At 62.8% G+C, this 226,129-nt stretch carries 233 protein-coding genes, 1 tRNA gene and 1 pseudogene (2 of these 235 only partly in view); 115 read left to right on the forward strand and 120 right to left on the reverse strand.

Going from position 1 to position 226,129, the window contains the following annotated elements; genetic code table 11:
* On the reverse strand, positions 1-1,026 hold the 5' portion of the coding sequence (locus K9F62_02695) for a GGDEF domain-containing protein (protein UJX41627.1). 21 nt of this gene lie to the left of the window's left edge; 1,026 of the gene's 1,047 nt are visible here — the first part of the coding sequence; it begins with the start codon at positions 1,024-1,026; the stop codon falls past the left edge of the window.
* Positions 1,027-1,219: 193 nt separating this feature from the next.
* On the opposite strand from K9F62_02695, the gene K9F62_02700 reads away from it, so the two are divergent.
* Both K9F62_02700 and K9F62_02705 read left to right on the forward strand, forming a co-directional pair.
* Entirely contained in the window at positions 1,220-1,561 is a 342-nt protein-coding gene (locus tag K9F62_02700; GenBank protein UJX41628.1) for an STAS domain-containing protein, read from the forward strand.
* A 216-nt stretch (positions 1,562-1,777) separates the two neighbouring features.
* Positions 1,778-2,950 carry a GNAT family N-acetyltransferase gene (locus tag K9F62_02705; GenBank protein UJX41629.1) on the forward strand — a complete coding sequence of 391 codons (1,173 nt, stop codon included), beginning with the start codon at positions 1,778-1,780 and terminating at the stop codon, positions 2,948-2,950.
* Positions 2,951-3,191: 241 nt separating this feature from the next.
* Here K9F62_02705 and K9F62_02710 read toward each other — a convergent pair whose 3' ends face one another.
* The 8 genes from K9F62_02710 to aprB form a co-directional block, all read right to left on the reverse strand.
* Positions 3,192-3,761: a cyclic nucleotide-binding domain-containing protein gene (locus K9F62_02710; GenBank protein ID UJX43110.1), complete on the reverse strand. Its 570-nt coding sequence runs from the start codon at positions 3,759-3,761 to the stop codon at positions 3,192-3,194.
* A gap of 269 nt (positions 3,762-4,030) precedes the next feature.
* Entirely contained in the window at positions 4,031-5,728 is a 1,698-nt protein-coding gene (gene ggt / locus K9F62_02715; GenBank protein ID UJX41630.1) for a gamma-glutamyltransferase, read from the reverse strand.
* Positions 5,729-6,028: 300 nt separating this feature from the next.
* A complete protein-coding gene (locus K9F62_02720) occupies positions 6,029-6,715 on the reverse strand; it encodes a hypothetical protein (protein ID UJX41631.1) in 687 nt (228 codons plus the stop codon).
* A gap of 14 nt (positions 6,716-6,729) precedes the next feature.
* Positions 6,730-7,929 carry a quinone-interacting membrane-bound oxidoreductase complex subunit QmoC gene (gene qmoC, locus K9F62_02725; GenBank protein UJX41632.1) on the reverse strand — a complete coding sequence of 400 codons (1,200 nt, stop codon included), beginning with the start codon at positions 7,927-7,929 and terminating at the stop codon, positions 6,730-6,732.
* 12 nt (positions 7,930-7,941) lie between these two features.
* Entirely contained in the window at positions 7,942-10,245 is a 2,304-nt protein-coding gene (locus K9F62_02730) for a hydrogenase iron-sulfur subunit (protein UJX41633.1), read from the reverse strand.
* 5 nt (positions 10,246-10,250) lie between these two features.
* Positions 10,251-11,492 carry an FAD-dependent oxidoreductase gene (locus K9F62_02735; protein UJX41634.1) on the reverse strand — a complete coding sequence of 414 codons (1,242 nt, stop codon included), beginning with the start codon at positions 11,490-11,492 and terminating at the stop codon, positions 10,251-10,253.
* A 156-nt stretch (positions 11,493-11,648) separates the two neighbouring features.
* Entirely contained in the window at positions 11,649-13,640 is a 1,992-nt protein-coding gene (aprA, locus tag K9F62_02740; protein UJX41635.1) for an adenylyl-sulfate reductase subunit alpha, read from the reverse strand.
* Positions 13,641-13,691: 51 nt separating this feature from the next.
* Entirely contained in the window at positions 13,692-14,183 is a 492-nt protein-coding gene (gene aprB / locus K9F62_02745) for an adenylyl-sulfate reductase subunit beta (protein ID UJX41636.1), read from the reverse strand.
* A gap of 815 nt (positions 14,184-14,998) precedes the next feature.
* On the opposite strand from aprB, the gene K9F62_02750 reads away from it, so the two are divergent.
* The 15 genes from K9F62_02750 (at position 14,999) to K9F62_02820 (ending at position 29,346) form a co-directional block, all read left to right on the forward strand.
* A complete protein-coding gene (locus K9F62_02750) occupies positions 14,999-15,796 on the forward strand; it encodes a 2-amino-3,7-dideoxy-D-threo-hept-6-ulosonate synthase (GenBank protein ID UJX41637.1) in 798 nt (265 codons plus the stop codon).
* Between the two features lie 2 nt (positions 15,797-15,798).
* On the forward strand, positions 15,799-16,773 hold the full coding sequence (locus K9F62_02755; GenBank protein ID UJX41638.1) for a 3-dehydroquinate synthase II family protein: 975 nt from the start codon (positions 15,799-15,801) through the stop codon (positions 16,771-16,773).
* Between the two features lies 1 nt (position 16,774).
* The gene (gene pheA / locus K9F62_02760; GenBank protein ID UJX41639.1) at positions 16,775-17,935 is read left to right on the forward strand and encodes a prephenate dehydratase; all 1,161 of its coding nucleotides are present in this window, start codon (positions 16,775-16,777) and stop codon (positions 17,933-17,935) included.
* Between the two features lie 64 nt (positions 17,936-17,999).
* Complete coding sequence (gene aroA / locus K9F62_02765) at positions 18,000-19,319, forward strand: 3-phosphoshikimate 1-carboxyvinyltransferase (protein UJX41640.1); 1,320 nt, start codon at positions 18,000-18,002, stop codon at positions 19,317-19,319.
* A gap of 272 nt (positions 19,320-19,591) precedes the next feature.
* Positions 19,592-20,494: a prephenate dehydrogenase gene (locus K9F62_02770; protein UJX41641.1), complete on the forward strand. Its 903-nt coding sequence runs from the start codon at positions 19,592-19,594 to the stop codon at positions 20,492-20,494.
* On the forward strand, positions 20,491-21,909 hold the full coding sequence (locus tag K9F62_02775) for an anthranilate synthase component I family protein (GenBank protein UJX41642.1): 1,419 nt from the start codon (positions 20,491-20,493) through the stop codon (positions 21,907-21,909). The genes K9F62_02770 and K9F62_02775 overlap by 4 nt, the downstream gene beginning before the upstream one ends.
* Positions 21,893-22,465, forward strand: a complete 573-nt coding sequence (locus tag K9F62_02780; GenBank protein UJX41643.1) for an aminodeoxychorismate/anthranilate synthase component II — start codon at positions 21,893-21,895, stop codon at positions 22,463-22,465. The genes K9F62_02775 and K9F62_02780 overlap by 17 nt, the downstream gene beginning before the upstream one ends.
* A 12-nt stretch (positions 22,466-22,477) precedes the next feature.
* Positions 22,478-22,867: a HEPN domain-containing protein gene (locus tag K9F62_02785; GenBank protein UJX41644.1), complete on the forward strand. Its 390-nt coding sequence runs from the start codon at positions 22,478-22,480 to the stop codon at positions 22,865-22,867.
* Between the two features lie 27 nt (positions 22,868-22,894).
* Positions 22,895-23,905 carry an anthranilate phosphoribosyltransferase gene (gene trpD / locus K9F62_02790; GenBank protein UJX41645.1) on the forward strand — a complete coding sequence of 337 codons (1,011 nt, stop codon included), beginning with the start codon at positions 22,895-22,897 and terminating at the stop codon, positions 23,903-23,905.
* A complete protein-coding gene (locus tag K9F62_02795) occupies positions 23,898-24,668 on the forward strand; it encodes an indole-3-glycerol-phosphate synthase (protein UJX41646.1) in 771 nt (256 codons plus the stop codon). The genes trpD and K9F62_02795 overlap by 8 nt, the downstream gene beginning before the upstream one ends.
* A gap of 1 nt (position 24,669) precedes the next feature.
* Positions 24,670-25,296 (forward strand): phosphoribosylanthranilate isomerase, encoded by a 627-nt coding sequence (locus K9F62_02800; GenBank protein ID UJX41647.1) that lies wholly within the window; start codon positions 24,670-24,672, stop codon positions 25,294-25,296.
* A gap of 227 nt (positions 25,297-25,523) precedes the next feature.
* Positions 25,524-26,708 (forward strand): tryptophan synthase subunit beta, encoded by a 1,185-nt coding sequence (trpB, locus tag K9F62_02805; protein UJX41648.1) that lies wholly within the window; start codon positions 25,524-25,526, stop codon positions 26,706-26,708.
* Entirely contained in the window at positions 26,705-27,475 is a 771-nt protein-coding gene (trpA, locus tag K9F62_02810; GenBank protein ID UJX41649.1) for a tryptophan synthase subunit alpha, read from the forward strand. The genes trpB and trpA overlap by 4 nt, the downstream gene beginning before the upstream one ends.
* Before the next feature lie 103 nt (positions 27,476-27,578).
* Positions 27,579-28,190, forward strand: coding sequence for a LysE family translocator (locus K9F62_02815; protein ID UJX41650.1), 612 nt, complete (start codon positions 27,579-27,581; stop codon positions 28,188-28,190).
* A gap of 58 nt (positions 28,191-28,248) precedes the next feature.
* On the forward strand, positions 28,249-29,346 hold the full coding sequence (locus K9F62_02820; protein UJX41651.1) for a hybrid sensor histidine kinase/response regulator: 1,098 nt from the start codon (positions 28,249-28,251) through the stop codon (positions 29,344-29,346).
* Here K9F62_02820 and K9F62_02825 read toward each other — a convergent pair.
* Both K9F62_02825 and phoU read right to left on the reverse strand, forming a co-directional pair.
* Entirely contained in the window at positions 29,321-29,734 is a 414-nt protein-coding gene (locus tag K9F62_02825) for a response regulator (GenBank protein UJX41652.1), read from the reverse strand. The genes K9F62_02820 and K9F62_02825 overlap by 26 nt on opposite strands.
* An 81-nt stretch (positions 29,735-29,815) precedes the next feature.
* Positions 29,816-30,472 carry a phosphate signaling complex protein PhoU gene (gene phoU, locus K9F62_02830; protein ID UJX41653.1) on the reverse strand — a complete coding sequence of 219 codons (657 nt, stop codon included), beginning with the start codon at positions 30,470-30,472 and terminating at the stop codon, positions 29,816-29,818.
* Positions 30,473-30,721: 249 nt separating this feature from the next.
* On the opposite strand from phoU, the gene K9F62_02835 reads away from it, so the two are divergent.
* Entirely contained in the window at positions 30,722-32,110 is a 1,389-nt protein-coding gene (locus tag K9F62_02835) for an MFS transporter (protein UJX41654.1), read from the forward strand.
* Between the two features lie 236 nt (positions 32,111-32,346).
* The gene (locus K9F62_02840) at positions 32,347-34,863 is read left to right on the forward strand and encodes a response regulator (protein ID UJX41655.1); all 2,517 of its coding nucleotides are present in this window, start codon (positions 32,347-32,349) and stop codon (positions 34,861-34,863) included.
* 82 nt (positions 34,864-34,945) lie between these two features.
* Here K9F62_02840 and pyk read toward each other — a convergent pair whose 3' ends face one another.
* Positions 34,946-36,373 carry a pyruvate kinase gene (gene pyk, locus K9F62_02845; protein UJX41656.1) on the reverse strand — a complete coding sequence of 476 codons (1,428 nt, stop codon included), beginning with the start codon at positions 36,371-36,373 and terminating at the stop codon, positions 34,946-34,948.
* A gap of 181 nt (positions 36,374-36,554) precedes the next feature.
* Here pyk and K9F62_02850 point away from each other — a divergent pair, with 181 nt between their 5' ends.
* The 8 genes from K9F62_02850 (at position 36,555) to K9F62_02885 (ending at position 43,117) form a co-directional block, all read left to right on the forward strand.
* Complete coding sequence (locus tag K9F62_02850) at positions 36,555-36,869, forward strand: DUF1844 domain-containing protein (GenBank protein UJX41657.1); 315 nt, start codon at positions 36,555-36,557, stop codon at positions 36,867-36,869.
* A gap of 18 nt (positions 36,870-36,887) precedes the next feature.
* Positions 36,888-37,940, forward strand: coding sequence for an N-acetyl-gamma-glutamyl-phosphate reductase (gene argC, locus K9F62_02855; GenBank protein UJX41658.1), 1,053 nt, complete (start codon positions 36,888-36,890; stop codon positions 37,938-37,940).
* Between the two features lie 409 nt (positions 37,941-38,349).
* Positions 38,350-38,595 (forward strand): Nif11-like leader peptide family natural product precursor, encoded by a 246-nt coding sequence (locus tag K9F62_02860; protein UJX41659.1) that lies wholly within the window; start codon positions 38,350-38,352, stop codon positions 38,593-38,595.
* 20 nt (positions 38,596-38,615) lie between these two features.
* Positions 38,616-39,308 carry a DUF1847 domain-containing protein gene (locus K9F62_02865; GenBank protein UJX41660.1) on the forward strand — a complete coding sequence of 231 codons (693 nt, stop codon included), beginning with the start codon at positions 38,616-38,618 and terminating at the stop codon, positions 39,306-39,308.
* Positions 39,309-39,497: 189 nt separating this feature from the next.
* Complete coding sequence (locus tag K9F62_02870) at positions 39,498-40,604, forward strand: HlyD family secretion protein (protein UJX41661.1); 1,107 nt, start codon at positions 39,498-39,500, stop codon at positions 40,602-40,604.
* Between the two features lie 14 nt (positions 40,605-40,618).
* Positions 40,619-42,202, forward strand: a complete 1,584-nt coding sequence (locus K9F62_02875) for a DHA2 family efflux MFS transporter permease subunit (protein ID UJX41662.1) — start codon at positions 40,619-40,621, stop codon at positions 42,200-42,202.
* A gap of 227 nt (positions 42,203-42,429) precedes the next feature.
* Entirely contained in the window at positions 42,430-42,777 is a 348-nt protein-coding gene (locus tag K9F62_02880; GenBank protein ID UJX41663.1) for a type II toxin-antitoxin system RelE/ParE family toxin, read from the forward strand.
* A 13-nt stretch (positions 42,778-42,790) separates the two neighbouring features.
* Complete coding sequence (locus K9F62_02885) at positions 42,791-43,117, forward strand: helix-turn-helix domain-containing protein (GenBank protein UJX41664.1); 327 nt, start codon at positions 42,791-42,793, stop codon at positions 43,115-43,117.
* A 121-nt stretch (positions 43,118-43,238) separates the two neighbouring features.
* On the opposite strand, the gene K9F62_02890 is transcribed toward K9F62_02885, so the two are convergent.
* Positions 43,239-44,534 (reverse strand): phenylacetate--CoA ligase, encoded by a 1,296-nt coding sequence (locus K9F62_02890; GenBank protein UJX41665.1) that lies wholly within the window; start codon positions 44,532-44,534, stop codon positions 43,239-43,241.
* Positions 44,535-44,568: 34 nt separating this feature from the next.
* A complete protein-coding gene (locus tag K9F62_02895) occupies positions 44,569-45,435 on the reverse strand; it encodes a DMT family transporter (GenBank protein UJX41666.1) in 867 nt (288 codons plus the stop codon).
* Between the two features lie 171 nt (positions 45,436-45,606).
* Here K9F62_02895 and K9F62_02900 point away from each other — a divergent pair, with 171 nt between their 5' ends.
* On the forward strand, positions 45,607-46,092 hold the full coding sequence (locus K9F62_02900) for a PH domain-containing protein (GenBank protein UJX41667.1): 486 nt from the start codon (positions 45,607-45,609) through the stop codon (positions 46,090-46,092).
* A 347-nt stretch (positions 46,093-46,439) separates the two neighbouring features.
* Here the strand turns inward: K9F62_02900 and K9F62_02905 are convergent, their stop codons facing one another.
* Positions 46,440-46,937 carry a DUF4198 domain-containing protein gene (locus K9F62_02905; protein ID UJX41668.1) on the reverse strand — a complete coding sequence of 166 codons (498 nt, stop codon included), beginning with the start codon at positions 46,935-46,937 and terminating at the stop codon, positions 46,440-46,442.
* A gap of 2 nt (positions 46,938-46,939) precedes the next feature.
* Complete coding sequence (locus tag K9F62_02910) at positions 46,940-47,707, reverse strand: DUF4198 domain-containing protein (GenBank protein ID UJX41669.1); 768 nt, start codon at positions 47,705-47,707, stop codon at positions 46,940-46,942.
* A 149-nt stretch (positions 47,708-47,856) separates the two neighbouring features.
* Here K9F62_02910 and K9F62_02915 point away from each other — a divergent pair, with 149 nt between their 5' ends.
* Positions 47,857-48,516, forward strand: coding sequence for a precorrin-8X methylmutase (locus K9F62_02915; GenBank protein UJX41670.1), 660 nt, complete (start codon positions 47,857-47,859; stop codon positions 48,514-48,516).
* 453 nt (positions 48,517-48,969) lie between these two features.
* Here K9F62_02915 and K9F62_02920 read toward each other — a convergent pair whose 3' ends face one another.
* The gene (locus tag K9F62_02920) at positions 48,970-49,773 is read right to left on the reverse strand and encodes a MogA/MoaB family molybdenum cofactor biosynthesis protein (protein UJX41671.1); all 804 of its coding nucleotides are present in this window, start codon (positions 49,771-49,773) and stop codon (positions 48,970-48,972) included.
* A gap of 99 nt (positions 49,774-49,872) precedes the next feature.
* On the opposite strand from K9F62_02920, the gene rfbA reads away from it, so the two are divergent.
* Positions 49,873-50,742 carry a glucose-1-phosphate thymidylyltransferase RfbA gene (gene rfbA / locus K9F62_02925; GenBank protein ID UJX41672.1) on the forward strand — a complete coding sequence of 290 codons (870 nt, stop codon included), beginning with the start codon at positions 49,873-49,875 and terminating at the stop codon, positions 50,740-50,742.
* 151 nt (positions 50,743-50,893) lie between these two features.
* On the opposite strand, the gene K9F62_02930 is transcribed toward rfbA, so the two are convergent.
* Positions 50,894-51,043 (reverse strand): hypothetical protein, encoded by a 150-nt coding sequence (locus K9F62_02930; protein ID UJX41673.1) that lies wholly within the window; start codon positions 51,041-51,043, stop codon positions 50,894-50,896.
* Between the two features lie 244 nt (positions 51,044-51,287).
* On the opposite strand from K9F62_02930, the gene K9F62_02935 reads away from it, so the two are divergent.
* Together K9F62_02935 and K9F62_02940 are read left to right on the forward strand one after the other, a co-directional pair.
* Positions 51,288-53,795, forward strand: a complete 2,508-nt coding sequence (locus K9F62_02935) for a GAF domain-containing protein (protein UJX43111.1) — start codon at positions 51,288-51,290, stop codon at positions 53,793-53,795.
* 102 nt (positions 53,796-53,897) lie between these two features.
* Entirely contained in the window at positions 53,898-55,427 is a 1,530-nt protein-coding gene (locus K9F62_02940) for a glycosyltransferase family 39 protein (protein UJX41674.1), read from the forward strand.
* A gap of 121 nt (positions 55,428-55,548) precedes the next feature.
* On the opposite strand, the gene map is transcribed toward K9F62_02940, so the two are convergent.
* The 4 genes and pseudogenes from map to K9F62_02960 form a co-directional block, all read right to left on the reverse strand.
* A complete protein-coding gene (gene map, locus K9F62_02945; GenBank protein UJX41675.1) occupies positions 55,549-56,292 on the reverse strand; it encodes a type I methionyl aminopeptidase in 744 nt (247 codons plus the stop codon).
* Between the two features lie 60 nt (positions 56,293-56,352).
* Positions 56,353-56,838, reverse strand: a pseudogene (locus K9F62_02950) (ATP-binding protein).
* Between the two features lie 309 nt (positions 56,839-57,147).
* A complete protein-coding gene (locus K9F62_02955; protein ID UJX41676.1) occupies positions 57,148-58,617 on the reverse strand; it encodes a TIR domain-containing protein in 1,470 nt (489 codons plus the stop codon).
* Positions 58,618-58,973: 356 nt separating this feature from the next.
* Positions 58,974-59,246 (reverse strand): hypothetical protein, encoded by a 273-nt coding sequence (locus tag K9F62_02960; protein UJX41677.1) that lies wholly within the window; start codon positions 59,244-59,246, stop codon positions 58,974-58,976.
* Between the two features lie 22 nt (positions 59,247-59,268).
* Between K9F62_02960 and K9F62_02965 the strand changes: the two genes are divergently transcribed.
* From K9F62_02965 to K9F62_02980, 4 genes are all read left to right on the forward strand, one after another.
* Positions 59,269-60,828: a polymer-forming cytoskeletal protein gene (locus K9F62_02965; protein UJX41678.1), complete on the forward strand. Its 1,560-nt coding sequence runs from the start codon at positions 59,269-59,271 to the stop codon at positions 60,826-60,828.
* Between the two features lie 77 nt (positions 60,829-60,905).
* The gene (locus K9F62_02970; GenBank protein UJX43112.1) at positions 60,906-61,154 is read left to right on the forward strand and encodes a hypothetical protein; all 249 of its coding nucleotides are present in this window, start codon (positions 60,906-60,908) and stop codon (positions 61,152-61,154) included.
* Between the two features lie 108 nt (positions 61,155-61,262).
* Positions 61,263-61,409: a 3-hydroxyacyl-CoA dehydrogenase gene (locus K9F62_02975; protein ID UJX41679.1), complete on the forward strand. Its 147-nt coding sequence runs from the start codon at positions 61,263-61,265 to the stop codon at positions 61,407-61,409.
* A gap of 70 nt (positions 61,410-61,479) precedes the next feature.
* Positions 61,480-62,460 carry a hypothetical protein gene (locus tag K9F62_02980; GenBank protein ID UJX41680.1) on the forward strand — a complete coding sequence of 327 codons (981 nt, stop codon included), beginning with the start codon at positions 61,480-61,482 and terminating at the stop codon, positions 62,458-62,460.
* Positions 62,461-62,845: 385 nt separating this feature from the next.
* Here the strand turns inward: K9F62_02980 and K9F62_02985 are convergent, their stop codons facing one another.
* The 32 genes from K9F62_02985 to K9F62_03140 form a co-directional block, all read right to left on the reverse strand.
* Positions 62,846-63,976: a hypothetical protein gene (locus K9F62_02985; protein ID UJX41681.1), complete on the reverse strand. Its 1,131-nt coding sequence runs from the start codon at positions 63,974-63,976 to the stop codon at positions 62,846-62,848.
* A 16-nt stretch (positions 63,977-63,992) separates the two neighbouring features.
* Positions 63,993-64,451, reverse strand: coding sequence for a hypothetical protein (locus K9F62_02990; GenBank protein UJX41682.1), 459 nt, complete (start codon positions 64,449-64,451; stop codon positions 63,993-63,995).
* Between the two features lie 11 nt (positions 64,452-64,462).
* Positions 64,463-64,744: a hypothetical protein gene (locus tag K9F62_02995; protein ID UJX41683.1), complete on the reverse strand. Its 282-nt coding sequence runs from the start codon at positions 64,742-64,744 to the stop codon at positions 64,463-64,465.
* Positions 64,745-64,765: 21 nt separating this feature from the next.
* Positions 64,766-70,912 carry a hypothetical protein gene (locus K9F62_03000; protein UJX41684.1) on the reverse strand — a complete coding sequence of 2,049 codons (6,147 nt, stop codon included), beginning with the start codon at positions 70,910-70,912 and terminating at the stop codon, positions 64,766-64,768.
* 215 nt (positions 70,913-71,127) lie between these two features.
* Complete coding sequence (locus K9F62_03005) at positions 71,128-71,655, reverse strand: hypothetical protein (GenBank protein UJX41685.1); 528 nt, start codon at positions 71,653-71,655, stop codon at positions 71,128-71,130.
* Positions 71,656-71,666: 11 nt separating this feature from the next.
* A complete protein-coding gene (locus tag K9F62_03010) occupies positions 71,667-73,577 on the reverse strand; it encodes a hypothetical protein (GenBank protein UJX41686.1) in 1,911 nt (636 codons plus the stop codon).
* Complete coding sequence (locus K9F62_03015; GenBank protein UJX41687.1) at positions 73,577-74,029, reverse strand: hypothetical protein; 453 nt, start codon at positions 74,027-74,029, stop codon at positions 73,577-73,579. The genes K9F62_03010 and K9F62_03015 overlap by 1 nt, the downstream gene beginning before the upstream one ends.
* Complete coding sequence (locus tag K9F62_03020; GenBank protein UJX41688.1) at positions 74,026-75,711, reverse strand: transglutaminase-like domain-containing protein; 1,686 nt, start codon at positions 75,709-75,711, stop codon at positions 74,026-74,028. The genes K9F62_03015 and K9F62_03020 overlap by 4 nt, the downstream gene beginning before the upstream one ends.
* Positions 75,711-76,316, reverse strand: a complete 606-nt coding sequence (locus tag K9F62_03025) for a hypothetical protein (GenBank protein UJX41689.1) — start codon at positions 76,314-76,316, stop codon at positions 75,711-75,713. The genes K9F62_03020 and K9F62_03025 overlap by 1 nt, the downstream gene beginning before the upstream one ends.
* Positions 76,317-76,322: 6 nt before the next feature.
* The gene (locus K9F62_03030) at positions 76,323-77,189 is read right to left on the reverse strand and encodes a hypothetical protein (protein ID UJX41690.1); all 867 of its coding nucleotides are present in this window, start codon (positions 77,187-77,189) and stop codon (positions 76,323-76,325) included.
* Between the two features lie 2 nt (positions 77,190-77,191).
* A complete protein-coding gene (locus tag K9F62_03035) occupies positions 77,192-79,018 on the reverse strand; it encodes a hypothetical protein (GenBank protein ID UJX41691.1) in 1,827 nt (608 codons plus the stop codon).
* Positions 79,019-79,045: 27 nt separating this feature from the next.
* On the reverse strand, positions 79,046-79,504 hold the full coding sequence (locus K9F62_03040; protein UJX41692.1) for a hypothetical protein: 459 nt from the start codon (positions 79,502-79,504) through the stop codon (positions 79,046-79,048).
* A 9-nt stretch (positions 79,505-79,513) separates the two neighbouring features.
* Positions 79,514-80,422, reverse strand: a complete 909-nt coding sequence (locus tag K9F62_03045) for a hypothetical protein (GenBank protein ID UJX41693.1) — start codon at positions 80,420-80,422, stop codon at positions 79,514-79,516.
* Complete coding sequence (locus K9F62_03050) at positions 80,419-81,144, reverse strand: hypothetical protein (protein ID UJX41694.1); 726 nt, start codon at positions 81,142-81,144, stop codon at positions 80,419-80,421. Before K9F62_03050 ends, K9F62_03045 begins: the two co-directional genes overlap by 4 nt.
* Positions 81,145-81,147: 3 nt before the next feature.
* Positions 81,148-81,384, reverse strand: coding sequence for a hypothetical protein (locus tag K9F62_03055; protein ID UJX41695.1), 237 nt, complete (start codon positions 81,382-81,384; stop codon positions 81,148-81,150).
* A 9-nt stretch (positions 81,385-81,393) separates the two neighbouring features.
* On the reverse strand, positions 81,394-82,113 hold the full coding sequence (locus tag K9F62_03060) for a hypothetical protein (GenBank protein ID UJX41696.1): 720 nt from the start codon (positions 82,111-82,113) through the stop codon (positions 81,394-81,396).
* A gap of 25 nt (positions 82,114-82,138) precedes the next feature.
* Positions 82,139-83,110, reverse strand: a complete 972-nt coding sequence (locus tag K9F62_03065) for a phage major capsid protein (protein UJX41697.1) — start codon at positions 83,108-83,110, stop codon at positions 82,139-82,141.
* Between the two features lie 12 nt (positions 83,111-83,122).
* Positions 83,123-84,034, reverse strand: a complete 912-nt coding sequence (locus tag K9F62_03070) for a hypothetical protein (GenBank protein ID UJX41698.1) — start codon at positions 84,032-84,034, stop codon at positions 83,123-83,125.
* Between the two features lie 23 nt (positions 84,035-84,057).
* On the reverse strand, positions 84,058-84,444 hold the full coding sequence (locus K9F62_03075; protein UJX41699.1) for a zinc ribbon domain-containing protein: 387 nt from the start codon (positions 84,442-84,444) through the stop codon (positions 84,058-84,060).
* Positions 84,431-86,728: a hypothetical protein gene (locus K9F62_03080; protein UJX41700.1), complete on the reverse strand. Its 2,298-nt coding sequence runs from the start codon at positions 86,726-86,728 to the stop codon at positions 84,431-84,433. The genes K9F62_03075 and K9F62_03080 overlap by 14 nt, the downstream gene beginning before the upstream one ends.
* A 3-nt stretch (positions 86,729-86,731) precedes the next feature.
* Positions 86,732-87,169, reverse strand: coding sequence for a hypothetical protein (locus K9F62_03085; GenBank protein UJX41701.1), 438 nt, complete (start codon positions 87,167-87,169; stop codon positions 86,732-86,734).
* Positions 87,166-87,387, reverse strand: coding sequence for a hypothetical protein (locus tag K9F62_03090; GenBank protein UJX43285.1), 222 nt, complete (start codon positions 87,385-87,387; stop codon positions 87,166-87,168). Before K9F62_03090 ends, K9F62_03085 begins: the two co-directional genes overlap by 4 nt.
* Positions 87,384-87,968: a hypothetical protein gene (locus tag K9F62_03095; GenBank protein UJX41702.1), complete on the reverse strand. Its 585-nt coding sequence runs from the start codon at positions 87,966-87,968 to the stop codon at positions 87,384-87,386. Before K9F62_03095 ends, K9F62_03090 begins: the two co-directional genes overlap by 4 nt.
* A gap of 277 nt (positions 87,969-88,245) precedes the next feature.
* On the reverse strand, positions 88,246-88,443 hold the full coding sequence (locus K9F62_03100; GenBank protein ID UJX41703.1) for a hypothetical protein: 198 nt from the start codon (positions 88,441-88,443) through the stop codon (positions 88,246-88,248).
* Positions 88,437-88,904 carry a hypothetical protein gene (locus K9F62_03105; protein ID UJX41704.1) on the reverse strand — a complete coding sequence of 156 codons (468 nt, stop codon included), beginning with the start codon at positions 88,902-88,904 and terminating at the stop codon, positions 88,437-88,439. Before K9F62_03105 ends, K9F62_03100 begins: the two co-directional genes overlap by 7 nt.
* Positions 88,894-89,139: a hypothetical protein gene (locus tag K9F62_03110; protein UJX43286.1), complete on the reverse strand. Its 246-nt coding sequence runs from the start codon at positions 89,137-89,139 to the stop codon at positions 88,894-88,896. Before K9F62_03110 ends, K9F62_03105 begins: the two co-directional genes overlap by 11 nt.
* Entirely contained in the window at positions 89,136-90,509 is a 1,374-nt protein-coding gene (locus K9F62_03115; protein UJX41705.1) for a terminase family protein, read from the reverse strand. Before K9F62_03115 ends, K9F62_03110 begins: the two co-directional genes overlap by 4 nt.
* Positions 90,506-91,078, reverse strand: coding sequence for a terminase small subunit (locus K9F62_03120; protein UJX41706.1), 573 nt, complete (start codon positions 91,076-91,078; stop codon positions 90,506-90,508). Before K9F62_03120 ends, K9F62_03115 begins: the two co-directional genes overlap by 4 nt.
* Before the next feature lie 275 nt (positions 91,079-91,353).
* Positions 91,354-91,608 carry a hypothetical protein gene (locus K9F62_03125; protein ID UJX41707.1) on the reverse strand — a complete coding sequence of 85 codons (255 nt, stop codon included), beginning with the start codon at positions 91,606-91,608 and terminating at the stop codon, positions 91,354-91,356.
* On the reverse strand, positions 91,605-92,156 hold the full coding sequence (locus tag K9F62_03130) for a hypothetical protein (GenBank protein UJX41708.1): 552 nt from the start codon (positions 92,154-92,156) through the stop codon (positions 91,605-91,607). The genes K9F62_03125 and K9F62_03130 overlap by 4 nt, the downstream gene beginning before the upstream one ends.
* The gene (locus tag K9F62_03135; protein UJX41709.1) at positions 92,156-92,509 is read right to left on the reverse strand and encodes a hypothetical protein; all 354 of its coding nucleotides are present in this window, start codon (positions 92,507-92,509) and stop codon (positions 92,156-92,158) included. The genes K9F62_03130 and K9F62_03135 overlap by 1 nt, the downstream gene beginning before the upstream one ends.
* On the reverse strand, positions 92,502-93,377 hold the full coding sequence (locus tag K9F62_03140; protein UJX41710.1) for a glycoside hydrolase family protein: 876 nt from the start codon (positions 93,375-93,377) through the stop codon (positions 92,502-92,504). Before K9F62_03140 ends, K9F62_03135 begins: the two co-directional genes overlap by 8 nt.
* Before the next feature lie 171 nt (positions 93,378-93,548).
* On the opposite strand from K9F62_03140, the gene K9F62_03145 reads away from it, so the two are divergent.
* Complete coding sequence (locus tag K9F62_03145; GenBank protein ID UJX41711.1) at positions 93,549-93,731, forward strand: hypothetical protein; 183 nt, start codon at positions 93,549-93,551, stop codon at positions 93,729-93,731.
* Positions 93,732-94,044: 313 nt separating this feature from the next.
* On the opposite strand, the gene K9F62_03150 is transcribed toward K9F62_03145, so the two are convergent.
* The 8 genes from K9F62_03150 to K9F62_03185 form a co-directional block, all read right to left on the reverse strand.
* Complete coding sequence (locus tag K9F62_03150) at positions 94,045-94,383, reverse strand: hypothetical protein (GenBank protein ID UJX41712.1); 339 nt, start codon at positions 94,381-94,383, stop codon at positions 94,045-94,047.
* A 201-nt stretch (positions 94,384-94,584) separates the two neighbouring features.
* On the reverse strand, positions 94,585-96,225 hold the full coding sequence (locus K9F62_03155) for a hypothetical protein (GenBank protein UJX41713.1): 1,641 nt from the start codon (positions 96,223-96,225) through the stop codon (positions 94,585-94,587).
* A 182-nt stretch (positions 96,226-96,407) separates the two neighbouring features.
* Positions 96,408-97,358 (reverse strand): IS1595 family transposase, encoded by a 951-nt coding sequence (locus K9F62_03160; protein UJX41714.1) that lies wholly within the window; start codon positions 97,356-97,358, stop codon positions 96,408-96,410.
* Between the two features lie 271 nt (positions 97,359-97,629).
* Positions 97,630-98,136 (reverse strand): VRR-NUC domain-containing protein, encoded by a 507-nt coding sequence (locus K9F62_03165; GenBank protein ID UJX41715.1) that lies wholly within the window; start codon positions 98,134-98,136, stop codon positions 97,630-97,632.
* Positions 98,137-98,140: 4 nt separating this feature from the next.
* Positions 98,141-98,563 (reverse strand): MucR family transcriptional regulator, encoded by a 423-nt coding sequence (locus K9F62_03170; GenBank protein ID UJX41716.1) that lies wholly within the window; start codon positions 98,561-98,563, stop codon positions 98,141-98,143.
* A gap of 208 nt (positions 98,564-98,771) precedes the next feature.
* The gene (locus K9F62_03175) at positions 98,772-99,083 is read right to left on the reverse strand and encodes a hypothetical protein (protein ID UJX41717.1); all 312 of its coding nucleotides are present in this window, start codon (positions 99,081-99,083) and stop codon (positions 98,772-98,774) included.
* A complete protein-coding gene (locus tag K9F62_03180) occupies positions 99,040-100,041 on the reverse strand; it encodes a hypothetical protein (protein UJX41718.1) in 1,002 nt (333 codons plus the stop codon). Before K9F62_03180 ends, K9F62_03175 begins: the two co-directional genes overlap by 44 nt.
* A gap of 207 nt (positions 100,042-100,248) precedes the next feature.
* Positions 100,249-100,551 (reverse strand): hypothetical protein, encoded by a 303-nt coding sequence (locus K9F62_03185; GenBank protein ID UJX41719.1) that lies wholly within the window; start codon positions 100,549-100,551, stop codon positions 100,249-100,251.
* A 21-nt stretch (positions 100,552-100,572) separates the two neighbouring features.
* Here K9F62_03185 and K9F62_03190 point away from each other — a divergent pair, with 21 nt between their 5' ends.
* A complete protein-coding gene (locus K9F62_03190; protein UJX41720.1) occupies positions 100,573-100,944 on the forward strand; it encodes a hypothetical protein in 372 nt (123 codons plus the stop codon).
* Between the two features lies 1 nt (position 100,945).
* Complete coding sequence (locus K9F62_03195; protein UJX41721.1) at positions 100,946-101,218, forward strand: hypothetical protein; 273 nt, start codon at positions 100,946-100,948, stop codon at positions 101,216-101,218.
* Positions 101,219-101,512: 294 nt separating this feature from the next.
* Here K9F62_03195 and K9F62_03200 read toward each other — a convergent pair whose 3' ends face one another.
* Positions 101,513-101,710 (reverse strand): hypothetical protein, encoded by a 198-nt coding sequence (locus tag K9F62_03200; protein ID UJX41722.1) that lies wholly within the window; start codon positions 101,708-101,710, stop codon positions 101,513-101,515.
* Positions 101,711-101,727: 17 nt separating this feature from the next.
* A complete protein-coding gene (locus tag K9F62_03205) occupies positions 101,728-101,982 on the reverse strand; it encodes a hypothetical protein (protein UJX41723.1) in 255 nt (84 codons plus the stop codon).
* Between the two features lie 335 nt (positions 101,983-102,317).
* On the opposite strand from K9F62_03205, the gene K9F62_03210 reads away from it, so the two are divergent.
* The 3 genes from K9F62_03210 (at position 102,318) to K9F62_03220 (ending at position 104,381) form a co-directional block, all read left to right on the forward strand.
* A complete protein-coding gene (locus tag K9F62_03210; GenBank protein ID UJX41724.1) occupies positions 102,318-102,974 on the forward strand; it encodes a S24 family peptidase in 657 nt (218 codons plus the stop codon).
* Positions 102,975-103,011: 37 nt separating this feature from the next.
* Positions 103,012-103,533 carry a phospholipase D family protein gene (locus tag K9F62_03215; GenBank protein ID UJX41725.1) on the forward strand — a complete coding sequence of 174 codons (522 nt, stop codon included), beginning with the start codon at positions 103,012-103,014 and terminating at the stop codon, positions 103,531-103,533.
* 77 nt (positions 103,534-103,610) lie between these two features.
* Entirely contained in the window at positions 103,611-104,381 is a 771-nt protein-coding gene (locus tag K9F62_03220) for a LuxR family transcriptional regulator (GenBank protein UJX41726.1), read from the forward strand.
* Here the strand turns inward: K9F62_03220 and K9F62_03225 are convergent.
* On the reverse strand, positions 104,302-105,042 hold the full coding sequence (locus tag K9F62_03225; protein UJX41727.1) for a GNAT family N-acetyltransferase: 741 nt from the start codon (positions 105,040-105,042) through the stop codon (positions 104,302-104,304). The two genes, K9F62_03220 and K9F62_03225, sit on opposite strands and share 80 nt — an antisense overlap.
* 250 nt (positions 105,043-105,292) lie before the next feature.
* Between K9F62_03225 and K9F62_03230 the strand changes: the two genes are divergently transcribed.
* The 19 genes from K9F62_03230 to K9F62_03320 all read left to right on the forward strand — a co-directional run bounded on the left by K9F62_03230 (position 105,293) and on the right by K9F62_03320 (position 116,619).
* Entirely contained in the window at positions 105,293-105,559 is a 267-nt protein-coding gene (locus K9F62_03230; GenBank protein UJX41728.1) for a hypothetical protein, read from the forward strand.
* A gap of 631 nt (positions 105,560-106,190) precedes the next feature.
* Positions 106,191-106,616: a helix-turn-helix domain containing protein gene (locus K9F62_03235; protein UJX41729.1), complete on the forward strand. Its 426-nt coding sequence runs from the start codon at positions 106,191-106,193 to the stop codon at positions 106,614-106,616.
* A 106-nt stretch (positions 106,617-106,722) separates the two neighbouring features.
* Entirely contained in the window at positions 106,723-106,872 is a 150-nt protein-coding gene (locus K9F62_03240) for a hypothetical protein (protein ID UJX41730.1), read from the forward strand.
* A 3-nt stretch (positions 106,873-106,875) separates the two neighbouring features.
* On the forward strand, positions 106,876-107,364 hold the full coding sequence (locus K9F62_03245) for a hypothetical protein (protein ID UJX41731.1): 489 nt from the start codon (positions 106,876-106,878) through the stop codon (positions 107,362-107,364).
* The gene (locus K9F62_03250; protein ID UJX41732.1) at positions 107,361-107,552 is read left to right on the forward strand and encodes a hypothetical protein; all 192 of its coding nucleotides are present in this window, start codon (positions 107,361-107,363) and stop codon (positions 107,550-107,552) included. Before K9F62_03245 ends, K9F62_03250 begins: the two co-directional genes overlap by 4 nt.
* Positions 107,549-108,103, forward strand: a complete 555-nt coding sequence (locus K9F62_03255) for a PD-(D/E)XK nuclease family protein (GenBank protein ID UJX41733.1) — start codon at positions 107,549-107,551, stop codon at positions 108,101-108,103. The genes K9F62_03250 and K9F62_03255 overlap by 4 nt, the downstream gene beginning before the upstream one ends.
* Positions 108,104-108,105: 2 nt before the next feature.
* A complete protein-coding gene (locus K9F62_03260; protein ID UJX41734.1) occupies positions 108,106-108,843 on the forward strand; it encodes a hypothetical protein in 738 nt (245 codons plus the stop codon).
* Positions 108,844-108,846: 3 nt separating this feature from the next.
* Positions 108,847-110,280 (forward strand): recombinase RecT, encoded by a 1,434-nt coding sequence (locus K9F62_03265; protein UJX41735.1) that lies wholly within the window; start codon positions 108,847-108,849, stop codon positions 110,278-110,280.
* Between the two features lie 20 nt (positions 110,281-110,300).
* Complete coding sequence (locus K9F62_03270) at positions 110,301-110,447, forward strand: hypothetical protein (protein ID UJX41736.1); 147 nt, start codon at positions 110,301-110,303, stop codon at positions 110,445-110,447.
* 100 nt (positions 110,448-110,547) lie between these two features.
* Positions 110,548-111,414 carry a hypothetical protein gene (locus K9F62_03275; GenBank protein ID UJX41737.1) on the forward strand — a complete coding sequence of 289 codons (867 nt, stop codon included), beginning with the start codon at positions 110,548-110,550 and terminating at the stop codon, positions 111,412-111,414.
* Between the two features lie 2 nt (positions 111,415-111,416).
* Complete coding sequence (locus tag K9F62_03280) at positions 111,417-111,614, forward strand: hypothetical protein (protein UJX41738.1); 198 nt, start codon at positions 111,417-111,419, stop codon at positions 111,612-111,614.
* Entirely contained in the window at positions 111,614-111,838 is a 225-nt protein-coding gene (locus K9F62_03285; GenBank protein ID UJX41739.1) for a hypothetical protein, read from the forward strand. The genes K9F62_03280 and K9F62_03285 overlap by 1 nt, the downstream gene beginning before the upstream one ends.
* A 148-nt stretch (positions 111,839-111,986) precedes the next feature.
* Entirely contained in the window at positions 111,987-112,607 is a 621-nt protein-coding gene (locus K9F62_03290; protein ID UJX41740.1) for a hypothetical protein, read from the forward strand.
* Positions 112,608-112,610: 3 nt separating this feature from the next.
* Positions 112,611-113,099 carry a hypothetical protein gene (locus K9F62_03295; protein ID UJX41741.1) on the forward strand — a complete coding sequence of 163 codons (489 nt, stop codon included), beginning with the start codon at positions 112,611-112,613 and terminating at the stop codon, positions 113,097-113,099.
* A gap of 529 nt (positions 113,100-113,628) precedes the next feature.
* Complete coding sequence (locus tag K9F62_03300; GenBank protein UJX41742.1) at positions 113,629-113,856, forward strand: hypothetical protein; 228 nt, start codon at positions 113,629-113,631, stop codon at positions 113,854-113,856.
* Between the two features lie 162 nt (positions 113,857-114,018).
* Positions 114,019-114,252, forward strand: a complete 234-nt coding sequence (locus K9F62_03305) for a hypothetical protein (GenBank protein ID UJX41743.1) — start codon at positions 114,019-114,021, stop codon at positions 114,250-114,252.
* A gap of 175 nt (positions 114,253-114,427) precedes the next feature.
* Positions 114,428-114,847, forward strand: a complete 420-nt coding sequence (locus K9F62_03310; GenBank protein UJX41744.1) for an ASCH domain-containing protein — start codon at positions 114,428-114,430, stop codon at positions 114,845-114,847.
* Positions 114,848-114,860: 13 nt separating this feature from the next.
* Positions 114,861-115,031, forward strand: coding sequence for a hypothetical protein (locus tag K9F62_03315; protein ID UJX41745.1), 171 nt, complete (start codon positions 114,861-114,863; stop codon positions 115,029-115,031).
* Positions 114,991-116,619 carry a recombinase family protein gene (locus tag K9F62_03320; protein UJX41746.1) on the forward strand — a complete coding sequence of 543 codons (1,629 nt, stop codon included), beginning with the start codon at positions 114,991-114,993 and terminating at the stop codon, positions 116,617-116,619. Before K9F62_03315 ends, K9F62_03320 begins: the two co-directional genes overlap by 41 nt.
* On the opposite strand, the gene K9F62_03325 is transcribed toward K9F62_03320, so the two are convergent.
* Entirely contained in the window at positions 116,507-117,607 is a 1,101-nt protein-coding gene (locus tag K9F62_03325; protein ID UJX41747.1) for a YifB family Mg chelatase-like AAA ATPase, read from the reverse strand. The two genes, K9F62_03320 and K9F62_03325, sit on opposite strands and share 113 nt — an antisense overlap.
* A gap of 166 nt (positions 117,608-117,773) precedes the next feature.
* Here K9F62_03325 and K9F62_03330 point away from each other — a divergent pair, with 166 nt between their 5' ends.
* The gene (locus tag K9F62_03330) at positions 117,774-119,744 is read left to right on the forward strand and encodes a PAS domain S-box protein (protein ID UJX41748.1); all 1,971 of its coding nucleotides are present in this window, start codon (positions 117,774-117,776) and stop codon (positions 119,742-119,744) included.
* Entirely contained in the window at positions 119,741-120,892 is a 1,152-nt protein-coding gene (locus tag K9F62_03335) for an iron-containing alcohol dehydrogenase (GenBank protein UJX41749.1), read from the forward strand. Before K9F62_03330 ends, K9F62_03335 begins: the two co-directional genes overlap by 4 nt.
* Positions 120,893-121,054: 162 nt before the next feature.
* Here K9F62_03335 and K9F62_03340 read toward each other — a convergent pair whose 3' ends face one another.
* The 3 genes from K9F62_03340 to lepA form a co-directional block, all read right to left on the reverse strand.
* Positions 121,055-122,125: an AbrB family transcriptional regulator gene (locus K9F62_03340; protein UJX41750.1), complete on the reverse strand. Its 1,071-nt coding sequence runs from the start codon at positions 122,123-122,125 to the stop codon at positions 121,055-121,057.
* A 403-nt stretch (positions 122,126-122,528) separates the two neighbouring features.
* A complete protein-coding gene (gene lepB / locus K9F62_03345; protein ID UJX41751.1) occupies positions 122,529-123,128 on the reverse strand; it encodes a signal peptidase I in 600 nt (199 codons plus the stop codon).
* Positions 123,129-123,230: 102 nt separating this feature from the next.
* Positions 123,231-125,033 (reverse strand): translation elongation factor 4, encoded by a 1,803-nt coding sequence (gene lepA / locus K9F62_03350; protein ID UJX41752.1) that lies wholly within the window; start codon positions 125,031-125,033, stop codon positions 123,231-123,233.
* Between the two features lie 293 nt (positions 125,034-125,326).
* Here lepA and sat point away from each other — a divergent pair, with 293 nt between their 5' ends.
* From sat to K9F62_03365, 3 genes are all read left to right on the forward strand, one after another.
* The gene (sat, locus tag K9F62_03355) at positions 125,327-126,610 is read left to right on the forward strand and encodes a sulfate adenylyltransferase (protein ID UJX41753.1); all 1,284 of its coding nucleotides are present in this window, start codon (positions 125,327-125,329) and stop codon (positions 126,608-126,610) included.
* A gap of 472 nt (positions 126,611-127,082) precedes the next feature.
* On the forward strand, positions 127,083-127,901 hold the full coding sequence (locus tag K9F62_03360; GenBank protein ID UJX41754.1) for a DUF4405 domain-containing protein: 819 nt from the start codon (positions 127,083-127,085) through the stop codon (positions 127,899-127,901).
* Between the two features lie 199 nt (positions 127,902-128,100).
* Entirely contained in the window at positions 128,101-131,310 is a 3,210-nt protein-coding gene (locus tag K9F62_03365; GenBank protein ID UJX43113.1) for a UvrD-helicase domain-containing protein, read from the forward strand.
* Here the strand turns inward: K9F62_03365 and K9F62_03370 are convergent.
* On the reverse strand, positions 131,300-131,443 hold the full coding sequence (locus K9F62_03370) for a hypothetical protein (protein UJX41755.1): 144 nt from the start codon (positions 131,441-131,443) through the stop codon (positions 131,300-131,302). The two genes, K9F62_03365 and K9F62_03370, sit on opposite strands and share 11 nt — an antisense overlap.
* A gap of 155 nt (positions 131,444-131,598) precedes the next feature.
* On the opposite strand from K9F62_03370, the gene K9F62_03375 reads away from it, so the two are divergent.
* The 3 genes from K9F62_03375 to K9F62_03385 are packed head-to-tail and all read left to right on the forward strand — an operon-like array spanning position 131,599 to position 133,903.
* Positions 131,599-132,381, forward strand: coding sequence for a xylose isomerase (locus K9F62_03375; GenBank protein UJX41756.1), 783 nt, complete (start codon positions 131,599-131,601; stop codon positions 132,379-132,381).
* A complete protein-coding gene (locus K9F62_03380; GenBank protein ID UJX41757.1) occupies positions 132,378-132,902 on the forward strand; it encodes a bifunctional adenosylcobinamide kinase/adenosylcobinamide-phosphate guanylyltransferase in 525 nt (174 codons plus the stop codon). The genes K9F62_03375 and K9F62_03380 overlap by 4 nt, the downstream gene beginning before the upstream one ends.
* The gene (locus K9F62_03385) at positions 132,899-133,903 is read left to right on the forward strand and encodes a DHH family phosphoesterase (GenBank protein ID UJX41758.1); all 1,005 of its coding nucleotides are present in this window, start codon (positions 132,899-132,901) and stop codon (positions 133,901-133,903) included. Before K9F62_03380 ends, K9F62_03385 begins: the two co-directional genes overlap by 4 nt.
* 188 nt (positions 133,904-134,091) lie before the next feature.
* Here the strand turns inward: K9F62_03385 and K9F62_03390 are convergent, their stop codons facing one another.
* From K9F62_03390 to K9F62_03415, 6 genes are all read right to left on the reverse strand, one after another.
* On the reverse strand, positions 134,092-135,432 hold the full coding sequence (locus K9F62_03390; GenBank protein UJX41759.1) for a protein kinase: 1,341 nt from the start codon (positions 135,430-135,432) through the stop codon (positions 134,092-134,094).
* 75 nt (positions 135,433-135,507) lie between these two features.
* Complete coding sequence (locus tag K9F62_03395; GenBank protein ID UJX41760.1) at positions 135,508-135,813, reverse strand: type II toxin-antitoxin system RelE/ParE family toxin; 306 nt, start codon at positions 135,811-135,813, stop codon at positions 135,508-135,510.
* Positions 135,814-135,819: 6 nt separating this feature from the next.
* Positions 135,820-136,038 carry an addiction module protein gene (locus tag K9F62_03400; GenBank protein UJX41761.1) on the reverse strand — a complete coding sequence of 73 codons (219 nt, stop codon included), beginning with the start codon at positions 136,036-136,038 and terminating at the stop codon, positions 135,820-135,822.
* A 314-nt stretch (positions 136,039-136,352) separates the two neighbouring features.
* The gene (locus K9F62_03405) at positions 136,353-137,078 is read right to left on the reverse strand and encodes a metallophosphatase family protein (protein ID UJX43114.1); all 726 of its coding nucleotides are present in this window, start codon (positions 137,076-137,078) and stop codon (positions 136,353-136,355) included.
* A gap of 155 nt (positions 137,079-137,233) precedes the next feature.
* Positions 137,234-137,578, reverse strand: a complete 345-nt coding sequence (locus tag K9F62_03410) for a hypothetical protein (GenBank protein ID UJX41762.1) — start codon at positions 137,576-137,578, stop codon at positions 137,234-137,236.
* Positions 137,579-138,193: 615 nt separating this feature from the next.
* Positions 138,194-138,637, reverse strand: coding sequence for a hypothetical protein (locus tag K9F62_03415; protein ID UJX41763.1), 444 nt, complete (start codon positions 138,635-138,637; stop codon positions 138,194-138,196).
* Between the two features lie 229 nt (positions 138,638-138,866).
* Between K9F62_03415 and K9F62_03420 the strand changes: the two genes are divergently transcribed.
* Positions 138,867-140,030, forward strand: coding sequence for a sugar transporter (locus K9F62_03420; GenBank protein ID UJX41764.1), 1,164 nt, complete (start codon positions 138,867-138,869; stop codon positions 140,028-140,030).
* A 36-nt stretch (positions 140,031-140,066) separates the two neighbouring features.
* Here K9F62_03420 and K9F62_03425 read toward each other — a convergent pair whose 3' ends face one another.
* From K9F62_03425 to K9F62_03445, 5 genes are all read right to left on the reverse strand, one after another.
* Positions 140,067-140,768, reverse strand: a complete 702-nt coding sequence (locus K9F62_03425) for a hypothetical protein (GenBank protein ID UJX41765.1) — start codon at positions 140,766-140,768, stop codon at positions 140,067-140,069.
* Positions 140,769-141,045: 277 nt separating this feature from the next.
* Complete coding sequence (locus K9F62_03430) at positions 141,046-141,675, reverse strand: tetratricopeptide repeat protein (GenBank protein ID UJX41766.1); 630 nt, start codon at positions 141,673-141,675, stop codon at positions 141,046-141,048.
* Between the two features lie 20 nt (positions 141,676-141,695).
* Complete coding sequence (locus K9F62_03435) at positions 141,696-142,055, reverse strand: hypothetical protein (protein UJX41767.1); 360 nt, start codon at positions 142,053-142,055, stop codon at positions 141,696-141,698.
* Positions 142,056-142,904, reverse strand: coding sequence for a YkgJ family cysteine cluster protein (locus K9F62_03440; protein UJX41768.1), 849 nt, complete (start codon positions 142,902-142,904; stop codon positions 142,056-142,058).
* Between the two features lie 131 nt (positions 142,905-143,035).
* A complete protein-coding gene (locus K9F62_03445; protein ID UJX41769.1) occupies positions 143,036-143,224 on the reverse strand; it encodes a 4Fe-4S binding protein in 189 nt (62 codons plus the stop codon).
* 385 nt (positions 143,225-143,609) lie between these two features.
* Between K9F62_03445 and K9F62_03450 the strand changes: the two genes are divergently transcribed.
* Positions 143,610-144,554, forward strand: a complete 945-nt coding sequence (locus tag K9F62_03450) for a glycosyltransferase family 2 protein (GenBank protein ID UJX41770.1) — start codon at positions 143,610-143,612, stop codon at positions 144,552-144,554.
* Positions 144,555-144,702: 148 nt separating this feature from the next.
* Here K9F62_03450 and K9F62_03455 read toward each other — a convergent pair whose 3' ends face one another.
* The 4 genes from K9F62_03455 to K9F62_03470 form a co-directional block, all read right to left on the reverse strand.
* Positions 144,703-146,808 (reverse strand): acyltransferase, encoded by a 2,106-nt coding sequence (locus K9F62_03455; protein UJX41771.1) that lies wholly within the window; start codon positions 146,806-146,808, stop codon positions 144,703-144,705.
* Positions 146,809-146,882: 74 nt separating this feature from the next.
* Positions 146,883-148,223 (reverse strand): trypsin-like peptidase domain-containing protein, encoded by a 1,341-nt coding sequence (locus K9F62_03460; protein ID UJX41772.1) that lies wholly within the window; start codon positions 148,221-148,223, stop codon positions 146,883-146,885.
* A 51-nt stretch (positions 148,224-148,274) separates the two neighbouring features.
* A complete protein-coding gene (locus K9F62_03465; protein UJX41773.1) occupies positions 148,275-148,703 on the reverse strand; it encodes an Hsp20/alpha crystallin family protein in 429 nt (142 codons plus the stop codon).
* 44 nt (positions 148,704-148,747) lie between these two features.
* A complete protein-coding gene (locus K9F62_03470) occupies positions 148,748-148,951 on the reverse strand; it encodes a Trm112 family protein (GenBank protein UJX41774.1) in 204 nt (67 codons plus the stop codon).
* A 100-nt stretch (positions 148,952-149,051) separates the two neighbouring features.
* Between K9F62_03470 and K9F62_03475 the strand changes: the two genes are divergently transcribed.
* From K9F62_03475 to motA, 5 genes are all read left to right on the forward strand, one after another.
* Positions 149,052-149,954 carry a PHP domain-containing protein gene (locus K9F62_03475; protein UJX41775.1) on the forward strand — a complete coding sequence of 301 codons (903 nt, stop codon included), beginning with the start codon at positions 149,052-149,054 and terminating at the stop codon, positions 149,952-149,954.
* A 34-nt stretch (positions 149,955-149,988) separates the two neighbouring features.
* A complete protein-coding gene (rplU, locus tag K9F62_03480; protein UJX41776.1) occupies positions 149,989-150,297 on the forward strand; it encodes a 50S ribosomal protein L21 in 309 nt (102 codons plus the stop codon).
* 24 nt (positions 150,298-150,321) lie between these two features.
* A complete protein-coding gene (gene rpmA / locus K9F62_03485; GenBank protein UJX41777.1) occupies positions 150,322-150,600 on the forward strand; it encodes a 50S ribosomal protein L27 in 279 nt (92 codons plus the stop codon).
* Between the two features lie 184 nt (positions 150,601-150,784).
* Positions 150,785-151,813 carry an OmpA family protein gene (locus K9F62_03490; GenBank protein UJX41778.1) on the forward strand — a complete coding sequence of 343 codons (1,029 nt, stop codon included), beginning with the start codon at positions 150,785-150,787 and terminating at the stop codon, positions 151,811-151,813.
* A gap of 24 nt (positions 151,814-151,837) precedes the next feature.
* Positions 151,838-152,704 (forward strand): flagellar motor stator protein MotA, encoded by an 867-nt coding sequence (motA, locus tag K9F62_03495; GenBank protein ID UJX41779.1) that lies wholly within the window; start codon positions 151,838-151,840, stop codon positions 152,702-152,704.
* Positions 152,705-152,755: 51 nt separating this feature from the next.
* Here motA and K9F62_03500 read toward each other — a convergent pair whose 3' ends face one another.
* The 3 genes from K9F62_03500 to surE form a co-directional block, all read right to left on the reverse strand.
* Positions 152,756-153,238, reverse strand: a complete 483-nt coding sequence (locus K9F62_03500; protein UJX41780.1) for a hypothetical protein — start codon at positions 153,236-153,238, stop codon at positions 152,756-152,758.
* A 408-nt stretch (positions 153,239-153,646) separates the two neighbouring features.
* Complete coding sequence (locus K9F62_03505) at positions 153,647-154,612, reverse strand: diguanylate cyclase (protein UJX41781.1); 966 nt, start codon at positions 154,610-154,612, stop codon at positions 153,647-153,649.
* Positions 154,613-154,785: 173 nt separating this feature from the next.
* Positions 154,786-155,562, reverse strand: a complete 777-nt coding sequence (surE, locus tag K9F62_03510) for a 5'/3'-nucleotidase SurE (GenBank protein UJX41782.1) — start codon at positions 155,560-155,562, stop codon at positions 154,786-154,788.
* 37 nt (positions 155,563-155,599) lie between these two features.
* On the opposite strand from surE, the gene K9F62_03515 reads away from it, so the two are divergent.
* From K9F62_03515 to K9F62_03530, 4 genes are all read left to right on the forward strand, one after another.
* Positions 155,600-156,706: an HD domain-containing protein gene (locus K9F62_03515; GenBank protein ID UJX41783.1), complete on the forward strand. Its 1,107-nt coding sequence runs from the start codon at positions 155,600-155,602 to the stop codon at positions 156,704-156,706.
* The gene (tmk, locus tag K9F62_03520) at positions 156,682-157,317 is read left to right on the forward strand and encodes a dTMP kinase (protein ID UJX41784.1); all 636 of its coding nucleotides are present in this window, start codon (positions 156,682-156,684) and stop codon (positions 157,315-157,317) included. The genes K9F62_03515 and tmk overlap by 25 nt, the downstream gene beginning before the upstream one ends.
* A gap of 203 nt (positions 157,318-157,520) precedes the next feature.
* The gene (locus tag K9F62_03525; protein UJX41785.1) at positions 157,521-157,928 is read left to right on the forward strand and encodes a hypothetical protein; all 408 of its coding nucleotides are present in this window, start codon (positions 157,521-157,523) and stop codon (positions 157,926-157,928) included.
* A 343-nt stretch (positions 157,929-158,271) separates the two neighbouring features.
* Positions 158,272-158,925 carry a flavodoxin family protein gene (locus K9F62_03530; GenBank protein UJX41786.1) on the forward strand — a complete coding sequence of 218 codons (654 nt, stop codon included), beginning with the start codon at positions 158,272-158,274 and terminating at the stop codon, positions 158,923-158,925.
* A 230-nt stretch (positions 158,926-159,155) separates the two neighbouring features.
* Here the strand turns inward: K9F62_03530 and pspC are convergent, their stop codons facing one another.
* From pspC to K9F62_03555, 5 genes are all read right to left on the reverse strand, one after another.
* Complete coding sequence (gene pspC, locus K9F62_03535) at positions 159,156-159,542, reverse strand: envelope stress response membrane protein PspC (protein UJX41787.1); 387 nt, start codon at positions 159,540-159,542, stop codon at positions 159,156-159,158.
* Positions 159,539-159,787 carry a hypothetical protein gene (locus K9F62_03540; GenBank protein ID UJX41788.1) on the reverse strand — a complete coding sequence of 83 codons (249 nt, stop codon included), beginning with the start codon at positions 159,785-159,787 and terminating at the stop codon, positions 159,539-159,541. Before K9F62_03540 ends, pspC begins: the two co-directional genes overlap by 4 nt.
* Before the next feature lie 135 nt (positions 159,788-159,922).
* On the reverse strand, positions 159,923-160,354 hold the full coding sequence (locus K9F62_03545; GenBank protein ID UJX41789.1) for an envelope stress response membrane protein PspC: 432 nt from the start codon (positions 160,352-160,354) through the stop codon (positions 159,923-159,925).
* Positions 160,351-160,605 (reverse strand): hypothetical protein, encoded by a 255-nt coding sequence (locus K9F62_03550; protein ID UJX41790.1) that lies wholly within the window; start codon positions 160,603-160,605, stop codon positions 160,351-160,353. Before K9F62_03550 ends, K9F62_03545 begins: the two co-directional genes overlap by 4 nt.
* Before the next feature lie 496 nt (positions 160,606-161,101).
* Positions 161,102-161,782 (reverse strand): PspA/IM30 family protein, encoded by a 681-nt coding sequence (locus K9F62_03555; GenBank protein UJX41791.1) that lies wholly within the window; start codon positions 161,780-161,782, stop codon positions 161,102-161,104.
* Positions 161,783-161,949: 167 nt separating this feature from the next.
* On the opposite strand from K9F62_03555, the gene K9F62_03560 reads away from it, so the two are divergent.
* From K9F62_03560 to argB, 7 genes are all read left to right on the forward strand, one after another.
* Positions 161,950-163,047 (forward strand): sigma 54-interacting transcriptional regulator, encoded by a 1,098-nt coding sequence (locus K9F62_03560; GenBank protein ID UJX41792.1) that lies wholly within the window; start codon positions 161,950-161,952, stop codon positions 163,045-163,047.
* Positions 163,048-163,056: 9 nt separating this feature from the next.
* The gene (locus K9F62_03565) at positions 163,057-164,319 is read left to right on the forward strand and encodes an insulinase family protein (protein UJX41793.1); all 1,263 of its coding nucleotides are present in this window, start codon (positions 163,057-163,059) and stop codon (positions 164,317-164,319) included.
* Positions 164,320-164,353: 34 nt separating this feature from the next.
* Positions 164,354-164,920 carry an O-acetyl-ADP-ribose deacetylase gene (locus K9F62_03570; protein UJX41794.1) on the forward strand — a complete coding sequence of 189 codons (567 nt, stop codon included), beginning with the start codon at positions 164,354-164,356 and terminating at the stop codon, positions 164,918-164,920.
* A 305-nt stretch (positions 164,921-165,225) separates the two neighbouring features.
* Positions 165,226-165,993, forward strand: a complete 768-nt coding sequence (locus K9F62_03575; protein ID UJX41795.1) for a methyltransferase domain-containing protein — start codon at positions 165,226-165,228, stop codon at positions 165,991-165,993.
* Positions 165,994-166,142: 149 nt separating this feature from the next.
* A complete protein-coding gene (gene hslV, locus K9F62_03580) occupies positions 166,143-166,682 on the forward strand; it encodes an ATP-dependent protease subunit HslV (protein UJX41796.1) in 540 nt (179 codons plus the stop codon).
* 101 nt (positions 166,683-166,783) lie between these two features.
* Positions 166,784-168,169 carry an ATP-dependent protease ATPase subunit HslU gene (gene hslU, locus K9F62_03585; GenBank protein UJX41797.1) on the forward strand — a complete coding sequence of 462 codons (1,386 nt, stop codon included), beginning with the start codon at positions 166,784-166,786 and terminating at the stop codon, positions 168,167-168,169.
* Positions 168,170-168,398: 229 nt separating this feature from the next.
* Positions 168,399-169,292, forward strand: coding sequence for an acetylglutamate kinase (gene argB, locus K9F62_03590; GenBank protein UJX43115.1), 894 nt, complete (start codon positions 168,399-168,401; stop codon positions 169,290-169,292).
* A 197-nt stretch (positions 169,293-169,489) separates the two neighbouring features.
* Here argB and K9F62_03595 read toward each other — a convergent pair whose 3' ends face one another.
* Positions 169,490-170,464 carry a hypothetical protein gene (locus K9F62_03595; GenBank protein ID UJX41798.1) on the reverse strand — a complete coding sequence of 325 codons (975 nt, stop codon included), beginning with the start codon at positions 170,462-170,464 and terminating at the stop codon, positions 169,490-169,492.
* A 137-nt stretch (positions 170,465-170,601) separates the two neighbouring features.
* Between K9F62_03595 and K9F62_03600 the strand changes: the two genes are divergently transcribed.
* Positions 170,602-171,438, forward strand: coding sequence for a ribonuclease H-like domain-containing protein (locus K9F62_03600; protein ID UJX41799.1), 837 nt, complete (start codon positions 170,602-170,604; stop codon positions 171,436-171,438).
* Positions 171,439-171,511: 73 nt separating this feature from the next.
* On the opposite strand, the gene K9F62_03605 is transcribed toward K9F62_03600, so the two are convergent.
* A complete protein-coding gene (locus K9F62_03605; GenBank protein ID UJX41800.1) occupies positions 171,512-171,847 on the reverse strand; it encodes a type II toxin-antitoxin system PemK/MazF family toxin in 336 nt (111 codons plus the stop codon).
* The gene (locus K9F62_03610) at positions 171,844-172,089 is read right to left on the reverse strand and encodes an AbrB/MazE/SpoVT family DNA-binding domain-containing protein (GenBank protein ID UJX41801.1); all 246 of its coding nucleotides are present in this window, start codon (positions 172,087-172,089) and stop codon (positions 171,844-171,846) included. Before K9F62_03610 ends, K9F62_03605 begins: the two co-directional genes overlap by 4 nt.
* A 210-nt stretch (positions 172,090-172,299) precedes the next feature.
* On the opposite strand from K9F62_03610, the gene K9F62_03615 reads away from it, so the two are divergent.
* Positions 172,300-172,800 carry a CinA family protein gene (locus tag K9F62_03615; GenBank protein ID UJX41802.1) on the forward strand — a complete coding sequence of 167 codons (501 nt, stop codon included), beginning with the start codon at positions 172,300-172,302 and terminating at the stop codon, positions 172,798-172,800.
* A 97-nt stretch (positions 172,801-172,897) separates the two neighbouring features.
* Entirely contained in the window at positions 172,898-173,155 is a 258-nt protein-coding gene (locus K9F62_03620; protein ID UJX41803.1) for an amphi-Trp domain-containing protein, read from the forward strand.
* An 82-nt stretch (positions 173,156-173,237) separates the two neighbouring features.
* On the opposite strand, the gene K9F62_03625 is transcribed toward K9F62_03620, so the two are convergent.
* The gene (locus K9F62_03625) at positions 173,238-173,771 is read right to left on the reverse strand and encodes a hypothetical protein (protein UJX41804.1); all 534 of its coding nucleotides are present in this window, start codon (positions 173,769-173,771) and stop codon (positions 173,238-173,240) included.
* Between the two features lie 168 nt (positions 173,772-173,939).
* Here K9F62_03625 and K9F62_03630 point away from each other — a divergent pair, with 168 nt between their 5' ends.
* The 7 genes from K9F62_03630 to K9F62_03660 all read left to right on the forward strand — a co-directional run bounded on the left by K9F62_03630 (position 173,940) and on the right by K9F62_03660 (position 181,001).
* Positions 173,940-174,482, forward strand: coding sequence for an RsbRD N-terminal domain-containing protein (locus tag K9F62_03630; protein ID UJX41805.1), 543 nt, complete (start codon positions 173,940-173,942; stop codon positions 174,480-174,482).
* Positions 174,483-174,519: 37 nt separating this feature from the next.
* A complete protein-coding gene (gene dsrM, locus K9F62_03635; GenBank protein UJX41806.1) occupies positions 174,520-175,521 on the forward strand; it encodes a sulfate reduction electron transfer complex DsrMKJOP subunit DsrM in 1,002 nt (333 codons plus the stop codon).
* Between the two features lie 44 nt (positions 175,522-175,565).
* Positions 175,566-177,179 carry a 4Fe-4S dicluster domain-containing protein gene (locus K9F62_03640; protein UJX41807.1) on the forward strand — a complete coding sequence of 538 codons (1,614 nt, stop codon included), beginning with the start codon at positions 175,566-175,568 and terminating at the stop codon, positions 177,177-177,179.
* Positions 177,180-177,182: 3 nt separating this feature from the next.
* A complete protein-coding gene (gene dsrJ / locus K9F62_03645) occupies positions 177,183-177,599 on the forward strand; it encodes a sulfate reduction electron transfer complex DsrMKJOP subunit DsrJ (protein ID UJX41808.1) in 417 nt (138 codons plus the stop codon).
* A 42-nt stretch (positions 177,600-177,641) separates the two neighbouring features.
* Positions 177,642-178,418 carry a 4Fe-4S dicluster domain-containing protein gene (locus K9F62_03650; protein UJX41809.1) on the forward strand — a complete coding sequence of 259 codons (777 nt, stop codon included), beginning with the start codon at positions 177,642-177,644 and terminating at the stop codon, positions 178,416-178,418.
* An 8-nt stretch (positions 178,419-178,426) separates the two neighbouring features.
* A complete protein-coding gene (nrfD, locus tag K9F62_03655; GenBank protein UJX41810.1) occupies positions 178,427-179,623 on the forward strand; it encodes a polysulfide reductase NrfD in 1,197 nt (398 codons plus the stop codon).
* A gap of 139 nt (positions 179,624-179,762) precedes the next feature.
* Positions 179,763-181,001 (forward strand): LL-diaminopimelate aminotransferase, encoded by a 1,239-nt coding sequence (locus tag K9F62_03660; GenBank protein ID UJX41811.1) that lies wholly within the window; start codon positions 179,763-179,765, stop codon positions 180,999-181,001.
* Positions 181,002-181,186: 185 nt separating this feature from the next.
* Here K9F62_03660 and K9F62_03665 read toward each other — a convergent pair whose 3' ends face one another.
* From K9F62_03665 to K9F62_03680, 4 genes are read right to left on the reverse strand one after another with little or no spacing between them, the layout of a single operon-like run.
* The gene (locus K9F62_03665) at positions 181,187-181,765 is read right to left on the reverse strand and encodes a VOC family protein (protein ID UJX41812.1); all 579 of its coding nucleotides are present in this window, start codon (positions 181,763-181,765) and stop codon (positions 181,187-181,189) included.
* A 28-nt stretch (positions 181,766-181,793) separates the two neighbouring features.
* A complete protein-coding gene (dapF, locus tag K9F62_03670; GenBank protein ID UJX41813.1) occupies positions 181,794-182,660 on the reverse strand; it encodes a diaminopimelate epimerase in 867 nt (288 codons plus the stop codon).
* Positions 182,661-182,686: 26 nt separating this feature from the next.
* Positions 182,687-184,480 (reverse strand): aminodeoxychorismate synthase component I, encoded by a 1,794-nt coding sequence (pabB, locus tag K9F62_03675; GenBank protein UJX41814.1) that lies wholly within the window; start codon positions 184,478-184,480, stop codon positions 182,687-182,689.
* A 20-nt stretch (positions 184,481-184,500) separates the two neighbouring features.
* Positions 184,501-185,265, reverse strand: a complete 765-nt coding sequence (locus tag K9F62_03680; GenBank protein UJX41815.1) for a hypothetical protein — start codon at positions 185,263-185,265, stop codon at positions 184,501-184,503.
* Positions 185,266-185,391: 126 nt separating this feature from the next.
* Here K9F62_03680 and K9F62_03685 point away from each other — a divergent pair, with 126 nt between their 5' ends.
* Complete coding sequence (locus tag K9F62_03685; GenBank protein UJX41816.1) at positions 185,392-186,459, forward strand: OmpA family protein; 1,068 nt, start codon at positions 185,392-185,394, stop codon at positions 186,457-186,459.
* A 133-nt stretch (positions 186,460-186,592) separates the two neighbouring features.
* The gene (locus K9F62_03690; protein ID UJX41817.1) at positions 186,593-187,477 is read left to right on the forward strand and encodes an alpha/beta fold hydrolase; all 885 of its coding nucleotides are present in this window, start codon (positions 186,593-186,595) and stop codon (positions 187,475-187,477) included.
* 320 nt (positions 187,478-187,797) lie between these two features.
* On the opposite strand, the gene K9F62_03695 is transcribed toward K9F62_03690, so the two are convergent.
* Both K9F62_03695 and K9F62_03700 read right to left on the reverse strand, forming a co-directional pair.
* Positions 187,798-188,964: a DNA polymerase IV gene (locus K9F62_03695; GenBank protein ID UJX41818.1), complete on the reverse strand. Its 1,167-nt coding sequence runs from the start codon at positions 188,962-188,964 to the stop codon at positions 187,798-187,800.
* Between the two features lie 143 nt (positions 188,965-189,107).
* Positions 189,108-189,254, reverse strand: coding sequence for a hypothetical protein (locus K9F62_03700; protein ID UJX41819.1), 147 nt, complete (start codon positions 189,252-189,254; stop codon positions 189,108-189,110).
* Between the two features lie 147 nt (positions 189,255-189,401).
* On the opposite strand from K9F62_03700, the gene K9F62_03705 reads away from it, so the two are divergent.
* The 7 genes from K9F62_03705 to K9F62_03735 all read left to right on the forward strand — a co-directional run bounded on the left by K9F62_03705 (position 189,402) and on the right by K9F62_03735 (position 197,000).
* Positions 189,402-191,867 carry a glycogen/starch/alpha-glucan phosphorylase gene (locus tag K9F62_03705; protein ID UJX41820.1) on the forward strand — a complete coding sequence of 822 codons (2,466 nt, stop codon included), beginning with the start codon at positions 189,402-189,404 and terminating at the stop codon, positions 191,865-191,867.
* 223 nt (positions 191,868-192,090) lie between these two features.
* Positions 192,091-192,906 (forward strand): transporter substrate-binding domain-containing protein, encoded by an 816-nt coding sequence (locus K9F62_03710; protein ID UJX41821.1) that lies wholly within the window; start codon positions 192,091-192,093, stop codon positions 192,904-192,906.
* 137 nt (positions 192,907-193,043) lie between these two features.
* Positions 193,044-193,427 (forward strand): hypothetical protein, encoded by a 384-nt coding sequence (locus K9F62_03715; GenBank protein UJX41822.1) that lies wholly within the window; start codon positions 193,044-193,046, stop codon positions 193,425-193,427.
* The gene (locus K9F62_03720) at positions 193,424-194,185 is read left to right on the forward strand and encodes an amino acid ABC transporter permease (GenBank protein ID UJX41823.1); all 762 of its coding nucleotides are present in this window, start codon (positions 193,424-193,426) and stop codon (positions 194,183-194,185) included. Before K9F62_03715 ends, K9F62_03720 begins: the two co-directional genes overlap by 4 nt.
* A gap of 25 nt (positions 194,186-194,210) precedes the next feature.
* Complete coding sequence (locus K9F62_03725) at positions 194,211-194,474, forward strand: glutaredoxin family protein (GenBank protein UJX41824.1); 264 nt, start codon at positions 194,211-194,213, stop codon at positions 194,472-194,474.
* The gene (locus tag K9F62_03730) at positions 194,471-194,812 is read left to right on the forward strand and encodes a ferredoxin:thioredoxin reductase (GenBank protein UJX41825.1); all 342 of its coding nucleotides are present in this window, start codon (positions 194,471-194,473) and stop codon (positions 194,810-194,812) included. Before K9F62_03725 ends, K9F62_03730 begins: the two co-directional genes overlap by 4 nt.
* Positions 194,813-194,990: 178 nt before the next feature.
* Positions 194,991-197,000 (forward strand): PAS domain S-box protein, encoded by a 2,010-nt coding sequence (locus tag K9F62_03735; protein ID UJX43116.1) that lies wholly within the window; start codon positions 194,991-194,993, stop codon positions 196,998-197,000.
* 193 nt (positions 197,001-197,193) lie between these two features.
* On the opposite strand, the gene pyrR is transcribed toward K9F62_03735, so the two are convergent.
* Complete coding sequence (gene pyrR, locus K9F62_03740) at positions 197,194-197,709, reverse strand: bifunctional pyr operon transcriptional regulator/uracil phosphoribosyltransferase PyrR (protein UJX43117.1); 516 nt, start codon at positions 197,707-197,709, stop codon at positions 197,194-197,196.
* A gap of 735 nt (positions 197,710-198,444) precedes the next feature.
* On the opposite strand from pyrR, the gene K9F62_03745 reads away from it, so the two are divergent.
* The 4 genes from K9F62_03745 (at position 198,445) to K9F62_03760 (ending at position 201,674) form a co-directional block, all read left to right on the forward strand.
* Positions 198,445-198,789 carry an IscA/HesB family protein gene (locus K9F62_03745; protein UJX41826.1) on the forward strand — a complete coding sequence of 115 codons (345 nt, stop codon included), beginning with the start codon at positions 198,445-198,447 and terminating at the stop codon, positions 198,787-198,789.
* Between the two features lie 111 nt (positions 198,790-198,900).
* The gene (locus K9F62_03750; GenBank protein UJX41827.1) at positions 198,901-199,233 is read left to right on the forward strand and encodes a hypothetical protein; all 333 of its coding nucleotides are present in this window, start codon (positions 198,901-198,903) and stop codon (positions 199,231-199,233) included.
* Between the two features lie 290 nt (positions 199,234-199,523).
* On the forward strand, positions 199,524-199,913 hold the full coding sequence (locus K9F62_03755; GenBank protein ID UJX41828.1) for a response regulator: 390 nt from the start codon (positions 199,524-199,526) through the stop codon (positions 199,911-199,913).
* A gap of 12 nt (positions 199,914-199,925) precedes the next feature.
* Complete coding sequence (locus K9F62_03760) at positions 199,926-201,674, forward strand: HD domain-containing protein (GenBank protein UJX41829.1); 1,749 nt, start codon at positions 199,926-199,928, stop codon at positions 201,672-201,674.
* 8 nt (positions 201,675-201,682) lie between these two features.
* Here the strand turns inward: K9F62_03760 and fabZ are convergent, their stop codons facing one another.
* From fabZ to lysS, 6 genes are all read right to left on the reverse strand, one after another.
* Positions 201,683-202,147 carry a 3-hydroxyacyl-ACP dehydratase FabZ gene (gene fabZ / locus K9F62_03765; protein ID UJX41830.1) on the reverse strand — a complete coding sequence of 155 codons (465 nt, stop codon included), beginning with the start codon at positions 202,145-202,147 and terminating at the stop codon, positions 201,683-201,685.
* An 81-nt stretch (positions 202,148-202,228) separates the two neighbouring features.
* Complete coding sequence (locus K9F62_03770) at positions 202,229-202,735, reverse strand: OmpH family outer membrane protein (protein ID UJX41831.1); 507 nt, start codon at positions 202,733-202,735, stop codon at positions 202,229-202,231.
* A 140-nt stretch (positions 202,736-202,875) separates the two neighbouring features.
* Positions 202,876-205,527 (reverse strand): outer membrane protein assembly factor BamA, encoded by a 2,652-nt coding sequence (gene bamA, locus K9F62_03775; protein UJX41832.1) that lies wholly within the window; start codon positions 205,525-205,527, stop codon positions 202,876-202,878.
* Positions 205,499-206,203 carry an ABC transporter ATP-binding protein gene (locus K9F62_03780; GenBank protein ID UJX41833.1) on the reverse strand — a complete coding sequence of 235 codons (705 nt, stop codon included), beginning with the start codon at positions 206,201-206,203 and terminating at the stop codon, positions 205,499-205,501. The genes bamA and K9F62_03780 overlap by 29 nt, the downstream gene beginning before the upstream one ends.
* A complete protein-coding gene (locus tag K9F62_03785; protein ID UJX41834.1) occupies positions 206,196-207,425 on the reverse strand; it encodes a lipoprotein-releasing ABC transporter permease subunit in 1,230 nt (409 codons plus the stop codon). The genes K9F62_03780 and K9F62_03785 overlap by 8 nt, the downstream gene beginning before the upstream one ends.
* Positions 207,422-209,011, reverse strand: coding sequence for a lysine--tRNA ligase (gene lysS / locus K9F62_03790; GenBank protein UJX41835.1), 1,590 nt, complete (start codon positions 209,009-209,011; stop codon positions 207,422-207,424). Before lysS ends, K9F62_03785 begins: the two co-directional genes overlap by 4 nt.
* A gap of 175 nt (positions 209,012-209,186) precedes the next feature.
* Between lysS and K9F62_03795 the strand changes: the two genes are divergently transcribed.
* Positions 209,187-209,262 (forward strand) — tRNA-Asn (locus K9F62_03795).
* 105 nt (positions 209,263-209,367) lie between these two features.
* On the opposite strand, the gene K9F62_03800 is transcribed toward K9F62_03795, so the two are convergent.
* The 3 genes from K9F62_03800 to K9F62_03810 all read right to left on the reverse strand — a co-directional run bounded on the left by K9F62_03800 (position 209,368) and on the right by K9F62_03810 (position 211,116).
* On the reverse strand, positions 209,368-209,727 hold the full coding sequence (locus K9F62_03800) for a helix-turn-helix domain-containing protein (protein ID UJX41836.1): 360 nt from the start codon (positions 209,725-209,727) through the stop codon (positions 209,368-209,370).
* The gene (locus K9F62_03805) at positions 209,696-209,974 is read right to left on the reverse strand and encodes a cytotoxic translational repressor of toxin-antitoxin stability system (GenBank protein ID UJX41837.1); all 279 of its coding nucleotides are present in this window, start codon (positions 209,972-209,974) and stop codon (positions 209,696-209,698) included. The genes K9F62_03800 and K9F62_03805 overlap by 32 nt, the downstream gene beginning before the upstream one ends.
* A gap of 143 nt (positions 209,975-210,117) precedes the next feature.
* Complete coding sequence (locus K9F62_03810; GenBank protein UJX41838.1) at positions 210,118-211,116, reverse strand: SAM-dependent methyltransferase; 999 nt, start codon at positions 211,114-211,116, stop codon at positions 210,118-210,120.
* Between the two features lie 239 nt (positions 211,117-211,355).
* Here K9F62_03810 and K9F62_03815 point away from each other — a divergent pair, with 239 nt between their 5' ends.
* Together K9F62_03815 and K9F62_03820 are read left to right on the forward strand one after the other, a co-directional pair.
* The gene (locus tag K9F62_03815) at positions 211,356-212,759 is read left to right on the forward strand and encodes a glycosyltransferase family 2 protein (GenBank protein UJX41839.1); all 1,404 of its coding nucleotides are present in this window, start codon (positions 211,356-211,358) and stop codon (positions 212,757-212,759) included.
* A 716-nt stretch (positions 212,760-213,475) separates the two neighbouring features.
* Positions 213,476-213,568, forward strand: a complete 93-nt coding sequence (locus tag K9F62_03820; GenBank protein ID UJX41840.1) for an LPXTG cell wall anchor domain-containing protein — start codon at positions 213,476-213,478, stop codon at positions 213,566-213,568.
* Positions 213,569-213,667: 99 nt separating this feature from the next.
* Here the strand turns inward: K9F62_03820 and K9F62_03825 are convergent, their stop codons facing one another.
* From K9F62_03825 to K9F62_03835, 3 genes are all read right to left on the reverse strand, one after another.
* Complete coding sequence (locus K9F62_03825) at positions 213,668-214,315, reverse strand: hypothetical protein (GenBank protein ID UJX41841.1); 648 nt, start codon at positions 214,313-214,315, stop codon at positions 213,668-213,670.
* 222 nt (positions 214,316-214,537) lie between these two features.
* Positions 214,538-215,188, reverse strand: coding sequence for a Crp/Fnr family transcriptional regulator (locus tag K9F62_03830; protein UJX41842.1), 651 nt, complete (start codon positions 215,186-215,188; stop codon positions 214,538-214,540).
* A 133-nt stretch (positions 215,189-215,321) separates the two neighbouring features.
* Positions 215,322-216,095, reverse strand: coding sequence for a hypothetical protein (locus tag K9F62_03835; GenBank protein ID UJX41843.1), 774 nt, complete (start codon positions 216,093-216,095; stop codon positions 215,322-215,324).
* A 133-nt stretch (positions 216,096-216,228) separates the two neighbouring features.
* Here K9F62_03835 and K9F62_03840 point away from each other — a divergent pair, with 133 nt between their 5' ends.
* The gene (locus tag K9F62_03840; GenBank protein UJX41844.1) at positions 216,229-217,572 is read left to right on the forward strand and encodes a sigma 54-interacting transcriptional regulator; all 1,344 of its coding nucleotides are present in this window, start codon (positions 216,229-216,231) and stop codon (positions 217,570-217,572) included.
* A 404-nt stretch (positions 217,573-217,976) separates the two neighbouring features.
* On the opposite strand, the gene K9F62_03845 is transcribed toward K9F62_03840, so the two are convergent.
* On the reverse strand, positions 217,977-221,456 hold the full coding sequence (locus K9F62_03845; GenBank protein ID UJX41845.1) for a PAS domain S-box protein: 3,480 nt from the start codon (positions 221,454-221,456) through the stop codon (positions 217,977-217,979).
* Between the two features lie 222 nt (positions 221,457-221,678).
* Here K9F62_03845 and K9F62_03850 point away from each other — a divergent pair, with 222 nt between their 5' ends.
* Entirely contained in the window at positions 221,679-222,638 is a 960-nt protein-coding gene (locus tag K9F62_03850) for an MBL fold metallo-hydrolase (protein UJX41846.1), read from the forward strand.
* A 100-nt stretch (positions 222,639-222,738) separates the two neighbouring features.
* Here the strand turns inward: K9F62_03850 and K9F62_03855 are convergent, their stop codons facing one another.
* The 3 genes from K9F62_03855 to K9F62_03865 all read right to left on the reverse strand — a co-directional run.
* On the reverse strand, positions 222,739-223,746 hold the full coding sequence (locus K9F62_03855; GenBank protein UJX41847.1) for a zinc-binding alcohol dehydrogenase family protein: 1,008 nt from the start codon (positions 223,744-223,746) through the stop codon (positions 222,739-222,741).
* A gap of 245 nt (positions 223,747-223,991) precedes the next feature.
* On the reverse strand, positions 223,992-224,312 hold the full coding sequence (locus K9F62_03860; GenBank protein ID UJX41848.1) for a hypothetical protein: 321 nt from the start codon (positions 224,310-224,312) through the stop codon (positions 223,992-223,994).
* Between the two features lie 483 nt (positions 224,313-224,795).
* Positions 224,796-226,129, reverse strand: the 3' portion of a protein-coding gene (locus tag K9F62_03865) for a phosphotransferase (protein UJX41849.1). The gene runs 304 nt beyond the window's last position; the window shows 1,334 of its 1,638 coding nt (coding positions 305-1,638); its start codon lies off the right edge, out of view; the stop codon is at positions 224,796-224,798.

The following is a 226,129-nucleotide window of genomic DNA, read 5'->3' on the forward strand; positions in this document are numbered from 1 at the left end:
AACCTGGTTGCGGCCGGAGGATTTGGCCAGATAGAGGGCTTTGTCGGCTGCGTCGACAAGGTGGGCCACGCCGCATCCGGGGCAATCCACGAGCAGCTCGGCCACGCCGATACTGACGTTGATTTTGATGCCCGAGGCCAGGATCTGGCCGTCGGGGTCCCGGATGACGAAGTTGTAGCGTTCGATTTTGCGTCGGATGATTTCGGCCAGTTCCTCGGCTTCTTCCTTGCCGATATCGGAGAGGGCCACGGCGAATTCCTCGCCGCCGTAACGGGCGGGGAAAATATCGCGGTCCTCGAGCTGTTTCATTTCCTCGGCAAAGCCTTTGAGGATGGCCCCGACCACGACCAGGGCCTGGTCGCCGATGCGGTGGCCATGCTGGTCGTTGAAATTTTTGAAGTGGTCGATGTCGCACATGAAAAGGGACAGGGGGCGTTGTTCGGCCTCGGCCCTGGCCACGACCTTTTCGATGTGGTTGTCGAAGGACCGGCGGTTGTGGATGCCGGTGAGGGAATCGGTCAGGCTCATGGCCACCATTTTTTCGGCGTCCTCTTCGATGAGGGTGGCCATTTCCTTGAATCCGCGACGGATGGTGCCGAGCATGCGTTCCACGTCGCCGCCGGATTCCACGGCTTCGACAGTGACTTTTTCGAGCTTCTGCACACCGCCCTTGTGCTTGAAGAGCGTGTCCTGGAATTCCTGGACCAGGGCGGCGGTTTCCTGGAGCGTGCGGGTGATGGCCAGATTCCAGGGCGCGCTCAGGATGCGCTCGTTGGCCTTGATGACTTCCTGGAATTTCGCCTCGGAGAAATCCCGGGCTTTGAGCACTTCCATGCCCAGGGCCTGCAACTGCTCTTTTTGTTCGTTGTCCAGGAAATCGTAATTCTTGATGCTGCGCATGTAGAGGATGAGCCCCCGCCATTTGGAATCGCGGGGCACGCCGACCCGGTCGAGCATGGCGCAGACCGAGTCGGAACAAGCCTCTGGGGGAGACACGCCGTTGCGTTGACCGGGGTCCTTGTTCATGGTGTGTGTTGCACCTCCGGCCGCCCTTTCTGGGCTTCCAGGCGGCCCGATCCGTTCTCTTGCGCGGCTCTTCCCTGATACACACAAGCGCCGCTATTCGGAAGAGAAATATTTGCAACTATATGTCGGGTTGCCCCATCCCTGGCCCCATGGTAAACGCCAAACGTCGCCTTTCTGGCGCATCGGAGGCTCCATGGATTTGATCGCTACCCAGCACGGCCCGGTCACGCTGGTGGCCGGACTGCCCAAAACCTTTGACTACACCGTGTGTCCCGATTTCCAGCGGTGTCTGGCCCCGCATATCGAGACCGTGCCCAAGGTTCTGGTCATCGACCTTTCCGGCGTGGAGTTTCTGGACTCCAGCGCCATCGGCTCCCTGATCACAGTGCGCAACCGGCTGCTGCCCGAAGGCGGCAGCGTGGCGCTATGCTCCATAGCCGACGGCGTGGCCAAGGTGCTGCGCATTACCGACCTTGGGAAGGTATTCGCCATTTTCGACGATGCCGATGCCGCGTTGGCCGCGCTGACCGTCTGATCGCCGATCCCCCCGAGGCCGATCTTCTGCCGGGGATGCCTGCCGCGACGCCGACGCGCCTGGCGCATCCGCCCACTGCCCGGGAGGACTGTCGTGCGCTTATGCCCCCTCCGCTTCCGGCGCATGGCTGGGCGCGGATCGCGGCCGGTGATCATTATCCGTCGTCCGGCCCCGCCGCATGATGACAGAACGCGGGGAGCGGCGTATGATTCCGCAATGACCGTTCCTGCCGACCAACTCACCATGCGCTTTGTCCGCTCCATGAGCGAGACCGCGCAGCCGGAATGGGACGCCCTGGCCGCATCCCTGGAAACGCCGTTTTTCGAGTGGGCCTGGCTCAAGCTTCTGGAGGATTCCGGCAGCGCTTCGCCGGCCAAGGGATGGTACCCCAACCATCTGCTCGCCCATTCCTCGGGCAAGCTCGTGGGGGCCATTCCGCTCTACCTCAAATGGCATTCCGACGGGGAATTCGTTTTCGACCAGCTGTGGGGCGAGGCGGCCAGCCGGCTCGGCCTGCCCTATTATCCGCGCCTGGTCGGCGCCAGCCCCTTCACCCCGGCCACGGGACTGCGGTTTCTGATGGACCCGCATTGCAACCAGGTGCGGTTGTCGCGGCGGCTTTTCGAGTCCATCGAGCAATACTGCCTGGGCAACGGCGTCCAGGGCGCGGCGTTGCTTTTCACCGAACCGGAGTTCGCCGCCTCGTCCGAGGACTTCGGCTTCACGGCCTGGCGGCATCAGGGCTATTTGTGGCGCAACCGGCAGTACGGCGACTTCGATGACTTCCTGGCCACGCTCAACACCAACCGGCGCAAGGCCATACGGCATGAACGCCGGGCTCTGGCCGAAGCGGGCATCGAGGTGCGGGTCGTTTCCGGCGCGGAGATCCCGGACACGTTTTTCCCCATCATGCGCGAGCTCTACGACAAGACCAACGCCAAGTTCGGTCCCTGGGGCTGCCGTTACCTGACCCCGGAATTTTTCGAGGGCCTGCCCGCCGCCTTCCGCCATCGCCTGGCTTTTGCCGCCGCCTTCAAGGCCGGACGGCGCGATCCGGTGGCCCTGGCCCTGCTGGCGCATAAGGACGACATCCTGTTCGGCCGCTATTGGGGCGCCTTCGAGGACATCCCGTTTCTCCATTTCGAGCTGTGCTACTACGCTCCCATCGCCTGGAGCATCGCCAACGGCATCACGCGCTACGACCCGGGCATGGGCGGCGCGCACAAGGCCCGGCGCGGCTTTGTCTCGATTTCGAGCTACAGCAGCCACCGCTTCTTCGACCCGCGCATGGACATGATTTTCCGCACCCATATCGACCGGGTCAACCAGCTGGAAAAGCACTACATCGACGAGCTCAACGAACTGTTGCCCACCAAGCGCCAGGGGTAATAATCGCAGGGGGAATGCCTCCGGCGGCCAAAGGGCTCCCACCCTTTGGAATCCCTTAAGGATTCTTTTCTGTTGCTTCTCGTTGCTGCCGATTCCAGGAAATACGCCCCCCTTCCCAACCATCTCCCCTTATAGAAGTTTTTGAGGGTGGGGGTCCGGGGGAGGGAGTTTTTTTTCAAAAAAACCCCTCCCCCGGAATCTCCTTCCCCCTCCTCTCCTCCACTCCTTCTCCCCACTTCCCTCAAAACCGCCTATCGAGCAATTGGCGCAGGACGGCCTCGTCGTCGGTGGTATCCAGGCTTTCGAGTTCGTGCCGCAGGGTGGCGATGGCTTGCCGCTCGGCCGCGATATGGGATTTAAGCTTCTCGCGCCGCTCCCGGATGGCGGTGAAAAGTTCGGCCTTGCGGGCATTGGCCGATCCCAGGCGCTTGGCCACCACCCCGGCCAGACGGCGGAAGATGCGGATGAGAAAATCCTCGCGCTCCGGGCTTTCCAGAAAATCCACATAGCCCATATCCACGACCAGGCAGTCGGTCGGGGCATCGGCCATGACCGTGGCCGTGCGCCCCTTGCCGAGCACAAAGCTCATTTCCCCGAAGACCGCGCCGGGCTCGGCAAGAACCGCGATTTCCCGGCCGTCCCGCAGCACCCGCACCCGGCCGGATAGGAGCAGGAAAAAGGTCTTTTCATAGTTGCCCTGCTCCAGCACGACCTCGCCCTGGCCGAACAGGCGTTGCCGCACCGCGCCGCTCGTCACGAGCCGGGCGAGGTCCGCCTGCGAAAAATCGTCCCACAGCGGCAACGCCCGCATAAGGAAAATCAGCCGCGCCGCATCGGCGTCCTCAAGCTCGATCACGTTCCTCTCCGATTGGCTGCCGTGGGCACTGGCCTATTCCCGCCATTGATCCCGCCAGGCGTCCCGACGCCGCACCCGGGTTGCCGGGTGAAGCATCATCACATATCCCCGCAGTCCCTGGAAGGCCTGCCTGGGCACGAACCCTTGTGGCTACGCGTCTTGCGGGCGTCGGGACGCAAAAAAAAAGGCGGCCCAAACGGACCGCCTTTTCGTTGCGGGAGCGCCTAATATCCGGCAGCCGATCCGTCGCCGCGGGGGTCGGTCGCACCGTAGCGAACGCCGGTCTTGGGATCGATCAGGATCGCGCCGGCATGGCCCATGGTATCCGTGTAGGCGTCCACGACCTTGACCGGATGGCCGCGCTGGCGCAGCTCTTCCGCCACCTTCTCGCCCATGCGGCTTTCCAGCTTCAGATCGTTGGACGACGCGCCCCAGGTGCGGCCATGCAGCCAGCGGGGAGCGTTGATGGCGTCCTGGGGCATCATGCCGAAATCCACGACCCGGGTCACGATGGCGGCCTGGGTTTGCGGCTGGCCTTCGCCGCCCATGGTGCCGTAGACGAGATAGGGCTTGCCGTCCTTGAGAAGCATTGCCGGGTTCAGCGTATGGAAGGTGCGCTTTCGCGGCTCGAGATGGTTGACGTGCTTGGGGTCGAGGGAGAAGAAGCTGCCCCGGTTTTGCAGCAGCACGCCCGTGTCGCCGGCCACGATGCCCGAACCGAAGTCGTGGTAAATGCTCTGGATCAGCGAAACGGCGTTGCCGTCCTTGTCCACCACGCCGATCCAGACGGTGTCGCCCTTGGGATCGAGCGGCGTCACGTCCTTGGCCGCCTTCTTCAGGTCGATGCGGGCGGCCTGTTCCTTGCCGTGCGCGGCGGAGAGCAGATAGTCCAGGGGAATGGGCGAGAAGTTCGGATCGGTCAGGTAGCGGTCGCGGTCGGCAAAAGCCTGCTTGGTCGCCTCCACGAGCAGATGGTAGTAGTCGGCCGAGCCCTCCCCGAGCTTTTTCACATCGAAGTTGTTCATGATGTTGAGGATCTCGAGGGAAGCCATGCCCTGGGTGTTCGGCGGGAAATTGTAGGCGACGAGGTCCCTGTACGGCACATGGATCGGCTTGACCCAATCCGCCGTATGTTTGGCGAAATCCTCACGCGTCAACAGTCCGCCGTTGGCTTGCAGATAGGCCACGATCCTGTCCGCGATGGGCCCCTTGTAAAAGGCGTCCGCCCCATCCTTGGCAATGGTTTCCAGAGTCGCCGCCAGGGGGGCGAGTTTCATGATCTCGCCGGTGGCGTAGGCCTTGCCCCCGGGTTTCAGGTACAGGCCGGCGAACACGTCGAAGCGCTGCAGGTCGCGAAATTCCTTGTCCTTGGGATCGACGTTGATCGCCTCCCAGCGGGCCAGGCTCGGGCTGACGGGAAAGCCGTCACGGGCATAGCCGATGGCGGATTGGAGAAGCCGCGACCAGAGCAGGTTCCCGCCCATGGAGTCCTTGGCGTACTTGTAGGCGGCATCCCAGCCGGAGACCACGCCCGGCACGGTATTGGCCGCCAGGAAGCCACGGGCGGGGATTTTGGCCAAGCCCTTGGATTTGTAAAACTCGATGGTGGCCTTTTCCCCCGAGCGGCCGCTGGCGTTGAGCGCCCGCAGCTCGCCCGTCTTGGCATTGTAGATCAGCCAGAAATTATCACCGCCAAGGGTGCACATCTGGGGATAGACCACCGCCAGGGTGGAGGCCACGGCAACGGCCGCGTCGACGGCGTTGCCCCCGGCCCGCAGGATATCCAACCCGGCCTGGGTCGCCAGATAATTGGGCGAAGTGACCATGCCCCGCAAGGTCATGGGGTCGACCGTGCGCGACGGAGTTTCGCTGTATTTGCCGGTCTGGGCCCAGAGCGCCCCCGGCGCCAGCATCAGCGCCATAACAAACAACCAGATGATGCATTTTTGCATTGAAACAGCCCTCTCTTTTTTGTCCACAAAGTGGCTTGTCCCACTTTGTTTAAAAAAAAGTAATTTTCTCGGTGTGTTTTTGCAACACAATTGTTACTGAAATTATTTATTTTAGCAATTTTAGCAAAAGCATCCATCCAGAGTTCCCGCGCGCATTCCATTGATCGCCTCCCGGGCGCTACGCCAAAACTGGTCACAAGGCACCAGAGCGAACCATAAAAAAAGGGAGGCCCAAGGACCTCCCTTCCCAAACCGGCTTTCAGCCGGATACTACCACTTGTCGGTGGCGAAGGCGTCGGAACCGAAGCCGAAATCGGAGGACGGCTCACCGCCGACCTCGGGTTCGCCGGAACCGGAAGAAGCCTCGCCGCCGGCGGCAGCGCCGCCGCCGGACACGGTGACCACACCGTGCTTTTTGACATCCTCGATCATTTTCAGCAGCTCGTCGACCTTGCCGATGTACTCGGTGACCTTGGCCTCGGAAGCCACGATGACCTTCTCGCCCTCGTCCTTCATGGAGGCTTCGAGCTTGCCGGCCTTGTCTTCGGCGGCCTTGCAGCGGACCTCGACGTCCTTCAGGATGGCGGTCTTTTCGGCCAGTTCGGCCTCGACCTTCTCGAGCTTGGCGGCCAGCTCGTCATTGGCCTTCTTCGTCTCGGTCAGCTTGGCGAAAATGGCGTTGACCTCGGCCACGACATCCGGGGGCATGACGGACACGGACACGTTCTGGGCGCTGGAGGACAGCTCGCCGCTGCTCATGCGCACCAGTTCGGGGTGTTGTTCGTATATCCAGGCCTTGGCCAGGGCGGCGGCGAAGGGAGCGAGCTCCGCATCGATTTCCATGCCGGCCATGTAACCGACCATCTCGGCCACGGCTTTCTTGTTGCCTTCCTTGTCGACGCCTTTGAGGTACGACACGAACGCGTTCATCGGGAAGACCTTGCGCGCTTCAGCCATGGTATCCTCCTTCATTAGACCATGAAAATCTTTTCTTCTTCACGTTTGAGGGGAAGCCGCCCAGCCTGATGGGCGTAAACCAATGCCGTCGTTCTGTAGACCAGGTGCCCGAGCTTGGACCAGGGCAGGTAGGCAAACAGCATGAAGACCGCGATGAGATGCAGGTAATAGGTCGGGTAGGCCAGGGCGGCCACGCCGGCCAGACGGAACAGTTCCGAGCCGATGCCGGTCAGCGCCACGGCCCAGATCACGCCGAGCAGGTACCAGTCGTAGTACGACGAGGTGGCCTTGCCGGGATCGGTCGCCAGCCGGCGACGGGTCAGCATGGTCAGGCCGTAGAGCAGCGCCAGGGCGCCGACGTTGGCCAGCAGCTTGACCGGGCTCCAAAGCGGCATGGGCGTATGCCCGATAGGCGCGATGAATTCCACGATCTTGCCGCCCCAGTGGGCCACGGCCACGATGCCCGTGACAATGGCCAGGGCCACGAAGCCGTAAAACAACGACAGGTGTCCCTTGTACCGCTCGGTGTTATCGTTACCGCACTCGTTCCACTTCACGTGGGTGGCGATCTCGTCCAAAACGACGGCCTTGATCGATTCGATGATGGTCGGCTTTTTGGTCGGCGCCCCGATATGCAGGGTGGTGGGGATAGTTTTATCGAAACTCTTCCACAACTTCGTCACGCCCTTGTAGAAGGTGAAGGCCACGAACAAGGCGACCAGACCGAAGATGGGGTCGATGGTGAAATCACCGGGGAAGAGCTTGCCGTAAACGATTTCACCTTTGGGCAGGCTCCAACCGGTGCTCAAGAGCCAGATGAACAGGTAGAGCACGGCCGGGATGGCGATGAGCTTGGGCAGATGCTTGGCCGAACTCATCCAGGTGCCGATCCGTTTGGGCTCGACCAGATCCCGGTAGGTGAGGTTGCGGATGGCGGCGATCAGATCGCCCGGCCGGGCCCCGCGGGGGCACAGCTCGGAGCAGGTCTGGCAGTTGTGACACAGCCAGATGTCGATATCGCCCTCGAAACGATCCTTGAGGCCCCACTGGGCCCAGACCATCTCCTTGCGGGGGAAGGGATTCTCGGGCGGGGCCAAAGGACAGGCCACGCTGCAGGTGGCGCATTGGTAGCACTTCTTGCAAGCATCGCCACCAGCCGCCTGCAGGTCCTTGACGAACTGCAGATCGGGTTTAATACGCTCGGCGTATGACATGGACCCTTCCTCCTAATAGCCTTTGAACGGGTTCGGACCGATCTTGAGGACCATATGCATGAACTGGTCGATCATGTCGGGGATCTTGTCGTATTCGTCAATGGCCACCTGATACTGCTCGACGCGCTCGGGCTCGACGCCAAGGCGCTTGAGCGACTCGGCGATGTTCTCCTTGCGGCGGTTGCAGATCTCGGAACCCTTGACGAAGTGGCACTGGTAGTCGTCGCCGTATTTGCAGCCGAGCATCATGACGCCGTCGACGCCCTTGCTCATGGCATCGGCCACCCAGATGGCATTGACCGAACCCAGGCAGCGCACCGGAATGATGCGCACATAGGGGCTCCATTTCTTGCCGCGCATGGCCGCCATATCGAGCGCCGGGTAGGCGTCGTTCTCGCAGGCCAGGATCAGCACGCGCGGGCCGCCCTCTTCGATCTTGGGCGGAATCTCGCACTCGCGAATCATGGAGCCGATCATATCGATGTTGTAGTTATCAAAGGAGATGACGCGCTCGGGGCAGGCGCCCATGCAGGTGCCGCAGCGGCGGCAGCGCGTGGGATTGGGCTTCGGCGTGCCTTTCTCGTCGTCGTCCAGGGCGCCGAACGGGCATTCCTCGGTGCAGCGCTTGCACTGGGTGCAACGCACGAAGTTGAACACCGGGTAGGACAGGTCGCCCGACCGGGGATGCACGGCCACGCCGTGTCCGGCGGACTCGATGCACTGGAGGGCCTTGAGCGCCGCGCCGGCCGCATCTTCCTTGGCCTGGGCCATGGTCATGGGCTGGCGCACGCAGCCGGCGGCATAGATGCCGGTGCGCCGCGTCTCGTACGGGAAGCAGATGTAGTTGGAATCCGCGAACCCGTCGAAGAGGTCCAGGTCCGGGAAGGCCGGGCCCTGCCGGTAGACCAGGTTGATGGTCGGATCGAGGGCCGTGGCCGGCACCATGCCCGTGGGCAGGACGACCAGATCGGCGCCCAGGGTGATCTCGCCGCCAAGGAGGGTATCCTTGGCCGCGATCACGAGGCTCGAGCCTTCCGCGGTCACGCCGGTCACCGTGCCCTTGGTGAGCATGATGCCGGGGTTGTCCTGGGCGGCGCGGTAGTAGCGTTCGTTGATGCCCGGGACCATCATGGAGTCGTAGACGATCATGGCCACGGCGTCGGGGAGCTTTTCCCGGACGTAGTTGGCCTGCTTGAGCGCCACGAGGCTCGTCAGCTCGGAAGCGTAGATGAGGTGCTTGGGCGTCTTGATCGGCTCGAAGAGCGAGACGGCTTCCTCGGCCTCGCCCTCTTTCTTGGCAGCGGGCTTGGCTTCCTCGGCCGGGGCGTCCGCGACCGGGGCGGCGGGGGCCATGGCGTCGTCGAGCAGCTTTTTCACGTCAACGATGAAAGCCACTGAGGACGGGGCCTTGCCGTCGGAAGGCCGCTTGATCTCGCCGGCCTTGACCATGGCCTCGAATTCGGCCGAGGTCACGACGTTTGGCAGCTTGCCGTAGCCGAAGGGGGCCAGGGCGTCGCCGTCCATGGGCGACCAGCCGGCGGCCAGGACCACGGCGCCGATGGGAAGGGTTTCTTCCTTCCCGCCGGAAGTAAGGGTGGCCGTGTACATGGCCGGCGCGCCGGCGAGTTCCTTGAGCGTGGTGGAAAGGCGCACCGAAATCTTCGGGCTGCCGTTCACCTTGGCGATAAGCGTCTCGATGCCGGTATCCGAGGCCTCGAGATACGGGTAGTTCATGGGGAAGGTCTTGTAGAGCCCGGCCGCCTTGCCGCCGAGCTTGCCTTCCTTTTCGATCAACACCACTTCCGCGCCGGCGGCGGCGGCGGACAGGGCGGCGTTGAGGCCCGCGAAACCGCCGCCGAGCACCAGGATGGTCTTGGTGGTCTCGGGCAGTTCCGGATGGGGCCGGTTCATCTTCTGGAGCTTCACCACGCCCATGCGCAGGTAGTCATGGACGATGGAGGTGAGCTCTTCCGGGATGGGCTGTCCGGGAACCGGAGCGGAACCGTCGGGGTTCTTGTAGGACAGCACCACGAATTCGCGCAGGTTGACGCGTTCGACGAGGACCTTGTCCCCGAAGTTGAACACGTCCCAGTCCACGCGGGGCGAGGTGCCGCACAGAAGCACCGCGTCGATCTCGCCGGCGTCGACGTCGGCCTTGATCATGGCCACGCCGCTTTCGCTCGACAACCGCTTGTGGGATTTGACGATGGGGCAGGCCCCGCCGCACTTTTCCTTGACAAACGCGACCAACTCCTCGGCTGTAAGAAGCGGGGCGACGCTAGCTTCGTCGATATAAACACCGATTTTTTCGGCCATCGCCGCTACCTCCCTCTCACCAGAGCAATTGCTTTCATGGCCGCGCCGGTCGCGGACTGGGCCGACTTCATGACGTCAAGCGGCGTGGCGGCGCATCCGGCGGCGAATATGCCCTTTTCCTCGCCACCCACGATAAAGCCCATCTCGTCGACGGGCACGTCCACCGGCAGGCGCTCGCCGGCGATGCTCGGCTGCATGCCCGTGGCCAGCACCACCAGTTCGAAGCGGTTGTCGGACTTGATGCCGGAGACAGCGTCTTCCACGGTGAGGATGACGTCGCCCGTGCCGGCGTCCTCGGCCACGGCGGCAACCTTGCCCTTGACGGCGTTCACGCGGTCATCGGCCAGGATGCGCTTGGCGAAGTTGTCGTAACGCCCCGGGGTGCGCAGATCGATGTAGTAGATGGTGACGCGGGCGTCGGGGAAGGCGTCGCGCACGTAGGCCGCCTGCTTGAGCGACGCCATGCAGCAAATGTAGGAGCAGTAGTTGAGGTGGTTTTCGTCGCGCGAACCGGCGCACTGCACGAAGGCCACGGAGCGCGGGGCCTTGCCGTCCGAGGGGCGCACGATCTTGCCGCGGGTCGGTCCGCTCGGGGCAGCCAGGCGTTCAAGCTGCATGTTGGTGACGCAGTTGGCGATCTCGCCGGCGCCGAGGTTGGTGAGCCGGGTCACATCATAGGGCTTCCAACCCGTGGCGTAGACGATGGAGCCTACCTTGAGCACGATTTCCTTGGGGGCGTCGTCGAGATTGACGACATCTTCGCCGGACAGGGTCTCCAGATCTTCCTTGGTGCAACGATCCTTTTCCAGGACGTAGCGATTGGGGAAGGCGAAGGGGACATCCATGTACAGGGCCTTGCGCTGTCCAAGCCCGAATTCGAAGTCGCTTTTGACGTCCTTGGAGAGCTTTGCCACCGTCTCGGAAAGATTGACGCTGCCGGGCTCGACGTAGCGAGGCTTGATGGACACGGTGACTTCGTAATCGCCGGCGGTTCCGGAGACCTTGGTCACTTCGGCCAGGGTGAAGAATTTGACGTTCTTATTATTCTTAATGCGCTGGAACTGAATCTCCAGGCCGCAGGACGGGGGGCACAGCTTGGGGAAATACTTGTTGAGCTGCATCACCCGGCCGCCGAGAAAAGGATTTTTCTCGACAATGTAGACTTCGTGGCCGACTTCCGCGGCTTCGAGCGCGGCGGTAATGCCGCTGAAGCCGCCGCCGACGACCAGTATCGCGTTGCTTCCCATCGCAACCTCCCGGCAATGGTTAAGGCCAGCAAGAAAACGGCCTGATCCACGAGGATAGACCGCCCCGCCGCAGGCGCTTGAGTACGGTCCATCCGCCCGGGTAAGACCGTTAAAAAGCGGCCGCGGGCATGGAACCCGCGGCCGCTCTGGTCATTCCTACGCGGGAATGATCTGATAGTAGGCCTTCTTGAAGACCTTGGTTTCCTTGGTGGCCGGATCGTACTTGGAATTGACGAAGCACTTCCATTTGCTGTCGTCCAGGCCCAGGAAGTCGCCGCGGTAGTAGAAGCCCGGGTAACGGGTCTCTTCGCGGAACATGATGTGGGTCATGTGCAGGCGAACGGTCCACAGGCGGTGGTACTGTTCCCAGCAACGCATCAGCTCGTGCAGGTCGCGGGCGGCCAGCTTCTTGCTGTCCTCTTCGAGGTACTGCAGCAGCTGGAAGCCGGTGTTGAGCAGGGACTTGGAGGTGGTGTACATGGTCATGCAACCTCCGCCGTACTCGTCCGTGCACTTCACCAGACGCATCATGAAGTTATGCGGGCTGATGTAGTTGGGGTTGACGATCGGGTCGGTGGAAGCGCCGACGCCGGCCTTGAAGGTCTCCCAGGGCTGGTAGATCTCTTTGGCGAGATCGGCACCCTTCTCGTTCAGGCTGGGCTTGAAGCCCTTGTGGTCGACGACCCAACGCACAAGCTGCTTGCCGACGATGCGGCCCTCGGCGTGGGAGCCCGAGGAGAACTTGTGGCCGGAAGCGCCAACGCCGTCAGCGCAGGTGAACAGACCGTTGACCGAGGTCATGCGGTTGTAGACCTTGCCGTTGTCGGCTTTGATCTTGTACTCGTCCGGAACCCAGGCTTCGTCCGGGCCGGAGACCCAGATGCCGCAGCAGCCGGAGTGGGAACCGAGCAGGTACGGCTCGGTCGGCATGATCTCGGAACCCTTCTTCTCGGGCTCGATGTCCTGACAGGCCCACAGGTTGGCCTGGCCGACGCACATGTCGAGGAAGTCTTCCCAGGCTTCGGCTTCGAGGTGCTTCTGCTGCTCGGCGTTCAGGTTGGCGAAGGTGTTCTGCAGGGCGGTCTTGGTGTCCATGTAGATCGGACCGCGGCCTTCGCGCATTTCACGGAGCATCATGTGGTTACGCAGGCAGGTCGGGATGATGTTGCCCTTGGCGTAGCCGCGATCCTCGTAGGGCTTCAGCATGGCCTTGTTGGTCGCGCAGTAGTCCTCGCCCTTGGCGTTGGTGGCTTTGGCCTTGAAGAGCAGGAACCAGGCGCCGACCGGGCCGTAACCGTCCTTGAAACGGGCGGGGACGAACCGGTTTTCCATCATGGTCATCTCGGCGCCGACCTGGGCGCACATGGTGTAGGTGGAACCAGCGTTCCAGACCGGGTACCAGGCGCGACCCATGCCTTCACCGGTGGAGCGGGGACGGTACACGTTGACCGCGCCGCCGCAGGCCACCAGGATGGCGTTGGCCTTGAAGACATAGACTTTGTTTTCGCGGGTGGAGAAGCCGACCGCACCGGCGATGCGGTTGGGCTCCTTGGCGTCCAGGAGCAGCTTCACGATGAAGACGCGCTCCATGTAGCGATCCTGGCCCAGGGCGTTCTTGGCAGCCTCGGCCACGATGCACTTGTAGGACTCGCCGTTGATCATGATCTGCCAGCGGCCGGAGCGGACGGGCTTGGCGCCGGTGCGCAGGGACACGCCCTTGGCCTTGGACTGCGCGCCATCCAGGTTGTGGCCGCTTTCGTCCTTGGTCCAGCAGGGCAGGCCCCACTCTTCGAACAGGTGGACGGAGTCGTCGACGTGACGGCCGACGTCGAAGATCAGGTCTTCGCGCACGAGGCCCATGAGGTCGGTGCGGACCATCTTGACGTAGTCGTCGGGGTCGTTCTCACCCATGTAGGTGTTGATGGCGGACAGGCCCTGGGCAACGGCGCCGGAGCGCTCGAGGGCGGCCTTGTCGAGCAGCATGATGCTGATGCCACCAATCTTGTCGGCCCAGCGGCAGGCTTCGAAGGCGGCGCCGCAGCAGCCCATGCCGCCGCCGACCATCAGGATGTCAACGTCTTTTTCAATCAGTTCCGGCTCGGCGAGGGCAACGCCTTTGGGCTCGTCCTTCACGGGAATCGTCGGCATAATATGGTTCCTCCGTATGGTGGATGGATAACGAACGAGGTTGGTTCCGGACTATTGGCAGAAGCCGTCGAGCCAGCACTGGACGGTGTCCATGCCGGTGACGTCGAACTTCTTGCCAAGAGCTTCCTTCGGGGTGGCCAGGGCGGTCTCGGTGAACAGCAGCTCGCTGTCCAGGTCGGCGCCTTCGGGCTTGCCCTCGTAGGGCTTGATGGAACCTTCAGGGGTGGTGCGGATGGGGAACTTGAACCGCTTGATGTTGCCATTGCGGAACTTCACCGTCCACATGATGGAGTCGGCCGAACGCATGGGGATCGAGGTGCCGCCCATGGGAGCGAAGTCGGCGTACGGACGAGCGGAGATTGCACCCTGGGGGCAGATCTTCACGCAGGAGTAGCATTCCCAGCAAGCGGACGGCTCCTGGTTGAAGGCGCGCATTTCCTGAGGATCCAGGATCATCAGGTCATTGGGGCAAATGTACATGCACGCGGTCTTCTCACCGCCTTTGCATCCGTCACACTTGCTCGGATCCACAAAGGTAGGCATAGTTAGTCCTCCAAACGTTTAGTTGTTGTACACCCAGCGCCCAAATACAGTTAGAGCTACACGCCGTTGCGCGACAGGACATCCGCGGGCCGGACCGGCCGCGCCGCTTTCGCGCCGCCGTATCCAGGCCTGCCCTCGCGCCGGCGTCGCTTGGTGCCGACACCGAGAACAAGTCGCCGGGGCCTTGGGGCGAAAAACGCCCCGTCCGCCTTATCGAGGCGGGCAATTCCCCGGTATCGCTACCGTTTTAGACCTGCCAGCGGATAGCTTGTGCACGATTTAACAAGCGCCGCAAGGCACGTCAAGGGGAAAGTTCTTTTTTTCACGTCCGCCTTCCAGACGCCGCACACACAGCCCCTCTCGGTTGCGAGCCGGAAGGAAACAGCGGTAGCGCCAAGACTGGAGGCACCCCACCTTCTATCAGTACCCCTGCCCCCTCGCAAGCCCTTTTCCCCGTTTCCACCGGCTTCCCATCCAACCCCTTGCCGCTTGTTACTTTTTAGACACGATTCCATTTTCCCCCCGAAAAAGGATACTTTCCCCGTTTCCGACCCCTCGCTTCCTTCCTAAAAAATACTTGACAACTTCGAGCGGCCCCGCGTAGCTCTCTGGCCATGCAGTCCCTCACCAACCCCACCACCGGCTTTTATTTTTGGTTCTGGTTTAGCCACGCCCGTGGTCAGGGAGGGGTGCGGTCGAACTAACGAAACCGCAACGAGCCACTCCAGGGCCGCGGGCATCACGCCGGCGGCCCTTTTTTGTTTCCTGTCGTCGGCGTTCCCCCCCTCGGGAGGCCAAACCGCAAGGAGACCGTCATGCTGCTTGGTAAAGCCGTCCGCCTCGAACGTATTTTCAATCGCAACACGCACCGCGCCATCATCGTCCCCATGGACCACGGCGTCACCGTCGGCCCCATCGCCGGGCTCATCGACATGCGCGACGCCGTCAACCAGGTGGCCGAGGGCGGGGCCAACGCCGTGCTCATGCACAAGGGCCTGCCCCGCTGCTCCCATCGCGGCCGGGGTCGCGACGTCGGGCTCATCATCCACCTGTCCGCCTCCACCTCGCTGTCCCCCTTCCCCAATGCCAAGGCCCTGGTGGCCACGGTCGAGGACGCCATCAAGCTCGGCGCGGACGGCGTGTCGCTGCACATCAACCTTGGCGACGAGACCGAACGCGACATGCTCGGGCACCTCGGCGAAGCCACCTCCCGCGCCGCCGAATGGGGCATGCCGGTTCTGGCCATGGTCTACGCCCGCGGCCCCAAGGTGAAAAACGAGTACGACCCCGATGTGGTGGCCCACTGCGCCCGGGTCGGCACCGAGCTCGGCGCCGACGTGGTCAAGGTCCCCTACACCGGCGACATCAAGTCCTTCTCCCGCGTCACCGACGCCTGCTGCATCCCGGTGGTCATCGCCGGCGGCCCCAAGATGGACAACGACCGCGACCTGCTCCAGATGGCCCACGACTCCATCCAGGCCGGCGGCTCCGGACTCTCCATCGGCCGCAACATCTTCCAGCACAAGCAGCCGGCCCGCATCGTCCAGGCCCTGCACGGCATCGTGCACCTCGATTGGGAAGTCGATCAGGCCCTCGAACTGCTCAAGGACTAGTCATGACCAAGGAAATCTGGCTCAAAGCCATCCCGTTCGACAAAGAGATCGTCACCCTCGGCATCGAATCCGGCGTGGACGGATTCGTGGCCGAGGCGGCGGACGCCGAAAAGATCCTGGCCCTCGGGCGCACCAAGGTGATGACGCCCGAGGAGATGGACCTGATCCCCATCGGCTGCAAGGACGACGAAGGCACGGCCATCGATGCGCTCAAAACCTGCCGGCCGGTCTTTCTGGCCAAGGGCTGGGAGATCATCCCGGTGGAGAACATCCTGGCCTGCACCGAGGGGCTCGGGCTCGAGTGCGAAAGCCTGGACCGGGCCAGGCTCGCCGCCGGGGTGCTGGAGCGCGGCGCGGACAAGCTCTTGATCGCCCCAGAGGCCGTCTGCGACCTTAAAACCATCGTCAACGAACTGAAACTTTCCCAGGGAACCATGGAACTCGCGCCGGCAACCATCACCAAGATCGAACACGCCGGCCTCGGGCACCGGGTCTGCGTGGACACGACCAGTATCCTCAAAACAGGCGAAGGCATGCTCGTCGGCAATTCCTCGGCCTTCACCTTCCTGGTCAACGCCGAGACCGAGTCCAACCCCTACGTGGCGGCGCGGCCTTTCCGCATCAATGCCGGCGCGGTCCACGCCTACTGCCAGATGCCCGGGGACAAGACCCGCTACCTGGAGGAACTGGCCGCCGGCTCGGAAGTGCTGGTCGTCTCCCACACCGGGGCCACCAAAACGGCGGTGGTCGGCCGGGTCAAGACCGAAATCCGGCCCATGCTGCTCATCACGGCCGAAGTGGACGGCAAGGAAGGCAAGGTGTTCTTGCAAAACGCCGAGACCATCCGGCTGGTGACGCCCGAGGGCAAACCCGTCAGCGTCGTGACCATAAAGGAAGGCGACGCCGTGCTCGTACGCACCGACGTGGCCGGCCGCCATTTCGGCATGCGCATCGCCGAAGACATCAAGGAAGGTTAGGATGGCCCCGGAGACGACAAAAAACGCCGCTCAAAACGCCCCGGGGACCCTGGAAGAGGCGTTGCTCGAACTGCGAAACGGCATCGACGCCGTGGACGGGCAGATACTCACCCTGCTCAACAAGCGCGCGGGCCTGAGCCTCGAGGTCGGTCGCCGCAAGGCCGGCCGCCAAAGCGCCGTGTTCAAACCCTTCCGCGAGCAGGAGGTGCTGGAACGGCTGGCCGCGAAAAACCCCGGCCCCCTGCCCGTTCCCCATCTGCTCGCCATCTACCGGGAGATACTGTCCTCCTCGCGCCGGCTCCAGCGCCCCGAACGCGTGGCCTACCTCGGCCCCGAGGGCACCTTCTCCCACTTCGCGGCCATGGCCGCCCTGGGCCATTCCCCGGACTTCCTGCCCCAGACCACCATCGGCGACGTTTTCGCGGCGGTCGCCAGCCGGCTGGCGGACCTCGGCATCGTGCCGCTGGAAAACTCGCTGCAAGGCACGGTCGGCCAAAGCCTCGACCACTTCCAGCGCCACGAGGTCTTCATCCAGGCGGAAATCTCCTGCCGCATAAGCCACGCCCTGCTCTCCACGGCCACCGACCTCGGCGCGATCGAAACCGTCTATTCCCATCCCCAGCCCCTGGCCCAGTGCGCCACCTGGCTCAAGACGCACCTGCCCGCGGCGCGGATCATCCCCACCGACTCCACGGCGGCCGCCGCCCTGCGCCTGGCCGGCGAACCCACCGCCGCCTCCATCGGGCACGTGAAACTCGCCGCCATGCATGGGCTCAACATCCTGGCCAGCCCCATCGAGGACCTGCCGGACAACTGGACGCGGTTTTTCATCATCGGCCCCGAGGACACCAAGCAGCAGACGCGCGACAAGACCTCGGTCCTTTTCACCGTGCCCAACAAACCCGGATCGCTCTACCAAGTGCTCTCGCATCTGGCCGGCGAGGGCATCAACCTGACCAAGCTCGAATCACGGCCCATTCGCGGCGAAAAATGGCAGTACGTCTTTTTCGCCGATCTCCAGTGCGACCTCACCCGGGAGGAGTACCGGAAGCTCCTGACCACGCTCATGGAACAGACGCTCAGCCTGCGTATCCTCGGCTGCTACCCGGTCGGCAGACAGGTGGATCTTGCCGACGGCGATCTGGAACCGAACGGAGATTAAGGTATACGGGGGCGGGAACCGCCGTCCCGCCCCCGCACTTTAACCCCAAGAACAAGGATACGACATGCCAACCGTCGCCGCCCCGCCTTCCAAGTCCGTCTCGCACCGGGCCGTCATCGCCGCCAGCCTCGCCGCCGGTACAAGCCGCGTCGCCGGCCTGCTCGACAGCCAGGACATCACCCGCACCCGGGACTGCATGGCCGCCATGGGCGCGGCCTTCCATCCCCAGTCCGACGGCTCGGTCATCGTCTCGGGCACCGCCGGCCACCCCCAGGGCGGCGATCCCGAAGACGGCGAGCCGCAAATCCTCGACGTGGGCGAATCCGGCACCACCTGCCGCCTTTTGACCGCCGTGGCCGCCGCCGGCCAGGGCGTCTTCGAGATTCGCGGCGAGGGCCGCATGCACGAGCGCCCCATCGGCGAACTGGTCAACGCCCTGCTGCCCCTCGGCATCGAAGCCCTCTACCTCGGCAAATCCGGCTGCCCGCCGCTGACCATCGTCACGCACGGCCTCGCCGGCGGAACCACCGCCATCAGCCTCGAGGACAGTTCGCAATACCTTTCCGGCCTGCTTCTGGCCGCGCCCCTGGCCGCCGCGCCGCTCACCATCGAAGTCACCGGCCAGAAAACCGTGTCCTGGCCCTACGTCGCCATCACCCTGTCCACCCTGGCCGACTTCGACGTCCCCTTTGCCGTGGAAGTCCTCCACGGCGACGCCTGGGCCCAAACCGACTGGCGCACGCTTGTCGACGTCATCCCCGGACAGGTGCGCTTCGTCATGCGCCCCGCGCTCTACCAGCCCCGCGACTATGTCGTGGAAGGCGACTGGTCGAGCGCGTCCTACTTCCTGGCCGCCGGCGCCGTGGGCAAGGCCCCGGTCACCGTCACCGGCCTGCGGCCCGACTCGCTCCAGGGCGACCGGGCGATCCTCGACATCCTCGCCCGCATGGGCGCGCGCATTGACCAGGGCCCCGACGGCATCACCGTGCTGCCAAGCAGCCTCACCGGCCAGGACCTGGACATGGGCCGTTGCCCGGACCTCGTGCCGACCGTGGCCTCGGCCGCCTGCTTCGCCAAGGGGGAAACGACCATCCGGAATGTCGCCCACCTGCGCCTCAAGGAGTCCGACCGCATCGAGGCCGTGGCCGAAAACTGCACCCAGGCCGGCGCGGTGGTCACCACCACCCCCGACGGCATGCGCATCAAACCCCGGCCGCTGCCCACAGGGGAACGCGTCGAATTTTCCGCCTTCTGCGACCACAGGCTGGCCATGTCCGCCGCCATCTTCGAAATGGCCGGCATCGAGGTGGCCCTGGACAACACCACCTGCGTGGCCAAGTCGTTCCCGGCGTTCTGGGAGAAGTGGCAGGCGGTACGACCGTAGGCTGGGAGGCTGGGAGGCTGGGGCTCCGCCCCAGACCCCGGCAGAGGCTCCGCCTCTGCACTCCGCCGGGGGGCGGGCGCGCCCCCCGGTCCCCCCGTTTCGCTCTGGTCGGGCGGGAGGCTTGGCTGGCTGGCGGTCAGGCGGAGGGAGAAGATGGTGGCGGAATTTGCCGGGACGGTGCATGCCGCTTCGCGGCAAGCGCGTCCCAAGCAAATTCCGCCACCACCACGCCTTCGCCCCTTCGGGGCGAAGGTGAAGCATAAAAGGTTGTTATGCCACATACGAACAAAGATGCGAACAGCCCCACCCCGTCAGAAGTTTTTGGGGAGGGTGGGGGTCCGGGGGAGGGGACCCCTTTTTCCAAAAAGGGGTCCCCTCCCCCGGAATCTTCCCGCCTCACCATCAACTCCCTCGCCCTGGTCGGGGCGCGGGGGGGGATGGGGAAGTTGATTGTCGGGCGGTGCCGGGAGGCCGGGCTTGCGGTGCGGGAGCTGGACCGGCCGCTGACGGAAGCCAAGATCGCGGAGGGCGTTACGGGCGCGGACATGGTGCTGGTGTCCGTGCCGGTCTACGCCACGGGCGAAGTGGCCGAAAAGGTCGCCGCGCACATGGGAGGCAGGCAGATATTGGCCGACGTGGGTTCGGTCAAGACGCAGCCCATCAACGACATGGTGGCGCATTATCATGGTCCGGTGGTCGGCACGCATCCGCTTTTCGGGCCGGCTCCGGGGCCTGACGACGCGCTGCGGGTGGCGGTCATGGACGGCCGGCCGGGACAGGACGTCTGGGCCACGCAGACGGTTGCCGGCTGGTGCGAGCGCATCGGGTTTGTGCCCTTCGCCTCGGACGCCGAGGAGCACGACCGGGCGGCGGCCTATGTGCAGGGACTCAATTTCGTCACCACCCTGGCCTATCTGGCGGCCCAGGGAGCCGGCGGCGCGGTGCGAAAGTACCTGACGCCGTCGTTTACCCGGCGGCTGGTCGCGGCCGAAAAACTCATCACCAAGGACGCGGGGCTTTTCACCGCGCTTTACGAAGCCAATCCGTACAGCCATGAGGCCGTGCGCAATTTTCGCAGCTTTCTCAACCTCGCCGCGGGCGGCGACGTGGACCTGCTCGTTCGCCGCGCCGAGGCGTGGTGGACCGCCGAAACGGCAAAAAAGGACAATCCATGAGTGCGATTACGCTTAGGCAGGAAGGGACGTGGCTGCCGGCCGACGTGCAGACGCCCATAAGCCTTTTTCTCGGGCTTGTGGGGGAGAGGCCGGGCATACTGCTTGAAAGCGCCGAGGTGGACGGCCGGCTGGGCCGTTACAGCCTCATCGCCTGGGATTTCCGCCTGCGCCTGCGCCTGAAGGACGGCAAGCTCGACGTCAATGCCACGGACGACCGGTTAAAGGCCTTGGAGCAGTACAGCGGCCAGGGCTTCCTGGAGGGCATGCGCGGCCTCATGGCCGACCTGCGCGTGCTGCCGCCCGAGGGCTTCAAGGACGTGCCGCCCATCACGCGCTCCCTGGCGGGCTATTTCGGCTACGGCATCGCCGGCATTCTCGAGCCCAAGCTGGAAAGCGTGTTGCCGCCCGAGGAGGCGGAGTTCTGTCTGGTGCTGCCCGGCCGCGTGGTGCTGTTCGACCACGTCAAGCACCGCTGCCTGCATCTTTCCCTGGATGCCGGCAAGAAGGCCCGCATCGATTATTCCAACATCTTCGCGCCGATGAACCGGCCGGTCATCGGCAAGGTGGTCAACCGCCCCGAAGCCGAAGGCTACATGGAGGCCGTGACCAAGTGCAAGGAGATGATCCGGGCCGGCGAGTGCATCCAGACGGTGCTTTCCACGCAGTTTTCCGCGCCTTTTTCCGGCGACCCCTTCGTGGTCTACCGCCGGCTGCGCCAGGTGAACCCCTCGCCGTACATGTTCTTCATGCGCCTGCCGCGGGTGACGCTTTTAGGCTCCTCGCCGGAGCTGCTCATCCGCTGCCGCGACGGCGAGCTGACCACCTGCCCCATCGCCGGGACCCGGCCGCGCGGCAAGACCCCCGAGCAGGACGACAGGCTGGCCGAGGAGCTGATGGCCGACCCCAAGGAGCGCGCCGAGCACGTCATGCTGGTGGACCTCGGCCGCAACGACCTGGGCCGCATGGCCGGACCCGGCACGGTCAAGGTCGAGAAGTTCATGGCCGTGGAACGCTTTTCCCACGTCATGCACATCGTGTCCTACGTGACGGCCAAGCTGAAAGACGGCCTCGACGCTTTGGACGTGCTCAAGTGCGCCTTTCCGGCCGGGACCCTTTCCGGCGCGCCCAAGGTGCGGGCCATGGAGATGATCGCCGAGCTGGAGCACAGCCTGCCGCGCGGGCCGTATGCCGGCTGCATCGGCTGGATCGGCCTGGACGAGGGACGCGTGAACCTGGACACGGGCATCACCATCCGCAGCATGTGGATACGCGACGGCATGCTCGCCTGGCAGGCCGGAGCCGGCATCGTCTACGATTCCGATCCGGCCAAGGAATGGATGGAGTGTCAGAACAAGGCCCGGGTGATCGCCGAGGTGCTGGCGGCCAAGGAGGATGGCGATGTTTTTACTTATTGATAACTTCGATTCGTTCACCTTCAACGTGGTCCAGGCCTTCCAGCAACTGGGCCGCGACCCGGTGGTGAAAAAGAACGACGACCCCGAGATTTTGGAGCTGGCTTCCTCCGGCAAGCTCGACATGGTCTGCATCTCGCCCGGGCCCAGCAACCCGGCCAATGCCGGGTTGTGCTTGCAGTTTCTCGCACAACTGCCAAAACAGACCCCGGTTTTCGGCGTCTGCCTGGGGCATCAGATCCTCGGGCACTTCGCCGGCGCGCCGGTTGTCGTGGCCGACCGCATCATGCACGGCAAGACGTCGGACGTGTACCACCGCGAAACGGGGCTGTTTACGGGGTTGCCCAACCCCTTCGAGTGCTGCCGTTACCATTCGCTGGTGGTGCTCGCGGGCAAGGCTCCGGACAAGCTGGAGATCACGGCCTGGACCGACCGAAACGAGGTGATGGGACTGCGGTATCGCGACCGGCCCTGGGTAGGGGTGCAGTTTCATCCGGAATCGGTGTTCACTCCCGACGGGATGAAGCTGATCGGGAACTTTCCGGACAAGATTTTATAAGGATACCTGCTTGTGAACACCGTCCCCGTTCTGCTCGACAAGGCCAAGGACAGCCTGCACGGCGCGCGTTTGCTCGCCGCCGAGGGTCTCTTCGACTGCGCCATGAGCCGGACGTTCTTCAGCATGCATTACGTGGCCGAGGCGTTTCTGCTGACCGTCAGGCTTGACGTGAACGACCCGCGCGACGTCATCGCCGCCTTCGGCCAGCGCTTCGCCTACCCGAGCGAACTGCCGCCCGTCTTCCACCGCTGGCTGGTCGAGGCCGAGCACCTGCGCAACCGCGCCGATTTCGAAACCAACCTCTGCCTGACCCCCGAAGTCGTGGCCGAACAGCTCGACCGGGCCAGGGCGTTTCTCAACATGGCCCGCGAGGAATTGGAAGCAGCCACCGCCCCGCGTTAACCGCCCACGCAGCAAAGGAGCAGCACCGTGGAAAAACATGTCGAATGCCTGGAACTTCTCGCCATCGGCAAGGACCTGCCCCAGGAACTGGCCACCTACGCCTTCCGGGCCATGTACACCGGCGAGATGCCGGCGTCGTGCGTGGGCGCGTTCCTGATGGGGCTCAAGACCAAGGGCGAATCCGCCGTGGAGATCGCGGCCGGCGTCACCGCCGCCCTGGAAGAGGCCCGCATCGTCGCGGGACTCACCGGAGCGCGCATCGACACCTGCGGCACCGGCGGCGACAACACCTGCTCGTTTAACTGCTCCACCGCCGTGGCGCTCTACCTCGCCGCCCTGGGCCACAAGGTGGTCAAGCACGGCAACCGCGCCGTCTCCAGCTCCTGCGGCAGCGCCGACGCCGTGGAATCCCTGGGATTCACCCTGGTGGTCGAACCCGAACTGGTCGCGGCCGAACTCGACAAGCACAACTTCGTCTTTCTCTTCGCCCCCAACTACCATCCGGCCTTCAAGCGCATCGGCCCCATCCGCAAGGAGCTCGGCGTGCGTTCGCTTTTCAACCTCATGGGCCCCCTGCTCAACCCCGCCCGCCCCACCCACCAACTCCTCGGCGTGCCCACCTCCCGCCACGTGCGGCTCATGGGCGAGGTGCTGGCCCTGACCGGCCTGTCCTGCGGCGCGGTGGTCCACGGGGCCGGCGGCTTCGACGAACTGACCCCCTTCGGTCCGGCCGACGTGTGCTGGCTGCGCGACGGCTGGATCAAAAGCGACCGCATCGACCCGGCCGCCCTGGGCTTCCCGACCCACAAGCCGGCCGACGTGGTGGTCTCGGGCCGCGACGAGGCCGTGGCCGTGCTGCGCGAGGTCCTGGCCGGCAAGGGCAACGCGGCCATGCGCGACATGGTGGCGCTCAACCTCGGCTGCTCCCTGCACCTGCTCGAGGACGGCCTCACCCTCAGGCAGGGCATGGACAAGGCCCGCGACGCCGTCGCTTCCGGCATCGCCGCCAAGTTCTTCGAGGACGTGCTCCATGCTTGAGAAGTTCCGGGCCGCCCAGGCCAAGGCCATAAAACGCCTCAAGGACCTCGAGGCGGCCCAGCGCCTGCCCGCCAGGTATGACGGCGCGCGACCGTCCTTTTCCGACGCCCTGCTCGCCGCCGGCCCCATCGCCGTCATCGCCGAGTACAAACGGGCCTCGCCGTCGGCGGGCGACATCAACCTGGGGCTCGCCCCGGGCGAGGTCGCGGCCATGTACGCCGCCTCCGGGGCCGCCGCCATATCGGTGCTGACCGAGGAGACCTACTTCAAGGGCTCCGTCGACTATCTGGAGCCCATCAGCGCCGCCGGGCTGCCCATGCTGCGCAAGGACTTCCTGCTCCATCCGCTCCAGGTGGTGGAAACCGCCGCCACCAAGGCCTCGGCCCTGCTTTTGATCGTACGCATGCTGACCGACGCGGAACTGGCCGAGATGCTGCGCCTGACCTACGACGCCGGCCTCGAGGCCGTGGTCGAGGTCTTCGACGAGGCCGATCTGGCTCGGGCCGAATCCGCCGGAGCGCACATCATCCAGGTCAACAGCCGCGACCTGGACACGCTCAAAACCAACCTGGACGTGGCCCGGCGCATGGCCGCCCTGAAACGCCCGGGCCGCATCTGGATCGCCGCCAGCGGCATCGCCAGCCGCGCCGACGTGCTCGGCATGGCCGCCATCGGCTACAACGCCGTGCTCGTCGGCACCTCCATCATGAGTGAACCCGATCCCGGCCAGGCCCTGGCCGCGCTTGCCGGAAAGGCGGACTGATATGGCCGGACTACTGGTAAAAATCTGCGGCATGACCCGCCCCGAGGACGTCCTCGGCTGCGCCGAAGCCGGGGCCGACCTGCTCGGGTTCATCTTCGCCGCCAAGAGCCCGCGTCGCGTCACGCCCGCGCAGGCCGCCGCCCTGCCCCGCACCACGGCCAGGCGCGTCGGCGTGTTCGTCGAACAGAGCCTCGACGAGGTGCTGCGCATCATGGACGAGGCCGAGCTCGACTTCGCCCAGCTCCACGGCGACCAGGACGCGGCGTTCTGCCGCGCTGTGGGGCCGGAGCGCGTCATCCGCGCCTTCTGGCCGAAAAAACACCCGGACACGGCCACCCTCGTCGCCGCCATGGAATCCTTCACCGGCGCGATCCGCTACGCGCTCCTCGACGCCGGCACCTCCGGCGGCGGCCACGGCGTGTCCCTCGACTTCGCCTCCCTGGCCGAATTTTCCCCGCCCATGCCCTGGCTCCTGGCCGGAGGCCTGGGACCCGACAACATCACCGAGGCCCTGGCCCAGGCCAAACCCCACGGCCTGGACCTCAACTCCGGCGTGGAATCCTCCCCGGGGCTCAAGGACCTCGCAAAAGTCCGGAGGTCCCTTTGGTCCGTGAAAGGGAGAGGATAAGAACCGGGGCGCTGCCCCGGACCCCGCCGGGAGGCCATGGGCCCCCCGGTCCCCCCTTCCCGCCGGTCGCTGTTTTCCCTGGCGGTTTCCGCCAGGGAAAACAGCGACCGGCAACAAGGAAGAACGAGAGGAACCACGCGCACCACGCGGAGTCCGTTAAAAGTTTTTGAAGGGGTCCAGGGGAAACTTTTTTCAAAAAGTTTCCCCTGGCCGCCGGAGGCATAACAATGCGTAAAGCGTACTTTGGAGACTTCGGGGGACAGTTTGTCCCCGAACTGCTCATGCCGCCGCTTCTGGAGCTGGAAGAGGCCATGAAGACCATCGTGCCAAGCGAGAAGTTCCAGAAGGAACTCGGCGCGCTGCTGACCGATTACGTAGGCCGGCCCTCGCCGCTGTACCGCTGCCCCAACCTGTCCAGGGAGCTGGGGTTCGATCTGTGGCTTAAAAGGGAAGATCTGAACCATACCGGCGCGCACAAGATCAACAACACCATGGGCCAGGGGCTGCTCACGAAATACATGGGCAAGCAGGTGCTTCTGGCCGAGACCGGGGCCGGCCAGCACGGCGTGGCCACGGCCACGGCCGCCGCCATGTTGGGCCTTGGCTGCATCGTCTACATGGGGGCCGAGGACGTTTCCCGCCAGTCCCACAACGTCAAGCGCATGAAGCTCCTTGGCGCGGAGGTCGTGCCCATCGAGTCCGGCACCAAGACGCTCAAGGACGCCATCAACGCGGCGCTGCGCTACTGGATCGCCGAGCAGCGCACCACGCACTACTGCTTCGGCACGGCGGCCGGGCCCCATCCATTCCCCACGCTGGTGCGCGACTTCCAGGCCATCATTTCCAAGGAAGCGCGGGCCCAGTGTTTGGAGAAGATGGGCCGGCTGCCGGACTACGTGGTCGCCTGCGTGGGCGGCGGTTCCAACGCCATCGGCATGTTCCACCACTTCGAACCGGACGCGTCGGTCAAACTCATCGGCGTGGAAGCCGCCGGCACGGGCGAACCGGGCTGCTACAACTCCGCGCCCATAAACTTGGGCACGCCGGGGGTGCTCCACGGCATGCACTCCATGCTCCTGCAAACCAGGGAAGGCCAGATCCTGCCCTCCCATTCCGTTTCCGCCGGCCTGGACTATCCCGGCGTCGGCCCCGAGCATGCCCATCTGGCCGCCACCGGCCGGGTGCACTACGGCATGGCCGTGGATACCGAGGCGCTCAATGCCTTCGAGGTCCTGTGCCATCGGGAAGGCATCATCCCGGCGCTTGAAAGCTCCCATGCCGTAGGCTGGGTGCTGACCCACGCCGCCGAGATTCCGAAAGGGTCGCAGGTGGTGGTGTGCCTGTCCGGCCGGGGCGACAAGGACCTCGGCATCATCGAAGCCTACGAAAAAAAGGCGGGAGGCCGCGCATGAGCCAGTCCATCCTTACCACTCGCATCATGGAGGCGCTGGCGGCCGGACGCAAGGCGCTGATTCCGTTTCTGCCCGGCGGATTTCCGGACAAGGAACGGTTTTTCGACGAACTCGACGCGCTGGATGCCGGCGGCGCGGACATCATCGAGATCGGCGTGCCCTTTTCCGATCCCGTTGCCGACGGACCGGTGGTGGAAAAGGCGTCCCTCGATTGCCTGTTAAACGGCACCTGCCTGTCCTGGATCCTCCACGAACTCGAGCGCCGCAAGGGCCGCTACAAGGCGGGACTGGTGCTCATGGGCTACTACAATCCCTTTCTCCAGTACGGCCTGGAAAACCTTGCCGAGGATGCGGCGGCGGCCGGGGTTGCGGGATTCGTCGTCCCGGACCTGCCCCTGGAGGAAGCCGGGCCCATGGCCGAGACCCTGGGGAAACACGACCTGGACCTGATCCCGCTGGTCGGGCTCAACACGTCCGAGGAGCGGCTTGCCGCCTACGCGGCCCATGCCAGGGGATTCGTCTACTTCGTCTCCGTGCTCGGCACCACGGGCATGCGCGAGACGCTGCCGGCCGAAATCGCCGAGCACCTCGCCTCGGTGCGGCGCATCTTCGACGTGCCCGTGGCCCTCGGCTTCGGCATCAAATCCCCGGAACAGCTCATCCCCTTCGGCGACAGCATCGACGCCGTGGTCTTCGGCTCGGCGCTGATCGCCCACATCGAGACCGGCGGCACGGCCGCCGAATTCATGCAGCGCTGGCGCAGCTGACCGCGAATGATACGGGCGGCCGGCTCCGGACGGGACCGGCCCAACGGTCCCCGGCCGGCAATGCGACCCGGCCGGGCGGCCAAACCCGTCGCGGGAAGCCGCCATGCACCTTCAAAACTACGCCGCCTACCTGACCGCCCTGACCGCCAGCATGCTGACGCCGGGCCCGGCCATGTTGCAGGCCCTGACCCTCGGCATGCGCCACGGCTGCCGGCCTGTCGTTTTCGTGGCCCTGGGCAACGTCTGCGCCACCCTCACCCAGATCGTCATCGCCCTGTACGGACTTTCGCTGCTCGGGCGCGAGCCATGGCTGCTTCGCGCGGCAAGCCTTGCCGGCGCGGCCTACATCGCCTGGCTGGGGTTGGCCTTGTGGCGGGCCGGCGCCCGCGACATCGCCCCGGACGGCGCCTGTGTCCGGCCGCCGCTTGTTTCCCTCGCCCTGCAAGGCGCGGGCGTGGCTGCGGTCAATCCCAAGGCCTGGGGATTTCTCGGGGCGCTGTTGCCGCCCTTTGCCGCCGCCGGCATGCCGGCCGTGGCCGACATCGCGCTTCTGGCCGCGCCCATCTGCCTGCTCGCCTTTGGCGGCATGCTGGCCTACGCCCGGTTCGGGGCCTTCCTGGCCAGGGCGCTGGCCTCGCCGTGCGCGGCAAGACGCTTTTTCCGTGTCGTGGCCGCAACGCTTTGGGCCTGCGCCGGCTACTTCGTGTTCGGATAGGGCTGGTTCCCGCCGGGCGATTGGGCTATAGCGGACGAAACCGACAAGGATGCCATCCATGCCCCAATGCGCCAAGGTGCTTTTCGTCGACGACGACCAGGCCGTGCTCGACGGCGTGCGGCGGGGGCTTTGTCGCGCCTACGACGTGGCCACGGCCCTCGGCCCCATGGAGGGGCTGCGGACCCTTGACGAGGGCGGCCCCTTCGCCGTGGTCGTCTCGGACCTGCGCATGCCGGGCATGGACGGGGTGACCTTCCTGCGAAAAGTCCATGAGGTCGCCCCGGAGGCCGTCCTCATCATGCTGACCGGCCACGGCGATCTGACCGCGGCCATGGCCGCGGTCAACGAAGGCCACATCTTCCGCTTTCTGACCAAACCCTGCCCAACCCCCAACCTGTCGCGCGCCCTGAACGCGGCGCTGGACCATTACCGGCTGGCGGCCACGGAAAAGGAACTGCTGCGGGTGACCCTGGAAAACGCCCGGCTCAAGGAGGATGTGGAACGTATCATGCGCCATGACCTCAAATCGCCGCTGTCGGCCATCATCAGCCTGCCCCAGGTCATGCGCATGGCCGACAACCTCGACGACGACCAGCGCGACATGCTCGCCCTCATCGAGGAGTCCGGCTACCTGATCCTGTCCATGGTCAACCTGTCCACGGCGCTCTACAAGATGGAACGGGACCAGTACGTGCTCGAACCGACGGACGTGAACCTGGTTCCCATCATCGAAAAAAACTTCGGCTTCTATGTCGATACGGCCCAACGGCGCGGCCTGACCCTCTCCCTGACCGTCGACGGCGCGCCGGTCCCGCCGGGAAGCGGCTTCACGGTGCGCGGGGAGGAGCTCTTATGCTTCTCCATGCTGGCCAACCTCATAACCAATGCGGTGGAGGCCTCGCCGAAGGGCGGCACGATCTCCGTGGACCTCGGCCGCACAGGGGACATGGCCCACATCGCCATCGCCAACGCCGGCCCGGTGCCCGAATGCGTACGCGGCTGTTTTTTCGACAAGTACGCCACCGCCGGCAAGGCCAAGGGCACCGGGCTCGGCACCTACTCGGCCAAGCGCATCGCCCTGGCCCACGGCGGCAACATCGCCATGGAAACCGACGACGTGGGCACGCGCGTCACGGTGCGCCTCCCGGTCGCCTGACCCTGGGCGAGCTCCAGGCCTCCCGAATCTTTCTGGCCAGCACGTCCGGGGTAAACGGCTTGACCACGTAATTGGTCACGCCGGCGCCGATGGCCGTGACGACATGCTCCTCGTTGGCCTCGGCCGTGATCATGACCACGGGCAGTTTGGCAAAGCGTTCGCTCCTGCGGATACGTTCGAGCAGCGCGAGCCCGGACATGCGCGGCATGTTCCAGTCGAGCAGCACGAGGTCCACCGGATTGTTGTTGATGATCTCCCACGCCCCTTCCCCGTCCTCGGCATAATTGAGGTTCTTGAAGCCGAGTTGGCGCAGGATGTAGGCGATGGTCTTGCGCATGGGCTGCTGATCGTCGACGATCAGGATGGCGATGGCCAGGGGGATGTCCACGAGGCGGCTCCTTCGGGCGCACACGCGCCACGGCACCTCACTATAGGACAAAGCCGCCGCAAAAACCAAGGGGAAGAAAGGCTAATCGCAACGATGGCGGCTGCACGCGCCCTCGCGGATAAACACCACCGATTCCGCGATGTTGGTGCACTGGTCGCACACGCGCTTGAGCCCATGGGCAATGAAGCAGAACTGTACGGCGCGTTCCACCGGCCGGGCCACGTCGCGCATGTACTCCGTCATCTCCTTGAGAATGGCCACGTTGAGGTCCAGGACTTCCTCGGATTCCTCGCACAGCCGGCGGGCGATCTCCATGTCGAGCTCGGAGAAGCACACGGCCGTGCGGGCCAGGTAATCCCGCGTGGTCTCGGCCAGTTCCTCCAGCCGCACGGGCGGCGCGATGGGGTCGCGGCCGGCCAGCAGCAGGCTGCGCTTGGCAATGCCCACCGCCTGGTCGCCGATGCGTTCCGCGTCGCCGACGACGCGCATGCAGGCGACGATGTAGCGCAGGTCCCGGGCCACGGGCTGGTGCAAGGCGAGCAGGCGCAGGATTTCCGCATCCAGGGCGCATTCCCGGGCATCGATGGCCGCGTCGCCTTCGATGACGGCCCCGGCCGCAGCCGCTTCGCGGTCGAACACCGCGTGCAGGGCCTTTTCGACGGCGGCCTGGGCCATATGGAAAATCGTCAGCGTATCTGTCTTCAACTTCTCCAGATCAGCCTCGATAATCCGTTCCACGACATCCCTCCCAAACCTGACTTGGCGGCATTGCGACAAGAAAGCGTATACTGCCGCAACAAGGCTGGCAAGAGCGCCGCCAAATCGTCACAGAACTCCCTCGATTTTCCCGCCCGCAGTCAAGGATACCCACAGGGTACTTAGCATCTTTTTGGTTGCCTCTTGTTTTTTTGTCCGTACCGGCCGAAATTCCCGGCGAGGCCCTTCCCTTCGAAAACTCCGCCCGACCGCGTTGCAAAGGATATTCGCATGACGTCCCCGAAAGCCGGCTCCCCGGCCATGGTCCTTGTCACTGTCTGCATCGCCCAGTTCATGGCCCCCTTCATGCTCACGGCCGTGGGCGTGGCCCTGCCGTCCCTCGGCCGCGACCTCGGCGCCACGGCCATGCAGCTCGGACTCATCGAACAGCTCTACGTCGTGTCCCTGGCCATGGGCATGCTCGCCTTCGGGCGCTGGGGCGACATCATCGGCCAGCGCCGGGTGCTCCTGCCGGGTCTGGCCCTTTTCACCGCCCTGACCTGCTCCCTGGGGTTCACCGAATCCGTGCACATGATCATGGTCCAGCGCTTTTTCCAGGGACTCGGGGCCTGCATGGTGCTGTCCGGGTCCCTGGCCCTGGTGGCGGCGGCCTATCCGCCGGAGCTTCGCGGCCGCAAGATCGGCATCGTCTCGGCCTGCACCTACGCCGGGCTGTCGCTCGGCCCGGTGCTCGGCGGCTACGTCACCGGCCACTTCGGCTGGCGCTACGTGTTCCTCATGCCCGTGCCCATCGGGCTCGCCGCCACGGGCATGTGCCTTTTCGGCATGAAGGAGGCGCCGCGAAACGCCTTTGGCGAGCGCATGGACTGGCGCGGCGGCATCTTCTACGCCGTCAGCGTCGCCTTTCTCATGCTCGGCGCGGCCCATGCCAAGGAACTTCCCCTCGGCCCGGCCATGATCGCGGTCGGCGTGCTGGGGCTGGCCGTCTTCCTTCGCCTGCAGGCGCGCACCAAAAGCGCGCTCCTCGACATCAACCTCCTGACCAGAAACCGCTTTTTCACGCTGAGCTGCCTGGCCGCCCTCGGCAACTACGCCGCCACCTTCGGCATCACCTTCATGATGAGCCTGTACCTGCAGTACGCCAAGGGCCTGCCGCCGCGCCTGGCCGGGCTGGTGCTGTTGTCCCAGCCGGTGCTCCAGGTGGTCGCCTCGCCCATCGCCGGCCGGCTGACCGAGCGCTTCGCCGCGGCGACGCTCGCCACCGTGGGCATGCTGGTCAGTTCCGCCGGCCTGTTCGCCACGGCCGCGACCATCGGCCCGGACACGCCGCTGTGGCTTCTGGTCACGGAGCTGGCGGTCATCGGCGCGGGGTTCGGCATCTTCATCACCCCCAATTCCACGGCCATCATGGGCAGCGTGCAAAAGCGCCAATTCGGCTTGGCCTCGGGCATGATCGCCGCCATGCGCACGTTCGGCATGGCCGTGTCCATGACCAGCGTGACGCTCATTTTCTCGCTGCTCATGGGCGACGCCATCATCACCGCCGACACGCTGCCGGCCTTTCTGTCCAGCATGCGGGTGGGGCTGGTCGCCTTTGCCGTGTTCTCGTGCCTGGGGGTGATCCTGTCGTTTTGGCGGGGGAAAAAGAGCCTGCGCTAGCGGTCGCCCTGCCATATGCCGCGACGCCGGCGCGAGCCGGCCTCGGGAGCGGGTCCCTGACGTATGCGGCCGTTGACAACGCCGCCGTCCCCGGGCATGTGTATGCTTGCGTTTTCTCCCGATATGCACGCGAATTCCGTAACTATGTTGACGGCCGGGAGCGCTTCGAAAACAACCGTTTTATCCTGTAGAGCCCGAGGGCGTCCTCGCTGTCTTCAGGGCGATGTCGAGGAACCATGCGGCCAGCAGAGCCGGACGCCCATACGACGAAATCCAGCGCGTCGATCCTATGGCCGGGGGTCTTGCTGTCCCTCGCCTTGAGCATCGGCTGCGCCGTCGGGCTCTACGCCCTGCGCCTTGGCGAGCTGCGCGAGGCGCACAAGGACTTGGCCCGCCTGTCCCTGGTCCTGGCCGGCCAGACCGGGTTGGCCTTTCAGGAAATCGACTTCGTCCTGACGGATACGCGAACGCTCCTGACGCCCGAACGGCTTGCCTCGCCGCCAACGGACGCGGCCCTGCACCGGTTGCTGCACGACCGCTTCCGCGGCCTGCTGCAGGGGCAGGCGCTGTTGCTGTTCGGTCCGGACGGCACGATGCTCGCCCACTCGCGCGTTTTCCCCACCCCGCCTGTCCGCGTCGGCGATCGGGACTACTTCCAGGCCCAAAAACACGCCACAACGGATGCCCTGTTCATTTCCGCGCCGCTGCGAAACCGGGTCAACAACAACTGGATGATCAGCCTCGCCCGGCGTCTGACCACCCCGGACGGCGGTTTCGCCGGCGTCCTCATGGCCGCCGTGGAAATGCGGTACTTCACGCATCTCTACCGTGCCCTCGAATTGCCCCCCAGCGCCCGCATCGCCCTGCAACGCTCCGACGGCACCCTGCTTGCAACCTATCCCTTCGACGACACCCTGCTCGGCCGCGTCGAACCGCCCTGTCGCGACGGTTCCGGACGCATCAGCGCCGGCAGCCCCGTTCCCGGCCTGCCCATGTCGGTATGCCTGTCGCTGCCCCTGTCCACGGTGCTGCGGCGATGGCACGGGCTGGCCTGGATGATCGGCTTGGGGACCCTGGCGGCGGTGGCCGGCATCGGCGTCCTGACCGGGGCGCTGGCCATCCGGGTCCGGCGCGACCGGCTGGCGGCGAGGCAACAGCAACGCCGGCTTGAAGAGCTGGTCGCCCTGCGCACGGCCGACCTCCAGCAACTGCTGGCATTTAACGAAACCATCCTGGAGACGTCCCCGGTCGGCATCGGGGTCTATCACCAAAACGGGCAATGCATCTCGGTCAACGACAGCTTCAGCCGGATTACCGGCGGCGACAAGGAAGCCCTCCAGAGCCTCAACTTCCGCCATCTGGACTCCTGGCGGGACGCCGGGATGCTGGAACACGCCGTTGCGACCCTCGAGACCGGCGCGCCATCGCACCTGGAATGCCGGATGGTCACGTCGTTCGGCAAAGACGTCTGGATCGAATGTCATTTCGTCCGGTTCGTGCGCGACGGGATCGACCATCTGCTGTTGCTGCTCGCCGACATCTCGGAGCGCAAGCAGGCCGAGGCCGCGCTGCTCAACGCCAAACGCGTGGCCGAAGCCGCCAATGTCGCCAAGTCGGAATTCCTGGCCAACATGAGCCACGAAATCCGCACGCCGTTAAACGGCGTCCTGGGCATGCTCCAGCTCATGCGCACGACCTCCCTCGACGCGGAGCAGGACGAATACCTCTCCGCCGCCATCATCTCCACCCAGCGCCTGACGAGCCTGCTCTCCGACATCCTCGACCTTTCCCGGATCGAGGCGGGCAAGCTGACGCTCCAGGAAGCGGATTTCAAGGTGGCCGACCTCAAGGCCTCCATCCTGGAAGTGTTTTCGCTGGTGGCCAGAAACAAGGGCCTGCGCCTGGAATTTTCCACCGACGCCGCCATGCCGGCGCGACTGGCCGGCGATGAGGCGCGCATCCGGCAGATCCTGTTCAATCTGGTCGGCAACGCCCTGAAGTTCACCACGACGGGCGGCGTCGACGTGGCGGCCTTCGCCCTGCCCCCCAGCGCCGACGGGCGGCTGCCCGTGGTCTTTTCCGTGCGGGATACGGGCGTCGGCATCCCCGACGCGCGCCTGAGGGATATCGTCGAACCCTTTGTCCAGGGACAAAACGCGCCCTATGCCCTGCGGGAGGGCGCCGGGCTCGGGCTTTCCATCGTGCGCCGGCTGGTGCGGATGATGGACGGCGAACTGGCCATCGACAACCGGGAAGGCGACGGTACGACGATCTATTGCGCCCTGCCGTTGCGCGCGGCGCAAAAGGGCGCGCCGGACGAAGCGCCGCCGCCCCGCGCGCAAGCGGATTCCACGAATCGCGTGCGGATACTCCTGGCCGAGGACGAGGCCATAAACCGCCTTGCCGCCCAGAAGATGCTGGAAAAGGCGGGCTATGCGGTGACGCCGGCCGGAAGCGGGGAGGAAATCCTGCGGCTTTTGGCCGAACGGCCCTTCGACTGCATCCTGATGGATATCCGCATGCCCGGGAAAAACGGCCTGGAAGTCACCCGGGAAATCCGGCAGTCCCCCGGGCTCGGCCCCATGGCCGCCATCCCCATCATCGCGGTGACGGCCTACGCCATGAGCGGCGACCGGGAGAAGTTCCTGGAGGCGGGCATGGACGGCTACGTCTCCAAGCCCATCGACATCGCCCATCTCATGGAGGAGCTTGAGCGGATCATGGCCGACCGGGAGAGGCCGGAAAGAAACTGACGCCGCCCCCCGGCGCAGGGTCCGCCGTAAGCGGAAACCCTGCCCGGGCGGACGCCGGACCGTCCCGCGACGGCCCGGAGCGTTACTTGTAGTAGATCTTGATCTCGTTGGTGCCGGGGGTGTCGTTGCCGGGCGTGGGACGTCCGGCGGTGATCACCACCGGATCGCCGGGATTGATGTCCGGACAGTTCTGCACGAAGGCCTCCACCCGGGCCATGTGGTCGCCGCTGGTCGCCTCCAGCAGGCGCGGCCGCACGCCCCAGGCGAAGTTGAGGAAGTGCATCACCCGGGAATCCGGCGTCACGCCGAAAATCTGCTGGCGCGGCCGCCGGCTCGAGGTCAGCCTGGCGTTGGTGCCGCTGACCGTGTGGCAGACGATGGCCTTGCCTTCCATGTTGTCCGCGATCAGGCAGGCCGAATAGGCCACGAACTTGCGCGGATTCTTCTCCCGCTTGGGCGCATAGGGCGAGGGGATGCGTTCCAGGTAGTAATCCAGGGCATTGTCCGAAATCTGCCGCATCACCTTGACCGTCTCCACCACATGGTCGCCCACGGCCGTCTCTTCCGACAGCATCACGCAATCGGCCCCGTCCAGGATGGCGTTGGCCACGTCCGTGGACTCGGCCCGGGTCGGGATGGGGTTTTTGACCATGGACAGCAGCATCTGGGTGGCCACGATGACCGGCCGCTGGGCATGGCGGCAGGCCCGGATGATCTTTTTCTGCAGGATCGGCAGCTCCGGAATGGGGCATTCGAGGCCCAGGTCGCCGCGCGCCACCATGACCGCGTCGGTGATCTTCAAAATCTCGTCGAGGTTTTCCACCGCGTTCTGGCGTTCGAGCTTGGACACCACCGGCACCCACACGCCGTGCTTTTTTATCTCCTCCTTGGTCATGACCACATCGGCGGCGTTTTGCACGAACGAGATGGCCAGCGCGTCGACGCCCACGTCGATGCCCTCGTGCAGGTCCTTGACGTCCTTGGCGGTCAGCGCCGGCAAGGCGTGGTGCTTGCCCGGAAAGGCGATGCCCTTGTTCGAGGAGAGCAGCCCGGCGTTCTGGGCCTCCATGGCGTAGAGCCGGTCGGCCTTGACCTCCCGGGTGACGCGGAACTGGAGCAGCCCGTCGCTCAGGTTGACCGGCATGCCGACCCGCAGGCCGGCCAGCAGCGCCGGCACGTCGAGGGACACGAACACACGATCGTCGCGAGCCGGATCGGGCCGCTCGTCGGGCAGCCCGAGCAGCAGGCTTTCGCCCTTGTTGACGCTGCGCGGCGAATCCGCCACCTCGCCGATGCGGGTCTTGGGGCCGCACAGGTCGCCGAGGGCCGTCAGCGGAATGCCGAACTCGCTTTCGAGGGTGCGGATATTCTTGATGATGGGCTCGAAGTAGGCGGCATCGGCATGGGAAAAGTTGAGACGGAAAATGCGGACCCCGTAACGCACCATCTCGCGCATGGTATCGAGCGCGATGGACGCGGGACCGAGCGTGGCCACGATCTTGGTATGCATGCTTGCCTCCAGGCATGTCCGGCCCGCTTTCCCCGCCACAGGGCTGGAAAAAGCGGATGCATGCCGGACGGGTTTGGGATAAGACTACCCCCGGCTGGTTGCCGTTTCACGACGTATCCTTATCTAATGGGAATGGTTGTCAAGGACAAGGCCGAAGCCATGTTGCAAGGAGGAACGCCCCATGGGCAGCGACACGCAAAAAAAGGAAAGCCCCTGCGGCTGCAATAAGGCCCACGCGGACCGGGAACCCTGTTTTCCGCCCGTGTCTTTCATCACCTTCGTCCTGTCCCTGGCCCAGTCGGCCATGGTGCTCATGGGCGAAGCCCCGGAGCCGGACACCGGCGAATACATGCAGAACCTTCCCCAGGCCAAGCACACCATCGACATTCTGGCCATGCTCGACTGCAAGACGCGCGGCAACCTCACCGAAGAGGAACACAAGGTGCTCGACAATATCCTGTGCGAGCTGCGCCTGGCTTTCGTGAGAAAACAGTAAAACGCCCCGGGAGACTTCATGGAAACGATTCCCGTCGGCCTGGTCGGCGTTACCGGCTATACCGGTATGGAGCTGGCCCGCCTTCTGGCCGTGCACCCCGCCCTGCGGCTCACCCGGGCCACCTCCCGGGCCGACGCCGGCAAGCCGCTTCGCGCCCTGTATCCCTTTCTCCAGGGATTCGAGGCCGGGGATGTGGGTATCACCGAGCCGGACGCCGCCGATCTGGCCGCCTCCTGCAAGCTGGTCTTTCTGGCCGTTCCCCATGGCGCGGCCATGGACTACGCCGCCGAACTGCTCGACGCCGGGCTCTCGGTGGTGGACCTCTCAGCCGACTTCCGCCTGGCCGACGCCGACGTCTATGCCTCCTGGTACGGCCTGGCCCACCGCCATCCGACCCTGCTGCCGGACGCCGTCTACGGCCTGCCGGAACTCTACGCGCCGCGCATCAGGAAGGCCAAACTCGTGGCCAACCCGGGCTGCTACCCCACCTCCGTCATCCTGGGGCTGGCCCCGGCCCTTTCCGACGGCCTCATCGAAACCGACGGCATCGTGGCCGACAGCAAATCCGGCGCATCCGGAGCCGGGCGCAAGGCCGCCGTGGGCACGCTTTTTTGCGAGGTCCACGACAGCTTCCGGGCCTACAACCTGGGCAAACACCGCCACACTCCGGAAATCGAGCAGGAACTGGGAAAGCTCGCCGGCACGGACATCACCGTGTCCTTCAATCCGCACCTGCTCCCCATCGACCGGGGCATCCTCTCCACCATCTACACGCGGCTGGCCAAACCCGCCACGCTGGAAGAGATCCACGCCCGCTACGACAATTTCTACGCCGAGAAACCCTGGGTGCGCGTGCTGCCCCTGGGGAAGCTGCCGGAAACGCGCTACGTGCGCGGCACCATGTTTTGCGACATCGGCCTCGTGCTCGACCCCCGCACCAACCGCCTGATCGTCGTCTCGGCCATCGACAACCTGTGCCGCGGCGCTTCCGGCCAGGCCGTGGCCTGCGCCAACCTGATGTCCGGCCTGCCCGCCGACGCCGGCCTGCGCCTCGCGCCGATGATGCCGTAGCGAAGAGGAAAGACTGCGGGGAGGGGACCCCTTTTTGAAAAAGGGGTCCCCTCCCCGCGCCCCTCCCTCCCGAAAAACTTTCAAAGGGGAGCAAAAGGGCCAGGGGAATATGACCGCGAGGTTGGCGAGCACGTCAGGACCGGCACGCTTCAACTATGCGATAAGTTGTCATGACTGGCGACCCGAGGTTGGCGAGCACGTCAAAAGCGGCACACTTCAACGATGGGATAAGTCACCAGGGCCGTCGGCGGTTGTGCCGAAGCATCGCTTGGATCACGCTGACAGCTTCAACGATGGGATAAGTTACCAGGGCCGGCGGCTGGCTGTGACGGGCACGAAGGCGTATTCTTCAAATATGCGCCGCGCGTGGCCGCCACAGCCAGCCGCCAGCCAGCCAAAAGGAAACCACATGACGCTCGACAATGTCCGCCGGCTGTTTGCCTGCTACAAGACCGACAAGGAACTTCGGGCCAAGCTCTACAAGGCCGAGGGTCCCGAGGGCCGCGAGGCCGTGCTGCGCGAAGCGGGCCTTTACTTCACCGACGCCGAATTCGCGGAAATGGATGGCGTGCTCCACGTCAAATGCCAGACGCATGATGAGGCCGAGGAATTTTTCGAGTTCCGCAACTGGTGGAACATGCTGCAAGGCTCATAGCGATAAAGGAGACGCTCCCCATGGCCGATGCCCCCCTGCCCCAATGCGCGCTGTGCCCCTACGACTGGTCCGAACGATTCTGCCGCACGGGCAAGGGCAAAGCGCCCAAGGATTGTCCCTCGATCAAGATGCGCGGGCTGGTCGAACCGGCCGTGACGGAAACCACTTCCGCCGCCTGCGGCGTCTTCGCCAAGCAGGCCTCGCTCCAGGAAGCCACCTGCTACGGCGGCCGCGAGGAAGGCTACGGCGCGGTCAAACCGCTCAAGCCCCGCATCGTCGAGATCGTGGAATTCGCCCGCCGCATGGGCTATAAACGCCTGGGACTGGTCTTCTGCATCGGCCTGCGCAAGGAAGCCGCCGTGGTCCACGAGATCCTGGCCACAAACGGCTTCGAGGTGGCCTCCGTCTCCTGCAAGGTCGGCGGCGTGTCCAAGGACGTCCTCGGCATCGCCCCGGCCGAACAGGTCGATCCCGGCGCGGCCCACGAAACCATGTGCAACCCGGTGCTCCAGGCCATGGTGGTCAACGAGGCCCACACCGACTTCAACGTGCTGCTCGGGCTGTGCGTCGGCCACGACTCGCTTTTCTTCAAGCACGCCGACGCCATGGGCACGGTGCTGGCCGTCAAGGACCGCCTTCTCGGCCACAATCCCATCGCCGCCATCAACCAGTACGACAGCTACTACCGCTACCTCAAAAAGCCGTTGCCCTGATCCGCACCCCCTGATTTCTTCCCGGTGATGGTTTCCCCGCAGGGGGTTAGGTTACTTTTTGGTGCGTGGTTGACAAAAAGAACCTAATGCCCACTATACGCCCTGTCTCCTGTCCTTTGGAGACTGGGAAGGGCCTCCCCTACGTCGTACTTCCCACAGACGCACAACCGGCCCGGAGCCATTACCGTTATGTCCGCATCGCCTTCCGGCCAGGAGGACGCCGCCGCGCGTCCCGATACGGCCGTTTCTGAACCGTCCGCGGCCGCCGGCCGCCCCCGCAAAGGGCGTTCGCGCCTTGTCGTCATCATCGCCTTCCTCCTGTGCTGCGGCGTGGTGGGAGCGCTCTACTGGCGTCATGCCCGCCACTTCGAATCCACGGACGACGCCTTTGTCGCCGGCCATGTGACCAGCGTCGCGCCCCGCGTGCCCGGCCGGGTCAAGGAAGTGCTCGTCACCGACAACCAGCAGGTGAAAAAAGGCGACGTGCTGTTTCGCATCGATCCGGTGAATTACCAGACACGACTGGAAGCCGCCCAGGCGGCCCTGGACACGGCCAAGCGCAACCTGGAGGAAGCGGTTTCCCAGGAAGGCGCCGCCTTGGCCACGGCCGACGCGACCGAGGCCCAGGTGGCCTCGGCCCAGGCCACGGCCGACAATGCGGTCAAGGAACGCGGCCGCTACGACAAGCTGCTCAACGAGCGCGTGGTGTCCCAGGAGTCCAAGGACAACGCCGACACCACGGCCCGAACGTCCGTGGCCGCCCTGGACGTCGCCCGCAAAAAGCACGCCGCCGACGTGGCCCAGGTCGCCCTGGCCGCCGCCGCCATCGAGACGGCCCGCTCCAAGGTGAACGAGGCCCAGGCCGAACGGGATCAGGCCGCCCTGGATCTGACCCACACCGTGATCCACGCCCGGGTTTCCGGCAAAGTGACCAACAAGGCCGTGGAGCCCGGGGACTACCTGCAAGCCGGCCAAGCCGTCATGAGCATGGTCCAGCCGGACGTCTGGGTGGTGGCCAATTTCAAGGAAACCCAGCTCACCCACATGCGGCCGGGCCAGCCGGTGTCGATGGTCGTGGACGCCTTTCCCGGGCGGAAACTGACCGGGCACGTGGACAGCATCCAGCGCGGCACCGGCGCGGCGTTCAGCCTGCTTCCCCCGGAAAACGCCACCGGCAACTACGTCAAGGTGGTGCAGCGCGTGCCCGTCAAGATCGTCTTTGACGACATACGCCCCGAAACGCTGTCCCGCCTCGCGCCGGGCATGTCCGTCGAACCCACGGTGCGCGTGCGCTGAGGCGGTCCGATCCCATGGAAACCCCCTCCGCGCCGGCCGCCCCCTGGATGCCCCTGGCCAATCCCTGGCTGATCGCCGCCTCGGTCATGCTGGCCACCTTCATGGAGGTCCTCGACACCTCGGTGGCCAACGTGGCCCTGCCCCACATGGCCGGAAGCCTGGCCGCCACCCAGGACGAATCGACCTGGGTGCTGACCAGCTATCTGGTCAGCAACGCCATCGTGCTGCCCATGACCGGCTGGCTCAGCACCACCTTCGGCCGCAAACGTTTTTTGCTCGTGTGCGTCACGGGCTTCACCCTGGCCTCGGCGGCCTGCGGCGCGGCCCCGACCATGGCGCTGCTGGTGCTGGCCCGGGTGCTCCAGGGCGCGGCCGGCGGCGCGCTCCAGCCGCTGTCCCAGGCCATCCTCATGGAGAGCTTTCCGCCGCACAAACGCGGCATGGCCATGGCCGCCTTCGGCATGGGCGTAGTGGTGGCCCCCATCGTCGGGCCGCTTTTAGGCGGTTGGATCACGGACAACATGTCCTGGCGCTGGATCTTTTTCATCAACCTGCCGGTGGGCATCGCCGCCCTGCTCATGTGCCAGACGTTTCTGGAGGACCCGCCGTATCTGCTGGAGGCCAAGTCCCGCCGGGCCGGCAAGATCGATTACATGGGCTTTCTGTTCATGGTGGCCTGGCTGTCCACGCTCCAGATCGTACTCGACCGGGGCCAGGAAGTGGACTGGTTCGCCGCCGTCTGGATTCGCTGGTTTTCCGGGGTGAGCCTCGCGTCCATGCTCGCCTTCATCTGGTGGGAGCTGCGCACCGCCCATCCGCTGGTCGAGCTGCGCGTGCTGCGCGACCGCGATTTCGCCGCCTGCACCGCCATGATCGCCGTGGTCGGGGTGGTGCTCTACAGCGCCATCACCCTCCTGCCGCTTTTCATGCAAAACCTCATGGGCTACTCCGCCTTCGACAGCGGCATAGCCCTCAGTCCCCGGGGCATCGGGGCGATCATCGCCATGATCTTCGTGGGCCGGATCATCGGCAAGGTGGACAACCGGGTGCTCATCGGCGGCGGCTTCGTGCTCATGGCCTATTCGTCGTACCGCTTCGCGGAGATCAACCTCGACATCTCGCTTATGGCCATCATCTGGCCGAGCGTGCTGCTCGGGCTGTCCATGGCCATGGTCTTCGTGCCGCTGACCACCCAGGCCATGTCCAACCTGGCCAACGAACAGATGGGCAATGCGGCCGGCATCTTCAACCTCATGCGCAATATCGGGGGAAGTATCGGCATCGCGGCGCTGATCGCCGTGGTGGACCGGGGAGCCCAGGCGCACCAGATGCTCCTCGGCGGCCACATCCGGGCCGACAGCCCGCGCTTCCAGGCCTACCTGCAAGCCTTGCAGACCTACCTCTCGCAACACACCGACGCGGTGACGGCCAAGCTCAAGGCCCTGGGGCTCACCTACGACCTGCTCGTGCAACAGGCCACCCTGCTCGCCTACATGGACGGCTTCCGGATAATGGCCTACCTGTGCCTGCTGTGCATTCCGTGCGTGCTGTTCCTGCGCCGGATGCGCAAGGGCGCCAAGCCGGTCATGGGGCACTAAAAGACGGGGGGAAACTTTTCTGAAGAAAAGTTTCCCCCCAGCCCCCCCTTCCAAAGACTTTTACCGGTTACAGTATATTTTCACTACCAACATGTAATCATTAATTTTTTTGGATTAGAGAGCGCGTCATCGTCATACCGACAGGCGCTTGAGGGCGGGGATGTTTCTTGACGATAGGGTAAATATGCCATATTTTTCCGACGAAGGACAGCAGGGCAATACCCGTCATGAAAAAACTGTACTGGGTCGGAAACTCGAAAGAACAAATCCGCGCGTTTCCGGACGAAGTGCAGGATGAAGCCGGTACAACGCTTCGAAAGGTCCAATACGGGCAGACGCCGGATAATACCTGTCCATTGACCGGCCTTGGCGAAGGCATAAACGGCGTGATTGAGATCAAGGTCGACTACGACAAGGAAACATTTCGTGTGATCTATGTCGCCAAGCTTTCCAAAGGGATCTACGTCCTCCACGCATTCCATAAGAAGTCAAAAAGCGGGATAGGCATCCCGGCAAAAGAGAAGGATTTGATCGTCAAGCGCTACAAGTCCGCACGTTCCCACGATGCGGCGTAGCAGGAGAAGCGTCATGGAAGAAACCATCAGCGAAGGGACCGGAAACGTCTTCACCGACCTGGGGCGGCCGGACGCCGCCGCGCGCGCCTACAAAGCCGATCTTGTCATGATTCTTGAAGACATCATCAAGCGCCAGGGTCTCACGCAGGTTGAAGCCGCCCAATGTTGCGGGACCGACCAGAGCACCTTATCGAAAGTGCTTCGTGGGCGCGTTGGTCTTGTGACCACGGACCGCCTGATACGCTGGCTCGGTTGTCTTGGCGGTTCCGTGCGGATCACCGTGGAGACAACGCCCGGGAAGGCTGTAGCTCCCGTGTCCGTTCATTTCCGCGCGGCCTGACCGCTGCCTGGCCCGCTCCACCACCCCTTCGAAAGTTTTTCGGAGGGGAGAGCGCGAGAGGGGGACCTTTTTTTCAAAAAAGGTCCCCCTCTCGCATCTGCATCTCTTCCCCTCTTCTCCTCTAATCTATCCCATTCCTGTCGTCGTGGACGCGTTTGGTCTTGCCGCAGCTGCGGGGCAGGCTGCCGGGCGGCAGGATTTCCACCCAGATGCGCACGAACAGGTGCTTGCGCAACGAGGTGGAGATGGCTTCGGACAGATTCTGGTCCAGGTCGCTGCCGGCGGCGGGTTTGCGCTCCACCTTGAGCACCATCTGGTCGCGGCCGTCACGGCGCAGGAGGCGGATCTCGAACTCGCTGTCCACGTCCCTGAACTCTTCCAGGACGCTGGCGATCTGGCCGGGGTAGATGTTGACCCCGCGAAAAACGAACATGTCGTCGGAGCGGCCGACGATGCGGTCGTGGCGCGGCAGGGACAAGCCGCACGGGCAGGGCTCGGGCATAAGCCGCGTGAGGTCCCGGGTGCGGTAGCGGATCAGCGGCGCGGCTTCCTTGCAAAGGCTGGTCACCACCATCTCGCCCACCTCGCCGGGGCCGACCGGCTGCAAGGTGTTGGGATCGAGCACTTCCAGGATGAACTTGTCGGCCCAGTAGTGGATGCCGTTGTGGGCGGAGCATTCGAGCCCCGCGCCCGGGCCGTACAGCTCGGTCATGCCGGTGATGTCGAAGCTCTCCTCGAGGCCGAGCCACTGCTCGAAGCGGCGGCGCATCTTGTCGGTGTGCGTCTCGGCTCCGAAAATGACTTTTCGCAGCTTGAGGCGCTTTTTCATGTCGCGCTTTTGCACTTCCTCGGCCAGGAGCAGGGCCATGGAAGCGGTGGAGCACAGACACGTCGTGCCCATGTCCTCGATGAGCTGGAGATGGATTTCCATGTTGCCCGGCCCGACCGGCAGGGCCATGGCCCCGAACCGTTCGCAGCCGAGCTGGAACCCCGCGCCGGCCGTCCACAGGCCGTAGCCCACGGCGATCTGCACCCGGTCGAGGGTGGTCAACCCGGCCAGCTCGTAGCAGCGGGCGAACATGTCCTTCCAGGTGTCGATGTCGCGCTGGGTATAGGCCAAAATCTTGCGCTTGCCGGTGGTGCCGGAGGAGGCGTGGATGCGCACGACCTGTTCCTCGGGCACGCAGAGGAGCGGCAGGGGATAGCCCTGGCGCAGGTCCTCGACCGTGGTCACGGGCAGGCGGGCCAAATCGTCCAGGGTCAGCTCCTGGCCGGGATCGTAGCCGGACTCGGCCAGCCGTTCCCGGTACACGGGATTGCCGGCGAAGGCGTGGCGGCAGGTCCAGTTGAGACCTTTGGTCTGAATGTCGGTCAGGGCTTTGGGGGAAAGTTCGGGCAAAAAACGGTAACGGCTCATGCGGGGCTCCCAAAAACAAGATCGGTCGGCCCTGTTATCCGAAAACCGCAATAAAGAAAACGCCTGCGACCATCAAAAGTGCCCCGGGCAGACGGTGGCCCAGATCGGGCTCGCGCAGCACGAAGGCGCCTAAAAGCACGCCAAAAACGATGCTGAGGCGCTTGACCGCGATGACGTAGGACACCTGGGTCAGCGGCAGGGCCTGCATCTGACAAAAAAGTCCCACCGCCTCGAGAAACCCGGCCGTGACAAGCCCCCACGGCGCGCGGGCGAGCTGGCGGCGGATATGCGGCACGCCGGCGGCAACACCCGGGAAAAGGGCCAAGGCCGTGGCCGTGTAGACCGCCGCGCCCCAGACCGCTGGCGACGAGGCGGTAAGCCCCAGCTTGTCGACATTGGCCCCAACGCTCCAGATGAGCGCCACCAACAGCATCAGCCGGGAGCCCTTGTTGGTGAAAAGCGCCCGCACCGGCCCGAGCAGGCCGTGGCGGCTCTCGCGCAAATTGAGCACGTACGCGCCGACGACCACCAGCAGGATGCCGCCCACGCCGGCCGGTTCGGGAAATTCGCCCACGGTCACAGGCGAGGTGAAAAGAAGAAAAAGCGGCGTAAAGGCCAGCATGGGGAGCGTCAGGGACAGATCGCCCGCGGCCAGGGCTCGGCCGTAGAGCCAGTAGGTCACGCCGCCAAGGGTCCCGCCGACGAGCAGCAGCGGCCAGAAAGCGTCGACGATCACCGGCCCGGGAGACGCGGCCGCGAACGACCACAAAAAGACCGAGGCCGCCACGCAGTAGGCGAACATGACAAGAGCGGGGTCGATGCCGCCAAGCGCCCGCTTGAGAAAGGTGTCCTTGACCGCCTGGGTCAGGGCCGTCACGCAGGCCAGAAAAAACCAGGTCATGGGCCGCCGTTTCCGTTTTTTTCCCGGCCACAAGCGGCCGCGGCCGGACCTTACAGAGCCACGTTCGCGGCGGCAAGCGGCCGTTGCCGGGGACGTGACGCGCGCCGCCGGCCCGTGCTACGTCTCCCCGGCCCGGGCGTCGCTATCGGGACTTCACTGCAAGGAGCGCGCATGGAACTCGGTCACGTCTTCCCCATGGCCGCAGGCGCCATCAAAACGGGGTGGCTGACGGCCCTTTTCGGGGGCATGCTGGTGTTGTGGATGGGCCTTTTTTTCTTCCTGACCTACATGATAAACGGCGCGGCCAGGGCGGAAATCGCCCTTCGCGGCGACAAGCTGGTGGTGCGCGGCGGGGTCTACGGCCGCGACATTCCCCTCGCCGCCATAAACGCCGGAGAGGCCAAGCGGGTGGACCTTGGCCGGAAGGGTCCCAAAAGCCTCAAATGGCGCCGCAACGGCGTGGGGCTGCCCGGCCTTTCAGCGGGCTGGTTTCGCCTTCGCGACGGCGAAAAGGCGCTGGTCTTCGTCACGGACAAGGCCCGGGCCGTCTATGTGCCAACGACCCTCGGCTACGGCGTGGTGGTAAGCCCCGGTGAGCCCGAACGCTTTCTGGAGGCGCTACGCCAGGCGGCCGCCAACGGCGTGTCCAGGCAATAAAATTTTCGCGGCCCGCGCCGCAGGCGCATCCCGGCCGACGACAAACGGCCGGAACCTTTCGGTCCCGGCCGCCGTCGTGGGGTTTGAGGGTTGTGGAGGTTGTGTGGGATGCGCTCTATGGACAGCCCCGGGGACAGTCGGGGCTTCCTTGCTTACGGACCGCCTGCCGCCTGCCGAGCCACTGCCTGCGGCGGCCGTCCTCGTCTTTCGGGATGTCCCGGTCGAGGTGGGTTCATCTCTAACTAAGTTGAGAACAATAATCAAGATCAAAACCAGCAAAACATCCAAAAAAAACCGCGACGCCGGAACAACCCGACGCCGCGGCACTCAAGGGGGGCGGGAGAAAATCAGCTTCGAACAGCCCCTTTCCGCGAGGCCCGGCGACGCAGCAGCGCCGCGACAAGCCCCAGGTTGGCCAGCAGGCTTATGCCCAGCACGATTTCCCGCCAGCCGGGACCTATCGCCCCGCTTCCAGCCTGGGCAACCGGCGGTACGGGCTTGCCGGTGTTCGCCTGCGCCGCCACAGTGACGGCATGCACGGCCCGATGGCCCTGACCGTCGGAGGCGGCCACGCTCCACACGCCCGGCCCGGACGGCACAAAGGCGAAGCGGCCCCGGGCATCGGCATGGGCGCTTTGATAGAGCGTCCCTTCCTGCCCCGGGGCCGTCACCTTGACCTGGGCGAAGGACATGGGTTCCCCGTCGGCGTAGAGGAACTCCATGGCCCTGGCCGCACCCGGGTCCATTTCCCGCGAACCGACGCCGTGCGCGAAGACGGTGACGGGGTGCCCGACCATCACCATCCACACGACCATGGCCGCGAAAAGAGAACCAATCTTACGCATCGCTATTGCACGCAAAAGGTCAGCGTGGAGCGCAAGGCTTCCCGGTCGATGGTCTTGTCCGCCGACGGGCCCTTTGTCTCGGTGCGCACCATCCACAGCCCCGGATGCGTGATCCGCACCTTGGCCACGCCGTCATCGCCGGTCTCGGTGTAATAGGCGTAACTGTTGGGCGTCTTCGTAAACCCGTCATAGGTCGCCAGCACCACGGCCGGCGTGGGCTTGCCGTCCAAAAGCACCTTCACGTCCATGTCCTGGCCGACCTTGACCTTGGCCGGATCGGTCAGCGGCACAAGCTCCAGCTTCTGCCCGACCACGGCGTCGAACCCGGCATCGCTGCCGCCAACCGACACGATGGCCTTGGCGAACTTTTCGTAGCTGTTGCTCTTGGTCGCCCCGGGCAAGTCCTTCTTCGTGCCCTTTTTCATGCCGTCGGGCGTCAGGCTCCAGACCTGCGGCAGCCGGTGCACCAGGATCAGCCCCGCGCCCGGCTTGGCAAACGTCGCCTGCCCGTTGAACACAAACGTCTTGGCATCCGGCGTCAGCTTGACTTCCACAGGCTTGCCGTCGGTCACGACAAACGCCTTGACGTCCGCCGGCGTCTCCAGCTCCTCGCTGACAATGAACACATGGGCCGAATGCACGCTAAACGGCACGGCTTTGCCCACGGCTGCCGCGCACGTCCCCGGCTTGATGGCGATTTCATGCGCAACCGCCGGACTCGCCACGCCAATTCCCAGCAACAGTCCCAGCACAACCAGCATCTTTCTCACAATACGGAACTCCTTTTATGTATTTAATAAAACTTCATTATCTTTATTTGTGACTAATTTATTATTCGTGCTACTGTCAACCCCATAATCGACCGCGCCCCTTGGCCCCCCCTCGAAACCCAGGTACCTATCCCACCAAGAGGTGCATCATGCCCGAGACTCCCGAAATCCAACCCGTCACCGCCCCGGACGCCATCGAAGCGCGATCCCTGGCCATCATCGACGCCGAAGTCCCCGAGCCGCGTCCCTTCGCCGGCCACCAGTGGACCATCGTGCGCCGGCTCATCCACACCACCGCCGACTTCGAAATGCTCGACCTCGCGCGCTTCTCCCCAGGTGCCGTCGAGGCCGGCCTCTCCGCCCTGGCCAAAGGCGCGACCATCGTCACCGATACCGAAATGGCCCGCTGCGCCATCCCGACCAGACGCCTCACCCCGCTCGGCTGCTCCGTGCGCTGCCTGCTCAACGACCCGGCCGTCGTCGCCGCCGCCAAGGCCGCCAACGGCACCCGCGCCGCCGCCGCCATGGACGCCGCCCTCGATACCATCCAAGGCTCCATCATCTTCGCCATCGGCAACGCCCCCACCGCCCTGCTGCGCCTCGTCAAACGCCTGGACGCCGGTGCCCCCGCCCCCGACCTCGTCATCGGCATGCCCGTCGGCTTCGTCAACGCCGCCGAATCCAAGGCGCTGCTCATGACCCGCTCCGACGTGCCCTGGATCAGCATCTCCGGCCGCAAAGGCGGCTCGGCCCTGGCCGGCGCGACCGTCAATGCGCTGGCGATTCTGGCGGGTGAGAGGAAAGGCTAGGACTGGCGGGGCGCTGCCCCGGACCCCGGCAGAGGCTCCGCCTCTGCACTCCGCCGGAGGGCTTATGCCCTCCGGACCTCCCTTTACCGGGTTGGGATGATGGGAGGTGATGGGGATGGACGGCGGGACGACGAATATTTGTTGCCGCAATCGGCCCGGCGACACGAGGCGCTTCGCGCCTCGACGCCGGACGCGATTGCGGCAACAACCACGCCAGCGGCGAAGCGCCGCATTCTAAGAAAAAGCTCTTATGTTCGCCCCTTTGGGGCGACCGGCGTGGTGGAGGCGGAATTTGCTTGGGACGAGCTTGTCGCGAAGCGACATGCACCGTCCCGACAAATTCCGCCTCCATCTTCTCCACACTCCGCATTCCGGCCAGCCAACCCCTCCCCCGCCAAGCCAAAGCACACCGGATGGGGGGTCCGGGGCAGAGCCCCGCTCCCTCCTCCGTGCCTACCCCGACACCTGGGCGCAATCGCTGGGGTCGCCGCGCAGCTTGTCGAGACCGTGGGGGATAGCGGGCAGGATGGCGGCCAGGGTCTCACGCACGGCTTTGGGCGAGCCGGGCACGTTGACGATGATGGCCTGGCCGAGGGTCCCGGCGACGGCGCGGGAGAGCATGGCATGGGGCGTTTTGGCCAGGGAGGCGGTGAGCATGGCCGTTTCGAATCCGGGCAGGCGTTTTTCGATGACGGCGAGGGTCGATTCGGGGGTGGTGTCGCGGGGGGACAGGCCGGTGCCGCCGGTGGTGACGATGAGGTCGTAGCCCTGGGTGAGGGCGAGGTCGACGAGCAGGGCCTTGAGCATGGCGGGTTCGTCGGGGATGATGTGTCCTTTGGCCAGGGCGACGGGCAGGGCGGCGGCGCAGGCCGTGGCGATGGCCGGGCCGGCGGTATCGGCGCGAAGTCCCTGGCTGCCCTTGTCGCTGAGGGTGATCCAGGCCAGGGCCAGGCCGGACTTTTCGGTGGCGAAGGCGATTTCGCCGGCGGGCAGGTCGCCGGGGGTCAGGACTGTGGCGACATGGACGCGGCTGGCGGGGATATCGCCCTCGCCGGGTCGGGAGAACGCGCCTTCGATCCGCAGGGTCGGACCGGCGGCGGGCGTCAGGACCGTGCCGGGAGCCAGGCGCGGCAGCCGGCCGGCGGCGACGGTCAGGCGCGGGACGTATTCCGGGGCGGTTGTTTCCACGAGATGCAGACGGTCGGCGGCGGCCAGGGCAAGCGGTGCATCGGCGAGAAGGCGCAACGGGTCGGGCATGGCGGCATCCTTTGCGGACCTTGCGGTTTTTTGCGGGTTGGGTCAAAAGCGTGCCAACGATACGTCCGGGACAGGCGGATAATCAAGCGAGGAGCACGGATGAAAGGCATCATACTGGCTGGCGGTTCGGGGACGCGGCTTTATCCGATTACGCGGGTGGTGAGCAAGCAGCTTTTGCCCATCTACGACAAGCCCATGATCTACTATCCGCTGTCCGTGTTGATGCTGGCCGGCATCCGGGACATCCTCATCATTTCCACACCGTCGGACCTGCCCCGGTTCAAGGAAATGCTCGGCGACGGCACGAGTCTCGGCATGTCGTTTTCCTACAAGGTGCAGCCCAAGCCCGAGGGGCTGGCCCAGGCGTTTTTGCTCGGCAAGGAATTCATCGGCAACGACACGGTGAGCCTGGTTCTTGGGGACAACATCTTTTACGGCCAGGGGCTGGCCACGGTGTTGCAGCGCTGCGCCAAGCTGACGGACGGCGGCATCGTCTTCGGCTACAAGGTGCGCGATCCGCACCGCTATGGCGTGGTGGAATTCGACGCGCAAAGAAACGTCATCAGCATCGAGGAAAAGCCCAAGGAGCCCAAGTCCAAGTTCGCGGTGACGGGGCTGTATTTCTACGACAACGATGTGGTGTCGATCGCCGAGGGACTGAAGCCTTCGCCGCGCGGCGAGCTGGAGATCACGGACCTCAACAACGTGTACCTGCGGTGCGGCAAGCTCAAGGTGGAATTTCTGGGCCGCGGCTATGCCTGGCTCGACACCGGCACCCATGAGTCGCTGTTGCAGGCGTCGAGTTTCGTGCAGGCCATGCAGGAGCGGCAAGGGGTCCTGGTGGCCTGTCCCGAGGAGATCGCCTTCCGCATGGGCTACATCACGGCCGGCGAGGTGGAAAAGCTGGCCAGCGACATGCTCAAGAACGCCTATGGCCAATATCTGATGGAGATGATCCGGGAGGCGTAGGCCTCTGCCTCTCCGGGCGCTTGCAAAAACAAGAACGCCCGCGGCACGAGGTGGAAACCTTGCGCCGGGGGCGTTTTCTTTTTATTTCGATCCCGCCGGCTCGGGCGGGTGCCGCCATGCCGCGCGGCGGCCCCTTTTCAGGGAATGCGGGCTAGTGATGGTCCTTTTTCAGGGACTGGCGAATACGCACGAAGGCCGTGACGACGATGATGGCCATGTAGATGTAGATGGCCGTCACCCCGAAGAAGCCCTGCTCGGTGGAATGGCCCATATTCGTGACAAGTTCCGATACGATGCTCATAGCCTTCACTCCTTCGGATCGTTTGGCGCATTGGCGCGGCAAATTTTTTACGTCAGCCCGCCCCCCCGCGTCAAGGCTCCGGAGCGTTTTCCCCGGCTGACCGGAGGGATCGTAAAAAAAGCGGAGATTGCGGAACCCACTTTCGTTTTTTTTCGACTCGGGGTAACCATGAAAGCTGGGGAGTAATCACGTGACCCAACGACCCGACCAACACCATGCGCCCTATGCCGGCGTCGTCCTGTCCATGGCGGCGGGCCTTGGCACGACTCTCGTGCTGGCCGTGGTGCTGACGGTCACCGCTTCCTGGTATCGTGAGCATCTCTGGCTGACGTGGGACCTGTGGGGCTTGCGTTTCTTTTATATCGCGGTCGTGCTGCTGGCGCTGGTGCCGGGACTTCTGGTCGGGCTTCTGGTCGACAGGCAGGCCAGGTTGCGGAAAGCGCTTACGCGACGCGGCCAGGAGATCGACGCCGCCCGGGCCGAGCTCGTCCGGACCAACCAGGCCCTGGTGGCTCTCGGCGCGGTCAATCATGAGCTTGTCCGGGCCAGGGACCGGGAATCCTTTCTGGAAAGCGCGTGCCGGGTGCTGGTGGAAAAATCCGGCTACGGCCTGGTCTGGGTGGGCATGGCCGAGCCGGGGCCGGACAAGCGGGTTCGCATCGCGGCCCGGGCCGGCGAGAATGCCCTTTGGCTCGACTCCTTGGACATCCGCTACGACGAGGGGCCCCGGGGAAGAGGTCCGGCGGCCTCGGCCATCCGCAGCGGACGCATGACCGTGGTGTCCGACTTTCGGGAGGCGGTATTTTTCAAGGAATGGCCCGACCGGCCGGCGGCTTTGGATCGTTACGCCTCGGCCGTGGCCTTCCCGCTCGTCGTGGACGGCCGGGTGGTCGGCGCCCTGTCCATTTACGAGCCGCAGCCGCGCGAATTCAGCCAGGAAGAAATCGAGCTGCTCGACCAGATGACCGCCGACGTCTCCCACGGACTGCATTTTCTCCATGTTTCGGCGGCGCGTGTTCGCACGGCAACGCTGTTGCGCCAGGCGCTGCGCGCCAGCGCGGCCATGACCGACACGGCCCGGGGGCTGGTGGCCGGCGATCTCGACCTGTCCGGCATGGCCGCCCTGGTCCTCGGACGGGCGCTCACCCTCACCGACAGCCCGGCCGGGGCCATCGGTCTTGTGGACCAGCGCACGGGGCGTGTGGACTGGCTGGCGACCACCGGCCCGAATGGACGCGTGGCGCCCCAACGGTGCGCGGATTGCGAATTCTACCCCGACAACCTCGGCCACTATTCCGGCCCCTTTGCCGCCACCCTCAACGCGGGGACGGTCATCCGGCAAAACGAACCGGTTTCCCTGGACGCGTACGTGCCGTGCATTTCCCGGCAGGGGCTGGGCAGCCGTTTCCTGGCCATGCCGTTGCGCCACGCCCAATACGGGCCACGGGGGCTTATCCTGCTGACCGGAGCCGACCGGCCCTACGCCGAACGCGACACCAGGGCGGTGCAGCGGCTGGCCACGCTGTTCGACGTGGGCGCGGCCCGGCTGGAAGTCAAGGAGGAGCTTGTTTCCGCCAAGCGCCGGGCCGAGGCGGCCAACGAGGCCAAGACCCAGTTTTTGGCCAACATCAGCCACGAGCTGCGCACGCCCATAAACGGCATCATGGGCATGGCCCAGTTGGCGATCCTCGAGGGGGCCACCGGACGCGAGGCCGAATACTGGCAGACCGTGCGCGATTCCACCGACAAGCTGGTGGAGATCGTCGACAACCTGCTGGAACTGGCCAATGTCGAATCCGGCTCCCTTTCACCCATGCTGCGCGAATTTTCCCTGCACCGGCTGCTGGCTTCGCTGCGCGACGCGTTTTCGGTGCGGGCCGGGCTGGCCGGGCTGAACCTTTCCCTGGAGATCGATCCGGTCATTCCGGACAAGCTGCTTGGCGATCCGTTCCGGCTGCGCCAGATCATTGCCAACCTGCTCGGCAACGCCATCCGCTTCACCCCGACCGGGGGCGTGTCCGTGGCGGTGCGGCCCTACGACCACCGGCAACCGGGAACGGCCTCGCGGGTCCACGTGTCCAAGGACTTTTCCGGCGTATGCCTGGCCATTACGGTCACCGACACCGGAGTGGGCATCGCCAAGGAAAAGCAGGCCGCCATTTTCGAGAGCTTCACCCTGGGCGAGGACTGCCTGACCAAGCGCTTCGGCGGCACGGGCATGGGGCTGTCCATCGCCAACCGCATCGCGGAGCTGCTTGGCGGCAGCATCGAAGTGGAAAGCCAGCCGGGTTTTGGCAGCAGTTTCACCGTGACCCTGCCCATGTGGCCCGTTGCCGCGACGCCGGCCGAGGCGGAGGCGCCGCCGGCCGTGCTGCCGCCGCTCAGGTTTCTGGTGGTGGAGGACGAGGCGGTCAACCGGCTGGCCCTGGCCCGCAGCCTGCGCAAGCTCGGGCATACGGTGTTCGAGGCCGGCAACGGCGAGGAGGCGTTGCGCCAGCTGTCCCTGGAACGGGTGGACGTGGTCATCATGGACGTGCAGATGCCGGTGATGGACGGGCTGGCGGCGGTCGCCCACATCCGTAACGGCGAGGTGCCGGGCGCAAGCCGGCGGCTGCCGGTGGTGGCGCTGACGGCCTACGCCCTGGAAGGGGACCGCAAGCGGTTCCTGGCGGCCGGCATGGACGAGTTCGTGACCAAACCCTGTGAGATGGAGCAGCTTTTGCGGGCCGTGGCCAAGGTGGTGGCAGCATAACAACGACAGGCCGGTTCCGGCCAAAGGATCGCCAATTGCATCTCCACAGGCGGCGTGCTACGCATCGTGGCTGTTTTGCCCCACGAAGAGGAGGACGCGTCCGTGACGCCGCAACACCGTCGAAACAATCTGGTCAATCTCCTGTTATCCATCCTTGCAGTCGGACCTTTCCTCTATTACACGCTGGCGCGCTACATCAATCTGGACTTCTGGTACGATGAATTAACGACATTTCTACTCTATGCATGCGTACCACTCAAAAAGACAGTCACGGATTACAGCTTTCCCAACAACCATATTTTTTTAAATATACTCAACAACGTTTATCTATACTGCATCGGCTTGCATGATCTTCACGAGCTGGTCCTGCACCCTTGGGCAATCCGCCTCCTCATGCTGGCCTATGCGCTGATTTTCCTCTTGTTTCTCTTCCTGATCGGCCGCAAGCTCTACGACACGCAAACAGGGATACTGGGCGCCGCCGTGGCCGCGACATCCATTCCCTTCTATAATTTCGCGACGCAGGTGCGTGGCTATATTTTGAGCATGGCCCTGCTGGCGGCAGGCCTGTACTTTGCCATCGACTACGCACAACGCCGAAAAATACGCTCCCTCGTGTGGATGACACTCCTCTTCTCACTGCTTCTCTATACGATACCACTCAACCTATACGTTCTTTTCGCAATCGGCGTCTATTTTGCGATAGCTTTGTTTGTTGCAGTTCTGCGAAAACAACCCGATTGGCAATATCCCCGAAACATCGTCATCGCCCTCTGCTGCGCCGTGGGCATCGCCTGCCTGCTCTACGCACCCGTTTTTGGGGAAGTGCTGCACAACAGGTTCGTCACCTCACTGGGCCTGTTCTCACTGCCCATATTGACCGATGTCACGCCGACAATGTTCCTGTTTTTTGTATCAGACCGTTTTTATCTCATCGCCATTCTCGCACTCGGCCTCACTGTTGCCATCTGGAAAAAGGCCTATCGCCCCCCTTTTTTCCTGCTCTTTCTCACCATATACGCAGTCCCCTTTCTCGCCAGCTTCGTGCGTGGGGATAATTATATCTACCGGCTCTACGTCAATCTCGTCTCCATATTCGCCCTGCTTGTCGCCGCCTGCTGCGACACCGTTTTTCGCATTCCAAGACTGCAACGCTACAAGACGCCCGTCATCGCGCTGCTGATCCTGGGCATGAGCGGCACCTTCATCCTGACGGTCCACAAGCTGGAGCGCTCCTGGGCCGTCAACATCACCACCGGCCAGCGGCAGCTGAACACCTACAGCAACTGGCATCAGTATTTTTACGATGTCCGGGGAATCGTCCGGCTGGTCCGACAAGCCGAGAAGGGCCGGGACATCCCAGTCAATGTCATGAAAAAGGACGTGGATGAACTCTCCATGCCCTGGTATCTGAAACGGTTCGGGGTGGCGCATACGGTGTGCGCCAGCGATGATGCCGTGCGGTTCGGACCGGACGGCCAAGCGTTCGTGATCACCGGGTTTCCCGATGCCGTCGCGGCCCGCCTGGCCAAGACCTACCCCGGCCTTGCCTGCCGCAGGCTCAATGCGGACCTGCGCTTTCACAATCTGCTGGAATGCAGGCTGCCGGCGGATGCCGGGACCAAAAAATAACGGCGCGGGACAACACAAGCCGAAGCCCGCTGCCGGCCCGGATCGCCTCATGCGGCGGCCGGCGATGATGCGTCCGGCCCCCCCGCCGCCGGCCGGGCCGACGACGGGAGGGGCAAGCGGATTACGCCGCCGTCACCAGCAGCGGGCCGTCCTTGGTCACGACCAGGGTGTGTTCGTAATGCGCCGACAGGCTGCGGTCCCTTGTCCGGATGGTCCACTTGTCCGGGAGCACCCGCACCCGCCCCTTGCCGGCGGCGATGATGGGCTCGATGGTGATGACAAGCCCCTCGGTCAGCTTTTCCCGCGCCCTCGGGTCGCAGAAATTGGGCACGCAGGGTTCCTCGTGGATCGAGCGCCCCACGCCGTGGCCGCACAAATCCTTGATCACGTCGAAGCCCCAGCGGCGCACTTCCTCTTCCACCGCCTTGCCGATGTCCCGGACGCGATTGCCGGGCTGCGCCGCCTGCATCCCCTGGCGAAAAGCGCTTTGCGCGCAACGCACCAGCTCGTCCGCCTTGCGGTCCACTTGGCCGACACGCACGGTCACGGCCGAATCGGCCACATAGCCGTCCTTTTCCGCCGTGACGTCGCACTTGACCAGGTCCCCTTCCACCAGCTTGCGCGGTCCCGGGATGCCGTGCACGGCCTCGTCGTTGACGCTGATGCAGGCCGTCCCCGGGAAGTTGTAGACCTTGGACGGCGAGCCCTCGGCCCCATGGGCGGCCAGCACGGAGGCGCAGACGGCGTCCAGCTCGGCCGTGGTCACGCCGGGCTTGGCTGCCTCGGTCATGGCCTCGAGACTCATACGGACAATGGCCCCGATGGCCCGCAACTTTTCCAAATCTTCATTCGAACGCAATGTCATGGCATAACCTCGTTGGCAGGGTGGGGATCTCCATGTCTAAACGGACGGAGCCCCGATGCTTCAAACAATCCGCTGCCGATCCAGATTTCGTAAATTCACGGCCTCGGCCAGATGCTCGACGCGCAAATCCGCGTCGCCGTCCAGGTCGGCGATGGTGCGGGCGATACGCAAAATCCGCGTATGCGCCCGGGCCGAAAGCCCAAGCCGCCGTACCGCGCCCTCCAAAAAAGCGTGCCCCTCGGCCGAGAGCCGGCAAAAACGCGCCAGCGAACTCCCGGACAGGCGGCTGTTGACCGCAAAGGGAAGCCCGGCGTAGCGAGCCGCCTGGACCGCCCGCGCCGTCGCCACACGCTGCCGCATGACCGCCGAGGTGATGGGCGAGGCATCCTCCCGAAGCGCCTTGTACGGCACGGCCGGCACTTCCACCTGCAAGTCGATGCGGTCCAGAAGCGGCCCGGACAGCCGCGACCGGTAGCGCCGCACCTCGGCCTCGCCGCAGGTGCAGGCATGCCGCTCGTCGCCCATGTAGCCGCACGGGTGCGGGTGAAAAAATTGTGATAGCGATACTTGAATAGGTCAAGCTCGCTTTCGGCGTGAGAGGCTGCCGGCCCCTCCTCTTCCAGACTGGAAATCCAGCAACCAAACCACTTTTATCCCACCGCGTGGCCTGGCGCACGAGCGCGAGCTGAGGTGGTCCCAGTTTGTTGGACAGATTGACGGCGCGGTTAAGCTCTCGTCCAGTTGGTGCTCCTGCAGCCTTGGGGGCCGAGTGGCCCTCCTTATTCAAATAAAACTGAGAGAAAGGTCAAACAGCTCTTCCTCGTATTATTCGCCAAGACACTACGACAGACAAACCTACCCTATCCTCTCCATTAATTTATAAACTATTTTATCGGTGATTTCATCTTTCCATTTGTCGTTTGACGGATCCCACGAATACTTCACACCAATTATATCATGAGGAATTCCTGGGAAAATAGATTCGTCAAGAAATATAGGTATCACATCGCCATCAGCAACTCGCGGCAAAAAGCACTCACTTTCGAAGGTCGGCCAAATCTTAGCTTTATAATATTGATCGAGCAAGCAGATAACCAATCTACTTGTATTTGAAAAAATCAGCTCAAATTGTGCGTGCCACGCCTTCCCCAAGAAGTTTGCTTCGTAGTTTTCATCTATAAAGACACGAGTATCGAATACTTCCAATTGTTCAGAAATTTCCTTAGCAAGTTCTCTATTCTCACCTGCAAAAGAAATCGCGAAATCATATTCGTAATCTTTGCCCGTATCTCTAAAACCACAATCTCTACGCAACCTATCCCAGTCAAGATGTTTTAGAAAATAAAAAATAGCAGGATCTTCAATGGCAAAATACTTAGTGTCTCTATTATAATAAAAATGTTGGTAGCAAGTTGAACTTGACCCCAACAGCGTCGTCAGTCTTTTTTCTTTTATATTGTTTATACTACCGCGAATGTCTGGCCTTGAGTTCGCGAGCTCATTTATATCGACAACAGAACTATCTTGCTCACCAACGGCCTTAAGCAACTTATAGTACGGATCATTTGTGGATCTAAACCTCTTTCCCCTGCAAAATTCTTTTACAGCCAAATAATAAGACGAGTTCAATCGTTCAACAACTTTTTTTCTTAGCAAATCAATATCGAAATAAATTTCTTGAACTGAATCGACAGTTTCCAAAACATCATTCATAACACAAATAGACTGACACAGTTGCTGCGCAAGCCAATAATCACCTCTGCATTCTTGGAAAATAACCTTATCATTCTTAATATCTATCAAGAGCTCAGCGCATCCTTTTTTTACAAGCCTTAATATAGAATCCTCGTCGCCTGGCAATATCCTGTGAATACCAGTTCTTTTTGCAATATCCGGAACCATCTGTATCAAGCTAGACCCTACTTGGTTAATTCCAATAAGAACTAACTTTGGATAATCTTCTCCAGCCTGCTGTTCTGCTGCAGTCTTCGCCATATCAGCAAGCTTTTCTTGATATTCCTTCTGAAGCCTATGAAAATCGTCAATAATATACAGACCTGACGCCTTAGTACTCAATAACGAAACCACTTCTGAAATCGATTCTGGGAGACGAGATCTAATATACTTTGGCTTTAACGTTGCCTCAATTTTTTCAATAATCTTCATTATACATGTTGTTTTCCCTGTACCAGATTGCCCCTCAATAACAACAGGCTTCCCTGGCTTTCTAATGTCGAGATAGATATCGTTAAAATTAGATGGCTCTACAAAATTAAATACAGGAACCCCTTCCGTAACAAACACTTCCTCGACAAATCGCTTCATATTTCAAGCCTCATTCCGAAGATATTAAAGTGCACAGCAGATCAAGACAAGTTCGCTAACGGTTAAGTTCCCATACCCTCCACAAGCTAACACGTCTACCTTTTTGAAGATATTTCGACGCAGCTTTTTGCTTACCAATATAACATATTATAATTTAAAATAATTATCAACTAGACCAAGTGACCTGGGTATTCACCGACCCCCTGATTTTCAGAAAAAAGGTCGCCTCGGATAACCATTCCCCTGAAATCCCAGGCCAATAGGTTATCCAGCCGGTTATCCAACGAGAAAAGGGCCTACGGTTATTCACCGTAAGCCCTTGAAATAGCTGGTCGGGATGAGAGGATTTGCCCCCCCTACCCCACCAGCACATACCGCCCATCCTTCCCGATCCTGATTTTACCCGCCGCCATAAGCTGCTGCACCGTCCGGGGGCGCGTCCCCTCGGGCACGTCCAGTTGGAGCCGAAGCAGCCCCACATAATGCCGCTCGACAATCCGTTGGATGCGCGCACGATCCTCAAAGCGGACCTTTCGATCAAAGCGCAGGCGGACTTGGCCAGCATCGTCCAGAGATGCCGTCGTCGATTTTCCGGCCAGCCAGGCCAGCGGGTCGAATGGTGATGGCATACCCTCCTCTGCCGTAGCGAGGATGGAAAAGAAAGCCTTGTCAGGGGTTGACGTCTGGAGACACATGGGAGAATCGGTAATTATGAAAAGAACAATCAGGCAGAGTGGTTCGACTCTCCTCTGGATGATCGGGGCGCTTGTGGTGCTTGGCGCTGTCGCGGCCGGAGTCGCGCTGATGAGCCCGTCGGCAATAAATCAAGAATTGGCAAATAATAGGCACCAGCAATCTTATTATGTAGCGTTATCCGGAATAAATTTCGCAAAATCATTGACTGAAACGCAATTGATTACAGTAGACTCAAAAACATATTCTATTGGTTCTGGAGAATTTACATTGAAAGTGGGTGATAAGTCAGGGACAACTTATCCAGTTTCTTCATTAGGATCTATTAATAAAGGGAAATATGGAGAATCTTATTACTATATTGGGTCAATAAATATTACTCCAGTGGCTGAGAATAATATAAGGCCAACAGGACCGACTGGCAGCATTTCAGGGAAGGAGGTCCACATAGCAGGGATAGTGGATGGACCAGTTATAGCTCAGATATCTACGTTATCTGGGGGATCAAAGATAACAGGGTCATATATATTAACGTCTACTACACAAGAACTTGTTATTACTGGTGGCGTTACTGTAGCTGTTAATAACGGATCGGTCGTCTGCTCTAATAAAGGCGTGTCTATTTCTGGTGGGTCATCTGTAATAAATGGGAATGTTTACTCACCAGGGGCAGCATCATCAGGGAATGGTTATATAAAAATATCAGGAGGAGCGACAGTAAATGGGAACCTATATGCCAACAACACTATAACACTTGATGGAGCTTCAAGAATTTATGGCCAATCGCACAGCCAAAAAGATATACAAGTAGTAAGCTCAATAATAGGAACATCGTCAAAAAAACAAAATTTACTTTCTGTTCTTACCCCTACAATTGATGGGTGGCAAACTATATATACAGATATTAACAGCCAGCAAGGCATATATTTGAAAGGAATAACACTAAATGGGAACCTACATTATAAAACTTTGCTACAAACCACACAATACGCGACTACATGGGTAGGCTCTCAAGACCATAGCCCAACATATCCAACCGAGCCTCTATCGTGCGACAGCTTTGATATATTCACTGCCCCTAAATTTTCTGCCACAGAGGACAAAGTTATAAGGGCTGATACGACAATATCAGCAGGAACATACTACTATAAATCATTAACTACTGAAAGCTGGCCTACAATTTGCTTAGATACATCAGGCGGAGATATAAATATATTAGTCCGTGGCAGAGCCTATATAGGTGGTAAAGTTTATATAAAATCAAAAGCTGCAGAGAAATGTAAGCAGTTCGATATATCGAGTTCTGCAGCAGCCGCTGCAGCCCCATATATTTATCTGTACTCTGGAGAAGAATTTACTTTAGGTGGTGGTGTAGATTGGGCAGGAACAGTTGTCGCAAATGGAGATATAAACCCTGGCGGTGGTTCTGAAATTGTTGGGTCTCTTCATAGCATAAATGGCTCAATAAACCCGGACAATTCCTGGTACAACATAAAGGTCGTCGGATTGCATGATTGATTGAAGCCCAGCGTCTGAAGCCTGGAGATTCCAGCGCAGCCCCGGATTGACTTTCCCGGCCAGCCGCGCCATTTGGGATTGCTGCCGGGGTGCTTATCAGCATCCTGGAAAAGCAGGACGAAGCGGCCAAGCAGGAGCTTGCCACCAGGGCCGACCTGCGCGAGACGGAGCTTCGTTTGCTGGCTGGGATGACCAAGCTCAATGCCGACACCAAGACATACATCTTGTTGAAATGGGTCGCCGCGATGCTGATTGGGCAGGCCGCGCTTATCGCCGCCCTATCAGGCTGTTCGCCAAATAGCCCTCGACTTTCGCCTCCCTCTTGATGCCCCTCGGGAAACCGGGGGGCTTTTTTCTTGACATGGGGAAATTTCGACACGGGCCGGGTTGACAGACACGGCTAACATGTTTAACTGGTTAGTCAGGAGACAAACATGGAAACAACCAACATTGGAATCAGAAACTTCCCTGTCGAGCTTCGCAAGCAAGCGAAGATCGCTGCCTTGAAGGAGGGAATTAACCTACAGGAATGGTTTATTAAAGCTGTACAGGAGAAGTTGGAAAGAGACGCCAAGAAGTAAACGGCCCGGCCCGGAGGTACGAACTCCGAACCGAGCCTAACCACAAGCACACCTTACACGGAGGTGCACCATGGCTCCGACCATTTTATCCGAACCCGTTTCGTCGGGCAATCATGTTATCCCCTTCACCACCCTCAGATTCCACGATCACGATGTTCCTGTTTACGACGTAGAAGGGCGGCCCCATCTCGCGGGTCCCGATCTTGCCAAACTTCTCGGGTACAGGTCCGTTCGTTCCGTCAACACGATTCACGCCCGGCATGCCGACGAACTTGATCCGCATGCACGGCTCATCACTTTGATGTGTCGTGACGGGAAACCCCGCGAAACCCGCGCCTACGATGAACCGGGATCGTATTTGCTGACCATGTTTGCCACTACGGAAAATGCAAAGCCTGTTCGACTCTGGCTGGCCAATCTCCCACGTCGAACACGCGAACTTGCGGCAACAGCCGCGACTTCGATCACTCCGGGTCGCCCCACCACTGCCAAAGAGCGCAACGCGCTCACCACGCTCATCAACCGCTACGTGGGCCTGTTGCCCGGCAGCCCAAACCAGGAAGCCTACAAATCCGCATGGCGCAAGGTCCACGATGTGATGGGTATCAAGGGAATCGAGGAACTGACCGTCGAGCAGCTTCCCCGGGCCGTCGTGTTCGTGCAAAGCCTGATCGATGCCTTGGCCTTGCCTCAGGGCGATGCTCCCAAGGCCCTTCCGGTCGTCACCCCTCCCCTCTCCACGATTCGGGACTACGCCAGTATCTTCCAATCCTTGCCCAAGGATATGAGGTACTGGCGCGACCTGACCAACCGCCTGGGCGACGCCAGCGACAGGTTTCGAGCCGAACTGAGAGCCATCGAAAAGGATGCCATGCGGCCGTTCAAGGAAGACAGACGCGTCGGGATCGCCACCTTCCTCGATTGCGCTACACTCGATGCCTACAAACAGCTTTTCCGAATTGCCGAGCAAGGGCAACAGACCGCTTTTATGGGCGTGTACGGCGCACTGAGCGGGCTTGAAAACCTGCATGATTTGCTGCTGCGCGGCTAGGCGCGAAAGACAAAAAAAGGGCCGTGTTGATTTTTTCAACGCGGCCTTATTCCCCTTGACCTATCAACTTTTACACAATAGTTCGCTCCTAATACTCCAAGAGGCGCTCCCTATAAACATACTTTCTTAAGAGGTGCGTATGTCAGAATACACTACTAGATTAATCACCGGCGAGAACGTCGGAGAAATCAAGCAAAATCTTGACAAGTTATTAAGTGAGGCTTCTACAAAAGGATGGTCTTTTGTCAGTATGAACCCTATATTGACAAAATCAATAACCACTGGACATGGGCAAGCTACGAATCTGTCTTCTATTCATATAGTAATACTTCAAAAGCCGTAACTTTAGATAACCGAAGAGCTGGCGAGAGCCCGCCCGATTCTCCTACCATACCTTCGACTGCAACCGCACCAACCGTGTGATCGGAGATTCCGCCCGCATTTCCCGACAAATCGGGCTTTGCAGCCGTATTGTCTCGGTCCCCGTCGCGTCCGTCACCTCGCCGATACGCCAGCCGATGGCCCGGACCAATTGCCGAAGGATGCGCCAACCTGAGGCCGTCTTTGAACTGGCCAGAACGCGCCATGCGCTGCTGTGCGACAGGCCTGTCATCACCCTCCAGGACGACGCAACCTGCTGGCCGGCATAGATACGCCAACCCGACCCAATCTTGACCCCTGCGAGGACTCGCCATCCCATGGCCTGTACTCGGTGCCCGAATACTCTCCATGCCGCGGCTGCCGTCTGGCGCGCAAGGATATGCCAGGACAACGCAGCCGTGACGGCAGCCATGACGTGCCATGCCGCCGTGGTCGAGCGTCTGGCGAAGATGCGCCAACCGGACGTCGCCTCATGCTTATCCAGGACGCGCCAAGCGGTATCGTCGGTCGTTTCCGCCATGTTGCGCCACGAGCTACCGACCTGTGTACTGGCTAGGATACTCCACCCGCATGTGACGGAGACAACATTTGAGGACTCCTGCCATACGACGTGCAGTTCGGGGTATCCCGTCCCATTACCAAAGCAGTAAAACGCGCGCTCGGCACCGGAAGAGCTTCCGTTATCCAGTACAAAGATCTGCAGGGCGTTTCCCGCCGTCCATCCCGTCCGGTCCACGACCTCCTGGATGACGGAAGCGATATCCGGGGAGTCGTAGGCCTGTGTCGTCCAGTCGCCGGGAGACCAGTTCACACCGTCTGTTTTCGTGCGTCCGTTGGCGTCGGAGACAGAGGACGGCGCGTGCGGGGAGTCGGCCAGCTCGGCGCGAACGCTCAAGGCTATCGTTTTCGAGGTATGGTTGCCGTTGGAGGTGAGCCGCAAGATCGCGGACGTGATCGTCGCCCCCTGAGGAATGGCGACATTTTGGAACCGTGCCCAGGCGCTTTCGCGGTTGCCGCTGTAGTTGCCCGCGGCGGCTGTCCGACCGTTGTAGCCGGTTGATGAAAACCAGCCACCGTTATTGAACCAATAGCCGGTATCCGTGGACGCTGCAGGGTAAAAGACGGAACTCGCCATGGATACCTCTCAGTCTTTACGCATACTCGATGCCCAGCGTGGTTTCGTCCAAGGACAGGTTCCCCGTGCCGGCGGCTACCGTGCGATCGATCCATAACCGGGCATACTCGCCGGCCGGGATGTCGGGCAGCGAAAGTTTAGACGCCGAAGTGTAGGCGGCAAAATCGCCGTCCACACTCGGCGCGGTGGACTCGTCGGCGATGGCCGTGGTGGCGTTGAGCGGCGAGGCCTCCAGGCCGAAAAGGATGTCCGTGCCCGGGCTGGTAGTGCCATTGCAATACACGGCCACGGCCGCCGCAGTGGCGTCACCAACATTGAGAATGTCCAGCGCCCGGTATTCGGCATCCCCGGCCGTGGCTTCGTCCGGCGACACATTGTCGAAAAGGTTGTTGAGCGCCGTGGACGAAAGCTGATTCGTGGTAGCCGCGCCGCCCAGGCCGTTGGTGGTCAATCGAAATTGCAGAGTAGCAGCCATAGTGCCTCCCGTTATTTATAGACTTCGATGTTGGCCCAATCGCCGCTTCCCGACCATGACGCGTCCGCCAAGGCCACCACGGCCTGGACACGGTAGATGCCGGATTCGTTCAGTTCCCCGGCTGCGATGGTATGCGAGATGCCGGTTGCGTCATCGGTGACCACGGCATCCCAAGTCACGATGCTCCCATCCGGCTTCTTGACCCGCATAGCGACCGTCGCCCCGGTGATGTCCTGGCCGACATCCAGGACGATGACCGTGCCGATGTCGCCAACGAATAGTTTGTTCTTCATGTATTGCCCTGCGCCCTTCCTTTATTTTTCTACCACCGCCAAAGCCCTTCTCATGGTCTCGACAATGCGCTTGTCATATTCCCTAAGCCTTGCAGCCTTCTCGTCTTCCGGCAGCCGCCTGGACTCTTCCACCCGCTTCCTCCCGGCCTTCAGTTCAAGCACATGAGCGATGAGCGCCGCCTTCTTACCGAGAGAATTTTGCACAATGAGCGCACGAGCCTCAGTCTGATGCCCGGATTTAAGCAGTTCCTTCTTTTGCTTATTCAACAAATTATAGTCTGCCTGAAGCTCATTGAAGTCATACTTGGTTTTGAGTTCGTCAGTGTCCAGGAATGTGTCCTTGTACCATTCCTCGGCCGCCTTTACTTGGTCCTGTTCTTTGGTCGTCAGGGTAGCCATGAACTCGGCCCGATCCTTTCTGGCCAGCCCAGCCAGTGGCGCGGAGCGAATGAGCGACTTTTCCAAGTCATCCCCGGTCACGCCCAAGGCCATCATTTTCCCCAACGCTGTATGGGCTGCCGATTCATCGCCGTAACGCATGGCCTGCTTGAATTCTCGAATGACGCGACTTTTCGGAGTCGAGTATGAACCGGCCCCCTCCATACCTTTGTCTTCCTTGAATTGGCGGATACGGCCCATAGTATTGTTGTAGGCGATCTCTCCGACGTTGCGGTTGTAATCCACGGCCTGGAGCCAGGATTGCCAGTACCCCCGGGTGGGTTTGTTCATGAAGGCATCATACTCGTTCTCGGCGCTGAACAGGCGCGCCGCTTCCCGGGCCCGGTCCTGCATGGGGCGCGGGTTGAACACGTCGGGATAGAGGGACTGTCCCATAGCCAGTTCCAGCGGCGTCTTGAGGAAGGGGGTCAGACCTCCGGCGATCTTGTTGACCGGCGCCTTGGCCACGGCCTTGAGCACGTCGGCATAGCTGCCCCGGCCGTTTTGCACCTCCTGTATGGCCCCCACGGCATCGGAGAAGCCGAACCAGCCCAGGAAGTCAGAAAGCGCCCCCTGTAAACGAAGGGTGTGAACGTTTCCATCCTTATCTCTACCGAGGATAAGGTGAAGCTGCTGCCGATCCAGCGGAGAAAGGCTTTCCTCCTCATCCTTATGAAAAAGATGGTTGTAGGTGGAGATAAGCCCGTACATGGCGGCCATGCGAAGCCCGAGATACACGGTAGCCCGAGCACCAAGTGCGGCCCCGGTGAGACCGGCAGTTTTGAAGCCCTGGCCGATGCCCTGGTCAAAGGCGTTTTTCATGAGCTGGCCGTACCGCTTGGTGTTGACTTCCATCCACGAATAGAAGGGAATGACCTTGTTGCGCAGGCCCTGGCCATAGTGCGAGACGGCGCCGTAATCGCCCACCAGGGTCCGGGCCAGCATGGCGGCCTTGTCCTTGGGGTCGGACAGAGCATCCACGATCTTCGGATCAGAAGCGCCGTAGCCGATGGAACGCATGTCCTCGCCGGCATCGATGCGGCGCAGGTAGTCCTTGTAGGCCGCAAGGCGCATCCAGTTTTCCCGGAACTGCGTGTAGTCCTGGAGCGTGCGCCATCCCTTGCGCGCCCACGTCAGAGGATTGACCAGCAAGTTTTTCCCGGAGCGCTCGGCCGCAAGATTATGAAAAGCATCCAGCTTGGCCACGTCGGGAATTTCCTGGACGGACAGGCCGGAGTCGAACACGCCCCTGGCCACGGCGTCCCGGTAGTCCTGGGAGGGCTCGCCGCCCTTCATGACGTCGCGGAGCTCCCGAATGGCCTCGGGGAGTCGAGCAAGGGCCTTCGGGTTCCCGGCAAGGACGGCATCCAGGTCGCCAGCCATGTTATTGAGATTGTACTTGATGACCCGGCGCGGGTTCACGAGGACCCACTGCTTCCAGAGCCCCAGGGGCTTTGAAAGGGCCTGATCGAAGAAACTCCGCTCGGCCTTGGGGCGCAGGTTGTTGAGGGTCTCGACGATGGACTTGGGTAAGACCATTTCGGGTTTCTTGCCGCCCACCATGATTTGCTGGCGCACGCCGCTCAGCACGTCGAGGACCACTTCCGGGGCCTGGGCCTGGAAGGCCTTGTCGTCCATCTGCAGGGCTTCCATGAGCGAAAGCATAGCCTTGTCGGTGATGCCATTGCCCGTGTGGTAGACAAGCCCTTTGTCAGCCTGGAAGCGGTCATACCCATCCGGGATCATCGACTCCCAGGTCTTGTATTTTCCGCCCAGGGCTTCCCGCTTCTGTGCTTCGGTCATGCCCTTGGCGTCCATGCCCATGGTGGCCAAAGCCCGGAGGTTGGCCTCCTGAGCAGCGGTCTTAACTTGAGGCATCACGTCATACCGACCCTGGATCTTCTTCAGGGTCTCGGCCGTCTTGAGGTCCACCATGGCCCGCTGCATGAAGGCGTATTCCGCCTCCAGGTAGTTCGCGCTGATGTCCTCGGTGGAGCCTTCGCGGCCCTTGGCGTAGCCGGGCTTGGGCTTCTTGAGTGTCGAACCCGTGCCCTGCGACTGCTGCCACTCCCGGGCGTATTTCAGGACCTCGTGGCGGAAATAGGCCGGGTTCTTGACCTGGTCTTCGGAGAGAATGCCGGCGTCCACCAGCTTCCCCGTCAGATCGTCCATGATGGCTTTGCGTGTGGCCAGGGCGTCCTTAACTTCGGGGGTGACATCAGCGGCCCGGTCTATCTTCGCCTTTTCCTTGGCCATCGTCTCGGGGGTGAAGCCGAAGGGCAGATCATGGCCCAAGGAAGCTTCGTGGGCCAAATCGTCGAGGATGACCTTGCGCGTGAAAAGGTCATAAGCTCCCGGGGAGAGCTTGCCTGTGACGGCGCGCAGGTTGCGCACGGCCTCTTCCTTGGCCGCGGTCGGGGCGGCCTCAAGCTGACGCAAGGCCTCGTGGGCTTCAGCGAATTCCGGTGTATTGGGCATATGGATAAAATGGTGGGTGAAGCCGGCCACCTGCTCCCCGAGCCAAGTTTTCCCGCGCTCGGCCATGCCACGTTGGTCCTCGATGCCTTTGGCAGCTTCGCGGAAGCGTGCTTCCACAGCCGGATCCTCGAAAGCTGTCCCGGCGCGCGTGGGAATAGTTGGCGTTTGTTTTCTAAAAGCGGCGGCGAACTCGGGGCTGTCCAGGTCGACGGGCTTCTGTTCGCCTTCCGCCGCCTGCCGCTGATTCAACTCCTCATAACTGGGCATCGCACTGACCGGGACATCAGATTGCAAGGCTTCGCGCATGACCCTGGCGTTGAAGGATTTAATCTCGGCATCGGACATCTTCATGTCCTTGAGCCAGTAGATGTCGAGCTTTTCCCCGACCGAACGTAATGCGGCACGGATGGCGGCCATGAACCGCTCGTACAGCTTCGGCTCAACGTTATGGGCGTCGGCCAGCCATTCCGACGCGCCAACCAGCATGTGCAGCCGGTTTCCCGGGTTGAAATCCTTGCCGTACTGACCGCGCATGAGGGTTTCGATTTCGCTGCGGCGGGCCTCGATGAGAGGATTGAGCACCTTGGCCATCTGCTGGGCGGCCATCCCGTTGTAGGGCTTCTCCTCGGCCAACCGCTCGAAGAGCTGGAACATGGCCTGGTGTTTCACCTCATGGGTGGCCAGGGCCCGGACCTCGTTTCGGTCGCCCTTGAGGTTCCAGGCCAAGATATAGGAACCGTCCTTGGTGGCGGCTCCGGTGCTGTTCTTCATCCAGTTCGGGTCCTGGGAATCAAGGCGCGCACGGTCTGCCGGCGGGATATCCTCTGGGGTGTTGGCGACCTTCAGATTGATGTGCTCGGCCAGCCGATGGCGAACAGGCGAAAGCCACTCTTCGACCGTGGCAGTGGGGACACCCTGGGCGGTCGGGGATTTCCGAAAGCGGCTATCCTCTTTGAACATCGCCCCCGGGAACTGATCCTCGGGAAGTTTCGACTCCGCCTGCGGTTTTGCCGGCTGCGGCTGCGGCTCTCCGGCCAACTGCCTGTTGACGCTATCCCGCTCGGCCAACAATTCGGGATCGGGCTGTTCCCCCCGGGCTTCAGCCGCCCGAATCTCGGCCTCGACGCCACGGCGTTGGAGCTCAAGCGCCTGCGCTTCCTGGGGGGCGATGGCGGGGGCTGTTTCCTTTACCCGGCCTTCCCCCGTGATCTCCTGATACTGCTTGATCGCGTCGAGGAATTCCGGCGTCTCGGGGATGCCGTAGGTCTTTGCGAAGCCTTCCGGCGTGGCCTCCTGTGCCGGCATAGTGGGAGCTTCGTCCAGCCTGGCCGGGAGGCGGTCGCGCCTTTCGGCATCGGACACAAGATCGAACCCTTGGCCCTCGGGGAGGGCCGGGGTCTGGTCCAAGCCCGAAAGTTGCTCTTCCTGCAGGGACCGGCCGCCCTGCACGTCCCGGCGCTGCTCATGCGGGACAAGGTCAAACCCCTGCCCTTCAGGAAGCGCCGGCATCTGCGCCAAAGATTTCGTGGCATCCTCGAACCGCTTGATGGCGTCCAGCCGGCCGGCTTCGTCCTGTGCCGCCAGGATGTCGTTTCGCGCCTGTTCGGCCTGGGCCTGCATGTCGGCCATGGCTTTGGTCTGTCGCGCTTGGTCCTGCTGCTCGTCCTGTGCGGACATGATGTTGTCCACCAGGTCCGCCGGCTCCATCTTGTGCGGCTCTTTGATGCCGTAGGAATCGGCAATCTCCATGAGGCGGTCCTGGGCATCCAGGTCGCCCGTTACCATCTCGGCCAAGTCTTTGCGCGTAAGCGGTGGCGTCTCCCCCGGAGATTCCGGCAATGCCGTCTGCTCCGGGCCATAGGGCACGCCCTCGGGTTTCTCGGCCTGCCCCTTCATGGCCTGGTCGAGCTTGAGCAACCCTTCGGTGAAAGGCGTCACCTCAGGACCATCCTGCCCCTTCAGCGATTCCAGGATGGGGCGGCCCATGGAGATGTCGCGCAAGGCCAGAGACCGTTCGACTTTCCCCGGCATGTTCTCGGCGATATTCTGGGCGATGCCGTAGACCTGCTGCATCTCCTCCGGGCTGGCCGTCTTGATGAACTTCTCGACTTCCCCGGGCGTGTTGAGCATATCGGCCACGTAGAGCTTCTGCACCGTAGCGGCCCGCTCGGCAGGGGATTGGCCGCCGACAAGCTCGGCCCCTTTGCCGAGGGTAAAACCGACACCGTGCATGAGCCCGGCGCCCAAGGCGTTGGCCAAGTAGGCTTCGCCCATCTTCGAGAGCAACCCGGGTTGCACGTTCCCTTTATCGTCCATGGTGTCGTGAAGATTCTCGCCCGTGGCATCCACGGCGTCCTTCAGGGTCATGTCCGGGTTTTTCGACCATGTGCTGGCCACTTCCTGCGGAATGCTGGACAGGGCCCCGACGGCGCCCGCCGAATTTGCGCCGGCCATGGCCTGGGTGAACTTGAGCGAAAGGGGGTTCTTGCCGAAGACCTTTCCCAGAACGCCCACGTTGAAAAGGTTCGTGGCTGCGAAAAGAGGTGCTTCGACGGCCGCGCTTCCATAAGCCGCCTGTGCGGCCCGGGCCGGCTCCGCGCCCTCACCCTTGAACTGCTCGTAGTGACCGCCGGCAAGCTGCCCGGTCGTGGTGACAAGGCCCAGGATCGGGTTCACGGCACTGGCCACCAGGGAGGGGGCAAACTCCGTTGTCCCTCTGATGGCGCCCTCAAGCATGCCGGATGACTTGCCGCCGGCGTACCGCTCATCCTCGGGCATGGCCTTTTCCAGGGTCTGCCCGGTTTTCTGCATGGCCTGCTCTCCGGCCTTGGCCCCCTCGCCCACTACTTGGCGCAAAGCGTCCTCTTCGCTGGTGCCGCCGGCCACCAGTTCCCCGAAGCGTTTGGCGCTCTGCGGATCGGCCAACACGCTGTTGCGGTACGCGTTGACGTCGGCCTGCTCGGGGTGTTCCGCCTCCCATCCCGTGCGCACGTTCTGTGCTTCCACGGCTTTCGGTATCTGCTTCACCCCGGACTTCAGGCCCTCGATGGCCGCGCCGCCAAGCCGGGAAAGGGTAAGTCTGGGCTGACCGTTTGACCCGGCCTCATCTTGGCCGCCGGCCAGGAAGCCCCATAAACCAGACCGTGGGTTTTCCGGCGGAGTGGCCGCGGGATCAGGCATCACAGTGGGATTGCGCGTTTGATCGGGGGCAACCGGCATGGACGTCTTGGCCGGCGGGGAACTGGTGTCCATAGCCGGCGTCAACGTAGACGCCTGGGTGGCAAAAAGACCGGCCCTGGGATTATTCGGCACAAGAGACGCCTCAGCATCAAGAGTAGTCCCCCCGGCGACGGCTTTCCGTGCGGCTTCGCGTCTAGCCATTTCCGCAGTGATATCATCAACATTGTATTGCTGAGGCATAACTGTGCTCTCCCCGAGGAACACCACCCCAAATGGGGCGGCAGGCTTTAATACTGAATTCCAGCCGCAGCAGCCCGCCGACGACGAGCATCTTCGTCAAGAGGGGACTCAATCCCTACACTCCCCGGCTGGGAGAAATCGACACCAGGGGCAGAAGTGCGCATGCCGTCTTGGTCATAGATAGTAGTCGGCCGGGTGAGGGCTTGGCGTTTGAGGTAGCTTTCCTCTGCCAACTGTGTCCTCTTCGTCCGGTCTTCCATGCCCGCAATGGCCATTTGTGTTCCGGTCTGCATGCCAGTGCGAGCGGAAGCACCCTGATCCTGCAAGGACGCGATGTTCATTTGTGTTGCGTTCGCTGCTGCGGCCCGAGAAGCCTGGGACTGATTGGTCATGTCGGTCGCGGAGAGTTGGGTTTGCGCCCCAATTTGCGCCCTATCCATCGCGGCAGCATCCGACCGGGCCTGCATTTCCGGCCGCTGCGTCACATCCTGGGTAGCCGTGTCGGCCTGCTGCTGCTGGATGGCCTGCTTGCGCCGCAGCGCGCCCCGAAAGAAAAGATCGTCCTGCGTGGCCATGGCGATGCCTCCTAGACGGATGCCGTGTAGTTGTAGTTTTTGCTCTCGGAATAGCCATTGCTTGTGGATTTGCTCGTCGAATCCACGGTGCTGGTGGACGTGCTGGTAGAGGTGACGTCGCTCGTCGCCTTGCTGGTCGAATTGGAATCCGAAGCGGAGCCATGCACCTGGGCCAGGGCGGACGAGATAGCCGAGCCGAGCACCTGCGCAATGGCCTGCATGCTGGCCTGATTCAGGCGCGCCTTGCTCTCGCCCCAGCGCAGAGACATATCCGCTTCCTGCACGCTGGCCTGCAGTCGTGCCTGATACACCTGCGCCTGCCCCAGGAACTGGCGCAGCCGGGCATCGTTTTCCGACGCCGCACCCCGCGTCTGCGCATCATAGGCAGCAATCACGTTGGCCGTGTTTTTGACCAGCGCATCCACCTGCCCGATGATGCCCTGCCAGTTGGCCTGATAGGCGGCCGTAGAGGCCTGATAGAGGGTGACGGCCGACGTATTGTGCTTGGCCACGATGTCGGCCCGGATAGACCCGATCTCGGCGGTCGTTTTCGCGCCCTCGACGGCAGCGGAATAGGCCCGGACCTGCTCGGAATAGACTTCCGCTTTGGCTTTCTCGCCGGAAATTTGGGCAACTTTGGCGTTGTACTGGGCCGTCGTGGCATTGACCCGGGAGGCATAGGCCTGGACGCCAGTTTCGTACGCCTGGAGTCGGGATTTCTGAACGTCCGCGGCGACCTGGGCGGCGGTCATGCGGGCCTTGAAAATTTCGACGATCTGGCCCACGGCCTGGATTTGCGCGGAATAGGTGGCCACGCGCTGCTGGTTGAGCTCTCCACGAATCCGGGCCGCCTCGAGCTCCTGCTTGCTTTGCTCCAGGACGGCGAGCGAGGCCCGAATACGCGCCTCCATTACCGTGGCCTCGGCCTGGAATGTGGAGACCTGGCAGTTGAAGAGGCTGATCCGCGCATCCACATCCTGGTAGGCGAACTGCGCGCCGGCTTTGGCTGCATCCAGGGCTCTCGCGTTCCCCTGGTTGAAGACGTCCAGGGCCACGGACACGACGGCCTGAAGCGCCTGCTGCACCGTGAACTGGCGGCTTTGCACCGTCAGTTCCATTTGCCGGCTTGTGCTCTGCCAGCGGATGCGCTGGATATCCCGATCGGCGTCGCGTTCGGCCAGGCGCATCAACTCCTCGGCCGGGCCACAGCCTGTGGCGAACCCCTGGGCGGCAAAGCGGTTTCTGATCTCCTCCTTCTTGCGCTCGGCGTCCTCGGTTACCGCGGCGATGTCCTGGGCCATCAGATTAACCATGCCGGCGATGGCCGAGACGTCGCCACCATTGAGCAAGTCATCGGCAAGCTGCGCCTGCAAGGCGTCCCACAGAGGGTTTCCGAACTCCCCTTCCTGGTAGCAAAAGACGGCCCCCGGCGTGTCCATGGCCGGCAGCGTCGGCCGCACGCCCTCGAACTGCGGGATGACGATGGACGGGATTGAGGGCACGTCGGTGTCAAGAAGCTCCGGCACTTCCGGCAACGTCACGTCTGGATCGGCCGGAATGTCGATGTCCGTCACCTCGGGAGCATCGCCCGGCGCCGTCGGGAAAATGATGTCGTCGAAGCTGGGGAAAGACAACGACGGAGCCGTCGCCGTCAGCGTCGGCGTTTCCACGTCGGGCACCGTGGCCGTGGCCAGTTCCGGCGCGGTCGGGGCCTCGGGAGCGGTGAAGGAAAGCCCCTGCACGTTCGGAGCGGACGGCATGCCCGACATGGACGGTGAATCCGGCGTGGACGGTTCGGACACGCTCGGCGCGTCGATGAGCACGCCCGAGGCCAGAGACGCCAGCACGTCGTTCAACTGGGACTGGATCTCCGACGAATAGTTAAGACTGGTAGCCTGAATTTCAGAAATGTCGGTGGCCATTACACTCTCCTGCGCCGTCTGCCGAGATTGAGAAGATCCAGACTCACGCTCGTGAACTCGAAATCGCTGCCGTCGCTCTCGACGCGCCACTGCGCGTCCGTGCCCATGCAATCCCGGCCGAAGACAAACTGCCCCTGGCCAAGCGGCGTGCCCGGCATCCAGTCCCCGCCGTCGCACCGCGCGAAAAGCGACAGTCCGTCGATGTTGGCCCCCTGGATGCTCCCACCACGCACCCGCTTGACCATGTCCGTGCCGACATCGATGCGCGGCCCCTCGATGATGGCCACTATGGATTCTCCGGCGTCGTCATCCCCGCCAAGGCGGTACAGGCCGTCCGGCGCGCAGCCGTAGACCACGCCGTTCATGGAGAAAAATCCCGTGAAGGGAAGCCCAAGATATTGGCTGACGGCTCCGGAATCGGCCGCCACAGACAGCGTCAGCGTATCGCTCATGTCCACCTCGTGGAGTCGTAGACAAGGTCATGCGCCCAGGGCGCGGCCGGGATGGCGTGCCCGCGCATGGCAGGGATCGGCAGTGACAAATCAGCCATCGCCTCGGAGAGCGGCGAGGCAGCGCCGACCACGACCAGATGCGGCAGATCCACCAGCACCCGCGCCGCAGGCCCCTGGACAGCACGCCCATAACCGCGCGGCAAGGGCAGGTCGCACGCGCCGTCGCACAGGCCGCCCACGCCGGCCCGGGCCGCCACGGTCGGTTTCGGCAGTTTCAAGGAGGCATCGGCCAGCAACTCCGACACGGCGCTTGCGACAATGGCCAGATGCGGCAGCTTGAACGATGCGTGGCCGCCGCCGCCGGCTCCCCCCGAGATGGCAAACACGGGCAATGCACAATCGGCATGCGCGCCGGTCCGGGCCACGACCGATGGGGCCGGAAGCACCATTTCGCCCGTGGTCGCGTTGGCCTGTTTGCCGGTCGCGGCCATGGCCGCGTTGGGCAGCGTCATCGCAGCGCGCGCCCCACAGCGGCCCGACGCCGTCATGGTCAGGCCCAACGTCCCCTTGAACAGCGTCATCGCTCCCAAGGCGGAAAGGCTGATCGTTCCCGCAGCGGTCGGCACCGGAAGCGCCATGTCACCCGTGGAACGGTTGGCCTCGAGCTTGGAAATATAGTCCGCGTCGTTGACCGCGTAGAACCGCTCATCGGTCAGGATGTAGGAAATGGCCGTGTAGGCGTCGGTCACGTCCACCTGCCGCTTGATCGTGGTCAACGCCCCGGCGTAGGTGGAGGCGCCCCGGGTCCAGTCGAGGGGAATCCACTCCTCATCCGTGGTCCGCCGGTACATGCCCCAGGCGTGGCCGGTTTCGACCAAAGCCGTGGTCAACACCGTGCCGAACGCCGTGCGGATGCGGCCCGGGTCGATGCCGGCAGCAAGCATCAGCGAATGGGCCAGGATCGAACCGTCCTCGCAGTCGCCATGCTCCTTTCGCAGCGTGGCCACGGCGCACATCCAGGTGTCGCCGATGCCGTCCCCGTCGGACGTGTAGGTCAGGAGATCGGCCACATACCGGATGATAGCCCGGGCCATGACATCCTGATCGGTCAGGCCAGCGCAAATGGACGCCGCCGCATCCGCGATAGTGATGCTGCCCTGCTGCAACAGCCGCACCACGGCGGCCGACGTGGCCCCATTGGCAATAGGTTTGTCCAGGCCGCAGACGTAGGCCTCGTCAGCCAGGGCCGGAAGCGTCATCGCTCCCGTGGCCGTGCGGCTAAACGAGCCATCCAGTCCGTAAGCGGACCAGGACGGCAAGGCGTTGCTGGCTATGGCTCCGGTGGAGCCGACGGCATACAGCGGCGGCAGCAGAGCTTGCGACTCGATAAGCACGTGCCCGGCCCCGGAGGCGGTCAGGGCCGTCAGTTCGGGCGTGCCCCAGGCCGGGCGGTAGCCGTCCGTTGTGCCGGTGCTGCCGAGCACAGGCAAAGCCACCTTGGCGTTGGGAGCCCAATCGCCCGATGCCTCGACCACAGGGGCCAGGAGCGTGACCAGGCCAACCACACCGCAGGTGGCCGTACCGGCTCCGGTAGGCAGAGCCATGATGCAGACGCCGTCGCCCGTGGGGTTGTCCACGGCGGCAGCTTCCATGGTGGCGATGTAGTCGAAAATGGTGGTCATCAACTTATTACCACAGTATTATTAACAATTGAAACGGTGTGTTTCCCGCTTGACGATCCAATAAAATCTATACTCATTCCTGATGGAATGTAATATTTCGTCCCATTGATCCAAACATATCCACCATTTGTATCCGATCCTGATGTTGTCTGTTCAGTGTACTGGATTGATGGACTTTCATAGTTGAATAATGCTTCGACATCCTGAGTAGCCGGAATAAGCGTCTCACAGTCGAAGATATCTCCAAAAACAAGCTCACCTATCATGCTTGTCTCGATAGCGATAGCCTTGTAAACCTGGAACCGAAGGAACTCGTCAGAACTTGTGTATTTGTAGAACGTCCCATATCCGATAAACGAGGCCTTGATCGTAAAATCATCATCGTTACCCGTGTCACTATAAATCATGCGGCAATCAGGGAGCGCGGAGCCGACCACATAGTCGCCCTGAGGGACTCCGCACTTGGGCGTCCGCATCAACGTGAACTTGGAACCGAGAGATGCGCCAGCTACAATATCACCAGCGGACGGCCCCATGCGGATATCCAGAGCGACCGGGAAGTTGTTAAAGACACAGGGGATGGATTGGGGGTAAGGAAGTTTCATAAGGTCCTATAAAATTTTCAAAAATGTTTGATATAAACTAGTTCTCGTCTGTTGACGGACCACATCTGAGTAACTAGTCCATGCCCCTACTATTGTAGATGAGTATTTAATTTTAGTGTTGTTGAGCATAGGTAGAAAATTAAACGAGTATTCTTTTGTTAATATGCAAGATCCGTTTAATGAAAAATTTAAACTACCTTCTATTAATTTGAACTCTATTAAATTTTTTGATCCATCTGTAAAAAGTCCAGGAACCTTCGATATATACTGACCGTTTTCATATGTGTGCCATATGTTATACATGCTTGCGGAGATATCACCAAAATCAGAAGATAAATTGTAATTTAAATCTGCTATTCCTCCAGAGCTTATTCCTTCCGGACTTAATGTAAGGCGTGCGTCGATCGTTGTATTTTGTTCTTCTGAATTTAAAGATATATCAATAATTTCTACGTTCACGTCAGGCCCCAAAACACCAACTGGCGACCTGAATATAAACCCCATTTCTATTCCATAACTACAAACGAATGGAACTTCAACGTCAGCCTGCACATATCCACCGACAGAATATCCGCTGTGCGCTTCTCTAGCTAATGCCGATACGCTTTTCACTGCTTCGTTATCAACGACCAAGGCATAGTCTTTGTCTCCTGGAAATGTTGCAGGTTGACAGTCTTCTCCTGCTCCAAACACAACGACAATGGAGTTGTCATTTTTATAGTATCCAATGCTTTCCTTTTTAGGTAACGCCACAAACATTTCGTTAAATTTGTGTCCGCACATCACATCGCGATAAAATTCTCGTGTTGTAAGATCGGGAGATTTTGAAACTATCTGTCCAGCCTCATTATAATACTGCTTAATGATTCCCATAATTAAACCATCATCGCCTGCATGCCCATCCCTTGTAACTGCCCTGCCTCGCTATCATCAGCCACGAACGCCTGCCCGAAGGCCTCTTTCGCCAAAAGCACAGCCTCTTCTTTAGTCAACATATGGTGATAGAAGCGCATCATGGTTATATCCATATAGGAAGAAAATTCCCATTGGGATGTATACTTAGAAACAGGGTCGTTTGGTGACCTTGTAAATGACCAATCATCAGCGGCGACAGGTAACTTTAGTATTTCGCCAAATCCATCTTCTGGAACAAAATTACCAAGAGATTGCATACTCTTGAAAATTAGCGTATTATTATCGCCCTGTTTCGTAATATACAGCGAACAATTCCCGCTAGCATCCATCGCCAGACAGACGTGATACCAAGCTGCAATATCCAGTTCGTCGGAAACGATTGGCAACAAACTGTATTCAGATTCATAGTTGCATATTTTTCCGGCCAAAATCCTATTGCCATTGTACCAAAGAAGCCCGCAAAAATTGGTACCAATCATGTATCCTTGTGAGTGACAGACAGGGAATGGCTGGTTCCCAAAGGCTAAAGACGGCTGCGCGTCCGTCATGTAAAGTTTGTACTGGTAATCTTTGAGCGTCAGGATGGTATCCTTGACCGAGCCATCCCCATTATACTCATAGACATAGGAAATTACCGTCGAATAGCGTTTCGATCCATCAGATAACGAAGCAACGGCCCGCGTGCCTGCGGCCTTCCCATGCTCGCCATCGACTTTGAAGGTGCAGAACGAGGCGTAAGGCGCGGCGTTGGCAACCTCCGCGTTCTCTTCCCACCCATTCTGAAACTCTCCTGTAAGTGTTTCCAGTTCACCAGCCACCTTATCCCAATAGGGCGAGGCGGAATCATAATCTGATGCGAGGAGTGGTTCGCCGTCACAGATCGTCCCAATCTCGCGATAGCCGATAAGATGCTCTGCGCTGGCCACGAAATTTTCGTTGTACGTCGGCCACGGGTAGGTGAACTTGACCCAATGTTTCGAGAACCGCGACGGAATATGCCAACCAATGAGTGGCACAGCGCTTCCCGGGCAGACTGCCGACCACGTAGTCCCGTCATCAGATGTCAGGATGCGCGGCTTAATGGGGTTGTAAACCTGATAGCCGCAGTCAAGCTCTTGCGTCTTCGACGTGAAACTATAGTCCAACTCTATCGGCTTCCGCAGTCGCACCAACGCGGAAACGGAAAACGCACCTGATGTCGGCAAATTGTATGACGACATCTGGAGACGTCCGCCGCTGAAGCCGCTGTTCGGCTCTGCTCCTTCCAAATAGCAAACCTTGGCGTTCCGCGAGATTGACCCATCAGGAGATGGAAGAAGAGAGGCGAGGCCAACATCTTTGAACGAGAGGGTCTTGACGCCATATCCTTTATTTGTACCGTCAATGTTTGGATCAACAGACCCCTGCGCTATATATATTTCGTTTTGCAGGTCTTCATCCTTAAACGAATACCGGGCCTTGCACCCCGGCACATAATAGAACTGCCCCGCCTGCAATGCCGGAATGTCCACCGGCTCTCGCTCCGGTTGAAGTGGCTGCGTTCGGGGTGGACAGAAAATCTCGATGGTCCAGACATCCACCAGCGGGCCGCAGTTACGCAGCACGGAATAGGTGGTGCCATCGCTCCCGGCGAACCGCCGAACGAAAACAGGGTAGTCGTAGACGTTTTGTTGCGCCGCTTGCGCCTTGAATTGCAGGCCGACGCCACGCAGCGAGTCCGCGCGCTCCCGGTCGCCCAGGAGCCGCCAGTTGATTTGCTCCGGCGGTTTGCGCTGTTGCTCGTCCATGGCGTCGGCCTCCGATCAAGGAACAAGCTACGACGCCGGCATGGTGACGACGAAGCTGTCGATGGTGGTGGTCGCCCCCGAGGTGATGGCGGTGCTCGACATATTGAGCTGGGCACCGGAGGTGGACACCGAGCCGTCGAAGCGGGCGTGGGTCGTATCCGCTCCGGTGGTCAGGTCATTGGCGTAGAAGCGGAACCAGCCGGCGGTGCCGGTGGCTGCGGCCGCACCGGACCAGACCTCGGCGGCAGCTTTGGAAATGGAACCGTCAGCCGGGTCACCGAAGTTGATACCATTGGTGGCCGTGCCGGCGGTGAAGACCCCGGAGGAGACGGTGATTTCCAGGAGATGGGAAACGCTTTCCCCGTCGTCGGCGCTCGTCGGTTGCACACCAGGAAAAATGCGGATCACGCCGTTTTGCATGATGCTCTTGAAGCTGTTCGTGCCGAGTAACTGGTTGCGAAGACCGGTGGAGAGACGCAGGGCCATAGGAGCCTCCTACGGATGCAACGCCACGACATACCGGCGTGGCAGGGCAATTGCCGCCGCCACGGTCGCCGGAGCATCGAGCGCGATCTTGTTTTTCGTGAAGTTAACGAACAGGCCTTGGCCAATCGCCAGGGATATCCCGCGCGGCGTGGTGCACAGCACGGCGTTTTGCGGGTCGAACTTGCCCCAGTCGTCGGCCCTGACCGACAGGTCGGAGCCGGAAATCACGCCATCAGGTGCCACCTGCCGCCGCTGCATCTGTAACGGGTCCGGACCGGTCATAAGAAAGGTGCCGGTCGTGGTGCTGACGTACAGGCCATCGTCCACGCCACGGATCGCGGTGATTTCGGCAGGGAAACGGAATGCGTTGAGCCCGGCCTTGACGAAATGGTAGCCGCCGTACCCCTCGGTATAACGCAGATCGCGGCCTACCCCGATCCATATCCGGCCGGCATACGCCCCGAGCGCCTGGCCGGCCGGAGGGTCCGTGAACCTGTCCGCCTCGGACGCCACATCCCAGGTACGACCGCCCCACTGCTCGGCCACACCGTTCTGGATGAGGCCCTTTTCGTTGCCGTTGGTCCAGAAGACTGTGCCGTCCAGTTCGGTCCAGACCACCCGGCCGGACGTGGCCAGGGACACAATCGCCTGCCTCGAACGGTCCCAGGCGATCCGGCACAGCACGTCATCAACGACCGCGTAGGCCGTTCCGTCGGCGGCCTCGAACGGATCGCGCCAGTGGCCGTCCTCGACCTTATCCCAGCCGGGCCGGCGTCGCGTCCGCCGGCCGCCGTCCAACACGTCCGCATTGACGAGACGCGCCGCCTCCCACATCTGAGTCTGCCCGTCGTAGGCCAGCCCGAGTGGGGAAACCTGAGTGTTAAGGCCGAGACAGCCGGCAAAGCGCACACGGATCACACGCACCCCCACCCCATTTCGTCGGTGATGGGGGTTGCCTCCGTCGGCCAAGGACCGACCTCGATGGCCAGATCGTCCAGAGCCGCGGCAAACCTATTGCGGTGGTAGGTGGTGTTGATCTTGTTGTCGTTCTGCTCCTGTTCGTTCGTCGCAAATCCGGTCGCACACGCGAAATCGACCAGCATAGCCGAGGCGACCTCGGGCGGCAGATCAAACGGCTTATCGGTGAGGGCCACCAGGGGGGCAGGCAGGCGATGATACTGGATCGTGAGGCGGCGCGGCGCGTGCGGGACCAGCCAGTAGCGCAACTGCCGCGCGAACGTGGCCACGCCGACGAGTTGCCCATGCCGTAGCGGACCCGGGCCGCGCATGCGCTGCAGGGCCGACCAGGGCCGGACCTTGATGGCGTGGCCCGTGGCATTGTCCCAGGCCCCATGCAGGTTGCCATGCCAGTCCGCCGGCAGCGCCACGGCTTCGGTGGCGGTCATGGTCTCGACCTCTCCCGATGTGGCCAGGGACGGCAGATAGACGCCCCGGCGCGCGAGCGTGGTGACCATTTCCCCCAGGCAGCGGTTGAACCAGCGCAGTACCTGCGGTTCATCGATCGAGGGGTCTTTGACCGTGTCGATGACCTCTTGCGCGAGCTGGTGTAGCGTGTCCGTATGGGCGTCCTTGACGCCTATGGCCGCAGCCTGGGGGATGGTGATGAGAGCGTCGGCCATGGCCTAGCAATCCCCCGACGCTTCCCAGAAACCGCTGGTGGCCGTGGCCGGCAGCGTGACGTCGAGCACGCCGCCGCCGGCGTCGGTCAGTGTTTCGGCTCCGGTGACGGTGGCGCGCTTGATCGCGCTGGACAAGCCAGTGCTGATGGTCCCGGACGTCCCCACATTGGAGAACGTGCCGAACACGGTGCGCATGTTGCCTTCGATGGTCTCGCCGGTCACGTGGGTGGTGATGGACATGGCGGCTCCTTATTCGATGCCCAGCAGCACGGGCTTGTACTGGGTGTCCACGCCGGCCGTGGCCATGGTTTTGGCAACGACGGGCTGATCGATGTCCAATTCGACGTTCATGGCGGCGAGGCTGCCGGCCACGGCGCCGGGCACCAGCATGGAGCCGACGGCCGGAGCGCCGGCGATCAACGCGATGGCGGGGCCGGAGGTCTGCGCCCAATAGTAGAAGCCGGCCGGGACAGGGCATGGGGTGATGCCGGCGGGAACGCCCTCCTCGGTGGCACTCTCCACCGTGCCCATCCAGGGGGACGGGATGAGGGACAGTTTGGACGTGGCGTCCAGGGCCACGCGGATGGTCTCCTCGAGGACCACCGTCAGCGTACCCGAAGCGGCGCAGGTGCCGTGCGACTGGATCTTGTACTGCATGCCGGCACCGGTGCCGGTATTGATCTGCAGGAAGCCACCCGCGTACTGGCCGTCCGTGACGGCAGTGGCGCCGACGGTCATTTCGACGCGGGCCTCGCCGACCTTGGTCGCGACACCGGTCAGGCCGATGTGATCCGCGACGGCGGCCGGGGCCATGGCCAGCTTGCCCGGGGAGAGCACGGCGGCGCCGGCCTTGGCCAGGCGGAACTTCCGGCCATCGTCCGAAATGCGCAGAGTCCCGATGGCCTCGGGAGTGGAGTTCTTGGCCTCGAACAGGCCGTGCGAAAACATGGTTTTGAAGGGCTTGGACATATCGGTGTCTCCTTCGAGTCGTGCGTTACGACAGGTTGCTGTGGCCGGCGTGGGCCTTGCGGTTGGAGCAGATGAGGTTGCCGTGCCAGAGAATCTTCATGGTCCGGCCGACGGGGCCTTGCAGGTCGGCCCAGGGGATACGCTTGAAGAAGCCGTCCTGGTGAATGGCAAAGCCGAGGTAGTTGGTGTTGATGGCGTAGCAATGCCCGGCCGGGCAGTAGTCGTCGGCGGCCAGGGTCATGCCCTCGTAGACCAGATGGGTGAAGCCGGCGGACGCCGTGTCCTTGTCGGTCACGAACCGCTGCTGGACCTGGAGGATGCGGGAGACCTTGTTGTAAAGGGTCTCGGTGGTCACGGCCACGTTGGGCTTGCCGGTGGCGCCGTCGCCGAGCTTGGCCGAGGAGCGCATGGTTTGCAGGCCCTCAAGGCTGATGGCTTCGGCCGTGGAATCGAACACGGCATGCCAGGGGGTCGATCCGTCGTCAGCCACCAAGTCGACCTCGGCGATGCCGCCATAGGGCCGGCTGGTGTCGGTGCTGACCAGGGAGCCAAGCCCGGTCAGGGTCGGCGCGGTGTCGGTACCGTCGGCGTAGATGGTCTTCGCCAGCCAGGCGGTGACGGTCTTCTGCGCGTTCTCGATCTTCTGGTTGACGAACTGGATCGCAGCGTAGTCGCCGTTGCTCTCCAGTTCGTCGGCCATGTAGACGGTCGCGTTGCCGTAGCCGTGTTTCCACAAGAAATAGGCGGCGTTGATGCTCTCGCGGTCATCCGAGGACAGCGGGTCGGAGCGGGTAAAGAAACCGCCCTCGGCCCCGGAGTAGTTGAGGGGGATGCGGATTTTGAGACCGCCGGACGGCCGCTCGAACAGGCCCCGCTGTTTGTTCATGAGCAAGTCGAGCAGGAACGAATCCCGGAAGTAGATGTCCACGGCCTTGCCGCCGGCGGCAAGGAAGTAGTCATTGGTGATGCTTTCGAGTTCGGCAAAGGTAAGAGGCATACCGTTTCTCCTTTACGCGCCGGAGCTGGCCCGCATATGCTTCAGTTTCATCGCTTGCACGGCGGCCACTCCGCCGTATTTCCCCGGGTCCTTGAGCATCGCGTCGAAGTCCGGCCCTCCCTGCGGGGCCTGTCCGCCGGGATTGCCGAGCACAGCCGCGTTGCCCTTGGCCTTGATGGCCGCGACCATTTCCGCTTCCTTCGCCTTCACCGCGTCCGCGACGGCCTTTTCCGTTTTGGCTTTGGCCTCGGCGAGCCGATGCGTCAGGTAGGCCGACAGGGGATCGTGCAACGGGTTGATGGACTTGATGCGGGCGAACTCGGGGGACCGCTCGAAGCCGGACAACCCGGGGTTGGCATCGCACAGGGCCTTCCAGGAAGTGGCGTCTTGGGCCTTTTTGAGCTCGGCTTGGACAGCCTGGACGGTGTTCTGGTTCCCCTCGCTGACCAGTGTTTGCGCCTCGGCCTTGGCCATCTCCGTGGCCAATTCGAAAACCTTCCCGGCGTAGGTGGCCTGGTCGATCTTCTCGGCCTTGAGCGCTTCATCCAGGGCCGCCTTCTCCCCCGCGAAATCCCTGGGCGGGGCTGCGGGCGTGTCCGGCTTGGTCGGCATGAGCTGGCCGACAAGCTGGGTGAGTGCGTCGATTTTGCCACGCAGCCCCTGCACCTCGGGAGATTCCGCCGGCACGGCCGGCGCCGGAGTGGCATCGGGCTTGGTGGCGGGCGGCGTATCGGTGTCCAATGCCGGCGCGCCGGACTTCCCGGGATCGCTCCCGCCCTTGTCGCTGGGGGGCGGCGTGTCCGGGCCGGGACCGGGCGCGGGGGCCCCGGTGTCCGGGACTGGTTGCGGTGCGGGGTCCGCAGTCGGCAGGGTCGGCCCGCCGCTGCCGATGTCCCCGGGTACGGTCGAAATCAGATCGGGCATCGTCATATCTCCTGTGGGTTGGGTTAACGGCCGTGACGGGCCTGGAATCGCTCGAAGACCTCGCGCGTTACCGGCCCCATGTCCGCCATCATGGAGCGGGCGCGCTTGGCGGCCTCGTCCTCGCCGTGGTCCTTGTGGCGGATGCCGGCGGCGCGCATGGCCCGGGCCAGGGCCTGACGGTCGGACGGATTGGCCAGATACGCCTTGACCTCGGGGCGGGTGTCCTCAGGATCAAAACCGACCGTGCAGGACTCCACCCACTCCGCATCGCTGCGGTGGGTGCCCCGGCTGGAAATGATGCGGTGCGCCGGCGCGTGACAGTCCGGACACGCGGCGAAAAACTGCTCCATGGGCGCGATGAGCTCGGTCACGCGGCCACACGCCGGGCACGCGAAATCATAAAGCGGCATTGATGCCTCCCTCGGGGCCGCTCGGGGGCGGCGTTACGGGTTGGGGTTCCTCGATCGGGGACGTGGGGGCCGGCGGTGTCTCGGTAGCAGCAGCCGCACGTGCCTTGGCTTCGGTCTCGACTGCCCGGCGGCCGGCCTCGGCGCTATCCATGTCTATTTTATGCCGGTGGGACTCGGACTCGCGCTTGATCTCGCCGACGGCTTTGACCATGCCCAGCCTGTGGACTTCCTGGTCATGTTGCATCTTTTGGGCGACGTCAGCGGACTCGCGCTGTTCACGGCTGCCGGCCAGGGCCGTTTCCGTTTCCAGCTTCGCGGCCTCGGCCAGCTTGCGGCGGGTGTCGGCCTGGGTATTTTCGATCTCGGCCTGCCCCTTCTGCGCTTCGATGGCCTGAGCTTGGGCGGCGGCCTGCTCTTCGGGGCTCGGCCCCTGGGGCTGGCCCTGGCCGGCCGGGAGCGCCGGCTTGATCTCGCCGGACTCCACGGCCTTGGCCACGTCCTTCGGGTCCATTGTCGCAACCTGTGCGGCCTGGTCAGCGGCTTCGGCGGGGAGGATGCCGGCGGCAACGAGGTTCTGGATCACCTGCCCGGCCGGGCCTGCGGCCATGCGGGCGGCCACCTCGCGGGCGTTGGGGTATTCGAGCTTTTCCAGGAGGTCTTGCCGGTCGATGGCCTGCTCTTTATAGAGCTCCAGGGCCTCTTCGCGCTGCTGGATCTTGCTGACCGGCATGGTAGAGCCGTTGACGACGGTCAGGCGGGCCGGGACGCGCATCATCTGCCCGTTGATGCTCATCGGCGTAGTGCGGCCGTCGGCGTCGGAAAAGCTGATCCAGCGTTCCTCGGTGTACCAGTTCTGCACGTGGCTCAAGAACATGCGCCCACGGTCACGGATGAGCTTGGAGTAATGCCGAATCTTGCCGGCCATCATCGTGGAGGCCTGTTCGATGAGCGCAGCCAAAGCCTTGTAGGCGATGACGGACTGGCCCGGGGTGTCGCCCCGCTCCAGGTCGAACGTGGCGGCTATTTGCAGCAATAATTCCTTGTAGATGCCCATGACGGCCTGGATGTCGGCCGTGTTGTTCGGAAACTCCATGTACCGGATGGACTGGGACAACGCGGCCGAAACCGGGTTGATGATGCCCATCCGGTTGCTGAACGCCTCATTGGGCACGCCGGAGTCACGGGGATTGATGATCTTCGGCCGGGCCGCCTGGTCCTTGTGGTAGGTGATCTGGGACAGGCACTTGTTGATTTCCATCTGAAGGGAAGCCAACTGGTCGAAGTCGGAGGAACCCCACGGGCTTGCTGGATCGATGTTCGAGACGGCCAGGGAAAACGGGAACTTGTCGTACAGCCACGTCTTGGCCGCTTCGACGGCATCCATGGTCGGGTTGATGCTCGGGTTGGGCCGGTCGGCCAACACCAGCGTCCCGGCGTTGCACACGGTCACGCAGCGGATTTTCCCGGGGTAGAGGTCGCCTCCCTTGCCCTGGGTGTAGTCCTTAGCCCAGCACTCAATAACGAGGACACGGTCCTGTTGCCCATTGGACTGATTCGAGGCCGGACCCGAAAAAAAGGAGCGCACGGCCCCGGCGAAGCGCATAAGGAGACCGGATGCGGCGGAGCCGGTCACCACCTCGTTGCGGGTGTCGTTGACCTGCTCCAAGATTTGGGCGTCAGCCGTGATCTTGTCGGCGAAGTCGGGCCAGCGTCGGCGTGCCTCCCGGATGTCCATGGACTGGAAGTGCAGAACGGCGTTGGCCTTTTGGATGTCCCGGGTGTCCACGGGGTGCATCCCAAAATACCAAGGCTCGATGACGACGGTTTCAACCTCGCCTATTCCCTCAAGCTCTGGGTCGAAGACCACCTTTTCCACGGTCACGCCGTATGTCTCGCCGTTGATGACGGATTGCTCGAAGACGGGCTGCTGCTCCTGCTCCGCCCACCAGTAATCGGCCAGCCGGCCGATGGTCTGGAAAACGTCCTCATCGCCCTCCGGCCCAACCCGGAAGACGTTAAACGTCGGGTTGTTGTTGGTCAGGGTGTTGACCGTGCGGGTGCGGTGCAGGTGCAGCAGGTTGGCTGTGGTCAGAGGCACGCCGGCCTGCCTGGCCGTGCGCTCCCAATGCACTCCCTGGCCGAGGCGGTAGTTGCGGTTCCATCGCGCCGGCAGGCTCTTGCTCTCCCGGTCGGCCATGCAGTCGAGGAAAAGCCCGAGGACCACCTTTCCGACGTCCTTGGGCTGGTCAGCCGGGGGGAGGATATTGGGCGACGTGTCGGCCATGGACTACCGCCTGCCCTTGCGCTTGGTCTTGGTCGGCACCGTGGCCGGCGTGACCGGGTGCGCTTGTGCCGCCGGGGGCTCCTGCCGAACCGCCTCGCGCGCCGCCTCGGCCGCCTCCCACTCCCTGGCCAGCTGCTCCGAGTCGTGGACATAGGGTGCCGGCGGCGGCGTCTCCAGGCCCCGACCGACGATCCAGTAGCCGTCCGAGGTCAACAGGCGGTCAGGGCGCAGCAGGTCGGGCGCGCTCACGTCCCAGCCCATGGCCCGCTTGCGGCAGAGGGGGCAAAGCAGGAACTCCCAGGACGCGGCCGGGTCGAAGGGCGGCGCGAACCCGGGCCCGAGAGGTCCGAACATGGCGCCGGTCAGCGGCATGGCCAGAGACTCGGGCTCGAACGTGCCGAGCTGGGTGCCGCACATCTCGCACACAAGGACCATGCTCATGCGTCACCTCCAGGCTCTTGGGCCTTGGCCCACGGATCATCATCGGGGAGCAACGAGGCGGCCGTAGGCTTGGGCTGGCGGGCTGTGGCCTGGAACATGGGCCGTCCCGCGCTCTCCCGGCCAAGACGCCAACCGAGCATGAGCGCCCCCACGAGGAGCACCACGAGGCCCAGGGCCATGGCTACGAACTGCCAGAGCGGCAGAGGAATCACGGTCACGAAAACACCTCCGTGAGGGCGTCGAAATCGGGGATTGTGGGCAGGAGCTCGCCGGGAGCCGGCGTGTGCGCGCCACGGGCAGCATCGTCCCAGGGATCGCTGTAGGCCTGGCCCGGGACGGTCACGAGGTCCCGAGGAGGCTGGACCATATCCAGGCCCTCCAGGGCGCGACCAAGGGCCGCCATAAGCGGGAACTGTGCGGGATCGGGGAGGACTCCGCCGCGCCATGAGGCCGTGAACCGCGTGCCCTCAGCCATGATGCCGGGCATGTCCCCGGTGAAGAGGGATTCGGACGGGCCTACGGCGTCGAAAATGCGCTGGCAGTAGGTCGGCCAGCGGTCGGGCTGTTCCCATGCGAGGTCCGTCAGAAGCAGCAGCCGCCCGGCGTCACGGCAGCATCGGCCGGCCAAGGAGTAGATGGGCTCCGGCTCGTAAGACCCGAACCAGCGGCCCGGGGCGTCGAGTGCCCATGTGTCGGAGAACCGAAAGTAGCGGTTCACGAGCTCGAAAAGATTGTCGTGCACCACCTCCGCCAGCGCATGGTAGGTGCGCCGGTCGCCCGGGGCCCATCGCAGACCCAAGACCACCAGCGCACCCGGTGCGGGATGGGTCGGCCAGGCGAGACCACCGGCGATGGCCGCGTAATCGACTCCGGTGACGACGTCTCGCCAGACCGATGCAGGCGGGACCGCGAGCGTGGTGGTCCCCTCGATCCGGTCGATTTCGCGGTTCGAGGGGCCTACGTCGCGGCCGGGAATGTGGATTTGATGGACACGTGTGGGCATGCCGACCACGGTAGCCCACGTATTGGGCCGTGATGGTCAGCGATGGCGTGGTGACGGGCAGCGCATGAAGAAACTACCTTGACATGGTTTCGCGTTCTTGGCCGTGCTGGCGAGCGAGCCGGGCGCGAAGCCAATCCTCGATCATTCCGGGCGTGACGGTAGGCTTTCCTTTGACGTACTGGACAGGGAACCCCTCATCGCGCATCAGGGCTTTGATTGTATTCACGGAATAACCGGCATGTGCCGTGATGTCTTTCCATCCTGTCAGCATTTCCCTTTTCTCCCCATCCAACATCGCATGGAGGCCTTTAACTCTTCATTTTCCTTTTTGAGCTTTCTGTTTTCTCTGGACATCTTGTCGTTTCTCTTTGTTTCTTTTTTGATAAACTCAAAAGCCTTTGCGACTTCTGTTTTGTACTGCTCGTTTATTACTTCCAACCGTTTAAGTCTTTTATTATCAAGCTGCACCATGAATAAATCTTTGGCGGCCTGCTCTCCGTATATATCAATACCAAATGGATATTCAGAATCATTATTTTCATCTTTAGACGAATCAATATACTTAAGACATAAAATTTCAAGACTGTTTATAGATTTATTCAAATTCTTCTTTGTCGATGCCAATTCGCTTGTTTCGCAACGTTTTATGCTCTCTCTAAGTCTTATGACGATGCAGCTTACGTCAACTATTGCATCGCGCAACTTGTTCTTTTCAATCATTTTAGCTGTCATATTTATCTCTATTTGTGGCATTGATCACAGGTATCGTTTCAATATCTCCGCAGAATGGGCACTTCCCCACCCCGATCAACCCCATCAGATAGCCCGATACAGAGAACACCGTGCCGCACCCGACGCACTGGCGATACGTTTTGTCCGAGACGAAACAGATGGTCCCGTCCTCGGCCACGTTGGCGTAGACGCCGAGGCCGGCCAGACGCATTGCTGTCGTCGTGCTGTCGCTCATGATTTCCGCCCCCAATTTGCCCCGGCCGTCAGGCCGTCGCCTGCCGGAGCACGCAGCATGCAGACGTGGCACGCCTCGTCGTAGATGTGATCCTCGCCCGTGGTGTCGATGTCTTCGACGTTCAGGGGATCGATTTGCAGCAAAGGTATGGTGCGGATGAACTGCTCGCAGGACTCGTAGACCAGGAGCATGGGCGCGCTATCGTCTTTGGGCAGCATCAACCGTTCCCGGAAACGGCGGATTTTGGTCACGCGCGAAGGGTCGCCCGGGGTCAGGTCAACCCCCTCCTTGGCGAACTCCTCGGCCGTGCTCGGGCCTTGGCCGCCGCCGCGGTAATCGGGCTTCTTGGAAAAGCAGTCTGGCCCGGCCAAGCGGACAATGGGCCGCCCCTTCAGGCCCCATCGCTCCTCCCGCTGCAGGATGCCCTTGGCAATCTCGGAATCAACGAGGCGCATGCCCTGGTTGGGCGTGCCATTCCAGCCGTACCACTCCCCGAACCGGTAAAGCCGGCCGTCGGCATCCTCCCACCACCAGCCCAGGGCGAACGGGGCGCCATAGCCCCAGTCGAACGTCATGTAGAGGGGCGCATGCTCGGGGATGGGCATGGGTTTAACGACGTGCCGGGCCCGGCTGAACTCGAAGGCCTGGCCAATGAAGATGTCCCAATTCCCGTCTTTGTAGGCCGTGCGGTACGGCTCCGGGAGGGCATCCAGGCGCGCCAGATAGCCCGGGTCACGCTGCATCAGGATCGGGTTGTCCTGGAGCAGCCCGGGGATGTAGGTGCGCAGCATGCCGCCCTCTTCCTGGGCGGCCATTTTGAGCTGCATCGGCTTGACGAAATCCACCCATCGCCGCTTTGCGAAGGCATGCCCTACGCCACCAGGGTTCGAGGCGCAGACGATGCCGGGGATCTTGTGGCGGTACCGCTCGGGGATGACCAGGGCGCAGCGCAGACGGCCGCGCAGGTAGTCGTACTGGAACTCCGTGAACGTGGTCAGCTCATCGATGAGTAGCAGGTGGATTTCCGCCCCCTGGAACGCGAAAACGTCCTGCTCATACTGGCAGGAGGCAAAGAAAAGCTTGGAGCCGTTGACGAAGTCCCACCGCTTGGCCTGGCTCTTGAACGTGCCGACGCCCATCGGAAAATGGGCCTGGGACGGAAGGATGTGGTTTTTCTCGAGCTCGGGGAACGTGCGGCGGAACAGGTAGACGTTCAGACCCGGGATGCGCATGCACCAGTGTAGGCCCTCCATACGCAGAGCGTGGCTTTTGCCCGGGCCGGCGGCCCCGCCGTACAGGATCTCATTGGCTGGGCTGGCGTGGAGCGCAGCTTGCTTCGGCAAAGGGCGGTATTCGGCCTGGACGTTCATTCCTGGCCGTCCTGGGAGCCCTGGCCATCCTCCACCGGGGGCTTGAACTCATCCGGCAGTGGGGCAGGCTCGGGGCACATGCTTACAAAGTTCAGGACGGCCGCGCCCGGGCCCTTGTCCTTCTCGAACAGGCCCAGGTGACGGCCGGCCAGTTCCAGGGCCTTCACCTTGTCGTGCATCTTGACCTTGCGGGAGCCCCCGAACTGCGTGGTGGTCTCGCTGACCTCGGAAATGGCCGCGGCCGTGGCGTCGTCGATCTCGGCAGACTCCTTGATCGTGACACCTTTACCCCCGAACACCGTCACCTTGCGGATGTCGGAGAAAGCAAGCCGGGCAAGCTCCTGAAGGACGGCGTCGGCCGTGATCTTGGTCCGCTCGGACCGCTCGGCCATGGCCGTCTCGATCGCGTCGGAAACTGACGTTTTCTGAAGGAGGTCGTGACCGATCCGATAGGCGGTCTTCTGGCTGTAACCAGCGCGAATAGCAGCTTGCGTAGCGTTGAGGTCCACAATGTACTCCTCAACGAAACGCTGCTGCTTCTTGTTCAGACCGCCGCTTTTCCCACCCATCACGTACACCTCTCCCCCGAAGCAAAGAAAAAAAGCCCTGATCCTGCCTGTGCCGTATGCCTCGCGAAATATCGGACCTGCCGCGCTTCACCCGAGGATCATTGACTTCTATCCCGGGGCTTAACGCTCGGATTCCCCCGGTCGGGCTCTGTGCCCATTGCAAGGCGTCCGTTTATCCGTTCGCCCGGGGCTTACGTGGCATGCCCGGGCATATCGGCGGCCGGGGGTTGGTCCCGACGATCCGGGACAGCCGCCGCGAGGTTTTGGCGTTGCTGCTACGGTCGGGGAGTGCCGACCCACCCCATCCGCATGGCGACCCACGCAACGATGGCGACGGCGCCCCATTCCAGTATCTTGACCACCACCACCGACCGCATTTTGAGCGCACCGGACATGGCACGGTGCTGCTCGGCATGCTCCTCCGGAGTAAGACTGCACTTCGCACAGCATGCGGCCTGCTGACCGCACTTCCCGTCCTGGAGCTTCTCGGCCAGGGCGTCGGCCAGCCGTTCGACATCCAGGTCACTCATGCGACGCCCCCAACTTCGACAGATTCGCAATCGGCCGTGTAGGCGGCCAAAGTCACCTCATGCCCAAGCGCCTGCCGCAGTTCTCCGGGGGTCATGGCCTCGGCCCTGGGCGACATCACGCCAGCCATGGTCAGCAGGTATTGCGCCGTCTCGGAGCAGAACCCGCGTTTCATGTTGAGCGCGACTCTGCGGCGGGCATTCCGGAGTAAGGACGGGTAGTCATAGCCGACACGGGCCCCGAGGAGCCGCAACGCCATGGCTGTGACGGCCCGTTGCTGCATGCGGGACAGGTCCGGCATCTGGATGTGCACGAGGCCGTTATAATTGCTGATACGGCGCGACATGCGGGTCAGCGTCGGCCCGTGCTCCAATGCCTCGATGAGAAAGACCGTGTCCGCGCAGTCGGCGAGGCGCAGCACCATGGCCGTGTGCGATCCGCCCGGGGCGAAAAAGCGAATGGCCCGGGACAGCACGTCCGAGCCTTCGAAGGTCACGACATGACCGGAAACAAGCTTGGGCCGCACGGTGGGATACGTCTGCAGGTCCATCACGCCTTGCCCCCTTTGAGCGCAACGGCCATGCTCCATGCCTTGCTGAAAAGCTCCCGGGCCGCATCCAGGTCGCCGCCGTGGGCCAGCCGGGAAATGTCCGTGATGGTGGCGGTCAGCTCGGACAAAGAGTCAGCCCCCACGCCCATGGCGCGCAGGGCCACGACGCAGGACCACAGCCAGGAAACGCCCGATTTGATGCGCTCGGGCAGCGTGGACGTGGATTCGGGGACCTCGAGCCTATCCGGCCCGAGGCCGGCGGAGGATGGACCGGCCCCGGACGTGGACAGGTTGGCACATGCGGCCATGGTCAGAGCGGAGACAATGAGCAGAGCGAAGAGCGCCTTACGCATTGGGCTTGCCCTCCACGATCGAGCCGGGACGACGAGCGAGCCCCCACGTAATCAGGCCCATAACGAGCAGCGCCGCGAGAGTACCGGCATCTTCGAAGTGGTAGAGATGGTCGAAAAACCACAAGTCCACCTTCAAGCGGACGTTCCCCACCAGCATCGTGAAAAGGCCGGTTGCACCATAGGCGGCCGGAGACTTGCCGAGGCGTTTGGAGATGTCGGAAATCAGAGCCCCAAGGCCCGGTACACCCGCTCCCACTTGGCCGCCCACCGGTCCGCTGTCGGATTGCTGAAACCGCAATCCTTCAGCCTGCACCACACGTGGCGCGGGTTGAACAGGTGCTGCATTAACGACCTCAACCGCTTCAGGAGGGAAAATTTTGACACCGCGCACCACCTCCGGGAGTTTGCCGGTGCGCATGGCGTCGGCGTTGCGTTGCGCGCGCTCCGGGTCCTGTCTGGCCCACCGGGACGCCATGATGCCCTGGGCCGCCCCTTCCCAATCGCCGGCCTGGACCATGGCGATGGTGTTCTTGAAGGCGAGGGCACCGTTGACGCCAAGCTGGTAGAACGACGAGAGGACGACGGCTTCCCGTGTGCCATCGAGCTTTTCGCGCCAGGCCGGGAAGCGGCTGTCGAGAACGGCAATGATGTCCGCGAGTTCGTCCAGAAGCATGACCTGGGCTTTCTCGCGGTCCCATTCCCAGTTTTTGAATTCGTCGTTGGAGATGCCATGCGCTTCGAGATTGAACCCATATCCGATGGTCCAATGCCCAGCGGGACACTTGTAGGGCTTGTCCCTGTACCCCTCCTCGGCCTTGAGCAGGGACACCCCGAGCGGAAAATCCCTGAGGATGTCGGCATGATCCATGGCTGCCCTCCCTCGCCCGAGTCTGGGCGGATGGGTCAGCCTACCCCCGGTTTTTTGGGGAGTTCAGGATTGACCAACATTGGCCATCCGGGGGCCATCATTGACCAACATTTGGGTATTGACAGGATCTAGCCCTACCGACATCAGGGCGAAACAAGAGGAGGGAAACGAATGTCTGAGGCAGAATTGAAAGCTTATGTGTTCAACTGCTTGGAACAATTCGGCGAAGAGGAAGGGAGGCGAATCCTACTTCGAAAACTGGAAACAGACCGTGAGTTCGAAGAGGCGGCCACCCGTTATGGCCTGAGACTGGGGGCAACCGTTGCCGAATCCTGGGGCGCCACTAAGCAATGATTGGGGCATCGGGCGTCGCGCTGTCGCTCCAACCAAGCGTCAAGATCGACTGGCCGAGCGCGCCAGGTCCCCTTCCCCGCCCCACTTTTCCAGGCCGGCAGGCCAAGACGGTCGACCAACATCGGGATGTCGTGGCGATTCTCGCCGATGGCAGCGGCTATTTCAGCTGCACCGATAAGAAGTAGCTTCACGCCCTACCCCCGGTACTCCTCTACTTCCCAGGCCCCTTTGACATGTCTGGCTCTTCATAGGGTGGCCCGCCACGCACCGCGTTTATGGTCTCGGGTGGGGCGGGCCATTTTTTATGTCTTGTTTACGCAGCCGGGGTGGGAATCACATTGTCCACGCAGCCGGAGGCCACGGCTTCGGCGGCTGTGATGCCAAGCCGGGCCAGCGCGCTATTGGGCGCGATCATCCACTTGTACAGGTAGCGTTCGGAGACGACGCCATCGTCGTTTTTCACGTCCACAATCTTGGTGCCGGCTTCGGCCGGAGCCGTGGCGTTGATGTCAAGCTTCCCCTGCAACACCCAGTTGTAGCGTTCATCCAGCAGGGTCTGCAGTTTGGCGAGCATGGCGGGCTTGGTGGCCGGATCGGCCAGCAAGTGCAGGACATCCTGACGCGAATTGATGATTTTCGGAAAACCTTTCATGGGGAGACTCCTCGTTGGTTGTGGTCAATTGGGGCTGTAAAAAAAGGACTCTCTGCCTCCGGCGGCCGGGAGGGGGTAACCCCCTCCCGGACCCTCCCAAACGCCCCCGAAAACGGGACATCCCGAGAGCCTGCTTGCCTTTCGGGCAAGGGGGGCCGGGGGGTATTATGCCCCCCGGCGGGTCCAGGGCAGCGCCCTGGCCTAGTCGGCTGTGGTCCTGTTGTTTGCACCGCCTCGCGCGCCGTATCTCGGATCCAAAAACAGCGGGCTTGTCGACCAAACCGAACTCCGAGAGCCGCAAGACACCCCATGGAACCAAGCGCCACCAAAAAACACACGGTTCGGGGCTTGGTAATGATGTCCGGCCACATGCGCATCGTTGCTGTCATACGCATTGACCCAGGCAGCGGCGGAGGCGCCCCCCCCTGCTTCCGTTCCCCACTGCCAGAGGTTGCCACAGCAGTCTTCGCAACCGACATGGGAAATCATGCGGATACCGGCCGTATCAGACTGGGCACCTGTGGTGCCGGGGTCGGCCGAGCCAGCAATATTGGTGCCCTGGTTGCTGCCCAGGCTGGCGGCCACAAACTCCGTTTGCGTCAGCATCCGTTTCTTGGTCGCGCCAAACCATTGCGAAAACTTATACCAATGGAAGATAGGCGAAGAGGCCCCATCCGCACAGGTGGCGTTGTAGGCCGACACCAACGTATCGCCCGCAACCGACGTCAGGTAGATGTCCACCCACTTGTCGATGCCCTCCACGTAGACCATGCCTTCAGGAGCGGAGACGGGGCGGTGTTTCAGATCCCAGACAGAGGCCGGCAGAATATCGCCGGTCAGGTAGTCGCTCAGGGCATGGTCGGCAATGGTGCCGACGGACAGACACAGACAATGGAAGCCGCCGATCTTGCGCGAAGTCGTCGGCGTATAGCCGGTCGGATAGGTCGCGTTGGCCGAGACAAGGAACTTCAGATCGCCGGAGTTGTAGCAGGCGTAGACGTAGAAATCCTTGCCGGCCCGGTTGGCGGCCACGGTGTAATCGGTCTCGGAGGTCGTGTCCCAGGTCGCAGCCAGGGAAAGATCCAAGGCCTGTTGGGTCCCCGTATACAGTCCAAAACCACCCACATTGACGAGCAGCTGCTCGGGCGAAAGCAGGGTGTAGCGGTCAGCAGGCACGGCCATCGGTTTGGCCGCCCAGACGCTATCCCGGTCATACTGGCCCGGGGTCACCACAAAAGTGGGCGTGGGAGGCGTGACGGGCTGATCCGTGCCGCTGACGCAATGGCCGTCGTTGGCATAACAGGTCACGGTAGGCACACTGCCGGCCGCGCCTTTGACCGCTTTGAAAATGCGCATGCTGGTCGGGCTGGACGCGCCGCCGCCCTGGCCTTCGACGTCGGTTTCCGCCCCTGTGACCAGCGTAAACGCGCAGGTCGTGGTGCGGCCAAGGGGCGTGATGTTGCCGTCCGTGGTGCAGGTGGCCGGGACCAGAGCGCCGCAATCGGAGGCGACGCCCACCCGCAAAAACACCGTCGCATGATCCGGAATCACAAAGGTGCGCGACTGGTCGTGGGTATCAAAAACCACCCCGCCGACGGCAAAAACGACATTGTCGCACAGGGTGACCTGATCCGCCGCGGCCACGACCGGCATGGTGTACCCGGTCGTATGGATCAGCGGATAGTGATGCAGGACGTGCAGATCGATAAGAGCCTGGGACAGGCAGGCGTCATCCTCTTCCAGCCGGTCCAGGGTCAGCGGGTTGTGCAGATTGCCGACGCCAAACGCCGGAAGATTCTTTTTGATCCAGCCAGGGGTGCCACTTTTAATAACGCTTCCCATGTGCCAAAATCCTTGGGTTGTAGGTTGAGGCTTCCCAGTCTCAGCTCCCTAACGGGCAAGCCAAGTGAATACGGCCGAAGCGTAACCCCAAGGAAAGGGCATTCTCTAATTTGCGGTCTGGTGCGGTCTGGTGAGGCTTAGAATGGCAAGAAAGGCTATTGACAGGTTTTTGTTTTTCCTGGTTACGCACAATCCTCAGCCAGTTTGAGCAGTCTGTAAGGCATGGGCGGCGTCCGCAAGGAGACCCAGGCCAACCGCGTGAGCATTGTCGCCAAGTCATAACGGCGATTGAATCGATATCCGAACGAGGCCAGATAGCGCGACACATGTTTGCCTCTCACGGCACGATATGTTCCCAATAATGCTGACTTCACATTGCCAAGCATGGTGTTGACCCACTTAAATACTGAGTCCTGCACAGCCTTGCGGCCACTGTCTTGAACGGGTTCGTGCCGACAGCCCGCAGCCTGGACCTCGGAAAAACATGGCAACCGGTCCGTCACCACCAATGTCCCGGAACGCAAGATTTTCTGAGATGCCCGCTGCACCTCATTACGCCGAAAACCTTTGACTCGGCACAGCTTCATCTTGTGTGGTTGTCCACTTTTTGTCGTTTCAACTGCCGCAATAAACGGAATTTTTCCTGGGGCACCACGTCCACGTTTCCCACCACGTCGTTTACCGCCAAGGTAAGCATCGTCCATCTCTACGCGGCCGGTGAGACGTTGCTGGTGTTCACGTTCGAGCATGACCTGCATCAGCTTGTGAGACATTTTCCAGGCCGTCGTTTGCGTGACACCAAGTCTGCGGGCTAATTCGACACTGGAGATGCCGCCCTTGCTTTGAGTGAGGTGATAAATGGCGCGGAACCACTTCTTGAGGGGAACTTTGGTGGAAGCGAAGATTGTGCCAGCGGTCACCGAAGTCTGCGTACGGCAATGTGAGCACTGAAAGAGCCGTCGCCTGCCAACAATAAGCAGCGAGTACTTATCCCTGCCGCAAATTGGACAAACGAATCCTTCGGGCCAACGCCATTGCACGAGGTGTGCCCAGCATTTCTCCTCGGTGCCGAATTGCGCCTCAAACGCATCTTCGCTCATACCCTTCTGGAATTGCACAATGTTTCTTGCCATATCCAGCGCCTCCAACCCCCAGAAAATACACAAAACAATGACCGCTGACAATTAGCTGATGATTGTGTGTAAGCAGGTTGTTTTTTGCCGCGCAAGACGACGATCAAGCCACGTGACGACTTGGTCCATGGTGGTAACAGGTGTCCGCCCGAGGTACTGGACGGGGAATCCTTCTTCCCGAATGAGCTTCCTGATTGTGTTCTCGGAAAGGCCGACCCTGTCTGCAATTACCTTCCATGTGGACAGAATTTCCCCTCCTTGGCTCACCAACTCACCCCTTAAATCCCAAATATTCGCAGATGATGTCCCACGCCGCGTCTGCTCCGACGCAAACCTCAGCACGGTAGCCGTGTCCTCTCGCCGCCTCGATCCATTCTTTTTGCGCATCACTTGCACGGCCTCCTTGCGCCTTCATCTCGACGTACAAGCCATGATAGCCGCCGCATGCCACAGACAAGAACAGGTCTGACACCCCAGCTTTCACACCCTCAGCCTTAAGCTCACCAGCCGTTTTCCTGGCTCTTTTCCCCCCGTTCGGGATGGCAAACAGCATTCGAAGCGCCGGCACGCTCGGGGCCAACGCTTCGGCCCGGGCGATGACAAGGGCCTGCTCCTCATGTTCGGACCGCTTGGCTGGCTTCGTCCTCTTCGTAGCCGTTGCATGTTTTGCAACAAGTGAGAGAGGGCGCGCGCCGCCCTTGGCCAGTTCCCGATCAAGCCACGGCTTGAGCCCGCCGGCTTCTCGAATCTCTGAGATGTCAACGCGCGCCCCGGGCATATGACTATTTCGCCTCGGCTTCCGGCTTCTGCCGACGCTCCCACAGCCGCATGTCCTTCATTTTTTTACGGCGCTCCCGCTGGAGCTCCTTGGAGACCAGGGCCGTGCCCTTCTTGTAGCCGTATTTCTCCCGATATTCCTCGGGCGTGGTGCCATGGGTGGCCAGGTGCTTTTTGGTGATCACCTTGAACGACTTGCCGCACTCCAGGCAGGTGACGCTGCGTTCCTTGAGGGCCTTCTTGGGGTCGATGGCGGGCGGCAGCATGCCTTCGTATCCATCGCCGTTCCCCGTCGTGTGGCCATCGGCTGCGGCTTGGATGCCGGCGGCCACGTTCTTGATCATCGAGGTGATTTCGTCTTCGGTCATCGGCCGGGCGCTCGCCTGGGCGGTCACGATTTCAACCGCTGCTTTCAGATGGTCTTCCATGTGTCGTTCCTCCTGCCGGCCTAGGCCGGGTTACTGGTTTGATCGAGATTATCCAGCCTGACGCATTCCCACGCTCGGCCGGGCCATTTGCATTCGGGAACCTGGGAGAGCTGTTTCGGCTTCTCTGCCTTCCCCTCCCAGTACAACCGGCCACGGCACACGCCGCCAGTGGCGCAACGGATGCCGGGGTTGTCGTCGCAAGGGCGGGTCACGCCGACACCCTTTTCCCGCGACAAATCTCGTCCAGGATGCGCCGGACACCGGCGAGGTTTGTCGCAACTTGCTCCTGTAACTCCTCCTCACCGGTGGGAAGTGGGATGCGCTCAGGATCGGCACTCGGAGCGACCTGATCGGCCACGATCAAATCACGGGTGGTCGGGACAAAATTCGAGCGCCGGCGATGCTCATCAACGGCCGCCAGAAAACGTCGGTTCGTCCATGGGGCGAGGTCCTTAGCCAAAATATCCGCACACCCGTCAAGTTCGGTCGGCAGGAGCCGCAGATGCGGGGAGAGCCGCATGTTGCATTCCCCCAGTGCGGTGCGGATCATTGCCCAATCCAGTCTGTTCATGCTGCATCCTCCCTGCTCTCAAGCGCTCTGCCTCCTGGCGGCGTTCGGCATCCTGACATTCCCGGTAGGTCCGTGGCGTGGTCGGGTCGCGGGAAGGGCTGGCCCGGGCCGTCGGAATGGGGTTCAGCCACTCCCTGTCGATCAAGTAGTTCGAGAGCTTTTTGATCCTCCCGCGTCGCCACTGATCGCAATCTTTGCGCTGCTCCAAGTCATCCACGACCCTGGCCAAGGGAAACCCGTGGCGTATGGCCTGATAGGCCTTGTAGGCCGGCACCACGTCCACGTTTCCTCCGGCCTGCTGGTAAGCCACCGCGAGGTCCTGAAACTCGATGGCGCAATCGTTGAGGCTGGAAATCTCGGTGCCCGGCTGGGCGTCCGGGTCATCCTCGGGGGACGGAGGCAAAACAGGCTGCTCTTGCCCCCCTCTGGGGGGTAGGGGGGACACCCTGTTATTTAATTCTTCTCTTCTCTTATCTAATCTAGGTGTTTCCTGGCGTTGCGTGGCGTTACATGGCGTTACATTATCGCAACTCGCCTTACTTTCTTGCTTTTTCCTTTCACGAAAAGCCTTAACCCGGGAGGCACTGTTGTCTTCGCGCTCTCGCTTGGGCTGCCGCTTATCCCAATTGGCGATCCTGTCCCCTTTGGTGAGGTCCTTTGCCGCGAGTGCGAGGAGGATGGCAGCCGCGCCCCCTTCAGGAAGGTCAAAAGCCGCGTCAGCAGCCTCGCTGTCGAATCCGGCGAATGATCCTCGCGGCTCGCTTGAGCTGGCCCTTTCAAGCATCATCGCCCACACAGCCAGCACGTCCGAGACGCGGATGCCCTCGACGTCCTTGGCGGCCTTTTTAGCCACCACCCGAAACTTCGGGTCTGTGCAGGATTCGTGATACCAGCGGAACCAGTCCATTTCACGCCCCTACCTGAGCCACGCGCTGAAGTCCTGTGCACGGTGCAGGGAAATCGAAAAGGCTCCCTTGCCGAACGACTGAACGCGGCTCCCACACGAAACGCCGTGCCAGCCTGCACTCGACCTTTTTGGGTTCATACTCGCCATCGCCATCTCTTTGCTTCCTCTGAACTTTTCTTTTGATAAAACGGGATTGCCCCCGCTCCGTTATTCGTCGAAATCTTTTACCAACCGAGGATTCTTACGGAATGGCTGCTCTGCGAATCTGAAACCGGACCGTAGAGCTTGCGAGGCGTTTGCATCAACTTCGTTGCAAAAACGACGCAACGACTCGAAGGTGGATTTTTTCATGGTGAGGGTGACTCGGACACGCTCTTCAGCAATCGTTTTGCGACGAAATGAACCGTGCGGCATTTCTATTGTGGCCACATCCTCAATCTCCACTTCGGGAATGATGTCCAAATTTATTGTTTCATCCTTCTTGCGGGAAAACTTACTAAACAAACCCATAACTACCTCCAGAGGATGACGGTGAAAGAATTAAAAATCCTTCGGTTCGATGATCTTATTGCCGAAAACGATCACGAGGTTTTCGTCCAAGCCGAAACACCGCAAGGGTATGTCGGCCTTCGTTTCCCTGTGAGCGCCATGGGTACCATGCATCAGGTGTTGGCCGGCCTCCAAAGGCTGACCACCCCGCCACCTGGGGTTGTCGTGTCGAAGTTTTTGGATCCTATTTTTGACATAGACCAAGGCGTGGCCTTGCTTCGCTTCGTCAGCGAATCGGGAAACCATTCCTGCCTCAGTATCGAAGCGACAGCGCTGCCCTCTTTGCAGGATGCTATCCGCCACCTGCCGTGGTCCCGTTGCGACATGCCGGCCCCGTACGGCTCCGATGCCTGACGTGGAGATGCTGCACCTGCACGTGTCGGCGAAAACACGCACGCGGGATAATGCATTGAAGCTCACGCTGCGGGTTGTCGGCATGGCTTTTGTCATCTGGCGCCGCCGAACATTTCCAGCTGGGACGCCGGTTGTATGGGCCAAGGACGAGATGATCCGCTATGCGCTGTCCCGGTTCGGCGGGCGATGCGGCATCCAGTGGCGGCAAGCGTTGCCGATGGCAGGGCCGGGAGCTCCAAGCGCGGGGGCTGGGAAGACAACAGGTCCAGAATAAGCGCCCACAGCGCGCAGCCGACATTGGCCGGGGTGTCGAATTGTGCGAAGTTTTTCATAGAGTACTCTTTATTTCCGCCCCTCCCCTCAGTATTGAATCGGTGCGACTCAAACCCAATCCGAGAGGAGAAGCGAGATATGAAATCGAACCACATGGAAGTTTTGGCAACATTTGAAGAAACACAATTCGTCGTTCCATTTAAAGAAGGAAAATTTCCTCTTCCTTTGGCCTTAGATATTTTCTTACGCGATGGATGGAAACTTGTTTCCATGGCTCCCCATACAATTTTACGATCTACTCTTGATGATGTTGCGCTTCAATTCTCGACGAGTAGTTATTTACTTGTTTTGCGTAAGATTGAACCTGAGTAGAAATATCTTCGGAATGGGCCTGCTGCTTTTCCAGTAGGCCCCGGATGGCTTGAAGCTCGGAGAGAACTTGCTTGAGAACATCGAGGATTTGCCATTCGGGCGCGCGCGTGTCGTTGGGCATGATGGCTTCCTTCGCTGTTAGGCCGCGGCTTCATTCATTTGAGCCAGAAATTTGGCTCGGCACGTTTCACAAATGGGTAGGCCGCCAGCCCCGCGCAGGCTCGGCCAGTGATGGCAGACGGCTTCCTGGTGGCAATACGAGCACGTGTCCGGGTAGCTACTGCCGGGAAGCTCCAGGCAGGGCCGGCAGATGATGAGCGTGTGGACGATTCGCACCCCTGGCGGATCGCCGCCGCAGAGGACGCAGTGGCAGGGCAGCGGATGACGAGCCATCACGCAGCCTCCCCGGGGGGGGCGGAAGATTCGAGACGTGTGCAGGAGTCGGGCTTGGGCTTAGCCCGCAATGGTGGGCGGCGGTCCCCGTAGAGGTAAGGCCAGAGCTTTTCGAGAGTGTTGGAATGCACCCCCTGACGCTTACCTTTCTGGACACGGGTGATGATTTCCACCTTGATCCCTGCGGCCTTGGCGAGGCGGTAAGGGTTCCACCCCGTTTCCTGGAAAAATGTGTTGAAATCTTGTGCGAGGTTCATAGCCCGATGGTCGCCAAACGTAGACAGAAAGTCAAGGCGAGTTTGCCAAAAGACTAGTTGCCAAATGGGGACTATAAAATGTTGATTACCCAAATGGGATTCTACGAAGATTTTATTTTAGGGCTTAAAAGCGTTGTCAGTGAAAGATTTGACAACAAGCCCTCGCGATTGGCGAAGTCCGCTGGAGCGCATACCAGCACGGTCACGAGAATTATTGACGAGGAACGGTCGACCTGGCTCGAGTCGATCGGGCGGATTGCCGACGCCGCTGGGTTAACCGTTGTCCCGAGGGAATTAAGTAAAGGGGATGAATATGCCTTCATCCCTCGCGCCTTGGCGCGTCCCGCCGCCGGGGGAGGATCCCTTGAGACCAGCGGTGAGACCGAAGGGTGTCTTGCATTCCGTCGAGAATGGCTCGGGCGCAGAACTAGGACAAGCCCAGAACGGTTACGAGTTATGGCCGTCGCCGGCGATTCTATGAGCCCAACAGTTGAGGATGGAGATATTGTTTTAGTAGATGAAGGAATAGCGGGAGAAGGACCACAAGATGGGCGTGTCTACGTAATTAGAAAAGGTGAAGAAATTTACATTAAGAGATTTAGACAGGGTGTTGGTGAATTATTGTTTATGGGAGATAACAGGGCAAGAGATTACCAGGATGTAAAAATAAAGGCAGGGGAAGAGGACGGGTTTGCAATAATAGGACGGGTCTTGTGGGCTGGCAAGGAATTATAAATCAGAACACGAAATTTTATACTGTTGTAAAACTTCTATGAGAAATCTTTTTATTGCATTTTGTGCGCTTTTCTTATTTCAGACCAGCTTATTCGCATACGATATAACTCTTCACGATACGTCTGTCAGTGTCTATTTCAGCCCCAATGGCGGCGCTCAACAGGCCATTGTAGACGCCATAGGGCAGGCCAAGGAGTCTATCAACATCCAGGCCTATAGCTTTACGTCAGCACCCATCGCCAAGGCCCTGATGGATGCAGCCCGGCGCGGAGTGAAGGTGGAAGCAATTCTGGACAAGAGCCAGCGGGCGGCGACCTACACCGGAGCTACTTTTCTTCGGAACGAGGGCATCCCAGTTTGGATTGATGCGGCCCACGCCATCGCGCACAATAAGGTCATGGTGATCGACGGAGACAAGGTGGTGACGGGGAGCTTCAACTTTACGAAGGCGGCTGAGGAGAAGAACGCGGAAAATCTGCTTATCATCAACGACAAAGGGTTAGCCCGACTCTATATGGAGAATTGGAAGCGGCATCGGGCGCACTCAGCCAACTATTAATGATCTGGTGCAAGCTTCAAACTGAAAATACGATCAACTACAAATAAAAGTAGGCATGATTTTGTGGTTAGAAGACCATGCGCCATAATAAGTCTAAGTATTTTTCTCAAATCTCCCATAGCGATCTACTTGTATTGCTAGAAATATCGTACGAATGCCTTTATTGTAATTCAGAAAAAGAGTATTATAGTATATTCGAAAGGATAAAGGATATCCTCCCCTTCGACCTATCTACCTCTGGACTTGCCGAATTAGACAAAAAAAGTAACGTTATCGCGTACGAATTAATAAACATTAACTATCCAGAAGAGTGGCTACTGCTATATAAAGAAAAAAAATTTAGCAGTGTGGATGTGATTGTCAAAAATAATTTCACCACATTTCAACCTCAATACTGGGATCACACATACAAAAAAACTCAACCATCACGACAGTTTTTATTGCTAGCATCAGATTTTAACATACACCATGGGTATACATTCGGGTCAAGACCTTTTGGACCTTGTGACAAGGCAAGTCTTTACTCATTTTCTGGAAATTTTAAAAAATATGATCCTAAAATAGCTCCGATCCTAGAAGCACTAATTCCACATCTACATTTAGCATCCTCCCGTCTAATCGAAGCGCATAGAATTCAACACAACAGTAGCATACTAACACCCCGTGAAAAAGAAGTGTTACACTGGTTAAAGAATGGAAAAAGCACATGGGAAATTTCTGTTATATTAAAAATAAGCGCAGGTACAGTTAACTTTCACATCTATAATATTATGAAAAAGTTGGATGTTGTAAATAGAGCACAGGCTGTTGCGGTGGCAACACATCTTGGTGTACTCGATATTGATTGAACCAAACCATAAAATCAGGACGCTTCCGCTCGTTTGTATCTTCAAATTCTCTCCAGTCCATTATCGCTGCAACAGCTATGACTCCGTCTGGCATTCTCGTCGGCTCACCAACGCACTTGCATGGGAAGCCAAACATTTTTAACAACCTAAAGACCTTGTACTCCACGACCAAGTAAAGATAACGCACGTTTATCTCAACGCACCGTCTATAAACACAGCGGTAAAGTAGCATAGACACCCCTACAGATCCTATTGCTGTGTTCACTTTAGTGTCTCGTTCATCCATACTCACACAAAGTCGAGAGACTTCCCTGGTATCGTTCATCTTGCGAAGTTTATGCTTCGTCGAAACTAGATTAGAAAAATCCGTGTCTAGCATATAACAAGGCGGCGACACAAGACGAAGATAAGATAAAAGCTTTTCTCCACGAAACACTCCGAAATGTTCAGCGCCTTTATCATAGGCATCCCGCTCAAGTCTTTGTTTGCTCTGATGAACCCACCCTAATTCCTCAGCGAAAACTTTGTGTCTTAACCGATATGCGACTTCTATTGCGTCGTCGTGAATAACGTGGGCTTCAATTATCTCTGCAGAGTTAAAATTTACAGTATTATTACCATTCCTCTCCATATGCGTGGAAATTCTATAATCTATACCCATGCGCGCCTCCTTGTTTCACACATGGGTAAATGAGGAATTATAAAAATTAACCTGTAAATTCTTCTAGTTGCTCGATGTAAGATAATACACTATTGTTAAAAATTTTTATTATATGCAATGCCTCGACAAAAAACTACTCTTATCTACCTGTAATTTTTACTAGGTACCCATGCTCTTGGCGTAGTGATAAGTAAATTATTATCGGAATTTTTATCACATTGTGGATAAAAAGTCGTCATACGAGGTGGTTATGGACAAGAAAACACATATGGTCCCTTTTGTGGTGAATTTTTCTGCACCAATTATCGACGCCGAACTGCAGATGCTCTTGCTACGATATGAGTATGAGGATGGGAGTATGGGAGCGCTTGGGCTTAAATTTGAGGCAATTAAAACCCTACAGGCTGCGCTGTCCGAGGTGACTCACAGAGTAGGAGGCGTAGGCCGCCACTCTTTGGTGTTGCTCGATAAAGATACCCCGGCGGAAAAAATTATGGCTGATGCGCTAGATACATAGCGCCTTCAACTTGGCCCGCACCATGCGGGCCTTTTCTTTTCCTCTGCTCCACCTCCCTCTCAACCGGAGGGTTTTTTTGGGGCATTTTGGTTGCCAAATGTAGATATTTTGCCTTGCTTTTGGTCTACGTTTGGCTATTATTCTTCTCAACGACGCCCACCACGAACCGAACGCACCGCGCCAATCTGGCCGGAGCCAGTAGCGAACGGGTGGGCGGGCCGGAACCAAGCCAGACGCCAAGAGCCGGATAACCGGGATGATGAGCCCAGCCAGAGGCGGGACGCTCCCAAAGGGACGGAAGGACGCAAAAGGCGAGGGGAAGGCAGGTATTAAGGCTAATTGAAGAACTGAACTTGTAAGGAATCCTTACAGGTTGGCTCTATGAAAACTTGGCCCCTTACGCAGCAAGAGCGAGCGCACAACCGCGTGGACCAGCGAGCGCAGGGGCAGTAATACGGGGCCGGCACGAGTCGGTCCCGGTCGGGATTCAACGCGGTGCCACACGAATTTGTTGTAATTGGGACATCGCGTTGAAACTCGACCTTATCAATACTCACGTGTATCATCATTTAACCTTAGCCGAGTTTTTCCGACGTTTACCTATGGGCGGTTCCAAAAAAGCGAGGACATCATGGATTTTGAGATAGCTATGGAACGCATCCAAAGCATTACGGGGTGCCGAACGCAAACGGAACTGGGAAATATCCTAGGCATCAAACAGTCCAGCATATCCGACGCTAAACGACGGCAGGTTATCCCCGATAGTTGGTTAATCAAATTGTTCAGGCTTTATGGCGTAAATCCATCCTGGATCCTAGGCGAAGCTGAAAGTCCCTATCTTGTCGAGGGAATTAACCAAAAAATACCTGCTGCAGAGATTAACGTTACATCTGCTCCTCTTCCAAAATCCACGACACGGGAACTTCTGACAGCTCTACGCGCTCAACTCGGCGACAGCTACGAAATCCTCATCGTTCCTGCTGGGACCACAATAACCGTCCCGCCCCACACGAAAACTCCCATTCATACTGATGATGATATAGACGTAGCTCAATAGGTCTGACGAGCCGGCCATAGTCGTGGCTGGCTGAAGACTACCTGCGGATGGGCCGCAACACTTAGGGTCGCTCTATAGAGCGGCCCTTATATTTTCAGGAGGTGGCATGCACGACATCAAACACGCGTTTGCGGGGCTGGCGATTATCGCGGCGGTCGTTGTGGCCGCCTTTTTTATTTCTATGCCCCTGCGCTGGGGCACCAATAGTCAATATGTCGGCTTGCCATCCGAGGTCGGCATGTGGGGAGGGAGGTAGGCCATGGAAGCGCAGAAAATAACCCCGGATCAGGCCGTCGTTTTCTCCACGCATGTCTCATGCGGCGTATTTCAGGACATGGCAACATTTCCCGATGAGCCCGAGGCGGAAGAATACTTCAAGAATTGGCGTGATGGGTTTCAGCGTGAACATGGGAAGCTCCCGGCGCGCGGCGTGGACTATCGCATAGAGTGGCGGCCACTGGAGTCGGAGCAGTTCAAAGCCGACTTCGCCCGGGTCGAGCACGGTGCCTACAACGTCCTTTCCGACATCCGGCAAGTGCTCAACGCCACCGACGGCTCCGAGAACCCGGAGCTGGTGCGCCGTGTCTGGTATCTGCATGAGGCTATGGGCCGTATCAACGCCATCTGTGCTTCCATTGCGGACGGGGCGAAGCTCCCAAGCGGCCGATCCCTGGCCGTGGAGATCGAAGGGATTTCCCGGCAGGCGCTGACGAAGGCGAGCGTGGGCGAACGGAGGTCTGCCGCATGAACACCAACGCCATCCCTACCAGCATTGCCCCCGAGCATGTGGCCGTACTCGCCAGCCTCACGGACAAAGACCGGGCCGACATCGAGAAGTTTAAGCGTCTCGCGCCGAATGCAGGGCTCACCACGGTGCAGTTAGCCATTGTCGCCTTCTGCCTGCACATGGGGAGGCCCCGGGAGCAGGCGGTATGACGCCCAGCGGCGGGACGCTACCTTCGGTCACGCGCATCCTGTCCCCCTGGGCCGACTTTTCACGTGTTCCGGACGACGTGTTGGCGCATGCGGCTGAACGGGGGACGCTGGTGCATCGGGCCTGCGCTTGCCGGCTGACCGGTGTTTGGTCACCGCCTGTTTCGCCCGAGGTCGCCGGGTATGTGCTCTCCTTCGAGCAATGGGCCCCCATCGTGACCGACGTCATCCTCTGTGAGGAGGAGCTTGTGGACGAAGCCGCTGGCTACCAGGGACATCCTGACCTGATTTGCCGCCTGCAGGGCGACAATTTCCTGTCGGTGATCGACTTCAAAACTCCCTTAGCCAGAGCCAAAGCGTGGCGCCCGCAGCTTGCCGCCTATCAAGCCCTGGCCAGAAAGCGCGGCCTCGACGTGCGCAGGCTCATGTCCGTGCGCCTCAAGAAATCCGCCGGCCGACCCATCGTCAACGAGTCCACGGCCACCGCAGCACATGACCTCGCCGTCTTCCGCAACGCCCTGGCCTGCTGGCAATACTTCAACGGAGGAAACTGAAAATGGCAGCGATCGACTTCGGCGCGGCACTCCGCGAACCGACCCCCGGCATGCCGCCGGTTGCTCCTGACGTCTTCGAGATGCCGGCACCCGCGCCGACACCGGTTAACCCCTACGACATGGCCCCGGTCAAGGCGGCTCTTGCGCCGTACATGGCCAAGATCGACGCCATGCAAGAGCAGGCGGCGGCCGTGGATATTACCTCGGACGAAGAAAACACCCGGGCCATCGAAATGGGCCTGCAGGCAAAGAAACTCGGGAAGGCCATCGAGGACGCCAGGAAGCGGTTCGTGGCCGATCCGGGCGAGTTCGTGCGGTCCGTCAACGCCCTGGCCAAGAGCTTTTCGGAAAAGCTGGTCGGCATCGAATACGGCCTCAAGCGGAAGATCGGCGCGTACCAGCAGCGCAAGGAACTGGAGCGGCGCAAGGCCGAGGAAGAGGCGCGCCGGCAGGCGGAGGAACTCCAGGCCAAGCTGGATGCCGAGGCCAAGGCCGCTCATGTCGAGCCGGTCAAGATCGAAGCCCCGGCCGTGCCCAAGGCTTCCGGCCCCGTGCGCACGGCGGAAGGGACGTCCTACCAGCACACGGAATGGCGCTTCGAGATCCAGGATGATGCGGCCATCCCCCACGAATACCTAATGCCGTGCGAAGCCAGGATCAGGCAGGCGGTCAAGGATGGAGCCCGCAACATCCCCGGCATTCGCATCTTCGAGCACACTGAAACCCGGTTCAGGAGGTAAATCATGGCCTCAAACCCGCAGAACGTGCCGGCGAAGCAGCCGGCCCAGGCACAAACGGTCATGGCCCTCTTGGAGAGCCACGATGTGAAGTCCAAGCTTGCGATGGCGATTCCCAAGCATCTCACCGTGGACCGCCTGCTTCGCGTGGCCATGTCCGCCATTCGTATCAACCCGACGCTGCTCAAATGCACCCCGCAGAGCCTCGTGGCATGTGTCATGGGATGCGCTCAACTCGGACTGGAGCCCGAGCCGTTCCTCGGTCAGGCTTATATGGTCCCGTACAAGCGAAACAAAAAGATCAATGGTCAATGGGAAAGCTGGATGGAGGCGCAGCTCATCCCCGGCTATCGCGGCTATATCGCTCTGGCCCGGCGCTCTGGAGAAGTCCAGACGGTCATGCCCCAGGCGGTTTATACCAACGACCATTTCCGCCTGCGATACGGTGTCGAAGCCACTGTCGAGCATGAGCCGGCCGAAGGAGATCGCGGGGACTTCAGAGGGGCCTACGTTGTCTTTAAGTACAAAGATGGGGCCTATTCCTTCGACTACATGAGCAGGGATGACATCGAGAAGATTCGCATCCGTTCCAAGACCTACGACAAGGAATCGGGCAAGAATTCTGGCCCCTGGGGAACCGACTACGTGGAAATGGCCAAGAAAACGGTCATCCGCCGTCATATCAAGCTTGTCCCCCTTGCCGTGGAAAACAACGCCATGGCCATGGCTGCAGAAGCCGAGAACTTGGCCATGTCCGGCAAGAGCCAAATAAACCTCTTCGCCACCAGCGAGGACGAAATAGAGCCCGAGGAAGATGGTGACGACGCCAACGACGTCTACGATAACCCGCCGCAAGCCAGCATGGAGTTCGACCGTCTGGCTCACGAGCATGGCGCAGACATGAACGACCTGGCTCGCTTCACCGTGGCAACGGCCAGCATGAACCAATGCCCGGTGGACGACGTGAAATCCCAGGCCATCGCGAACTTTGATGGGTTCTGGTCTGCCTTTGAGAAGTGGCAGGCCAAGCAATCGGGAGCGAACGGCAACGGCAACGGAAAATCTCGCAATGTTCCCACCCGGGCCGAGATGGACCAGCGGCGAGCGGACACCAGAGCCGAACTGGAAGGCATGGGCGTCTTCGATCCCGTGGTCAAAACCATGGGGGACAAGGGGCAGGGTCCGCCCACGGCATGGAACACCGCCCAGTGCAACAAGGCTCTGGAGATCGGGCGGAAAATGGTGGCCGCCGTCGGCGTTGTTCCCGATCCCGAGGCCGAGGACGTGCACACCGCATCGGAGCAGCCGGCCGACGCACCCCAGGGACTCCCTGAAACCGTTGAGTGTCCGAAAACCGGCAACGTGGTCCGAACGGCCGTCGAATGTGCTGCCTGCGACCAGAACGGCCTGTGCCCGTCCACGGACGGGAAGAACGCCTGAACGGGAAGGAGCCTACCACCATGACCGAACCCCTGCGCTGCTACCTCTGCAAGGCCGAGGCGGACCACCTGACCAGCATCAAAAACCCGAACCCGGCGGATAAGCTCTATTCCATTGCCGTCTGTGACCGCTGCTTGGAGCACAGCAAGCGGAATCAGGACAAGTAGTTTCCCCTCTCGACCTTCCCCCGGTCGAGGTTTGGAACCGGCCGGGAATCCCCCTCCGCCCGGCCGGCATCCAAGCCAACAATCCAAGGAGGATATTTCTATGCCCGAACCGGATTTGACCCATCCCGAGCCCCAGGCCCCGCCGCTGCACGCCGTGCCGCCGAAGCCAAGCCGGGCCAAGAAGGTGCCCTGCGGCACCGCCGCTCCCCGTGTCACACTGTCCGCCGAGCCATCCACGGCGGCGGCTATCCCCGCCGCCCCGGATATTCGGCCGGACCTCTCCCTGGCCACCTTCGCCGCCGGCGTCCACGCTCCCGTCCCCTACGAGATCGAAGTGGCCCTGGCCCACTGGCGCGACAGCGTCATGGATCGAGCCGAACAATCCCGGGCCCGGGACGTGCTCCTGGCCCGAAACGCCGAGCTTACGGCCGAGGTCACGGCCTATGCCGACGAGATGGGCGAGCTCCTGGACGACCTCAAAAAGGCCAACCTGCCGCCGGATCTGCACTGCAAGGCCCGGGACCTGCTGGTCCTCATCGAAATCGACCGGGGCATGACCGTGTCGGCCATCGCCAACGCCCTGCAGACCGTGGCCTATGACATGCGGTCCCGGCTGCTCGACAAGTACAAGGGCGCCGTCAAGATCAAGCTCGGCTGCACCCCTGATCCCAACGACATGGACTCCATGATCGTGCTCGCCGAGGTTTCGCCCGAGATGCCGGCTCAAGCCACGGGCGGCCGGTTGACGCTGGCCTCAGATGGCACAGTGGTCACGCGGAGGGAATCCGCGCAAGCCTTCCAGCTCAAACTCCAGGAGCCCGAGCCGGACCCCCTGCAGGAGATGTTTGGCAAGGCCGACGGCGAAGCCTTTGGCGATCTCCTGCGTTCCAAGGGTGTCAAGGAACTCACCCTGGGGACCGGCGACAACAAGGTCAAGGTCAAGCTGGCCGCCAAAAAGGCGGCGTAGCAATGGGCAGAAACGACATGATCGAAGTGGAGGACCTGGAATTTAGGTGCGAGGCCGGGGCGGCCATCATCGTCGAATACGACGGGGAGGGAATCAGCCTGCCGGTGAGCCAGGTCGAATGGCCCGAGGATGCCGAGCGCGGCGACATGATTACCGTGACCATGCCCGAATGGCTGGCCATGGACCGGGGGCTCATCTGATGGCCGTCCACACCTATCGCTATCGGTACTCGGCCGAGGTCGAAATCACCGTGGATGACGACAAGGCCCCCCAGCAGCAGGCTGAAGAGATAGCCGGCCAAGCCGTGGAGGAACACGCGTACCGGCTGATTGACGGCGACACTTATGGCCTGCTCGGCAAGGAAGTCCTTTCCCCTGGCGTCACGGGCGAAGTCGTCAAAATGGCTACCTGGGACCGTATTTAGCACCCGCCTCCGACCGGCCCTGTTCAGGAGGAACCGGGCCGGGGATGAGGCGCGGCGGGGTGAGCCACGGAAGGTTAGGTATGCCCTGGCGTTGTAAGGTGGGGCCCGGTGGGCCAAGGCAAGGGACCTTTAACTCAAGGACAGAAAAATGGAACGCATCACTTTTCAGATTGAAGGCATCGCTCCTCTGCTTATGCACGACAACACGCGGCTGGCGAATCCGCTTGACCCGTTGTGTAAGGAGCTGAAAGCGGTCACGGGGAAGCGGAAGAAAACCGACGCCGACTTGGCTGAAATAGCCAAGATAGAGTTCCGCGGGGGAATTTACTTCGACGAGGTGGACGGGCCCTATATCCCCTCGCGTTGCATTCAGGCCATGCTTCGGGACGCTGGGACCATCAACAAGCAGGGGCGTGCTGTGAACAGGGGCGTCGTAGTCGTCGAGGATCGTTGCCCGCTTCAGTACGAAGGCCCCCGCACCATCGACGACCTCTTCGACTCGGGCGAGTTCACCGACATGCGCCCGGTCAAGGTCCAGACGTCCACCACAGTGCGCTGTCGCCCCATATTCCGGTCCTGGGGGATCACCTTCACCATCGCCTTCCAGCCCGACGTCATCAACCGTGAAGAAATCGTGGACATCGTGGAACGCGCCGGGATGATGACCGGCCTGGGAGACTACCGGCCGGGGTCCCCGAAGGGAGGGCAGTTCGGGCGCTTCGAGGTGGTGGCCATCGACGGAAAGAAGGTGCGCAAGGAGGCCGCGTAACCTATGCCGGCCGCACAGTCCCGCCAGCCTCCCGAAGGAATGCAATACGACAAGGGGTGGCAAAACGCCCTGGTGGCATTCGATCATGCCGAATTCTACCCGGGCGACATCATCCCCATGTCATGGTTTTATGAGCATTTCCGAGTCCGTGATTTTCCCTCCGACGCATCCTGCACAGTCGGCGAATACCAGAAAGAACGACTCATCTTCATGGGTCAAATGGAACGGTTCCAAAAGGCCCTGGCCGAAGACTACGACCTGATTTTGCAGAACGTGCGAGGTCAGGGCTACCGAATCATCCCTCCGGCCGAGCAAACCGGATGGACCATGGACCAGGGCCAAAAGGAGATGACCAAGGCCCTGAACAAGATCCACATGCGCCTGACGCATATCCGACTCGGGGAACTGACCGACGAACAGCGGCGACAGAACGCCGACGCCCAAGCCAAACTGGCGGCGTTGAGGTCAGGGGCCAGGAAGGCTCTGATGTGAATTTTGTGTGGCAAGGGTGGCAAGGTTTGGTAGGGCGATGCGGAGTCGGGCAATGTAAGGCTTGGCAAGGCTTGTCTCAAAGGTCAGGCGACTTCGGTCGTCGGGCCGATCGATGTTTGCCGCGGAGAGGTGGGGCCAGGGTAGGCCGGGCTCGGCGTTGCATGGCAAGGCTTGCCTTCGAGGTGCAGCGGCGAAAGCCGTTGCACCGATCAAGGTGGGGTATTCCTTGGCTAGGCCGGCTGTGGCGATGTGAAGCATGGCTTGCCTTCAAGGGCCAGGAAGCGATTCTTGGCCCGATCAAGGCGGGCCCAGGTCTGGTTTGGAATGGTGCGGTGATGCGGGGCTATGTGCGGCACGGTGCGGCTTGCCTTGCAGGGGCGTCAACTCCGGTTGGCGTCCCGAACATGGTAAGCCACGGTGAGATTTGGTCCGGCGGGATGTGGCCGGGTTATGTCGGGCGAGGTAGGCATTTACAACAAATAATAGATGGAAGGCCGCCGTACGGCGGTCTTTTTATTTGGAGGTCGGCATGGCCACAATCAAGCAGTGCGACCACTGCCAGTCTACTAAGGATGTTGAAACGCTGTTCCTCGAAACGGGTCGGCGTCAAGACGCCGCCGGGGCCATGGAAAGCACGGGTGAGACGATTGACCTATGCCTCAAGTGCCAATCCGCCCTCCTCAAGGAGCTTTGCAAGAACAGGCCGACGTTTTCACAAGCGGCGGCGGAAATCGTCCAAGGATGGTTTGAAGCATGAAAGACCCCACCAAGAAGCCCAAGCAAAAAGATTTCGCCCGGATCAACAGCGTCAAGATGGGCGGCGGTCCCCACGGCGGGAGATGCAGAATGCACATCTGCAAGCATTGCGGGACGGTAAACGGGTTTCGCGTGTGTCCGTTCTGCGGGAAGAGGTGACACCATGACCCGTCGCCATTGCCCTATCAGCGGCCGTCTTTTTGTTCCCTACCATCTCAAAGACAAAACCTGTGGCCGGCCTGACTGCCAGCGCCAGCGCGCCCTAGAAACCCGCCTGGAGCGGTTGGCCATCCTGGCGGATGCGGCCAAGGATGCCGAGGAGCGCCAGCAACGCCGGCTACGGACGCGCCGATTGTACGAGCGCGGCGTGCGCCGGGAAGCGAGGTTGTCAGTATGAAGCAACAACAAACAGCCCGCCGGGCCCAGGGCTACATGCGCAAGACGAATCGGCGTTGCCGGGACTGCGTCTGGTTTCTGCAGGGTAAAGGCGGCCCGCAATGCGGCAAGGGATGGTTCCCGACGGGAGAGCTTTCCTACTGCGAACAGGAATGGACGCCGAGGGAGGGAAAGCCATGATCACCATGCCCTGCATCTCCATCCGTCAGCCCTGGCCATGGGCCATCCTTGTTTTGGGCAAGGACATCGAAAACCGATCCTGGGCGACGCGGTTCCGTGGCCCAATCCTGATCCACGCCGGCAAGCACTTCCGCCCTGATGAAATCCGTGAGGACGTCAGGGACTGCGCCATGATGGCCAGGAAAGCCGGGCACGCGGTTCCGAACAAGGTCACCTTGCACGATCTCAAGGCCCAAACCGGTGGCATCGTCGGTATGACCACCATCGTGGATTGCGTGCGCGGCCATCCCTCGCCCTGGGCCATCCCGGGGCAATGGCATTGGGTGCTGGCAGACGCCCACCCCCTCCCGTTCCATCCCTGCCTGGGCCGGCTCGGGATTTTCCAAGTTGAATACCCGCATAGCCTCGCTGCCTGACGGAGGTTTACGCATGAACAGAAAAGCTCTTGAAATAGCATTGGCCGCAGGACAAAACTTGTCCCGAAGGCTGGAAACGCTCAAAGAGGCTCTTGAAGCGGGAAACGAGGCCGCCGCGCTCGATATGGCCAGGGAGATCACAGGTGCGAAGAGACAAGGACAGCAAGGGCAAGCCTGTCGTTGAACTGCTCAGGGTATCGACCTCAATGCAAGCCGGTGATGACCGCGCGGGCCTGCCTCGGCAGATGGAGGCCAATCGCCGGACCGTCGAACGCCACGGCCTTGTCGTGGTGCGGACGGTCCGGCTGGTGGACGTCAGCGGTACGGCCACGATCCATGCGCCCGAGGTCCAGGAGATGCTTGCCATGCTCAAGTCTGGCCAGGCTCATGGCATCGTCTGCGCCGATTTCGACCGCTTGCTTCGCCCGGATGACTTTCGATCCCTGGCCATCCTCCAGGACATCCGAGAGGCCGGCGCGATCATCTACCTGCCCGACGGCACTGTGGACATCAACACTCAGGCCGGTTTCCTCATGTCCGGCCTGCAATCCATCATAGCCGGAAATGAATTGGCCCAGATCAAGAAGCGAATGATCGGGGCCAAGGAGGAAAAACGCCGCCAAGGGAAATGCCCGCAGTCCGCAATCTGTCTCCCGACCGGCGTCGGTTATGATCGGCAAACCGAACAATGGTTCTATACCACGGATGCTGAAATCGTCCGGGACCTGTTCGCCCGTTTTCTGGCCGGAGAGCACAACCTGTCTGAGCTTCAACGACAGATTGGCTTGCATCACCGGACCATTTCCAACCTGCTGCGCAACGAAATTTATATCGGTGTCCGGGCCTATACCCAAAAGCGGGCCAGCGAGAAGCGATTGAAAGCGGATGGTCGCCAGGGCGATCGCCGCAAGGTCGCGCGCCTCCCCGAGGAGATCATCCGGGTCAAGGTCATCGACGAGCCTCTCATCGATCCCATGGATTTTTGGAGGGCCCAGGAAATCTTATCGGCTAAGCGAGGTGGATTCGTGGAGCGTCGGCAGCAGGCCGACGACCTCTTCCTATTCAAGGGGCTCCTCCGGTGCGCCGTTTGCGGCGAACCGATGTACACGGTCCCCGGTGGCAAGGCTGGCCCCAAAAAAGACTACTATTACTGCCGGCAAAAGTCTGACCACTTCAAGAAAGCTGGTGGCCCAGGATGCCTCTCCCATTACATGCATCGCGAAAACGTGGAAGAAATGGTCATGCGTTTTATTGAGCGAAAACTATCTGACCCTGATTATGTAAGCGAGCAAGTGGCGCTCAATTTTGGATCAGAAGCAAACGTTCATCACGACGCCGAATTAGCGAACATTCAGGATAAGTTAACGAGGCTGGAGAAAAGCAAAAAAAGGGCAATAGACCTACACGTGGAAGGCATCATCGAACGTCCAGATTTGGACCGCAAGTTGGCATCTATCAAGTCGGAACAGGAACGCTTGCGAGCGCATCTTCATGCCATGGCAATCTCAAGCGGCCCCACGATTCAGGATGTCGAGGCGGTTACCGCTATCACGGTCAAGGCTCTTGCTACTTTTAAGACCTGGACAAGGCGGGAACAGCGTTCATTTCTTCGTGCCGCAATGCTCAAGTTTTGGATAACCGACCAAAAGATCACAAAATTTACGCTGCCATTTTGTCAGAAGTCTGCGCCCCGCATGGGCAGGGATTCATGGCCGCGACCAGCATCACGTCGGCCGGATAGGACAGCGACACCGCCGCCCGGGCGATGGTGACCTTCCCATCCTCCAGCGGCTGGCGCAGCACTTCCAGGACGGATTTCTTGAACTCCGGCAGCTCGTCGAGAAAAAGCACCCCCCGGTGGGCCATGGACACCTCGCCGGGGCGCGGATAGGAGCCGCCGCCGATGAGCCCGGCGTCGGAAATGGTGTGGTGCGGGCTGCGAAAGGGCCGGGCCGCGAGCAGCCCGGACCCGGGCTCCAGCCGGCCGGCCACGGAATGGATGGTCGTGACCTCGAGGGCCTCGTCGAAACGCAGCGGCGGCAACACCGTGGGGATGCGCTTGGCCAGCATGGTCTTGCCCGAACCCGGCGGGCCGATGAAAAGGAGGTTGTGCGAGCCCGCGGCCGCTATCTCCACCGCCCGCTTGGCATGCTCCTGGCCCTTGACCTCGGCGAAATCCTCGGCAAAGGCGTCGCCTTCCCCGGTCGCGGCAAAAGGCGGCGCGACGGCCGGGGCAATGTCCTCCTCGTCCTTGAAAAACCGCAGGACCTGGGCCAGATCGGCCGCCGGATACACGGAGAGCCCCTCGACCACCGCCGCCTCGGCGGCATTGGCCCGGGGCACCACGAGCCCCCTGGCCCCCTCGCGTCGGGCACGGGCGGCCAGGGGCAGGATACCGGGCACGGGCTTGAGCTCGCCGGACAGGGACAGTTCGCCGGAAAGAAAATAGCCGGACGCCGCATCCCGCGGAATCGCCTCCACGGCCGCAAGCAGCGCCATGGCCAGGGGCAGGTCGTAGCCCGAGCCCTCCTTGCGCATGTCGGCCGGGGCCAGATTGACGGTGATGCGCGCCGGCGGCAGCCGCAGCCCCGCGTTTTTCAGCGCCGCAAGCACCCGTTCCTTGCTCTCGCGCACCGCCCCCTCGGCCAGCCCGACCATGGTGAAAGACGGCATGCCCTGCCGCGCCAGATCGACTTCCAGGGTCACGGGATAGGCGTCGACGCCTAAAAGCGCGGCGGTACGAATTGTGGAAAGACTCATAATCGTTCGATAACCGATATCCCCGCCTTGCGGTCCACGCAAGGATTTTACCCGACCCGCCCTTTCCATTTGCCGGAGGCGATGCTAGCATCGGCAAGCCTCCGTATGATAGCGAGCCTTGGCCTCAAGGCGGCGCGACCCCAACCCCACCGGGAATCCCGACGGCATGACCTCCGCCCGCTTCTCCCTGACACGCTCTGTTGGCGGCGCGGTATTGCTTACGGTCGTGTGCGTCAACACCCTGCTTCTGGCCGCTTTCGGCATCCTGGATTATGCCGGCGAAAAGCAGCGCCTGGACACGGAACTGCGCTACGACCTGTCGGCCATCGCCGACCAGCTCGCCGACAACCTGGCCATGCCCCTGTGGTATCTTGAAAAAGACCACGCCGCCCGCCTCGTCGACGGCGTCATGCGCAACGAACGCATCGCCGCGGTCGTGGTGACCGAACAAGGCCACAAGGGCATCTCCATCGGCCGCACCCGGGACCGCGACTGGAAGCCCACCGCCCTGACCGAACGACCGGCCCTGTCCGACGTCATCAGGGAGCGGCGCGAGATCCATTACGAAAAAAACCGCCTCGGCACCCTCGAACTTTTCGCCACCCGCCGCTTCGTCGCGCAAGACCTGCAGCGTTCCCTGCTGCGCATCCTCCTGCGCATCCTGGGGCTCAATGCCGCCCTGGCCCTGGCCCTGGCCGTGGTCGTGCGCTGGCGGATCATCCGGCCGCTGTCGCGCCTGGAGCGCTACGCCGCCCGAGTCAGCCTCGGCGACGACGCCCCCGGCGACCCGGCGGAACTGGCGGACCTGCGCTTCGAACTGCAAAGCCTCGGGCGCACCATGCAGTCCACGGTGCAGCGCCTGTCGGCCGCCCAGCGCAATTACCGCGACATTTTCGAGAACGCCACCGAGGGCATCTTCCAGACCACGTTCGACGGCCGCATCCTCTCGGCCAACGCCGCCATGGCCGGCATGCTCGGCTACGACTCGCCCCAGGCGCTCATGGACGGCATCACCGACGTCGGCCAACAGCTTTTCCACAACCCCGAGGAGCGCCGCGACATGCTGCGCCGGCTGGTGCGCGAAGGCAGCGTGACCGGCTTTCTGGCCCGCTTCCTGCGTCGCGACGGGCAGACCATCTGGGTGCGCATCAACACCCGGCTGGTGCGCGACGCTTCCGGCAACCCACTTTACACCGAAGGCACCCTGTCCGACGTCACGGCCCGGCTCCGGGCCGAGCGGCGGCTGGAGATCTTAAACCGCCACCTGCGCGAGGCCGTCAGGGAACGCACCGGCCGGCTGGCCGAAAAGGCGGCGGAACTGGAGGCGGCCAACGCGCGCCTGACCGAACTCGACCGGCTTAAATCGGGATTTCTGGCCACCGTCTCCCACGACCTGCGCACCCCGCTGACCTCCATCATGGGGTTTGCCAAGCTCATCGCCCGCGACTTCAACCGCTTCTTCGCCCCCTTCGCCCAGGGAGGCGGTCCAGGCGACCGCCTGCGCCGCCAGGCGGAGCGCATCACCGCCAACCTGGCCATCATCGAAAGCGAGGGCGAACGCCTTACCCGGCTGATCAACGACTTCCTCGACCTGTCCAAGATCGAAGCCGGCCGGGCCCAGTGGCGCGACGCCGCCGTTATTCCGGCCGCGATCATCACCCGGGCCGCCGACGCCGTCAGCGCCGACTTCGAGGCCAAGCCGGACGTGGCCTTTTCCATGGACCTGGCCCCGGACCTGCCCGCGCTTCTGATCGACCCCGATCGCTTAAGCCAGGTGCTGGTCAACCTGCTCGGCAACGCCGCCAAGTTCACGGACGAAGGCCATGTGCGGCTGCGGGCCTTCCGGCGGGACGGCATGCTGCGGGTGGAGGTGGCCGACAGCGGCCAGGGCGTGCCCCGGGAGTCCCTGGAAAAAATCTTCGACAAGTTCCACCAGGCCCAGGCCGGCGACACGATGGAAGAAGGCCGCCGCCGCAAGGGCACGGGCCTGGGGCTGGCCATCTGCCGCCAGATCGTCGAACACTACAAGGGCCACATCTGGGCCGAATCCGAACTCGGCCGCGGCAGCACCTTCATCATGGAACTGCCCCTGCCCATAACCGTCGGCCCGGACGCGGCCACGGAGGAAACGTCATGACGACCACCCGCCTTTTTTGCACCCCGCCCCGCATCCAATTCGGTCCCCGCGCCCTGGAACACGTCGGCCGGGAAGCCGCGCGCCTGGGGAAAACGGCCCTTGTCGTGACCGGCCGCTCCTCCTCGACCAAAAACGGCTCCCTGGAGCGGACCTGCGCCCTGCTGACGGCGGCCGGGGTCGCGGCCGTGCCCTTCGCCCGGGTGGAATCCGATCCGAGCCTCGATACGGTGACGGAAGGCGCGGAACTGGCCAGGGAAAAAGGCTGCGACGTGCTCGTGGCCCTCGGCGGCGGCAGCGCCATGGACGCGGCCAAGGCCATCAGCTGCCTGCTGGCCAATCCCGGGCCGCTGGCAAACCTCGAAGGCGCAACCGGCCTCAAACAGGGACCGCCGCTTGTCGCCGTACCGACCACCGCCGGCACGGGCAGCGAGGTCACACGGGTCGCCGTCCTCACCGACACGGCCCGCAAGTACAAGCTGCTGCTGGTCGGCGAAACGCTCATGCCGGCGGCGGCCATCCTCGACCCGGAACTGACCGCCTCCATGCCGCCCAAAGTGGCCGCGGCCACGGGCATGGACGCCCTGACCCACGCCATCGAGGCCTACGTCTCGAAGCTGGCCACCCCGCTCTCCGACACCCTGGCCCTGGCCGCCATCGAGACCATCGGCGCCAACCTGGCCCTGGCCGTGACCGCCCCGGACAACCTGCATGCCCGCGCGGCCATGCTCTATGCCCAGATGCAGGCGGGGCAGGCCTTTTCCAACGCTTCGGTCGGCCTCGTCCACGCCATGTCCCGGCCCATGGGCGCGCGCTACGGCGTGCCCCACGGCGCGGCCAACGCCATGCTGCTGCCCCATGTCGCGGCCTACAACCGGCCGGCCTGTCCGCAGCGCATGGCCCGCATCGCCATGGCCCTCGGACGGTGCATCGACGGCATGGACCTGGGAAAAGCCTCGCGCCAGGCGGCTGTCGCCCTGAAGGAACTGGCCGCCGAGCTGCCCCTGCCGCGCACCCTGGGCGACGTGGGCGTGCCGACGGGCGATCTGGTCGACATGGCCCGGGAAGCGGCGGAAAACGGCAGCAGCCGGGTCAACCCCCGCCGCCCCAGCCCGGAAGACATCGCTTCGATTTACCACGAATTGGCTTAGGGAGAGGTAGAAAGTGCGAGAGGGGAACCCTTTTTGGGAAAAAGGGTTCCCCTCTCGCGCTCTCCCCTCCCCAAAACTTTTAACGATTACGAATGCGGTGACGGTAATGCGCTGTAACCATTGAAAGTCTTTAGGATGGGGGGTCCGGGGGAAACCCTTTCTTCAGAAAGGGTTTCCCCCGGTTCCTCCATGCGAATGCCGCATGGCTCGGCTGGCCAGAAAGCGGGCCATGGGCGGGGCGAGGAACGTCACCAGGAAGAAGCGGACCGTCTGGAGCGTCATGACGAAGGACAGGTCGACGGGGCTCGTGGCCGCGATGATGGCCACGGTGTCCATGCCGCCGGGGCAGGTGGCGAGGTAGGCGGTCAGGGCGTCGACCCCGGCCAACCGCACGATGACCCAGGCCAGCACGCCGCAAAAGCTCATGAGCGCGACGATGGAGGCCAGGATGGCCGGCAGGGAGCGCGCGGCGTGCAGCGCCACCTGGCGGGTGAAGCCGAGCCCGATGCGCCAGCCGATGGCGCCGTAGGTGGCGGCGAGAAGCCAGGCCGGCACATCGGCGATGGCCACGCCCGAGAGGTGCAGCGCCCCGCCCACGGCCATGGGCGCGAGCATGGCCCCGGACGGAATATGCGTGCCGAACCCGACCAGCGCCCCCAGGGCAAAGAGTCCGAGCAGCGGCAGCAGCGTCTGCCACTGCGGCGCCGGGAACCAGACCACGTCGAGCCAGACCGAACCGCCCTTCCCCTGCCAGAAATGCGCCACCAGCGAAGCGGCCAGGGCCACGCAGATCACGCGCAAATACTGCATGAAGGCCACCAGCCGCGCATCCGCGCCGTTGGCTTCGGCCATGACCACCATGGCCGTGGCCCCGCCCGGGGACGTGCCCCAGATGCCAGTGGTTTCGGGCATGACATGGCGGCGGTAGAGCAGCCAGCCGAGCACGCCGCTGGCGGCGATGGTGGCCAGGACCACGGCCAGAAAAAGCGGCCAGCGGCTTAAAAACGAGGGCAGGATGTCCGGAGTGGCGGCCCGGGAGATAAACGCCCCGACAACGGTCTGGGCCAGGATGTAGGGGGCGCGGGGCAGCGCGATGTCGCCGCCGCAAAGGGCCATGACGATGCCGGCCAGCATGGGGCCGATCAAGAGCGCGGCCGGCAGGTGCATGCGCCATAGGCCCGCCGTGGCCGCCACTGTCATCACCGTCAGCAGCAACCACTTTTTCGCTTGCATGCGTGCTCTCCCCGGATGGGCGGGCGAGCGGGGCTCCGCCCCGGACCCCGGCAGAGGCTCCGCCTCTGCACTCCGCCGGGGGGCTTGATGCCCCCCGGTCCCCCCTTGACGCTTTGCCGGGTGGGACTTCGCGGGTTGATGGGAATGGGAATGGGAATCGAGTCTTTGTTGCCGCAATCGGCCCGCCGGCACGAAGCGCTTCGCGCTGCGACACCGGGCCGATTGCGGCAACAACCGCGCCAGCGGCGAAGCGCCGCATTTCAAGAAAAAAAGAATGCTTCCTTTATCCGTTCCCGGCTCAACCCGACCAAAGCCGAGTCGGGGGGACCGGGGGGCCCGTGGCCCCCCGGTAGGGTGGTCCGGGAGGGGCAACGCCCCTCCCGGCCGCCGGAGGCATCCCTATCTACCGCACAAGGCGGCCGATGCGGCTCCAGCGAATGTCGGACGGGCCGTCCCAGGACCAGTAGATGACCCAGGCCTTGCCCCGGATCTTGTCCTTGTCCACGAAGCCCCAGAAGCGGGAATCGTAGGATTCGTCGCGATTGTCGCCCATTACGAAGTATTTTCCGGGCGGCACGGTGATGGGACCGAAATTGTCGCGCCGGGCCTGGATGCCCGGATCGGTGTGCTTGACGTAGGGCTCGTCGAGCTTCTGGCCGTTTCTGTAGACGACCTTGTCCTTCATCTCCAGCACGTCGCCGGGCACGCCGATGATGCGCTTGATGAAGTCCTTGGAGGTGTCCTCGGGAAACTCGAAGACGATGACGTCCCCGTGCTGGGGATTTTCGAGGGGCAAAATGGACTTGTCGGTAAAGGGGATGCGGGTGCCGTAGAGGAATTTGTTGACCAGCAGGTGGTCGCCTATAAGCAGCGTATCGAGCATGGAGCCGGAGGGGATCTTGAAGGCCTGGACCACGAAGGTGCGGATGACGAAGGCCAGCACCAGGGCTACGGCCAGGGCTTCAAGATATTCCAACAGCAGCTTTTGCCATCTCGGGTTCATCGTCGTGATTCCTTGTTTTCGGGGGCGGCGGGACGGGCAGGCCCGCGCGAGCCGCGCGCGGACGCCCCGGCCGTGGTCGGAGGTTTGGAAAAGGCGGGCCGGTTAGTCGTCTCCGGCCTTGAGCGCCGCCAGGAAGGCTTCCTGGGGCAGTTCCACGTTGCCCATGCGCTTCATGCGCTTCTTGCCTTCCTTCTGCTTTTCCAAGAGTTTACGTTTCCGTGTGATGTCACCGCCGTAACATTTGGCCGTGACGTTTTTCCCCATGGGCGCGTTTCGCTCGCGGGCGATGATCTTGGTGCCGATGGCCGCCTGGATCACGACCTCGAAGAGCTGGCGCGGGATAACGCGCTTGAGCTTCAGGGCCAGGGCCCGGCCGTAATGGTAGGCGTTGTCGCGGTGCACGATGACGGCCAGCGCGTCGACCGGGTCGCCGTTGATCATGATGTCGAGCTTGACCAGGTCGGAAGCCCGGTAGTCGATGATCTCGTAGTCGAGGGACGCGTAGCCGCGCGTGGCGGACTTGAGCCGGTCGAAAAAGTCGTAGACGATCTCGGCGAACGGCAGTTCATAGGTGATGATGACGCGGCTGGCCGTGAGATAGCGCACGTCCTTCTGGATGCCGCGTTTTTCCTCGCACAACTTGAACACGCCGCCCACGTACTCGTTGGGGGTGTGGATCTCGAGGCGTGCATAGGGCTCGTAGAGGGTGGCGATTTCCTGGGTCTTGGGCAGTTTGCTCGGGTTCTCGATGGAGATGGTCGCGCCGGAGAGCGTTTCCACCTTGTAGATGACCGAGGGCGCGGTGGCGATGAGGTTGGCCCCGAACTCGCGCTCCAGCCGCTCCTGGATGATCTCCATGTGGAGCAGCCCCAGAAAGCCGCAGCGAAAGCCGAATCCGAGCGCCTGGGACGTCTCGGGCTCGTAGGTGAATGCGGCGTCGTTTAAGCGCAGCTTTTCCAGGGCGGTCTTTAAAACCTCGTACTCGGCCGCGTCCACCGGGTACAGGCCGCAAAAGACCATGGGCTTGATTTCCTTGAACCCGGGCAGGGCCTCGGTTGCGCCGTCCTCGGCCGCGGTGACGGTGTCGCCCACGCGGGCGTCGGTCAGCGTCTTGATGTTAGCGCACAAAAAGCCGGCTTCGCCCGGCCCGAAGCTCGGGATGTCGATGGGCCCCGGGGAAAACGCGCCCAGGCGGATGACCTCGAAGGTCGCGCCCGTGGACATCATCTTGATGCGCTGGCCATGCGTCACCGTGCCCTGGACCACCCGGAACAGGACCACGACGCCCTGGTAGGAGTCGTACCAGGAGTCGACGATCAGGGCCTTGAGCGGCGCGGCGGCGTCGCCCTTGGGCGGCGGAATCTTGGTGATGATCTGTTCGAGGACCTTGTCCACGTTGGCCCCGGTCTTGGCCGAAACGGACACGGCGTCGGCGCAGGGAAGCCCGATGGCCTCCTCGATCTCGGCCTTGACCGCCTCGGGGTCGGCGCTCGGCAGGTCGATCTTATTGAGGACCGGGATGATCTCCAGGTCGTTGTCCAGGGCCAAAAACACGTTGGCCAGGGTCTGGGCCTCCACGCCCTGGGTGGCGTCGACCACCAGCAGCGCCCCCTCGCAGGCGGCGAGGCTGCGCGAGACCTCGTAGGAAAAGTCCACGTGGCCGGGCGTGTCGATGAGGTTTAGGATGTAGTCGGTCCCGTCGGCGGCCTTGTAGGGAATGCGCACCGTCTGGGCCTTGATGGTAATGCCGCGTTCCCGCTCGATGTCCATGCGGTCGAGGTATTGCTCGCGCATCTCCCTGGCGGTAATGACGCCGGTGAGTTCGAGAATGCGATCGGCAAGAGTCGACTTGCCGTGGTCGATGTGGGCAATGATGCTGAAATTTCGGATGCGAGCGATGTCCATAGGATGAGGGGGCCTTTGGCGAAGCGACGCCAGGAGTCGGCTAGGCACATAATGGAAGGTGGTGTCGAGGTCAATGCGGGCGAGGGGCCGGCGGGGGGCCGGAAGCGAAAACCGCCCGTTGCGGCATGGCCTAGAGACATTTTCGTGGTGTTTGACACATTTTTCACTTGGTATTCCCCTGGCCCTGGTGTATACGAAGCGCACTCATGGGGACGGCCGGCTCCGGTACTACATCCGGCCACCCACGGATAACGCGGAAACGTTAAACAAAATCACCGGTAAGGAGGCGCTACATGTCCAAATTGGTTCCGCCGCATGGAGGCAAAGGTCTGGTCATTCGCCTGCTCGAGGGCGCTGCGAAGGAAGCCGAGCTCAAGAAGGCCGCTGGCCTGAAGAAGGTCGAGATCACCGCCCAGGAAAAGGGCGACCTGATCATGATCGGCATCGGCGGCTTTTCGCCCCTCGAAGGCTTCATGACCAAGGCCGATTGGAAGAGCGTCGTCGAGAAGATGACCCTGGCCGATGGCACCTTCTGGCCGGTTCCCGTCATGCTGGCGGTTACCAAGGAAGACGCCGCCGGGATCAAGGCGGGCGAGGAGATCACCCTCGAGCGCAACGGCGAAATCTACGCCACCATGAAGGTCACCGAAAAGTTCGAGATGACCGAAGCCGACAAGAAGTGGGAATCCGAGCTGGTCTACAAGGGCCACGGCGACGACTCCGCCGACGACAAGTTCTGGAAGGTCGCCCTTGAGGACCATCCGGGCGTCAAGATGGTCATGGCCCGCAAGGACGTCTGCCTGGCCGGTCCGGTCAACGTCCTGTCCGAGGGCGAGTACCCGACCAAGTACAAGGGCGTCTACCTGCGCCCGGCCGAGACCCGCGCCATCTTCGACGAGCGTGGTTGGGCCAACGTCGCCGCTCTGCAGCTGCGTAACCCCATGCACCGCTCCCACGAGTACCTGTGCAAGATCGCCATCGAAGTTTGCGACGGCGTCATCATCCACTCGCTGATCGGCAACCTGAAGCCCGGCGACATCCCGGCCGAAGTGCGCGTCGACTGCATCGACACCCTGGTCAAGCACTACTTCGTCGAGAAGAACGTGGTCCAGGGCGGCTATCCCCTCGACATGCGTTATGCCGGTCCCCGCGAAGGCCTGCTCCACGCCACCTTCCGCCAGAACTACGGCGTCAACAAGATGATCATCGGCCGTGACCACGCCGGCGTCGGCGACTTCTACGGCATGTTCGAGGCTCAGGAAATCTTCGACCGCATTCCCTATGCCGACGGCAAGGCCCCCAAGGCCGGCCAGGCCCTGCTCTGCCAGCCGCTGAAGATCGACTGGACCTTCTACTGCTACAAGTGCGACGGCATGGCTTCCCTGCGCACCTGCCCGCACACCAAGGAAGACCGCGTCATCCTGTCCGGCACCAAGCTGCGCAAAATGCTGTCCGAGGGCGGCGAGATTCCGGATCACTTTGGCCGCGACGAAGTCCTGGTCAAGCTGCGCAAGTACTACGAAGGTCTCACCAACAAGGTCGAGATCAAGATGCACCACGCCGCCGAAGGCAACTAGGCAGCGACGCATCCCACGGATACTCGGGGGGGCGCTTCGGCGTCCCCCTTTTTTTGTGCCCAGCATCCGCCCGTCCGCATCCCCTCCTCTCGCAAGTCCCCGGCCGCGGGTCGCTCCCTGTCGCATTTCATAGTAATATACTCTAATATTAGTATATTTTTCACACACGCCACTGTTTAAAATCCATACGCATTTTCGACCTCTGTATAAAAAACTCCCGTCGCCGCGCGATATTCCCCTTGGCCCGGTTGTTGCTATTGCCCTATGCACAAAAAACGGTTCTATATTTTGTGCATCCAAGCGACACAACACGCCCCTCCCAACAACAGAGGGGGACAGCGGCCAAACACAAATCCCGGGTGGAAAGTCTTCGACGCAGAAGCTGCAAGGCTGCACACGGAAAAAATAAAAACCGGTTCAGTGATTCCCCTTCCAGGGACTCTGACGAAAAGCCCCGACACAACGGAGGATCATGATGCGCAAGTTAACGTCCCTTGTCGCGCTGCTCGCATTTGTCCTGACCATCATCACCAGCCTTATCTTGTACATCGCTCCCCAGGGACGCGTCGCCTACTGGTCCGACTGGACGCTTTTCGGCCTCGACAAGACGCAGTGGGGCAACCTGCACGTCAACCTGGGCATGCTGTTTCTTCTCGCCCTGGCGCTTCATGCCTATTACAATTGGAAGGCCATTGTGGCCTATCTGAGCCGGGCCAGAAAACTGGTGATCGTCACGCCGGCCTTTGTTGCGGCCTGCGCCATCGTGCTGCTGGTGGGGCTCGGCACCTATGCCGGGCTGCCGCCCTTCTCGACCTTCCTGGCCGGCAGCGACTATTTCAAGGAACGCGCGGCCCGGCTGTACGGCGAACCGCCCTACGGCCATGCCGAACTTTCTCCCCTGGCCTCGCTCGCGCCCAAGCTCGGCCTGACGCCGGAGGTCATTGTAAAGGGCCTCAAAAAGGCCGGCTACGACGCGGCCGCGCCGGACGCCACCTTGCTCTCACTGTCACGGCGCTACGGCGTCTCGCCGCAAAAGCTCTACCAGGCCTTCGCACCCGATACGGGCAAGGAACTGCCGGAGCTGCCGCCGCCCGGCACCGGCAACCGCAGCCTGTCCGACCTGTGCCAGACCTACGGCCTCGACACGGCGCGCATCGTGGCCGGGCTCAAGGACCGCGGCATCGCGGCCACACCCGACGCCACCATCAAGACCATAAGCGAGAAAAACGGCCAGGGACCGCTCGAAGTCTACGCCGCCATCCGGCAGGCCGCCGTCGCCGCGAGGCCGTAAACGCCCCAACAGTCGCCAAACGGGCCGGCAGGCGCGAACGCGGCGCGTGTGCCGGCCCGTGACGTTTTCCGGGACCGCCGCCGCATCCCCTCTTTCCTTTGTGTCCGCGCCGCTGCAACCATGCGGCGATCCGGCGTTACGCCGGTAACGCCCCGCACGACGCTTGCCGCAGTTGGCCAATCCCTGTATGCCAAAGTCCATGGAGCAGTACCTCGCCGATTTGCATATCCATTCCCGCTATTCCAGAGCCACCAGCAAGGGGCTGACCCCGTACAACCTGGCCGCCTGGGGCGAAATCAAGGGGCTCACCGTGGTGGCCACCGGGGACTTCACCCACCCGGGCTGGCTCGACGAGCTCAAGGCAGCCCTGACTCCGGACGGGAGCGGGCTTTTGCGCCTCGATGATCCCAAGGGCCTGGCCGGGGAAATACCCTGGTTGCCCGACGCGCATCCGGCCGGCCGGGTGCGCTTTTTGCTTTCGGCGGAAATAAGCTCCATCTACAAACGCGGCGGCAAGGTCCGCAAAGTCCACAACCTCGTCTACATGCCCTCCTTCGAGGCGGCCGAAAAGCTCAATGCCAAGCTGGCCAAGGTCGGCAACCTGGCCTCCGACGGCCGACCGATCCTCGGCCTCGACAGCCGCCATCTGCTGGAGATGACGCTTGAGACCGACCCGCTGGCCTTTCTCGTGCCGGCCCATATCTGGACGCCGTGGTTCTCGCTTTTCGGCTCCAAGTCGGGCTTCGATTCGGTGGAGGAGTGCTACGGGTCCCTGGCCAGGGAAATCTTCGCCATGGAGACCGGGCTGTCCTCGGACCCGGAGATGAACTGGACGCTGTCGGCCCTGGACCGCTTCCGGATGATCTCCAACTCCGACGCCCATTCCGGCGAAAAGCTCGGCCGCGAATGCAACATCTTTTCCGGCGACCCCTCTTTCGAGGGCATCTACCGGGCGCTTCGCGGCCAGGGTGTCGGGCCGAAATTTTGCGGCACCGTGGAATTTTTCCCGGAAGAGGGCAAATACCACCTCGACGGCCATAGGGAATGCGGCGTGGTCATGGAGCCGGCCGAAGCCAAGGCCCGGGGCGGGCTGTGCCCGGTGTGCGGCAAGCCCATGACCCTCGGCGTGCTGCACCGGGTGCTCGATCTGGCCGACCGCGCCGAGCCCGTGCGGCCGGAAGGCATGCCCGGGTTCACGTCGCTTATTCCCCTGGACGAGCTGGCCGGCGAGGTCATGGGCGTCGGGCCCAAGACGGCCAAGGCCCATGGGCTGGTGGCCCGGATGCTGGCCCGCTTCGGCGCGGAACTGACCGTGTTGCGCGAGGCTCCGGCCGAGGAGATCGGCCGGGTGAGCACCGCCCTGGCCGAGGCCGTCAGCCGCATGCGCCGGGGCCGGGTCTTGCGCACGCCCGGATTCGACGGCCAGTACGGCCGCATCGCGGTTTTCACCCCCGAGGAACGCCGCGAGCTCAAGGTCGGCCGTTTTCTGGCCGTGCCGCCGACGCCGGACAGGACCAAGACCGCCCGCGAACCGGCCGTGGAGGACGATCCGCCCTCGGACCCACCCCCCGCGCCGAAAGGAGTCGCAGAGCCGGCCCCGCCGAAGCCCTTTGACCGGGGCCTCAACCCAGCCCAGCGCGCGGCCGTTTCGTCCCAGGCCCGCCACCAGCTGGTGGTCGCCGGACCGGGCACGGGCAAGACCCATACGCTTTTGGCCAAGATCCGGGCCCTGCTCGATGCCGGCGTGCCGCCGGACGACATCCTGGCCGTGACCTTTACCCGCCGGGCGGCCGGGGAACTCCGGGAGCGGCTGGCCCGCGACGCCGGCGTCGCCGAAGACGCCGTGGAGAGCGCCTCGGAAAACGCCGCCCTGCCCCGGGCCGACACCCTGCACGCCCTGGCCCTGGCCTCCTGGACCGCCTCCGGCGGCCAGGAACCGGTGCTCCTCTCCGAAGAAGCCGCCAGACGCCTTTTTGCCACGGTCAACCCGGAACTTTCCGGAGCCCGGCTGCGGGCCGCCTGGCGCGAACTGTCCCTGGCCCGGGAACGGCTCACACCGCTCCCCCCGGCCGACACCGCCGGCCCCGGGCTCTATGCCGACCGCTACGCCCGGCAGAAAGCCGACTGGAACCTGCTCGATTTCACCGATCTGCTGGAATTCTGGCTGGAAAAGCTTGTCGCCGGCAGCGAACAGCCGACCTGCACCCATGTGCTGGTGGACGAGGTCCAGGACCTGACGCCGCTGCAACTGGCCGTGATCGCCGCCCTGGTCGGGCGCGACCGGGCCAGCCTTTTCGCCATCGGCGACCCGGACCAGTCCATCTACGGCTTCCGGGGCGCGGCCCCGGGGGTGCGGGCCGAACTGCTCGCGGCCTGGCCGGATCTGGAAGTCGCCACCCTGGCCGAGAACTACCGCTCCACCCAGCCGATCCTGAACCTGGCCGCCGGACTTTTTCCGGGCCGCGCGCCGCTTATCTCGCGCCTCAGTTCCGAAACACCCGTGGCCAGCGAGATACAGCTTTTCGAGGCCCCGACCGCCGCCGGCGAGGCCGGCTGGATGGGCGAGCGCATCCAGGCGCTTCTCGGCGGCACCTCGCTGACCCTGGCCCGCGACCTGTCCGCCGACACCCTGGCCCCGGGCGATCTGGCCGTGCTGGTGCGTTTTTCCGGGCTCATCGGCCCCATCCGCAAGAGCCTCGAACGCTTCGGCATCCCCTGCGCCGCGCCCGAGGCCGACGCCTACTGGAACGAGCCCCGGGTGCGGCTGCTTCTGGCCGCGGCCGGACGCCTCCTGGGCCTGCCCGCGCCGGCGGACGTGGAAAAGCCGCCTACCCTGCCCGACCGGGTGCTGGCCAAGGGACCGCTGGGGCTGTCGGCCTACCTTGGCGACATCGCGCCTTTCGACCGCCTGTTCTGGCAGGGACCGGAATTTCGGGATCTGTGCCGGGGCTTCGACGCCCACGACGGCTGGGCCGGACTGCTCAACCACGTGGCCACCCAGACCGAACTGGAGCTGGTGGGCAAACGCGCCCAGAAGGTGCGCATCATGTCCCTGCACGCGGCCAAGGGGCTGGAATTCGCGGCCGTGTTTCTGCCGGCCCTGGAAGACGGCATCCTGCCCTTTGCCGGTTCGGACTTTTTAAGCGGCAAACCCGGGCACCTGGCCGGACAGATGGACGAGGAGGAGGAGCGGCGGCTTTTTTACGTCGGGCTCACCCGGGCCAAAAGCCGCCTGTTCCTCTCCCATGCCCTGCGTCGCGATCTTTTCGGTCGCAGGCTCATGCTCAAGCGTTCGCGGTTTCTGGAAAACCTTGATCTCGGGGGGGTGCGGCGCCGGGCGCTGCGGGCGCGCACGGTCAGCCAGGTCAAACAGCTGGGGCTTTTCGACGCGGACGCGCCTACCAGATGAATCGCCACAGATAGCGTTCGTAGGCCCGGGACATCCGATGGGCCGTCGGCGCCTTGACGCCAAGGTCCTGCAACCGGCAATACACGTGCAGCGGGTTGAAAAAATGCTGCATGAAATTACGAATTTGTCGCATGACACCATCACCTTGAAACACCGGCGGGATGCATCCGCCATTGCAAACGCGGCGCACCGACTGGCCGCTCACATAATGACAACCGGCACTTCATACGCCCGAACTTCCGGACGCTCAAGCTTTCACAATCGTTTTTTATAATCAATATTTTCGATATGATACAAAATTACAACTGCCCTGCGGCCTGGCGGCTGGCGGCCCCGAGCTGCGTGTGGCCGGAAACCGCCAAAGTCAATTGTCGACGACTGGCCCGCACCGTGCCCGAAGTCGGCCTGTATCTGCTGGAACTCGACAGCTGCCTGGCCTACGGGCCGGACGACCTGCCCCAAAAGACCTACGGCCTGGCCTACCATCTGCACCTCCCCTTCGACCTGCCCTGGGAACGCGGCGGCACGGGCGCGTTCACGGCCATGGAAGGGCTGCTGACCAAAACCGCCCATCTCTCGCCCTGGGCCATGGTGCTCCACCCGCCCCGAAGCCTGACCGATCTGGAGGATTTTCTGGCCGCCATGGCGGTCACGGGCCGCGATCCCGCCACGCTGCTGCTGGAAAATACCGAGGACGCCTCGCCCGAGGACGTGCTGGACATGGCCGTGGCCGCCGGCTGCGGCGTGTGTCTCGATCTCGGCCACATGCTGGCCCTGGGCCAGACGTTGCCGACCGACCGGGCCGAACTCGTCGAGCGTACGCGCATGCTCCACGTCTACTCGCCCTTCGGGGCCGAAGGTCCGCCCCCGGGCCGCAGCCATGCCCACCGCACCCTGACCTGCCTGTCCCCGGAAGGCCGCGACGTCCTCGTCTGGATGCTCGGCAACCTGCGCCCGCGCACGGTGGTGCTGGAAGTTTTCGCCCCGTTCCATCTGGTGGAGAGCATGGCCGTGCTCGACGCCCTGACCTGCGGCAAGACGTCCGAGGCCGCCTGCGGGGACAAGGCGTGATCCGGCTCCTGCTCGGCGGCGTCAAATCCGGCAAATCGGCCCTCGGCGACCGGCTGCTTCTTGCCGCCGCGCCGCCCCACCGGGTGGTGGCCACCGGCCGGGCCCTGGATTTCGATTTCCGGGAGCGCATCGCCGCCCATAAAAAAGCCCGACCGGCCTCCGTGGCCGTCATCGAGGCCGGCGAGGGCGCCATGGGCGTGCTGGCCCGCGAGGCGGCGCGCGGCGGCGCCGTGCTTTTGGACAGCCTGGACTTTTGGCTGTTCGCCTGCCATGACACAACTGTAATGCAACCGCTACACGCGGCCCTTAGCCTCGGCATGACGCCCTACGCCGACCCCGCCGGGCCGGAACTGATCGTGGTGAGCACCGAAACAGGACTGGGCGGCATCGCCGCCGACGCCGCAACGCGCCGTTTCGCGGACGCCCTCGGAACGCTCAATCAGACCGTGGCCGCCATGGCGGCCGACGTGCGCCTTATCGTGGCCGGCTGCGCCATAACGCTCAAGGGAAATGCCGCATGAGCTATTTTCGCAAATTGACCAACGAGGTGACACGGCTGACGCAGATGTTCGGGCGCGACGACAAGTGGCTCATCGTCATCAACGCCGATCCCGACGCCATGGCCTCGGCCATGGCCCTGCGGCGCATCATGGTCCACCGGGTGGCCGACGTCGGCATCGCCCGGGTCAACGAGATCAAGCGCCCCGACAACCTGGCCATGATGCGCTTTCTACGCATCCCCAACGTCATGCTCACCCCGGAGGTCAAGGCGCAATACGACCATTTCGCCATGGTCGACTCCCAGCCCACCCACCATCCGGATTTCAAGATCTGCGACTTCAGCCTCATCATCGACCATCATCCGATCAAGTCCGAATTTCCGATCAAGGCCGCCTTCGCCGATATCCGGCCCGATTACGGCGCGACCAGCAGCATCATGACCGAGTATCTCTACAACATGCACATCCGGCCGGGAAAACTGCTGGCCACGGCCCTGGTCTACGGCATCAAGACCGATACCCAGAGCTTCGAGCGCCATTTTGTGGAGGCCGACGTCAAGGCGTTCAGCTATCTGGCCAAAAGCGCGGACATGCAGGTCGTGCGCAAGATCATCTCCAGCGAGTACCACCGCCACTGGCTCAAGTATTTTTCCAAGGCCTTCCGCAAGATGCGCTTCATCGGCCAACGAGGCCTGTTCGTGTACATGGACAGCCTGGAGAGCCCGGACATCCTGGTCATGCTGGCGGACTTTTTCGCCCGGGTGCACGGGCTGTCCTGGAACATGCTGTGCGGGGTGATCAAAAAGCAGGTGGTGGTGATTTTCCGGGGCGACGGCATCGGGCGCAACATGGGGCACGTGGCGTCCAAAATGTTCGGCGACATCGGCTCGGCCGGCGGACACAGAGGCGCGGCCCGGGCAGAAATCGAGCTGGAAAAACTCGGCGGCAAACCCGTGGAGGAATTCCTCTACAAGCGCCTGACCGGGAAAAAACTCCCGACCAAGGAAAAATGCCCAATTTAGAGGAGCTGGGGGGAAACCTTTCTTGCAGAAAGGTTCTCCCCCCAGGCCCCCCTTCCAAAGACTCTTAACAGTTACGAGACACCACAGGCTATCCAGTTGTAACCGTTAAAAGTTTTGGGGAGGGGAGAGCGCGAGAGGGGAACTTTTTTTCAAAAAGGGTTCCCCTCTCGCACCTTCTTCACCCTTCCCTATCGCACAGCGCGGACCGATATGGGGCAACAGAAATCGGCCCGGGTCACGTAGCCGAGTTCCACGTCCGCCGCGTAGGCGCTGGCGTAGTTGGCCCGGTCCGCGCTCCACACCCGGCGCACCGGCTGGCTGAAGGCCGCCGGCAGGCAGTAGCCCTCGCCGGTGGGTTCCGGGCGCAAGAGTGTGGCCAGCTCCGGCATGGTCGGCAGCCGCCAGTCGGCATGGCCGCCGGCGCGGGAAGCGTTGAGCCGGTCCACGTAGACCGCCGCTTCCTGCCAAGTGAGGCCGTAGGGCGCGGCCCGGCGCATCCAGGCCAGACCGCTTGCCGGGTCACGCAGCACGCCTTCCCCGTCCGGCTCGAAATTCCCCGGCCACCAGCTTTGCGGCCGCCACAGCACGTCCAGCCCGAAGGCCTCCCGCGCCTCGTGCACCGACACCATGGCCGGTTCGCGGCGCAGGGACGCGGCGTCCGGATGGTTGTCCGACGCGGCCAAAAACGCCCCGCCTCCGGCGCACACTCCCTCCATGCGCCGCGACCAGCCCGCCGCGCAGACCTCGAGCGCCTCGGCCATCTCGCCGGCATCGGCAAAGCGGTCCCGGGGGCGTTCGGCCAGGGACCGGGCGAAAAGCCCGTCGAACTCGTCCCCGGCGTCAACTTCCCCATCCGCCACGCCGCCGGTCCCGGGCTCTGGCAGCCGGCCGGTCAGCATGCGGAAAAAAGTCACCCCCACGGCATAGAGATCGGACCTGGCGTCGGCCGCGTCCGGGTCGTCCTCCTGCTCCGGCGCGGCGTAATAGGGCGAGCCGACCTTCATGTTGTCCGGGCCGCGATACGTCTCGCCGCGCACCTTGGACAGGCCCAGGTCCGTGATCTTCACCACGTCGTCGTCGGTGACGAGCAGGTTGAAAGGCTTGACGTCGCGGTGGACGATGCCGGCGAAATGAAGTCTGGCCAGTCCCGTAAGAAGCTGTCTGGCGTAGCCCACGGCCCGCAGGACCGGAAGCCTTCGGCTCGGGTCCTCGACCCGGTAGGTCTCGCCCATGATCGCGCCCAAGGATTCGCCGTAATACTCCATGACGAAATAGGGCCACTCCCCGGCCTGTCCGTAATCGAACACGCCGACCACGTTCTTGTGGCGGATCGAGCCCAGGCGCGCGGCCTCGTCGCGAAAGGTCGTAAGCACGCGCTCACGGCCCCACAAAGCCAGGGTCATCTCGTTGGGACGCAGGAGCTTTAAGGCCACGATGCGGTCCACGACCGGCACCCGGGCCCGAAACACCGCGCCCATGCCGCCACGGCCAAGCACGCCGAGAATGGGATATTTGTCGATACTGCGCATGAAGAAAGAATGCCTCCGGCGGCCCGGGGGAAACTTTTTTCAAAAAGTTTCCCCCGGGACTCCCTTCAAAAACTTTCAACGGGGGGCAGGGGATGCCCGGTCCTTCCAATGATCAGGATGTCTGCGCAGGTGCATGACCGCGACGACGAGAATACAGTCCGTGCGCTTTTGATAGATGAGGCCATAGGGGAAACGGGCGACGCGGCAGCGACGGGTTCTTGCGGACAGCGCCTGCCATGCATCCGGGTTGGCCAGAATACGGGCCAACGTCTCTTTTACGGCCGCAGCGAATTCGAACCCCAGGCCAGGGCATTCGGCATTGTAATAGGCCACAGCCGCTTCAAGCTCCCGGGCGGCCGGATCGAGAAAAAGCGCCCGCATGCCGCGCTAGCGGGACAGGCCCTCGAAGACATCCCGCGCGCCACGAGCACCCACCTGGCCGGCCTCGTAGGCGTCGATCCTGGATTCGGCCTCGCGCCCCCAGGCCGCGTCGATGGCTTGCGCGCCGTCGGCGTCGAAACTCGCCAGCGCGGCATCGATCAACTCGGCCCGCGACACGGGATCGAGCTCAAGCACCTGCTGTAAAAGTTGCGTTTGCGCCTTCATGGGGCCTCCTCCTTTCCTCACCTAATCGCCCGTTCTCCACTTGGCAACCCGAGGCCAGGGGGAAACTTTTTGAAAAAAGTTTCCCCCTGGACCCCTTTCAAAAACTTCTAATGGACCGCGCCCGGTGCGCGTGGTTCCTCTCGTTCTCCCTTTATTGCCGGGGGCGGCTTTCCTGGCGGTACGCCAGGAAAACCGTCCCCGGCAGGAAGGGGGGACCGGGGGGCCCTCGGCCTCCCGGCGGGGTGGTCCAGGAGGGGCAGCGCCCCTCCTGGCCGCCGGAGGCATTCTCTCCCCTCCGCGTCGCGCGCCGTGCGTCACCGCAGCCTGTCGGCGTAGCGGCGGGGCAGGCCCCGGGCGATGATTTTTTTGACCACGGCCTCGATGTCGTAGGGCACGGCCCGGATGGTCAGCATGCCGGAGGCATCGTCGTAAAGGCCGTATTTGGCCCGGTTGTCGCCGTCGCGGGGCTGCCCCACCGCGCCCACATTGACGATATGGCCCTGGGAGAGCGGCAGCGGGTTGTCGCCAAGGGACAGTTCGTAGCGAAAAACGTCGCGACCGGTCAGGCTTGCCGCCTCCAGCATGTGGGTGTGGCCGACGAAGGAGACGCGTTCGGGCGTTCGGGCGAAGGCCCGACGCAGGGTCGTGTCGCCGGCCTCGAACAGGTACGTCGTGGTGTCGTTCGGCGGCAGGCCGTGGACGAAACGGCAGCCGTACAGGGCAAGCGAGGTGGGCAGCTCGGCGATGCGCGCGACAAGCTCCGGCGGCAGCAGTTCCCGGGTGCGCACGAGCGCTTCCAGGGACTGGGAGTTGAACAGGCGTTCCCGGGACGCATCGGCCACGGCCCATTCGTGGTTACCGCGAACGCTCGGGATGCCGCGCCGGGCCAAAAGCCGCAGCACTTCGGCCGGGTCGGGCCCGTAGCCGATATTGTCGCCGAGGCTCACGATGGCCTTCGGGGCATGACGGTCGATATCGGCCAAAACCGCCTCGAAGGCTTCCAGATTGGCGTGAATATCGGAGACGATGGCCAGGAGCATGGGGGACAGTGTGGCAGCTTCGCCCGGACCGGGCAAGCCCCGCCGGCACAAAGAAGGACGCGACCTCGGGGCCTATCCTCCCGGGGTCGCGTCAGGGCGTGAGGGGTATGGTGCGGGGGTTTCGGAGAAGGTTTGCGGAAATATCGACCGAAATTCTAATTGAAGTGGGTGCGTTGCAGCCACTCCTTGATGGCTTCATTCGGCGCGTACACGCCCTTGTTGCCGCCCTGCTCCTCCATGAAATCCCGGGCCAGATCCTCGGGGAGATCGAAGGTGGCCAGTTCCACGCAATCCTCGGAATTGCGCCGCACAAGGCTCAATTCGGGCTTGCCGGACCAGGTGTTGACCACGAAATAGGTGGAGAAGTCGTGCTTTCCCGTGACCGGCTTATGTTCGGCGTACCAGGAGTTGTTGCCCCATTCCAAATACAGGGTCACAGCGTCTTCCGGGGTCATATTCCAATCGATGACCAGATTGGACAGATCGGTCTGGGTCTGCATGGCATTCCTCCTCAGTGCGGTTGCGGTCAACCGGGAACAGACGCGGTTTCGATATGAGACAAAAATAATCCTTTTTATCCTTCGGTCAAGAAAAAAAAGTGTTTTTCCTCCCTTCTTCCGAGGCAATGGCATTATCCAACCGTAATATTTAAGAAACATTAAAATTTGCTAAAAAATGACAAGGACCTTGCTTGCCCCTCTCAGGAAGCCAGCGCAAGGGCATCCCCTGGCGCGGCCAACGCGGGATGCCGTTTGCGTTGTTCTCTTGGCTGGCGGTTGATCGGCGGCGGCTGGTTGGTCGCTGGCAGCTAGCTGTTGGTCGCCTTGGGGGGGGCGTGGCGGCGCGCGGCGCATATTTGAAGAATACGCCTTCGCCGCCACGCCCCCCCAAGGCGACCCAGATCACGCATCTCCAAAGCGGGAGCAGTCCTGGCACTGCCGCCGATCCGGCTCGGACAGACGGCCAAGCGATCCATACGACAAAGGCAATTCCTGATCGGTTGGAGCGACAGCACATTGCCTGAGCCCCCGCCTCCCAATGTGAATAACACTACACATCATACTGATATATTTACCGTTGAAAGTTTTTGAAGGGGGTCCAGGGGGAAACTTTTTTCAAAAAGTTTCCCCCTGGCCGCCGCGACGAGCCACCTGGACTCTGGCCCGCGCCGCCTTGAGGCGCTCCTCGCGGTACGCGCGCACCTGAGTCATCTTCTCCGGGGGCAACACGGCCGCCAGCTTGGCGTCGGTTTCATCGGCCAGGGCGCGCAGGTCCTTACGCAGGGCCAGCATACCGGCCATGCCGGGATTGGTGGCCAGGCGGGCGCGGGCGATGTCCTGGCGCTTTTTGGTTTGTTCGATCAGGATGGGACGCATGGCGCCCTTTTCCTTCGGCGAAAGGGCCACATGGGCGGCCACGTCGCGCAGAGAGGCGTCGGCCAGCTTCTCGGGCGGCTGGGAGAGTTGCGCCGGAAGCTCGGCGGCGTGGACGCCCGACGCCACGGCCAGGAGCAGCACGGCTATGGCGAGGGCTTTTGTCAGCAAAGCTTTGTAACGCACGAAAAACCTCCGCAGGGACGGTGTCCCGTTTCTGGACAGGCAGTCGGGCGCGGCAAGACGGCGGTTACAGGCCGCCGGGGACAGTCGCCCCCGGGCTGGACGACGGGGCAGGCCGCGCGTAGGAACCCTGGGCTCCGGGGCTGCTCTGGCGAATGCTCCGCCCTCTTGAAACGAAAGCGCCCCGAAACCCCTGTGCCCGCCCGGCAGCCAGCGCGGTAGAGGTGGGAAAATGTCCGCAGACGAGCCGCAACGCCGGGACTGGCTCCCGGTCATCCTTTTGGCGTTCGCCACCTTTGTCTTCAACACGACGGAATTCGCGCCCATCTCGTTGTTGGGCGACATCGCGCAATCCCTGGACGTCACCACGGCCAAGGCCGGACAGCTCGTCACCATCTACGCCTGGATGGTCGCGATCCTTTCCCTGCCCCTCATGCTCGCCTGCGCCAAAATGGAGCGGCGCGGGCTGCTGCGCAACGTGTTCCTGGTCTTCATCGCCAGCCATGTCGTTTCCGGTCTGGCCGGCAACTATTACGTCCTGCTGCTCTCGCGCATCGGCGTGGCCTGCGCCCATTCCATATTCTGGTCCATCGTCATCCCGATGGGCATCCGCGTGGCGCCGAAAAATTACGAATCCCGGGCGCTCGGCATCCTGTCCATGGGATCGGCCGTGGCCCTGGTGATGGGCCTGCCGCTCGGGCGGGTGATCGGCCTGCATCTGGGCTGGCGCATGACGTTCGTCTGCATCGGCGCCATGGCGCTTGTGGCCATGGCGGCGCTCATGCGCCAACTCCCCGTGATGCCGAGCCGGCACGCCGGAAATTTCAAAAGCCTGCCGAGCCTTTTCAAACGTCCGGCCCTTGTCGGCCTGTATATTTTGACCGTGGTGCTGATTACCGGCCATTTCACGGGCTACACGTACATCGAGCCGTTCATCACCCGGGTGGCCCGGGGCAGCGAGGATTTCGCGACCCTGGTGCTGCTCGTGTTCGGCCTGGCCGGCATTGCGGGGTGTTATCTGTTCATCCGCTGCAACCCCAAGCACCCCTTGGCCACCTTTACCGTACCGGTGTGCCTGACGGCCGTGTGCCTGCTGCTCCTGCGCCCCGTCATGGGAAGCCTGCCCGCGCTGCTGACGGTGTGCGCGGTCTGGGGCATGGCCATGTCCGCCGTCAATCTGGTCTTGCAGTACAATGTGGTGAAGGTGGCCCCGGACGCGACGGACGTGGCCATGTCCATCTATTCCGGCATCTACAATATCGGCATCGGATCGGGGGCGTTGGTGGGGGGACTGGTCACCGTCCACATGGGCCTTGATGCCGTGGACAACGTGGCCGGGGCCATCGCCGTGGCCGCCAGCCTCTGGTGCCTGTATTATCTGCGCCGCGTCGGCTGATCGCGCCGGCGCACGCGTGCTTCCCGATCTTCCAGGCTACCCGCAGCGGCGAAGCACGGCCAAGGCGGCCCCGGCCTGGGCGGCCACGGTGGTTTCGCCAAGCTGCCAGCCGTCGTACAGCTCGAACGCGGCCGTGTCCTGTTCCAGACCCGAAAGCGCGGCCAGCAGCGTGCGCGCGGGATCGGGCTTGATGCGGGCAAGCGCCAGGCAGGCCAGGCCCCGGGCGGCCGGGTCGCAGTCGGCAAGCGCGGCCGTGATTTCTTTCAGGCCATGGGCGGCCAGCTCGGGCGCGGCCTCGGCCAGCCGGGCCACGGCCCACCAGGCCCCGCGCCGCAGCGGCGCATGGTCGATGAACGTGCAGTCGCCCTCCATGTCCTGGACATAGGAGACGAGCACCCGGTGGTAGTCGGCGGCCAGCACCGGGCAGACGGCCAGCGTCTCGCCCATGCATTCCGGAATGCCCCAGCCGATGTTGCCGGACTCCTCGTTGACGCGCCACATGAGGTTGCGCCAGACGTCGCGGGCGTCCTCCAGGCGGGCGGCGGCGATGTCCGCCATGGCCGCGCCAAAGGCGGTAACGGCACGCCAGCGCACAAGGGCGTCCGTATCGAGCAGCAGCGAAAAAAGCGGCCCCAGACGCGTCTTGGCCGCAACACCGGCCAGTTCCGCCAACCCGGCTTCCTGGTCGCCCAAAAGCGCCTGCCGCACCCGCGCTATGAGTTCCCTACGCGATGTCATGGATGTTCATCCTTGAGGAAGGGAAGAAAGAGGGAAACAGTGCGAGAGGGGAAACCCTTTCAGGAAAGGGTTCTCCCCTCTCGCGCTCTCCCCTTCCTAAAGTTTTCAATGGGGAGGGGCAGTGCCTTCAAGGGGTTTTCCATCCCTTATCCTTGTGAAAAGGATAAAATCACAATTCCCTTTTACCCCTTTAAAAGTCTTTTGAAAGGGGGTCCGGGGGGAAACTTTTCGTAAGACAAAGTTTCCCCCCGGATAGCATATCCGTCCCCTTCCTCTCTTACTTGGCCAAAGCGGCTTCGATTTCGCGGACCATGTCGGGGTGGGGTTCGTAGCCGGTGGTGCGGGCGCGTTCCACGAATTCCTTGGCCTTGGCGAAATCGCCGCGTTCCATGGCGATAAGGGCCAGGTTGTTGAGGGCCGGGCCGAACATGGGCTCGATCTCCAGGGCCTTGGTGCTGTGAAATTCCGCGCTTTCGAGATCGCCCTTCATGAACAGCGCGCTGCCGAGGGTGGCCATGGCCTGGACGTATTTGGGGTCGATCTTGATGGCCCGGCGCAGGGCCTTTTCGGCCTTGTCCACCTCGCCGCGCTGCAGATGCACGAAGCCGATGTTGCCGTAGGGCACGGCGAAAAGGGGCCGGGCCCGGCAGGCCTTCTCGTTCCACTCCAGGCAGCCGTCGAGGTCGCCCTTGTTCATGGCCAGGCCGCCCAGCTGGACAAAGCCCTCGGCCAGGCCCGGCGAGCATTCCACGGCCTGGTGGAATTCCGCCTCGGCCTCGATCAGCCGTCCCTTGGCCACGTAGGCCGTGCCCAGGTTGTAATGGGACACGCCGCAGCCGGGGTTTTGCGACAGGCGCTTTTTGATTTCGTCGATGAATTCGTCGGGAGTCTGGGCGGTGTATTCCATGCGCGTTCCTTACCTCGGTTCTATTTGGTCGGGCCAAGTTCGGCGTCGACGCCTTCCCTGGCCAACAGTTCCTTGTACCATTTGCAAAAGGCGTACATGCCCTGGTGCTTTTCCGAGCCGTTCATGACCCCCATGCACACTTCCCAGGCGCCCTTGGCGAATTCGTTCGACGCGCCCTTGTGGGCGGCCAGGAATTCGTTGACCAGTTGCTGCCCGGTGCGGCGCGAGGCGTCCTCGCGCATATCCAGGGGATCGTTGGGCTCCTGGAAGGGGTCCCAGGCATCGAAGCCGATCTTGTCGATGAAGCGGCGGCGACGGGGGCTCAGCTTTTCGTACATGGCGCGCTTGGCAGCCGCAAGATCCTCGGGCGAAAGAGCCATCTACTTCTCCCCGTCCGTATCGCCATCGGCGTCGGGGCCCGGAATCACCCAGGTTGTCGAGCCGCCGCAGGAAGCGCAGGCCGAAGACCCGGGGGCCTCGCCGCACGAGCCGCAGTTCGCGCCATTGGCCTGGGACGCCGCCATGGGAGCCTGGGCCGCGGCCGGCGGGGCCGGCGGCATCTGCACCAGGTCGTCCTCGGTCACGATGCCGAGGTATTCCTCGTCGTATTCGGTGATAAGCGCCAGGGACACCGGCACCAGCATGTCGCCCATCAGCGGCAGCTTGGTCGGCAGCGAGGCCACCACGTCCTGGGACAACAGCATGAGCTTGTCCTGGAGCTTTTCGATCTTGACCGTGGGGTAGCGACCGCCTTGCTCGAATCCGGCCTTGCCGCAAATATGGGCTTCGCCGCCGATCTCGAGGGGCACGCCGTACAGCCGGCAGGTGATGGGGCGGGAATGATAGAGGATGCAGCGGTCGTCGTCGCCGAGAAGCGGGCAGCGGATGCGCTCCCGAGCCAGGTCGGCCAGGATCTCGCTGGTCGGCACGCCCTGCTCGCCGGCCCGAAACGCCTTGCGCTTGAGCTTGTAGTGCTCGCGGTCGGCCTTGTTGGCCCGCTCCAGGACGGCGTCGCGCGCCGCACCGGGGGGAAAGGCCTCGTTGAATTTGTGGTTAAGGTGCAGGGCCTCGATAAAGGTCAGGTCGAACAGGGCATGGCAGCAATCGCTGCATCCCTCGCCGCAGGCGACCATACCGGGGCAGGCCTTGGCCACCTTGGCGAAAACGGCGTCGGCCTCGGCGGCAATGGCTTCGTAACGGGCAAAGGCTGGGGAAAAATCCAGGGGCATGGCTTGGGCTCCACGAACGTCCCGGGCCGTGCGCCCATCACGCGGCTCCGCGAGGGTCAAACGGCCCGGGCCGGAGACGGTAACGGGAGCGGACGGCGGTCGACCACTCCCGTTGCCGGTTACTAGGCGATCTACTCTTCCTCGACGACGATGGCGTCCTGGTCGCAAACCTCGACGCAGGATTCACAGCCCAGGCACTCTTCCATGTTCACGGCCACGGCCTTGCCGTCGCGCAGCTCATAGACCTCGACCGGGCAGACATCCACACATTCACCGTCGCCGATACACTTCTTCGTATCGACAATGACTTTGTATCCCATGAACAACCTCCGGGCAACAGAGCACAATAAATGTATTTTTTCCAAGGAATGGCGGCAGCTTACACGTGCACGCCCGAAAGATCCGGAAAAGTTTACGCAGGATTAGCCCCGGCGTGATTCCGTGTCAAGGGAACTGGCCGCAAGCGGCGCGGCGTTGCGCCCGGGGGAGCCGGGGCAACTTTTTTTCTTGTTTTTTTTCCGAAACCGACCGAACCGTGAGGGGCATGTAACCGGTCACGCTTTTATACGTCTTCTCCATCCCCCTTAAAGAAATGATACTTTTTTTAAATAAAGCTCTAAAGTTCCTGGTGGACATGGCCGAAAGGAAGGATGAAGCCTAACTATAAACTTTTCACGCAGGGATGCCTGAAAGCCAGGGAAGGCCATGGGCAAGCTCACCTACTTACAGCCGCGACGCGGCGATATCTCTCCGGTTCTGGTGCTGCTCACCTCGCACAGGCTCGACTGCTTTCTCGTCTGCATCCGTTGCCTGGAACGCTTTACCAGCCTCGACCGCTTCAAGCACATCTACGTGGTCGGCAACGCGCTTTCCCCCGAGCACACGGCCGTGGCCCGACGCTTCGTCGGCCGCCACGCCAACGCCACCCTGGTCGAACGCGGACCGCGCGGCCTGGTCCCGGCCGTGCTGACCGCCGAAAACGAAATCCTCGCCGCCCACATCGACGACGTCATCATCAAGATCGACGAGGACCTTTTCGTCACCCCGCACTGGCTCGAACACCTCGTCGACGGCTACATCGACCACGCCGAGCGCCCCGACGTGCCGGTGGTCATGCCGCTGGTGCCCATAAGCCCGCCCGGCCGCCACGTGCTCAACCGGTTCCTGCGCGTGTCCTACCCGTCCGAGCGGCACATGTACGGCGGGCCGCCCATCGAGGAAAACTGGGTCTACCACCGCTGGATATGGGAAAAGCTGCTCCACGAGAACATGGCCCAGGTGTACCTGCGCGATGCGCCGGCCAAGTACGGCTATGTCAGCTACCTGACCATCAACTGCGTGATCTTCGACGCGCGGCTCATGCGCAAGGTGCTGCCCTTTTCCACCACGCGGGTGGCCGGCCAGCCGACCAGCGACGAGATGGCCATAAACGCGGCCCTGGCCGCCGGCAAGCAGAAGGTCGCGGTGCTCGGCAGAAGCCTGGCCCACCACTACAGCTTTTCCAGGTGCGAGGACTACCTGCGCTCCCACGTGCCCCTCGACGAGGTCTGGCGCTACATGCAGGGAATAACCGAGATGCCGGTGACCACACGGCGTTGCCCCGTCCCCACCGGCGGCGGCGACCTCAAGCTGCTGCGGGCAGGGGGATAGGGAAGAAGCGCAATCTCGAAAAGCATCCGTTTGCAGCGGCTTCACTTTACCCAATTCTCCAACATTGCCGCGAGGATTCCTGTGTCCGGGCGAACGCCGTACCAATGGGCAGGCACATCCCGTGCTATCCTCAGGGCAACAGCGTCATTCATTGTGCATCGCCGAGAAAAACCGCTTTCCCTTGCCGGTTCAGCGGGGATCGACGGCCAACGTCATTAAAGAGGCTTCGCGCGCTTCCGGCAGCAACGAAGCGCTGGCCGAGCAGCCAGGAGCCACTCATACTGAGATGTTGTGTATCATAGTAAAGGGGCTGAGAAGGCGCATAGGGTGAACACTGCCCATCTTGGCAAACGAGATCACGGACGTCCACGACCGTAACATTATCATATGCCGCAGCCACTGCGCCCAGCTGTATGTTGTACGATCCATCGCCTTGGTCAGCATATTTGGACAACGCACGGCAATCGACAAGGTGGAGTGAAACGTTTCGAATATCACATTGCCTGTTATAGGAGGGAAAGACTGGAATTTGTGTGATCACATAGACTCGTTTACCCTGTTTGCGCAGTATATTGAACGTAGCTGCCACGTCGTCCCAGAAGCCGGCAATGCCGGCGTAACCGGACCAAGCCGCAGCCATGAACACCGTGTCGTATTTTTCGAGTTCCTTCGCTATCTGCTGCCGGTATCTGGTGCAGCTTTCACGCCGCCTACCACCGTATTTACCATCCCGACCGAGTATCGGTGGACATTCAGAATGGCTGATATTACGGAAGGAGAACCCTGCGTCCATGGCTGCGGCCCCAAGCAGGCCGACATAATGTGCGGCATGGGAGTCACCCCAAAGAAGTGCCGTCGGCGGAGTACCGTTGCCGATAACACAACGCGGATCGGAAAACCGCTCCGCGTCAAAGATGCTGAGCTGGCAATCGTAAGTATATAGTTGCGCCTGGGCCGTGTCCGCATCCAGCTCCCGCAACTGCTGCCGGTAGACTTCGGCATTCTGCACGATCGTCTCCTTCACCTTGAAGTGCCTCACACTTAGGCCCAAGAGCAAAAAAAAGCAGGCCGGCAGAACATAGTAGCGTACATAAACGGATTTGAAGGGCACGGTCACGTAGCGCAAGGGAAATTCGACGAACGCATATGAGGCGGCTGCAAGAATGGCGGTGACGCCGAGCGCCCCCAAAGCCAACGTCCATGAAATAGTGCTGTGAAAATAGCGGACATAAGCCAGCACAGGCCAATGCCAGAGATACAGCGAATAGGAAAGCAGGCCGATCCCTACCAGCACCCGAGTGGAGAGCAGACGGGAAACGAAGGTGGTCCGTTTTGTACCGGAGACGATGAGAAGTACGGCCCCCATACAGGCCGGTAAGGAATTTAGGCCGGGAAACACGGAAGATTTGTCGATGCGCATAAAGGAGTACAAAAGCAGAGCGCAACCGAACCACGCCGCAGCCTCCCGCATACCACGTCCCAAAAGCGTTTCTTCCCCGCCTCGTAAGGGGAGCATGGCCGCCATCGCCCCGAGAAGGAGTTCTCCAGCCCGAGTAGGCAGCATGTAAAAACTGAAGATCGGCGCTGTATTGGCCATGTGCTGGGCGAGAGAGAAGGACCCCAGGCACAACAAGCCATAAATCGCAAAGCGGAGTCTGGGACGTAGCTTCGCCGTGAGCATCACGGTCAGCGGCCACACAAGGTAAAATTGTTCCTCCACCCCCAAAGACCATGTGTGGAGCAAGGGGAGGTCGTCGATCGACGGTGCGAAATAACTGATGTCAATATGCTTCCAGAAATAAATATTTGATGTCGAGAACAGCACGTACGTAGCGGCTTGGCTCAGCTTGTGGAAGTCAGGTGGGGCGAGCAACGTCACCCCAGCCGCATAGACGACGGCCAACATGAGAAAACTAGCCGGCACGATACGCTTGATGCGGCGGGCGTAAAACATTGATAGAGAGAAGGAGCCGTTTGCGAGCCCCTTGAGGATGAGGCTGGTGATCAGAAAGCCGGAAATGACGAAAAAAATGTCGACGCCCGTAAAGCCCCCAGGTGCAATACGGTCATTAATATGGTAGGCGATGACCGAGAGCACGGCTATGGCGCGAAGGCCGTCTATGTCCGAACGATACCCCGCTTTCATGCGTTGGGGTGGTTCACAGCCACGAGGAGAGGCACCTGGACCATAATGGCGGAAGAACATGGCGTCATCGTGGCGGCGACCGCCTTTGCTTGACGTCGACTCAAGCATGTTGCCGCATCTCGTTGTTCCCTTCATCCCGAGTAGTAGCTTTCCGTTCTTTTTGCGTTCCGCGCTCGACCGGCTCAGGAGACGCCCATGCGGGCGTAGTAGCCGCGGCCGTCGCGGCCGATCAGCATGATGACCTGCCGGTTCATGCGCGACAGGTACACGGCCCGGGTGAATTCCTTTTGCCCGGCGAGTTTTTCCCCGCCGATCTGCACCAGCACGTCCCCCGGGCGCAGGCCCAGTTTGGCCGCCGGCGATCCGGACGCCACGCCGGTCACGGTCACGCCCTTGCCGATGGACACGGTGACGCCCCAGCGCTCTCCGGCCACGGCCACGGCTTCCTTGTCCGTAAAGGCCGTGGGCACGGCGGAAAGGCGTATTTCGCCCTTGCCGCGCCGCACCGTCAGGCTAAGCGCGTCGCCCACGGGCGAGGTGCGCAGGATGCCCAGGTACTGGTCCTTGTCGTCGATGTCCGTGTTGCCGACGGCGGTGATAAGGTCGCCGCGACGCAGCCCGGCCTTGGCCGCCGCCGAGCCTTCCGCCACCTCGGTCACCAGCATGCCGCGCGGCCGGTCCAGCTCGAAGTAGCGGGCCAGGCGCGCGTCCACGTCCTGGCCGGACAGGCCGAGCCAGGCCGGGGTCACGCCGTGGCCGCCGACGATCTGTTCCACCACCCGACGGGCCTTGTTGATGGGGATGGCGAAGCCGATGCCCTCGGCGCCGGCCTGGATGGCCATGTTGATGCCGATGACCTCGCCGGCGAGATTGACCAGCGGGCCGCCGCTGTTGCCGGGATTGATGGCCGCGTCGGTCTGGATGAGGTTGGCGTAGGCCCCGCCCTCATGCTTGAGCGAGCGCCCCACGGCCGAGATCACGCCCGTGGTCACGGTGTTGGTGTAGCCGAAGGGATTGCCGATGGCGATGGCCGTCTCGCCGATCATGATGTCGGAGGAATCGCCCATGGTCGCCTGGGGCAAGGGCTTGCCGCCGGTTTTGAGGCGCAGCACGGCCACGTCGAAATCCGGGTCCGAGCCGACCAGCGTGGCGTCGAGGACCCGGCCGTCGAGGAGCCGGGCCTTGATGGACGCGCCGCCGGCGATGACGTGGGCGTTGGTCAAAACGAGCCCCTTGGCCCCGTCGATGATCACGCCCGAGCCCAGGCTTTCCTGGGTCTCGCGCCGCGGCTCGTTCATTCCCGGACCAAAGAACTGACGGAAGAACTCGTCGTTGAAAAAGGGCCCCATGGCCGGACCGCGCCGCTCCACGGTGCGGGCCGAGGTGATGTTGACCACGGCCGGGGCCACGGCGCGAACGGCCGTAACCACGGGCGTCACCCGGGCCTCGCGCCCGGCCAGGGCCGGCGGGGCGGCGCACAGCAGGGCCAGGACGCACAAAGAAAACGGGAAAAGACGTCGCACGAAAAGCCTCCGAGCGGGAAAATACGGGAAAAGGGAAAAAACGGCGGACCGTCAGCTGATGGGAATGCGGCGTCGCAGGAGTTCGGGCCGGACCTTGGGCACGAGCACCACCAGCACCCCGTCCTTCATCACGGCCGCGATCTCCGCCCGGGACACGCCCTTGGGCAGGGCGAACCGGCGGCAAAAGGGGCCGTAGGAACGCTCGAGGACCTGGTACACGCCGCCCTCGGTCTCCCTGGCAAAGGCGCGCCGGCCCTCGACCACCAGAAACCGGCCCCTGGCCTCCACGGAAACGTCCTCGCGGGACACGCCGGGCAATTCCAGCACGACGCGGAAATCCTCGGCCGTTTCCACCACGTCGGCCACGGGCTGCCAGGCGTAGGCGGCGTCTTTGGCACCGGCCGGTTCCAGGACCATGCCCTCGGCCTCCGCCCGTATTTCGGACAGGGCCATCCACGAGCTCCACTGCAGCTTGGCCATACGCGGCTCCAAAAGGCCGGGGAAAAGGTCCCCGGGCTTGTACGTCAATCCTTGACCGAACGTTTGCCGGCGTCCCAGTCGGCCTGGGGCACGGCTTCCTCGACGAGCATGATGGGGATGTCGTCGCGCACCGGGTAGACCACGCCGCACGGTTTGCAGGCCAGGCCTTCGCCGTCGCCGAGGACCGTAAGCCCGCCCTTGCATTTGGGGCAGGCCAGGATGGTGAGCAGATCGGGATTTATGGTCACAAGACGTCTCCTTTGCGAGAGTGTGGGCCAGTGATAGCCAAATCGGGGGCCGGGCGCAACGGAGGTTCACAATACCGCCGGCCCGGGCTATGCTTGTCCCATGGCGCTCATTGACTTGCACACGCATTCCACGGCCTCGGACGGCACCCTCCCCCCGGGGGAACTTATCGCCCTGGCCGCGAAAAAAGGCCTGGCCGCCGTGGCCCTGACCGACCACGACACCCTGGCCGGCCTGGCCGAAGCCCGGGCCGCCGGCCGGACATGCGGCGTGGACGTGGTGTCCGGGGTCGAACTGTCCGTGGCCGACGGGGACAGGTCGGTCCATCTGGTGGGCCTTTTCCTGCCCGACGCGCCCGGCCCTCTGGCCGAGGCCCTGGCCTATCTGCGCGACCGCCGCCACGACCGTAACCGCCGCATCCTCGACAAGCTGCGCGAATGCGGCATTCCCATAGAATACGACACGGTCACGGCTCTGGCCAGGGGAGCGGTCGGTCGGCCGCACATCGCCCAGGTGCTCGTGTCCATGGGCGCGGTGACGGGCTTCAAGGAGGCCTTCACCCGCTACCTCGGCGCCTATGGCCGAGCCTACGTGCCCAAGGACAAGCTGCCCTTTGCCCAGGCCGCCGCGCTCATCCACGACGAGGGCGGGCTGACCGTCCTGGCCCATCCCTACATCCTGGGACTGAACGGGCCCGGGCTGGCCGAAACGGTCGAGCGCTACCGCGAGGCCGGGCTCGACGCCATCGAGGCCTTCTACCCCGAGCACTCCCAGTCCCAGACGCTGGAATACCTGGCCCTGGCCCGCAAGCTGGGCCTCGGCGTCTCGGGCGGGTCGGATTTTCACGGCGACGCCAAGCCGGAAATCGAGATCGGGCGCGGCCGGGGCAATCTGCGGGTGGACATCTCCGTCCTCGATCTGCTGCGGGCAAGACGGGCCAAGCGCAACGCCGGGTTGGTCCCGGACGGCGAAAAAGGGCTTGACCAACCGCCCGGGGCAATGTAAAAAGCGCCTCTTCCCTATCGGAGGTCAAACCTATATGTACGCAATCGTTATGGCTGGCGGCAAGCAATACAAGGTCCAGGAAGGGGCCACCATCACCGTGGACCTGCTTCCGACCGAAGCCGGCTCCCAATACGTTCTGGACAAGGTGCTGCTGGTTGGCGGCCCCGAGGTCAAGGTCGGCGCGCCCTATGTTCCCGGCGCTGCCGTGACCTGCGAGGTTACCGGACACGTCAAAGGCAAGAAGATCACGGTCTTCCACAAGCGCCGCCGGCAGGATTCCCATAAAAAGCAGGGCCATCGCCAGGGCTACACCAAGCTTACGGTGCAGTCCATCCAGGCCTAGGCCGCAGTTTTAAGGAGCCCCGACATGGCACATAAAAAAGCGGGCGGCAGTTCCAGAAACGGCCGCGACAGCGCCGGACAGCGGCGCGGCGTCAAGCGCTTCGGCGGCCAGCAGGTCGTCGCCGGCAACATCCTGGTGCGTCAGCTCGGCACCAAGTTCCACCCCGGCGAGGGCGTGGGCATGGGCCGCGACTACACCCTGTTCGCGCTGGTCAACGGCGTGGTGAAATTCGAGAAGTATCTGCGCAACAGGCAGGTCAAGACCCGGGTGCTGGTCGTTCCGGCTTCCGACACGACCCAATAGCCTTTCGCGTCTTTTACGCCTTTTTTTCGCGGGCGGGGGGGAGTTCCCCTCGCCCTTTTCGCGTTGGGCTCCTCTTTCCCGGCCGGCGGTTGCCCTTTGCGCGGGGTATGCGTACTTCTGCAGACAACCATCCGGCCCCTAAACGGATCGGTCGGTTCGGCCGATAGGCAAGGGTGGAGGACCCATGGCGGAACAGGGGCACAAAGCCAACATCATCATCAAGCGGGTGAAGAAGGTCGCGGGCGGCGCCCACGGCGGCTCGTGGAAGGTCGCCTATGCCGACCTGGTCACGGCCATGATGGCCTTTTTCCTGCTGATGTGGCTTCTCAACATGGTGCCCCAGGAGAAAAAGGAACAGCTCGCCTCCTATTTCAACGACTTCAGCCTGTTCCAAAACCCCGGCCCCTCATCCCAACTGCTCGATTCCGGGGGGCTCGGCCCACCGGCCGCCGTCGTCGGCAGCCAGGACGAACGACCGGACGTGGCCATCGACCGGAACGGCAAGGCGCCTTCCGGCGGCAAAGGCCAGGATACCGGCAACCTCGACGGCGGCAAACGCCTCGACGCCAAGGGACGGGCCGAGGAAGCCAAGGCCGAGGCCGCAGCCAAGGCCCTGGAAGGACAGATCGAACAGGCGTTGGAAAAAGCCGTTCCGGAACTGGCCAGCCAGGTGTCCGTCACCCAGGACAAGGACAAGGTCCGCATCGAGATCATGGACAAGGCCGAGCGGCCGCTGTTCGTCCTCGGCGGCGTGACGCTCCTGCCCGACGCCCAACGCATCCTGGCCGCCGTCACCGACGTCATCAAAAAGGAAGGCATCAAAGTGGCCATCGAGGGCCACACCGACGCCTACCGTTATTCAGGCACCTACACCAACTGGGATCTTTCCGCCGGCCGGGCGCTTTCGGCCAGGCGGCTGATGATCCAGCAGGGGCTTTCCCCCGACCAGGTGGCCGCGGTCACCGGGTATGCCGATACCAAGCCGTATGTTCCCGGCAACCTGTACGATCCGAAAAACCGCCGCATAAGCCTCCTGCTCTACCGGGAGCCCAAACCCGGCGAGAAGGCGGCCGGCGGCAGCGGAGGCGCCGACGCCGCCGGCGGCACGGAAAAAAGCAAGGCTGTGGTCACGCCCAAGACGCCGGACGTGGGACAGGTCCTGGAGCAGCAGATCGACAACCTTTACGACCGGTCGACCGAGAGCCAGTTCTAGGCCCGGCGACTCCAGGGCGAAGCTATGTTCGCAATCATCGGCATCCTCATCGTCATCGGCTGTATCCTGGCCGGTTTCATCATGGAAAAAGGCAATTTCGACCTGCTCCTTTCGGCCGCCCCGCCGGAGATGCTGATGATCGGCGGCGGCGCGCTGGGACAGCTGGTCCTAAGCGCCCCCAAAGACGTGCTCGGGGCCACCTTCAAGGGCGCGCTGTCCATTTTCGGCGGCATGACCACCAGCAAGCCCTACTACCTGGAACTTCTCACCACCCTGTCCGGGTTGTACATGAAGATCCGCCGCGAAGGCCTGGTGGCCATCGAAAAAGACGTGGAGCGGCCGGCGGAAAGCCCGATTTTCAGCAACTTCGCCAAGAACAAGAAAAACCACGAAGTGCTGACCTTTATCTGCGACACCATGCGGATATTCTCCACGGTCAACATCGAGGCCCACGAATTCGAGACCATCATGGACGCGGACATCGAGGCCACGGTGCACGAGGCGCTCGTCCCGTCCCATGCCATTGCCAAGACCGCCGACGCCCTGCCGGGCCTCGGCATCGTGGCCTGCGTGCTTGGCGTCGTTCTCACCATGGGCAAGATCAACGAACCGGCCGAAGTGCTCGGCCACAGCATCGGCGCGGCGCTGGTCGGAACGTTTCTCGGCGTGCTCATGGCCTACGGCTTCGTCGCGCCCATCGCCACCAACATCGAGCACCGGGCCAAGGAAACCGAGGCCATCCTGCTGACGGCCAAGGCGTCGCTGACGGCCTTCGTGGGCGGCAACCCCCCGCCCGTGGCCCTGGAGGCCGGACGCCGGGCCATCCCCATCAACAAGCGCCCCACCTTCGAGGAACTGGAAGAAGCCATCAAGATCAGCAAGGGCAAGTAGGCGCGCAGGCGTCGGCCTTTGCGGAAGGCCTGCCGGGGACCGGCCGGATTCTCAGCGCAGATAGGACGGCAGGACGATGTCGGCGCAGGGGATGGGAAAGGCCTTGGCCGTGATGTCGGCCAGCACGCCGATATCGAGCCAGTATTCCTCGAAATAGCCGGCCGCGTTGTAGGCCTGGGCCTTGGCCGCCAGAAAGGTCACGTCGCCGCTCTTGGCGGTCACGGCCAGATCGAGGATCAGAAAAAGCCGCGTGGCCAGGGCATCGTCCTTTTCGCGCTTCGGGCAGCCCGTTGCCGCCTGGGCCGGATCGTATTCCACCGAGGCCCGGACCACGGTCTGACCGGGGTCGCCCGCGAACGTCTCCCATATGACGTTTTTCACGCAGGGCGAAACGGCGAGAAGCTCCCCGAGGGTCAGGCCGCCGACCCCGAGCGGCCGCCAGTTGCGGGCCGCCTCCTGGGCCTTGGGCGCAAAACAGCCCGCCACGGCCAAGACCGTGAGCAGAAGGACAGGCAGCATCGGCATCTGTTTCATGCGATTCGCCATCGTTACGGTGATGTTTTTTCCCAATGAGTCGTCGGATGAAGGCCGGGGGGAGGGGGAGCGGCCGCGCGCGGCGCATATTTGAAGAATACGCCTTCGCGTCCGCTCCCCCTCCCCCCCGGCCCAGGTCGCCCGCTCCATATGCGGGAGTGCTCCCTTGCGTGCGTTGCATAGTGGCATACGCGCAGCCCAGGCCCCACATACCATTTTCGCTTTCAAAAAGGTGGGGAATCAAACCGCCCCCACCGGAAACAATAACCACCATTGAATTATAACAACTCGTTATAATTCAACTTTAGATATTATCCCCGCTGAAAGTTTTTGAAGGGGGTCCAGGGGGAAACTTTTTTCAAAAAGTTTCCCCCTGGCCGCCGGAGGCATTTCCCCTGCGCCGCCTCGTTACGCCAGGGGGCGCACTTCGACGCGGTTGCGGCCGCCGCTTTTGGCTTGGTAGAGAGCCGCATCCGAGGCGGCGAGCAGGGCCTCGGGCTCGATATCCATGTTGGGGACGATGCCCGAGATACCGATGCTGACGGTGATGGTGTCCGCCGCCGGGGAACTGGCGTGCTCGATGGCCGCCGCGCGCACGTTGGCCCGGATGAGCCCGGCGATGGACAGGGCTCCGGCCAGATCGGTGCCGGGCAGCAGGGCCACGAACTCCTCGCCGCCGTAGCGGGCCACGAAATCACCGGGACGCTTGAGCGCCGCCTCGATGGCCTCGGCCACCTGGCGCAGGCACAGGTCGCCTTGCAGATGGCCATAGGTGTCGTTGTAATTCTTGAAAAAGTCGATATCGATCATGAGCGCCGAAAGCGGCATGCCTTCACGCCGCGCGCGCAGCCATTCCTTGTGGAAGACGTCCTCGAAACAGCGCCGGTTGGGCACGCCGGTCAGCCCGTCCTGGTTGGAGAGCTGCTCGAACTTGCGGGTGAGCGCCTCGAGCTCGCGTTCGCGGGCCTTGCGCTGATCCATCTCTTCCTTGAGCCGCAAGGCCGAACGGACCCGCGCCCGCAGTTCCATGCTGTTGACGGGCTTGGCCAGAAAATCCATGGCCCCGGCCTCGAAGGCGCGCTCCAGGCTGCCGGCCTCGTCCTTGACCGTGACGATGATGACGGGGATATCGCGCAGGCGCGGATCGGCCTTGATCAGCCGGGTGGCGTCGATGCCGTCCATGTCCGGCATGACCACGTCCATAAGTACGAGATCCACGTCCGGAGCATCGTATTTGCGGCACCGCTCGTCGAGCAGGGCCAAAGCCTCGCCGGCCGAGCCGGCGCATAACGGCTCGACGTAGCCGGCCCCCTTGAGAATGGTGGACAGCAGCAGGCGGGAAGAGTCGGAGTCGTCCACGATCAGGATGTTCATGCCGATCCCGGTGCGTGTTGCCTGGCCCAAAACCACGCGACGCATGCCGCGCGACTAGGCCGGAAAGAAGCCCGGCAGCCGAAGCGCCGTGACCGTCGTGACATGATCCGGCAGGCCAGACAGAGTGCTTGTCACGCTTCGTATCTTGCCCCAACAGGGGAAAAAAGCAACCATCAGCCGGCCGGACCACCCGGCGCGGCGCCCACGCGACCGGCCAACCGCTCCATGGTGTCCCGGTCCGTGAAGTCGAAACGCAACGGCGTGAGCGTGACGTAGCCTTCCGTCAGAATGGCCCGGTCGGTATCGGGCGAGAGCGCCTCGGGGGGGATGACGCCGGTCAGCCAATAATAGTTGCGGCCGCGGGGGTCCTGGCGGGTGACGTACCAGTCGTTGTACACGGCGGACGTCGGCGGGCACAGCCGGATTCCCTTGACCTCGTCCACGGGACAGGAGGGGAAATTGAGGTTGAGCACGCAACGCGGCGGCGCGACCTCCCAGGGACGGGTGGCCAAAAACTCGGCCACGTAGCGGCCCTGGCCGGTCAGATCCACCGGGGCGTAGTTGTCATGGGACACGGCCACGGCCGGATAGCCCATGAGCGCCCCTTCGGTTGCGGCCGAGACCGTGCCGGAATAGATGATGTCCACCCCGACGTTGGCTCCGGCGTTGATGCCGGAAACGACCAGATCGGGCGGGGACGGGCACAGGGTCGTGAGCGCCAGCTTGACGCAGTCGGCCGGCGTGCCGGAAACACCCAGGCCCTTGAAGCCGTTTTCCGAAAATTCCTTGACCCGAAGCGGCATGGCGATGGTGATGGCATGTCCCACCGCCGACTGTTCGGATATGGGCGCGACGACCGTGACCTCGTGGCCGGCGGCCACGAGCCCCTTGTAGAGGTCGCGGATGCCAACGGCCTGGATGCCGTCGTCGTTTGTCAACAGGATGCGCATGTCGTCTCCTCCGAGGCGTCCCCCCGGCTGAGGCACTATGCCCAAGGCGGCCGGGATTGACAACCGCCCCTCCCCCGGGCAATTTTCCTTTTCCTGCAACATCAGTGACACCAACGTGACCCGCAAAACACAGTTCATACAAGACCTCACCCCGGGCCAACCCGCCGCCAACGTGTTCCTCATCGGCGCGGCCAGACTCGGGCAGGCCAAAAACGGCCCCTTCTGGACGCTCACCCTGCAAGACGCCTCCGGAGAGATCGAAGCCAAGATCTGGAGCCCGGCCGCCCAGTCCTACGCCGACCTGGCCGGCGGCCAGTTCGCCTTTGTCGAGGGGCAGGTCGGGGCCTACCGTGACCGGCCGCAAGTCAATATCGAGCGGCTGCGCGTGCTTTCGCCCGAGGAATACGCGCCGGATCTGGCCCAGTTCGTGCCTTCGAGCGCCGAGCCGCCCGAAGGGCTGCTGGAAAAGCTGACCGAACTGTGCCGGGCCGAAATTTCCCACGCCCCCTGGCGCAAGTTCTGCGCCAAGGTGCTGTCCCATCCGGAATTCCGGGACAAGATCCTCGAAGCGCCGGGCGCGAAAAACGTCCACCACTCCTACCGGGGCGGGCTGCTCGAACACACGCTGGCCGTGGCCAATCTGGTGCTCTCCATCTGCGACCGCTACCCGGCCCTTGACCGCGACACCCTGCTCGCCGCCGCCGTGTGCCACGACCTGGGCAAGGCCTGGGAACTCACCTCCGGCCCGACCCGGGACTACACCGACGCCGGCCGGCTGCTCGGGCATATCGTCATCACCCTGGAGCTGGTCGAGCCGCTTCTGAAAAAATCCGGCATCGAGCCGGAACTGGCGCTCCACTTCAAGCACATCCTGGTGGCCCACCACGGCGAGTACGAATTCGGCTCGCCCAGGCGTCCCAAGACCGCCGAAGCCTTCGTGCTGCACTTCGCCGACAATATCGACGCCAAGATGAACCAGATTTTCAATACTCTTGAGACCGAGGAGCCCGGCCAGTGGTCGCCCTACGTGCGCACCCTGGAACGCTACCTCTACAACCCCCCGCGGACGCCGCGCGAAACCCCGGTCAAAAACAACAAGCCCCGGGAAAAGGACGCCCAATGTTTATTACCTTTGAAGGCATAGAGGGCTCGGGCAAGTCCACCCAGATCGCGCTCCTGAAGTCCGCCCTGGAAGCGACCGGCAAGAGCGTCGTCACCACGCGTCAGCCCGGCGGCTGCCCGCTTGGCGAAACGCTGCGTTCCATCCTGCTCTCCACCCAGACCAAGAACCTGGACCACCGGGCCGAACTGTTTCTCTACCTGGCCGACCGGGCCCAGCACATCGCCGAGGTCATCCGCCCCGCCCAAAACGCCGGGCATATCGTCCTTTGCGACCGCTTCGCCGACTCCACCGTGGTCTACCAGGGCTACGGCCGGGGCCTCGACGTGGCCATGCTCCACGAACTCAACGACATCGCCGTGGCCGGAGCCTGGCCCCAGCGCACCATCCTGCTCGACCTCGAGCCGGAACAAGGCCTGCGACGCGCCCTGGCCCGCAACCTCAAGACCGGAAACTGCGTCACCGAAGGCCGCTTCGAGGCCGAAGACATCGATTTCCACACCCGCATCCGCGACGGCTACCTGGCCCTGGCCAGCCTGCACCCCAGACGCTACGCCGTCATCGACGCCACCCCCGACGTCGACACCGTGGCCAAGGCCGTCTGGGAAGCCGTCTCCAGCCGTATGGGAGCGTAAGATTTTTAAAGAGAGAACCGGGGGGAAACCTTTCTTGCAGAAAGGTTCTCCCCCCGGACCCACTCAACAAATACTATATCCAAAGACGTTCTACCATACCAAGAATAATACTAATTCTTGAGCAGCAATAAAGACAGAAAGAACCAAGATTTCCATGTCCCAACGAACACCCCCAGACGGTTTTCCACAACCAGGAGGAAGATATGGACTGGAAAAGAGTTGTAAATAATTTTAAATCTAAACGGAGACATATACCAGAAGAAAAAGACTGGGCAGATGCGTACCACGACAAGTCTATCGACTCCCAGTTTGCTATTAGAGATGCTTATCGCAACAAACTCGAAAGATACTTAACATGGATGGACCCTAAATCACTTGGTGCCATGTCAAGAGAAATAGATGACGCGACACTAAGAATTATGAAAAAATCTTTTTATATCATCATTCTAGTATCTATAATATCATGGCTTTTTGGTTATCAATCTTGTCGAAGCAACGCAGTTGATTTTATTGAACCAAGTATAATTTGCAATGACAGCACTACAGAGGAATGTATAGAGAGAACTTGGCGTATTCAAAAATATATGGAAAAATACCTTGCCCTTTTTTAAATTCATAACAACTTCATACCATCATACAAAACAACAAGCATCACAACAAGACACGAACCTGCCAATACGCAAGGCATACCACTCTTGCCACGTCGCCGATCATTAAACATTTAGACATTCAAGTGCACGCAAATATTATCCTCCATAGCATAGCACCATCATTTTAACGACACACCATATTCATTCTATTTCTGGCAACATTCTCCTTTCAAACGGATTACCCTTCTCCTCTGTCATTTCAAAGTACCTAAGGAACCGACAAGTGCCCCGGTCACTTGCGTGTGCCTCATTGCGCGTCTTGGCCGTGAGCCGTTAGAAAGGGGGAGACCTGAAGGAGGTTCCCATGAACGTTCTGGCCATAAACGGCAGCCCGCGCAAGAAATGGAACACCGCCACCCTGCTTGAAAACGCCCTTGAGGGGGCCAGGGAAGGCGGCGCGAATACCAAGCTCGTCCACCTGTACCAGCTGGACTACAAGGGCTGCATCAGCTGCTTCGAGTGCAAAAAGATCGGCGGCAAAAACTACGGCCGCTGCGCGGTGAAGGACGGCCTGACGCCGCTTCTGGAAGAGGCGGGACAGGCCGACGCGCTCATCCTCGGCACGCCGGTCTATTTCAGTGCGGAGACCGGCATGATGCGGTCGTTTTTCGAGCGCCTGGCCTTCCCCTACCTGACCTACACCCCGGGCTATGCGTCACTTTTCACGCGCAAAATCCCGACGGCCCTCGTGTACACGATGAACCTTCCCGAGGAAGTGCTGCCCGAGTGGGGCTACGATATCTCCATGGAGCGCATGCGCGGGATCATGGCCCGCACCTTCGGAGCCTGCGAGCTGTTTTGCTGCACGGACACCTATCAATTCTCGGACTATTCCAAATATCTGTCCACGGTCTGGGACGCGGCGGCCAAGGCCAAACGGCATGAGGAAGTCTTCCCCAAGGACTGCGAAAAAGCCCGCGCACTCGGACGGCGACTGACTGAGGGCATGCCCGCCTAGGCCTCGAGGCCTTACAAGTTTCCGAAAGAGCGAACCGGGGGGAAACCTTTCTTGCAGAAAGGTTCTCCCCCCGGGCCCCCTTTCCAAAGACTCTTAACAGTTACAAGGCATCGCCGCTTATCCAGCTGTAACCGTTAAAAGTTTTTGGGAGGGGAGAGCGCGAGAGGGGGACCCTTTTTTCAAAAAGGGTCCTCCTCTCGCATCTCTTCCATTCCTGCCCTTCTTCCTTTTCAGGAACGACGCAGGCGGCGGTCGAAGTCGAACTCCCGCGAGGTGACGTGGTCTTCGAGCCGCCGGATGCGCTTGTCCAGCCGGTCGAAGCGGCGCTTGACCCGGGCCAGGGTATGGGTGCGGGACGAGACGTAGTCGTCGTAAAAGGCCCGTTCCTCGTCGGAATCCGGGGGCAGCACGGGCTCGGGCTTGATGACGAAACCGGCGATCAGGTAGGCCCCGACCATGGGCCATACGCCCGTGAAAAAGGTCAGGATGACAATGAAAACCCGCATCCAGAAGACCGGCACGTCCAGAAAACGGGCCAGCCCCTTGCACACGCCAAGGAACATGCCGGAGCGGGAGCGGTAGAGTTGATTTAGGCGCAATTCGCTGTAGTGCCTCATTGCCCGTCCTCCCTGCCGCGCCCCGGATCGAGCACCAGGGCTTCGAGGTTTTCGACGCGGTCTTCCAGCCGGGACAGACTGCGGTGGATTTCCTGAAGCAGTTGAGCCTCCTCGGCATCGTTCCCCCGGGGCTTTGGCGCGCCCGGACGAACCAGCCGGATGCCGAGCAGGAAAATGGTCCCCAGGATCACCAACCCGACCACCGTGGCTCCGGCCATGACCAATGCCGTAATCAGTCCCATCATAGTTGTTTCCTTATTCTTCCTTCCACATCAGGCGCAAAGGCAACCCGGCTCTTCCCATATCCACCCCGTTAAAGTTTTTCGGGGAGGGGGTCCGGGGGAGGGACCTTTTTTCAAAAAGGTCCCTCCCCCGGCATCCTACTTCCTCCGCTCCGTCTCGCCGAGGCGGCGGTCGAAGTCGAATTCCTTGGAGGTCACGTGGGATTCCAGACGGCCGATGCGCGCCTCGAGGTCCTGGGCCCGGTCGCGCACGGTATGGGCCTGCGCATCCAGCCGGACGCCGGTGACATCGATGGTGCGCGGCTCGCCCGCGTATTGCGGTTCGGGGCGCAGGAGCAGCGCGCAGGCCAGATAGATGATGAGCGCCGGCCAGCCCACGGTGAGAAAAAGCACCACGAAAAAGGCCAGCACCACCCAGGTCGGCAGCCCCAGCCAGCCGGCCAGCCAGGCGAAGCCGCCGGTGACCAAGCCGTCGCGCCGGGGGCGATCGCCCCGGTCGAAGCCTGGGCGGGGAGAGCTTACGAGGCGGCGGCTGTCCCGCCGTCCGCTACAGCAACCACGGTTTCTCATGACTTGCCTCGCTTGTCCGCGTCCCGTTCCATCAGGGTCTCCAGATTGCGGACCCGGTCTTCCAGCCGCGTCAGGGTGGCCCGGACCTCTTCCAGCAGGGCCACGGCCTCGGTATCGGCATCGCGTCCGGCCCGCTCCACCCGGTCGCGGCGGCGGCGCAGGGCGGCGATGGCCGCGATGACCACCACGATAAGCAGGATTTGCCAGAGGAAATGGCCGCCCCCGTAAAAAAATGCATGGTGCCCGTACACATTTTCTCCTTCATGCGCCGGCAGGTCCCGCCGACTGTATCATCCGAAGCTGACCTGCCCTTTCTCCCCCGTCAAGAGGGTCCGGGCGACATCACGTCCCCCGGTGGAGGCGGGAGGGACAAAGGCGTCCCGGTTGCCGGAGCAACGGCGTTTCTTATCGCAGTCGACAGCGCATTCCGTTGCCCTATTCCGTCGGCTGGCCGGCTCGGGGCGGGGCGATCGCGCGCGGCGCATATTTGAAGAATACGCCTTCGCGCTCGCCCCACCTCGAGCCGCCCCTGGTCACACGTCCCATAGCGGGAAGCAATCCTGACCACACGACATGTTCCGATAGCGAACGCCCCGTAGGCAACCACGGCATCTTATCCTGATACAGGGAAAGGCGCTCCAACGTTCCTGAACCCCCTTTGAAAGTTTTTGAAGGGGGGTCCGGGGGGAAACTTTTTTCAAAAAGTTTCCCCCCGGCCGCCGGAGGCATTCCATCTTCCCCCTTCCCTTATTCCGCTCGGCGGGCCTTGATGCGGGCCAGTTCGCGTTCCACATCCTCGTCGGCGGCGAGACGGTCGAAGCGGGCTTCCAGGGATTCGCCCTCGGCCGGGCGGCGGGTGACGCCGGGCGATCCGGCCAGTTCGGCCTCGGCCTCCATGCGTTCGATGCGGCTTTCGAATTCCTCGAAGCGCAGCAGGGCCTCGGTGGAATCGGCCCGGGAGATGTCCTCGCGCACGCGCTTCTTGCCGGTGGCCCGCAGATGGCGGTGGAGAAGCGTGCGCTGGCGTTCCTTGGCCGAAGCGAGCTTTTCCTCGAGCCGGCCGATGTCCTCGCGGTAGGCGTCGACCATACCGGCGATGGCGGCCTGCTCCTCGGCCAGGGTCTCGGCTCGGCCTTCCAGGGCGCGCTTTTCCATGAGCGCCTCGCGGGCCATGTCCTCGCGCCCCTTGTCCACGGCCAGCTCGGCCTTCTCTCCCCAGCGGGCGGCGCGTTCCCGCACGGCGTCCAGGCCACGGCCGGACTTGGCGGCCTGGGCCATGGTGCGGGCGCAATCGGCCTTGAGCTCGACGAGGGTTTCCTCCATTTCCTGGATCATGAGCCGGATGAGCTTTTCCGGGTCTTCGGCCTTGTCGAGCATGGCATTGATGTTGGAATTGATGATATCCTTGAAGCGACTGAAAATTCCCATGGCATACCTCCGGTGCGCGAAATGTCGCGCGACGGTTTTTTATAGGCAAAGGCCGTGCCATGGCGTACATGCTGTCATTTCAGCATGTTATACCAGAAGCGAGAAATACCTGTTGCGAATAAGACCAAAAATGAGTTTATTTTACCATCTATGAGGTCAATTTTACCATGACAGCCAACACCCCCGGCCTCGTCGAAGCCCTGGGCCAGTCCGACGCCTTCCTGGCCTTCATGGAACGCGTGGCCGCCGTGGCCCGGGTCGACCGGCCGGTGGTTCTCGTCGGCGAGCGCGGCAGCGGCAAGGAGCTGGCCGCCGCCCGGCTCCATTTCCATTCCCCGCGCTGGGAAGGACCGTTCGTGGTCGTCAATCCGGCGGCGCTGCCCCGCACGCTTCTGGAATCCGAACTTTTCGGCCACGAGGCCGGGGCGTTCACCGGCGCGGCCAGACGCCGGCTCGGCCGGTTCGAGATGGCCGACCGGGGCACGCTTTTTCTCGACGAACTGCAAGCCGCGCCACGGGCCGTGCAGGAAAAATTGCTGCGGGCCGTGGAATACGGGGCCATCGAACGCATCGGGGCCGGCGAGCCCGTCAATGTGGACGCCCGGGTCGTGGCCGCCACCAATGTCGATCCGCGCGAGCTGGTGCGGCGCGGCCGGCTCATGCCCGATCTCCTCGACCGCCTCGCCTTTGCCGTGCTTTTCGTACCTCCCCTGCGCGACCGCCACGGCGACATCGCCTATCTGGCCGAACGCTTCGCCGCCCGGTTCGCCGCCGAACTCGGCCGGCCCGAGCCGCCCCGCTTCACCGCCGCTGCCCTGGCCTCCCTGGCTGCCCACGACTGGCCCGGCAACATCCGGGAGCTCAAGAACACCGTGGAGCGGGCCGTGTTCGAGGCAGCCGGACCACGTATCGAACACGTGACCATTGATCCGTTCGACCAGGGGAGGCTCTGCCTCCCCTGGACCCCACCGCCGGGAGGCCAAGGGCCCCCCGGTCCCCCCGAACGGAACAGCCCAGAGGGAAACGGGTTTCCTGATGGGGTGGTCCAGGAGGGGCCTCGCCCCTCCTGGCCGCCGGAGGCGTCCCTCCCTCCATGGCCCGAAGCCATCGCCGCCTTCGAAACAGACCTGCTGCGCCGGGCGCTGGCGCGCGCGGGCGGCAACCAGCGCCGGGCGGCCGACGCCCTCGGGCTCACCTACCATCAGTTCCGGGGGCTTTATCGCAAGTACGCCCAGGCGCTTGACGCCGGGCGCAAAGCCCCGTAGCCCCAGCCGATGCCGCATCAAGCCCCATCCGACATTTCGTGTCGCGCCGTCCGGTTGCCAAACGGCGTGCGCGTGGCCACCGAAGTCGTGCCCCTGGTCAAAACGGCCAGCCTTGGCGTGTGGATCGAAGCCGGTTCCCGCCACGAAGCCCCCGGCCAGGAAGGCATGGCCCACCTGTGGGAACACATGGCCTTCAAGGGGACCGCCACCCGCGACGCCCTGGCCATCGCCAAGGAGCTCGACATCCTGGGGGGCCTGGCCAACGCGTTCACCTCCCGCGAGGTCACCTGCTTCCATATCCGCGTCATGGACGCCCACATGGAGCGGGCCTTTGCCGTGCTTTCCGACATCGTCCTCAATCCGGCCCTGGACCCCGAGGAACTGGCCCGCGAAAAAGGCGTGATCGTCCAGGAAATCTCCATGGTGGAGGAGACGCCCGAAGACAAGGTGCACGAGGATTTCTGGGCCGCCGCCTGGGCCAATCCCGCCATCGCCCACCCCATCACCGGCACGCCTAATTCCGTCATGGCGGCGACGCCCAAAGCACTGGCCGCCTGGCGCAAGGCCCGCTACCGCCCCGACGCCATCGCCATCGTCGCGGCCGGCTCGGTGGACCACGACGCCCTGGTCGCCATGACCGAGGCCACCTTCGGCCGGCTGCCGACCGTTTCCGCCCCGGCCCCGGGCGGCGTCGGGACCTACACCCCGCCGCGACTGGCCGTGCGCCGGGAAAGCGAACAAAATCACGTCATCCTGTCCTACCCGTCGGTCGGCAATACCAGCCCGGCGCGCTTCGGCCACACCATCCTGGCCACGCTGCTCGGCGGCAATATGTCTTCGCGCCTGTTCCAGGAAGTCCGGGAACGCCGGGGACTGGCCTACTCCATCTACGCCAGCATCAACGCCCTGGCCGAAACCGGCATCTTCGAAATCCAGGCCGCCGTGGAACCGGAACGCACCAAGGAACTTGTCGATGTGGTGCGCGCCGAGCTTGCCGCCGTGGCCGACGGCGCGGTAACCAGGGAAGAGCTGGAGCACACCCGCGAGCACCTCAAGGGACTGCTCTACCTGGGGGCGGAATCCACGGAAAATCGCATGATGCGCCTGGCCCGCAACACCCTGCTTTTTGGCCGCCATATCCCGCTTGCCGAGACCGCCGCCTCCCTGGACACGGTCACGCTGGCCGATCTGGCCGGCATCGCCCGCGCCGCCTTCACCGACGCGAACGCGGGCCTTTGCATCCTCGGACCGGCTGCCGCAATCCCCGATTGACGCGGGTGCGGCCGCCCCAAAGGAGGCCAACGCCATGTCTGATCAAGCACGCTACACCGTCGGCAAGGGGACCCTGCTTCTCATCGAAGGCGACATCACGCGGGACGACGCGGACGCCATCGTCAACGCCGCCAACTCCGCCCTGGCCGGCGGCGGCGGTGTGGACGGGGCCATCCACCGGGCCGCCGGGCCGAAACTCCCGGAAGCCTGCCGCGCCATCATCGCCGAAATCGGCCGTTTGCCCGCCGGCGGGGCCGTCATCACCCCCGGTTTCGACCTGCCCGCACGCCACATCATCCACACCGTCGGCCCCATCTGGCACGGCGGGAACTCCGGCGAACCCGAAAAACTGCGCTCCGCCTACACCCAATCCCTGGCCCGGGCCGTGGAAAACGGCCTGTCCAGCATCTCCTTTCCGGCCGTCTCCACCGGCGTCTACGGCTTTCCCGTGGAAAAGGCCGCGCCCATCGCCCTGACCGCCATGGCCGAAGCGCTCACGGCCGGCTCGATCCGGGAAGTTCGCGTCTATCTGCACGGAAAACATGCCTTCGACCTCTGGCGTTCAGCCGCGGATGCCTTATTTGGAGAAATTACGCTTTAGGAAAGTATGTGTGCGTATGGGTGCGTACGGGTGCCTCCGGCGGCCGGGAGGGGCGTTGCCCCTCCCGAACCTCCCCACCGGGGGGCCGACGGCCCCCCGGTCCCCCCATCCGGCTTTGGCGGGGTGGGAGATGGGGCGAGGAACGCCGGAAAGGTCGGGGAGGTACCGACGGGCGAAAGCCCGGTTGCGGGCGAAGCCCGCGTGTGGCGCCGGAATTTTCCCGGCGTCGCATGCCGCTTCGCGGCAAGCCGCCAGGCAAATTCCGGCGCCACGATGGCCCGTGAAAGGCAAGCAGGAGTACAAGGGTGAAATGGGATTCGGGACAATATTTGCGATTTGAAAAAGAAAGGACCCAGCCCTCCATTGATCTGGCCGGAAGGATTGAAAAAGAGGATGTGAAGCGGGTCCTCGACGTGGGCTGTGGGCCGGGCAACAGCAGCGAAGTGCTGGCCAGGCGGTTTCCCCAGGCCCGGGTGCTCGGCATCGACAGCTCGCCCGAAATGATCGAGAGCGCCAAGCAGGCGCATTCCGGGATCGATTTCGCGCTGTGCGACGCGGGCAAGGAGCTGGAGAGCCTGGAGGGCGGCTACGACGTCGTCTTCTCCAACGCCTGCATCCAGTGGGTGCCGGATCACAAGGCGCTGCTGAAAAATATGATGGGCCTGCTTGCGCCCGGCGGCGTGCTCGCCGTGCAGATTCCCATGAACCAGCACGAGCCCATCCACCAAATCATCGGGGAACTCGTCACCAGCGACGCCTGGAAGGACGCCTTCCCCAATCCCCGCGTTTTCCACACCCTCACCCAGGGGCATTATTTCGACCTGCTGGCGAAGCTCACTGCGTCCTTCACCATGTGGGAGACGACCTACTACCACGTCATGCCGTCCCGCGAGGCCATCCTCGACTGGTACCGGGGCACGGGCCTTCGCCCCTACCTCGCGGCCCTCCCCGATGAGAGGAAACAAGACTTCGAACAGGCGGTCCTGGCCAAGGTGCGCGCGCAATACCCGCTCCAGGAAAACGCGCAGGTCATTTTCCGTTTCCCCCGATTCTTTTTCACCGCAACACGTTAATTTTAAATATTATTTAATCGTAACAACCCCCTTTAAAAGTTTTTGGGGAGGGTGGGGGTCCGGGGGAGGGGACCCCTTTTTTCAAAAAGGGGTCCCCTCCCCCGGTTCCTCCGCCAGCTTCACTCCCTCCCCAAAGGAGTTGCATGCGCATGGAGTTACGCGGAACGACGATTCTGGCCGTACGCACGGATGCCGGCGTGGCCGTGGCCGGCGACGGCCAGGTGACGCTTGGCCAGTCGGTGGCCATGAAGCATGGCGCGCGCAAGGTGCGCCGCATCTATCAGGACAAGGTGGTCATCGGCTTTGCCGGGTCCACGGCGGATGCGTTTACGCTGTTCGAGCGTTTCGAGGCCAAGCTGGAAGAGTTCAGCGGCAATCTGGTCCGCGCGAGCGTGGAGCTGGCCAAGGACTGGCGCAAGGACAAGTATCTGCGCCGGCTGGAGGCCATGCTCATCGTGGCCGACGCGGGCAATGTGCTGCTTTTGTCGGGCAATGGCGACGTGATCGAGCCGGATGACGGCGTGGCGGCCATCGGCTCGGGCGGTCCCTATGCCCTGGCCGCGGCCCGGGCGCTTTTGCGCAACACGGACATGCCTGCCAAGGAAATCGTGGAAAAAGCCATGTTCATCGCCTCGGAAATCTGTGTCTACACCAACGACCACATTGTGGTGGAGACCATTGACCGCTAAAATTCCTTAAATAATACATTTGTATTTTTTAAAAATATGTCGTCCTCATAATCCGCGTCCCGTATTTCAAGGACGCGACAGACATATTGCAAGGAGAGCGCATGCACGCCAGTTTGACGCCGCGCGAGATCGTTTCCGAACTCGACAAATACATCATCGGCCAGAAGGACGCCAAGCGCATGGTGGCCATCGCCATGCGCAACCGTTGGCGTCGCCAGCAGATCGAACCCGGGCTGCGCGACGAGATCGCACCCAAAAACATCATCATGATCGGCCCCACGGGTGTGGGCAAAACCGAGATTGCCAGACGGCTGGCCAAGCTTGCCGGGTCGCCTTTTTTCAAGGTCGAGGCCACCAAGTTCACCGAGGTCGGTTACGTCGGCCGCGACGTGGAATCCATGGTGCGCGACCTGATGGAGATCGGGGTCAACCTCGTGCGCAAGGAGGAGCTCGACCGGGTCGCGGCCAAGGCGGAGAAAGCCGCCGAGGAACGCCTGCTCGACCTGCTTTTGCCCGAGTCCCAGCGCGGCGGGGAAAATCCCATTCCCATGCCGGCCGCCCTGGAAGCCCCGGCCATGGCCGCCACGCCAAGCGAACCCGCCGGCGCGAGCACCAGGGAGAAGCTCAGGAAACTGTGGCGCGAAGGCAAGCTCGACGACCGCATCGTGCCCGTTGAAGTGTCCGTAGCCTCACCCCAGGTGGAGATCATGTCCATGCCGGGCATGGAAGACATGGGCATGCAGTTCAAGGACATGTTTTCCAAGGTCTTTCCGCAGCGCAAGAAGACCCGCAACATGCGGGTGCGCGACGCCTACGAGGTGCTGTTGCAGGAGGAGTCCGACCGGCTGGTGGACATGGACAAGGTGGCCGAGGCGGCCAAGGAACGGGTGGAGCAGACGGGCATCATCTTCATCGACGAGATCGACAAGATCTGCGGCAAGCAGGCCGGCGGCGGCTCGGGCCCGGACGTGTCCCGCGAGGGCGTGCAGCGCGACCTTTTGCCCGTGGTCGAAGGCTGCGTGGTCAACACCAAGTACGGCATGGTCAAAACCGACCACATCCTTTTTATCGCCGCCGGCGCGTTCCACTTCTCCAAGCCCTCGGACCTCGTGCCGGAGTTGCAAGGCCGCTTTCCGCTGCGCGTGGAGCTTCGGGCGCTGACGGCCGAGGACTTCTACCGTATCCTGACCGAGCCGCAAAACGCCCTGACCGTGCAGTACAAGGCGCTGATCGGCACCGAAGGCGTGACGCTCAACTTTACCGACGAGGCCCTGCACGAGGTGGCCGAGTTCGCCCAGCGCATCAACGAGGAAACGGAAAATATCGGCGCCCGGCGGCTTTACACCATCATGGAGAAAATCCTCTCCGACCTGTCGTTCGCGGCCTCCGACCAGAACGGCCAGACCGTGGTCGTGGACCCGGCCTACGTCCGGGACAAGCTGGTGGACGTGGCTGAAAATCGTGATCTGTCGCGGTATATTTTGTAGGAGAGGAGAGAAAGAAAGTGCGAGAGGGGAAACCCTTTGAAAAGGGTTGTCCCCTCTCGCGCTCTCCCCTTCTTAAACTTTTCAACCAGATAAGTGTAACATCAATAGCTGTTTCTATTAAAAGTCTTTGGAAAGGGGGCCTGGGGGGATAACCTTTCTTCAGAAAGGTTTCCCCCCAGGATACATTCCAACTTAAGCTCTCTACACCACTTTTGGAGTGCGGCACATGATGGGACGCGAACACGCCAAGGCGCGGCTTTTGCTTGAAGCCCTGCCCTACATCCGCAAGTTCTTCGGCAAGACGGTGGTCATCAAGTACGGCGGACACGCCATGGTGGACGAGGAGCTGCAAAAGAGCTTCGCCCTCAACATCATCCTGCTCAAGTACATCGGCATCAATCCGGTCATCGTGCACGGCGGCGGACCGCAGATCGGGCACATGCTCAAGCAGCTCGGCATTGTCAGCGAATTCAAGCAGGGGCTTCGCGTCACCGACGACGCCACCATGGACGTGGTGGAGATGGTGCTGGTCGGCAAGGTCAACAAGAACATCGTCAACCTGATCAACTTGAACGGCGGTTCGGCCGTGGGCCTGTCCGGCAAGGACGGCCACATCATCACCGCCCGCAAGCTGGAGATGGTCGTCGAGAAAAGCGACGCGCCCCCCGAAATCATCGACCTCGGCAAAGTGGGCGAGGTGACGGGCATCGACACCAGGCTCATCACCACGCTCTTGGGCCAGGGATTCATTCCGGTCATCGCGCCGGTGGGGGTGGACGAGAACGGCGAGACCTACAACATCAACGCCGACACCGTGGCCGGGGCCATGGCCTCGGCGCTCGGGGCCATGCGGCTGGTGCTTTTAACCGACGTGGCCGGGGTTCTGGACAAGGAGCGCACGCTCATTTCCTCCCTGGACATCCGGGAGGCCTCGCAAGCCATCGCCAACGGCGTGCTGACCGGGGGCATGATCCCCAAGGTCCAATGCTGCATGGAGGCCGTGGACGCCGGCGTGGAGAAGGCGCACATCCTGGACGGCCGGGTGGAAAACTGCATCATTCTGGAGTTTTTCACCAACTCCGGCATAGGCACGGAGATCGTTTGCAAGAAGTGTGAGCTTTAAAAGCAGACCGGGGGGAAACTTTTCTGAAGAAAAGTTTCCCCCCGGACCCCCCTTCAAAAGACTTTTAACGGTTACGGAATGTTATCGTTACTCCAGCCGTAAACGTCAAAAGATTTAGGAAGGGGAGAGCGCGAGAGGGGATAACCCTTTTCAAAGGGTTTCCCCTCTCGCACTTTCTTTTCGTTCTCTTCCCTCTCCTACCATCTTCCCGGCATGGCGGCGAGCCAGGCTTCGGGGATGTATTGGCGGAAGGACTTGCCGATCTGCCACAGCCGCGTCAGCCGCCCTTCGATGATGATGGACCGGGGGCGGGGGCGCAGATGCCGGTAGTGGCGCGGGATCTGGAAGCGGTTGTTTTTGGAGAGCACCACATCGAGTTCCGCGTCCCGGTCGCGCACGACCAGGGCTTCGGGGAAGAAGAACGCGTGCTTGAGCCGCGTGGACAGGACCGAAAACAGGGCGGCGTGGATGGCGCAAAAGGGCTCGGCCGTGAGCCTGGCCGGGGGCGCGACCACGTTTTCGTTGGCCACGTAGGCCACCGGTCCCTCGGGCAGTCCGGCATACACGGCCGGGTCGCGGGCGTCGCCCTCGAGGGTGGCCCCGATGCCGAGCCCCGCCAGCACCTCTCCGGTACGGCGGGCCACGTCCGTATCGCATTCGATGCCGTAGAGCTGCGTCTCGGCCACCCCGTTGCGCTTGGCCTGAAGCCAGCCGGCGGCCAGCAGGATGCCGGACCCCGTGCCGCAGTCGACGCCGAGGTACGGGTCCTGGACCAGGGCCGGCGGCAGGGGGCGGTTGGCCACGGAGCGGAAAATATGGGCCGTGCGCGGCAGATCGGCCAGCATCCGCAGCGGATAGGCGCCGATATCCCCCGACAGGGGCAGCGCCCCGTCCGGGCCTAGTTCCGACCACAAATCGTAAAACCGGCCCAGTTGCAGGCTGATCTCCTCCAGGGACACGGCGTGTTCCTCGGAACCCGGATACAGCACGGCATAAAAGTACTTGAGCAGCAGGCTCAAGACGTCAGCTTCGGTCATGGGCACGGCCGGGCTGGCCAACCGCTCGAAATCGTTGCGAAGCGCCCCGGGACGAAACGCCTCGCGAACGAGAACGGTTTCCCGGGCGTCAAAATTCGGTCGGGTCGATCGTAAAACGTCTGTCTGTCGCGGCATGCGCGCTCCTTCCTTGGACTGACGGTGACGGCCCGGCGGCAAAAAAATCCGGGTCGGCGTAACCCTTGCAGGTTTGGTGCCGCCACGACGACCCGGCGAGGTTGAGGCCGGGACGTAAAACGCGTAAGCCCGACTCCGTGTTGCAGCATACCTTTTTGCATCTGCCCGGCCTTGGACCTACCACCGAGCGCCGTCTGTGGGCGGACGGCATCCTGACCTGGGACGATTTCCTCGACGCGAAGACGCCGCCGCTGGGATCGGTCAAGGTGCCCATGTGGCGCAACGAACTGCTCGCCTCCAAGGAACGGCTGGCCGCCGGCGACGCCGACTTCTTCGGCGAGCGCCTGCCCCCGGCCGAGGCCTGGCGGCTTTTTTTCGACTTTCGCGACAGCCTCGCCTGCGTGGACATCGAAACCGACGGCACGCCCCAAAACGAGGTCACGGCCATTTCCCTCTACGACGGCATCCACACCGTCCGCACCTACGCCCATGGACAGAACCTCCAGGATTTCACCACGGACATCCTGGACAGCAAGGTGCTGGTCACCTTCAACGGCCGCTGCTTCGACGCGCCCGTGTTGCGCTCGCACCTGCGGGCCACGCTGCCCAAGGCCCATATCGACCTGCGCAACGTGCTCACCGGCATCGGCGTCAAGGGCGGGCTCAAAAAGTGCGAGGCCCGCTACGGCGTGGACCGGGGCGACCTGACCGGGGTCGACGGCTACTTCGCCGTGGTGCTGTGGCGCGAATACATGAAACGCGGCGACCCGGCGCTCATGGAAACCCTGCTCGCCTATAACGCCGCCGACGTGCTGGCCCTGCCGGTGCTTTTGGCCCACGCCATAAACGAACTGCTCGAGACCACCCCTTTCGCCGGGCGCTACGCCCTGCCCATCCCCGCCCCCGGGGACAATCCCCATGCGCCGGACCCGGACGTGCTGCGCCGACTGGCCTGGGCCATCGGCCGCAAATAAGCCCACCGACCGCACAACGCCGGCCGGCACGTTTCGGGGAAAAGCCCCTTTTTACGAATTTGTAAGATTCAGACTACACCGTAAGCAGCGTGAGAAAACGCGCCAGCACATCGTCCAAAAGCTCGGGCGAAGCTTTGCCAACGACCTCGAGGTTGCGCGCGCGCCAATCAATGCTTTTCGTATGATCCGCGAGCACAACGCCGTAGCAACGTTCGCCTTCCGGAATGGGGACTTCGAAGGGGTAGCCTTTTATATGGCTCGTGATCGGCGACACAATGGCCAATCCGGACGCGCTGTTATAGGCTCCATGCGAAAGCACCAGGGCGTAACGCGGCCCTCCTTGTTCGTGCCCGGCCTGGGGATTGAAATCCAGGTGAACGAAATCACCTCGTTCCGGAAACCGACTCACCAGAGTTCCTTGCCTTTCGGTTCACCCCAATCCGTCGCGGTATGCTTGTTTTCGTCAGTGATCCGGCTTACCAGGTCTTCCAGCTTATATTGCGGCCGCTTGCGGACTTTCTTTATGAGAATTCCCTCTTCCGCATTGATGATGCAGACCGTATCGCCGGCGTTAAGTCCCGCATCCGTGGCTATTCCTTTTGGAATACGCAACCCCAGGCTGTTGCCCCACCGTGTCACCAACGTCTCCATGCTGGCCCCCCAATTCCATTCGTTGTAATGCGGACCTGTCCGTACCGACCGACATTGCGGAAAAGGCCGTACTGACCCCTCAACAGATATTCATTGTATATACATAGCAAAAATACCTTGTCAACGCCGAGGAGGGACGACTTTCCCGTTCGGGCGTGACAACGGCAATATGTTCCGCTAGTTGGAGCAGAAGAGGAAAAGGAGGACGTCATGGAAGAAACGTTGCGGGAACTGGCGGTCCGGCTCGGCGCGGCCCTGACCGGACGGGGATGGATGCTCGGCTGCGCCGAATCGTGCACCGGGGGACTTCTCTCCAGCGTGCTGACCGACACGTCCGGGTCCTCGGCCTGGTTCGCCGGGGCCGTGGTCTCCTACACCAACGACATCAAGCGCGACGTGCTGGGCGTTCCCCAGGAAATCCTCGATACCCTGGGCGCGGTCAGCCGCGAAACCGTGCTGGCCATGGCGCGCGGGGCGCGGGGAGTACTGAAGGCCGACGTCGGCGTGGCCATAAGCGGCATCGCCGGCCCCTCCGGCGGCACACCGCAAAAGCCGGTGGGCACGGTCTGGATCGCCTGGCAGAGCCCGGACGCCGTCAGCGCCCAACACTTCCAGTTCACCGGCGACAGGCAGGCCGTCAGGCAGCAGGCCGTGCACGAGGCCATGCACGGGGTCCTGGCCCTGGCCGAACGCATGAACGCCGAAAACTGACGCCGCCGCATGCGTCCGTAACCGCCTTGTCGCGCGCCGGTCACCGGGAGCGGTTAAGCGGTGGCATGGCCGCCGACAGGCGGCCGGGGAGGACGACATGGGCGTGAAAACAGCCCGCATGGGCGGTGTGATGGGCGTGTGGGAGGCGGCGGACCGCCTGGAATCGCTGGCCCGGGAGCTGCGGGCCGGACAGCTTGGGCTTTCGGCCGGCCGGGTGTCCATGAACCTGTCGCCGGCGGTGATGCTCGATGTGGAGATAAAGGCCAGCCAGGCCGAAGACCGCGAGGGCCTTGCCGTGCGGCTGTCGTGGTGCCCGCACCGCCCCGAAAGGGCGACCCCGCGGGGCGAATTCTAGCGGCAGCATCCCATTCCGACGCGTTTTTTCCGAGAAATCCGGCGTTTTCCAGGGGACATCGAGGGGCGGTACGACCGTCCCGTCAGTCCGATTCGGTCCCGCCGGGCGCGACCGTGCAGACCTTGGCCGACGACGCGGCGGCGCGCAGGGCGGCAAGGCCCTTGTTGGAGACCACCCAGCCTTTGCCCTTGGCCTGGCCCTTGACCCGGATGCGCAGCAGATAGCCGTGGGTGAAAAGGTCGCGGAGGTCGTCGCCGTCAAAAGCGCCCTTGGCCAGATCCTTGGGCATCATGCCGCGAAAGCTCGAAATGCGCGAGTAGTGGTAGACGTCGCCCAAAATGCGCAGATGCTCGGCCTCCAACTCGCAGCCCTCCTCCGGCTCGACCCCGGGTAAAAGCGCCCTGCCCGCCGGCGTCAGACGCCACCCGGCCAGGGATTTGCCGCAGGGATAGGACAGCTTGACCTTTTCGAGCAGCCCGGCGTCCTCAAGCGCGCCGAGATCGTCCTTGGCGAAGAACAGGGCCTGCCGTTTGGGCAGGGTGCCCTGGTAGCGTTCCACGGTGGCGAAGGCCGCCACGGCGCGCAGAATATCGAACTGTTTTGGCGTGGGTTTCATGGGACCGCTTCTTTTTTTGCAATTCTAGCAATTTTTCCAGGCATGAGGCAACAAGTGGGATTCCGGGGGGTTGCACGGCCCGGCCGGCGCTTTTCCAGCCTTTACAATTTGTCCTTTTCTGATAAGGAATCTGGCTGCTAAGCGATTGTGAAGAAAGGGACATTTTTCATGCTTAAATTGGCGGATTTTCTGGTCCTTGAGCAAAAGGACGTGCTTGATCGCTGGTTCGATCTGATCCTCGGCACGTACGCCGAAAATACGGCGGTCCTCTGGAAAAAACAGAAGGATCCCTTTGCCAATCCCGTGCGGCACAAATTCGAGATCGGCATGCGGGGCATTCTCCTGGCCCTGGCCGCCTGCGGGGAAAACATGCCCGACGTGGCGGTTTTCACCCCCATGCTCGACGAGATCGTACGGGTGCGGGCCGTCCAGGATTTCACCCCGTCCCAGGCCACGGCGTTCATCTATCTGCTCAAAAAGGCCATACGTGAAGCGCTGTGGCCCCAGATCACCGAGCACGATCTGTTCGTCGAACTGCTCGCCCTCGAATCAAGCATCGATGTGTTGGCCCTTTTCGCCTTTGACATCTATTGCCAGTGCCGCGAAAAGATTGTCGAATTACGGATCAACCAGATCAAGAAACAGTATGACCGGCTCCTTAAGCGGGCCAATCTCCTCTGCGATTTACCCGCCGAGGGAGAGGAACCGTGAGGCGCTTTCGGGCAAACCTTTAACGAGGTGAGGGTACATGGCAGCGTTTTATTCCTTACTCGCGGTCTTGGCGCTCATCGTCATCCCCTGGCTGGGCGCCGGGATGGGGATGGGGGCGCTGTTCGGGATCGTCCTCCCGTACATCGCGATCATTGTTTTCATGGTGGGTTTCACCCTGCGAATCGTGAACTGGGCCAAGATCCCGGTTCCTTTCTGCATCCCCACCACCGGCGGTCAGCAGAAATCGCTGCCCTGGATCAAGAACAACCCTTGGGACAACCCCTACGACAAGCGTGGCGTGGTCATGCGCATGCTTTTCGAGGTGCTGACCTTCCGGTCGCTGTTCCGCAACACCTCGGTGAAGCTCCAGCAGGACGGTCCCAAGGTCGCCTACAGCTCGGAAAAATGGCTGTGGGGCTTCGCGCTGATCTTCCACTACTGCTTTCTGGTCATCCTGATCCGGCACCTGCGTTTCTTCATGGCCCCGGTGCCCTGGGCCGTGCACGTGACGGAGTTTTTCGACACCATCATGCAGATCGGCCTGCCCATCCTGTACCAGACCGACGCGCTGATCGTCATCGGCCTCCTCTTCCTGCTGGCCCGGCGCGTCTTCGACGGCAAGGTGCGCTACATCTCGCTCATGCAGGACTACTTCCCCCTGCTCCTGATCCTCGGCATCGCGTTAACCGGCATCTGGATGCGCTACGCCGTCAAGGTCGACGTGATCGCGGTCAAGGAACTGGCCATGGGCCTGGTCACCCTGCATCCGCACCTGCCCAAGGAACAGCTTGATCCGTCCGTCTACGCCCACCTGACCCTGGTGTGCGCGCTTTTTATCTACTTTCCCTTTTCCAAGCTCATGCACATGGGCGGCGTCTTCCTCTCTCCCACCCGCGTCGTGCCCAATATGAGCCGGCGGGCCATGTGGGTGAATCCCTGGAACGACCCGAGCGTGAAGCCCCATTCGTACGAGGCCTATGAGAACGATTTCCGCGAGAAGATGATCGAAGCCGGTCTCCCCGTGGAAAAGCAAGCCTAAGCGGGCCCAAACCTACCTATTCTGGAGAGAAGTGAGGAGCGACCATGGCCAAGTATCCGCCACCGGAAGAACTCATCAAAATCAACTACACCACGCCGGTCAAGTCGTGGATGGACACCAAGACCGCGTTTCGGCCCGGCAATTTCAGCTATCCGGCCAAGCCCGACATTCTCAAGTACCTCGGCATGCCCAACCCCCGGGTTTGGAGCCCCATGGACGAGGACTGGAAGCTTCCGCCCGACTGGAAGCGCATCGTCATGGAGAAGTTCCGCGAGAAGCTCAAGAAGTACCGCTCGTTTAAGATCTTCATGGACGTGTGCGTGCGCTGCGGCGCCTGCGCCGACAAGTGCCACTTCTTCATCGGCGGCGGCGATCCCAAGAACATGCCGGTGCTGCGCGCGGAACTTTTGCGCTCCATCTACCGGGGCGAGTTCTCGGCCGCGGCCAAGGTGCTCGGCAAGCTGGCCGGAGCCCGCAAGCTCGAAGAGGACGTCATCAAGGAATGGTTCCTGTACTTCTACCAGTGCACGGAATGCCGCCGGTGTTCGCTTTTCTGCCCCTACGGCATCGACACCGCCGAAATCACCATGATGGCCCGCGAGCTGCTCCATGAATTGGGCTGCAACATCAACTGGATTCTCGAGCCGGCCGCCAACTGCAACCGCACCGGCAACCACCTCGGCATCCAGCCCCATGCCTACAAGGACATGATGGACTTCCTGTGCGACGACATCGAGGAAGTCACCGGCAAGCGCATCCGGCCCAACGTGAACAAGAAGGGTTGCGAAATCCTTTTCATCACCCCCTCCGGCGACATCTTCGCCGACCCGGGCATCTACACCTTCATGGGCTACATCATCCTGTTCGACTACCTCGGACTGGATTACACCTGGAGCACCTACGCGTCCGAGGGCGGCAACTTCGGCCTTTTCACCTCGGACAAGATGATGAAGAAGCTCAACGCCAAGATGTACGCCGAGGCCAAGCGCCTGGGCGTCAAGTGGATCCTTGGCGGCGAGTGCGGCCACATGTGGCGCGTGATCAACCAGTACATGCTGACCATGAACGGCCCGGCCGACTTCATGGAGACCCCGGTCTCGCCGATCACCGGCACCAAGTTCGACGCGGCCGCCGGCACCAAGATGCTGCACATCTGCGAGTTCACAGCCGACCTGATCAAGAACGGGAAGCTCAAGCTCGATCCTTCCCGCAACGACAACTTCGTCACCACCTTCCACGACTCCTGCAACACCGCCCGCGGCATGGGCCTGCTCGAGGAGCCGCGCTACATCCTCAAAAACGTCTGCCGCCAGTTCTACGAGATGCCCGAGAACACCACCCGCGAGCAGACCTTCTGCTGCGGCGGCGGCGCCGGCCTCAACAACGAGGAATTCACCGAAACGCGCCTGCGCGGCGGCCTGCCGCGCGGCAACGCGGTCAAATACGTGCGCGACCGCCACGGCGTGAACAACCTGGCCTGCATCTGCGCCATCGACCGCGCCACCCTGCCGCCGCTTTGCGACTACTGGGCCCCTGGTGTCGGCGTCTCCGGCGTGCATGAGTTGGTGGGCAATGCGCTCGTTCTCGACGGCGAGAAAAAGCGCACCACCGATCTCAGGCAAAACCCCCTGCCGGGGATGGAGGACGAGGAGGAATAACCTATGTACAATGCCAAATACATAATACCCGGCATTCTGTTCTTCCTGGCCCTCATCTTCGTCCCTGTCGGCTACAACATGGGGAAGAGTTTCGACGTGAAGCCGGAGCTCCCGAAGGACCAGAAGGACTGCATCGAGGACGTCCAGGTCATGCGCGACAAGCACATGCAGATCCTAAACGACTGGCGCAACTCGGCCGTGCGTGACGGCGAGCGCATCTACGTCAACTCCAAGGGCAAGAAGTACGTCAAAAGCCTGACGAACACCTGCCTGGGGTGCCATAAGGACAAGGCCAAGTTCTGCGATCGGTGCCACGATACGGTTGGCGTGAACCCCTATTGCTTCGATTGCCACAACATTACGCCGAACCAGAAATCGCCCATTCCCCCCGCCCAAACCGGCGAAGAGGGCGGACACTAGGCCGGCGCGCCCGGTGACAACTCCACCGAAGGGGATCATACCATGAAGAGCAACAGACGAGAGTTCCTCAAGCTGGCCGCCGTGTCCGCCATGGGCGTCGGCGCCGCTCGCCTCGGCTTCCTGGGCGACGCCCCGGCTTTCGCCGGCCCGTTGCCCACGGCCGCTGACTTCGAAAAAGGCTTCAAGGCCAAGCACTGGGGCATGGCCGTCTTTTCGGCCAAGTTCACCCCCGAACTCATCGAGAAGTGCCGCACGGCCTGCCATACCGAACACAACGTGCCCGACATCCCGGGCAAAAAGCAGATCAAGTGGTTCTGGGGCGCCTCCTACCACGAGGCCTTCCCCACCGAGCAAGGCCAGTTCCTGTCCGAGGATGTGGAGCACCGTGAGTTTCCGCTTCTGTGCAACCACTGCGAACAGCCCATGTGCGTGCGGGTCTGCCCGACCCAGGCCACCTTCCAGCGGCCCGACGGCATCGTCATGATGGACTTCCACCGCTGCATCGGCTGCCGCTACTGCATGGCCGGCTGTCCGTTCGGCGCCAGAAGCTTCAATTTCCAGGATCCGCGCCCGTTCATTCACAACTTCAACCCGCACTACCCCACCCGGATGCGGGGTGTTGTGGAAAAATGCGACTTCTGCGCCGAGCGCCTGGCCATCGGCAAATTGCCCGTCTGTGTCGAAGCCGCCGGCGGCGCCCTCGTCTTCGGCGATCTGGGCGACGAGAACTCGGATATCCGCAAGGTGCTGCGCGAGCACTTCGCCATCCGCCGCAAACCAGACGCCGGCACCTCGCCGAGCGTGTATTACATCCTGTGAGGTAAGCCATGCTGGAAAAAGCACTCAAGGGAAGCCCTCGATACTGGGGCACGTTGATCGGCCTGGGCCTGCTCATGCTTTTAGGCATGGGCTTCTGGCTCTACCAGCTGGTCCACGGCTTGGTCATCACCGGCATGAGCCGCGACGTGTCCTGGGGCTTCTACATCGCCCAGTTCACCTATCTGGTCGGCGTGGCCGCCTCGGCCGTCATGCTGGTCCTGCCCTACTACTTCCACCACTACAAGCAGTTCGCCAAGATGATCATTCTCGGCGAATTCCTGGCCATCGCCGCCGTGTCCATGTGCATGGGCTTTATCGTGGTGGACCTCGGGCAGCCGCAACGCATGCTCAACGTCATGATCAACGCCACGCCCCATTCCATGCTCTTTTGGGACATGTGCGTTTTGATGGGCTACCTGTTCCTCAACATCCTGGTCGGCTGGACCAGCCTGCAGGCCTTTAAAAACGACATGGCCCCGCCGCACTGGTGCAAGGTCCTGGCCATCGTCTCGGTCATCTGGGCCTTCTCCATCCACACGGTCACGGCCTTCCTGATCGCCGGCCTGCCCGGTCGCCACTACTTCCTGACCGCCGTCATGGCCGCACGATTCCTGGCCTCGGCCTTCTGCGCCGGACCGGCCATCCTGCTGCTGCTGACCTTGCTCGTGCGCAAGCTCACCGGCTTCGATCCCGGCGACAAGGCCCTCAAACGCCTGGCCGTCATCATCACCTACGCCATGTGCGTCAACGTGTTCCTGTACCTGTGCGAACTCTTCACCGCCTTCTACAGCAACATGCCGGGCCACATCGCCCCGATCCGCTTCCTGTTCTCGGGCCTGGACGGCCACTACGAGCTCGTGCCCTTCATGTGGACCGCCGTGGTCCTGGGCCTGGGCTGCCTGGTCATCCTCATCCCGACGTCCATCCGGGAAAAGACCCCGGCCCTGGTCCTCGGCCTGATCATGCTGGTCATCTCGACCTGGATCGACAAAGGTCTGGCCCTGATGATCGGCGGCTTCACGCCGAACCCCTTCGAGACGGTCACCTCCTACCTGCCCACGGTTCCCGAACTCATGGTTTCGGTCATGATCTTCGCCCTTGGCGGCATCATCCTCACAGTGCTGTGGAAGATCGCCATCGAGGTCCGGGTCGAGGTGGAGGGCGGCAACCTGTCCATGGTTCCGCCTCCGGCCGAATCCGAGTAATCGAGCCTGCAAACGACACGCAAAAGGCCCGCTTCCGGATTGGAGGCGGGCCTTTTTACACCGGCCGGGCACGATTGACGGCACCCCCGCCGCCGCAGTACTGCCAAGCATCCCCTTTAGAAAAGGACGAAACGACTCCATGAACGAAAGCTACATCCAGCAGCTCTTCGCCGACCGCATCGGCGGCAATCAGTTCGGCAAGGATACGGTCCTCTACAAGTTCGAAAAAATCAAGCGGGCCAAGAAAGCGGCCCTGGCCGCCCACCCCGGAATGCAGCTGATCGACCTCGGCGTCGGCGAGCCCGACTGGATGGCCGCGCCCGAAGTGGTCGACGTGCTGTGCGCCGAGGCCAGAAAGCCCGAGAATCGGGGCTATACCGACAACGGCGTCCAGGCCTTCAAGGACGCGGCCGCGCGCTACATGGACAAGGTCTTCGGCGTGCCCGGCATCGACCCGGCCTGCGAGGTGGTCCACGGCATCGGCTCCAAGCCGGTGCTGGCCCTGCTCCCCCTGGCCTTCATCAACCCCGGCGACATCACCATCATGACCGTGCCCGGCTATCCGGTCATGGGCAGCACCACCCGGGGCCTCGGCGGCGAGGTGGTCAACCTGCCCATCACCCCCGAAAACGACTTCCTGCCCGATCTCGACGCCCTGACCCCGGACCAGCGCAAGCGGGCCAAGCTCCTCTACATCAACTACCCCAACAACCCCACCGGCGCCACGGCCACCCCGGCCTTCTTCGAACGGGTGGTGCGCTTCGCCAAGGAAAACGACGTCATTGTCGTCTCCGACGCCGCCTATGCCGCGCTGACCTTCGACGGCCGCAAGCCCTTAAGCTTCCTGTCCGTCCCCGGGACCAAGGACGTGGGCGTGGAAATCCACTCCCTGTCCAAGGCCTACAACATGACCGGCTGGCGTCTGGCCTTCGTGTGCGGCAACGAACTTGTGGTCAAGGGCTTCGCCGCCGTGAAGGACAACAACGATTCCGGCCAGTTCGCCGCCATCCAGAAGGCCGGCGTGTACTGCCTGGACCACCCCGAAATCACCGAGAAGACCGCGGCCAAGTACTCGCGTCGCCACGACATGCTCGTCGCGGCCCTGTCCGGCCTGGGATTCGCCGTCAAAAAGCCCGGCGCGTCCTTCTACCTCTATGCCCGGATTCCCTCCGGTACCAAGGACGGCCGGAAATTCGCCTCGGCCGAGGACTTCTCCCAGTTCTGCATCACCGAGAAGCTCATCTCCACCGTGCCCTGGGACGACGCAGGTCCCTACGTCCGCTTCTCTGTCACCTTCGAGGCGGCCGACGAGGCCGGGGAACGCCGCATCGTGGACGAAGTCGCCCGCCGGCTGTCGGAAGTGGGATTCGTATTTTAAGAAGGGAGAAGGCAGTGCGAGAGGGGAAACCCTTTTAAAAAAGGGTTCTCCCCTCTCGCGCTCTCCCCTTCCTAAAACTTCTTAGCGGGTACAGGACGTACGCCTGACATCCTGTACCCGCTAAAAGTCTTTGGAGAGGGGGTCCGGGGGAGAACCTTTCTACAGAAAGGTTCTCCCCCGGTCTTTTATTCGTCCTTGACGTCCACGAGTTCGCGCCCCTCGCCGGGATAGATGCGGCGATCGGCATAGGGCGTGGGCGTTGGCTCGGGCCATTTGCCGGGCTGGGGCTCGCTCCCTTCCCGGGCCGTGGCGCTCGGATGGGTGTCGCCCATGACCGGCGTGTCCCGGATATCCACGCCCGGCACCGGGCAGCTGAACTCGATGGCGATGTTGTTGGGGTCGAAGGAGTAGACCGAGAAGATGAATCCGTGGTCGATGATCTCCGACACCCAGAACCCGGCCGCCTCCAGCCGGTCCCTGATCTCCCACAGGTCGTCGCGGTCGCGCACGCCGATGGAGACGTGGTCGAAGGCGTAGGGTCCCTTGACCGGCACGCCGTGGTCCTTTTCCGGGATGGGCGCAACATCCGGCCACTCGAAAAAGGCGATCATGTCGTTTTCGGAGATTTCCAGGAAGTAGTGGCGGTAGCCCGGACGCCCGAGCCCGGCCACCAGCCGCATCCGCAACAGGTCGCGCCAGAAGCGGATGGTGGCGTCCATGTCCCGGGTGGCCATGGCCAGGTGGTTGATGCCGGTATATCGCATGTCGGCCCCCCTTGCGTAGACGGCGGGGCTACGACTCGATGCCCAGGCTTCGCGGGTAGAATTCCCCCCGGAAAACCAGCTCGGCCGCCCCGCGCAGATAGGTCTTGCCGTCGCGCAAAATCACGCCCAGTTCCTCGCCGCCGGTGGTGGTGATCACCGTTTCCTCGCCGGTGAGCCCAAGCTCCTTGGCGATGACGGCCGAAGCCACGGCTCCGGTGCCGCAGGCGTAGGTCTCGTCCTCCACCCCGCGCTCGTAGGTGCGCAGCGACAACTGTCCCTTGCCCGTAACGGCCACGAAATTGACGTTGGTGCCGGCCGGCTTGAAAAACTCGTGGTGGCGCACCGTGCGGCCAAGCCGCCAGACGTCCACGCTTTCCAGATCGTCCACAAACGCCACGGTATGGGGCACGCCGGTATTGACGCTGTGCAGCGTCATCTGGTGGTGCTTCTCCTCGACCTCCATCTCCAGCTCCATGTTGAGGCGCAGGTCCTTGGGCGCGGTCAGCCGCACCGTGACCAGATTGGAGTCGGGATCGACCTCCGCCTCGATGGGGCCGGCATCGGTGCCGAAAACATGGCGGGCCGGCGCGATGCCGAGCATCCAGGCAAGCCTGGCCGCGCAGCGCGAACCGTTGCCGCACATCTCGGCCCGGGAACCGTCGGCGTTGAAAAAGTGCCAGATGTAGGCCAACCCCGAACCTTCCGGGGCATGGTCGAAAAACATCATGCCGTCGGCCCCCACGCCAAAGGCTTTCTGGCACACCGGCACGACGATATCGGGCATGGATTGCGGATCGTAGCCCAGTTCGCGATTGTCCACGAAGACGAAATCATTGCCGCAGCCCTGCATCTTGAAAAACGGCACCGACGGGCCGCAGACAGCTTCCAAATCCATATCGCACTCCTTGTACGAAAACGTCATTATGAACTAGCAGAACAGCAACTCCCCGTCGAGGGGCCGCCGGTCGGGGCCTCCCCGACCAGCACCGCCGACGTCCACAGACGCACGGAGTTGATCAGCCAAAGCCGCCCGGCCCGGGCCAGATCGGCCGGGGTGAGCGTCGCCTCGGCCACCACCCCCTTGGCCAGCAGGCGCTCGCGCAACGTGCCGGGCAGCAGCCCGCAACCAAGGGCCGGGGTGAGCAGGCGTCCGTCGATGGCCGCCACGAGGTTGGCCCGGCAGCTCTCGGTCACCTGTCCGGCCGTGTTTATCAGCAGCACGTCGTCACACTCCGGCCGGGCGGCCAGGGCCCGGTCGTAGCGCGCGCGACGCGTGGTCTTGTGGAACAGGGCGACATCGGAGGCCTCGACCGGCGTGTCCGCCCAGCCCAGGCGCACGGGGCCGGGTTGGCGCTTCCCCAGAGGAAAATGTTCGCTGCGTGCCGCGCCGTCCCGGGAAAGCAGCAGCCGCACCCGTCGGTGCTGCCCGGGACAGGCGACGGCCACGGCGTCGAGGGCGGCCGACACGGCTGCGGCATCGTGGCGGAATCCGAAATAGGCGGCCGAACGGGCCAGACGGGCGAGATGCTCGGGCAAAAAGGCGAAACGGCCGTCCGCCAGTCGCAGGGTTTCCAAAAGTTCGAACGGCTCCGGCGGGGTGTACAAAAATGCGGCCTTGATCCGGCATTCCTCGTATTCGTCCCGGGCATCGGAATCGTAGGTCACGCCGCCGCCCACGCCGAAGCGGCACGCCCCCGTGTCCGCGTCGCAAACGACGGTGCGGATGGCCACGGAGAAAACGCCATCCCCATCGGGAGCGACGTGGCCGAACGTCCCGGTGTAAAAGCCGCGCGGCCCCGCTTCGAGCTGTCGGATCAGCCGCATGGCGCTGCGCTTGGGCGCGCCCGTGATGGAACCGCAGGGAAAAAGCGCGCCAAGGAGCCCGGACAGCCCCACGTCCCCGGGGACGCGGGCGGTCACGGTGGAGGTCATCTGCCAGGCCGTGGCCAGCCGCGACACCTCGAAACAGGCCGGCACGGCAACGCTCCCGGGCCGGGCGACGCGCCCCAGGTCGTTTCGCAACAGATCGGTGATCATGCGGTTTTCGGCCCGGTTCTTCGGGCAGGCGGCCAGGGCGGCGGCCTGCCGGGCGTCCTCGGCCAGGGTGCGGCCCCGGGCCATGGTGCCCTTCATAGGCCGCACGACCACCAGTTCTCCCGTGCGCCGAAAAAAAAGCTCCGGCGAAAACGACAGCACCTTGTGCCGGCCAAGGTCGAGACGACAGCAAAAGCCGGCCGCCTGATGCCGGGCCAGCCCCTCGAACCAGGCCGAAGGATCGCCGCGCAGGCGGCTGGTCAGCGGCATGGTGTAGTTGACCTGATAGACCTCGCCCTGGCGGATATTGTCCCGGATCACGCCGAGGGCCGCGTCGTAGCGCCGGCGGGAAACGAGCGGTCGCCAGGGCGCGATGGCAAAGTCTCCGGTCGCGGCCGGGCGCGCCGGGGGCTCGGACGGGGCGGGATAGGCGGCGACAAAGGCCAGGGGCGTGTCGCCGGGGGCATGGGTTTCCAGCCGGGAATCGAAGGCCGGGGCGGCCTCGTAGGCCAGGGCCAGCACCAGCCAATGGCCGTCTCGACGCCAGGCCTCGGCCGCCCCGAGCAGGGGCATGACCTCGGCAGGCTCCCAGGCCGTCGCGGTCCAGGCGGGATCGCGAAAATACCGCGTCCAGCCGGCCTCGCCGGCGGCATAAGACGAGAACTGCGCCTCTGCGAACATACAAACTACGGCTTGACCCTTCAGCGCGGCAGGTGCGCCCGGGCCACCCGCCACAGGTCCTCGTAGGAATAGCGGGCACGAAGGGCCAGACACATTTCCTCGGACAGGACCAGCTTGAGCGACGTGTCGGCCAAAAGCGAACGCCGGTGCACTTCCAGGCGCTTGCGCAAAAAGGCCGCGTCAAAGCCGTCGGCCACCAGCCCGAGGCCCTCGGCGAAAAAAAGCGACCGCGTGGAGTCGATCAGCCGCCGGCAGGCCTCCCGGCCCTCCCGCCGCGCCACGGCCAGACAGTACATGAGCCGCACGAGCAGCACGTCGGCGGCCAGAGCATGGTCCACGGCGGCCGGGTCCTCGCGGCCCTCTCCCCCGGCGCGGGCCTTTTCCAGCAAGGCGTACACGCGGTCCATGGCCGCCGCCTCGCGAAGGGGCGGCACGGGGAAAAAGGCGGTCAAAAACGACAGCACCCGCTGCGGATTGTCCCCGGCAACCATGGCCAGGAGCGTGCGGGCCATGCAGTCGAGCTTGCGGCGCACATCGGCCAGGGCCTGCCGCCGGCCGGCCTGATACAATCGCCGCACCGCCTCTTCGGGCAGGCTCGATCCGAAGGCCGTCTCCAGAAGCAGGCGGATGTTGGGCTCGGTGACGGTCTCCATCTCCTCCTGCACGACCTTGCCGCCCTTCTTGGTGTCCATGAGCTTTTTGAGCGACAGCCAATAGGCGGCCACGGCCGAGGCCGGCATCTCCACGATATCCAGATCAGGGCGTGCGGAAACTTCCTGCGTCATGGGGCGGTGGCCTTTTGCGGGGAATGCGGATAATCATGACCCAATCCTGCCGACATCCGGCAGGGTGCGGCAACCATAGGACGAATCATTCGCCGCCGGCAAGGCCGGACGGCTCGGAGGCCCGCTATGCGCGGACGTTTGCTCAAAGTGCTCATGGTGGTGCTGGTCCTCATCCCCGTGGGGCTGACGGCCTACCTGGCCAACAACCTCTACCACCGCAAGGGCGTGCCCGAGGCCCTGGAAAATCTGACCAAACAGCTGTTCCGCTCCAAGGCCGACGAGCGCAAGGCCGAGGCCAAGGCCGTGGAGCTGGAACGCAAGGCCAACGAACTGCAAACCGCCTACGACGCCCTGGTGGCCGACCTGCGCGGCGAGGTGGACAGCCGCGACATCCGCGTGCGCCAGTTCCGGGAAAAACTCGAAATCAACTTCGTGGACAAGATCCTCTTCGCCTCGGGCAGCGCCGAGATCACCCCGCGCGGCCGGGAAATCCTGCGCAAGGTCGGCGGCGTCCTGGCCAAGGTGAAGGACAAAAGCATCTACGTCGTCGGCCATACCGACTCGAACCCCATCCACTCGGCCCTCTACCCCTCCAACTGGGAGCTCTCCACCGCCCGCGCCGCCTCGGTCATCCGCTTCCTTTCGGAATCGGGCAGCCTGACGCCGGAACGCTTCACCGCCATGGGCCGCGCCTTCTACCAGCCCGTGGCCAGCAACGCCACGCCCGAAGGACGCCAGGAAAACCGGCGCGTGGACATCATCGTGGCCGACGTGCCGCTTCTGGCCGGGGAAACCGGCTCCGAATCCATGCGCGGCACGGTCAATACCGGCCAGCCCTCGGAACACGACCTGACCGGCCAGCAGGCGGCCCCCATCCGGGAAACCGCGCCACAACCCGCCGCGCAGCCCACGCCCCAAACCACCACTCCGACGACCCCGGAACCCGCTCCGGCCACGCCGGAAACACCCGCCACGCCGGAAGGCCCGCTGCCGGCGCAGCCGGCCGAACCCAACGCAACCGCGCCGCAACCCGCGCCCGCCGAACAGCCGGCCCAACCGGCACCCGCCGAACAACCAGCGCAACAAACCAAGCCGGAACAGTCCAAGCCCGGCTCCACAGCCACGCCGCCGGCCTCTCCCGAACTGCCGCCGACCCTGCCCGACCGGTCCGGGTCGGGAGCGACAGGATCATAAGCAACGGAAAGAGGTGAGGCTCTGCCCCACACCCCGCCGGGGGGCGAGCGAGCCCCCCGGTCCCCCCGATTCCGCTTTGGCTGATCGAATATCCTCAATTTTCAGCAAAAAGTTCGCGAGGAAGGAGTACGCAATGCCGCATGTCACCACGCGTGGAATTCAAATCGAATACGATACGCTCGGAGACAAGTCCTCTCCGGCACTCCTGCTCATCGCCGGCAACGGCGCGCAGCTTACCTTCTGGGATGTGCCGTTTTGCCAAGCCCTGGCCGACACGGGCCTTTTCGTCATCCGTTTCGACAACCGCGACGCCGGGCTGTCCACGAAATTCGACGCGGCGGGAGTCCCGGACTTCATGGCCTGCATCAAGGCGGCCATGGAGGGCAAACCCGTCGAATCGGCCTATACCCTCGAGGACATGGCGGACGACTGCGCCGGGCTGCTCGAGGGCCTCGGCATCGAAAAGGCGCATATCTGCGGCCTGTCCATGGGCGGCATGATCGCCCAGGTCGTGGCCTGTCGGCATCCGGAACATGTGCTGAGCCTGACGTCCATCATGTCGTGCACGGGAAATCCCGAAACGCCCCAGGGCAAACCCGAGGCCATCGCCGCCGTTGTGGCGACGCCGCCGGAGGGACGCGAGGCGTTTATCGCGCACAGCCTCAATGTCTGGCGCAAGGTCTGGAGCCCCGGCTTCCCGTTCGAGGAAGCGCGGGCCCGGAAATTCATGGAAGAAAGCTATGACCGCTGCCATTACCTGCCGGGGATGGCGCGCCAAAACACGGCCATCCTCGCCAACGGGGACAGAAGGCGCGCACTTGCCGCGCTTAGGGTCCCGGCGCTGGTCATCCACGGCGCGGCCGATCCGTTGATCCCGGTCGCGGCGGGCGAGGATACGGCCCGGACGATTCCGGGAGCCCGGTTGCTGGTCATCAAAGGGATGGGGCACGATCTGCCCACGCCTGTCTGGCCGCAAGTCATAGACGCCATCTCGCAGCTGACGCGGCAAAGCGCCTAACCCTCATTCCACGCGGCGCTTCGCCGCTGGCGCGGTTGTCGCCGCAATCGCGTTCGGCGTCGAGGGGCGCAAGCCCCTCGTGTCGCCGGGCCGATTGCGGCGACAAACATACGGCGTCCCATCACCCAAAGACATCGACCCGCAACCCACCAACCTCTCCCCTCCCCACCAGCCCAACCCGGTAACGGGGGGTCCGGGGGGCATCAAGTCCCCCGGCGGGTCCAGGGCAGCGCCCTGGCAGAGAGGTGCAGGAGAGGCAGAGCCTCTCCTGCCTCCCTCCACTCCCCACTCCTTCCACTCTACCACTCCCCCCACGCCCGTTAGTCCCGTTCGAAATCGAACAGCTGGCCGCGCACGATGGCGTCGCGGCCGAACTTGCCGCGTATGGCGTCCAGGGCTGCGTCGATTTTCCCGCCGTGCTCGCGGCGTTTCCGGCCGGGGTCCTCGAAAAGGCTCAGCTGGCGCGGTTCGTTGCCGAAGTTGGAGACGCCGACGCCGATGAGACGCAGGGGCCGCGGCAGCGGTTCGGCTTCGAGGAGTTCCTTGGCCACCGCATAGATGACGGTGTCGCTTGAGGTTGGGTCGGGCATGGTGCGGCTGCGGGTGATCTGGCGGAAATCGTTGAATTTGAGCTTGAGGGTGATGGTGCGGCCGGATTGGTTGTCCTGGCGCAGTTCGCGGCCGACGCGTTCGGCCTGGTGGAGCAGCCAGGCGGCGAGTCTGGCGCGGTCGGCGGTATCAGTGGTGAAGGTATTCTCGGCGCTGACGGATTTGGCTTCGCGCGACGGGTTGACGGTGTCGCTGCCCTGGCCGCAGGCCCGGGCGTAGAGGTCGAGGCCCCATTTGCCCAGGTGGCGCTGCCAGAATTCCGGGGGATATTGCAGGATTTCGCCGACGACGCGGACGCCCAGGCGGGAAAGAGTGGCCTGGGCGCGTTTGCCGACGCCGGGAATCTTGCCCACGGGCAGATCGGCCAGAAACAGGGCGACCTGTTCCGGGGCGACGAGGGTCAGGCCGTCGGGCTTGTCGTAGTCCGAGGCGATCTTGGCGATGAATTTGACGGGCGCGATGCCGACCGAACAATTGAGTCCCGTGGCTTCGCGGATCATGGCTTTGAGGCGTCGGCCGAGGGTTTCCGGCGGACCGAAGAGGGTTTCGGTGCCAGTGATGTCGACATAGGCCTCGTCGATGGAAGCGGGTTCGACCAGCGGGGAGACGGTCTGGAGCGTGGCCATGACGACGCGGGAGACTTCGGCGTAGCGGCGACGGTTGCCGGGCAGGAACACGCCATGGGGGCAGCGGCGTTTGGCCTCGGCCACGGGCATGGCCGAGTGCACGCCGAACGTGCGGGCTTCGTAGGAGGCGGCCGAAACCACGCCGCGCAGGTCCCGGCCGATGATGACCGGCTTGCCCGCAAGCGTAGGGTCGTCGTGCTGCTCGACGGAGGCGAAAAACGCGTCCATGTCGAGATGGAGGATGGTCGCCATGCCCCGGACATGCGACGGCGACCAGGAAAAAGCAAGGGGGCGCGAGGGACGTTTTACCCCGCCCGCCCCCTGCGGCAAAACGTCGCCTAGGCCTTGATGTTCAGGTTCCCGCCGACGCCGGTGGCGGCGGAAAGCACCTTGGTCTAGAAGTCGTAATCCTGATCCACGCGCCCCGTGCCCGGGTCGGTGTTAAGCCTGTCCATGGTCTTGGTGATCAACTCGGCCCCGAGCTTTTGCTGCTCGAACGCGCCGCCGACCGTCCCCGCGCCCTTGGTGTCGATCGCATCCATGGCATCCTCCCGGGACGAAAATCGTCCGTTTATCGACACCTATCGGCCACGGGACACGCCTCCTTTAGGGAGTTCCGGTTGGACAACGCCGCGCGTCCTTTGCTACAAGCGGCATACATCCCCTTTCGACCTTTCAAGGAGGCGCCCATGCCCGTCGAGAATTGCCCCATCCAGACCCTCGACGCCGACTCCCTTTCCTGCTCCATCCGTGAGCACATCACCCACTCCCTGGGCAAGCCCTGCGCCGAAGCCGGCAATCGGGACGTGGCCATGGCGCTGTCCATGACCCTGCGCGACAGACTCGTGGACAAGATGCTCGAAACCCGCAAGCGCTACCGCGACGCCCGGGCCAAGCGGATGTACTACCTGTCCATCGAATACCTGCTGGGCCGCTGCCTGGGCAACAACCTCTACAATATGAAGATCGACGACATGTGCCGCGTCCTGGTCAGGGATTGGGGCTACGACCTGGAGGAGCTGCGCGAATTCGAGCGCGACCCGGCGCTCGGCAATGGCGGGCTGGGGCGGCTGGCCGCCTGCTTTCTCGATTCCCTGGCCACCCTGGACATGCCCGGCTGCGGCTACGGCATCCACTACGAATTCGGGCTTTTCAAGCAGAGCATCCAGAACGACCGCCAGGTCGAGCAACCGGACTACTGGATGGCCGAAGGCATGCCGCTGCAGATCGAACGCCGCGACCAGTCCGTCATCGTGCCCATTTACGGCCGCATCGAAAGCCATCAGGGCCCGGACGGCTCCTACCTGCCGCTGTGGGTCGACTGGCAGGATCTGGTCGGCGTGCCCTACGACATCCCCATCGTGGGATTCGGCGACAAGACCGTCAATTACCTGCGCCTTTTCGCCGCCCGCTCCACCGACAACTTCGACATGAAGATTTTCGACCAGGGCGACTACATCAAGGCCATCCACCAGAAAGTCTATTCGGAACTGGTCTCCAAGATCCTCTACCCCAGCGAATCCATCTCGTTTGGCAAGGAGCTGCGGCTGACCCAGGAATATTTCCTGGTCTTCTGCTCGCTTCGCGACATCACCCGGCGCTTTCTCAAGCAGAACCGCAACATCGAGGAGTTGCCGGAATACACCGCCATCCAGCTCAACGACACCCACCCGGCCCTGGCCGTGGCCGAGCTGATGCGCATCCTGGTCGACGAGCGCCGCGTGCCCTGGGACCGGGCCTGGAACATCACCAACCGGACCCTGGCCTTCACCAACCACACGCTCATGCCAGAATCGCTGGAAATGTGGCCGGTGGACCTCATGGGCAAGGTGCTGCCCCGCCATCTCCAGATCATCTACGAGATCAACTCCCGTTTTTTGAGCCAGATCCGCCTGACCTCCAAGACCGACGACGCCACCTTGCGCCGCATGTCGCTGATCGAGGAAGACGGCGGCAAGCAGGTACGCATGGCCAACCTGGCCGTGGTCGGCTCCCACTCCGTCAACGGGGTGTCCAAGCTCCATTCCGAGCTGGTCAAGACGCGCCTGTTCCCGGACTACGCCGCCCTCTGGCCCGGCAAATTCAACAACAAGACCAACGGCATCACCCCCCGGCGCTGGCTCTATAAGGCCAATCCCGGGCTGGCGGCGCTTGTCACCGAGGCCATCGGCGACGCCTGGATCATGGACCTGGACAAGCTGCAAGACCTCGTGCCCCTGGCCGACGACGCCGCCTTCCAGCAGAAGTTCCTGGCCGTCAAACGGGCCAACAAGGCCCGGCTGGGCGACTACGTGGCCCAGACCACGGGAGTTGTGCTCTCGCCGGACGCGGTTTTCGACATGCAGGCCAAGCGCATCCATGAATACAAGCGCCAGCTGTTAAACGTCATGCACGTGATCCACGACTACCTGCGCGTGACCGAGGACGGCTACGTGCCGCCCGTGCCCCGTGTGTACGTCTTCGCGGGTAAGGCCGCGCCGGGCTACTTCGAAGCCAAGGAGATCATCCACCTCATCTGCTGCGCGGCCCGGATCATCAACAACGACAAGCGCGCCGCCGAACACATCAAAATGGTCTTCACCGCCGACTACCGGGTGTCCCTGGCCGAAAAGCTCATCCCCGCCGCCGACGTCAGCGAACAGATCTCCACCGCCGGCACCGAGGCCTCGGGCACGGGCAACATGAAGTTCTCCCTCAATGGCGCGCTGACCATCGGCACCCTGGACGGGGCCAACATCGAGATCCGCGAGGCCGTGGGCGCGGAGAACTTCTACCTGTTCGGGCTGACCACCCCGGAAGTCGAGCGCCAGCTTGGCGACGACAGCTACAATCCCTGGGAATACTACGGCAAGCATCCCGAAATCCGGCGGGTCCTGGACGCGCTCTCGGCCGGCCGCTTCACCCCCGACGAACCGGCGACCTTCCACTGGATCTTCGAAAAGATGCTCACCAAGGGCGAGCGCTACATGCATCTGGCCGATTTCATTCCCTACCTGGAAACCCACGAACGCCTGGGCATGGACTACGCCAGGCCGGCCGTCTGGGCCAAAAAGGCCATCCTGAACGTCGCCCGCATGGGGTATTTCTCCTCGGACCGCACCATCCGGGAATACGCCCGCGACATCTGGGGCATAAAGCCCATCGCGCCGAGATGATGGGGAAGGGAGGGTGAGCCCCCGGGGGGAAACTTTTCTGGAGAAAAGTTTCCCCCCGGACCCCCTTTCCAAAGACTTTTAAAAGTTACAGCATGTTAGCATCAATCCATAACCGATAAAAAGTTTAGGAAAGGGAGAGCGCGAGAGGGGAGAACCCTTTTCTGAAAGGGTTTCCCCTCTCGCACCCGCCTTTCCTCCAAACTTGCCAAAGGAGGTTCGCGTAATGGTTCGTTTCATCCGCATCATCAGCCTGGCCTTTGTGGCCCTGACCATGTGCTGCGGCACTGCTGTCGCCACCACCACGCCGTTCGACGTCTACGAGGGCAGCAATCTGCGCGCCATCGTGCAGCGCGGCACGCTGGTCGTGGGCATGGAACTCAAATTCTGGCCCTTCGAGTATGTGGACAAGGAGGGCAAACCCGTCGGCTTCGACGTGGACATCGCCAAAACCCTGGCCGACCGGCTGGGAGTCAAGCTGGAAATCAAGGACATGGAGTGGACCGGGCTCATCCCGGCCCTGACCGCCGGCAAGATCGACCTCATCATCTCCGGCATCAGCGGCACCCTGGAGCGGGCCAAGTCCATCACCTTCACCTCGCCCTACTTCACGACCGGTCTGTGCGCGCTGCTTTCGACCAAGAAGGCCGGCGACGTCAAAAGCGTGGAGGCATTGAACGCCCCGGGCCGGGTGCTGGCGGTCAAGACCGGCACCACCGCCGACCTGGTGGCCACCAAGAAATTTCCCAAGGCCAACATCAACCGCTACCAGGACGAGACGTCCTGCGTCCAGGAAGTGGTGGCCGGCCGGGCCGACGCGTTCTTCTACGACCAGATCTCCATCGCCAAGCACCACAAGCAAAATCCCGAGGCCACCAAAGCGCTTCTCACGCCCTTCACCTACGAGCCTTTCTGCATTGCTCTGCAAAAAGGCGATTTCGACTGGTGGCAGTGGCTGGAGATGTACCTCACCACCATCAAGGCCGACGGCACCCTTGACGCGTTGCACGCCAAGTACTTCAAGGACATTCTCGGCAAATAGCCCCGTCCGTCGCCCGCTTCCGCGGCCAGGCGCCCTGCGTCCCGGCCGTGGCGGCGGGTGACGCCTCCTTTTTTTCGTCCCGGGCGCGCGGCCCGGGCAGACCCCGGCCGGCCTCGACCGGCTCCCGGGAGACAACCATGCCCCACGCTCGCATCCGTGCCTGCGTCATCCTGGCCATTCTGGTCCTTTTCGCCGCCAGCCCGGCCCCGGCCCAATCGTCACGAATGGTTATGGCCCATATCTTCACCGTGCCGGCCGATCCGCCCGGCGGCAACATAGACACGGTGCTGCCGGCCTTCGAGAACTGGCTGGCCACGTCTTTCGGCGGCTACACGCGCCTGGGCACCGGCGACGGCGCCTGGAAAAACGAAAAGGGCCAGGTGGAGACCCAGGGCAACATCGTCTTCCTGGTCACGACCAGCCGGGACGTGTCCAAGGACATCGCCGCCCGGCTGACCCGGGATTTCGGCGAACGCGCCCCCTTCGTGCTGGTCTTTCCGGCGGGGATGTTCGTCAAATGAGGTGGTCCACGCCCCGGTGGCTTGTCCGGGCTGTTTTGCTCGCCGCCCTGACGGCCGGCCTGTGGGTCGTGTTGTCGCAGATCCGGTACCACTGGGACTGGGGCGCGGTGTGGGCCTACCGCGACATCTTCCTCGCCGGGCTCGGCGTGACGGTGTACGTTTCGGCCGGGGCCATCGCCCTGGGCCTGCTCTTCGGCCTGGCCTCCGGGCTGGCCTCGGTGTCGGGCAATGTCTGGCTCACCGAGATGGCGGCGCTTTACGTCGGGGCCTTTCGCGGCACGCCGCTTTTAGTGCAGATCCTCATCTTCTATTTCTGCGTCGGGGTGGTGATCCACGTGGACAGCCCGTACCTGATCGGCACGGTGACCCTGGCCTTTTTCTCCGGGGCCTACATCTCGGAAATGGTGCGGGCCGGAGTCGAATCCATCGACGTCGGCCAGTGGGAGACGGCCCTGTCCTCGGGACTGACCCATCGCCAGACGCTTTTCTACGTCATCTTCCCCCAGGCGGTCCGGCGCATCGTGCCGCCGGTGACGGGCCAGTTCGTCTCCTGCATCAAGGACTCGTCGCTTCTGTCGATCATCAGCGTGCGCGAACTGACCAAGGCGGCCGAGGTGGTCAACGCCACCACCTACAAGACCTTCGAGGCCTATCTGCCCCTGGCCCTGCTCTACCTGCTTCTCACCTGGCCCCTTTCGCACTTGACCGGCCGTCTGGAAAGGGGAATACGAAATGGAACCAAATCACGACCGCGATAATTCCTCGCGCGTGCAAGGAGTTTTTATGAGCGCCGACATCAAGATCTATGCCCTTTCCACCTGCGTGCATTGCAAACACGCCAAGGAATACCTTGAGGAACACCACATTCCTTTCGACTGCGTCCACGTGGACTTCCTCTCCGGCGAGGAGCGCGCCAAGGTCATGGACATCGTGCGCAAACTCAACCCGTCCCTGTCCTTCCCCACCATCGTCATCGGCGACAAGGTCATCGTCGGCTTCCGACGCGACGAGATCGAGCAGGCCGTAAGCCAGTGCGAAAAGAAATGAACGCCCGCGAACTCCACGATACGTTAAAGCCCATCCAGGAAGCCAAGGGGAACTATTTCAACCCCGACATGGAAATGACCCTGGACCTGTTGGCGAGTCTTCTGACCAACAAGGAACGCTACGGCTACATGGCCTGTCCCTGCCGGCTGGCCTCGGGCAAGTTCGAACTCGACCGCGACGTGGTCTGCCCGTGCGAATACCGCGACCCGGACGTGACCGAATTCGGCGCCTGCTTTTGCGGGCTGTACGTCTCCAAGGCCGTACTCGACGGAGACATCCCTCTGCCCGTTGTGCCGGAACGCCGGCCGGTGGAAAAGACCCTGGCGGCCTTCGGCTGATCCGCGACCTCCCCGGTCCGACGCGCGCCCAAGGCCCCAGGCACGCCAGCAAGGCCCTCCCGCCGAACAGTACCCTTGAAAAGGGCGGCGGCATGCAATAGCGTTGGTGTTCACTCAACACCGGCTGCTGTTTATGGGCCGTACCCTATGAGGGGCATGCGACGTGGAATCGGTATGGATGGCCCTGCTGCTCGGCGGGGTGCTGCTTGGGGCAGCGGCCATAAGCATCCTGACCTTTGGCCGTAAGCCCGGCAGACAGTCCCACCAGCTCCTGCTCGACCGGGTGGTCGGCGCATTGTCGGACCCGTTTTACATCAAGAACCCGCAAGGTTGTTTCACCCTGGTCAACGACGCGTTCTGCACCCTGGCCGGTCGCGGCCGGGAGGACATCCTTGGCCATGACGCCCCGAGCGTCTTTCCGGGCCGGGCCGGCTCGCCGTCGCTCAAAAACGACGCCATGGTCCTGGCCTGCGGCTTCGAAGACGTGGCCGAGGAGACGGCCTTTGACGCCGATGGCGCTCGGCGCGTGTTCATGACCCGCAAGACCCTGCACGTCGATCCCGCCGGTGGCCGCCACGTGGTGGGGCTTATCCGCGACATCACCAGCCGCAAGCGGGCCGAACGGGCGCTTTTGGCCAGCGAGGCCCGCTACCGCCGCATCGTCGAGACCGCCAACGAGGGCATCTGGGCCGTCAACGCCCACTGGCGCACGATCTATGCCAACGCGGTCATGGGCTACATGCTCGGGCTCACCCCGGAAGAGATGGCCGGCCGGCCGGTAGCCGAATTCCTGTTTCCCGAAGACGGCGACTTGCACCAGGCCATGCTGCGCCGGGAGTCCCTGCCCCCGGGCGGCGGGCTCTACGAACGACGGCTCAAGCGGGCCGACGGCCGGGTAATCTGGACGCTGATCGCCGTCAGCAGCGAATACGACGCCTCGGGCCGTTTCGCCGGCTCGGTCGGCATGTTCACCAACATCACCGAGCGCAAGCACGCCGAGGAATCCCTGCGCCAGTCCGAAACGCGCCTGGCCGCCGCCAAGGAGGCCGCCGAAACCGCGAGCAAGACGAAAAGCGAATTCCTGGCCAACATGAGCCATGAGATCCGCACGCCTTTAAACGGCCTGCTCGGCATGCTCCAGATCCTGGAAGACACCGGCCTCGACGCGGAACAGCACGACTGCGTGGTCACGGCCCTGGATTCCGGCCGACGCCTCACGCGGCTTTTGACCGATATCCTCGACCTGTCGCGGGTGGAATCCGGCAAACTCGCCCTGGCCCGCGCCCCCTTTTCCCTACGCGAGGTGTTCGCCTCCATCCAGACCGTTTTCGCCACCAGCCTCGAACAACGCGGCCTGACCCTGGAAACCACTGTCTCCCCGGCCGTACCCGCCCTGCTTTTGGGTGACGAGGGCCGCATCCGTCAGGTGCTGCTCAACCTCGTCGGCAACGCCATCAAGTTCACCAAGACCGGCGGCGTGTTCCTGGAAGCCGGCTCCTCGCCCGATCCGGAAACCGGCCAGGTGCGCCTGATCCTGTCCGTGGCCGATACCGGCATCGGCATTCCCCGGAACAAAATCATGGCGGTTTTCGATGCATTCACCCAGGTCGACGCCTCCAATACCCGCATCCACCAGGGCGCGGGACTGGGGCTTTCCATCGTCGACCGGCTGGTGCGGCTCATGGGGGGGCAGGTCTGGATGGACAGCGAACCGGGCATCGGTACCTGCGTCATGTGCACGCTGCTGCTGCCCCAGGCCGCCCTGGCCCTGGCCGAGCCGCCGCCAACCATAATGGCTTCCGAAAAAAAGGGACTGCGCATCCTGCTGGTCGAGGACGAACGCATCAACCGCCTGGCCGTGGGCACACTACTGCGCCACCAGGGCCATACCATCATCGAGGCGGCATCGGGGCAGGACGCCCTGGACATCTTCGGCCGGGAAATTTTCGACGTGGTGCTGCTCGACATCCAGATGCCGGGCATGGACGGACTGGAAACTTTGGCCTTCCTGCGCGACGCCGCCATCTACGGCCCCAAATCCGCCACGCCCGTGGTCGCCCTGACCGCCCACGCCATGGCCGGCGACCGCGAACGCTTTCTGGCGGCCGGCATGGACGACTACTTGGCCAAACCCGTGGAAGCCTTCGCCCTGGCCGCCGTCCTCGCCCGCCTGCCGGCGCGCGAATAAAAGAACCGGGGGGAAACTTTTCTGAAGAAAAGTTTCCCCCCGGACCCCCTTTCCAAAGACTTTTAATAGTAACAGGATGTTATCCGTACAACATCTGTTACGATAAAAATTTGAGGAAGGGGAGAGCGCGAGAGGGGAGAACCCTTTTTTAAAAGGGTTTCCCCTCTCGCACCCTCTTTTCTCCCAATATTAATTATCCGACCAGCATGACGCCGTCTTCGCCGTCGAGTTCGGCCACGGCCACGTCCACGTGTTCGCCGGGTTCGGTATGCACGCGCTTGCCGAAGTAGTCGGCCTGGATGGGCAGTTCGCGGTGTCCCCGGCGATCGATGAGCACGAGCAGCTCCACCCGGTTGGGCCGGCCGTAGTCGAGCAGCGCCTCCAGGGCGGCCCGGATGGTGCGGCCGGAAAAGAGCACGTCGTCGATGAGCACCACGTTCTTTTCGGCCAGGGAAAACGGAATGTGCGACGGCCCCACTTGCGGCTGGACCTCGCGATTGGTCCAATCGTCGCGGTACAAGTTGATGTCGAGCTTGCCGAGAGGCACGTCGCAACCGGCCCGGGCGTCGATAAGCGCCTTGAGCCGCGTGGCCAGTTCCGCCCCACGGCGCTGGATGCCGATGAGGGCCAGCCCGCAACCGGGATCGTGGTGCTCGATGATTTCGAAAGCCAGCCGTTCCAAAGTGCGTCGCACCTCGCCGGCGGTCATCAGCTTTTTCGGTTTCGTCACGGCGTCCCTCCACCCTTTTCCGGAAAATACCCCACGGACTCGCCGCTGGCAATCGCAGGCGCGATCGTCGGACCGCAACGGCGTTCCATGAGCCCCTTTGCGGCTCATAAAATGCGTTAACATCCCCTCATGATTCCAGCTTGTCGTGTCGCCCCCTCGAAGGAGCCGGCCAGGGGCATCGGATCGTGGCCAACCCCTGCTATTTGACTTTCCGATCGGTCATGCTTAGTTGCATTGAAAGCGTATTTTCCCAGGAGGATTCCATGGTCGAATTGACGGAAAACGCAAAAACCCAGCTTGATGGGTATTTTGCGGAAAAAGAAAAAAGTCCCATCCGCATCTATCTTTCCTCGGGCGGTTGAAGCGGCCCAAGGCTTGCGCTGGCTCTGGATGAGCCGCGAGATACGGATGAGGTCACCGAGGTTTCCGGCTATACGTTCGTTATTGAAAAGGACTTGGTGGAAAAGGGCGCCCCGTTTTCGGTCGACATGACCTACATGGGGTTCGCGGTCACCTCGCGCCTGGAGCTCGGGGGCGGCGGCGGTTGCGGCTCCTCGTGCTCGGGCGGCTCCTGCTCCACGGGCGGCTGATTTCCCGGACGGGAGATCCATAGGAAATCACCGGAGCCTGGGTGCTTGTCCCATTGACCAGGCTTATTTGACAATCCCATCTCCGGTGATTACCCCTTTGGCATCTCGCGTCCTGGAGGTTCGCATGGTTTCTTTGACGGATACGGCACGCGCCGAACTCGACAATTACTTCGCGGACAAGCAAAAGTCCCCTATTCGCGTGTACCTCAACAAGGGAAGCTGCTGCGGCCCTTCCCTGACCCTTGCCCTGGACGAAGCCCGTGAAAACGACGACGTTTTCGACTTGAACGGCTACACCTTCGTCGTGGAAAAGGAACTGATGGCCCTGGCCACCCCCATCACCGTGGACATGACCGACTACGGTTTTTCCGTCTCCTCGAGCCTGCAACTCGGTGGTGGCTCCTGCGGCAGCGGCGGCGGTTCCTGCGGCGGTGGTTCCTGCGGCAGCAGCGGCTCCTGCTGCAGCTAGCCTTGGCCTTGCCACAACGCATTCCCGAAGGGCCGGTCCTGCCGGCCCTTTTTGTTTGCCCGACGCAGCGTCGGTTGACACCTCCGGACCGCCCCCGCTAGTATCACTCCCATGGAAACAGCCGACAGCACCGCCTTTGCCGTGACCGATGCCGCCTGGACCGCCTTATCCCTCACATTTGGCGACAACCGACCGCCTTGCCTGCGCGTGTTCCTTTCCTTTCTGAGTGAAAGCGGCCCCCGGCTGGAGCTGTCCGTGGACGCGCCGACCGGCGACGACACCACCTTCACGTTGGACGGCTGGAATTTCGTGGTGAACCGGCAATTGTGGCTGCAAGCCGCGCCGTTGACCGTCGACTGCGACGCGCAGGGGTTCCAGATCCGCTCCAGCCTGGATTTCACCGAAGCCGGCGGCTCCTGCGGCGGCTCCTGCTCCCATCATTGATGCCGACCGGCCCTGCCGGTTGCCGCGACGCTTCGTCCGCTTGTGGCATTGCCTCTTGCTCTTTCTTCTTTTTTCTTTTTTCCATGCGCTGCGCCGGCACCACTTTGTCGCCACTTTCTCGCTAGTTTTTTTGGTATTTTTTGACGGACTTGGTTGGCGGCAGATCGCGACCGGCGCGTATTGACCCGCATTTTGCGCCTTTTCCACCGGACCCCGGTTGACCACGCCTTGCCAAGTTCGTTGGCTTTTACTACTATTCGAATTGGTTGGCGCTATGCAAAGGAGTCCTCATGCCCGGCAAGATTCTCATTGTCGATGATGAGGTGCATATTCGTATGCTCCTCGAGCAGACGCTTGAAGAGCTGGAGGAAGAGTGCGGCGTTGAAATCCTTTCCGCCCAGAACGGCGAGGAGGGCCTTGCCGTCATCCAATCCGAAAAGCCTGACGTGGTCTTCCTGGACATCATGATGCCCAAGCTCAACGGCTACGAGGTTTGCCAACGCGTCAAGGAAGACCCCGCCATCACCGGTATCGGCATCGTGCTGCTCACGGCCAAGGGACAGGAAGTCGACCGCCGCCAGGGCATGGAACTTGGCGCAAGCCGTTACATGACCAAGCCCTTCGATCCCGACGAGGTCCTGCGCGTGGCCAAGGAACTGCTGCATCTCGACGCCTGCTGATACGGCCTGTCCATGATCACGCTGCGCCGGCTGCTCAAAAAAAAGACGTTGGGTCCGGTGCTCGACCGGGCGGCGCTGCTGCTTGGCCCCGGCTGGCAGGTGACGCTCTGCGAAAACGTGCCCGACACGGCCGGTTTTGCCGCCTGTGAAGCGTTGCGCCTCGGGGAAGAGCCCATCGGCTATCTCGTCGTCACCCCGCCGGTGGATGGCCCGCTCAGCTCCCCGGAAATCGCCCGTCTGCCAGAACTCATCCGCTTTATCGCCGAGACGCTGGAAACCCTGCTCGTCGGCGAGGCCGTCAAACGCAGTCTGGCCTCCGAAGCCCTCGGCAAGTACCGCGAAATTTCCCTGCTCCACCGGGCCACCCTCGGCCTCAATGGCTCGTTGCGTCCCCGTGACGTGGCCCAGGCCCTGCTCGACGAGTGCCGCTTTGGCGAACTGCCGGCCCTGTCCGGCATGGTGTTTTTGCAGCCGCCCTCCTCGGAGGGCTTCATCCCCGTCTGCTCCTTTGGCGACGTTGTCGCCACGCGGTTGGCGGCCATCGCCGACTCGACGCTTTTCTGGGACATCGCCCGCAGCCAAAAAGGGGAAATCGTCAACGAGCTCGGCAGCGACAGGCGCTGGCACGACGAAGCGGACCTGCCCTCCCTGCTCCTTTGTCCGCTGGTCGCCTCCGGCCGGTGCGTGGGCATGCTGGCCCTGTCCGGCACTCCGGGCGTGCGCTTCGAGGCCAGCCACCTCCAATACGTCGGGACGCTGGCCACCGTGGCCGGCATCGCCCTGGGCAACGCCCTGCATTTCGATGCGGTCCAGGCGCTCATCAATTCCCTGATGCAGGCCCTGGCCACGGCCATCGACGCCCGCGACCCCTTTACCGCCGGCCACTCCCAGCGCGTGGCCCGCCTCGGCGTGGCCTTGGCCAAGGCGGTCCATCACGATACGGAATTTTTCCCCGAGGTGACGTACACCCCGAGCGATCTGGAAGAGCTGCTTTATGCCGGGCTGTTGCACGACGTCGGCAAGATCGGCATTCGCGAGGAAGTGTTGACCAAGGCCACGCGCCTTTCAGCCGGAACCATGGAGATTATCGGCCAGCGCCTGGCCCTGGAGGCGCTCGTTACCGGGCGGGACAACAAGGCGGAATTCGAAGCGCTTTCGCGCATCAACGCGGCCGACGGCATCTCGCGCGAGGACGCGGCCCTGGTCGCGGCCGTCGGGGCCAGGACCGTCACCGTGGGCAAGACGCGACTGGAACTTTTAACGGAGCGGGAAATCGCCTGCCTGCTCATCCCCAGGGGCAACCTCACCCCCGAGGAACGCCGGGAAATCGAACGCCATCCGGCCGAGTCCCACCGTATCCTGTGCCACATCCCCTTTCCCGGGAACATGGGGCGGCTTTTATCCATCATCTCCCAGCACCACGAACGCCTGGACGGCTCGGGCTATCCCGGCGGGCTCAAGGGCGGGGAGATCCTGTTGCAGAGCCGTATCATCGCCATCGTGGACATCTACGACGCCATCACCATGGCAAGGCACTACAAGCCGGCCCTGCCCCGCGAAAAAGCCCTGGCCATCCTGTGGGCCGAAGCCCGGGCCGGGCGCATCGACACGCGGCTGGTGGAACTGCTCGAACGCCACATCGGCACGATCGAGCGCGATTGCGAGCGCCTAAGCGGCCATGTGGACCTGTCGCAATACCTTGATCAGGAAACGGTCCCGGCGGAAACCGGCGGGGATGAAGACCGCCGGCCGGAGGCATGACGCGCCGATTACAGCGCGGCTTTGTCCACCACGGCGGCGGACAGTTCCGCCTCGGCCGCGATCTTGCCGTCCACGGTCGCCTCGGCGCGCATGCGGCAAAGAGCCATGCGGCGCTTCAAGTCGAAGCAGCGCAGCACAAGCTGGTCCCCCGGCGTCACCGGCCGGCGGAACTTGGCCTTTTCCACGCCCGTGAACATGAAGATGCGGTCCCCGAGCGGGCCTTCCAGGGACTTGGACACCAGAATCCCGCCCGCCTGGGCCAGGGCTTCCAGGATCAGCATGCCCGGCATGACCGGCACGCCCGGAAAATGTCCCTGGAAAAACGGCTCGTTTATGGTCACGTTCTTGATGGCCGTGATGGAAACCCCGGGATCGTATTCGAGCACGCGGTCGACCAGAAGAAACGGGTAACGGTGGGGCAACAGATCGAAGATTTCGGTAACGGCGATCGCGCCGCCGGGGGTGGCCGTCATGGCGCCCTTCTCTCCTTGAGGTATGAAAAGGGCCGAAGCGCTGGCGCTCCGGCCCTTTGACCGTCCACAGTGTGACGGACTTTATTTGCTGCTGTCGAACTGGGCTCGAATCTGGGACGTCACGTCCATCTTGGGATCATAATACGGAACGCTGCGGGCTTCGAGGATGATGGTGTAGCCGTTTTTCGCGGCGTACGCGGCGACAACCTTCTGCAGGCGGTTGAGAAGCGGCTGCAACACGCCCTGCTGGGCCTGCTGCTCTTCCTGCTGGAGCTTGTTGCGGTCATCGAGGTACTTGCGGGCCTTGGCCTCGAAATCGGCCGCCTTGCTCTTCATGGCGTCCTGGGACAGGGCAACGCTCTTTTTCTGCAGTTCGTTCTGCATCTTCTTGAGGTCCTCACCCTGGGCGGCGATGGCCTTTTCCCGGGATTCGAACCGCGATTTGAGCCCGGAAAGGGCCGACTTGCCGACGCTGGAATTGGACAGGGCCTCATCGAGGTTGATGATGCCGATCTTGCCCTGGGCAAACGCCGTCACCGGCACGACCAAAATGGCCAAAATGATCAAAACCCGTAACATACCGCCCATTACTCGACTCCTTGCTCATTCCGTGTGTTTCGGGGGGCTGTTGCCCCCCGGTTCGTTAGCCCTGTTGCGGGTGTGGCCCAACGCGGCCTGATGCGTCGCCTTCCCGTCGTCATGCACAGCCGCAGATGTGGTCAGCTTTCCTAGAAGGTCTGCCCCATGGAGAAGCCGACCTGCGACGGTTGCAGATTATGTTTCTCGGCATCGAGGCCGTAGCCGTATTCCACCCGGATGAGACCCAACGGCGAGTACCAACGGATGCCCGCGCCGACGCTCTTGTAGAAGTCGAAATCGACATCGTAGTAATTGCGCCAGGAATTACCGGCGTCGAAGAAGACGACACCGAGCAGACCGTTGGATTTGCTGATGGGGAAGATGGTTTCAAAGTTGGTGAAGAACTCCGCCTTGCCGCCGATACGCTCATGGGTCCAGGGATCCTTGGGCGAGATCTTGTCGAGCTCGTAACCACGCACGTTGTTGATGCCGCCGAGGTAGAAGCGCTCGTAGACCGGGATGTCGCCGCCGGAGTTGGGGAACAGCACGCCAGCCTGACCGCGCCAGTGGAAGACGAGGTCAAGGGGCAACGGCTGGAAGAAGTTCGAGGTGAACATGGGCTTGACGAAGGCGTCGTCGCCGCCCACCGCGCCGCCGGCGTATTCCAGGGACAGGGTGTTCTTGGTGCCCTTGGTCGGCTTGGTGGCGCTGTCCACGGTGTCGCGGTCGACTTCGGCATAGACCGAACTCGACCAGTGCCAGCCGGCCGACTGCTGGATCACGCTCGAGGAGTTCCAGTTGAGATGGTAGATGTGGTAGTGGTCCAGGCGATAATCCCAGGACAGCACGGTGTATTCGCCAAGGGGATAGGCAAAGCGGAGCTTGCCGCCGGTGGTGGTCTTCTTGAAGTCGTCGTACGCGCGATAGACTTCGTAGACGTCCGCGCCCACGGCCAGGTTGGAGTCGTACAGCCGCGGGTTGGTGAACGACAGGATGCCCCGGCTGGACTTGCCGCTGAACATGCCCTGGAACTTGGCGTGGTAGCCCTTGCCGAAGAGGTTTTTCTCCTCGACCGAGCCGCCGAAGAACACGCTGTCCGAGGTGGAGTAACCGGCGCCGAGGCTGATCGAACCGGTGTTCTTGTCCTTGACCTTGACCTTGATGTCCACTTCGTTCGGATTGTCGGTGGGCACGGTCTCGATGTCGACCTTCTCGAAGTACTCGAGCTTGTCCAGGCGCTCGTTGGAACGACGCAGCTTGGAGCCGGAGAAGAGGTCGCCGTCGGCGAGCTTGACCTCGCGGCGGACCACGTTGTCGCGGGTCTTTTCGTTGCCCTCGATGGAAACGCGGCGCACATAGACCTTGCGGCCCTTGTTGACCACGTAGACGATGTCGATGATCTTGGTGTCGGCATGCTTTTGCATGTCCACGTCGGCTTCGGCGAAAGCGTAACCGTCGTCGGCGTAGAGCTCGGCCAGGGAGTTCAGGTCGTCGCGCACCACCGAGCGGTTGAAGTAATCACCCTTGGCCGAAAGCTCGTCGAGCTTGATGCGGTCCATGAGCTTGGGCTCGTCGTAGAGCAGGTCGCCGGAGAAGGACACCTTGCCGACTTTGTAGCGATCGCCCTCTTCCACCCGGAAGATGACGGTGATGCCGTCGTCGCCGTACACCACTTCGGGCTGGCCCACCTTGGCGTCAACGAAGCCACGGTTGGCATAGTAGGCTTCAAGGGCGGCGGCGTCGCGCTCAAGCATCTCTTCCTTGAGCACGCCCGATCCGGTGATCCAGGACCAGAAATGGCGGGTGGAGGTGGCCAGCTCGGCTTTCAGGTCGCTGGGATCGATCTGCTTGGCGCCCTCGATCTTGACTTCCTTGATGTAGAGCTTCTTGGGCTCCTTGATGATGATATTGAGGCGGGCCACCCGGGGATCGGTCTGTTCCAGCTCGTAGGTGACCTCGGTCTTGTAGTAGCCCTTCTTGCTGTAGAGCTCGCGGATCTTGCCCAGGTCGTCGGCCAGCACCTTGAGGTTGAGCACGCCGCCGGCCTTGGTGCTCATGACCTCCAGGATGTCGTCCTTTTTCACGTCGCCGTTGCCGGTGACGCCGATAGCCTGGATACGCGGTTTTTCCTTGACCACGAAGGTCAGCTTCTTGCCGCCCGGGACATTGTCCAGGCGCACCTGGACGTCATCGAAATAGCCCATGTCGAAGAGCTTTTTGATGTCCTCGTTGACGGCCTTGGGGTCGTAATTCTGGTTGACCTGGCTCTTGATCTTTAAAAGGACCACTTCCTTGTCGAGGATGGAGTTGCCTTCGACATCCACCTCGACAATGCGGTCCGTGGAGCCCACGGCCGAAACCTGGTTCTTGATCTTCTGGGCCAGATCGGCCGCGGCGGCATCGAGGCCCATGAGGTTCTTGGCCGTGGCGAAGACCGTGGCCGGCTCGCCGCCGGAGACCTTGGCCACGCGGGCGTCGAGGCTTATCGCCTCGCCCACCTTGGACATGCTGCCGTAGACCACATACTCGGCCTTGGCCGAGGCGGCCTGGCGCCGGGCGGCGGTCGCGTCGTTGGCCGGGGTCGTGCCCTCGGCCACGGCGGCGACGCCAGCGGCCTTGAGCTTGTCGATCAAAATACGGGGAAGGCTCTTTTGAACGGACTGCAGGGCGTCGGCCGCGTTGATCTCAAAGGGCAGCACCAGCACCTTTCCGGACTGGGCCAGGGCCTGCCCCACAGCCAACGCCACCAGGCAGGCCGCAAGGATGAGCCCCTTAAGACCGATACGTTTCATTGCTCGCATAGAGTTCTCCACCCTGCAGCTCCAGTCTCCGGCCCATGAGGGCGGCCAGGTTATGGTTGTGCGTGACCACAACCAATGTCATGCCAAGCTCGGCGTTTAGACGGGCGAGAACCTCGCCCACCTTGGCGCCTGTGGCTTCGTCCAGGTTGCCGGTGGGTTCGTCGGCCAGAAGAACGCCTGGCCGTAACAGGACAGCACGGGCGATGGCCGCCCTCTGTCTCTCTCCCCCGGAAAGCGTTGTTACCCTGTGTCCGGCCCTTTCATCAAGTCCCACGAGCGATAAAGATGCCTTGGCCCGGTCAAAAGCTTCGCGCCGCGCGATGCCTGCGATAAGCGCCGGCATGGCCACGTTCTCCAGTGTCGAAAATTCCGGAAGCAGATGATGAAATTGAAAGACAAAGCCGATTTCCCGGTTGCGCACGCGGGCCGCTTCCGCCGGCGTCAGCGCGGCCAGGTCCCGCCCGCGGAACCGGACCTCGCCGGAAGTGGGCCGATCCAGGGCCCCGAGCAGGTGCAGCAACGTGGACTTGCCCGAGCCCGACGCGCCGAGAATGGCCATGGAATCGCCGGCCGGGATGGTGAAATCCAGGTTTTTCAGGACCACGACCTCTTCGGCCGGTCCTTGATAGGCCTTTCGCACCCGGATCAGTTCGTACAGCGGGGCGGCATCAGTCATGGCGCAACGCCTCCGCCGGTTCCAGGCGCGCGGCCTGCCGGGCCGGATACAGGGTGGCCAAAAAACACAGGGCCAGGGCCGTGACGCCGATGACGGTCAGGTCCGGCCAGTCCAGGCGCACGGGCAGGTGGTCCATGGGATAGACGTCGCCCGGAATCTTGATGAACTGGTATTTTTCCAGGGCCAGGGCCACGCCAAGTCCCAGGATGTAGCCGAGCGCCGTGCCCACCACGCCGATGATCGTGCCCTGGAGCATGAAAATATTGCGGATGTTTTTCGCCGTGGCCCCCATGGACATGAGGATGGCGATGTCGCGGGTCTTTTCCATGACCAGCATGACGAGGGTCGTGATGATGGAAAACGAGCCCACCAGCACGATCATGACCAGGATCACGAACATGGCCGTCTTTTCCAGGTGCAACGCCTTGAAAAGATTGCCGTTCATGTCGATCCAGGTGCGCACGTAGACCGGCGGCCCGCCCATGGCGTCGCGCACCTTGCCCACAAGCTGCGTCACCGCGTCGACGTCGGCCACCTTGAGCTCCAGGCCCGTGGCGATGTCGCGCTTGAATCCCAAAAGCTCCTGGGCGGCGGGGATGGTGACGTAGGCCAGGGTCGAATCGTATTCGTACATGCCGGTCTTAAAAAGGCCCCGGATGGTGAAGGTCTTGACCTTGGGCGAAAATCCGGCCGCGCTTTCCTTGCCCGCCGGCGACATGAGATTGATGGTGTCGCCGATGGACAGGCCCAGGCGGTCGGCCAGTTCGCGCCCGACGATGATGCCCGGGAAAAGCCCCGGCGTATCGAGATCGGTCAGCTTGCCCGCCACCATCTCCTGGGGCAGGGCCAGCACCTTGCCGGCCGAGACCGGGTCCACCCCGCGCAGCACCACGCCCTTGACCCCGCGCGGGCTCGACAGCATGACCTCGGTGTAGACGAAGGGCGTGGCCCCGAGCACCCCGGGCACGGCCTCGACCTTCTTCATGTCGTCGCGATAATGGTGCAAGGCCCCGCCGGCCACGGCCGCGACCATGTGGGCGTTGATGCCGAGGATCTTGTCGCGAAGCTCCGAGGAGAAGCCGTTCATCACCCCGACCACGACGATCAGGGACGCCACCCCGAGCCCCACCCCGAGGATGGAAATGAGCGAGATGACGGAGATGAAGGCCTGCTTCTGGCGGGCCAAAAGGTAGCGTTTGGCGATGAAGTATTCGAAACTCATGAACCCGGCGCGCCCTCGGGCCGCAGCAACGGAAACAGGATCACCTCACGGATGGAGGCCTGGTCGGTGAGCAGCATGACGAGCCTGTCGATGCCGATGCCCTCTCCGGCCGCCGGCGGCATGCCGTACTCCAGCGCCCGCACGTAATCGTCGTCCATGCGGTGGGCCTCGTCGTCGCCGGCTTCCTTTTCGCGGACCTGCTCCTCGAAACGCAGACGCTGGTCCACGGGATCGTTGAGCTCGGAAAAGGCGTTGGCCATCTCGCGGCCGGCAATGAACAGCTCGAAGCGGTCGGTGATGGTCGGGTCTTCGGTGTTGCGGCGCGACAACGGCGAGATTTCCGTGGGATAATGATAGATGAAATGGGGCTCGATGAGCTTGGGCTCGACGAAGATGTCGAAGAGCTTGGCCTGGACCTTGCCCAGCTTTTCGCCCTTGAGCACCTTCTCGCCGCTCTTTTCCACCAGCGCCTTGGCCGCGTCGAAGTCGTTATAGACCGCCGGATCGATGCCGCCGATGGTGGCCAGGGACTCGTGGAAAGGCACCCTGGCCCAGCCCGGGCCGAGGTGGATGGTCTGGCCCTGGTACTCCACGGCGTCGCTGCCGGTCACGGAACGGGCGAGGTGGCCGAAGAGCCGCTCGGTCAGGTCCATGAGGTCGTTGTACCGGGCAAAGGCCCAGTAGAACTCGCACATGGTGAATTCCGGGTTGTGGCGGGTGGAGATGCCTTCGTTGCGGAAGTTGCGCCCCACCTCGTAGACCTTCTCGAAGCCGCCGACGAGCAGCCGCTTGAGGTAGAGCTCCGGGGCGATGCGCATGTAAAGGCTCATGTCGAGCGCATTGTGGTGCGTGATAAAGGGCTTGGCCGTGGCGCCGCCGGGGATGGCCTGCATCATGGGGGTTTCCACCTCCATGAAGCCGGCGGTATCCAGGAAGGCGCGCAGTTCGCGCACGATCTTGGTGCGGGCCTTGAAGATCTCCACCGCCTTGGGCGTGACGATCAGGTCCACATAGCGCTGCCGGTAGCGCGTTTCCACGTCCTTGAGGCCATGGTACTTCTCGGGCAGCGGCCGCATGGACTTGGTGAGGAGCTTGACCTCGGCGGCATGCACGGTCAGTTCGCCGGTCTTGGTGCGAAACAGCTTGCCCGCGACGCCGACGATGTCGCCGATGTCGAACTTCTTGAAGGTGGAATAGGCGTCCGTGCCCAGGGTGTCGCGCTCGGCAAAGACCTGCAACCGGCCGGACGAGTCCTGGAGGGTGAAAAAAGCCACCTTGCCGAAGGAACGCAGGGCCACGATGCGCCCGGCCAGACGAAACGTCCGGTCCAGGGCCGCGAGCCCGGCCTCGTCGAGGGGCTCGTGGGTGGTGGCCACGACGCCGATCTCGTCGCCCTTCTCGAAGTCGTTGGGGTATAGCGGCACATCCGCATCAAGCAGCTGTACGGCCTTGGAGATGCGGTTTTTGAAGACCTCGTTCAGTTCATCGCGGGCGTCGAGGCTTTCGAGGAGTGGCCGGAAGTCTTCCACCCGCTTGGACTTGACCGGGAGCTTGTATTCTTTCTTGCGTGGCGCGTCAGTGCCCACGGGATTCTCCGTTGCTTAAGGGCGTTTCCCCGCCTATTTGGCGGGCAAGCGCATTTAGCTACGAGAAATGCGTGACGCCGTCAAGAACGGACCCCGCCCGGTCTTTGCCCGGATGGCGCAAAAAAATCTTGACGCGGGCCGCCGATCGTAATAGCTAGCTTCCTCGCTTCGCTGTTCCCCGGTAGCTCAATTGGCAGAGCGGGTGGCTGTTAACCACTAGGTTGGCGGTTCGAGTCCGTCCCGGGGAGCCAGAATATCCAGGGCGTCGGCCAAATCGGCTGGCGCCCTTTTCTTTGGCGGGTCATTTCCTCCCCACCTTCTCCCCATTTTTTGAATTATACAGGGTGCCTGCCGGGCTACACAGCCAGCAGTCGCCTGGGGTCGATCTTCAGGGCCTCGGCCAGAAGCCGGGCATTCTTCTTCCCAATGGGCCGGCGTCCGTTCTCCATCTCGGAAATATGGCGGCGCGGAATGCCGGTTGCCTCGGCAAGGGCGACCTGGGTCAGACCTTCCCGATAGCGCGCCCCGGCAAGGAAGACGCCGGGCAATTCCTCGTCCTTAAAGGGCAGCACTTCCCGCCAGGGCCTGGACGGGGTTTCCTTGGCCTCAAAGCCAAGCCCCCGCAGGCAGTCCACCGCTTCCTGGCGCTTGGACGCCGGGCCAGTAAAACAAAGCTCCACGGCATCAGTAAGGGGCTTTTTCGTGTGTGCCTGCATAAACAACCTCGATGACCTTGATTTGCCCGGCCACGTCCTCCCATACGGCGACGTAGGTCGGTTTTCCCTTCTTCAGGTGGCAATGATGCCGGTTGCCGGGCAGCCGTGAATAGTTCGGCCAGTCGCCGCGCACAGGACCGCCGGCCTCGATGTCCGCGATCAGGAGCGCCAGGGCTTTTTGAACCTGGAGCGGGAGGCGCATGACCCGCTTTTCGGTCTTGGCCGCGATGTTGACTTTCCAGCCCATGGCTTCCCCTTGGGGAGATATGTACTAATTTTTAGTACAGAGTCAAGACGTCGAACGTTTGCGGCCATGACGACCGCCCGGCATTCCCGGGGGCCAAACAATAACCGCGAGCCGACGCGGACGACATGTGAAGCCCCGAATCCTCAGCCCTTGGTCCCGCGCAGCACCCGGGAGCCGTTGGGGCCGATAAAATCGAGCAGGCCGATATCCGTCAGCCCCGCCTCGGCCATCATGTCCCGGATCTCACCCACGGCATAGGACTGGCCGCGTTCCGTGAGCACCAGCATGTTGAGCGCGAAAAGCGCGGCGAATTCCGGCCCGTCGCCTTCGTCGTCGAGCATGAACTCGTGGATGAGGACCAGCCCGCCGGGCTCGAGGGCGGCGACGGTCTTTTTGAGGATCGTCAGGCAGCCCGCCCGGTCCTCGGCATGGAAAATCTGGGACAGCCAGGCCGCGTCGTAGCCGCCGGGGATGGGATCACGCAGGTAATCGCCGGGCACGAAATCCACCCGGTCGGCCACGCCGAAGCGCCGGCGCACCCCGTCGGCGAAGGCTTGCGACGTGGGCAGGTCAAATACCGACGCCCGCAGCCCGGGATGGGCCAGGCAGAAATGCACGGCATAGGTTCCCGGCCCGCCGCCCACGTCCACCAGCCGCTTGCGGCCGGACAGGTCGAGGGAGGCGGCAAGCCCCGGCGCGATGGCCATGGCCAGGTTGAACATGCCCATGAGGAAATCCTCGCGGTCGCCGGCCGTCTGGGCCGCATCCATGGGCCGCTCTTGCGGCCCGCCGGTGCGGATGGACTCGGGCAGCCCGGCCCAGGCGGCCATGATCCGATGGTGGTGGCGGATGATCGAGCCGACGTAGCGCGGGGAGCGCTTGTCCAAAAACGTCCTGGCCTGCGCCGTCTGCCGGTAGCGGCCGCCGTCCCCGACGAGAAGCCCCATGGCGGCCAGGGCCTTGACGAGCATGCCCATGGCGCGCGGATCGCAGGCGCAGGCGGCGGCGATCTCGGCCGGGGTCAGGGCCGCGTCGCCGATGGTCGAAAACACGTCGAGCATGGCCCCGGCGTGCAGGGCGCTGGTTTTCCAGTAGGCGTCGGAAAGCGCGAGCAGGGAAGCGGGACTGTCCGTATCGGGCATGGCGCACCTCGGGCGTTTCGGGTGGAACTTCGGGGCCTCCCAGGGAGAAGGCCGGACCCATGTCCATTTCCTAGGGCATCCGGCCAAAAGCGGCAACAGCGCCGGCGTTTCTTCGCCTTTCACCCTTGAAAGAATCCATCCAAACTGTAACTCGCCTTTCCCCCCGTTTCTTCCTACACGGACACTGAACTTCCCCGCGCCCACCCGGCGCACCCACCCTAAAACCTGTTGCGTAGCGTATGAAAAACTTATTTTTCAAGCGTGTTACAGTCATCGACTGGCTCTATGGCCTGACCCTCCTCACGACCGTGACCGCCAGCGGCACGGCGGCCTGCGCCGTGTTGCGGGACCAGGAGTTCCTGGCCGCCTTTCTCGAAAGCGACCTGCTCGTGCTGTACGGCGACCTGGGTCTGGCCCTGGCCCCGGCAACGGCCTTGCTTCTGGCCTGGCGCGTGTGGCTGGCCAGTCGCTACCGCGCCTTCCCGCCCGCCCCGGACGCGGCCCTGCCCACGGTCCGCATCGTCATTCCCGCCTACAACGAAGGGGCGCAGGTCCTGGCCACCATCCGCTCGGTCATGGCCAGCGACTACCCGCACGGTAAGATGCGGGTCATCGGCGTGGATGACGGCTCCCGCGACGACACCTGGCAGTGGATGGAACGGGCGGCGGCGGAATTTCCGGACCGGGTGCGGCTCGTGCGCCTGGCGCGAAACGGCGGCAAGCGCCACGCCTTGCTCACGGGCTTTGCCGACGCCACCGAGGAGGCCTTCGTCACCATCGATTCGGACTCGGAGATAAAGCCCGACACCCTGCGCCACCTGCTCTCCCCCCTGGCCGCCTCGCCGACCGTCGGCGCAGTGGCCGGCAACGTCCGCGTGCTCAACCTTGCGACCTGCGGCCCCATCCCCAAGATGCTGGAAGTGTCCTTCACCCTGTCCTTCGATTTCCTGCGGCGCGGCCAGAGCGTCTACGGCGGGGTGTTATGCACGCCCGGAGCATTGGCCGCCTACCGGGCCTCGGTGCTGGCCCCGGAGCTTGCCGCCTGGGCCGGGCAGACGTTTCTCGGCCAGCCGGCCAACATCGGCGAGGACCGGGCCCTGTCCAACATCGTGCTGGCCAAGGGCTTCCGGGTCGTCTACCAGCACGAGGCCGTGGTCTTCACCACGCTGCCCGAAAAATACCGGGGGCTTTGCCGGATGCTTTTGCGCTGGGCCCGCAGCAACGTGCGCGAGAGCCTGGTCATGGCGCGCTATCTCTACCGGCCGCTTGGCCGCAGTGACGCCGGCACGGGCTGGCTGCGTCTGGCCGGCACGGTGGAGCTTGTCTTCCTGCCGCTGACTGAAGCGTTCAAGGTCGCGCTTTTGTTGCGCTTCCTGCTCTCCCCCCTGGCCATGGCCCAGGCCGCCGCAGCCAGTTGCGCCCTGGCGGCGGTCGTTCCGGGCATCGTCTACCATCGGCGGCGGCCCGGGATATTCGGCTGGCAGTGGGCGCTTTGCTACACCTTCTTCTGGCTCTTCGGCCTGTCCTGGATTTCCCTGTGGGGGCTTTGCAGCGCCGGCTGTTCCGGCTGGCTCACCCGCCGGCTGCCGCAGACGCCCCAAACGGGACTCACTGCCCTGAAAGAGCATCGGGAAGCCGCCTAAGCGCGTCCCAGGCCGGCAGGCCACACAAAACGGCGCAGGACCGGGCCGGCGCATCCCGGTCCCGCGCCGGCCGTCGTTCGTTGGCGGCCAGCGCCTGCGCATGCGTAGTTCCGAGACCGGATTTTACATTGCTTTTCCGTCTGTCCCTTCCGTACCTGCAGGCTGTCATCCCGCAGAAACAGACGTCATGCGACGGCGACGACTCTATGATTCCCGGTACGGCATTGTTCCTGAAACACCGACTGGGCAGTCAGTCGACTGTATGTGTTACATATTGCAACACCACAGACAATGCGTACGTGAAAATTTTCTCTATTTCCGCTTGCCATCCAGAAGTGGTGGGGCTACCGATGAGGCAAGTCCCGCTGCAAGAGAAAAACAACTGGCCGCAGCCAGTCAGGCGACAAAGGGATGGCCCGTACAAGGGAGCGCCCAAAGCGGGAAGCCGGGGTTGGGGAATTTCGGCAGGCCTTGGAAAACCGGCAACGCGACAACGAACGCCCCTCGCGTCACGTTTGAGGATTGGGGATACGCCTTTCGACGCATGCTTGATCTGTGACCCGGACGTCATGACCGGCCACCGGCCTCTTGCCACGAAGCGACAAGAACCGCGCCAGCCTGTCCAGGCCGCGCCACGCGAGATCACCGGACGCAAACCCGGTGGACGACGGCAGCCGCCCGCCGGCTACTTGGGGGAAGTCCCCCGGGAGTCGGACATGAGCATGAACGATTTAGCCATCATTGCCGGCGCGATCGTGGTTTTGGCCCTGATCGGATTCGTTTTCTACAAGCGGATCATCAAGAATTGACCGCCAGACCCGGTGTCCGCCCAAGCGTTTGGGCGGACACCGGCAGCCCTCGCGCGCGCAGGCGTTTGGCGCGGCAGCCTTTCGCCGCACATCCCTTTTTCAGGAATAGACGGACCCGTCGAAACGGTCGTTGAGCCCAAGGGCCAGCCGTTTGGCCGTGATGTGGTCGCTGATGGCTTCGGCCACCCGGACCGGATCGGGCCCCGCAAGCGTCCCCGTCCCGGAGATGGCCGGCAAGCCGGCCCGGGACAGTTCGGCGACAAGCCCGCCGGCCGTCGGGCCATGGCCGGCCGCAAGTTCCCGTGGCGACAGGTCCGCCGCGAGGCTGGTGGCCGCGGGCAGATCGGCGATTTCCACGCCAAGCGCCGCCGCCAGGGCGGCGAAAAAGGCCAGCAACCGCGCGCCATCCTGGTCCCCGTCCACGGGCAGCACCGGGGAAATGCCGAGATGATCGCAAAAATCCGCCAGCCCCGAGCCGGCCTCCGCGACGCCGGCCGGCGTGAGCAGCCCGGCCTGTCCCATGGCGCTTACCGCGCCGCCCGTGGCGAGCACCAGAATATCCTGCCGGATGAGTTCCCGGGCCAGCCCGGCCGCGACACCGCCATGCCCGCCTTCGGGCACGGCGTCATCGACGATGCCGACCAGCCCGCGCACCATGCCGATGGAAAGCGCCTTGCCGAGCATGTCCGGCATGCCGCCGCCGACCATGGTCGCGGCCTCGTTTGGAAAAACGGTTTGTTGTTCCATGCCCATGCCGTCCTCCGGTATGTTGCCGCCAGCCGAAGCAGCGCGGCCGATTGATGCAAGCGGGTCAAAATTTACTTTTTTGTTGAAATCGTGTCTGTCAGACAGCTGACAAATGACCCGGCGCGCCGCAAAAGGCGTCTGCCGGCAACGGCCGGCGCGACAAAAAGGCACGCCGTGCAAGGCGGCCGGGACAGGCCGGGCAACGGTTCATCCACGCGGGAATCAGGCCTCGGCCAGGGCTTGCAGGGCCGTGATGTCCGGCACGCAGATCACGCCCCGGGTCCGCAGCTCGATGACGCCGTCGCGCTCGAGGCCGTTTAAAAGCGACGACACGGTCTGGCGCGAGGAGCCCACGATGGTGGCCAGCTGTTCGATGCTGAGCCCATGGGCGAAGCAGTGCGCGGGGTCGTCGCCGGCCGAAACCTGCCCGGCCTCGTGGAGCAGCAGATGGATCAGCCGGCGGCGCACGTCGTGAAAGGCCAGGCCGTCGATGACCGAAAAGGCATGGGAGAGCAGGTCGCCGAGCACCTTGACCATGGCCGTGGTCAGGGCCGGCATGGAGGTAAAGAACCGGCGCACGGCGGCCACGTCGGCCTCCAGCAGTTCGAGATCGTCCAGGGCCTCGACATGGGCGCGCGTGTGGGTGGTGTAGACGTCGCCGACGTCGAGGATGGCCATGGTGAATTCCTTGTCCTTGTAGGCCAGGTAGACCCTGGCCCGGCCCTTGGCCACGATGAAGAGGCTGTTCTGGGCTTCGCGCGGGGAAAAGACCTGCCGCCCCTTGGCGTAGCGGCGGCTGACGAAGGCCCCTCGCGCGGCGGCGAATTCGGGCTTGTCCAGTTCGGCCAGCAGGTCGGCGTCGGTCAGGCGCATGGGGTATCCCCGGTCGGGCGCAAGGAAGGTGGCGGCTGGCGGCCCGGGACCCGGCGTCCGGGACCGCGCAATAGAGCATAGCCGAGATCGCCGAAAGGGAAAAGGCGCTTACGGCCGGGGACAGGCCGGCCCCCTACTTGGCCGGCGGGCCCAGGTGGGTGAGGAATGCCGTGAAATTGCCCGTGTACTCGTAGGTGCCCACATGGGTGAACACGCTGTGCACGTCGGCGTAAATCTCGCCGCCGATGTCCGTCCAGCGTTTGCAAAAGGCGTAATCCTCGGGAAGGTAATCCCGCGTCGCCGGGTCGATGGCCGTCTCGAAATAGGCCACGTTGTTCACGTGGTCGTCGTTGGTGTAGGCGTAATCGTAGGCCAGCTCCGGATAAGCCTCGGCCAGACGCGTGAACACCTCGCGCTTTATCAGCATGAACCCCGTGGCCCCGTACTCCACGGGCAAAAGCCCGGTCCCGGGCTCGGGACGCCCGCCGGACTTGAGCTTCACCGCATAATGCAGCGACGCCGCCTGGGCCACCCGCATCAGCACATTGCCCTCGATGGTGCGCAGCTTCTCCACATCCAGGTGCTTGACCGGATAAATGCCGCACACCACGTCCTTGTCCGCTTCCAGATACTTCCAGGGCAGCTCCGGGGAAAAGCCGATGTCCGCGTCGATGAAAAGCAGGTGCGTGAATTCCTCCTGGCGCATAAACTCATTGGCCACCAGATTGCGCGCCCGGGTGATGAGACTCTCGTGGGACGGGGTGAGCATGCCCGTGCGCACGCCCTGGCGCTCGAGAAACCCCACGGCGGGAACGACCGAGCGCAGATAGTTGACCGTCACGTTGCCGTTGTAGCACGGCGTGCCGATCATCAGCATGCGTTCCCCGGTTGTGGCAGGCTCGGCCATGAACACCTCCGATGGTATCGGGGGCTGCGCCGCGCGCAACCCCGTATTTTCGCCCGGTTATCCGGTCCAGCGCCGGCGAAGTCAAGACGCGGCCCCGCTTTTACACCCGGCCCGGCCTGGGCTATAGACCCCCATGGCCCTGCCGCGCGACATCCCCTGCGAATCCATCATGGAATCCCTGGCCGACGGCGTCTTCACCGTGGACACGGATTTCACCATCACCTTTTTCAACCGGGCCGCCGGCAGGATCGCCGGCATCCCCCCGGCCGAGGCGCTGGGGCGCAAATGCTGGGAGGTTTTCCACTCGAGCCTTTGCGACGGAGCCTGCGCCCTGGGCCAATGCATCAAGGCCGACACGACCCTCTCCGACCAGTCGATCTTCATCGTGCGCCCGGACGGCACGAAAGTCTGGGTCAGCATCAGCGCCGCGCCCCTTCGCGACGCCACCGGCCGCATCGTCGGCGGGGTGGAAACCTTCCGCGACATTTCCGACCTGACCAGGCTGCGCAAGGAACTCGAAGGCGTGCGCACCCTGGAGGACATCGTCACCAAAAACCGGGAGATGGCCCGGCACCTCGACCTGCTCCCCCGCTTCGCCCAAAGCGGCACCACCGCCCTGCTCCTCGGCGAATCCGGCACCGGCAAGGAACTCTTCGCCCGGGCCCTGCACAACCTCTCCGACCGGAAAAACGGCCCCTTCATCGCCGTCAACTGCGGGGCCATCCCCGGCGAACTGCTCGAATCCGAACTCTTCGGCCACGCCCAAGGCGCCTTCACCGACGCCAAGACCGCCCGCAAAGGCCGCTTCGCCCTGGCCACCGGCGGCACGCTCTTCCTCGACGAAGTGGGCGAAATGCCCCCGCCGCTCCAGGTCAAACTCCTGCGCGTGCTCCAGGAACGCGTCTACGAGCCCCTCGGTTCGGATACCACGCTGCCCGCCGACGCGCGCATCGTCGCCGCCACCAACCGCGACCTCGAAGCCATGGCCCGGGAAGGCACCTTTCGCCGTGACCTCTTCTACCGCCTGGGCGTGGCCCGCATCGTCCTGCCGCCCTTGCGCGAACGCCCCGAAGACATCCCCCTGCTCGTCGCCACCTTCATCGAACGCCTCAACCTGCGCCAGGAAAAAGCCGTCTGCGGCCTGACCGATGCCGCCATGCGCATCCTCCTGCGCCACGACTACCCCGGCAACGTCCGGGAACTGCAAAATATCCTGGAATACGCCTTCATCCTCTGCTCCCACGGCCGCATCGGCCCCGAACACCTGCCCGATTACCTGCGCCCCGCCCCCAGCCACCCCCAACACGCCCCGGACGCCGCCCCCCGCACCATGCGCGCCATCAAATACCAGGCCGCCAAACACGCCCTGGCCCGCCACGACGACAAACGCATGGAAGCCTGCCGGGAACTCGGCATCACCAAGGACACGCTGCGGCGGATACTGAGCCAGGGCGAGGGGGAGGGGGAACAGGTATGAGGGCCTCCGGCGGCCAGGGGGACCTTTTTTGAAAAAAAGGTCCCCCTGGACCCCTCCAAAAAACTTTTACCGGGTATGTGTCGTGCCTGGGGATGGGGCTTTGGGGGCGGGAGACCGGATGTTTGTCGCCAGCGGCGAAGCGCCGCATTAAAAAACACAAATAAGAGTCTTCCATGTCGCCCCCTTGGGGCGACCGGCGTGGTGGCGACGGAATTTGCCTGGGACGAGCCTGCCGCGAAGCGGCGGCACCGTCCCGACAAATTCCGCCGCCATCTTCTCCACTCTCCGTCCTCCCGCCAGCCAACCCACCCTCCGCCCAGCCAAAGCACACCGGATGGGGGGTCCGGGGGGCCCACGGCCTCCCGGCGGGGCCTGGGGCAGCGCCCCAGCCAACGCTAGCTCGCTTAAACGACAGGCAGGCTGACGGTGACGATCGTGCCGGCGTCGGGGGTGGATTCCATGGCGATTTCGCCGTGCTGGCTGCGGGTCATGAGGCGCGCGGAGTAGGTGCCGAGCCCGTTGCCGCCGTTTTTGCCGCTGGTGGCGTATTTCTCGAAGAAGACGGGGATGAAGTCTTCGGGCACGGGTGTCGGGTTTTGGATGGTGAGGACGGCGCGACCGTCCTTTTCGGCAAGGCTGATCGTCACCACGTGACCGGATATTTCGGCTTCGATGGCGTTTTTGAGGAGATTGGCGACGATATTCTGGCACAGCAAGGCGTTGCCGGTAATGAAGAGTTCTTTTGGCGACTGGAGGGCCACGCCGACGCCCTTGGCCTTGGCCATGGACTCGAGCATGGACACGACGCCGGCGACGATACGGGCCAGGTCGATACGCTGGGCCTGCAGGACGTAGGTTCCCATCTCCATCCTATAGAGGTCCAGGGACAGCTCGATCTGCTCGAGCATGGCATGGCCGGACTGCTCAATTTCACGCAGCAGCTCGCGTTGATCGTCGGTGACCGGCCCGACCGTGCCGATGATTTCCGGCAGATTGACGATGCTGTTGAGCGGCGCCTTGAGGTCGTGGCGCATGATGCGCTCCACGTCTTCGCGCACGTTTTCCAGCTCCTTGCGGGCCGAAATGTCGTCGAAGGTCCAGATGGAACCCGAGGCAGGGTTGGCGACATCGACGCGACGCCCGTGCACGGCGCACCAAAACGACCGGCCGGTCTTGTCGTGGAAGCGCTCTTCGAAGTGCACCTCCTTTCCGGCGGCGACCAGGGCCAGTTGTTCCCGGCGAAAGGTCCGCAGGCGGCCGACGCTTTCATGGACCTCGGCCAGGGGTTTGCCGGCCATCACCTCGGTGGCTATGCCGAAAAGTTCGGCAAAGCGGCGGTTGACGCGCACCACCATGTCGTCCGGGCCGAGGTGGACGATGCCCACGGACGAGGCGTTGAAGATGGCCTCGAATTCGCCCATGAGCTGGCGTAGGCGTTCCTTGCTCTTGCGCTGGGGGGTGATGTCCTCCTTGACGACCACGAAATGGCTGATTTCGCCTTTCTCGTCGCGCACGGGCGATATGGAGGAGTCTTCCCAGTAGAGTTCGCCGTTTTTCTTGCGGTTGCAGAATTCGCCGCGCCAAACCTTGCCGGCCAAGAGGGTGTCCCACAGGTCCCGGTAAAACGCGTCGGGATGCACACCGCTTTTCAGCATCCTGGGATTTTGTCCCTTTGCCTCCTCCGGGGTGTAGCCGGTCAGGATGGAGAAGTGGGGATTGACGTATTCGATGGTTCCTTCGAGGTCGGTAATGGCGATGGAAGCCGGCGATTGTTCCACGGCCGCCCACAACAGGCGCAACGTGGCGTCCTTTTTGCGTTCCTCGGTGATGTCCTCGACGGAGGCGATGACGGGGGTGGGCGAGACGCCGGCCTCGACCGGGCTGAAGATGGCCCGAAGGTACAGGCTGCGTCCGCCGAGAACCGACGAATAGGGGCCTTCGGCCCGGGCCAGTTCGCCGGCCAGGGCCCGGGTCAGGGCTTCCTGGAAGAAAAAGGGCAGCAGCGGAACAAGGTTGATCCCGATGATCTTGTCCGCCGTGATGCCCAGGATCTCGAGGTGTCGCTTGTTGCAGCTGACCACGGTGCCGGTGGCGTCGAAAAAGACCTGGCCAAGGGGAGAGCTCTCGAAAATGACGCGCAGTTGCCGTTCCTGGTCGGCCAGGGCGGTTTCGGCCTGTTTGCGCTTGGTGATGTCCGTGCAAAAGCCTTCGAGGTGGGCGATCGCCCCGGATTTGTCGCACACGGCCCGGATGTTGAGCGAGACCCAGATGCTGTCGCCGTAGCGCGTCAGACGGCGGGTTTCGTAATTGGAGAGTTGGCCGCAGCTTTTCAGCGCATCGAGCAGAGCGCCACGTTCGCCGGAATCGAAGTAGACCTGGTCCCGGATGTTGGCCACTTCGGCCAGCATGGCCTCGGGATCGGGGTAGCCGTACATCCGGGCCAGATAACCGTTGGCCTTGAGATAGCGCCCGTCGGGGGTGGAGGTGAAAATGCCCATGGGCGCGTTTTCGTAGAGCTGGCGCAGGGCCTCCTCGCTTTGGCGCATGGCCTGCTCCGCCCGCAGCCGGTCGCTGATGTCGCGGATGTAGCCGCCCACCCCCGCTTTTCCCTCGTCCAGGGGCACGGGGAACTTCCTGGCCTCAAAGGTGCGATCGCCCAGGATCTCGAGCATGGTCACGATCTCACGGCCATCCCGGGCGGCGACGTCGGATTCATGGCAGCGGGCGGCGAGTTCGGGGGGCATCAGGTCGAAGTCGGTGCGGCCGATCACTTCCTCGGGAGTCTTGCCCATGAAATCGGCCAGTCTTTTGTTGAGGACCAGATGGCGCAAATCGGCGTCCTTCAAAAAGGCCATGTCGCTTGTGGCTTCGATAAAGGCGCGATAGCGGCCCTCGCCGCGCCTCAGCGCCTCGTTGGCCGCCACGAGTTCGCGCGTGCGCACGGCCACGGTGCGTTCCAGACCGGTCTTGGCCGCGTCCAGGGCGACGGTGGCCGCTCCGACGGCCCGGGCCAGCCGGGCCGGCCAGGACAGAAAGCCGAAAAAGGCCCCTCCCAGCGCCAGCCAGGCGATAGCCGCCCCCGTGACCAGGGGCACGGAGGGCCGCAGGGATTTCCAGCCGCCGTCCGGGACGGCGGCAAGCTGCCACCTGCCGCCGGGAACGGCCATATCCACGGTGACGGGGTCGTCCGCGAAGATGGCCCGGTCGCCATGGACCATCGGGACCACGGCGGCCCCGGTGCCGGCCAGACGGATGCCCAGCCGTATTTTGCCGGCGCGTTCGTGCTCCACGTCGTGAAAAAACGCATCCGCGTCGATGGTGATGGTGGCCACCCCCCACAGGCGGCCGGACACGCGTGGACCGCCCGGCAGAAAAACGGGTGCCCGGGCGATGATGCCGCGCCCGCCCTGCAGCAGCGTCACCGGTCCGTCGAGGGACGTCCGGCCGGCCTCCAGGGTGCGCTCCAGGGCCTGGCGCTGGGAGGACGGCAGGTCCCGACGCAGCGACAGCCCCAGGATTCCGGCATTGCCGGCTTGCGGGTACACGTGGCTGACCACGGCGTCGCGGGCGAGCTGGAGGGAGCGGATGCCGGGCACGCCGTCCGCGAGTCCCGCAGCGAACACGGTGAACTGTTGTTCCGTGAGGTCGGGATTGCCGGTGGCGAAGGCGGCGATGGCCCGCAGAAAAGCGAGCCTTGCGGTCAGGGCCGATTGCAGGGCCAGACGCACGTCGCCGAGATGGGCCAGGGCGTTGGCCCGGATCTCCTCGACAAACCGGGCATCTTCGCTGCGCCACAAGAGCCAGGCCGCCGGCAGGACCAGGGCCGCCGCCAACGCCAGCGCCAAAACAAGCAGTTTGAACCGTTGCGCCAGGCCGTTGCCCATGCGCCGCATCCCCGGAAAAAGTCGAAAGCGGGCCGCCCGCGCATGGCCCGCCAAGCGGCAGGCGACCGCGCCCACAATGGACGCATCCCGCCGATTCCACTCGTTCTATAGCGCTTGGGGGGGCGAGGCAAGCCTCCCCTTGACTTCATTGGGCAGCCCGCCCACAGTTTCTTTGCATTTTTTGACGTTCACGCCCCGCAACACCTTCCATGAGGTCGCGAAATGACGACAACCAGCCTCCGTCCAGCGGACAGCGTCTCGGTCACGGTCCTTATCGACAACTCCCTGGATCATTTTCTGCTCGACTCGGGCGAGGCCATGCAACGCCCGCTCCTGTCCTGGACCGACAATCCTGTGGCGGAACACGGCCTGTCGCTGTGCGTCGCCTTCGAGGGTTCCGGCGAGCGCCATACGGTGCTGCTGGATACGGGACTCAGTGCAAGGACCTTGCTGCGCAACATGGACGCCCTCGGCGTTTCCCCGGACAGCGTCGAGGCCGTCATCCTCAGCCACGGCCACATGGACCATACCGGCGGCCTGCTGGAACTCCTGGCCAGGCGCAAGGCGGGCTGCGACCTCATTTCGCATCCCGGGGCCTATTGCCGCCGGCGGCTCAACATTCCCGGCAAGGGGCCGCAGCCGGAGCTGCCGTCGCTTGACGCCACGGAACTTCGGGCGGCCGGCGCGAACATCGTCACCGAGGCCGGACCCGCAACCTGGTTTTCGGACATGCTGCTGACCCTTGGCGAGGTCGAACGCACCACGGATTTCGAAAAGGGCTTTCCCATGGCCGAGATCGAAACCGACGGCGCCTGGGGACCCGACCCCTTCCTCGACGACCAGGCCATCGTATTTTACGTGCGGGACAAGGGGCTCGTGGTCATAAGCGGCTGCGCCCATGCCGGCATCGTCAACACCGTGCGCTATGCCCGGAAAGTGACGGGCGTGGACAAGGTCCATGCCGTCATGGGGGGCTTCCATCTGACCGGGCCGGCCTTTGCGGCCGTGGTCGGGCCGACGGCGGCGGCGCTTGAGGAATTCGGCGCGCGTTACATCATCCCCATGCACTGCACGGGGTTTAGCGCCACGACCGCCATGGCCCAGGCCCTGCCGGAGGAGTTTCTTTTAAGCAGCGTGGGCACGCGCTTCACCTTCGGCGCCGCCAACAAGGAAACGCGGTAGAAACCGCCCCGTAAAAAACTTCGCAACGCGGCGGGCGCGGGGGAGGAGAACCTTTTTTACCGGGTTTTCCCAGCCGCGCCCGCCCTGCCTGCCCCTTCCGTTAAAACACCACCACCTGTTTGCCGACCATGCGTCCCGAGCACTGGGCGATATGCGCCTTGGCGAAAACGGCCGGGTCCAGGCCGTGCCGGGTTTTGCCCAGGGTCGGCCGCACGACGCCGGAATCCAGAAGCGCCGCCACCCGGGCCAGAATCCCGCCTTGCCGGGCCATGTCCGCGGTCTTGTACATGGACCGGCAGAACATGAATTCCCAGTGGATGCTGGCGCAGCGCGACTTGAACACCGTGATGTCGAGGGGACCCGACGGATCGTCGATCAGGCACACCGCGCCCTGGGGCGCGATCATGGCGGCCATGGCCCGCCAGTGGGTCTCCACGTGGGTGGTGCAAAAAATGACGCCCACGTCGCTGATGCCGGCCGCGCGCAGGGCGGCGGGCATGTCCTTGGTGTGGTCGAGCACCAGATGCGCGCCCAGCTCCCGGCACCAGGCGGCGGATTCCGGCCGCGAGGCCGTGGCGATCACCCGCGCCCCGGCCCAGGCGGCGAGCTGGATGGCGATGGACCCCACCCCGCCGGCCCCGCCGACAACAAGCACCTCGCGCCCGGCATTGACCCCGGCGGCATCGGTCAGCCCCAGACGGTCGAAAAGGGCCTCGTAGGCGGTGAGGCTGGTCAGCGGCATGGCGGCCGCCGCCGCGTCGTCCAGGGTCTGCGGGGCCCTCGCCGCGATGCGCGCGTCCACCAGGTGCAGCGCGGCGTCGCAGCCCGGCCGGGTGACGTCACCGGCATAATAGACACGGTCGCCCGGCGCGAAGCCGGTCGCCGCCTCGCCAACCGCCGCCACCGTTCCCACGGCGTCGTAGCCGAGGATATGCTCTTCGCCCGGGGCCATGCGCTCATGCACCTTGGCGTCCACGGGGTTGACGGAAACCGCCGCCACCCGCACGAGCAGATCCCAGGGCCCGGGAACCGGGTCCGGGACCTCGGCCAGAAAAAACGCTCCCGACGCCTCGGCCGACAGGCCGCCCTTGGCCATCACTGCCTGCATGGATACCTCCTTGTCCCCTTTGGGGAGACCGTATCAGTGGAGTGCCCCGAACCCGGACCAAACACAAGGCATGCCTCTGGCTGCGACAGGCAGGCGCAGGGAACCGGGACACGGCGGCAGAAGCCGACACGACGCGGGCGAAGACCAGGAGGACCAGAAGGATGCCTGCGCCGGGCGTAAAAAAAGGAGCCCCGACACCTCAGGGCTCCTTGCAGCATACGGCCGCGCGCCGCATTGCGCGTTTCTTAATAGAGGAGCGCCTGCAGCGCCATCATGAATGTCTCAAACTCGCCCAAGGTGATGGCGTCCTGCACCTGCAGGGGCAAGCCGGCCGTACTGGTGGTGGCCGGATTGCCGAAATTGAAATTCGCGCCAATCGCGGCGGAATCGCCCCATACCATGGCAATGCCCTGGGCCTGCGCAACGTTTTGGGCCACGCCAGCCACCACACCAGGCGCCGCGCCCCCCGCAGCCCCGGTCTGGGCCGCCGCCGTTGAAACTGTTGTTAAAAGTAAAGCAAAAACAAAAATCATTCCCAGCGCTAACGGCTTCATCTTGTTTGACATAGCATCCCCCTTTGTAAAAACATTAATAATGACAATGAATACTACTATACACAAAATATGACACCACACGACAGTCCTTGCAAGGGAAAAATAGAAAAACGCAGGGAAGTGTGGCCGAAAATGCGGGGCAGCCGGTACACGCCGCGCAAAAAATCCTGGGCAAAGGGCCTGTTGCACGCAATCCTGGCCACGGCGGCCGGGACAACAGGCTTCGAAGAGACGTCGATGGTAATTGTAGGGCCCCAATGGCACGATGCGGCGCACGCTGCAGCCTGGAGAAGACCTTGGAGAACTCTGCGCCGGGGGAAACCTTGCCTTACGAAAGGTTTCCCCCCGGCCCCCTTTCTCAAGACTTTCAACGGTGACGGATGGTTATCCGAACGACATTTGCAATGGGAGGAAGTTTAGGAAGGGGAGAGCGCGAGAGGGGAGAACCCTTTTCAAAGGGTTTCCCCTCTCGCACTTTTCTCTCCTGACCTCCCCTCAATACACCAGTACAGCGTCGGGGAAGGTGAGTTCTTCGAAGGGGCGGCCGGCGTGGCCGGCGGCGCGGGTGAGCAGGTACACGCCGCGCAGGAAAAGTTCCTGGGCAAAGGGCCGGTTCATCTCGAACCGGGCCGAGGTGGCCAGGGCCCGGGCCACGCCGAAGACCAGGCGCGCCTCGAAGAGCGCATCGCCCTGCTCGGCGGCGAATCCCCGGGCAAATTCCAGAAACCGCCGCATGACCAGCGACAGCCGGTCCCGAAGCGCCGTCTCGAACACGGGCAGGCGGAAATTGGAGGCCAGGAACACGGCCGTGTCCTGGACGTAATCCCCGTCCCGGGAGCGGTGCAGATCGATGTAGTGGATGCGCTGGGCGGTGTGGTCGTAGACGATGTTGTTGAGGTTGAAATCGCCGTGCAGGAACACGCGAAACGGGGCGGCAAGGCCCGCTTCGGCGTCCTCGGCGGCGGCGAGCAACTCGGACAGACCCGGAATGTCCACGCCGCAAAGACGCCTGGGCGAGGCGGCGAAGCCGGGATACAGGCGAAAGACGTCGTCCAGGCGGGCGCGCATCTGACCCATGAAATCCGGGACCACGGGCTGGCGGGAAAGCGTCTGCTCCCAGATGCCGCCCACGGTCTGGGTGACCAGGAAGCAGGCGTTTTCCACCACTTCCCGGTCGGCGGTCAGCACCACTTCCTGGAGATTGCAGCCGCCCAGATACTCGAGCAGCATGGACGCCGAGTCGCCGTCGGTCTGAAAGGCCTGGATGTGGGGCGGAAGTCCCGGCAGGAGCCGCTGCCAGCGCTCGATATTCTCCTTTTCCTTGGCCAGCTTGTCCGCGTTGCCCTCCTTGAAGAGCACTCCCTTGGAGCGCGAGCCGTGCTCCTCCTGGACCCGGCCGATGCGGCAACCGGAACGCGTGCCCCATATGGAGCTGAAATCGCCGGCGGAAAGCGGGATGTCCTCGCCCTCGTGGCCCAGGGAATCCTGCAGGGCCTGGTATTGGTGGATTTTGAGCTTTTCGCCGAGGGCGGCGAAAATGACGGCCTCGCCGATATTGAGCAGGGCGTCGCCCATCCGCTCGAGATAGCGGAAGATATTGAAGCTCGAGATGGCGTTTTCCGGCGATTCCCCCCGGCGCAGGTCGGCCAGGATGGCGTCGAAAGCGGTTTTGAACCGGTCGTCGAGGGAGAATTCCGCCCGGCAGATGTTAAGCGCCAGACGCACGTCCTGGCGGGTCAGCGCCGGGTAGACCAACCCGAGGGCCTTGTCCACGTCCACGAAGGGGTCGCGATAGTCGTAGCGCCGGATGAAATTGGGATCGGTCAGGT

Source organism: Desulfovibrio sp. JY (genome assembly GCA_021730285.1).
Lineage (GTDB): Bacteria > Desulfobacterota > Desulfovibrionia > Desulfovibrionales > Desulfovibrionaceae > Solidesulfovibrio.

Bases quoted from the DNA above. Each gene is read 5' to 3' on its own strand.
- K9F62_02700 (UJX41628.1), top strand. From the start codon at position 1,220: ATGGATTTGATCGCTACCCAGCACGGCCCGGTCACGCTGGTGGCCGGA.
- K9F62_02705 (UJX41629.1), top strand. From the start codon at position 1,778: ATGACCGTTCCTGCCGACCAACTCACCATGCGCTTTGTCCGCTCCATG.
- K9F62_02710 (UJX43110.1), bottom strand. From the start codon at position 3,761: ATGCGGGCGTTGCCGCTGTGGGACGATTTTTCGCAGGCGGACCTCGCC.
- ggt (UJX41630.1), bottom strand. From the start codon at position 5,728: ATGGCGCTGATGCTGGCGCCGGGGGCGCTCTGGGCCCAGACCGGCAAA.
- K9F62_02720 (UJX41631.1), bottom strand. From the start codon at position 6,715: ATGGCTGAAGCGCGCAAGGTCTTCCCGATGAACGCGTTCGTGTCGTAC.
- qmoC (UJX41632.1), bottom strand. From the start codon at position 7,929: ATGTCATACGCCGAGCGTATTAAACCCGATCTGCAGTTCGTCAAGGAC.
- K9F62_02730 (UJX41633.1), bottom strand. From the start codon at position 10,245: ATGGCCGAAAAAATCGGTGTTTATATCGACGAAGCTAGCGTCGCCCCG.
- K9F62_02735 (UJX41634.1), bottom strand. From the start codon at position 11,492: ATGGGAAGCAACGCGATACTGGTCGTCGGCGGCGGCTTCAGCGGCATT.
- aprA (UJX41635.1), bottom strand. From the start codon at position 13,640: ATGCCGACGATTCCCGTGAAGGACGAGCCCAAAGGCGTTGCCCTCGCC.
- aprB (UJX41636.1), bottom strand. From the start codon at position 14,183: ATGCCTACCTTTGTGGATCCGAGCAAGTGTGACGGATGCAAAGGCGGT.
- K9F62_02750 (UJX41637.1), top strand. From the start codon at position 14,999: ATGCTGCTTGGTAAAGCCGTCCGCCTCGAACGTATTTTCAATCGCAAC.
- K9F62_02755 (UJX41638.1), top strand. From the start codon at position 15,799: ATGACCAAGGAAATCTGGCTCAAAGCCATCCCGTTCGACAAAGAGATC.
- pheA (UJX41639.1), top strand. From the start codon at position 16,775: ATGGCCCCGGAGACGACAAAAAACGCCGCTCAAAACGCCCCGGGGACC.
- aroA (UJX41640.1), top strand. From the start codon at position 18,000: ATGCCAACCGTCGCCGCCCCGCCTTCCAAGTCCGTCTCGCACCGGGCC.
- K9F62_02770 (UJX41641.1), top strand. From the start codon at position 19,592: ATGCCACATACGAACAAAGATGCGAACAGCCCCACCCCGTCAGAAGTT.
- K9F62_02775 (UJX41642.1), top strand. From the start codon at position 20,491: ATGAGTGCGATTACGCTTAGGCAGGAAGGGACGTGGCTGCCGGCCGAC.
- K9F62_02780 (UJX41643.1), top strand. From the start codon at position 21,893: ATGTTTTTACTTATTGATAACTTCGATTCGTTCACCTTCAACGTGGTC.
- K9F62_02795 (UJX41646.1), top strand. From the start codon at position 23,898: ATGCTTGAGAAGTTCCGGGCCGCCCAGGCCAAGGCCATAAAACGCCTC.
- K9F62_02800 (UJX41647.1), top strand. From the start codon at position 24,670: ATGGCCGGACTACTGGTAAAAATCTGCGGCATGACCCGCCCCGAGGAC.
- trpB (UJX41648.1), top strand. From the start codon at position 25,524: ATGCGTAAAGCGTACTTTGGAGACTTCGGGGGACAGTTTGTCCCCGAA.
- trpA (UJX41649.1), top strand. From the start codon at position 26,705: ATGAGCCAGTCCATCCTTACCACTCGCATCATGGAGGCGCTGGCGGCC.
- K9F62_02815 (UJX41650.1), top strand. From the start codon at position 27,579: ATGCACCTTCAAAACTACGCCGCCTACCTGACCGCCCTGACCGCCAGC.
- K9F62_02820 (UJX41651.1), top strand. From the start codon at position 28,249: ATGCCCCAATGCGCCAAGGTGCTTTTCGTCGACGACGACCAGGCCGTG.
- K9F62_02835 (UJX41654.1), top strand. From the start codon at position 30,722: ATGACGTCCCCGAAAGCCGGCTCCCCGGCCATGGTCCTTGTCACTGTC.
- K9F62_02840 (UJX41655.1), top strand. From the start codon at position 32,347: ATGCGGCCAGCAGAGCCGGACGCCCATACGACGAAATCCAGCGCGTCG.
- pyk (UJX41656.1), bottom strand. From the start codon at position 36,373: ATGCATACCAAGATCGTGGCCACGCTCGGTCCCGCGTCCATCGCGCTC.
- K9F62_02850 (UJX41657.1), top strand. From the start codon at position 36,555: ATGGGCAGCGACACGCAAAAAAAGGAAAGCCCCTGCGGCTGCAATAAG.
- argC (UJX41658.1), top strand. From the start codon at position 36,888: ATGGAAACGATTCCCGTCGGCCTGGTCGGCGTTACCGGCTATACCGGT.
- K9F62_02860 (UJX41659.1), top strand. From the start codon at position 38,350: ATGACGCTCGACAATGTCCGCCGGCTGTTTGCCTGCTACAAGACCGAC.
- K9F62_02865 (UJX41660.1), top strand. From the start codon at position 38,616: ATGGCCGATGCCCCCCTGCCCCAATGCGCGCTGTGCCCCTACGACTGG.
- K9F62_02870 (UJX41661.1), top strand. From the start codon at position 39,498: ATGTCCGCATCGCCTTCCGGCCAGGAGGACGCCGCCGCGCGTCCCGAT.
- K9F62_02875 (UJX41662.1), top strand. From the start codon at position 40,619: ATGGAAACCCCCTCCGCGCCGGCCGCCCCCTGGATGCCCCTGGCCAAT.
- K9F62_02880 (UJX41663.1), top strand. From the start codon at position 42,430: ATGAAAAAACTGTACTGGGTCGGAAACTCGAAAGAACAAATCCGCGCG.
- K9F62_02885 (UJX41664.1), top strand. From the start codon at position 42,791: ATGGAAGAAACCATCAGCGAAGGGACCGGAAACGTCTTCACCGACCTG.
- K9F62_02890 (UJX41665.1), bottom strand. From the start codon at position 44,534: ATGAGCCGTTACCGTTTTTTGCCCGAACTTTCCCCCAAAGCCCTGACC.
- K9F62_02895 (UJX41666.1), bottom strand. From the start codon at position 45,435: ATGACCTGGTTTTTTCTGGCCTGCGTGACGGCCCTGACCCAGGCGGTC.
- K9F62_02900 (UJX41667.1), top strand. From the start codon at position 45,607: ATGGAACTCGGTCACGTCTTCCCCATGGCCGCAGGCGCCATCAAAACG.
- K9F62_02905 (UJX41668.1), bottom strand. From the start codon at position 46,937: ATGCGTAAGATTGGTTCTCTTTTCGCGGCCATGGTCGTGTGGATGGTG.
- K9F62_02915 (UJX41670.1), top strand. From the start codon at position 47,857: ATGCCCGAGACTCCCGAAATCCAACCCGTCACCGCCCCGGACGCCATC.
- K9F62_02920 (UJX41671.1), bottom strand. From the start codon at position 49,773: ATGCCCGACCCGTTGCGCCTTCTCGCCGATGCACCGCTTGCCCTGGCC.
- rfbA (UJX41672.1), top strand. From the start codon at position 49,873: ATGAAAGGCATCATACTGGCTGGCGGTTCGGGGACGCGGCTTTATCCG.
- K9F62_02930 (UJX41673.1), bottom strand. From the start codon at position 51,043: ATGAGCATCGTATCGGAACTTGTCACGAATATGGGCCATTCCACCGAG.
- K9F62_02935 (UJX43111.1), top strand. From the start codon at position 51,288: ATGGCGGCGGGCCTTGGCACGACTCTCGTGCTGGCCGTGGTGCTGACG.
- map (UJX41675.1), bottom strand. From the start codon at position 56,292: ATGACATTGCGTTCGAATGAAGATTTGGAAAAGTTGCGGGCCATCGGG.
- K9F62_02955 (UJX41676.1), bottom strand. From the start codon at position 58,617: ATGAAGCGATTTGTCGAGGAAGTGTTTGTTACGGAAGGGGTTCCTGTA.
- K9F62_02960 (UJX41677.1), bottom strand. From the start codon at position 59,246: ATGCCATCACCATTCGACCCGCTGGCCTGGCTGGCCGGAAAATCGACG.
- K9F62_02965 (UJX41678.1), top strand. From the start codon at position 59,269: ATGGAAAAGAAAGCCTTGTCAGGGGTTGACGTCTGGAGACACATGGGA.
- K9F62_02975 (UJX41679.1), top strand. From the start codon at position 61,263: ATGGAAACAACCAACATTGGAATCAGAAACTTCCCTGTCGAGCTTCGC.
- K9F62_02980 (UJX41680.1), top strand. From the start codon at position 61,480: ATGGCTCCGACCATTTTATCCGAACCCGTTTCGTCGGGCAATCATGTT.
- K9F62_02985 (UJX41681.1), bottom strand. From the start codon at position 63,976: ATGGCGAGTTCCGTCTTTTACCCTGCAGCGTCCACGGATACCGGCTAT.
- K9F62_02990 (UJX41682.1), bottom strand. From the start codon at position 64,451: ATGGCTGCTACTCTGCAATTTCGATTGACCACCAACGGCCTGGGCGGC.
- K9F62_02995 (UJX41683.1), bottom strand. From the start codon at position 64,744: ATGAAGAACAAACTATTCGTTGGCGACATCGGCACGGTCATCGTCCTG.
- K9F62_03000 (UJX41684.1), bottom strand. From the start codon at position 70,912: ATGGACACCAGTTCCCCGCCGGCCAAGACGTCCATGCCGGTTGCCCCC.
- K9F62_03005 (UJX41685.1), bottom strand. From the start codon at position 71,655: ATGGCCACGCAGGACGATCTTTTCTTTCGGGGCGCGCTGCGGCGCAAG.
- K9F62_03010 (UJX41686.1), bottom strand. From the start codon at position 73,577: ATGGCCACCGACATTTCTGAAATTCAGGCTACCAGTCTTAACTATTCG.
- K9F62_03015 (UJX41687.1), bottom strand. From the start codon at position 74,029: ATGAGCGATACGCTGACGCTGTCTGTGGCGGCCGATTCCGGAGCCGTC.
- K9F62_03020 (UJX41688.1), bottom strand. From the start codon at position 75,711: ATGACCACCATTTTCGACTACATCGCCACCATGGAAGCTGCCGCCGTG.
- K9F62_03025 (UJX41689.1), bottom strand. From the start codon at position 76,316: ATGAAACTTCCTTACCCCCAATCCATCCCCTGTGTCTTTAACAACTTC.
- K9F62_03030 (UJX41690.1), bottom strand. From the start codon at position 77,189: ATGGGAATCATTAAGCAGTATTATAATGAGGCTGGACAGATAGTTTCA.
- K9F62_03035 (UJX41691.1), bottom strand. From the start codon at position 79,018: ATGGACGAGCAACAGCGCAAACCGCCGGAGCAAATCAACTGGCGGCTC.
- K9F62_03040 (UJX41692.1), bottom strand. From the start codon at position 79,504: ATGGCCCTGCGTCTCTCCACCGGTCTTCGCAACCAGTTACTCGGCACG.
- K9F62_03050 (UJX41694.1), bottom strand. From the start codon at position 81,144: ATGGCCGACGCTCTCATCACCATCCCCCAGGCTGCGGCCATAGGCGTC.
- K9F62_03055 (UJX41695.1), bottom strand. From the start codon at position 81,384: ATGTCCATCACCACCCACGTGACCGGCGAGACCATCGAAGGCAACATG.
- K9F62_03060 (UJX41696.1), bottom strand. From the start codon at position 82,113: ATGTCCAAGCCCTTCAAAACCATGTTTTCGCACGGCCTGTTCGAGGCC.
- K9F62_03065 (UJX41697.1), bottom strand. From the start codon at position 83,110: ATGCCTCTTACCTTTGCCGAACTCGAAAGCATCACCAATGACTACTTC.
- K9F62_03070 (UJX41698.1), bottom strand. From the start codon at position 84,034: ATGCCCGATCTGATTTCGACCGTACCCGGGGACATCGGCAGCGGCGGG.
- K9F62_03075 (UJX41699.1), bottom strand. From the start codon at position 84,444: ATGCCGCTTTATGATTTCGCGTGCCCGGCGTGTGGCCGCGTGACCGAG.
- K9F62_03080 (UJX41700.1), bottom strand. From the start codon at position 86,728: ATGGCCGACACGTCGCCCAATATCCTCCCCCCGGCTGACCAGCCCAAG.
- K9F62_03085 (UJX41701.1), bottom strand. From the start codon at position 87,169: ATGAGCATGGTCCTTGTGTGCGAGATGTGCGGCACCCAGCTCGGCACG.
- K9F62_03100 (UJX41703.1), bottom strand. From the start codon at position 88,443: ATGCTGACAGGATGGAAAGACATCACGGCACATGCCGGTTATTCCGTG.
- K9F62_03105 (UJX41704.1), bottom strand. From the start codon at position 88,904: ATGACAGCTAAAATGATTGAAAAGAACAAGTTGCGCGATGCAATAGTT.
- K9F62_03110 (UJX43286.1), bottom strand. From the start codon at position 89,139: ATGAGCGACAGCACGACGACAGCAATGCGTCTGGCCGGCCTCGGCGTC.
- K9F62_03115 (UJX41705.1), bottom strand. From the start codon at position 90,509: ATGAACGTCCAGGCCGAATACCGCCCTTTGCCGAAGCAAGCTGCGCTC.
- K9F62_03120 (UJX41706.1), bottom strand. From the start codon at position 91,078: ATGGGTGGGAAAAGCGGCGGTCTGAACAAGAAGCAGCAGCGTTTCGTT.
- K9F62_03125 (UJX41707.1), bottom strand. From the start codon at position 91,608: ATGAGTGACCTGGATGTCGAACGGCTGGCCGACGCCCTGGCCGAGAAG.
- K9F62_03130 (UJX41708.1), bottom strand. From the start codon at position 92,156: ATGGACCTGCAGACGTATCCCACCGTGCGGCCCAAGCTTGTTTCCGGT.
- K9F62_03135 (UJX41709.1), bottom strand. From the start codon at position 92,509: ATGCGTAAGGCGCTCTTCGCTCTGCTCATTGTCTCCGCTCTGACCATG.
- K9F62_03140 (UJX41710.1), bottom strand. From the start codon at position 93,377: ATGGATCATGCCGACATCCTCAGGGATTTTCCGCTCGGGGTGTCCCTG.
- K9F62_03145 (UJX41711.1), top strand. From the start codon at position 93,549: ATGTCTGAGGCAGAATTGAAAGCTTATGTGTTCAACTGCTTGGAACAA.
- K9F62_03150 (UJX41712.1), bottom strand. From the start codon at position 94,383: ATGAAAGGTTTTCCGAAAATCATCAATTCGCGTCAGGATGTCCTGCAC.
- K9F62_03155 (UJX41713.1), bottom strand. From the start codon at position 96,225: ATGGGAAGCGTTATTAAAAGTGGCACCCCTGGCTGGATCAAAAAGAAT.
- K9F62_03160 (UJX41714.1), bottom strand. From the start codon at position 97,358: ATGGCAAGAAACATTGTGCAATTCCAGAAGGGTATGAGCGAAGATGCG.
- K9F62_03165 (UJX41715.1), bottom strand. From the start codon at position 98,136: ATGCCCGGGGCGCGCGTTGACATCTCAGAGATTCGAGAAGCCGGCGGG.
- K9F62_03170 (UJX41716.1), bottom strand. From the start codon at position 98,563: ATGGAAGACCATCTGAAAGCAGCGGTTGAAATCGTGACCGCCCAGGCG.
- K9F62_03175 (UJX41717.1), bottom strand. From the start codon at position 99,083: ATGCGGCTCTCCCCGCATCTGCGGCTCCTGCCGACCGAACTTGACGGG.
- K9F62_03180 (UJX41718.1), bottom strand. From the start codon at position 100,041: ATGGACTGGTTCCGCTGGTATCACGAATCCTGCACAGACCCGAAGTTT.
- K9F62_03185 (UJX41719.1), bottom strand. From the start codon at position 100,551: ATGGGTTTGTTTAGTAAGTTTTCCCGCAAGAAGGATGAAACAATAAAT.
- K9F62_03200 (UJX41722.1), bottom strand. From the start codon at position 101,710: ATGCCCAACGACACGCGCGCGCCCGAATGGCAAATCCTCGATGTTCTC.
- K9F62_03205 (UJX41723.1), bottom strand. From the start codon at position 101,982: ATGGCTCGTCATCCGCTGCCCTGCCACTGCGTCCTCTGCGGCGGCGAT.
- K9F62_03210 (UJX41724.1), top strand. From the start codon at position 102,318: ATGTTGATTACCCAAATGGGATTCTACGAAGATTTTATTTTAGGGCTT.
- K9F62_03215 (UJX41725.1), top strand. From the start codon at position 103,012: ATGAGAAATCTTTTTATTGCATTTTGTGCGCTTTTCTTATTTCAGACC.
- K9F62_03220 (UJX41726.1), top strand. From the start codon at position 103,611: ATGCGCCATAATAAGTCTAAGTATTTTTCTCAAATCTCCCATAGCGAT.
- K9F62_03225 (UJX41727.1), bottom strand. From the start codon at position 105,042: ATGGGTATAGATTATAGAATTTCCACGCATATGGAGAGGAATGGTAAT.
- K9F62_03230 (UJX41728.1), top strand. From the start codon at position 105,293: ATGGACAAGAAAACACATATGGTCCCTTTTGTGGTGAATTTTTCTGCA.
- K9F62_03235 (UJX41729.1), top strand. From the start codon at position 106,191: ATGGATTTTGAGATAGCTATGGAACGCATCCAAAGCATTACGGGGTGC.
- K9F62_03240 (UJX41730.1), top strand. From the start codon at position 106,723: ATGCACGACATCAAACACGCGTTTGCGGGGCTGGCGATTATCGCGGCG.
- K9F62_03245 (UJX41731.1), top strand. From the start codon at position 106,876: ATGGAAGCGCAGAAAATAACCCCGGATCAGGCCGTCGTTTTCTCCACG.
- K9F62_03250 (UJX41732.1), top strand. From the start codon at position 107,361: ATGAACACCAACGCCATCCCTACCAGCATTGCCCCCGAGCATGTGGCC.
- K9F62_03255 (UJX41733.1), top strand. From the start codon at position 107,549: ATGACGCCCAGCGGCGGGACGCTACCTTCGGTCACGCGCATCCTGTCC.
- K9F62_03260 (UJX41734.1), top strand. From the start codon at position 108,106: ATGGCAGCGATCGACTTCGGCGCGGCACTCCGCGAACCGACCCCCGGC.
- K9F62_03265 (UJX41735.1), top strand. From the start codon at position 108,847: ATGGCCTCAAACCCGCAGAACGTGCCGGCGAAGCAGCCGGCCCAGGCA.
- K9F62_03270 (UJX41736.1), top strand. From the start codon at position 110,301: ATGACCGAACCCCTGCGCTGCTACCTCTGCAAGGCCGAGGCGGACCAC.
- K9F62_03275 (UJX41737.1), top strand. From the start codon at position 110,548: ATGCCCGAACCGGATTTGACCCATCCCGAGCCCCAGGCCCCGCCGCTG.
- K9F62_03280 (UJX41738.1), top strand. From the start codon at position 111,417: ATGGGCAGAAACGACATGATCGAAGTGGAGGACCTGGAATTTAGGTGC.
- K9F62_03285 (UJX41739.1), top strand. From the start codon at position 111,614: ATGGCCGTCCACACCTATCGCTATCGGTACTCGGCCGAGGTCGAAATC.
- K9F62_03290 (UJX41740.1), top strand. From the start codon at position 111,987: ATGGAACGCATCACTTTTCAGATTGAAGGCATCGCTCCTCTGCTTATG.
- K9F62_03295 (UJX41741.1), top strand. From the start codon at position 112,611: ATGCCGGCCGCACAGTCCCGCCAGCCTCCCGAAGGAATGCAATACGAC.
- K9F62_03300 (UJX41742.1), top strand. From the start codon at position 113,629: ATGGCCACAATCAAGCAGTGCGACCACTGCCAGTCTACTAAGGATGTT.
- K9F62_03305 (UJX41743.1), top strand. From the start codon at position 114,019: ATGACCCGTCGCCATTGCCCTATCAGCGGCCGTCTTTTTGTTCCCTAC.
- K9F62_03310 (UJX41744.1), top strand. From the start codon at position 114,428: ATGATCACCATGCCCTGCATCTCCATCCGTCAGCCCTGGCCATGGGCC.
- K9F62_03315 (UJX41745.1), top strand. From the start codon at position 114,861: ATGAACAGAAAAGCTCTTGAAATAGCATTGGCCGCAGGACAAAACTTG.
- K9F62_03325 (UJX41747.1), bottom strand. From the start codon at position 117,607: ATGAGTCTTTCCACAATTCGTACCGCCGCGCTTTTAGGCGTCGACGCC.
- K9F62_03330 (UJX41748.1), top strand. From the start codon at position 117,774: ATGACCTCCGCCCGCTTCTCCCTGACACGCTCTGTTGGCGGCGCGGTA.
- K9F62_03335 (UJX41749.1), top strand. From the start codon at position 119,741: ATGACGACCACCCGCCTTTTTTGCACCCCGCCCCGCATCCAATTCGGT.
- K9F62_03340 (UJX41750.1), bottom strand. From the start codon at position 122,125: ATGCAAGCGAAAAAGTGGTTGCTGCTGACGGTGATGACAGTGGCGGCC.
- lepB (UJX41751.1), bottom strand. From the start codon at position 123,128: ATGAACCCGAGATGGCAAAAGCTGCTGTTGGAATATCTTGAAGCCCTG.
- lepA (UJX41752.1), bottom strand. From the start codon at position 125,033: ATGGACATCGCTCGCATCCGAAATTTCAGCATCATTGCCCACATCGAC.
- sat (UJX41753.1), top strand. From the start codon at position 125,327: ATGTCCAAATTGGTTCCGCCGCATGGAGGCAAAGGTCTGGTCATTCGC.
- K9F62_03360 (UJX41754.1), top strand. From the start codon at position 127,083: ATGATGCGCAAGTTAACGTCCCTTGTCGCGCTGCTCGCATTTGTCCTG.
- K9F62_03365 (UJX43113.1), top strand. From the start codon at position 128,101: ATGGAGCAGTACCTCGCCGATTTGCATATCCATTCCCGCTATTCCAGA.
- K9F62_03370 (UJX41755.1), bottom strand. From the start codon at position 131,443: ATGCGACAAATTCGTAATTTCATGCAGCATTTTTTCAACCCGCTGCAC.
- K9F62_03375 (UJX41756.1), top strand. From the start codon at position 131,599: ATGATACAAAATTACAACTGCCCTGCGGCCTGGCGGCTGGCGGCCCCG.
- K9F62_03385 (UJX41758.1), top strand. From the start codon at position 132,899: ATGAGCTATTTTCGCAAATTGACCAACGAGGTGACACGGCTGACGCAG.
- K9F62_03390 (UJX41759.1), bottom strand. From the start codon at position 135,432: ATGCGCAGTATCGACAAATATCCCATTCTCGGCGTGCTTGGCCGTGGC.
- K9F62_03395 (UJX41760.1), bottom strand. From the start codon at position 135,813: ATGCGGGCGCTTTTTCTCGATCCGGCCGCCCGGGAGCTTGAAGCGGCT.
- K9F62_03400 (UJX41761.1), bottom strand. From the start codon at position 136,038: ATGAAGGCGCAAACGCAACTTTTACAGCAGGTGCTTGAGCTCGATCCC.
- K9F62_03405 (UJX43114.1), bottom strand. From the start codon at position 137,078: ATGCTCCTGGCCATCGTCTCCGATATTCACGCCAATCTGGAAGCCTTC.
- K9F62_03410 (UJX41762.1), bottom strand. From the start codon at position 137,578: ATGCAGACCCAGACCGATCTGTCCAATCTGGTCATCGATTGGAATATG.
- K9F62_03420 (UJX41764.1), top strand. From the start codon at position 138,867: ATGTCCGCAGACGAGCCGCAACGCCGGGACTGGCTCCCGGTCATCCTT.
- K9F62_03425 (UJX41765.1), bottom strand. From the start codon at position 140,768: ATGACATCGCGTAGGGAACTCATAGCGCGGGTGCGGCAGGCGCTTTTG.
- K9F62_03430 (UJX41766.1), bottom strand. From the start codon at position 141,675: ATGGAATACACCGCCCAGACTCCCGACGAATTCATCGACGAAATCAAA.
- K9F62_03435 (UJX41767.1), bottom strand. From the start codon at position 142,055: ATGGCTCTTTCGCCCGAGGATCTTGCGGCTGCCAAGCGCGCCATGTAC.
- K9F62_03440 (UJX41768.1), bottom strand. From the start codon at position 142,904: ATGCCCCTGGATTTTTCCCCAGCCTTTGCCCGTTACGAAGCCATTGCC.
- K9F62_03445 (UJX41769.1), bottom strand. From the start codon at position 143,224: ATGGGATACAAAGTCATTGTCGATACGAAGAAGTGTATCGGCGACGGT.
- K9F62_03450 (UJX41770.1), top strand. From the start codon at position 143,610: ATGGGCAAGCTCACCTACTTACAGCCGCGACGCGGCGATATCTCTCCG.
- K9F62_03455 (UJX41771.1), bottom strand. From the start codon at position 146,808: ATGCTTGAGTCGACGTCAAGCAAAGGCGGTCGCCGCCACGATGACGCC.
- K9F62_03465 (UJX41773.1), bottom strand. From the start codon at position 148,703: ATGGCCAAGCTGCAGTGGAGCTCGTGGATGGCCCTGTCCGAAATACGG.
- K9F62_03475 (UJX41775.1), top strand. From the start codon at position 149,052: ATGGCGCTCATTGACTTGCACACGCATTCCACGGCCTCGGACGGCACC.
- rplU (UJX41776.1), top strand. From the start codon at position 149,989: ATGTACGCAATCGTTATGGCTGGCGGCAAGCAATACAAGGTCCAGGAA.
- rpmA (UJX41777.1), top strand. From the start codon at position 150,322: ATGGCACATAAAAAAGCGGGCGGCAGTTCCAGAAACGGCCGCGACAGC.
- K9F62_03490 (UJX41778.1), top strand. From the start codon at position 150,785: ATGGCGGAACAGGGGCACAAAGCCAACATCATCATCAAGCGGGTGAAG.
- motA (UJX41779.1), top strand. From the start codon at position 151,838: ATGTTCGCAATCATCGGCATCCTCATCGTCATCGGCTGTATCCTGGCC.
- K9F62_03500 (UJX41780.1), bottom strand. From the start codon at position 153,238: ATGAAACAGATGCCGATGCTGCCTGTCCTTCTGCTCACGGTCTTGGCC.
- K9F62_03505 (UJX41781.1), bottom strand. From the start codon at position 154,612: ATGAACATCCTGATCGTGGACGACTCCGACTCTTCCCGCCTGCTGCTG.
- surE (UJX41782.1), bottom strand. From the start codon at position 155,562: ATGCGCATCCTGTTGACAAACGACGACGGCATCCAGGCCGTTGGCATC.
- K9F62_03515 (UJX41783.1), top strand. From the start codon at position 155,600: ATGCCCAAGGCGGCCGGGATTGACAACCGCCCCTCCCCCGGGCAATTT.
- tmk (UJX41784.1), top strand. From the start codon at position 156,682: ATGTTTATTACCTTTGAAGGCATAGAGGGCTCGGGCAAGTCCACCCAG.
- K9F62_03525 (UJX41785.1), top strand. From the start codon at position 157,521: ATGGACTGGAAAAGAGTTGTAAATAATTTTAAATCTAAACGGAGACAT.
- K9F62_03530 (UJX41786.1), top strand. From the start codon at position 158,272: ATGAACGTTCTGGCCATAAACGGCAGCCCGCGCAAGAAATGGAACACC.
- pspC (UJX41787.1), bottom strand. From the start codon at position 159,542: ATGAGGCACTACAGCGAATTGCGCCTAAATCAACTCTACCGCTCCCGC.
- K9F62_03540 (UJX41788.1), bottom strand. From the start codon at position 159,787: ATGATGGGACTGATTACGGCATTGGTCATGGCCGGAGCCACGGTGGTC.
- K9F62_03545 (UJX41789.1), bottom strand. From the start codon at position 160,354: ATGAGAAACCGTGGTTGCTGTAGCGGACGGCGGGACAGCCGCCGCCTC.
- K9F62_03555 (UJX41791.1), bottom strand. From the start codon at position 161,782: ATGGGAATTTTCAGTCGCTTCAAGGATATCATCAATTCCAACATCAAT.
- K9F62_03560 (UJX41792.1), top strand. From the start codon at position 161,950: ATGACAGCCAACACCCCCGGCCTCGTCGAAGCCCTGGGCCAGTCCGAC.
- K9F62_03565 (UJX41793.1), top strand. From the start codon at position 163,057: ATGCCGCATCAAGCCCCATCCGACATTTCGTGTCGCGCCGTCCGGTTG.
- K9F62_03570 (UJX41794.1), top strand. From the start codon at position 164,354: ATGTCTGATCAAGCACGCTACACCGTCGGCAAGGGGACCCTGCTTCTC.
- hslV (UJX41796.1), top strand. From the start codon at position 166,143: ATGGAGTTACGCGGAACGACGATTCTGGCCGTACGCACGGATGCCGGC.
- hslU (UJX41797.1), top strand. From the start codon at position 166,784: ATGCACGCCAGTTTGACGCCGCGCGAGATCGTTTCCGAACTCGACAAA.
- argB (UJX43115.1), top strand. From the start codon at position 168,399: ATGGGACGCGAACACGCCAAGGCGCGGCTTTTGCTTGAAGCCCTGCCC.
- K9F62_03595 (UJX41798.1), bottom strand. From the start codon at position 170,464: ATGCCGCGACAGACAGACGTTTTACGATCGACCCGACCGAATTTTGAC.
- K9F62_03610 (UJX41801.1), bottom strand. From the start codon at position 172,089: ATGGAGACGTTGGTGACACGGTGGGGCAACAGCCTGGGGTTGCGTATT.
- K9F62_03615 (UJX41802.1), top strand. From the start codon at position 172,300: ATGGAAGAAACGTTGCGGGAACTGGCGGTCCGGCTCGGCGCGGCCCTG.
- K9F62_03620 (UJX41803.1), top strand. From the start codon at position 172,898: ATGGGCGTGAAAACAGCCCGCATGGGCGGTGTGATGGGCGTGTGGGAG.
- K9F62_03625 (UJX41804.1), bottom strand. From the start codon at position 173,771: ATGAAACCCACGCCAAAACAGTTCGATATTCTGCGCGCCGTGGCGGCC.
- K9F62_03630 (UJX41805.1), top strand. From the start codon at position 173,940: ATGCTTAAATTGGCGGATTTTCTGGTCCTTGAGCAAAAGGACGTGCTT.
- dsrM (UJX41806.1), top strand. From the start codon at position 174,520: ATGGCAGCGTTTTATTCCTTACTCGCGGTCTTGGCGCTCATCGTCATC.
- K9F62_03640 (UJX41807.1), top strand. From the start codon at position 175,566: ATGGCCAAGTATCCGCCACCGGAAGAACTCATCAAAATCAACTACACC.
- dsrJ (UJX41808.1), top strand. From the start codon at position 177,183: ATGTACAATGCCAAATACATAATACCCGGCATTCTGTTCTTCCTGGCC.
- K9F62_03650 (UJX41809.1), top strand. From the start codon at position 177,642: ATGAAGAGCAACAGACGAGAGTTCCTCAAGCTGGCCGCCGTGTCCGCC.
- nrfD (UJX41810.1), top strand. From the start codon at position 178,427: ATGCTGGAAAAAGCACTCAAGGGAAGCCCTCGATACTGGGGCACGTTG.
- K9F62_03660 (UJX41811.1), top strand. From the start codon at position 179,763: ATGAACGAAAGCTACATCCAGCAGCTCTTCGCCGACCGCATCGGCGGC.
- K9F62_03665 (UJX41812.1), bottom strand. From the start codon at position 181,765: ATGCGATATACCGGCATCAACCACCTGGCCATGGCCACCCGGGACATG.
- dapF (UJX41813.1), bottom strand. From the start codon at position 182,660: ATGGATTTGGAAGCTGTCTGCGGCCCGTCGGTGCCGTTTTTCAAGATG.
- pabB (UJX41814.1), bottom strand. From the start codon at position 184,480: ATGTTCGCAGAGGCGCAGTTCTCGTCTTATGCCGCCGGCGAGGCCGGC.
- K9F62_03680 (UJX41815.1), bottom strand. From the start codon at position 185,265: ATGACGCAGGAAGTTTCCGCACGCCCTGATCTGGATATCGTGGAGATG.
- K9F62_03685 (UJX41816.1), top strand. From the start codon at position 185,392: ATGCGCGGACGTTTGCTCAAAGTGCTCATGGTGGTGCTGGTCCTCATC.
- K9F62_03690 (UJX41817.1), top strand. From the start codon at position 186,593: ATGCCGCATGTCACCACGCGTGGAATTCAAATCGAATACGATACGCTC.
- K9F62_03695 (UJX41818.1), bottom strand. From the start codon at position 188,964: ATGGCGACCATCCTCCATCTCGACATGGACGCGTTTTTCGCCTCCGTC.
- K9F62_03700 (UJX41819.1), bottom strand. From the start codon at position 189,254: ATGGATGCGATCGACACCAAGGGCGCGGGGACGGTCGGCGGCGCGTTC.
- K9F62_03705 (UJX41820.1), top strand. From the start codon at position 189,402: ATGCCCGTCGAGAATTGCCCCATCCAGACCCTCGACGCCGACTCCCTT.
- K9F62_03710 (UJX41821.1), top strand. From the start codon at position 192,091: ATGGTTCGTTTCATCCGCATCATCAGCCTGGCCTTTGTGGCCCTGACC.
- K9F62_03715 (UJX41822.1), top strand. From the start codon at position 193,044: ATGCCCCACGCTCGCATCCGTGCCTGCGTCATCCTGGCCATTCTGGTC.
- K9F62_03720 (UJX41823.1), top strand. From the start codon at position 193,424: ATGAGGTGGTCCACGCCCCGGTGGCTTGTCCGGGCTGTTTTGCTCGCC.
- K9F62_03725 (UJX41824.1), top strand. From the start codon at position 194,211: ATGAGCGCCGACATCAAGATCTATGCCCTTTCCACCTGCGTGCATTGC.
- K9F62_03730 (UJX41825.1), top strand. From the start codon at position 194,471: ATGAACGCCCGCGAACTCCACGATACGTTAAAGCCCATCCAGGAAGCC.
- K9F62_03735 (UJX43116.1), top strand. From the start codon at position 194,991: ATGGCCCTGCTGCTCGGCGGGGTGCTGCTTGGGGCAGCGGCCATAAGC.
- pyrR (UJX43117.1), bottom strand. From the start codon at position 197,709: ATGACCGCCGGCGAGGTGCGACGCACTTTGGAACGGCTGGCTTTCGAA.
- K9F62_03745 (UJX41826.1), top strand. From the start codon at position 198,445: ATGGTTTCTTTGACGGATACGGCACGCGCCGAACTCGACAATTACTTC.
- K9F62_03750 (UJX41827.1), top strand. From the start codon at position 198,901: ATGGAAACAGCCGACAGCACCGCCTTTGCCGTGACCGATGCCGCCTGG.
- K9F62_03755 (UJX41828.1), top strand. From the start codon at position 199,524: ATGCCCGGCAAGATTCTCATTGTCGATGATGAGGTGCATATTCGTATG.
- K9F62_03760 (UJX41829.1), top strand. From the start codon at position 199,926: ATGATCACGCTGCGCCGGCTGCTCAAAAAAAAGACGTTGGGTCCGGTG.
- fabZ (UJX41830.1), bottom strand. From the start codon at position 202,147: ATGACGGCCACCCCCGGCGGCGCGATCGCCGTTACCGAAATCTTCGAT.
- K9F62_03770 (UJX41831.1), bottom strand. From the start codon at position 202,735: ATGGGCGGTATGTTACGGGTTTTGATCATTTTGGCCATTTTGGTCGTG.
- bamA (UJX41832.1), bottom strand. From the start codon at position 205,527: ATGCGAGCAATGAAACGTATCGGTCTTAAGGGGCTCATCCTTGCGGCC.
- K9F62_03780 (UJX41833.1), bottom strand. From the start codon at position 206,203: ATGACTGATGCCGCCCCGCTGTACGAACTGATCCGGGTGCGAAAGGCC.
- K9F62_03785 (UJX41834.1), bottom strand. From the start codon at position 207,425: ATGAGTTTCGAATACTTCATCGCCAAACGCTACCTTTTGGCCCGCCAG.
- K9F62_03800 (UJX41836.1), bottom strand. From the start codon at position 209,727: ATGCAGGCACACACGAAAAAGCCCCTTACTGATGCCGTGGAGCTTTGT.
- K9F62_03805 (UJX41837.1), bottom strand. From the start codon at position 209,974: ATGGGCTGGAAAGTCAACATCGCGGCCAAGACCGAAAAGCGGGTCATG.
- K9F62_03810 (UJX41838.1), bottom strand. From the start codon at position 211,116: ATGCCCGATACGGACAGTCCCGCTTCCCTGCTCGCGCTTTCCGACGCC.
- K9F62_03815 (UJX41839.1), top strand. From the start codon at position 211,356: ATGAAAAACTTATTTTTCAAGCGTGTTACAGTCATCGACTGGCTCTAT.
- K9F62_03820 (UJX41840.1), top strand. From the start codon at position 213,476: ATGAGCATGAACGATTTAGCCATCATTGCCGGCGCGATCGTGGTTTTG.
- K9F62_03825 (UJX41841.1), bottom strand. From the start codon at position 214,315: ATGGAACAACAAACCGTTTTTCCAAACGAGGCCGCGACCATGGTCGGC.
- K9F62_03830 (UJX41842.1), bottom strand. From the start codon at position 215,188: ATGCGCCTGACCGACGCCGACCTGCTGGCCGAACTGGACAAGCCCGAA.
- K9F62_03835 (UJX41843.1), bottom strand. From the start codon at position 216,095: ATGGCCGAGCCTGCCACAACCGGGGAACGCATGCTGATGATCGGCACG.
- K9F62_03840 (UJX41844.1), top strand. From the start codon at position 216,229: ATGGCCCTGCCGCGCGACATCCCCTGCGAATCCATCATGGAATCCCTG.
- K9F62_03845 (UJX41845.1), bottom strand. From the start codon at position 221,456: ATGGGCAACGGCCTGGCGCAACGGTTCAAACTGCTTGTTTTGGCGCTG.
- K9F62_03850 (UJX41846.1), top strand. From the start codon at position 221,679: ATGACGACAACCAGCCTCCGTCCAGCGGACAGCGTCTCGGTCACGGTC.
- K9F62_03855 (UJX41847.1), bottom strand. From the start codon at position 223,746: ATGCAGGCAGTGATGGCCAAGGGCGGCCTGTCGGCCGAGGCGTCGGGA.
- K9F62_03860 (UJX41848.1), bottom strand. From the start codon at position 224,312: ATGTCAAACAAGATGAAGCCGTTAGCGCTGGGAATGATTTTTGTTTTT.